Source organism: Pedobacter sp. R-06 (assembly GCF_049913135.1).
GTDB lineage: Bacteria > Bacteroidota > Bacteroidia > Sphingobacteriales > Sphingobacteriaceae > Pedobacter.
This window is the reverse complement of sequence record NZ_CP183977.1, coordinates 4959546-5190231: the sequence shown is the minus strand read 5'-3', so window position 1 is coordinate 5190231 and position 230686 is coordinate 4959546. Positions and strand designations below refer to the sequence as shown.

The 230686-nt window shown below is 38.2% G+C and carries 191 protein-coding genes and 1 tRNA gene (2 of these 192 only partly in view); 116 read left to right on the top strand and 76 right to left on the bottom strand.

Going from position 1 to position 230686, the window contains the following annotated elements; all coding sequences use genetic code 11:
- Both fabF and ACN9MR_RS20890 read right to left on the bottom strand, forming a co-directional pair.
- Positions 1 to 878: the 5' portion of a beta-ketoacyl-ACP synthase II gene (fabF, locus tag ACN9MR_RS20895; protein ID WP_029274997.1), read on the bottom strand. The gene continues 376 nt to the left of window position 1, outside the view; the window shows 878 of its 1254 coding nt (coding positions 1-878); the start codon lies at positions 876 to 878; the stop codon falls past the left edge of the window.
- Positions 879 to 899: 21 nt separating this feature from the next.
- Positions 900 to 1136, bottom strand: coding sequence for an acyl carrier protein (locus ACN9MR_RS20890; protein ID WP_008508386.1), 237 nt, complete (start codon positions 1134 to 1136; stop codon positions 900 to 902).
- 158 nt (positions 1137 to 1294) lie between these two features.
- Between ACN9MR_RS20890 and ACN9MR_RS20885 the strand changes: the two genes are divergently transcribed.
- The 4 genes from ACN9MR_RS20885 (at position 1295) to ACN9MR_RS20870 (ending at position 3814) form a co-directional block, all read left to right on the top strand.
- Positions 1295 to 1714, top strand: coding sequence for an IPExxxVDY family protein (locus ACN9MR_RS20885; protein WP_029274996.1), 420 nt, complete (start codon positions 1295 to 1297; stop codon positions 1712 to 1714).
- A gap of 147 nt (positions 1715 to 1861) precedes the next feature.
- On the top strand, positions 1862 to 3292 hold the full coding sequence (gene pyk, locus ACN9MR_RS20880; protein WP_057931851.1) for a pyruvate kinase: 1431 nt from the start codon (positions 1862 to 1864) through the stop codon (positions 3290 to 3292).
- A 192-nt stretch (positions 3293 to 3484) separates the two neighbouring features.
- Complete coding sequence (locus ACN9MR_RS20875; RefSeq protein WP_184468958.1) at positions 3485 to 3727, top strand: GIY-YIG nuclease family protein; 243 nt, start codon at positions 3485 to 3487, stop codon at positions 3725 to 3727.
- A gap of 2 nt (positions 3728 to 3729) precedes the next feature.
- Positions 3730 to 3814: transfer RNA gene (locus ACN9MR_RS20870), tRNA-Ser, on the top strand.
- Between the two features lie 19 nt (positions 3815 to 3833).
- Here ACN9MR_RS20870 and ACN9MR_RS20865 read toward each other — a convergent pair.
- Positions 3834 to 4742 carry a helix-turn-helix domain-containing protein gene (locus ACN9MR_RS20865; protein WP_426326453.1) on the bottom strand — a complete coding sequence of 303 codons (909 nt, stop codon included), beginning with the start codon at positions 4740 to 4742 and terminating at the stop codon, positions 3834 to 3836.
- 59 nt (positions 4743 to 4801) lie between these two features.
- Positions 4802 to 5605: an SDR family oxidoreductase gene (locus tag ACN9MR_RS20860; protein WP_426326452.1), complete on the bottom strand. Its 804-nt coding sequence runs from the start codon at positions 5603 to 5605 to the stop codon at positions 4802 to 4804.
- Between the two features lie 328 nt (positions 5606 to 5933).
- On the opposite strand from ACN9MR_RS20860, the gene ppsA reads away from it, so the two are divergent.
- The 5 genes from ppsA to ACN9MR_RS20835 all read left to right on the top strand — a co-directional run bounded on the left by ppsA (position 5934) and on the right by ACN9MR_RS20835 (position 16457).
- Complete coding sequence (gene ppsA / locus ACN9MR_RS20855; protein ID WP_426326451.1) at positions 5934 to 8549, top strand: phosphoenolpyruvate synthase; 2616 nt, start codon at positions 5934 to 5936, stop codon at positions 8547 to 8549.
- A gap of 330 nt (positions 8550 to 8879) precedes the next feature.
- On the top strand, positions 8880 to 11015 hold the full coding sequence (locus ACN9MR_RS20850; protein ID WP_426326450.1) for a DPP IV N-terminal domain-containing protein: 2136 nt from the start codon (positions 8880 to 8882) through the stop codon (positions 11013 to 11015).
- Between the two features lie 504 nt (positions 11016 to 11519).
- Positions 11520 to 11783 carry a hypothetical protein gene (locus ACN9MR_RS20845; protein ID WP_426326449.1) on the top strand — a complete coding sequence of 88 codons (264 nt, stop codon included), beginning with the start codon at positions 11520 to 11522 and terminating at the stop codon, positions 11781 to 11783.
- Between the two features lie 103 nt (positions 11784 to 11886).
- Positions 11887 to 14931: a SusC/RagA family TonB-linked outer membrane protein gene (locus tag ACN9MR_RS20840; protein WP_426326448.1), complete on the top strand. Its 3045-nt coding sequence runs from the start codon at positions 11887 to 11889 to the stop codon at positions 14929 to 14931.
- A 17-nt stretch (positions 14932 to 14948) separates the two neighbouring features.
- Positions 14949 to 16457, top strand: coding sequence for a RagB/SusD family nutrient uptake outer membrane protein (locus ACN9MR_RS20835; protein WP_426326447.1), 1509 nt, complete (start codon positions 14949 to 14951; stop codon positions 16455 to 16457).
- Positions 16458 to 16571: 114 nt separating this feature from the next.
- On the opposite strand, the gene treF is transcribed toward ACN9MR_RS20835, so the two are convergent.
- Positions 16572 to 18149 (bottom strand): alpha,alpha-trehalase TreF, encoded by a 1578-nt coding sequence (gene treF, locus ACN9MR_RS20830; protein WP_426326446.1) that lies wholly within the window; start codon positions 18147 to 18149, stop codon positions 16572 to 16574.
- Positions 18150 to 18286: 137 nt separating this feature from the next.
- Between treF and ACN9MR_RS20825 the strand changes: the two genes are divergently transcribed.
- Complete coding sequence (locus ACN9MR_RS20825; RefSeq protein WP_426326445.1) at positions 18287 to 18958, top strand: NAD-dependent epimerase/dehydratase family protein; 672 nt, start codon at positions 18287 to 18289, stop codon at positions 18956 to 18958.
- A gap of 86 nt (positions 18959 to 19044) precedes the next feature.
- Here ACN9MR_RS20825 and ACN9MR_RS20820 read toward each other — a convergent pair whose 3' ends face one another.
- Positions 19045 to 19803 carry a M57 family metalloprotease gene (locus tag ACN9MR_RS20820; RefSeq protein WP_426326444.1) on the bottom strand — a complete coding sequence of 253 codons (759 nt, stop codon included), beginning with the start codon at positions 19801 to 19803 and terminating at the stop codon, positions 19045 to 19047.
- 308 nt (positions 19804 to 20111) lie between these two features.
- Here ACN9MR_RS20820 and ACN9MR_RS20815 point away from each other — a divergent pair, with 308 nt between their 5' ends.
- Both ACN9MR_RS20815 and ACN9MR_RS20810 read left to right on the top strand, forming a co-directional pair.
- Entirely contained in the window at positions 20112 to 20429 is a 318-nt protein-coding gene (locus ACN9MR_RS20815; protein WP_426326443.1) for a hypothetical protein, read from the top strand.
- Between the two features lie 138 nt (positions 20430 to 20567).
- Positions 20568 to 21092 carry a DinB family protein gene (locus ACN9MR_RS20810; RefSeq protein ID WP_426326442.1) on the top strand — a complete coding sequence of 175 codons (525 nt, stop codon included), beginning with the start codon at positions 20568 to 20570 and terminating at the stop codon, positions 21090 to 21092.
- Positions 21093 to 21181: 89 nt separating this feature from the next.
- Here ACN9MR_RS20810 and ACN9MR_RS20805 read toward each other — a convergent pair whose 3' ends face one another.
- A complete protein-coding gene (locus ACN9MR_RS20805) occupies positions 21182 to 21361 on the bottom strand; it encodes a hypothetical protein (RefSeq protein WP_057931837.1) in 180 nt (59 codons plus the stop codon).
- 181 nt (positions 21362 to 21542) lie between these two features.
- On the bottom strand, positions 21543 to 22244 hold the full coding sequence (locus tag ACN9MR_RS20800) for an SAM-dependent methyltransferase (protein ID WP_029274984.1): 702 nt from the start codon (positions 22242 to 22244) through the stop codon (positions 21543 to 21545).
- A 280-nt stretch (positions 22245 to 22524) separates the two neighbouring features.
- Here ACN9MR_RS20800 and ACN9MR_RS20795 point away from each other — a divergent pair, with 280 nt between their 5' ends.
- Positions 22525 to 24129 (top strand): DUF6600 domain-containing protein, encoded by a 1605-nt coding sequence (locus ACN9MR_RS20795; RefSeq protein WP_426326441.1) that lies wholly within the window; start codon positions 22525 to 22527, stop codon positions 24127 to 24129.
- Between the two features lie 473 nt (positions 24130 to 24602).
- On the opposite strand, the gene ACN9MR_RS20790 is transcribed toward ACN9MR_RS20795, so the two are convergent.
- A complete protein-coding gene (locus ACN9MR_RS20790) occupies positions 24603 to 25226 on the bottom strand; it encodes an HAD family hydrolase (RefSeq protein WP_426326440.1) in 624 nt (207 codons plus the stop codon).
- Between the two features lie 78 nt (positions 25227 to 25304).
- Here ACN9MR_RS20790 and ACN9MR_RS20785 point away from each other — a divergent pair, with 78 nt between their 5' ends.
- The 4 genes from ACN9MR_RS20785 (at position 25305) to ACN9MR_RS20770 (ending at position 29036) form a co-directional block, all read left to right on the top strand.
- The gene (locus ACN9MR_RS20785; RefSeq protein ID WP_057931833.1) at positions 25305 to 25532 is read left to right on the top strand and encodes a YtxH domain-containing protein; all 228 of its coding nucleotides are present in this window, start codon (positions 25305 to 25307) and stop codon (positions 25530 to 25532) included.
- Between the two features lie 63 nt (positions 25533 to 25595).
- Positions 25596 to 26996: an MBL fold metallo-hydrolase RNA specificity domain-containing protein gene (locus tag ACN9MR_RS20780; RefSeq protein ID WP_426326439.1), complete on the top strand. Its 1401-nt coding sequence runs from the start codon at positions 25596 to 25598 to the stop codon at positions 26994 to 26996.
- A gap of 224 nt (positions 26997 to 27220) precedes the next feature.
- Positions 27221 to 27958 carry a class I SAM-dependent methyltransferase gene (locus ACN9MR_RS20775; RefSeq protein ID WP_426326438.1) on the top strand — a complete coding sequence of 246 codons (738 nt, stop codon included), beginning with the start codon at positions 27221 to 27223 and terminating at the stop codon, positions 27956 to 27958.
- A gap of 73 nt (positions 27959 to 28031) precedes the next feature.
- On the top strand, positions 28032 to 29036 hold the full coding sequence (locus tag ACN9MR_RS20770; RefSeq protein WP_426326437.1) for an LLM class flavin-dependent oxidoreductase: 1005 nt from the start codon (positions 28032 to 28034) through the stop codon (positions 29034 to 29036).
- 134 nt (positions 29037 to 29170) lie between these two features.
- Here ACN9MR_RS20770 and ACN9MR_RS20765 read toward each other — a convergent pair whose 3' ends face one another.
- The 9 genes from ACN9MR_RS20765 to ACN9MR_RS20725 form a co-directional block, all read right to left on the bottom strand.
- A complete protein-coding gene (locus ACN9MR_RS20765) occupies positions 29171 to 31945 on the bottom strand; it encodes an outer membrane beta-barrel protein (RefSeq protein WP_426326436.1) in 2775 nt (924 codons plus the stop codon).
- A 268-nt stretch (positions 31946 to 32213) separates the two neighbouring features.
- Positions 32214 to 32393 carry a DUF5694 domain-containing protein gene (locus tag ACN9MR_RS20760; protein WP_426326435.1) on the bottom strand — a complete coding sequence of 60 codons (180 nt, stop codon included), beginning with the start codon at positions 32391 to 32393 and terminating at the stop codon, positions 32214 to 32216.
- A gap of 5 nt (positions 32394 to 32398) precedes the next feature.
- Positions 32399 to 33289, bottom strand: a complete 891-nt coding sequence (locus ACN9MR_RS20755) for a hypothetical protein (RefSeq protein ID WP_426326434.1) — start codon at positions 33287 to 33289, stop codon at positions 32399 to 32401.
- Positions 33290 to 33468: 179 nt separating this feature from the next.
- Positions 33469 to 34608 carry a M28 family metallopeptidase gene (locus ACN9MR_RS20750; protein ID WP_426326433.1) on the bottom strand — a complete coding sequence of 380 codons (1140 nt, stop codon included), beginning with the start codon at positions 34606 to 34608 and terminating at the stop codon, positions 33469 to 33471.
- A 530-nt stretch (positions 34609 to 35138) separates the two neighbouring features.
- Entirely contained in the window at positions 35139 to 36077 is a 939-nt protein-coding gene (locus tag ACN9MR_RS20745) for a DUF6607 family protein (RefSeq protein ID WP_426326432.1), read from the bottom strand.
- 23 nt (positions 36078 to 36100) lie between these two features.
- Complete coding sequence (locus ACN9MR_RS20740; RefSeq protein WP_426326431.1) at positions 36101 to 37306, bottom strand: PepSY-associated TM helix domain-containing protein; 1206 nt, start codon at positions 37304 to 37306, stop codon at positions 36101 to 36103.
- A gap of 76 nt (positions 37307 to 37382) precedes the next feature.
- Positions 37383 to 38093 carry a DUF4198 domain-containing protein gene (locus ACN9MR_RS20735; RefSeq protein ID WP_426326430.1) on the bottom strand — a complete coding sequence of 237 codons (711 nt, stop codon included), beginning with the start codon at positions 38091 to 38093 and terminating at the stop codon, positions 37383 to 37385.
- 61 nt (positions 38094 to 38154) lie between these two features.
- The gene (locus tag ACN9MR_RS20730; protein WP_426326429.1) at positions 38155 to 40572 is read right to left on the bottom strand and encodes a TonB-dependent siderophore receptor; all 2418 of its coding nucleotides are present in this window, start codon (positions 40570 to 40572) and stop codon (positions 38155 to 38157) included.
- A 25-nt stretch (positions 40573 to 40597) separates the two neighbouring features.
- Complete coding sequence (locus ACN9MR_RS20725; RefSeq protein WP_426326428.1) at positions 40598 to 43036, bottom strand: TonB-dependent receptor domain-containing protein; 2439 nt, start codon at positions 43034 to 43036, stop codon at positions 40598 to 40600.
- Positions 43037 to 43494: 458 nt separating this feature from the next.
- Between ACN9MR_RS20725 and ACN9MR_RS20720 the strand changes: the two genes are divergently transcribed.
- Genes ACN9MR_RS20720 through ACN9MR_RS20705 form a run of 4 tightly spaced genes read left to right on the top strand, consistent with a single transcriptional unit; the run spans position 43495 to position 49915 of the window.
- Complete coding sequence (locus ACN9MR_RS20720) at positions 43495 to 46674, top strand: SusC/RagA family TonB-linked outer membrane protein (RefSeq protein ID WP_426326427.1); 3180 nt, start codon at positions 43495 to 43497, stop codon at positions 46672 to 46674.
- A 10-nt stretch (positions 46675 to 46684) separates the two neighbouring features.
- Complete coding sequence (locus ACN9MR_RS20715) at positions 46685 to 48199, top strand: RagB/SusD family nutrient uptake outer membrane protein (RefSeq protein WP_426326426.1); 1515 nt, start codon at positions 46685 to 46687, stop codon at positions 48197 to 48199.
- Between the two features lie 27 nt (positions 48200 to 48226).
- Positions 48227 to 48913 carry a hypothetical protein gene (locus ACN9MR_RS20710; protein WP_426326425.1) on the top strand — a complete coding sequence of 229 codons (687 nt, stop codon included), beginning with the start codon at positions 48227 to 48229 and terminating at the stop codon, positions 48911 to 48913.
- A gap of 18 nt (positions 48914 to 48931) precedes the next feature.
- The gene (locus ACN9MR_RS20705) at positions 48932 to 49915 is read left to right on the top strand and encodes a DUF5007 domain-containing protein (RefSeq protein ID WP_426326424.1); all 984 of its coding nucleotides are present in this window, start codon (positions 48932 to 48934) and stop codon (positions 49913 to 49915) included.
- Between the two features lie 116 nt (positions 49916 to 50031).
- Here ACN9MR_RS20705 and ACN9MR_RS20700 read toward each other — a convergent pair whose 3' ends face one another.
- A complete protein-coding gene (locus tag ACN9MR_RS20700) occupies positions 50032 to 50733 on the bottom strand; it encodes a DUF4397 domain-containing protein (protein WP_426326423.1) in 702 nt (233 codons plus the stop codon).
- A gap of 580 nt (positions 50734 to 51313) precedes the next feature.
- Here ACN9MR_RS20700 and ACN9MR_RS20695 point away from each other — a divergent pair.
- From ACN9MR_RS20695 to ACN9MR_RS20655, 9 genes are all read left to right on the top strand, one after another.
- Positions 51314 to 52012 (top strand): N-acetyltransferase, encoded by a 699-nt coding sequence (locus tag ACN9MR_RS20695; RefSeq protein ID WP_057931816.1) that lies wholly within the window; start codon positions 51314 to 51316, stop codon positions 52010 to 52012.
- Position 52013: 1 nt separating this feature from the next.
- Positions 52014 to 53201 carry an argininosuccinate synthase gene (gene argG, locus ACN9MR_RS20690; protein ID WP_426326422.1) on the top strand — a complete coding sequence of 396 codons (1188 nt, stop codon included), beginning with the start codon at positions 52014 to 52016 and terminating at the stop codon, positions 53199 to 53201.
- A 90-nt stretch (positions 53202 to 53291) separates the two neighbouring features.
- On the top strand, positions 53292 to 54272 hold the full coding sequence (argC, locus tag ACN9MR_RS20685) for an N-acetyl-gamma-glutamyl-phosphate reductase (protein WP_426326421.1): 981 nt from the start codon (positions 53292 to 53294) through the stop codon (positions 54270 to 54272).
- 163 nt (positions 54273 to 54435) lie between these two features.
- Entirely contained in the window at positions 54436 to 54687 is a 252-nt protein-coding gene (locus ACN9MR_RS20680; RefSeq protein ID WP_426326420.1) for a four helix bundle protein, read from the top strand.
- A 152-nt stretch (positions 54688 to 54839) separates the two neighbouring features.
- Complete coding sequence (locus ACN9MR_RS20675) at positions 54840 to 55970, top strand: aspartate aminotransferase family protein (protein WP_426326419.1); 1131 nt, start codon at positions 54840 to 54842, stop codon at positions 55968 to 55970.
- A 46-nt stretch (positions 55971 to 56016) separates the two neighbouring features.
- Positions 56017 to 56988, top strand: coding sequence for an acetylornithine carbamoyltransferase (locus tag ACN9MR_RS20670; protein WP_426326418.1), 972 nt, complete (start codon positions 56017 to 56019; stop codon positions 56986 to 56988).
- Positions 56989 to 57098: 110 nt separating this feature from the next.
- Complete coding sequence (gene argB / locus ACN9MR_RS20665) at positions 57099 to 57929, top strand: acetylglutamate kinase (protein ID WP_426326417.1); 831 nt, start codon at positions 57099 to 57101, stop codon at positions 57927 to 57929.
- Between the two features lie 292 nt (positions 57930 to 58221).
- A complete protein-coding gene (gene proC, locus ACN9MR_RS20660; RefSeq protein ID WP_426326416.1) occupies positions 58222 to 59031 on the top strand; it encodes a pyrroline-5-carboxylate reductase in 810 nt (269 codons plus the stop codon).
- A gap of 105 nt (positions 59032 to 59136) precedes the next feature.
- Entirely contained in the window at positions 59137 to 60207 is a 1071-nt protein-coding gene (locus ACN9MR_RS20655) for a M20 family metallo-hydrolase (RefSeq protein WP_167297258.1), read from the top strand.
- 45 nt (positions 60208 to 60252) lie between these two features.
- Here the strand turns inward: ACN9MR_RS20655 and ACN9MR_RS20650 are convergent, their stop codons facing one another.
- Complete coding sequence (locus ACN9MR_RS20650) at positions 60253 to 63096, bottom strand: alpha/beta hydrolase family protein (protein WP_426326415.1); 2844 nt, start codon at positions 63094 to 63096, stop codon at positions 60253 to 60255.
- A 188-nt stretch (positions 63097 to 63284) separates the two neighbouring features.
- Between ACN9MR_RS20650 and argH the strand changes: the two genes are divergently transcribed.
- From argH to ACN9MR_RS20630, 4 genes are read left to right on the top strand one after another with little or no spacing between them, the layout of a single operon-like run.
- Entirely contained in the window at positions 63285 to 64616 is a 1332-nt protein-coding gene (gene argH / locus ACN9MR_RS20645; RefSeq protein ID WP_426326414.1) for an argininosuccinate lyase, read from the top strand.
- A 20-nt stretch (positions 64617 to 64636) separates the two neighbouring features.
- Entirely contained in the window at positions 64637 to 64825 is a 189-nt protein-coding gene (locus ACN9MR_RS20640; RefSeq protein ID WP_426326413.1) for a hypothetical protein, read from the top strand.
- Positions 64825 to 65157: a type II toxin-antitoxin system RelE/ParE family toxin gene (locus ACN9MR_RS20635; protein WP_426326412.1), complete on the top strand. Its 333-nt coding sequence runs from the start codon at positions 64825 to 64827 to the stop codon at positions 65155 to 65157. The genes ACN9MR_RS20640 and ACN9MR_RS20635 overlap by 1 nt, the downstream gene beginning before the upstream one ends.
- A 31-nt stretch (positions 65158 to 65188) precedes the next feature.
- Positions 65189 to 66442 (top strand): pyridoxal phosphate-dependent aminotransferase, encoded by a 1254-nt coding sequence (locus ACN9MR_RS20630; RefSeq protein ID WP_426326411.1) that lies wholly within the window; start codon positions 65189 to 65191, stop codon positions 66440 to 66442.
- A 404-nt stretch (positions 66443 to 66846) separates the two neighbouring features.
- Here the strand turns inward: ACN9MR_RS20630 and ACN9MR_RS20625 are convergent, their stop codons facing one another.
- The 4 genes from ACN9MR_RS20625 to ACN9MR_RS20610 form a co-directional block, all read right to left on the bottom strand.
- Positions 66847 to 68271 (bottom strand): RtcB family protein, encoded by a 1425-nt coding sequence (locus ACN9MR_RS20625; RefSeq protein WP_426326410.1) that lies wholly within the window; start codon positions 68269 to 68271, stop codon positions 66847 to 66849.
- A gap of 11 nt (positions 68272 to 68282) precedes the next feature.
- Positions 68283 to 69344: a DNA polymerase beta superfamily protein gene (locus ACN9MR_RS20620; RefSeq protein WP_426326409.1), complete on the bottom strand. Its 1062-nt coding sequence runs from the start codon at positions 69342 to 69344 to the stop codon at positions 68283 to 68285.
- The gene (locus ACN9MR_RS20615; RefSeq protein ID WP_426326408.1) at positions 69334 to 70095 is read right to left on the bottom strand and encodes a nucleotidyltransferase domain-containing protein; all 762 of its coding nucleotides are present in this window, start codon (positions 70093 to 70095) and stop codon (positions 69334 to 69336) included. Before ACN9MR_RS20615 ends, ACN9MR_RS20620 begins: the two co-directional genes overlap by 11 nt.
- Before the next feature lie 61 nt (positions 70096 to 70156).
- Positions 70157 to 71254 (bottom strand): slipin family protein, encoded by a 1098-nt coding sequence (locus ACN9MR_RS20610; RefSeq protein WP_426326407.1) that lies wholly within the window; start codon positions 71252 to 71254, stop codon positions 70157 to 70159.
- A 1022-nt stretch (positions 71255 to 72276) separates the two neighbouring features.
- On the opposite strand from ACN9MR_RS20610, the gene ACN9MR_RS20605 reads away from it, so the two are divergent.
- Positions 72277 to 73350, top strand: a complete 1074-nt coding sequence (locus ACN9MR_RS20605; RefSeq protein ID WP_426326406.1) for a helix-turn-helix transcriptional regulator — start codon at positions 72277 to 72279, stop codon at positions 73348 to 73350.
- A 26-nt stretch (positions 73351 to 73376) separates the two neighbouring features.
- A complete protein-coding gene (locus ACN9MR_RS20600) occupies positions 73377 to 74891 on the top strand; it encodes a glycoside hydrolase family 32 protein (protein ID WP_426326405.1) in 1515 nt (504 codons plus the stop codon).
- Between the two features lie 88 nt (positions 74892 to 74979).
- Here ACN9MR_RS20600 and ACN9MR_RS20595 read toward each other — a convergent pair whose 3' ends face one another.
- Positions 74980 to 76563, bottom strand: coding sequence for a peptide chain release factor 3 (locus tag ACN9MR_RS20595; protein WP_426326404.1), 1584 nt, complete (start codon positions 76561 to 76563; stop codon positions 74980 to 74982).
- 483 nt (positions 76564 to 77046) lie between these two features.
- Between ACN9MR_RS20595 and ACN9MR_RS20590 the strand changes: the two genes are divergently transcribed.
- From ACN9MR_RS20590 to ACN9MR_RS20580, 3 genes are all read left to right on the top strand, one after another.
- Positions 77047 to 79314: a helix-turn-helix domain-containing protein gene (locus tag ACN9MR_RS20590; protein ID WP_426326403.1), complete on the top strand. Its 2268-nt coding sequence runs from the start codon at positions 77047 to 77049 to the stop codon at positions 79312 to 79314.
- A 66-nt stretch (positions 79315 to 79380) separates the two neighbouring features.
- Complete coding sequence (locus ACN9MR_RS20585; protein WP_426326402.1) at positions 79381 to 79758, top strand: GxxExxY protein; 378 nt, start codon at positions 79381 to 79383, stop codon at positions 79756 to 79758.
- A gap of 46 nt (positions 79759 to 79804) precedes the next feature.
- Positions 79805 to 80413: a SprT-like domain-containing protein gene (locus ACN9MR_RS20580; RefSeq protein ID WP_426326401.1), complete on the top strand. Its 609-nt coding sequence runs from the start codon at positions 79805 to 79807 to the stop codon at positions 80411 to 80413.
- 162 nt (positions 80414 to 80575) lie between these two features.
- Here ACN9MR_RS20580 and ade read toward each other — a convergent pair whose 3' ends face one another.
- The 16 genes from ade to pdxA all read right to left on the bottom strand — a co-directional run bounded on the left by ade (position 80576) and on the right by pdxA (position 99005).
- Positions 80576 to 82213 (bottom strand): adenine deaminase, encoded by a 1638-nt coding sequence (gene ade / locus ACN9MR_RS20575; RefSeq protein WP_426326400.1) that lies wholly within the window; start codon positions 82211 to 82213, stop codon positions 80576 to 80578.
- Positions 82214 to 82387: 174 nt separating this feature from the next.
- Positions 82388 to 84364, bottom strand: coding sequence for an alpha-ketoacid dehydrogenase subunit alpha/beta (locus ACN9MR_RS20570; protein WP_426326399.1), 1977 nt, complete (start codon positions 84362 to 84364; stop codon positions 82388 to 82390).
- A gap of 30 nt (positions 84365 to 84394) precedes the next feature.
- Positions 84395 to 85780: a LutB/LldF family L-lactate oxidation iron-sulfur protein gene (locus tag ACN9MR_RS20565; protein WP_426326398.1), complete on the bottom strand. Its 1386-nt coding sequence runs from the start codon at positions 85778 to 85780 to the stop codon at positions 84395 to 84397.
- Positions 85781 to 85934: 154 nt separating this feature from the next.
- Positions 85935 to 87569 (bottom strand): M28 family peptidase, encoded by a 1635-nt coding sequence (locus ACN9MR_RS20560; RefSeq protein ID WP_426326397.1) that lies wholly within the window; start codon positions 87567 to 87569, stop codon positions 85935 to 85937.
- A 26-nt stretch (positions 87570 to 87595) separates the two neighbouring features.
- Positions 87596 to 88033, bottom strand: a complete 438-nt coding sequence (rpiB, locus tag ACN9MR_RS20555; RefSeq protein WP_426326396.1) for a ribose 5-phosphate isomerase B — start codon at positions 88031 to 88033, stop codon at positions 87596 to 87598.
- 45 nt (positions 88034 to 88078) lie between these two features.
- Positions 88079 to 88960, bottom strand: a complete 882-nt coding sequence (tatC, locus tag ACN9MR_RS20550; RefSeq protein WP_426326395.1) for a twin-arginine translocase subunit TatC — start codon at positions 88958 to 88960, stop codon at positions 88079 to 88081.
- A gap of 119 nt (positions 88961 to 89079) precedes the next feature.
- Positions 89080 to 90186: an LVIVD repeat-containing protein gene (locus ACN9MR_RS20545; RefSeq protein ID WP_426326394.1), complete on the bottom strand. Its 1107-nt coding sequence runs from the start codon at positions 90184 to 90186 to the stop codon at positions 89080 to 89082.
- Between the two features lie 251 nt (positions 90187 to 90437).
- The gene (gene accC, locus ACN9MR_RS20540) at positions 90438 to 91778 is read right to left on the bottom strand and encodes an acetyl-CoA carboxylase biotin carboxylase subunit (protein ID WP_057931790.1); all 1341 of its coding nucleotides are present in this window, start codon (positions 91776 to 91778) and stop codon (positions 90438 to 90440) included.
- A gap of 121 nt (positions 91779 to 91899) precedes the next feature.
- Positions 91900 to 92376 (bottom strand): acetyl-CoA carboxylase biotin carboxyl carrier protein, encoded by a 477-nt coding sequence (accB, locus tag ACN9MR_RS20535; RefSeq protein ID WP_426326393.1) that lies wholly within the window; start codon positions 92374 to 92376, stop codon positions 91900 to 91902.
- Between the two features lie 117 nt (positions 92377 to 92493).
- Positions 92494 to 93492 carry a beta-ketoacyl-ACP synthase III gene (locus ACN9MR_RS20530; RefSeq protein ID WP_426326392.1) on the bottom strand — a complete coding sequence of 333 codons (999 nt, stop codon included), beginning with the start codon at positions 93490 to 93492 and terminating at the stop codon, positions 92494 to 92496.
- Between the two features lie 18 nt (positions 93493 to 93510).
- Entirely contained in the window at positions 93511 to 94449 is a 939-nt protein-coding gene (gene plsX / locus ACN9MR_RS20525; RefSeq protein ID WP_426326391.1) for a phosphate acyltransferase PlsX, read from the bottom strand.
- A 101-nt stretch (positions 94450 to 94550) separates the two neighbouring features.
- Complete coding sequence (gene rpmF, locus ACN9MR_RS20520) at positions 94551 to 94742, bottom strand: 50S ribosomal protein L32 (RefSeq protein WP_025143959.1); 192 nt, start codon at positions 94740 to 94742, stop codon at positions 94551 to 94553.
- Positions 94743 to 94757: 15 nt separating this feature from the next.
- A complete protein-coding gene (locus ACN9MR_RS20515) occupies positions 94758 to 95288 on the bottom strand; it encodes a YceD family protein (protein WP_086547980.1) in 531 nt (176 codons plus the stop codon).
- 159 nt (positions 95289 to 95447) lie between these two features.
- Positions 95448 to 96284, bottom strand: a complete 837-nt coding sequence (locus ACN9MR_RS20510) for a sulfurtransferase (protein WP_426326390.1) — start codon at positions 96282 to 96284, stop codon at positions 95448 to 95450.
- A 148-nt stretch (positions 96285 to 96432) separates the two neighbouring features.
- Positions 96433 to 97620: an MFS transporter gene (locus ACN9MR_RS20505; RefSeq protein ID WP_426326389.1), complete on the bottom strand. Its 1188-nt coding sequence runs from the start codon at positions 97618 to 97620 to the stop codon at positions 96433 to 96435.
- A gap of 305 nt (positions 97621 to 97925) precedes the next feature.
- The gene (gene pdxA / locus ACN9MR_RS20500; RefSeq protein ID WP_426326388.1) at positions 97926 to 99005 is read right to left on the bottom strand and encodes a 4-hydroxythreonine-4-phosphate dehydrogenase PdxA; all 1080 of its coding nucleotides are present in this window, start codon (positions 99003 to 99005) and stop codon (positions 97926 to 97928) included.
- Between the two features lie 156 nt (positions 99006 to 99161).
- Here pdxA and rsmA point away from each other — a divergent pair, with 156 nt between their 5' ends.
- Both rsmA and ACN9MR_RS20490 read left to right on the top strand, forming a co-directional pair.
- Positions 99162 to 99947: a 16S rRNA (adenine(1518)-N(6)/adenine(1519)-N(6))-dimethyltransferase RsmA gene (rsmA, locus tag ACN9MR_RS20495; protein ID WP_426326387.1), complete on the top strand. Its 786-nt coding sequence runs from the start codon at positions 99162 to 99164 to the stop codon at positions 99945 to 99947.
- A 404-nt stretch (positions 99948 to 100351) separates the two neighbouring features.
- Positions 100352 to 100951 carry a thioredoxin family protein gene (locus tag ACN9MR_RS20490; RefSeq protein WP_426326386.1) on the top strand — a complete coding sequence of 200 codons (600 nt, stop codon included), beginning with the start codon at positions 100352 to 100354 and terminating at the stop codon, positions 100949 to 100951.
- A 159-nt stretch (positions 100952 to 101110) separates the two neighbouring features.
- On the opposite strand, the gene ACN9MR_RS20485 is transcribed toward ACN9MR_RS20490, so the two are convergent.
- On the bottom strand, positions 101111 to 101392 hold the full coding sequence (locus ACN9MR_RS20485) for an ATP-dependent Clp protease adaptor ClpS (protein ID WP_025143968.1): 282 nt from the start codon (positions 101390 to 101392) through the stop codon (positions 101111 to 101113).
- A gap of 124 nt (positions 101393 to 101516) precedes the next feature.
- Between ACN9MR_RS20485 and ACN9MR_RS20480 the strand changes: the two genes are divergently transcribed.
- Positions 101517 to 102563: a 3-oxoacyl-ACP synthase III family protein gene (locus tag ACN9MR_RS20480; protein ID WP_426326385.1), complete on the top strand. Its 1047-nt coding sequence runs from the start codon at positions 101517 to 101519 to the stop codon at positions 102561 to 102563.
- Positions 102564 to 102861: 298 nt separating this feature from the next.
- Here ACN9MR_RS20480 and ACN9MR_RS20475 read toward each other — a convergent pair whose 3' ends face one another.
- Complete coding sequence (locus tag ACN9MR_RS20475; protein ID WP_426326384.1) at positions 102862 to 105318, bottom strand: hypothetical protein; 2457 nt, start codon at positions 105316 to 105318, stop codon at positions 102862 to 102864.
- Positions 105284 to 106309, bottom strand: a complete 1026-nt coding sequence (locus ACN9MR_RS20470; protein ID WP_426326383.1) for a hypothetical protein — start codon at positions 106307 to 106309, stop codon at positions 105284 to 105286. The genes ACN9MR_RS20475 and ACN9MR_RS20470 overlap by 35 nt, the downstream gene beginning before the upstream one ends.
- A 30-nt stretch (positions 106310 to 106339) precedes the next feature.
- On the opposite strand from ACN9MR_RS20470, the gene dtd reads away from it, so the two are divergent.
- The 3 genes from dtd (at position 106340) to ACN9MR_RS20455 (ending at position 108742) form a co-directional block, all read left to right on the top strand.
- On the top strand, positions 106340 to 106792 hold the full coding sequence (gene dtd / locus ACN9MR_RS20465) for a D-aminoacyl-tRNA deacylase (protein ID WP_426326382.1): 453 nt from the start codon (positions 106340 to 106342) through the stop codon (positions 106790 to 106792).
- 89 nt (positions 106793 to 106881) lie between these two features.
- Positions 106882 to 108423 carry a glycosyltransferase family 39 protein gene (locus ACN9MR_RS20460; protein ID WP_426326381.1) on the top strand — a complete coding sequence of 514 codons (1542 nt, stop codon included), beginning with the start codon at positions 106882 to 106884 and terminating at the stop codon, positions 108421 to 108423.
- Positions 108413 to 108742, top strand: a complete 330-nt coding sequence (locus ACN9MR_RS20455; protein WP_025143974.1) for a nucleotide pyrophosphohydrolase — start codon at positions 108413 to 108415, stop codon at positions 108740 to 108742. The genes ACN9MR_RS20460 and ACN9MR_RS20455 overlap by 11 nt, the downstream gene beginning before the upstream one ends.
- 44 nt (positions 108743 to 108786) lie before the next feature.
- Here ACN9MR_RS20455 and ACN9MR_RS20450 read toward each other — a convergent pair whose 3' ends face one another.
- Positions 108787 to 109098: a DUF4286 family protein gene (locus tag ACN9MR_RS20450; protein WP_057931775.1), complete on the bottom strand. Its 312-nt coding sequence runs from the start codon at positions 109096 to 109098 to the stop codon at positions 108787 to 108789.
- A 108-nt stretch (positions 109099 to 109206) separates the two neighbouring features.
- Here ACN9MR_RS20450 and ACN9MR_RS20445 point away from each other — a divergent pair, with 108 nt between their 5' ends.
- Entirely contained in the window at positions 109207 to 109470 is a 264-nt protein-coding gene (locus ACN9MR_RS20445) for a hypothetical protein (protein WP_057931774.1), read from the top strand.
- 17 nt (positions 109471 to 109487) lie between these two features.
- Entirely contained in the window at positions 109488 to 110045 is a 558-nt protein-coding gene (locus tag ACN9MR_RS20440; RefSeq protein ID WP_426326380.1) for a GNAT family N-acetyltransferase, read from the top strand.
- Between the two features lie 102 nt (positions 110046 to 110147).
- Here the strand turns inward: ACN9MR_RS20440 and ACN9MR_RS20435 are convergent, their stop codons facing one another.
- Positions 110148 to 111971: a tetratricopeptide repeat protein gene (locus ACN9MR_RS20435; protein ID WP_426326379.1), complete on the bottom strand. Its 1824-nt coding sequence runs from the start codon at positions 111969 to 111971 to the stop codon at positions 110148 to 110150.
- A gap of 228 nt (positions 111972 to 112199) precedes the next feature.
- On the opposite strand from ACN9MR_RS20435, the gene ACN9MR_RS20430 reads away from it, so the two are divergent.
- From ACN9MR_RS20430 to ACN9MR_RS20420, 3 genes are all read left to right on the top strand, one after another.
- The gene (locus tag ACN9MR_RS20430) at positions 112200 to 114083 is read left to right on the top strand and encodes a S9 family peptidase (RefSeq protein ID WP_426326378.1); all 1884 of its coding nucleotides are present in this window, start codon (positions 112200 to 112202) and stop codon (positions 114081 to 114083) included.
- Between the two features lie 3 nt (positions 114084 to 114086).
- Positions 114087 to 115760 carry a sensor histidine kinase gene (locus ACN9MR_RS20425; RefSeq protein WP_426326377.1) on the top strand — a complete coding sequence of 558 codons (1674 nt, stop codon included), beginning with the start codon at positions 114087 to 114089 and terminating at the stop codon, positions 115758 to 115760.
- 94 nt (positions 115761 to 115854) lie between these two features.
- Complete coding sequence (locus ACN9MR_RS20420; protein ID WP_029274172.1) at positions 115855 to 116544, top strand: response regulator transcription factor; 690 nt, start codon at positions 115855 to 115857, stop codon at positions 116542 to 116544.
- A gap of 131 nt (positions 116545 to 116675) precedes the next feature.
- On the opposite strand, the gene ACN9MR_RS20415 is transcribed toward ACN9MR_RS20420, so the two are convergent.
- The 5 genes from ACN9MR_RS20415 to ACN9MR_RS20395 form a co-directional block, all read right to left on the bottom strand.
- Positions 116676 to 117926, bottom strand: a complete 1251-nt coding sequence (locus ACN9MR_RS20415) for a metallophosphoesterase (RefSeq protein ID WP_426326376.1) — start codon at positions 117924 to 117926, stop codon at positions 116676 to 116678.
- 55 nt (positions 117927 to 117981) lie between these two features.
- A complete protein-coding gene (locus tag ACN9MR_RS20410) occupies positions 117982 to 118728 on the bottom strand; it encodes an AAA family ATPase (RefSeq protein WP_426326375.1) in 747 nt (248 codons plus the stop codon).
- Positions 118729 to 118737: 9 nt separating this feature from the next.
- Positions 118738 to 120225 (bottom strand): magnesium chelatase, encoded by a 1488-nt coding sequence (locus tag ACN9MR_RS20405; protein WP_426326374.1) that lies wholly within the window; start codon positions 120223 to 120225, stop codon positions 118738 to 118740.
- A 157-nt stretch (positions 120226 to 120382) separates the two neighbouring features.
- On the bottom strand, positions 120383 to 121480 hold the full coding sequence (locus tag ACN9MR_RS20400; protein ID WP_029274175.1) for a vWA domain-containing protein: 1098 nt from the start codon (positions 121478 to 121480) through the stop codon (positions 120383 to 120385).
- Positions 121481 to 121788: 308 nt separating this feature from the next.
- Complete coding sequence (locus ACN9MR_RS20395) at positions 121789 to 122670, bottom strand: carbohydrate kinase family protein (RefSeq protein ID WP_426326373.1); 882 nt, start codon at positions 122668 to 122670, stop codon at positions 121789 to 121791.
- 93 nt (positions 122671 to 122763) lie between these two features.
- Here ACN9MR_RS20395 and ACN9MR_RS20390 point away from each other — a divergent pair, with 93 nt between their 5' ends.
- Positions 122764 to 123189 (top strand): YybH family protein, encoded by a 426-nt coding sequence (locus tag ACN9MR_RS20390; RefSeq protein ID WP_426326372.1) that lies wholly within the window; start codon positions 122764 to 122766, stop codon positions 123187 to 123189.
- A 19-nt stretch (positions 123190 to 123208) separates the two neighbouring features.
- Positions 123209 to 123751: a hypothetical protein gene (locus ACN9MR_RS20385; protein WP_426326371.1), complete on the top strand. Its 543-nt coding sequence runs from the start codon at positions 123209 to 123211 to the stop codon at positions 123749 to 123751.
- Positions 123752 to 123938: 187 nt separating this feature from the next.
- Here ACN9MR_RS20385 and ACN9MR_RS20380 read toward each other — a convergent pair whose 3' ends face one another.
- From ACN9MR_RS20380 to hemW, 7 genes are all read right to left on the bottom strand, one after another.
- Positions 123939 to 124553: a sugar O-acetyltransferase gene (locus ACN9MR_RS20380; RefSeq protein WP_426326370.1), complete on the bottom strand. Its 615-nt coding sequence runs from the start codon at positions 124551 to 124553 to the stop codon at positions 123939 to 123941.
- Positions 124554 to 124658: 105 nt separating this feature from the next.
- Positions 124659 to 125537, bottom strand: coding sequence for a cupin-like domain-containing protein (locus ACN9MR_RS20375; RefSeq protein WP_029274179.1), 879 nt, complete (start codon positions 125535 to 125537; stop codon positions 124659 to 124661).
- Positions 125538 to 125664: 127 nt separating this feature from the next.
- Positions 125665 to 126450, bottom strand: a complete 786-nt coding sequence (locus ACN9MR_RS20370) for a DUF3050 domain-containing protein (protein WP_426326369.1) — start codon at positions 126448 to 126450, stop codon at positions 125665 to 125667.
- Between the two features lie 69 nt (positions 126451 to 126519).
- Positions 126520 to 127401: a cupin-like domain-containing protein gene (locus ACN9MR_RS20365; protein WP_426326368.1), complete on the bottom strand. Its 882-nt coding sequence runs from the start codon at positions 127399 to 127401 to the stop codon at positions 126520 to 126522.
- 212 nt (positions 127402 to 127613) lie between these two features.
- Positions 127614 to 128165, bottom strand: coding sequence for a fasciclin domain-containing protein (locus ACN9MR_RS20360; RefSeq protein WP_426326367.1), 552 nt, complete (start codon positions 128163 to 128165; stop codon positions 127614 to 127616).
- Positions 128166 to 128490: 325 nt separating this feature from the next.
- Positions 128491 to 129273, bottom strand: a complete 783-nt coding sequence (locus tag ACN9MR_RS20355) for an SDR family oxidoreductase (protein ID WP_426326366.1) — start codon at positions 129271 to 129273, stop codon at positions 128491 to 128493.
- A gap of 89 nt (positions 129274 to 129362) precedes the next feature.
- On the bottom strand, positions 129363 to 130496 hold the full coding sequence (gene hemW, locus ACN9MR_RS20350) for a radical SAM family heme chaperone HemW (protein ID WP_426326365.1): 1134 nt from the start codon (positions 130494 to 130496) through the stop codon (positions 129363 to 129365).
- 186 nt (positions 130497 to 130682) lie between these two features.
- Here hemW and ACN9MR_RS20345 point away from each other — a divergent pair, with 186 nt between their 5' ends.
- From ACN9MR_RS20345 to gldN, 8 genes are all read left to right on the top strand, one after another.
- Positions 130683 to 131141 (top strand): mobile mystery protein A, encoded by a 459-nt coding sequence (locus ACN9MR_RS20345; RefSeq protein ID WP_426326364.1) that lies wholly within the window; start codon positions 130683 to 130685, stop codon positions 131139 to 131141.
- Positions 131132 to 131728 carry a mobile mystery protein B gene (locus tag ACN9MR_RS20340; RefSeq protein ID WP_426326363.1) on the top strand — a complete coding sequence of 199 codons (597 nt, stop codon included), beginning with the start codon at positions 131132 to 131134 and terminating at the stop codon, positions 131726 to 131728. The genes ACN9MR_RS20345 and ACN9MR_RS20340 overlap by 10 nt, the downstream gene beginning before the upstream one ends.
- Before the next feature lie 102 nt (positions 131729 to 131830).
- Positions 131831 to 132808, top strand: coding sequence for a DUF4271 domain-containing protein (locus ACN9MR_RS20335; RefSeq protein WP_426326362.1), 978 nt, complete (start codon positions 131831 to 131833; stop codon positions 132806 to 132808).
- 14 nt (positions 132809 to 132822) lie between these two features.
- Positions 132823 to 133593: a uroporphyrinogen-III synthase gene (locus ACN9MR_RS20330; protein ID WP_029274186.1), complete on the top strand. Its 771-nt coding sequence runs from the start codon at positions 132823 to 132825 to the stop codon at positions 133591 to 133593.
- Between the two features lie 223 nt (positions 133594 to 133816).
- Positions 133817 to 135142 carry an SUMF1/EgtB/PvdO family nonheme iron enzyme gene (locus tag ACN9MR_RS20325; RefSeq protein ID WP_426326361.1) on the top strand — a complete coding sequence of 442 codons (1326 nt, stop codon included), beginning with the start codon at positions 133817 to 133819 and terminating at the stop codon, positions 135140 to 135142.
- 40 nt (positions 135143 to 135182) lie between these two features.
- On the top strand, positions 135183 to 135986 hold the full coding sequence (gene gldL / locus ACN9MR_RS20320; RefSeq protein ID WP_426326360.1) for a gliding motility protein GldL: 804 nt from the start codon (positions 135183 to 135185) through the stop codon (positions 135984 to 135986).
- Between the two features lie 42 nt (positions 135987 to 136028).
- Positions 136029 to 137561 carry a gliding motility protein GldM gene (gene gldM, locus ACN9MR_RS20315; protein WP_426326359.1) on the top strand — a complete coding sequence of 511 codons (1533 nt, stop codon included), beginning with the start codon at positions 136029 to 136031 and terminating at the stop codon, positions 137559 to 137561.
- A gap of 7 nt (positions 137562 to 137568) precedes the next feature.
- Positions 137569 to 138483, top strand: coding sequence for a gliding motility protein GldN (gene gldN, locus ACN9MR_RS20310; protein WP_426326358.1), 915 nt, complete (start codon positions 137569 to 137571; stop codon positions 138481 to 138483).
- Positions 138484 to 138593: 110 nt separating this feature from the next.
- Here gldN and uvrC read toward each other — a convergent pair whose 3' ends face one another.
- The 3 genes from uvrC to ACN9MR_RS20295 all read right to left on the bottom strand — a co-directional run bounded on the left by uvrC (position 138594) and on the right by ACN9MR_RS20295 (position 145682).
- The gene (uvrC, locus tag ACN9MR_RS20305; RefSeq protein WP_426326357.1) at positions 138594 to 140396 is read right to left on the bottom strand and encodes an excinuclease ABC subunit UvrC; all 1803 of its coding nucleotides are present in this window, start codon (positions 140394 to 140396) and stop codon (positions 138594 to 138596) included.
- A gap of 195 nt (positions 140397 to 140591) precedes the next feature.
- The gene (locus tag ACN9MR_RS20300) at positions 140592 to 142811 is read right to left on the bottom strand and encodes a transglycosylase domain-containing protein (RefSeq protein ID WP_426326356.1); all 2220 of its coding nucleotides are present in this window, start codon (positions 142809 to 142811) and stop codon (positions 140592 to 140594) included.
- A 105-nt stretch (positions 142812 to 142916) separates the two neighbouring features.
- Positions 142917 to 145682 carry a tetratricopeptide repeat protein gene (locus ACN9MR_RS20295; protein ID WP_426326355.1) on the bottom strand — a complete coding sequence of 922 codons (2766 nt, stop codon included), beginning with the start codon at positions 145680 to 145682 and terminating at the stop codon, positions 142917 to 142919.
- A gap of 110 nt (positions 145683 to 145792) precedes the next feature.
- Here ACN9MR_RS20295 and ACN9MR_RS20290 point away from each other — a divergent pair, with 110 nt between their 5' ends.
- From ACN9MR_RS20290 to ACN9MR_RS20250, 9 genes are all read left to right on the top strand, one after another.
- Positions 145793 to 146017, top strand: coding sequence for an AtpZ/AtpI family protein (locus tag ACN9MR_RS20290; RefSeq protein WP_426326354.1), 225 nt, complete (start codon positions 145793 to 145795; stop codon positions 146015 to 146017).
- Between the two features lie 281 nt (positions 146018 to 146298).
- Entirely contained in the window at positions 146299 to 146688 is a 390-nt protein-coding gene (locus ACN9MR_RS20285; protein WP_426326353.1) for a hypothetical protein, read from the top strand.
- Between the two features lie 14 nt (positions 146689 to 146702).
- The gene (gene atpB, locus ACN9MR_RS20280; RefSeq protein ID WP_426326352.1) at positions 146703 to 147869 is read left to right on the top strand and encodes a F0F1 ATP synthase subunit A; all 1167 of its coding nucleotides are present in this window, start codon (positions 146703 to 146705) and stop codon (positions 147867 to 147869) included.
- A 42-nt stretch (positions 147870 to 147911) separates the two neighbouring features.
- Positions 147912 to 148124 (top strand): ATP synthase F0 subunit C, encoded by a 213-nt coding sequence (atpE, locus tag ACN9MR_RS20275; protein WP_025144011.1) that lies wholly within the window; start codon positions 147912 to 147914, stop codon positions 148122 to 148124.
- Between the two features lie 89 nt (positions 148125 to 148213).
- Complete coding sequence (locus tag ACN9MR_RS20270) at positions 148214 to 148708, top strand: F0F1 ATP synthase subunit B (RefSeq protein ID WP_086547936.1); 495 nt, start codon at positions 148214 to 148216, stop codon at positions 148706 to 148708.
- A gap of 61 nt (positions 148709 to 148769) precedes the next feature.
- Positions 148770 to 149309 carry an ATP synthase F1 subunit delta gene (gene atpH, locus ACN9MR_RS20265; RefSeq protein ID WP_426326351.1) on the top strand — a complete coding sequence of 180 codons (540 nt, stop codon included), beginning with the start codon at positions 148770 to 148772 and terminating at the stop codon, positions 149307 to 149309.
- Between the two features lie 141 nt (positions 149310 to 149450).
- Positions 149451 to 151025 (top strand): F0F1 ATP synthase subunit alpha, encoded by a 1575-nt coding sequence (gene atpA / locus ACN9MR_RS20260; RefSeq protein WP_055912900.1) that lies wholly within the window; start codon positions 149451 to 149453, stop codon positions 151023 to 151025.
- An 87-nt stretch (positions 151026 to 151112) separates the two neighbouring features.
- Entirely contained in the window at positions 151113 to 152009 is an 897-nt protein-coding gene (atpG, locus tag ACN9MR_RS20255; RefSeq protein WP_426326350.1) for an ATP synthase F1 subunit gamma, read from the top strand.
- Between the two features lie 211 nt (positions 152010 to 152220).
- Positions 152221 to 153348: an ATP-binding protein gene (locus ACN9MR_RS20250; RefSeq protein ID WP_426326349.1), complete on the top strand. Its 1128-nt coding sequence runs from the start codon at positions 152221 to 152223 to the stop codon at positions 153346 to 153348.
- 59 nt (positions 153349 to 153407) lie between these two features.
- On the opposite strand, the gene ACN9MR_RS20245 is transcribed toward ACN9MR_RS20250, so the two are convergent.
- A complete protein-coding gene (locus tag ACN9MR_RS20245; RefSeq protein WP_426326348.1) occupies positions 153408 to 153917 on the bottom strand; it encodes a PKD domain-containing protein in 510 nt (169 codons plus the stop codon).
- Between the two features lie 273 nt (positions 153918 to 154190).
- On the opposite strand from ACN9MR_RS20245, the gene ACN9MR_RS20240 reads away from it, so the two are divergent.
- From ACN9MR_RS20240 to ACN9MR_RS20225, 4 genes are all read left to right on the top strand, one after another.
- Positions 154191 to 154958: a 5'-nucleotidase, lipoprotein e(P4) family gene (locus ACN9MR_RS20240; RefSeq protein ID WP_426326347.1), complete on the top strand. Its 768-nt coding sequence runs from the start codon at positions 154191 to 154193 to the stop codon at positions 154956 to 154958.
- 57 nt (positions 154959 to 155015) lie between these two features.
- Positions 155016 to 155234, top strand: a complete 219-nt coding sequence (locus tag ACN9MR_RS20235) for a hypothetical protein (protein WP_029278686.1) — start codon at positions 155016 to 155018, stop codon at positions 155232 to 155234.
- A gap of 413 nt (positions 155235 to 155647) precedes the next feature.
- The gene (locus ACN9MR_RS20230; RefSeq protein WP_426326346.1) at positions 155648 to 156541 is read left to right on the top strand and encodes a DUF4349 domain-containing protein; all 894 of its coding nucleotides are present in this window, start codon (positions 155648 to 155650) and stop codon (positions 156539 to 156541) included.
- A gap of 42 nt (positions 156542 to 156583) precedes the next feature.
- Positions 156584 to 156946, top strand: coding sequence for a hypothetical protein (locus ACN9MR_RS20225; protein ID WP_426326345.1), 363 nt, complete (start codon positions 156584 to 156586; stop codon positions 156944 to 156946).
- A gap of 120 nt (positions 156947 to 157066) precedes the next feature.
- Here the strand turns inward: ACN9MR_RS20225 and ruvC are convergent, their stop codons facing one another.
- Positions 157067 to 157654, bottom strand: a complete 588-nt coding sequence (gene ruvC, locus ACN9MR_RS20220; RefSeq protein WP_131030358.1) for a crossover junction endodeoxyribonuclease RuvC — start codon at positions 157652 to 157654, stop codon at positions 157067 to 157069.
- A gap of 41 nt (positions 157655 to 157695) precedes the next feature.
- Here ruvC and ACN9MR_RS20215 point away from each other — a divergent pair, with 41 nt between their 5' ends.
- Genes ACN9MR_RS20215 through ACN9MR_RS20205 form a run of 3 tightly spaced genes read left to right on the top strand, consistent with a single transcriptional unit; the run spans position 157696 to position 160929 of the window.
- Positions 157696 to 158673, top strand: coding sequence for a lysylphosphatidylglycerol synthase domain-containing protein (locus ACN9MR_RS20215; RefSeq protein WP_426326344.1), 978 nt, complete (start codon positions 157696 to 157698; stop codon positions 158671 to 158673).
- Positions 158651 to 159787, top strand: coding sequence for a glycosyltransferase family 2 protein (locus tag ACN9MR_RS20210; protein ID WP_426326343.1), 1137 nt, complete (start codon positions 158651 to 158653; stop codon positions 159785 to 159787). Before ACN9MR_RS20215 ends, ACN9MR_RS20210 begins: the two co-directional genes overlap by 23 nt.
- Positions 159787 to 160929 (top strand): ABC transporter permease, encoded by a 1143-nt coding sequence (locus tag ACN9MR_RS20205; RefSeq protein WP_426326342.1) that lies wholly within the window; start codon positions 159787 to 159789, stop codon positions 160927 to 160929. Before ACN9MR_RS20210 ends, ACN9MR_RS20205 begins: the two co-directional genes overlap by 1 nt.
- A gap of 82 nt (positions 160930 to 161011) precedes the next feature.
- Here the strand turns inward: ACN9MR_RS20205 and ACN9MR_RS20200 are convergent, their stop codons facing one another.
- The 6 genes from ACN9MR_RS20200 to pgi all read right to left on the bottom strand — a co-directional run bounded on the left by ACN9MR_RS20200 (position 161012) and on the right by pgi (position 168564).
- Complete coding sequence (locus tag ACN9MR_RS20200; RefSeq protein WP_426326341.1) at positions 161012 to 161959, bottom strand: DUF5777 family beta-barrel protein; 948 nt, start codon at positions 161957 to 161959, stop codon at positions 161012 to 161014.
- Between the two features lie 6 nt (positions 161960 to 161965).
- Positions 161966 to 162508: a YceI family protein gene (locus ACN9MR_RS20195; RefSeq protein ID WP_426326340.1), complete on the bottom strand. Its 543-nt coding sequence runs from the start codon at positions 162506 to 162508 to the stop codon at positions 161966 to 161968.
- A gap of 58 nt (positions 162509 to 162566) precedes the next feature.
- Positions 162567 to 162935: a hypothetical protein gene (locus ACN9MR_RS20190; protein WP_426326339.1), complete on the bottom strand. Its 369-nt coding sequence runs from the start codon at positions 162933 to 162935 to the stop codon at positions 162567 to 162569.
- Positions 162936 to 163322: 387 nt separating this feature from the next.
- Positions 163323 to 165401: an insulinase family protein gene (locus tag ACN9MR_RS20185; RefSeq protein ID WP_426326338.1), complete on the bottom strand. Its 2079-nt coding sequence runs from the start codon at positions 165399 to 165401 to the stop codon at positions 163323 to 163325.
- A gap of 32 nt (positions 165402 to 165433) precedes the next feature.
- Complete coding sequence (locus ACN9MR_RS20180; protein WP_426326337.1) at positions 165434 to 166747, bottom strand: M16 family metallopeptidase; 1314 nt, start codon at positions 166745 to 166747, stop codon at positions 165434 to 165436.
- 170 nt (positions 166748 to 166917) lie between these two features.
- A complete protein-coding gene (gene pgi, locus ACN9MR_RS20175) occupies positions 166918 to 168564 on the bottom strand; it encodes a glucose-6-phosphate isomerase (protein ID WP_426326336.1) in 1647 nt (548 codons plus the stop codon).
- Between the two features lie 156 nt (positions 168565 to 168720).
- Here pgi and ACN9MR_RS20170 point away from each other — a divergent pair, with 156 nt between their 5' ends.
- Both ACN9MR_RS20170 and ACN9MR_RS20165 read left to right on the top strand, forming a co-directional pair.
- Positions 168721 to 169230 carry a hypothetical protein gene (locus ACN9MR_RS20170; RefSeq protein WP_426326335.1) on the top strand — a complete coding sequence of 170 codons (510 nt, stop codon included), beginning with the start codon at positions 168721 to 168723 and terminating at the stop codon, positions 169228 to 169230.
- 236 nt (positions 169231 to 169466) lie between these two features.
- Positions 169467 to 170771 (top strand): amidohydrolase, encoded by a 1305-nt coding sequence (locus tag ACN9MR_RS20165; protein ID WP_426326334.1) that lies wholly within the window; start codon positions 169467 to 169469, stop codon positions 170769 to 170771.
- Positions 170772 to 170789: 18 nt separating this feature from the next.
- Here the strand turns inward: ACN9MR_RS20165 and ACN9MR_RS20160 are convergent, their stop codons facing one another.
- Both ACN9MR_RS20160 and ACN9MR_RS20155 read right to left on the bottom strand, forming a co-directional pair.
- On the bottom strand, positions 170790 to 173615 hold the full coding sequence (locus tag ACN9MR_RS20160) for an outer membrane beta-barrel protein (protein WP_426326333.1): 2826 nt from the start codon (positions 173613 to 173615) through the stop codon (positions 170790 to 170792).
- Between the two features lie 13 nt (positions 173616 to 173628).
- Positions 173629 to 174882 (bottom strand): 6-bladed beta-propeller, encoded by a 1254-nt coding sequence (locus ACN9MR_RS20155; protein ID WP_426326332.1) that lies wholly within the window; start codon positions 174880 to 174882, stop codon positions 173629 to 173631.
- 397 nt (positions 174883 to 175279) lie between these two features.
- Between ACN9MR_RS20155 and prfB the strand changes: the two genes are divergently transcribed.
- The 5 genes from prfB (at position 175280) to ACN9MR_RS20130 (ending at position 179914) form a co-directional block, all read left to right on the top strand.
- Positions 175280 to 176354, top strand: a protein-coding gene (gene prfB / locus ACN9MR_RS20150; RefSeq protein ID WP_426326331.1) for a peptide chain release factor 2 whose coding sequence is annotated in 2 segments (ribosomal slippage) — positions 175280 to 175339 and positions 175341 to 176354 — 1074 coding nt in all. Because the reading frame shifts where the segments join, the coding sequence is not laid out codon by codon here.
- 10 nt (positions 176355 to 176364) lie between these two features.
- Positions 176365 to 177279: an alpha/beta hydrolase gene (locus ACN9MR_RS20145; protein WP_426326330.1), complete on the top strand. Its 915-nt coding sequence runs from the start codon at positions 176365 to 176367 to the stop codon at positions 177277 to 177279.
- Positions 177280 to 177319: 40 nt separating this feature from the next.
- Entirely contained in the window at positions 177320 to 178120 is an 801-nt protein-coding gene (locus ACN9MR_RS20140) for a hypothetical protein (protein WP_426326329.1), read from the top strand.
- Positions 178121 to 178531: 411 nt separating this feature from the next.
- Positions 178532 to 179359: a glycoside hydrolase family 16 protein gene (locus tag ACN9MR_RS20135; protein WP_426326328.1), complete on the top strand. Its 828-nt coding sequence runs from the start codon at positions 178532 to 178534 to the stop codon at positions 179357 to 179359.
- Positions 179360 to 179431: 72 nt separating this feature from the next.
- Positions 179432 to 179914, top strand: a complete 483-nt coding sequence (locus ACN9MR_RS20130; protein WP_426326327.1) for a CAP domain-containing protein — start codon at positions 179432 to 179434, stop codon at positions 179912 to 179914.
- On the opposite strand, the gene ACN9MR_RS20125 is transcribed toward ACN9MR_RS20130, so the two are convergent.
- On the bottom strand, positions 179909 to 181033 hold the full coding sequence (locus ACN9MR_RS20125) for a glycoside hydrolase family 18 protein (protein ID WP_426326326.1): 1125 nt from the start codon (positions 181031 to 181033) through the stop codon (positions 179909 to 179911). The genes ACN9MR_RS20130 and ACN9MR_RS20125 overlap by 6 nt on opposite strands.
- A 17-nt stretch (positions 181034 to 181050) precedes the next feature.
- Complete coding sequence (locus tag ACN9MR_RS20120) at positions 181051 to 181914, bottom strand: transglutaminase-like domain-containing protein (RefSeq protein WP_426326325.1); 864 nt, start codon at positions 181912 to 181914, stop codon at positions 181051 to 181053.
- Positions 181915 to 181958: 44 nt separating this feature from the next.
- Here ACN9MR_RS20120 and ACN9MR_RS20115 point away from each other — a divergent pair, with 44 nt between their 5' ends.
- The 6 genes from ACN9MR_RS20115 to ACN9MR_RS20090 all read left to right on the top strand — a co-directional run bounded on the left by ACN9MR_RS20115 (position 181959) and on the right by ACN9MR_RS20090 (position 190635).
- Positions 181959 to 182741, top strand: coding sequence for an O-methyltransferase (locus ACN9MR_RS20115; protein WP_426326324.1), 783 nt, complete (start codon positions 181959 to 181961; stop codon positions 182739 to 182741).
- A 4-nt stretch (positions 182742 to 182745) separates the two neighbouring features.
- Positions 182746 to 183417, top strand: coding sequence for a DUF1345 domain-containing protein (locus tag ACN9MR_RS20110; protein WP_426326323.1), 672 nt, complete (start codon positions 182746 to 182748; stop codon positions 183415 to 183417).
- 735 nt (positions 183418 to 184152) lie between these two features.
- Positions 184153 to 184521, top strand: a complete 369-nt coding sequence (locus ACN9MR_RS20105; protein WP_426326322.1) for a BlaI/MecI/CopY family transcriptional regulator — start codon at positions 184153 to 184155, stop codon at positions 184519 to 184521.
- A complete protein-coding gene (locus ACN9MR_RS20100) occupies positions 184518 to 186071 on the top strand; it encodes an N-acetylmuramoyl-L-alanine amidase (RefSeq protein WP_426326321.1) in 1554 nt (517 codons plus the stop codon). The genes ACN9MR_RS20105 and ACN9MR_RS20100 overlap by 4 nt, the downstream gene beginning before the upstream one ends.
- A 13-nt stretch (positions 186072 to 186084) precedes the next feature.
- A complete protein-coding gene (locus ACN9MR_RS20095) occupies positions 186085 to 188256 on the top strand; it encodes a M56 family metallopeptidase (protein WP_426326320.1) in 2172 nt (723 codons plus the stop codon).
- On the top strand, positions 188257 to 190635 hold the full coding sequence (locus ACN9MR_RS20090) for a TonB-dependent receptor domain-containing protein (RefSeq protein WP_426326319.1): 2379 nt from the start codon (positions 188257 to 188259) through the stop codon (positions 190633 to 190635).
- Between the two features lie 51 nt (positions 190636 to 190686).
- Here ACN9MR_RS20090 and ACN9MR_RS20085 read toward each other — a convergent pair whose 3' ends face one another.
- Together ACN9MR_RS20085 and ACN9MR_RS20080 are read right to left on the bottom strand one after the other, a co-directional pair.
- On the bottom strand, positions 190687 to 191991 hold the full coding sequence (locus tag ACN9MR_RS20085) for an IS110 family transposase (RefSeq protein WP_426324980.1): 1305 nt from the start codon (positions 191989 to 191991) through the stop codon (positions 190687 to 190689).
- A 307-nt stretch (positions 191992 to 192298) separates the two neighbouring features.
- Positions 192299 to 193429 carry a BamA/TamA family outer membrane protein gene (locus ACN9MR_RS20080; RefSeq protein ID WP_426326318.1) on the bottom strand — a complete coding sequence of 377 codons (1131 nt, stop codon included), beginning with the start codon at positions 193427 to 193429 and terminating at the stop codon, positions 192299 to 192301.
- Positions 193430 to 194037: 608 nt separating this feature from the next.
- Here ACN9MR_RS20080 and ACN9MR_RS20075 point away from each other — a divergent pair.
- The 26 genes from ACN9MR_RS20075 to ACN9MR_RS19950 all read left to right on the top strand — a co-directional run bounded on the left by ACN9MR_RS20075 (position 194038) and on the right by ACN9MR_RS19950 (position 224520).
- The gene (locus tag ACN9MR_RS20075) at positions 194038 to 195018 is read left to right on the top strand and encodes a deoxyhypusine synthase family protein (protein ID WP_426326317.1); all 981 of its coding nucleotides are present in this window, start codon (positions 194038 to 194040) and stop codon (positions 195016 to 195018) included.
- Between the two features lie 255 nt (positions 195019 to 195273).
- The gene (locus ACN9MR_RS20070) at positions 195274 to 196572 is read left to right on the top strand and encodes a c-type cytochrome (protein WP_426326316.1); all 1299 of its coding nucleotides are present in this window, start codon (positions 195274 to 195276) and stop codon (positions 196570 to 196572) included.
- 48 nt (positions 196573 to 196620) lie between these two features.
- Positions 196621 to 199656 (top strand): TAT-variant-translocated molybdopterin oxidoreductase, encoded by a 3036-nt coding sequence (locus ACN9MR_RS20065; protein WP_426326315.1) that lies wholly within the window; start codon positions 196621 to 196623, stop codon positions 199654 to 199656.
- A gap of 26 nt (positions 199657 to 199682) precedes the next feature.
- Positions 199683 to 201155, top strand: a complete 1473-nt coding sequence (nrfD, locus tag ACN9MR_RS20060; RefSeq protein ID WP_426326314.1) for an NrfD/PsrC family molybdoenzyme membrane anchor subunit — start codon at positions 199683 to 199685, stop codon at positions 201153 to 201155.
- A gap of 2 nt (positions 201156 to 201157) precedes the next feature.
- Positions 201158 to 201694 (top strand): DUF3341 domain-containing protein, encoded by a 537-nt coding sequence (locus ACN9MR_RS20055; RefSeq protein ID WP_090498415.1) that lies wholly within the window; start codon positions 201158 to 201160, stop codon positions 201692 to 201694.
- Entirely contained in the window at positions 201666 to 202271 is a 606-nt protein-coding gene (locus ACN9MR_RS20050; protein ID WP_057931704.1) for a c-type cytochrome, read from the top strand. The genes ACN9MR_RS20055 and ACN9MR_RS20050 overlap by 29 nt, the downstream gene beginning before the upstream one ends.
- A gap of 15 nt (positions 202272 to 202286) precedes the next feature.
- Positions 202287 to 203510: a quinol:cytochrome C oxidoreductase gene (locus tag ACN9MR_RS20045; protein ID WP_426326313.1), complete on the top strand. Its 1224-nt coding sequence runs from the start codon at positions 202287 to 202289 to the stop codon at positions 203508 to 203510.
- Positions 203511 to 203579: 69 nt separating this feature from the next.
- The gene (locus tag ACN9MR_RS20040) at positions 203580 to 204812 is read left to right on the top strand and encodes a cytochrome c oxidase subunit II (RefSeq protein ID WP_426326312.1); all 1233 of its coding nucleotides are present in this window, start codon (positions 203580 to 203582) and stop codon (positions 204810 to 204812) included.
- A 23-nt stretch (positions 204813 to 204835) separates the two neighbouring features.
- Entirely contained in the window at positions 204836 to 206716 is a 1881-nt protein-coding gene (locus tag ACN9MR_RS20035) for a cytochrome c oxidase subunit I (protein ID WP_426326311.1), read from the top strand.
- A gap of 82 nt (positions 206717 to 206798) precedes the next feature.
- Complete coding sequence (locus tag ACN9MR_RS20030; RefSeq protein WP_426326310.1) at positions 206799 to 207857, top strand: COX15/CtaA family protein; 1059 nt, start codon at positions 206799 to 206801, stop codon at positions 207855 to 207857.
- Positions 207858 to 207869: 12 nt separating this feature from the next.
- The gene (gene cyoE / locus ACN9MR_RS20025; RefSeq protein WP_086547890.1) at positions 207870 to 208778 is read left to right on the top strand and encodes a heme o synthase; all 909 of its coding nucleotides are present in this window, start codon (positions 207870 to 207872) and stop codon (positions 208776 to 208778) included.
- A 15-nt stretch (positions 208779 to 208793) separates the two neighbouring features.
- The gene (locus ACN9MR_RS20020) at positions 208794 to 209360 is read left to right on the top strand and encodes a cytochrome c oxidase subunit 3 (protein WP_426326309.1); all 567 of its coding nucleotides are present in this window, start codon (positions 208794 to 208796) and stop codon (positions 209358 to 209360) included.
- A 31-nt stretch (positions 209361 to 209391) separates the two neighbouring features.
- Complete coding sequence (locus ACN9MR_RS20015; protein WP_215130621.1) at positions 209392 to 210105, top strand: cytochrome c oxidase subunit 3; 714 nt, start codon at positions 209392 to 209394, stop codon at positions 210103 to 210105.
- Positions 210106 to 210130: 25 nt separating this feature from the next.
- The gene (locus ACN9MR_RS20010; RefSeq protein ID WP_426326308.1) at positions 210131 to 210484 is read left to right on the top strand and encodes a cytochrome C oxidase subunit IV family protein; all 354 of its coding nucleotides are present in this window, start codon (positions 210131 to 210133) and stop codon (positions 210482 to 210484) included.
- Complete coding sequence (locus ACN9MR_RS20005) at positions 210484 to 211179, top strand: SCO family protein (protein ID WP_426326307.1); 696 nt, start codon at positions 210484 to 210486, stop codon at positions 211177 to 211179. Before ACN9MR_RS20010 ends, ACN9MR_RS20005 begins: the two co-directional genes overlap by 1 nt.
- Before the next feature lie 81 nt (positions 211180 to 211260).
- Positions 211261 to 211803: a DUF420 domain-containing protein gene (locus tag ACN9MR_RS20000; protein WP_426326306.1), complete on the top strand. Its 543-nt coding sequence runs from the start codon at positions 211261 to 211263 to the stop codon at positions 211801 to 211803.
- Between the two features lie 183 nt (positions 211804 to 211986).
- A complete protein-coding gene (locus ACN9MR_RS19995) occupies positions 211987 to 212586 on the top strand; it encodes an RNA polymerase sigma-70 factor (protein ID WP_057931695.1) in 600 nt (199 codons plus the stop codon).
- A gap of 62 nt (positions 212587 to 212648) precedes the next feature.
- Positions 212649 to 213809: a FecR family protein gene (locus ACN9MR_RS19990; protein WP_426326305.1), complete on the top strand. Its 1161-nt coding sequence runs from the start codon at positions 212649 to 212651 to the stop codon at positions 213807 to 213809.
- A gap of 343 nt (positions 213810 to 214152) precedes the next feature.
- Positions 214153 to 217758, top strand: a complete 3606-nt coding sequence (locus tag ACN9MR_RS19985) for a SusC/RagA family TonB-linked outer membrane protein (protein ID WP_426326304.1) — start codon at positions 214153 to 214155, stop codon at positions 217756 to 217758.
- A 15-nt stretch (positions 217759 to 217773) separates the two neighbouring features.
- On the top strand, positions 217774 to 219243 hold the full coding sequence (locus tag ACN9MR_RS19980; protein WP_426326303.1) for a RagB/SusD family nutrient uptake outer membrane protein: 1470 nt from the start codon (positions 217774 to 217776) through the stop codon (positions 219241 to 219243).
- Positions 219244 to 219261: 18 nt separating this feature from the next.
- On the top strand, positions 219262 to 220722 hold the full coding sequence (locus ACN9MR_RS19975) for a substrate import-associated zinc metallohydrolase lipoprotein (protein WP_426326302.1): 1461 nt from the start codon (positions 219262 to 219264) through the stop codon (positions 220720 to 220722).
- A 15-nt stretch (positions 220723 to 220737) separates the two neighbouring features.
- Positions 220738 to 222051 carry a DUF4302 domain-containing protein gene (locus ACN9MR_RS19970; protein ID WP_426326301.1) on the top strand — a complete coding sequence of 438 codons (1314 nt, stop codon included), beginning with the start codon at positions 220738 to 220740 and terminating at the stop codon, positions 222049 to 222051.
- Between the two features lie 120 nt (positions 222052 to 222171).
- Positions 222172 to 222444, top strand: coding sequence for a hypothetical protein (locus ACN9MR_RS19965; protein WP_057931686.1), 273 nt, complete (start codon positions 222172 to 222174; stop codon positions 222442 to 222444).
- 4 nt (positions 222445 to 222448) lie between these two features.
- On the top strand, positions 222449 to 222847 hold the full coding sequence (locus ACN9MR_RS19960; RefSeq protein ID WP_426326300.1) for a DUF983 domain-containing protein: 399 nt from the start codon (positions 222449 to 222451) through the stop codon (positions 222845 to 222847).
- A gap of 95 nt (positions 222848 to 222942) precedes the next feature.
- Positions 222943 to 223602 (top strand): DUF2461 domain-containing protein, encoded by a 660-nt coding sequence (locus ACN9MR_RS19955; RefSeq protein ID WP_426326299.1) that lies wholly within the window; start codon positions 222943 to 222945, stop codon positions 223600 to 223602.
- A gap of 78 nt (positions 223603 to 223680) precedes the next feature.
- The gene (locus ACN9MR_RS19950; RefSeq protein WP_426326298.1) at positions 223681 to 224520 is read left to right on the top strand and encodes an OmpA family protein; all 840 of its coding nucleotides are present in this window, start codon (positions 223681 to 223683) and stop codon (positions 224518 to 224520) included.
- A gap of 919 nt (positions 224521 to 225439) precedes the next feature.
- Here ACN9MR_RS19950 and ACN9MR_RS19945 read toward each other — a convergent pair.
- Positions 225440 to 228031 carry a hypothetical protein gene (locus ACN9MR_RS19945; protein ID WP_426326297.1) on the bottom strand — a complete coding sequence of 864 codons (2592 nt, stop codon included), beginning with the start codon at positions 228029 to 228031 and terminating at the stop codon, positions 225440 to 225442.
- Positions 228032 to 228273: 242 nt separating this feature from the next.
- On the opposite strand from ACN9MR_RS19945, the gene ACN9MR_RS19940 reads away from it, so the two are divergent.
- Positions 228274 to 230686, top strand: partial view of a putative Ig domain-containing protein gene (locus ACN9MR_RS19940; RefSeq protein ID WP_426326296.1) — the beginning only. 11045 nt of this gene lie beyond the right edge of the window; the window shows 2413 of its 13458 coding nt (coding positions 1-2413); the start codon lies at positions 228274 to 228276; its stop codon lies off the right edge, out of view.

Genomic DNA, 230686 nt, shown 5'->3' with positions numbered 1-230686 from the left:
CCAGCATCTTTTAGGGCATTGGTCATTACCATTCTAGCTCCTAAACCTTCAGGATGCGGTGCAGTGATGTGATTCGCATCCGCACTCATTCCACCGCCAACAAGCTCTGCATAAATTTTTGCACCTCTTGCTTTTGCATGTTCAAGTTCTTCTAAAATAATCGTCCCAGCACCTTCACCAGCTACGAAACCGTCACGGTCTTTATCAAAAGGGCGTGATGCCGTTGCCGGATCTTCGTTACGTGTTGATAATGCATGCATGGCGTTAAAACCACCCATACCCGCTTCGTTAATTATCGCTTCAGAACCGCCACTGATAATTACATCGGCCATACCCAAGCGGATATAGTTAAATGCATCAATCATTGCGTTTGTTGAAGAAGCACATGCCGAAACAGTTGCAAAATTTGGCCCACGTAAGCCGTATTTGATCGAGATATGCCCTGGAGCAATATCAATAATCATTTTAGGGATAAAAAATGGATTGTATCTTGGCGTACCATCTCCCTTGGCAAAATTCGAAATTTCATCCAGGAAAGTTTTCAACCCACCTATGCCTGCGCCCCAGATTACTCCGATGCGGTTGGTATCTAATTTTTCAAAATCAAAACCACCATCCTTCACAGCCTCATCTGTTGCTACAAGAGCATATTGTACAAACGGATCTAGCTTGCGGGCTTCTTTTTTCTCCAAAAAGTCTTCCGGATTAAAATTTTTAACCTCACATGCGAATTTGGTCTTGAACTTTTCAGTATCAAAACCCTTAATAGGAGCAGCGCCACTCACCCCGTTAGTCAATCCTTCCCAAAAATCGGGAACATTATTGCCTATAGGAGTGAGCGCACCCAACCCTGTTACTACTACTCTTTTTAATTCCATTTATACTGAAAAAGCGTAATTCTATTTAACGTTTTTTTCCAAATAAGCAATCGCTTGACCAACTGTACCGATGGTTTCAGCCTGATCATCAGGAATAGCTACATTGAATTCTTTTTCAAATTCCATAATCAATTCTACGGTATCTAAAGAATCTGCACCTAAATCGTTGGTGAATGAAGCCTCTGGCGTAACTTCGCTTTCGTCAACACCTAGTTTTTCTACGATAATAGCCTTAACTCTTGAAGCAATATCAGACATAATTTTATAATTTAATGGTTAAATAATTCTGTGCAAAGAAAAATAAATTCTTACAATTTTCAAATGTTTTTATTTCGATACGTAATTTTGGTATCTCAATAACACAGCGAATATAGAATTAGTTTTTTAATTTCGTTCTGTAAATAATTTATTTCGCTTTGAATAAGACTTACCTAAAACTTACCTTAGACCTTGATTTTATACTAATTGCGATCACAGCACCTTTAAAAGACTATGTGCTTTGCCACAAAATTAATACCCGGTTAAATACTCAATTTGAAAAAATAGAAGACCATGAAATATTTTTTAATATCGACGAACCAGCCTGGTCTTTCTCGAAATATTACTTTTTTGTAGAGCAAGGGGAGGTAGAATACTACTTAATCTGCAATAAAAGCAGCGATGGTTTTCTAATTCCGGAGATGAACAAGGTAGATTTTTTTATTATTATTAAAGAATTTATTGATAAGGAAGATTTAGATTATTTAATCAATGGTTTAAATAAACTGCCTGATATACAGGTGGCTGCAAAGATAGATCCGGCCAAGTTAAAGAGCCGTGAGAATTTGGTAATATAAAAATTATATACTTGGTGTATTAAATACACTATATTTGACGGTTACAAACAAAGAACAAAAGAACAAAATATATAAAATTTGATGCAGTTTGATTATTTTAGATAATAATTAATGCTTTAAACTGCATTGCTAAAATCAATTAATTAAATGAAACCTTTTCATTCGAGAACTAAAATTGTTGCCACGCTTGGGCCTGCATCAGCAAAACCAGATGTATTATATAGTATGTTTAACGCTGGTTTAGATGTTTGCCGCTTAAACTTTTCACACGGATCACAAGCAGATCACCAAGCGGTTTTGGATACTATCCGCGATTTAAACAAAAAATACGATTATAATGTAGGTATCCTTGCCGATTTACAAGGTCCTAAAATCCGTATCGGTTTAGTGAAAGAAGGTGGCATTAACCTGATCAATGGTAAAACTACCGTAATTACTACTAACGAATGTATTGGTAACGAAGAACGTATTTACATCACTTACCAAAACTTCCCTCAGGATGTTCAGGCGGGCGAAATTATCCTTTTAGATGATGGAAAGCTTCAAATGAAAGTGATTTCTACCAATTTAAAGGATGAAGTAGTTTGCGAAATTGTTCACGGTGGTATTTTAACCTCAAGAAAAGGTGTAAACCTTCCAAATACTAAAGTTTCTATTCCTTCATTAACGCCAGAAGACCGCGAAAACTTAGAATTTGTTTTAGAAAATGATGTAGAATGGATCGGTTTATCTTTCGTGCGTAAGGCAGAAGATATTATCGAACTTAAAAAAATTATAGCAGAACGCGGTAAAACCGCACGTGTAATTGCTAAAATCGAAAAACCAGAAGCCATTGCCAATATCGACGAGATTATTGCAGTAACAGATGGTATTATGGTTGCCCGTGGCGATTTAGGGGTTGAATGTCCGATGGAAGAAGTTCCATTATTACAAAAAATGATCGTTGCCAAATGTAGAGCAGCTTCTAAACCTGTAATTGTGGCTACACAAATGTTAGAGAGTATGATCACTACACCTCGCCCAACACGTGCAGAGGTAAATGATGTGGCGAATTCTGTTTTAGATGGTGCTGATGCAGTGATGTTAAGTGGTGAAACATCAGTTGGAGAATTTCCGCTGATCGTGATCGAAACCATGCAGAAAATTATCCAGAACATTGAGCAGAACAACTATCCTTTCAATCCGGATAAGTTTTTAAAACCAAAGTCGCCATCTTTCTTAAGCGATGCCATTTGCGATTCAGCTTGTTTCTTAGCGAAACAAACTAACGCGGTAGGTATTGTATCGATGACTTTAAGCGGTTACACTGCATTCGAAATCTCAAGTCACCGTCCAGAAGCTTTAACCTTTATTTTTACCAGCAACAGGGCATTATTAAATGCAGTAAGTTTACTTTGGGGTGTAAGAGGTTTCTATTACGATAAGTGGGAAAGTACCGATAACACCATCATTGAGGTAAACGAGTTCTTAAAAAGCAAGAAACTGGTTAAACAAGGTGATATCATTATCAATACTGCTGCTATTCCAATGGAAGCAAAAGGTAAAACCAATATGTTAAAAATTACGGTTATAGATTAATTTCTAATATCATATTATAAAATGCTCCTGATTTTAATCGGGAGCATTTTTTTTATCAATAAAAAATATACTTTTGCAATCCAGCACGGAGAGGTGTCAGTCCAAAGGACCCCTATGGGGAGTGTTGATCGAGCACGCTTGGAAAGTAGGGACTAACAATTAAACTTTGTATACTTGCAATAAAAGATAATTATGTTTTATAGTTATATTTTGAAAAGCGAGAAAGATGGGAAGTACTATTATGGAAGTACTGAAAACCTGGAAATAAGATTAATCAAACATAATAGGGGAGATGTAAAATCAACGAAAGCTAGGCGCCCTTTCATCATTCACTTTTTTGAAGAATTTAATTCAAGAAGTGAGGCTTTTAGAAGAGAACAATATTATAAGTCTGTAAATGGCTACATTTATTTGAAACAAAATAACATCATATAACCGGAGAGGTGTCAGAGTGGTCGATCGAGCACGCTTGGAAAGCGTGTGTACTGCAAGGTACCGCGGGTTCGAATCCCGCCCTCTCCGCTTTAGATCCATCCCAGTCCTAATTAAAAGAATGCCTGAATTCCAAGGGAGATAAATGCGTTTTTGTTTTAAAGAACTTACTGAATGATTGTGGATGCTCAAAACCCAGTTGGTAGGCAATTTCACTCACCGACAATTCAGTCGTCGAAAGTTTTTCTTTTGCTTTTTCAACTAACTTTTCGTGAATAAGTTGTTGGGTATTTTGCCCGGTCAAAGCCCTGAGCATATCGCTTAAATAACGTGGCGAAAGGTTTGCTTCTGCGGCTAGATATTCAACTGTTGGCAATCCGCTAATCAAAGATTTTTCATCAGCAAAATAATCCTCCAATAAGTACTCTATTTTAGTCAATACATCATTGTTAACCACCTTTCGGGTAATAAACTGACGTTTGTAAAAACGGTTGCTATAATTGAGCAATACTTCGATGTAAGATACCAACACATCCTGACTAATTTCATCAATCGAAGTGTTCAGTTCTTCATTAATATTATCGAATAGTCCTAAAATTATTTTCTTCTCCTTGTCTGACAGAAATAATGCTTCATTGGTTTCGTACGAGAAAAAACCATATTTTTTTATGGTCGACCCTAGCGGATAGTTCCGGATGAGATCGGGGTGGAACAGAAGTGTAGCCCCGTAATATTTAGCTTCATTATCTGCAAAAATCAATTGGTTTGGTGAAGTAAACATCATACCGCCCTCGTTAAAGTCGTAATAACCCTGTCCATAGCCCATTCGGCCCGTCGTTGAATATTTATAGGAAATCTTGTAAAAGTTGAAAAAAAACGGGCGGTCTAACATTTCTGTGTCGGTGACCATCAGCGAATTATCGACCAAACTGATCAACGGATGGACAGGTTTGGGAACCTGCAGCAACGCATGTATTTCAGAGATTGTTGAAATGCGTAAAGGGACTTTCTTTTCCATAATATAAAAGTACAAATATTAGGGCAACACAAATCATTGGGCTGCATTGCCCTCGGTAATTAATTACCTAAAAATACCTTGGCAAAATCGGCCCTGAAAGCTTCATCACCCTGTGCCAGTCGCTGTGCATATAAGGCCTTGGCATCTTCACCAGCTACATAACGCAGTTTGTTTTTGCCATCTGTAGCCGCTTCGTACACAACTGCAGCAATTTGCTCAGGAGAAGAAGCTGTTTCCATCATTGAACCAAAACCCGCCATCATTGCTTGTACCATCGGATCATAATCTTCGTTGCTTGCCAGTTCTAAAGAACGGCCCGAAAAATCGGTTGCAATTCCACCTGGAGATACGGTTTTAATGTTTACACCAAAAGTGTTTAGCTCAAAAGCCATGCTTTCGCTCCAGCCTTCCAATGCCCATTTTGTAGCATGATAGGTTGAGCCTAGTGGGAAAGCGATTAATCCGCCAATAGAAGTTGTAGAGATAAACAAACCTTCTTTCTTTGCTCTGAAATAAGGAATGAATGCCTGCGTAACACGGATTACACCTAATAGATTTGTGTTAAGTTGTTTTACGATCTGTTCGTCGCTCAGTGCTTCTAATGGCCCGATTAAGCCATAGCCGGCATTGTTAAATACGACATCTACACCCTGTTCAATTGCTTTTTTTGCAGTCGATTGGATCTGAGCAAGGTCGGTCACATCCAAAGGAAGTACGGTAACGTTGCTTAATGTGCTTAATTCTGTATCCTTTTCAGGGTTGCGCATGGTTGCAATTACATTCCATCCTTTGCGCTGAAATAATTTGGCAGCAGCATTTCCCAAACCTGTAGAAGCTCCTGTAATAAAAATTGTCTTTTGCATTTTCTATTGTTTTAAATTAACAATACAAAGTTGCGGCAAAGCGCAAATGCTGATGTAGCCAAATTGAGTTTGCTTGTAGTCTAAATGACGGCTGTTTTTTTGAAGGGCAAGCTAAAGCGTCTTGTTTGGGAGAAAATTCGGCACAATTTTACCTTAATTATTGCCGCTTTGTTGTAAGGATAACGCCAACACTTGTACCATTATTGCGCTTGGAAAAATATAGTTGAAAAACGTTGTTTTCATGTGTTATAGCCTATATTTTTGGATTTATTCCTTAAAAATGCCATTAAAGATAAATGAATTTCTACCAAATTAAATCAGGAAAAATATGGGTAAATATGTAATTGGTTTTCAGGAAATTGACAGGTCTGATATTTTAGAAGTAGGGGGCAAAGGTGCCAATCTTGGCGAGCTATCCAAAATTGGCGGAATGCAGGTGCCACGGGGCTTTTGCATAAACACAAAGGCCTATAAAGAAATAACCACAAGCAATAAGGAACTGAAAACTTTATTGGATGAATTGAGCCAGCTTAAAACAGAAGATTTGCAGGAGGTAAGTAAAGCCAGCGCCAAAATCAGGACAATTATTGAAAACATATCCATTCCGGATGATATTGCCCAGGAGACCGGAAGGCACCTTGCCAATTTTCACGAATATGAGGCTTTTGCTGTCCGGTCGAGTGCTACCGCCGAAGATTTGCCAACATCATCGTTTGCAGGTCAGCAGGATACCTACCTGAACGTTATCGGAAAAACATCGATCTTTAAACATATCAGCAAGTGCTGGGCCTCATTGTTTACCGATAGAGCGGTAATTTACCGCATTCAAAACGGTTTCGATCACCGTAAAGTGCAACTGTGTGTTGTTGTTCAGCAAATGGTCTTTCCACAGGCAGCAGGAATCTTATTTACGGCAGATCCGGTTTCCGGAAATCGGAGAATGTTATCTATTGATGCCAGTTTTGGGCTGGGTGAAGCCTTGGTTTCGGGTCTGGTAAACGCCGATAATTATCAGGTGTGTAGTGGCAGGATTATCGATAAAAAAATATCAATTAAGAAACTGGCTATTTATGCCTTAAAGGATGGCGGTACAAAATCTCAAGCGCTTTCAGCGGAAGAGCAAAACAGGCAAGTGCTTGCAGATGAACAAATTTTACAGCTTGAGGAGCTTGGTAGAAAGATCGAAGCACATTTTGGTAGCCCCCAGGATATTGAATGGTGTTTGGTTGATGATATCTTTTATATTGTTCAGAGTAGGCCAATTACTACTTTATATCCCATTCCAGAAACAAACGACGCCGAAAATCATGTGTATATATCTGTAGGCCATCAGCAAATGATGACTGATGCCATGAAGCCACTAGGGCTATCGTTATGGCAGTTAAGGGCAGCCAGACCAATGTTTAAAGCCGGAGGAAGATTGTTTGTTGATGTAACAGATAGTCTGGCCACCCCAGCTGGGAGGGCGAATTTATTAGATGCGATGGGGCAACATGATCCGCTCATCAAAGATGCATTGATCACCATCACAGAAAGAGGTGACTTTATAAAACAACTACCAGATGATGGAAAAGGACCAGTGCTGGTCAAGAGTACTAAGGGCCTGTCGGCTGCCGATATTTTAGCGCAAATAGGAAACGACCCCGCTATCGTTGCTGATCTGATCAAAACTAATGAGGCATCAGTGGAAACACTAAAACAAAATATCCAAACGAAATCGGGACCAGATCTTTTTGATTTTATCCTCGAAGATATTGAGCAATCAAAAAAGATGATATTTGATTCGCAACATATGGGGGTGATTATAGCCGCCATGAATGCTTCATCCTGGCTCAATGAAAAGATGGAAGAATGGTTGGGTGAAAAAAATCCCGCAGATACACTGTCTCAGTCGGCACCCAACAATATTACTTCAGAAATGGGCCTGGCACTATTGGATGTTGCAGATGTAATCCGTACTTACCCGGTACTGATTAATTATTTACAAGAGATAAAGAAGGATAATTTTTTAGATGAAATGATTCAAATTGATGGTGGAAAGGAAATCCGGAATGCAATCTACGCATATCTCGAAAAATACGGAATGCGGTGTGCGGGAGAAATTGATATTACGAATACACGCTGGAGCGAAAAACCATCGATATTAATTCCCTTAATCCTTAGCAATATCAAAAACTTTGAGCCCAATGCTGGTAAGCGAAAATTTGAGCAAGGAAAACAGGAAGCTTTAAAAAAGGAAAATGAATTATTGGGTAGATTGGCTCATTTACCAGGTGGTGAACAAAAAAAACTGGAAACAAAACAGATGATCAGTCTGCTCCGAAATTTTGCTGGTTATCGTGAATACCCAAAATACGGCATTGTTAACCGCTTTTTCGTTTATAAGCAGGCTTTACTAAAGGAAGTCGAAAAACTCGTAGATGCTCATGTTTTTCATGAAAAGGAAGATAGCTATTACCTCACTTTTGAAGAACTTCGTGAAGTGGTGCGCACACATCAAATTGATTACCAGCTTATTGTTAAGCGAAAAGAAGAGTATAGCAAATACGAGAAACTTACGCCGCCACGGGTAATTACCTCTGATGGAGAAATTATCACAGGTAAATACAATCGCGAGAACCTTCCGGCTGAGGCTATTATCGGTTTGGCGGTTTCTTCAGGAATGATTGAAGGAAGGGCACGCGTAATCCTAAACATGGAAGATGCTGATCTTGAAGAGGGAGATATACTGGTTACCTCATTTACCGACCCGAGTTGGACGCCATTGTTCGTCTCAATAAAAGGCCTTATTACAGAGGTCGGTGGATTAATGACGCATGGTGCCGTGATTGCAAGAGAATATGGTCTGCCAGCGGTTGTTGGCGTAGAAAATGCCACCAAACTGATTAAAGACGGACAGCGCATTCGGTTAAACGGAACGGATGGATATGTGGAGATTTTATAAATAAGTCTGAAGTCTTTACCCTGGAATCATGAGTCGATTTATCTTGAGCTGGGCTTTTGGAATTGAGAATTTGAAGTGGATTAACTGATCGATTAGTCCAAAGTCTAGAGCTCGCAGCCGAACTCCTGATTTGTTGTCCTGAACGCAGTGAAGGATCTTTAAAAAGATGGATGATGATGTTAGTACGGGGTTCGGAGTGGATTATATAAAAAAGAAAATCTAACTTGGTGCCATTTGTGGTTAAAAGAACGCTACATCCCGGGAATTATATCAAGATTAATACCTGCCATTTCCTAAAACAGTCTTATTTTTAGCGCAAGATTAACTAACATGATGAATAAATATTGGCTTACCGTAACGGCTTGTACTTTGGCCATTACAGCAAATGCTCAACAGAAGGCTTTAACCGTTAAAGATTACGAAAGAGCAGAAAGTTTTATGGGCTATAATACAGCAAAGTATATCGACCATGCAAGCGTGCAACCGAATTGGCTGGAAGGTGATAAATTCTGGTACACTACTAAAACCAATGGCACTGAACAAACTTTTTTGGTAGATCCGGTAAAGAAAACAAAAACTTTAACTACCGATTATAAAGGCAGTGCAATGCCATCACGTCGCGGGGCTGGACGTAATGAAGTCTTATCTCCCGACGGGAAAAAAGCCATTTTAATTAAAGATTATAACCTCTTTGTTAAAGATGTGGCTACAGGAAAATTAACACAGTTAACCACTGATGGTATTAAAGATTATGGTTATGCTACCGATAATGCAGGATGGAAACATAGCGATGCGCCAATTTTACGCTGGTCGCCTGATTCGAAAAAGATAGCCACTTTTCAACAAGACCAAAGAAATTCGAAAGATATGTATCTGGTAACCACGAATGTGGGGGCGCCAGTATTAAAAGCCTGGAAATATCCTTTACCCGGCGATAAGCAGATCGCAACGATTAGAAGAGTAGTGATTGATGTAGAAAACGCGAAGATGGCTTCGCTAAATATCCCTGCAGATCAACACCGTGCTACTTTAAGCGATGATATTTCGAGTAGTGGTACTTTTGATGACATCGATTGGAAAGCTGATGGCACTGAAGTGGCATTTCTGTCTACCTCCCGCGATCATAAAAATGAAAAATTCCGCATTGCCAATACCACAACTGGGGCCGTTCGAGAAGTTTTCGAAGAAACGGTAAAAACACAGTACGAATCTGGTCAGGGAGCAATCAACTGGCGTTACCTTCCAGCATCTAAAGAAATTATCTGGTATTCGGAAAGAGATAACTGGGGACATTTATATTTATACGATGCTACCAGCGGAAAATTGAAAAATCAGATTACCAAAGGCGATTTCGTAGTTACCCGTTTAGTTAAAGTAGACGAAAAAACGCGCACGCTTTACTTCATGGCTAATGGCCGGGAAAAAGGAAATCCTTATTTTAGCCATTTGTACAAGATCGGTTTCGACGGAAAAAATCTAGCATCGTTAACCCCTGAAGAAGGTAACCATCAGGTGGTATTTTCTCCATCATTCGAATATTTTGTAGATACTTATTCACAACCAGATGTATCAGCCGTTACCGTTTTAAGAAGTATCAATGGTAAACTGATCAACACTTTAGAGAAAACAGATGTATCCAGGTTAGCCGCTACAGGCTGGAAAGCACCTATCCCCGTTTCTGTTAAAGCCAAAGATGGTAAAACCGATATCTATGGACTCGTTTTCACCCCAACAAAAATGGATGCAGGGCAGAAATATCCGGTTATCGATTATATTTATCCAGGTCCTCAGGGCGGTAGCGTAGGTAGTTGGTCGTTTGCTGCTTCACGCGGCGATAACCAGGCTTTGGCCGAGCTCGGCTTTATTGTAGTAGTAATAGAAGGCACCAGTAATCCAGACCGCTCTAAAAGTTTTCATGATATGAGCTATGGCAATATGGCTGAGAATACTTTGCCTGATCAGATCGCAGCCATCAGACAGCTCTCTGCTAAATATCCTATTGATACAACAAAGGTGGGTATCTGGGGGCACTCTGGCGGAGGTTTTGCTACTGCTGCGGCCATGTTCCGTTATCCGGATTTCTTTAAAGTAGGAATTTCAGAATCAGGTAACCACGATAACAGAAACTACGAGGACGATTGGGGCGAACGTTACAATGGTTTGGTAGAAAATTCTGATTATGAAGCACAGGCCAATCAGAACTATGCTAAAAACCTAAAGGGGAAACTGATGTTGGTTCATGGTATGATGGATGATAATGTACCACCTTACAACACGCTATTAGTTGTGGAGGCATTAGAAAAAGCAAATAAATCTTTCGATCTGGTTATTTTTCCAAATAGTGCACATGGTTATGGTGAATACTCACCTTATATGACGCGTCGCCGTTGGGATTACTTTGTACAGCATCTTTTAGGAGCAGAACCACCTAAAGATTATCAAATGAAAGGCCCTTCAGCAAGATAATTTTTAAAGACTGTATTTTTTTGATTGAACCCCAAAAGTTGTACAAAACTTTTGGGGTTCACTATTTATATCAAAATTGGTCACAATTTTTGTTATGTTTTCCGAGTCTCTGTGACTAAATATATCTTCAAATAACTTTTCTCAAAGCAAATCTATGCGTAGGGACAACGGGAATCAATTTTAAATTCATACTACCAAAAGTCAATTTGTAGCCTTTTAGGGCTTTGTATGTGTTATTAATACTAAATTGCTACCTGGCCAGGCCCTCTTTGTCACATCTTATTAATTGCAGCAGTTCTCTGATAGTAAGTTACCTCGATAAATTATTTTCCTTTTTATGGTTTTACATAATTTATAAGCTATCTTCATATTATAAAATGGATAAGATGTGTAAACTTAATAGTTCATCACAGACACTTAATCATTACATTAACCAAATACTAAACTAAATCACAATAGCTCAGGCTCCTATCCGTAGGGATCCGATTTGTTGTACCGAAAATTATGAGACAATTGAAACTGTTTATCATTTTATCCCTCCTGCTTTCTTTCATTACCGGCCAACCGCTGCCTATTGCCAGCAGTTTTGAAAATAAAGGAAATGATCTTTACAATTATCAAAATACGCCAACAAAATGTCTTTCGCTTGTAGATATGAATAAATATGAGTTAAAAATGCTCAATCATATTGGCATCATAAATATCGGGAACGATCCCGTAAATTTTGAATTGCCCATCTGCACAAATATTAAAGGTATAATCGACTAATACGAACATAAAAAGTAGAAACTATGAAACATACTCCACCTTAAATTAGAAAATCCTGAATCCTTAAATACTCCTATTTTCTAACCAATTAATTAAATCAACTATGAACATTACTTTACCAAAAAGCAATTGGGCTGTTTTATCCAACAAACAGAAATTGTATTCTTTGCAGAAACTTGTGATGATAAGTTGCTGCATGCTGCTGCTCAGCGCATCGGCTTTTGCACAAAGTGTAATTAAGGGCACGGTGCTCGACGGTGATAAATTACCAGTAGCCGGTGTAACCATTCAAGCGAAACCAGGTACAGCAAAAGCACAGACAGATGCTGACGGAAAATATGCCATTACCGCTCCTTCAGGCTCCACACAGCTCGTTTTCAGCTTTGTAGGTATGGAAACACAAACGGTAAGCATCAATAACCAAACGGTAATCAATATCACTATGGCATCCTTAAATAATCTGGAAGCAGTGGTAGTGATAGGTTATGCCTCCGTAAGGAAAAATGATTTAACCGGTGCTGCAACAACTGTTTCGGCAAAAGATTTCAACAAAGGGCCTTTAAATGCCCCCGATCAATTGATCCAGGGTAAAGTTGCAGGCGTACAGATGATCAACAATAGCGGTCAACCAGGCGGAGCTTCAACAGTACGCATCAGGGGTAACTCTGCCATCACCGGCACCGGACAGCCACTCTATGTGGTAGATGGTGTTGCTTTAGACGGAAGGTCGGCCAGACCATCAACCAATGCAGGTGTTGGAGGTTTAACCGCCAGCGCAGGTACAGGTACCACTCCGGATGGCAACCCTTTAAACTTTATCAACCCAGCCGATATCGAATCGATGGAAATCCTTAAAGATGCATCGGCAACAGCCATTTATGGTTCGCGTGCGGCTTACGGTGTGGTTTTAATTACCACGAAAAGAGGAAAATCAGGTGAGACCAAAATCGATGTAAGTGCATCTGCAGGCGTAAGTAACATTGCAAGGCGGGTTGATGTTTTAACGGGCGATGAATACCGTGCAGCATTAAAAAAATATAACCTCACCACTGGGGATTTCGGCAGCAACGTAGATGCGCTGGATGCCATTACCCGTACAGCTTACAACCAGAATTATTCTGTAGGGATAAGCGGTGGCAATAACGGAAACACTTTCCGGGCATCCCTCGGCTATCAGAACCAGCAGGGAATCATTAAATCAACCGATTTTAAAAAATACAGTGCTGGCTTTAACGGTAATTTCAAATTTTTGGAAAGTAAAAAGCTGGGGCTGGACATTAACATGATCAGCAACCAGTACCTGGAAAGTATAGCTCCAATTACTACTGATGCAGGTTTTACAGGAAGTTTAATTTCTCAGGCACTATCGTGGAACCCTACGCAGTCTTTTTATAATCCTGATGGAAGTTTATTTATCGATTACGGTTCTACCACCATCAATCCATTAGCGGCTTTGGCTGCAAACAGTGATAAGGCAAAGGTTTCAACTATTTTGGGAAGTATATCGCCTTACTACAAAATTACGCCATGGTTGGAGTACAGAATGCTGGCCAGTGTTAATTATAGTACAGGCATTAGAAGAGCTTCAACAAGAAGTACTTTAAACCTGCAGGGTATTCAGCCTTCTGGAGATTTCTTAGGCGGATATGCGAGTTATTCCAACACAGAACTAGTAACACAACAATTTACAAATACTTTAAATTTTAATAAGGAGATTGTGAGCAAGCTGAATTTAAATGCCGTTTTAGGTTACGAGTATTCTAATTTCATTCGTAAAAGTGCAATTAATACAGCTACTGGTTTTGGGGACATTGCTTCAGATTATACCGATGCATTTGAAGCCACCTTACCAGCTAACCGTACTTTTGTAACCAGTAATGATCCAACAACGGAATTGCAATCTTATTTCGCAAGGGCCATTTTTAATTACGATAGTAAATACATTTTAACAGCCACCTTCAGGGCTGATGGTTCGACGAAATTTGGAACCAACAATAAATATGGGTATTTCCCATCATTCGCTGCTGCATGGGACATTAAAAAAGAAAGTTTTTTAAGTGATGCGCAATGGCTCGATCAATTAAAATTAAGACTGGGTTATGGAAAAACCGGTAATCAGGATTTCCCATCTGGATCTTCTCAACGGCGTTTCGTAAATAAAGGTATTGATGGTTCAGTCGGTATAAATAATGCCAATCCAGATTTAAAATGGCAGGAAGACAAACAAACCAATATAGGCGCTGATTTTGGCTTTTTAAATAATAAATTAACAGGATCAATAGATTTCTTTAATAAAGTAACCACAGATCTTTTATTTCCACAAAATGCATTATCACCAGCTGCTCCAAATGGTGTAATTACTTGGTACAATTTAGATGGAGAAATTCAGAATAAAGGATTGGAAATTAGCCTAAATGCCAATATCATAGACAATGATAAATTTTCCTGGTCTTTAGGTGGTAATGTAACTTTTATTAAAAACGAGGTAAAAAACCTTACCGGCTTAATTAGAACAGGTTCGTTAAACGGACAGGGATTAAGTGGAGTAAATGTAGAGGTTGTACAGAGTGGGCTACCCTTATTTGCTATGGTAACCAGACAGTATAATGGTTTATTACCAAGTGGATTTTCGAATTATACAGATGATGGTTTCACCAAATATTACCTTGGAAACCCCAATCCTAAAGCAATTATAGGTATAAGCACTAACCTTAGATATAAAAAATTCTCACTCACCGCCAATCTAAACGGTTCATTTGGTCAGAGTATTTACAACAATACAGCAAATTCGGTTTTAGCCATTTCAAATCTGGGCAATAGAAATATATCATCAGCACTAATAAATTCAGACATACAGGAATCATTAGCAAACCCTATTGCTGCTTCATCAAGATATATTGAAAAGGGAGATTACTTAAAATTGGCCAATGCAACCATCAATTACAACATTGGAAACATTGGTAAATCAATTAAATCACTCAATATTTATTTAAACGGTCAGAATCTTTTTGTAATCACCAATTATACAGGTTTTGATCCGGAAGTAAATGTAAACAAAAGCATCAATGGTGTACCATCAGCAGGCATCGATTATACAGCCTATCCTACTGCCAGGACATTCAATTTCGGTGTCAATTTTTCACTTTAATTTTCAATTATAATCACATGAAAAATAAATATATAATCAGCTTCGTAGCCGCAACACTTGCACTATCGGGCTGTACTAAATTAGACGAAAACTTAAATGGTCAAGTGAGTTCAGGTTCATTGGGTTCGAACGATGTACCTGGATTGATCACGGCAAGTTATACCGCAATGAGAGGACCTTACCAGGCTCCCTGGAACTGGTCTGCCCTACAGGAAGTAACTTCTGATGAAGTAATTGTGCCCACACGTGCCGGCGACTGGGATGATAATGGTGCTTGGCGTGCCCTTCATTTGCATAAATGGGCAGCAGACGACGCAAGAATTTCGGACGTATTCAGAGATTTAAATAGCGTTAGTTATGTAAGTACGGATGTACTGGCTTTTAATCCCACTCCTGCCCAGGCCGCGGTTGCCCGTTTCATCAGATCCTTCTCCGAATTTTCGGTTTTAGATGGATGGGGTCAGGTACCTTATCGTGATCCAGGAGAAGGTGTAACCAAACCTTCAAGAGTTAGAAACGCGGCCGATGAAATTGCTTATTTAATTAATGAGCTAACTGCGATCATTCCCCTATTACCGGATGGGCCAGCAAGCCAAGCGAATAAAAATGCCGCGCGAACGCTGCTAATGAAGATTTACCTCAATAAAGGAGCAATTTTAAACCGCGCAGCACCAACTTTCGATCCGGCAGATATGGCTAAAGTAATCTCGCTGGCAAATGAAATTGCAACAGGAGGATATACACTTACGCCCAATTATTTCGATAATTTCGCTCCTACAAATAATATAATTTCCAAAGAAAACATCTTTACTTCTCAAAACCTTGCCAGTGTAACGGGAAGCGATTTAGACGGGATGTGGAAATGTACCCTCCATTATAACCAAAATCCGAACGGTTACAATGGTTTTTCTACCCTATCCAACTTTTACAATAAATTTGAAGCAAGCGATACCAGAAGGGGTGGCACTTATACCGGGCAAACCAATGTATCAGGAATCCGTGTAGGCTTTTTGATTGGACAACAGTTTGATCAAAACGGTGTTGCATTAAAAGACAGGAAAGGCAATCCTTTAGCTTTTACTCCTGAAGTCGCAATTATTGAACGTGATCCAAACCATCTGGAAGTTGCAGGTATTAGGGTAGTTAAATACCCAATAGATTACCCTAATGCAGGATCTAAAAAACCTGATAACGATTGGGTTTATTTCCGTTACGCCGATGTATTATTGATGAAAGCAGAGGCCCAGTTAAGAACATCGCAGCCTGCTCCTGCCTTAGCGATTGTAAATTCGATCAGAACCGTTAGGGGCGCTTCAATTTTACCAAATTTAACATTGGATATTTTATTGGACGAACGTGGACGTGAGTTATACTGGGAAAGCTTTAGGAGACAGGATTTAATCCGTTTTGGTAAATTTCTTGCTGCATGGCAGGAAAAACCGGCAAGTGAGGCTAAATACCTGCTTTTTCCTATTCCTGATAATCAACTTGGCAACCCCAACCTGATCCAAAATCCGGGTTATTAAAATTTAATATCTATATCAGGGGCCGCAACGGTTAACAGGCTGATTACTGTTAACGTTACGGCTTCTTTATTTTTATAAAAATCGATTAAAAAAAAATGAAAAAAGAAATGCTACTTAATTGTTTTTCATCAGTTTTAGGAGTACCCCGTTTGTCCAACCGAAGCCATCCTGAAGTGGATATTCACCGCCACCACCTTTACTGTCGGTTTCTACCACATTATACTTCTCCATTAATTTTCCGGTGCCTTTAAATACAGAAATATTAAGGTTTATCCATCTCACACTAATGGTATCGGCCAGTTTATCGTATCCATAATTGCGCAATCCCGCAATGCTGATATATTGCAGTGGTGCCCATGCTTTTGGAGAATCCCATTGCTCTTTAGTGGTGGTTAACGTGGTAATTAAGCCGCCTGTTTTAAGAAAATTCCTTTGCAGTTTTTCTTTAACAGCTTTGGCCTGTACCAATGTTGCCAATTTAAAATACAATGGAAATGCTGCTGCAAGTGTAAGCTGGTTAGAAAGTGACCGGTTTTTCCAATTGTAATCAGTAAAAAAGCCCTGTTTTTTGTTCCAGAAGTATTTTAGGATAGCTATTTTACGCAGATTAGCTTTTTTATTAAATAGAGCAGCCTTTGTTCTGTTGCCTGCCTCGTTGTTTGCCGTAGCAATGGCAGTTTCGAGATTATATAATAAAGTATTTAAATCAACCGGGAGCAAATCCGTGGTAATAATCTGGTTGTAACTTTTACCGTCGGCAAACCACCTGCTGCTAAAATCCCAACCCGATTCTGCAGCAGAACGTACATTTCTAAGAAATATGGACGGAACCTGTTTGGTTGATTTAACGGCTTCAAAATCCTCCCTGTACGATTCTTCGCGGGGCTGATCGCCAGCATCATAGTAACGGTTTAAAATAGCGCCGTCAGCAAGTTTTACTACATGGTTTATCGCTTTGCCATTGCTTAACTGACTAGCCCCTTTCATCCAAAAATTATATTCTTTTTCCAGAACGTCCTTATAATCTGCAAGTTTTACATTTTTATTGTGCTGGGTAAGCAACTGAACCATAGCAGCAAAAAACGGGGGCTGCGAACGTGTTAAATAATAAGTACGGTTTCCATTGGGGATAAAACCATATTTATTAATGAGGTAAGCGAAATTGTCAACCATATCTTTTATGGTTTTTAATTTACCGGCCTTTTGCAAACCGAGCATTGTAAAATAAGAATCCCAATAATAAATTTCCCTGAACCGGCCACCGGGAACAATGTAAGGCTTCGGTAATGGCAGCAGTGATGTTTGGTAGGTGGAAGCCGTATCAGGATCTCTTTTTAAAACCGTCCACAAGGTATCCAGGTGTTTTTCTATACCTGCACTAATATTTGATTGGTAAGTCGCATGATGGCTTTCAGGCATATTAAAATATTCATTTACGAATGCCGTTAAGTTAAAATTTTGGTTGTTTTTTAGGGTGTTATAAGCCTTCATGATTTCTGAAGGACTCTTTTTTGGAATGGCATCTGCAAAAGATTTACTATCAGGATAAATTCTTGCCATTTGAACTTTCTCAAATAAATCGGGATAGGTTTGCCTCGGACTTAATTCGTTTTGTGCAAATAACTGGCTAGAGATAAATAATAAGCAGGTAAGCACCATCATTTTCATGCTTAACAAATTTTGATTTATCATATTGCTGTTTTATTAAATATAATTAATTTATCATAAAATTTACCTTCTTTTACCTCGACGAAGCAAAAAGAAACCCAACTGGCTTTTAGCAAACAAAGATTAACCTATCTTCGTTTTGATTATTAAATAAACTTCCCATGGGAAAAACCAGAGATCAGAATAATGTAATCATAACCGGTGCTACCGGAATGGTAGGTGAAGGGGTAATGATGCAATGCCTAAACAGCCCTGAAATTGATACTGTTTTAGTGATTAACCGCAAGCCATGTGGTTATAGCCATCCAAAACTTAAGGAGATCATCCACTCCGATTTTTTCGATTTTTCGCAGATTGAAAATCAGCTTTCGGGTTACAATGCATGCTTTTTTTGTTTGGGAATTACTTCGGTGGGTGTTGATAATGATACCTATTACAAAATGACCTATACACTAACCATGCATGTTGCCGAAACGTTAAGTAAGCTAAACGATAATATGACTTTTTGTTATGTTTCTGGCGGGGGAACCAATGAAAATGGACGGTTGAAATGGGCACAGGTAAAGGGTAAAACGGAGAACGATTTGATGAAATTGCCTTTTAAGCAGGTGTTTAATTTTCGCCCGGGTTTTATTAAGCCACTGGCAGGACAAAAATATGCCCATAAATTTTATAACTATATCAATTGGTTGTTTCCTCTTGGAAGGGCTGTTTATCCTGGTGGGTTTTGCACCATGGCCGAGCTGGGCAATGCCATGATTAATACTTTAAGCCATAATGGCGAACGGAGGGTTTTAGAAGGAAAAGACATTATTGCCTTATCAAAAGAATAGCCCGGGTGCTGCAATGAGCTCCCGGGCTTATAATTATCAGCTCCTTATAGACCAGTTTAGGTTTGTTTAGTTGTTTTTAGCAAATTTTAATATAATACAGCAGTAGCATCTTTATCTTTTTGCGATAATACTGTTGCACCTGATCCGCATTGGCCACCATTCATAAGTGATAGGGCATCCGTTCCGGTAACACCAGGTACATTTGTAGCGGTCGATTCGCCCTGGGCTGCCCAATTGGTATGTCTGAAAGAAATACAGTGACCGAATTCATGGCATATCGTTCTTGCCCGTTGGGCAAACGAATTACCAGCAATGTAATTTTTATTGATTTTAACCAAAGCACCTGCACTTCCTCCCGAAGGGAACTGTCCTTGCCCACAAACACCATTTCCTAAATTTTCATCTTTGATCAGGATGTCATAAGGTGCTGTGGTTACAACGCTAAAACGTAAGGTGGAATTTGGAACACCATTCCATTGCGCAATTGCACTATTGATCTCACTGCTCATAGAAGTCATAGACGGATCTACAAAAATTCTAATGTTTAGCTTTTTAGTGCTGTTTACAATGCTTCCGGTATAATACTGTTCGGTTTTAGCCCCAGTGCCATTGGCAGGGATTTCCATGTTTTTAGGGAATGTAATATCTTCTTCTACGATAAATTCATTTCCATTATCAACAATACTTGTTGCAGGGAAGCCCAGGTCTTTAATATACTGCAAAACTTTGTCCGAATTTTTTACCGTTTCTTGAGGCTCAGTGATCGATTCCTGATTTTTTTTACAGGCTGCAATTACCACTGCAACCATGGCAACGATGGCAATCTTTTTTAGATTATTTTTCATGAAGTTTAAGTTAGTTAAGTCCTTTCGGAGCTGATAAACAAATGTAACGGAACTTGTTACATTAATTTTTGGCTGTAGGATAATTTTACACGAAAACTTAATCAATACGGTTTGTAATGTTTAAAAGCTGTATTTGTATTTAAAAATTTACATAAACAGTCTGTTTTACCGATAATATTTTAGTTAAATAAGCGTTATCAAGGAAACCAAGATTAATTCCATATCGCTTACCAATCAAAAAAAGGTTACTACCAGTTAATTCTTCTTACCTTGCCAAATTATGGCCAAAAAAGCCCAAATTTTATAATATGCAAAATGAGAGTATAGCCTTACAGGCGAAAGTGTTTTTATACCATTTAAACAATGCCAACAACGAAAATGGTTTTCGGGCCAAAGAATCGTGGAAGTTTAGCCAGGTAAGTGAGCAGGGAAAGGCCAAAATAGAACACGATTTCTTCCCTACGGTTTCTGTTCAGGTAGACCCAAAAAAGATACATGATTTTGCAGCAAGCGTATTATTGCAGCTTAAAGAGCAACCTAAAATTAATGTGCCGGATCTTAATGTTAGTATCCAAACCGGATCGGAATATTTTATTGCTTTTTCTCCTGACAGGATGATCAGGTAAGACTGGAAAATGCATGATGTGAATATGGACTGAGATGATGAAAACACTTTATTTAAAAATATTTTTATGTTGATTTTTACACTGCCATAGGGTTGTCAGTGGCCTGTATTTTCTTTGTGTAACTAAAACAAAAAAGACATGGTACAGGAACAATTATTCGCAGAAACAATGGAAGAAACTTCCCTTGTGTATTTAATGAAAAATTATGCAAACTATAATTTCTGGGCAAATTTAACCTTGGTAAATTGGTTAAAAAATCAACCGGAAGAATTATTGGAGCAGGAAGTATTATCGAGTTTTAAAAGTGTAAAGTTAACGCTCGCCCATATTTTACAGGCACAGGAGTATTGGTATTCAATTCTCACTAAAACCGAATTCGAATTTCGTGAATATGGAAGTTTGAATGATATTTTTGATGCGCTGTTGAAGCAGTCAGAAAACTTAGCTGTTTATATTACAGCAATCAGTGAAGATAGATTTAATGAGAAAACAGAAATCCAAAGCCCTTGGTTTACTTCCGACTTTCAGAATTTTGAATATGTATTACATGTTTTCAACCACAGCACCTACCACCGCGGGCAGATCATTACCATTTGCCATAATTTAGGAATAACAGGTGCCCCAATGACCGATTATAATTTTTATAATGTAATGGCGAAATAAAATACCATTCGTTAAATAATGGCTTGTCGGAAAATCTCATTCAATACGGATCTTCCGACAAGCTTTTTTGGTATATTAGCTACCTGCTATTATTTTTTATTGTCGTATTTTCTTTGATTGTCCTTGTTGGAAGTCTGATCTGACCGTTGTCCACCCCCATTGGTTATTCCCTGGATTTTTTTATCCGTTTTAACATCATGGTTAGCCCGATCAGCTATTGAACTGCCTTGAACTGTTGGATTGTTTTTTGGTGTGCTCGTATTTTTCATAACTCAAAGATTTAGTGAATAAATTGCAAAGCGCTATGATAACAACCAATATATTCTCGGATATGTTTTGATTTTTTGAAATTGTTCGTCATTGCTAGAGAAGCCTTTTCTGCCGACGAGGCAATGACGAATACTGTTATGAACCAATGGCCAATGAACTAATGACCAATGAACCAGGTTATTAGTACAATAAAAATATAGTAGGCTGTTTATGAAGATCTATTTCCTCTTTGCGCCAATTATAAACACTTTGAGTTTTAATAAATTCATCTTCTGCCGTAAGATTGCTGGCTACACAAACCTGCGTATTGGGTTTGCAGCTTTTCAGCACTTCTTCAAAAAGCTGGTTGTTGCGGAAAGGTGTTTCGATGAATATCTGTGTTTGTTTATAACGGCTTGCCGATAAATCTAAATCTTTAATCCGTTTGGTACGTTGCTCTTTATCGATCGGTAAATAACCCCAAAAGGCGAAACTTTGGCCGTTAAAACCTGAGGCCATTAAAGCCAGTAAAATCGAACTTGGCCCCACCAATGGCACCACTTTAATGCCACGTTTATGTGCTTCGGCAACAATGTCAGCTCCAGGATCGGCAATGCCCGGACAACCAGCTTCGCTCATTAAGCCTACGTCTTTTCCGGCAGCAAGCTCAACAAAAAACTGACCTAAATCTGTCCGGTTATGTTTGCCATAATCGTGCACGATCAAATCTTTTTGCGGTGTTTTTAAACCAGCCTCTTTCAAAAAACGACGGGCTGTCTTACTGTTTTCTACAATGTAGGTATCAATCTGGTTAATGGTATCAACCAGATAAGGGGTAAAAGTTTTATGTGCTACCTCTTCGGCCAATGGTACGGGAATAAGGTATAGAGTGCCTTTTTGCATGCTACAAAAATACTCACAATAAATAGAATTTAAGTTCTAAAGTTTACGGTACTGGCAATATAATCTCTTTTGTAAACAAAGGTGTAGCAAATTTTATTTCTAACTGACTTATTTTCTGCACAATTAAACTTGGCTTAAAACGTTAAATATTAGTTAAATATGCTTCATAAGGCAATATTTGAAGGAAAATACGGAAACTATGCATGCATATTAAACCTTCTGCATTTTTGGTTCTCTAATTGATACACACACATTAGGTTATTAAAAATAAAACACACAAATGAAAACACTGAAATCTACGGCAATTGTGCTGGGGCTGTTTGCGCTCCTTGCCGGAACCACAACCCTTGTCAGGGCACAAGACTACCAAAATGATTACCAGGACGATGGTTACAGCACTGGCAATATTTCTTTACAAACTTTTTACGACGAACTTTCGCCATATGGCACCTGGATACAAGATCCTCAATATGGATATGTTTGGCGTCCGGATGTAGATCAAAGCGAATTTCGTCCATATTATACAAACGGACGTTGGGCGATGACCGAATACGGTAACACCTGGGTTTCCAATTACGACTGGGGCTGGGCACCTTTCCATTACGGTCGTTGGGTAATTAACAGTTACAGACAATGGATCTGGTTACCTGATACCAATTGGGGACCAGCCTGGGTAGATTGGAGAAGCGGTGATGGTTATTACGGATGGGCACCAATGGCGCCAAGTATTAGTATTAACCTAAGTTTTGGCCGCCGCTACGTAGTACCAGAATTTTGCTGGAACTTTATTCCACAACGTAATATTTATATCAATACTTTTCCTAGATATGATTACGGACGCAATAATGTATACATCCGCAACACCACCATTATCAATAATACGTATGTATATAACAGAAGAACATATTATGGTGGCCCTAGGGTTGAAGATATAAGACGTGCAACCAACAGGGATGTAACCGTTTACAGGTATGCGCAAAGCTCAAGACCTGGTGCGAGTAGGGTTGGCGGTAGAGAGGTTTCTATTTACAGACCAAGACCTGAACGCAATGCAGTGGATAACCGTAATGCTGCACCAAGAAGATTTGAGCAAGGCAATGCTGGCATTAGCAGGGGCGGAAGGAATGAAGGTTATACCAGTCGCGATCAAAGAGGTGGTAATAGCAATAATAACGATAACCGTTTCGGATCGAGAGGGGATAACCGTACCGGGCAACCTGATAGGAACAACGGTACCAGAGATAATAATAATCAGCCTAATAACAGAGGCGAAGTTTATAATAGAGATGCTAACGGACGTGTTAGCCGTGGCAATACCAACGGTATAGACGGAAGAAACGGACAAGATAATGTAAACCGTGGTCAGGATCAGCAACGTTTTGAGCAGATGAGACAACAGCGTACGCAGCAAGACCGTATGAGCCAGGATCAGCAACGTTCACAACGCGATGTGCAAACGCAGCAACGTGGTCAGGCAGATCAACAACAACGTGCGGCTCAAATGGAGCAACAAAGGGCACAACGTAACGAGCAATTTCAACAGCAGCGTACGCAACGTGATGCTCAGGTACAGCAACAACGCAATGAGCAGATGCAACAGCAAAGAAATGAGCAAATGCAACAACAACGTGCCCAACGTGATGCTCAGGTACAGCAACAGCGTAATGAACAGATGCAACAGCAACGCGCACAACAATCACAGCAACAACAGCAGGAACGTGCACAGCGTGATGCCCAGGCTCAACAACAAAGAGCACAACAGCAGCAGCAAATGCAACAAAGACAAGAACAAAGAAGAACAGAAGCACCACAACAACAGCAACAAAGAGGTGGTGAAAGAAGCGGCTCTGAAGGAGGAAGACCATCAAGAGGTGGTAGAGGATAGATTGATAAGTCCCGATGAAAATCGGGACTTTTTTATTTTAAAGACTTTTTGGGCTTAAACCAGGAAGGTAAGGGATTTCTTTCTGTTTGGGCTTGGAAATGAACATTCAGCGTCACTTCGGCAACAACAGTCCCGTTATCCGCTATAGCTCCGATGAATCCCGATGTAAAACCGGGAGGAGGCTGCCGCTGCTACCGGGTTTAGAAACAAAGGTTTGTGCAGCTAAGCACTCAGCCCAAAATAGTACTATCTCACTAGCCACTTAGACCCGATTGGAGAGAGCACGCAATCCCAGTTTTTCAACTGGGATAAGTAAAACGGAAAGCGGGGAGAAACTGAAATAGTTGCAGAAAATAGCTCTCCAAAGGCTTAATGTTTATTTTATGCCGAAAATAAGTATCGGGTAATGCACTTTTTCCAACTGTGTTTACCTTTCGACTACGCTCAAGGAGACAACCCAAGGGAAGATTGGTTTACTGCCCAGCCGCCGTATGAAGGTTACTTAAATCAGTTCCCCTAAAAGTGCTTTCGGCATTTGGGTGCAGGTTTTCGGGATCGAGTAAAAAAGTAGCTATCCCCAGTTCCAGCCCAAATTTAATTTCCGATTCTGCATCATCGCCTATAATTAAAATATCATCCGTGTTTAAAGCGTATCTATCAATAAGTAGTTTAAAAACTTCCTTTTTGTTGGTGGTCGAAACATCCACAACGTGTACGGCTTCAAAATCATCAGCGATGCCCAGCATCTTTACTTTTGAGGTTTGCTGTTTCGGAAAACCCGCCGTTACAATAAATTTTCGGCCATTAAGGCTTTTAATGTAATGGTAATCATCGCTCGGCTTTAAGGGCTTGGTTACCTCTCTATTATGCAGATATGAAATCACCTCAGGCATTATCTCTTCCTTAAAACCATATTTTTTAGCCACTTTTACAAAAGGCGTTCTCAACATTTCCCCTTTTGCCAACTGAAATTTTTCATCGCTTATTCCTAAATCCAGGCTTTCTAAGTAACGGTAAAGTTCACTCATCAATTGTTCTTCGTTAGGTTTGGTAAAATAGATGGTATTGTCTAAATCGATAAAAAAAATATGCTTCATGTAAATGGAATGATTTATGTTAGAATAAAACCAAAACAACAAGTGCCAATTAATGTTTAATTATTAAATAATAAAGTTATGACAAAGGAAACAAAAATTATAGTAGGCGTATTAGCTGGAGCAGCACTTGGTGCAACAATCGCATTGGCATTATCTTCAGACTCAACCAGCGATTTAAAAGGTAAGGTATCAGATTTTTTTGCTGATCTATTAGATGCTTCAAAAGATAAATTAGCGGGTTTAACAGATAAAGCTACAGGTGTAGCAGATAAGGTGAAAGATAAAATAGCAGAAATAAATGCATAAAGAATTGGAAGTGCCGGAAATATCCGGCATTTTTATTCTATATATTTTCTAACCACCATTTAGATGAACATTGCTTTTCATGGTGCCGCCCGTACTGTTACGGGGAGTAAGCACCTTATTACCTTAAAAAACGGCACTCAGATTTTATTAGATTGCGGCTTATTCCAGGGGATGGGCCGTGTTACCGATAAATTAAACGACTTTTTCGGTTTCGATGCCAAAAAGGTTACCTACCTGGTTTTATCACATGCCCATATAGATCATTGTGGCTTATTGCCTAAATTGGTTGCAGAAGGATTTGAAGGTAAGATTTTCTGTACCTCTGCAACTATGGATCTGGCCCGCATTTTAATGATGGATTCGGCCAAAATCCAGATGCAGGATGCTGAATTTTCTAACCGCCATCTGCGCGAAGGCGAAGAAATGGAAGAACCGCTTTACACTGATGAAGATGTTACCAAAACGCTTGGTCTGATGAAGATTGTGGAGTATGAAGAAGATTTCGAAATTGAAACCGGAATTCGGCTAAGGTTTACTGATGCAGGCCACATTTTAGGCAGTGCTGCTGTTCACCTTATCATTACAGAAGACGGAAAACCTACACGGATTACCTTTTCTGGAGATGTTGGCCGTTATGGCGACCTGCTTTTAAAAAGTCCGCAACAATTTGATCAGGCCGATTATATCTTAATGGAATCTACCTACGGCGATTCGCTGCATAAGGATCTGGATCCGATCGAAAACATGCTCTTGGAGATTATTAACAATACCTGTAAAATTAAAAAGGGAAAAGTTATTATCCCAGCCTTTGCCGTTGGCCGTACCCAGGAACTGCTTTATGCTTTAAATGGGCTGGAGTTAAAAGGTAAATTGCCCGATGTACCTTATTATGTAGATAGTCCTTTATCCTCAAAAGCGACTGAAATTCTTAAAAACCATCCTGAAGTATATAATAATGGCGTTAAAGAGACTTTAAAGGTAGATCATGATATATTTGGTTTTAAAGGTTTGCGTTTTATCGAAAGTGTAGAAGAATCGAAAGCTTTAAATGCCGATCCCAGGCCATGTGTAATTATTTCGGCATCGGGAATGGCTGAGGCTGGCCGTGTAAAACACCACATCAGGAATAATATCGGCAATCAGAAAAATACCATTTTGATGGTAGGATATTGCGAACCTAAATCGCTTGGCGGCAGGTTAATTGCCGGACAAAAGGTAGTAGAAATTTTCCGCGATGAATATGAGGTTAAAGCTGAAGTACGATCGATAAAATCGATGAGTGCACATGGCGATTATGAAGATTTACTGCAATTTTTATCAGGTCAGGATCCGGCTAAAGTAAAACAGCTGTTTTTAGTACATGGAGAATACGAAGTGCAGCAACATTTCGCCGGCAAATTGAAAGATGCAGGTTTTAAACATGTGGCTATCCCCGAGTACCATCAGGTATTTGAGATTGAATAATTTTGAGGTGCTGGTCTGGGTTTTAATCCGGACCTTTATAAGATCGTCATTGCGAGAAGGCTTTTTCAGCCGACAGCCTGTCCCGACCTCGGGAAAGCAATCTTACAACGATCGCTATTAGCTTGTGCTTTAAGATTGCTTTGTTGCCTTGCAATTGACGACTTTCTTATGGAATCAATTAATAAAAAGTCTGTTCATTAGTTACAGATGCGTCGTGCCTTCGCATGACATCACACGTCTCACCTCATCCATCTTCCATTTTTCCTATCTTTGCCCGCATGGATGTTTTTGGTAAAGCGTTAACAGATATTTATAGAACAGGCGAGGCTGATACGCTTTGGTTGCACAATTCGTATGGAGAACCAGAAGAAATGCCTTTAGAATTCTTCTTCCGTGATGATGAAGATATGCCCGTTCTAGAACTTCAGGCGTTACACATGTGCAGCGGAAAGGTATTGGATATTGGTGCTGGTGTAGGCAGTCACGCTTTACTTTTACAGGCTTTTAATATCGATGTAACTGCTATTGATATTTCGGAAGCGGCTGTGGATATTATGAAAGCGCGTGGTGTAAAAAAAGCATTCATACAGGATATTTTTACCTATCAGGAGAAATTCGACACCATTCTCATGCTCATGAACGGCATCGGTTTAACAGGAACTTTGCCCGGTTTTAAGGATTTCCTGATCAAGCTAAAAGACCTCATCAATCCCAATGGACAGGTGATTTTCGATTCTTCTGATATCGCCTATTTATATGAAGATATGCCTAAACCGCAAAACCAATATTATGGCGAGGTATCTTATCAATATGAATATAAAGGCGAAAAAGGCAATTGGTTTAACTGGATTTATATAGATGAAGAAACCATCAAGCGTACGGCCCATGAAACAGGATGGGATGCTGAATTGATTTTTGATGATGGTGAAAATCAGTATTTGGTCAAATTGACTTTGGCGTAATAATCTAAAAGTCATAAAGCTTTTTGCACGTCTATTTTAAATGAGTATGCTCATAAATTTGTTAGATACGAATATGAGCAATACGAAAATTAAACTAAGTGTGTTAGATCAATCGCCGGTGCGCAAGGGTGTTACAGCCCGCCGTGCCATTGAAGAAACCACTATACTAGCACAAGAAACCGAAAGATTGGGATACCACCGTTTCTGGGTTTCAGAACATCACAATACCACCAGTTTAGCGGGTTCAACACCCGAAATCTTAATTGCGCACCTGGCCAATCATACCAAAACCTTAAGAATCGGTTCTGGTGGCATTATGCTGCCTAACCATAGTGCGTTAAAGGTTGCAGAAAGTTTTCGCTTGCTGGAGGTGATGCACCCTGACCGGATCGATCTGGGTATGGGGCGTGCACCGGGTACCGACCGCATTACGGCTTCGATGCTTAACCCCTCAAACAATTGGAGCGAGCAGGATTTTGTAGAACAACTGCGCGAGCTGCAACATTACCTGCATGACACTTCTGATGGTGGTATTCAGGCAAAAATAAAAGCTATTCCAATTGCTGAGACCGTTCCGCAACAATGGCTTTTGAGCAGCAGCGGACAAAGTGCTTTATTTTCGGCCCACTTTGGAATGGGCTTTTCTTTTGCACATTTTATTAATCCACATGGAGGACCACAGGCTGTTCAATACTACCGGGAACATTTTAAACCTTCGGTTGATTTGGCAAAACCAGTCGAAAATGTGGCGCTTTTTGTTTTCTGCTCAGAAGATGAAGAAAAGGTAAAACAGCAGGAAGCTTTGATGGGTTATCGTTTTCTCCAGTTAGAAAAGGGTGGAGGATTACCTTCGGTAGGCTGGAACGATATTAAAGATATCAGTTATAATGCTGCAGAACAGGAACGGATTAATGCCAATAAACCACGGATGATTTACGGTACCCCTGCAGAAATTAAAGAACGGCTTACCAAATTGGCTGCCGATTATGATGTTGATGAACTGATGGCCGTTACCATTACCGAGCATTTTGAAGACCGGATAAAATCGTACGGGTTACTTGCGGAAATGTTTTTGTAATGATAAATCGTCATTTCGACCGCAGTGCAACGTAGTGGAGAAATCTACTTCCATGGTCTGTGTCTCCACAGATCATTATTGCGGGTTTGAAACAAAGAGTTTTAATGTGGTCTGTGGAGACACAGACCACGGGATTAAAAATTAAAAAACGTTTGTCTGCCACCAACTTTTTGGCCAAAGTTTTGGATATTATAAGTAAGGGTGAGCATGCCATATCTGCCCAGGTTATTACTCTGCGTATCGATAACACTGTTGCCCGTAATCTGGATGTTCCTACGTACATTGCTCTGCAAAATATCATTCACCGAGAATTTTAACTGCGCCCTATCGTTTTTCATGAATAGGTAAGTGAGAGCAGCATTCCAGAATTTGATGTTATTGTTATATCGGGCGATTTTTTGATCATTGATGGTTAAAGAATAGCTGGTTTCGAAAACCAGTTTTTTTGGATAACGGATAATCAGTTCGGATGTGCTTTGGTGGGTGTTGTAGCTAATGTTAGTGTAATAGCTATCATCGTACCTGCTGCGATTCAGGTTTACCGAATACGACTGGTTAATTTCTACCTTATCGTTCAGGTTTAACCTTACACTTCCATTAGGACCTACATAAAACACATTTGCATCGCTCTCAATGTTATTCACAATAACCGGACTATGATCAAAATTGGCCCAGAAACCCAAACCTACTTTTAAACTTGTTTTATCTTTTTTGAAATCTTTCGAAATATTGGCCCCACCACTAAAATTATAAATACCGTTTTTATTAACCGGGTTAACCGTTTGTACACCATCTTTAATGGTAATAGCGTTAACAATGCCGTTTTTTGTGAAATTACCGTAACCGTATAAATTGTAATTGATCAGGCTTTTAGGATCATATTTGTACATATTCATGCTTAAACCCTGCACACGGGCGGGCAGTAGATTTGGGTTTCCATTTCTAATGTAAAATGCATTGGTATTGTCGGCCACTGGCTGAAGATAACTTACATTGGGCTCTGTAAAACGGGCCGAATAATTAAAGCGGAATATTTTATATTTTAATTGAAAGGTTGGCCACATAAAATTATAACGCTGATTAATATCTACAGTATTGGTAAAGCGGTTGTTTAACGAAATATAGTTGTGTACCAATCCCGGTTGAAGGTAAAGATCTTTAGTTACTTTATACCCAAGGCTGATGTTCGTATTGGTTTTAAAACCGGCCTGTTTAACTGTTTGGGATAAATTGGGAATGGCAATATCGTACAGCTGGTTAGCCGGATTGCGGTAAAAAGTGCTTAGTGCATTTTCGTTATTGATGATATTTCCGCTTACATCTGCTTTAAAATTCAGTTTTTTGCTGATTGGTTCGGTATAGTTGCTGTAGAGGTAAGACCTGAAGTTATCGATAGTATTATTTCTCAACTGATCGATCTCTGAAGTGGACGGGGTGAGGTAAAAAACACTGGTGCTTCTGTTGTAATTGATAACGGGATTTGGGGTTGCAGAAATATCGGCTCCTATATTGAAAGCTCTTCCAGCCTTTTTAAAATCCTTACTAAAATCGGCCCTTAACTGATATTTGTTGCTTGAAGTATTCAGGTCATTCAGATTATCGAGGGCATTAATGAGCTGACTATTCGCATTGTTGTTACGAGAAGAGACCTTGCTTACCGAATTGTTAGAACTTAGTACAATTGCCGGCTCGATAGTGAGTTGTGTTAAAGAATCGATTTGCCAGTCTAATTTTCCACCTATATTATGTTTCAATATCAGTGTATTGGTGTTTTCGCTGGCATTGGTAATCAACCTGTCGGTACCTAATGTTTGGTTGGTATTGGTGAGTTTCTCCAGAAGATTATCCGATCGGCCAAAGAAATATTGCGTATTAATTTTGATCCCCTTTTTAGTTAAGGTGTTAAAGTTAAAACCACCTCCAGAAGATGTCTGAACACCATTATAACTGCCGCCGAAATTAATGCCGTTAAACTCGAAATAACCTGTAGAATTCATCATCATGGAATTAATGCCACTTCGGTTAAAACCACCTATTCGCTGTACATCGTTGGGATTAAAGCCTGGCTGGTTAATGTTGTTGCCATAAGCCAAAATACTTACCTGTGTGGTATCCCTAAAGAAATTCATTAATCCACCGGCCTGATACAGGTCTTTTAAACCGCCGCCAGCATATAATTTGCCGAAAGCTCCTTTTTTAATCGCTTTTTTTAATTTTAAATTGATAATCTGTGGGATTTCTGCTGCCGTTAAATCCGGATCGCGTCTTTTGGCCTGTTTATCATCAACCACCTGCACTTTATCAATAATGTTGGCAGGAAGGTTTTTAGTCGCAATCTGCTGGTCGCCACCAAAAAATTCTTTTCCGTCTACTAAAATTTTACTCACTGCTTTACCGTTAACCTGGATAGAACCATCGGCTGCAATGGCAACGCCAGGAAGCTTTTTTAACAGATCTTCTACCACAGCTGATGGCAGGGTTTTAAAGGATTCTGCATTAAATTCTATGGTATCTTTACGTACAACTACGGGTGGCCTTTCTCCCGAAATTACAACCTCGTTTAAGTCATTTGCCTTAACGGAGAGATAGAGGGTGCCCAAATTTAATGCGGGATTGGCCGCAGTTAGTTCAACCTCTTTTCGGTATGTTCCATACTGCCATGCGGTTACCACTAAACGGTATTTTACACCTATGGTTAAGCCATTGATTTTAAAAACGCCTTTATCATCCGATAATTTATAAGTGCTCAATATACTATCTCCAACTTTATATACCGAAATTGTTGAGTAATTTAAAGTGGTCTTGTGATTGGCGCTATCGGCTAAAATTCCGGTAATACTTCCGTTTTTTTGTGCAAATAAATTAAAAATAGCTAAGGTAAGGGCGATTGAAAGTAAGAGTTTCTTCATAGATGTATTAAATAACAAGCTAAAATTAGGCGCTATGCTTTTATGGTACAGATAAATGTGATGAACGATATAAAAAATGTGATGGACTAAAAATCTAATAGACGTACTGGTTGACTAAACGTTGCACTTAACTAAAACAACTAATCTTTTAGGTAAAAATAATTGCCTTAAGGTGTTTTTGCAAGTACTAAACGAAAAAATTACATAGCGCTAAAAAGAAAAAGCCCCAGGCTAGTGCAGTGGGGCTGAGAAAGCGCATATTATTAGTTTAGTACAAGTCGTTATAATTGATGATTTTAACTTCGGGATTTTTGGCTAAAATTTCTTCCATCCATTTGCGATGCGAGGCACCAACGCCTACCACAACCCTTTTTGCTTTTTTTGCCTTTGCCTTATCGATGATGTTTTTGCACATGCCTTCGTTTCTTAAAGTCCATTGCGCAATCATCTCTTTTACCGTCTCGGTCGGAAAACCTGCGTAACCATAAAATGACGGCCACCATAAAAGTTCCAGGCTTCATCCAATACACCGTATTTCACGGTATTCATTCCTGCATATGGATCGGCATTGAAAACCTTCGCTTCAGCTTCACTGTAAGCCCAATATTTTTCTATGGCTTTAACGGTAGCGGCTTCCTGTGAGGTGCTATCAGCTTTCGCTTTGTTGATTAAAATTTTGTATAAAGAATCTGTTTTGCCCCAGGCTTCACTCCATGGTTTATCATAAGTTTGGCAATCCATGTTGTAAATCCGATCTTGTTTTAATTGGTAAATAAGAGGGAAATAGATTTTGCTATACTCACTTCCAGGTCTGCAGAAACCTTTTTTCTTTAATGAATCGGTACTTCCGAACATTTTTGCATATTCAACCTGCTCTTCTTTGCCAAAGCTTTGTTTCATGTAATTTTCGAGTACAAAGATTTGATAATCGGCATTGCCCCTATCCCAGTTTTTAGCATAATTAACGGCCAAATCCATTCTGGTTTTATGGTAGTAGGCAAATTTAGCGAGCGCTTTCTGGTCATTTTTAATTTGTGCACCAATATTTTTGGGAGATACCGGATTTAATTTTTCTATATAATCATGCCCTTTTCTAAATGCTTTTTTGGCCCAGTTGTTTTCTTCCAGATTGGCATAATCGCTTTGCGGAAGGTATTCGCCAAAAACCATATCGGGTTTAAAGTTCTTAAGCTTATCAATTATGGCCTGAAAGTTTTGTGTCGATTTAGAATTGTCGTGGGCAGAGCCTACTATAACAATTTCGATTTGGTTCTGGGCATTCGATTTAACCGCAACTGCGATTAACAATAAAAATGCTAAGCTGAGTTTTTGTATAGTTTTCATAATGAATCTTGTTTTGGTTTTTGTTGATTCAAAGATGAGCATACACACTTGGCTGCCATATTTAATTATCCCAATGGCTTATTATATTATCCCAACCGGTAAAAAGGAAGCTGGAGACATTGAGGGCCTAGCATTAAGCGTTCGAATAGCAATTTAAGGCTTTGATCCTAAAAATGAGACTATTCCATCAGTTTCTGGTTAAATCCAACGATCAGTTTAAACAGATCTTTATACTCAGTAAGCGGCAATGTTTCAGGTTTATCGAATATGTCGTGGTAAGCAGACGGACCACCCTGAGTGTAAATGAAGAATGCAGGCACACCACTTTCGGTAAAGAAATAGTGATCGCTGTTGGCTGCTTTACCTCTGGAGCTTATTTTAGAGATATAATGATTTTGGTTGTTGATTGTGTTTAGCAAAGCAAATGCTTTAGGATAAACGGATGCATTAACCACCGTCATGCCCGCTTCACCGGTTCCAACCAAATCTAAGTTGATTAGGAATTTAATCTTGCCTAAAGGAATTAAAGGGTTTTCTACGAAATATCTCGATCCCAATAATCCGGCTTCTTCGCCAGCAAAACAGATAAAACCAATGGAGTAGGGTTGGGGATTGGCGGCATAATATTTGGCGAGACTCAATAAAGTGGCTACACCGGCAGCGTTATCGTTTGCGCCAGGGAAATAAGTTTCTGCACCCATTCCGCCCAAATGATCGTAATGCGCGGTAATGATTAAAAGGGAGTCAGGAAATTTAGTGCCTTTAACCAAACCGCAAACATTGGCAGCCTGAAATTCTGGAATGAATTTATTTTCGATGTCGACGCTAATTTCTTTGGGTATTGTGGTTAAGCTCTTTTTATTGATCTGGATCGTTGTTGAATCACCAACTTCTGTGGCTACAGACCAGGTTAATTTATCTTTTAATAAAATTTTTAACGATGGAGATGCCTGATAATTAAGACTATCAACCCCGGTTAAATCTGCTTTTTGTTTAACGCTGGGACTCTCATTGTTTACAATGAAATCTTTACCGGGGATAAGTTTTTGACCATTTATTGCCACCATCATTTTTCCCGGGAATGTATTTACTGGGAAATTAAATGTCTGCTTATAAGATTGACCCATTGGCAACAGGCCAATTTTTTGATAGACCGCTGCAAGGTAATCGGCAGATTTTTTCATCCCGTCTTTGGTATAACCTCTGCCCCAAAATTGCTTTGAAGTAAGGGTATTTATTACGTTTCTGGTATAAGTAGAATCTTGTGCGAAAGTGTTGATTGCTAAAAACAGGAAGATAATAAAGCCAAATTTTTTCATCCCGAAATTTAGTGAATTAAATTGTTATCAAACCTCGTGTTTTTTTACCGGCGCAATCTTAAACCCTATAATAACTGTGCTAAGGTGTCTTAGGGGCTCGATATTTTTTTGGAAATCAAGGTTCTGTGTGCTTCGGTTACGAAAGTCCTGCTATCACTTCAAGTCCTCACTCGTGTCTCGTTCCGGGCTTTCCGTTCTATCAGGTTTATTTAACTTAGGCCTGTAGTTCTTAAGTGTAAAAACGAAGCTAATCAAAGCCCCACAGGATATTTTGAATCCTGTGGGCTTGTAATATTGTAAATCTGCGTTGGGGATTGTAAGGTGTCTGTGCCGGTTTTCACCGGTACCGGAGTGCAGCGCAGCCCTGAAAAGCCCGGCCCTTGCGTAGCTTGGGAAACGCCCTTATCAATTGGCGGTTAATAATTTGAAGTTTAAACGGCTTATCGCTTGTAAGGTTTATGCAAAAAATGGTTGACAGTTAACCGGCCATTGCCATTAACCATCAACCACTCACTATAAAAGCAATTCTTTTACTTTGCCAAATAAGGCTGTAAAGCTGTTTTAATTTTTTCTTTGTTCTGGCTTGCTGTCCATTTTTCTTTAATAGATTGATCGCCCAGGTTAAAAAGTGTTTCGTAAAGCAATTTTCCATTTGCCATTGTTTGTACTTTGAATGTGTTTTGCGAACCAATAATATCAGCCCAAACACCGCGAACATCTGCCCAATAAGTTTGCTGGCTGGCCCACCATTTTTGCGCATATGCAAAAGTTTTAGGATCTATTTTTGTAAATTCTTCATAACCTTTTTCAACAGCTAAAAGTTTATCGCCACTGGCAGATCTTACAATTTTTTTATTGTCCTGCTCAAACATCCAACCGTTTTTAGTAATGGTAATTCTGCTGCCACGGTTTAACACATTATAATCTTTACGCACTGTAGATTCTCTTCTTGGTAGTGGAGAGTCGGTTTCGCTTGACCAAGAATCGTGACCGCCAACGTGGCTCCAGGTTCCGTAACCCTGATAACGAGGACTATCATCAACCTGATAAACTTTTTGCGTCCATTTTCCTTTTACATCGGCCGGTGTTAAATTGCCTTTTTTCCATGCATTACCTTCGGTATAAAGCATAATGTTGGTATCCTCATAAGTCCAGTCCTGGCGCCAGTGTTTAATAACTGTGGTATCGTTAATGGCCAGCATGTGTTGAATTACAATTCTTTTAGGTTCATCAACAATAATCTCTGCCCATTCGTTGCCATGGCTTTCGTAAGGCTTACTGAATTTGTAGTTTGGATCTGGAGCGGTAACTTCACCGTAGTTGAAATTCACTTCATAAAAACCAGCCAACGATTTTATTGCTTTTCTATCCTTTTCTAGTTTTTCTTCAGGAGAGTCGACTTTTGTTTGTGCATTAGTATTAAGGGTAATCAAACCGGTTAATACTAAAATTAGGTTTAAAAATTTCATTTTTATTATTAATTAGGGTGTATTTAGCTTTCCGCCGCTGCGGTATTTTTTTTCTTTTTTCCTTTCCCCCACCAGATGATGAATCCGGTTATGGGTAAACTTGCTGCAATCAAGCTTGCAAAAAATGCCATTATTTTTCCGGTCAATCCTAAAATGGCACCTACATGGATATCGTAGTTCATGCCAATTACAGTTTCACCACCATTTTTTTCTGATTGGTTTGTTCTATGCAACAATTTGCCGGAATACTGATCGAACTGAAGTACGTCGTAATTCCAAAACGTTTCCTTGCCCCGGTATCCTGTGGCGTAAATGGTTGCCGAACCGCCATTGGCAGGCGACATGGCAATGCGATCTTCATTTTTAAATATTTTTTTGGCTTGCTCAAAAGCAATATCAAAAGGAATTGCAGTAATGGTTTTGGTTGAATCTGATTTAACTTCTATCACTTTTGGAGGCGTTGTACTTCTCGATGCTACTACGTAAACTGTAGTTTGGAACCATTGAAATGCCCAAACCAGACCAGTTAAGGCCAGCATTAGGCAGATCAGCATTACATAAAAACCCAGCACATTGTGCATGTCGTAATTAATGCGTTTAAACTTGGCCTTCCATTTTATTTTAAAGCTCTTATCGAAGTTTGATTTTTTGAGGTTTTTAGGCCACCACATCACCATTCCAGAAATGAGGAGAAATACAAAAATGAAGGTAGACCATCCGATAATCTGCTGACCAATGGGGTGATTGATCAACAAACTCCAATGGATCATTTTAACTACCCCAAAAAACTCATATTTATAATCGGAAACTAAAGTTACTTTTCCGGTATAAGGGTTAATCAGCACAACATCATAATAATCGATAGAATCGAAATACCAGAATGCTTTGGGATCGCCAGGTTTGTAAACACCAAGTTCCCATGCCCTTTCTGGTGCTTTATAAGCAGAAACAAAGGTGATTTTCTTTTTATTCCCCAAAGCTTTTTCGGCATTGGCCTGTAGCACACTTAATGGTAGCGTTTTAGGATTTAATGGGACTTCGACAAAAATCTCCTTGTGGTGAACGAGTTCTGTAATTTCTTTTTGAAAAACATAAATACATCCGGTAACGCCTAACATGAATACAATTAGTCCGGATGCAATACCCAGCCACAGGTGCAGCCAGTCGCTGATCCGTCGTAATCGCGATTTTTTATTTTTTGACTTTATTGATGTTTTTGTTAGTGCCATTAGCGAGCTGTATGAATAAAAGAACCAATTAGCCTTTGTTAAGATTAATTGGCTTTAAATATTATAAAATTTTGGACTATTTAACTTCAGTAGTGTAGGTTACCAAATGCCAAACTTTATCGTAGTCTTTTCCATTTAATTTTCCAGGTGTTTTATCTTCTGTAAAGGCTTCCAGAAAATAATTTCCTTTTTGTTCTGGTTTGAAAGTGAATTTTCCTTCTGCATCGGTTTCAGTAGGTTGTGCTTTTCTTTCAGCGTTTACAACTGTTAACTTTTGTTTTGCAAAAGGTGTTTTGTTGTAGATTACCTGATGAACTGAAGTTTCACCCACTTTTAAGGCATGTTTGTCTGGCCTGATGGTTAGTGCTGCGGTAATGGGGAAAGCCGTGTTAATTTTTGCGTTTCCTACAGCTACATCTGCAAAGGCATAATATTCTATTTTAGCTTTTTCATAAACGGCGGCTACTTCGTGAACTACAGAGAGTTTATAGGTACCTTCCTGATCTGGAGTGAAACTTGCTTTAAAGAAACGTACATCTGGTACGGTGGTTAAAACCTTCGTTGTTCCGTTCGGAGCGATTAAAACCAGTTTAAATTCTTTTAAGTTGCTGAACCATTTTGCGGCAGAATCAGGTTCGTTACTTTCGTATTCTCCGAAGAAAACTTTCACTTCCTGTGCTTGTCCTTTTTTGCCTGTTGAGGCTGTTTCTATCCATAACGCATGTGCAAATGCACTCGAAATGCTAAAGGCTAGGAAGAAAAATAGTAATGAGATTTTAGTTTTCATGTTTTCTGGTTTTTTTAACCAGGAGAGACTGATCTGATCCAGCTTCTCCCGGTTGGTTTAATTAAAATTTATATGCTATGCTTACTCTGTAGTTTCTTGGTGCTTCGGCTTGCCATGAGTAGGCTGGTTGATCGTAGGTTGGAGCATTCCAGTAGTTGGTGTAATATGCACCACTATACAGATACTTGTCTAAAATGTTAAATACATTGGCGGTTATTTTTATTTTTTTATGTGACCAGAATAAGCCACCATCCAATTTGAAATAATCAGGAAGATTTTCATTTGCATTTTCACCGCTATAGGTGCCTACAGCCCTATCGGCTAAATAGGTAAAACCACCAGAAATTCCTGCTCCTTTAAGTGGGCCATTTTGTAATGAATAGGTTAACCATGCATTAGTGGTATGCTTTGAAAAACCTGGTACTACCTGGCCAACAAAAACGCCTGAAACTCCATCGGCAACTTTCGTTACTTTACCATCGGTATATGCATAATTTGCAATTAGATTTAAGCCTTTAGCCAATTCTCCACGTAAATCGAACTCTATACCTTGTGCTCTTTTTTCGCCAATTACAATACTGAAAGTTTCTCCAGCTTTGTTAAGTGGATCTGCAGTAAGTTCGTTTTGTTTGGTAATTCTGTATACAGATAAAGTGGTATTCCAACGACCGTTAAACCAATCTTTCTTGATGCCAAATTCTTTGTTATTTCCTGTAATTGGTTTTGCGGTACCACCATCCCGGAAAAAACCGGTTTGTGGAGTAAAAGCTTCATCGTAAACCGCATAAACAGAAGTGTTTTTATCAACCGATACACTTAAGCCAACCCTGGGGGTAACGTGTTTTGCTTTGTCTGCCGGACTGCCATAGGCCGATTGGTTAACATAGGTATAACGGCCAGCAAGGGTTAGGCGGACAATATTGTTAAAAAAACCTAATTCATCCTGAACATAACCACTCAGGTATTTTTGATCCATTAAGCCTCCTGCTGCAATAGCCCTTTGTTCTAATGGCGTAACACGGTCAAAGTTTGGATAACCGTTTGATGGGAAGCCATAATTAGGGTTGTATAAATTAAACGGAGAACTGGCGAGATCTAAATCGTGAGACTGACCCCAATCGGCCATATAATTTTTCTTGCCACCATCAAAACCAGCTAAAATGCGGTGTACAATACCTCCCGTTTTAACCGTTCCATTCACAAATAACTGCGCTAATTTCATACTGCTTTCGGCATCCCATATACCAACATTACGAATAATGGTGCCATTTGGATATATCGCCGACGGCCATGAGCTTGAACCATTTTGTAAATATTTATAATAAGCTGCTTGTGCGGTTAATTTCCAATTCTGACCTAGTTGTTGTGTTAGGTTCAATGTTAAACTATGGTCGTTTATTCGGGTAGGCTGTACCCCGGGCTGTGTTAAAGTAAAATCTCTAGGTAAGGTGGCATACCCGGCAGTATTAAAAATGTAATAAGAACCTACTTCGGTCATTTTTGCATTTTGCAAAGTATATTCTGCTGTTAGTTTAGTGCCAGGTGTTATTTGATAACTTAATACGGGTGCAAAACTGTAGCGATCATTTTGTTCGAATGGTCTAAACGATCCCTTGTTTTGTGCAGCTGCGTTTAACCTGAATAAGAATTTACCATCAGCTGTTAGCTTATGGTCGAGATCTATTGTTGTACGGTATAAATCGAAGCTACCGGCAGTAAACGAAACCTCACCCTGGTTTAAACCAGTAGGTTTTTTGGTCACCACGTTATACATTCCACTTGGATCGCCATTGCCAAGCATAAATCCTGCAGGACCTTTAACAAACTCAATATGGTCAACAAAGCTCATGTCTTCGGTTAATGGCCCCCAGTAAGATGAAACCACATTGAAGCCATTACGCATGGCCTGAATTTGCGATCCGCGCATTAAAATATTGGTGTACAGATCTCCCCAGTGTTCAAGGCGAACTGCACCACTTACATTTCTAATCAACCCATCGCTCATGCTAATGATCTGCTGGTCTTTAAGGATACTATTACTTACAATCTGAATGTTTTGCGGTGCCTCTAGTAGTGGTTCGTTTAATCTAAGTGTGGCAGAAGGTAAGCTTACTTTGTATTTTTGATTAATCCCCGCTATCGTAATTTCCTCCAGCGCCTGATCATTTTCTTTCAATACGAAATCGATAATTTTAGTCTCACCTGCAACGATCGTAATGCTTTTTTCTGATGCGTCGATGCCAACTGCAGAAGCTTTAATTATATAAGTTCCGGCTTTAACGCGGTTTATGGTGTATAAACCATTATCATCTGATATAGTGCCTTGACCCTTGCCCTTTAAACCAATTGAAATAAAGGCTGCTGGTTTTCCATTAGAAGTGCTAATCTTTCCCTTTATTGTTCCAAATTGTTGCGCAAATGAAAATAAGCTAAAGAGAGAGAGTAAGAACGTTAAGCTAATGGTTTTAATTTTATTCATTTTTTAATATTTATTGTGTTTTTAATTAGAATTTGTAGGTGACACTTCCAGTGAAGGTTCTCAGATCCTGAGGGTTCATGGTGCTGTAACCTGTCCAGTATTTTTGATTGGTAAAGTTGTCTGCTTTTACGCCGATCCTGAATCTTGAATGATCGTAAAATACTGAGGCATTGAAAACTTCATAAGCAGGTAATATAAATATGCCCTGACTCACACTGTTTACAATTTTATTATCGCTGGCATAATTACCTCCGGCACCTAATCCAAAACCTTTGAGCGAGCCTGCATTGAATTTATAACTGATCCATAAATTTGCTGAGTAGGGTGCTGCCGAATAAGCATCTCTTCTGCCTTCTACATCCGGCGATGCATTTTCTAAATGGTTATCGTTATAAGCGAAACCTGCAATAATATTTAAGCCGTTAATTGGGTTTGCAATAACTTCGGCTTCGATGCCTTTGCTGATTTTATTGCCATCCTGGATTTGTGCATTTGGATTTGATGGATCTCCGTTATAACCCCTAACAATATCTTTAACTTTAATATAATAGTAAGATACAGCGCCTGTTAGCTTGCCATTAAATATGTTTGTTTTAACACCGCCTTCAATTTGGTTCGCTTGCTCTGGTTTAAAAGCATTACCTTGATAATCTATACCGTTTAAGTTGTTAAAGCCGTTCTGGTAATTGGCAAATAATGATAGCTGATCTTTAATCGGCTGAAATACCAAACCGAATTTTGGAGAAAAAACAGTTTGTTTGTAAGCACCTTTTGGAGCCGAACCTGCACGGTCAGAATTACCTTTGTTATCAAACCTGTCTACTCTTAAGGCAGCTAAGGCGATTAACCTATCTGTTAAATTAATCACATCAGAAACATAAGCACTGTATGTATTGGTTTTGAAGTTATATGGATATTTAGGGACATTAGGAAGTGCCGCATAAAATGCTGCTAAATTTGCTTCGGTAAAATTATTGTAGTTGGCACCAGTTCCGTCTTTTTTGGTTAGATCAAAAGTATCGATCGAATAAAATAACTGATCGGAATTTTGACGTAAATAATCCAGGCCTAAAACCATTCTGTTTTTTACCGAACCTAAGTTAAAAGTGCCATTAAAATTTTGTTGTACCTCATACGTAAAAACCTTACTGTTATCGGTTGATTGATCTGCTCTTGATATCAAATCGGCACCTGGTGCAGCCATTGGGTTGCCCAATGGAGGATAATTGTTTGGGACTAAGAATAAATAAGTGCCACGGCCGTTGGAAAAACTATAATTGCTTGAAAAGCTGGTGTGAGACGACCAATTATCATTAAACTTGTAATTAGCCTGCCCGAAGAAGTTTGAGCTGTTGTATTTCTGCTTCATCGCATCAGCGGTGAAGGACTTATCGTAAGGTATGCCAGATTGATCCGCCCTATCAAAACCAAGGTCTTTTACGGGGAAATAGAAGAAAACGAAAGGTTTTAGGGTGCTTGTACCATTGGCAATTTCGGCATCGAAAACAAAGTCTAATTTATCGTTTACTTTATATGACAGGCTAGGTGCAATGAAGAAACCTTTATCGTAAACATTCTCCTGGAAAGAACCTTTGTAATTGTAAGACGTATTTAACCGGGCATAAATGTGGTTATCTTTATCAACAGGAAAATTGAAATCGGTACTAACCCGGTTAAAATCGTAGCTACCTGTCGAAAAGCTTACCGCACCTCCCATTCCTTCGAAAGGTTTTTTGGTTATGCGGTTAATTAGACCACCATATGAGGTTAATGTACTACCGAATAAGGTAGCAGATGGGCCTTTAATAAACTCTACATTTTCTAAGTTAGCAGCATCGTTGCGGCCGGTTACGTTACCAGCAATTCCATTTCTCAGTTTAGCCTGTACAATAAAACCTCTTGATGCGTAATAAGCACCACCATCACCTCCACGGGAGGTTGCTTCCCACATTTTTTGAACACCGGTTGCATTACGGGTTGCATCATCAACCGAAAATACAAGCTGATCGGCCATTGTTTCTTTCGTAATTGTGGTATAAACCTGAGGGTTTTCCAAATTATTTAGGGGCATTTTTGAAACAAATTCACTTTTCTTAGCGATATACTTATTTACGCCCTGGTTAATATTTACTTCATTAAGCTGATTTGAATTTTGGTTGATTACAAAATCGACAGTTTTGTGGTCTCCAGCGGTAATAACTACTGGCTTTTCTATATTTTGGATACCAACAGCCGATACCCTTAAGGTATAAGATCCTGGTTTAACTCTCTGGATTTCGAAAATACCCTTTTCGTTGGTTACATTCCCCAGGCTTTTTCCTTTTAAACCAACCGAAATGTAAGCAGCAGGTTTACCATCAGAAGTGGTAACAGTGCCACTTATGGTCGAAAATTGCTGGGCAAAGGAAAGTATACTGGTAAAAGTTAAGAGAAATGTTAAACTGAAAAGTTTGATTTTAAGCATGATAGTATTTATTTGGATTAATTCTAAACAGTCGCAAAATAACGATAGAAAATCCTATTATCCAAATTATTTTGAATTATTCTAAATAGTATGAAATGATATATGTTTATGGAGATTTTCGATTTGACGATTAGGGATTACTAAAAGATTAGTTTAACGTTTTAGTGGCAACTATGCTTAGATTTTTTCAAATTTTTAATATAAAATTCATATGCTAATTAATTAGCAGAATGTATTCCGAAAATGATTGAAAAATATGACTTATTTCATTTAAAAGTGCCATTGCATGCGATAGGAGCGCGTTTTGGATTGCGCAAGAGCGGCGTTAAAGAATTAAATGTTAAATAATGTTAAATTTTTAAGTTAAAATATGGTTTCATTTAGCTAAAAAGCTGTTGAATGGCAGTTAAAAAAGTTGATACTTTTAATTAAAATCAAACCTAACTAACTAATCATCAATGGAGAAAAATTCTACAAGACATTCCTATGTGAAATTTTTAACGGCAACATTCTTTTATTTATTAATTCCCTGGCTGGCTTTTGCACAGAAAACAATTAAAGGAACCGTTTTAGATCAAAATGACAAACCCATTCCCGGGGTGTCTATTCTGGAAAAAGGGACAAAAAATGGTACTTCCACCAACAGCGAAGGTAAGTTCGTAATCGCTGTACAGGGCGATAAAGCTGTGCTGGTTGCCAGGATAGTTGGTTTCGTTACCGTTGAAAAAACAATTACGGCAAGCGGCACCATAAACTTTTCTCTGCAGGATGACAATAAGACGCTGGATGAGGTGGTACTTATTGGTTACCAGAAAATAACCAGGAAAAAATCTACGGCTTCTATTTCCAGTATTTCTGGTAAAGAGCTGGCAAATTTACCAGCTGCGAGTTTCGATCAATTGTTACAAGGTAGGCTTTCAGGTGTAAACGTTCAAAACTTTACCGGTCAGCCAGGGGTAGCACCTACTGTTTCGGTACGTGGTAACTCTACAGCAAGTAGCAGTTACGATCAGTTTAATGTGATCAGATCGCCATTATATGTGGTTGATGGTGTTCCTCAAACATCAGACGATTTTGTACCACCTGGTACAGGTACAGGTACAAACTATTTAGCCGGTATCAACCCTAATGACATTGAATCTATTGATGTGTTAAAAGATGCGTCTGCTGCAGCCATTTATGGTTCTCGTGCAGCAAACGGGGTTATCTTAATTACCACCAAAAAAGGCGTTAGTGGTGATACCAAGATCAACCTAAGCACCTATTTTGGGTTCGTACAGCGTCCAAATTTACGCGAAGCAACCATTGGTAGTACAGAACGCAGGCAAAAAATGGAAGTATTGCAGCGTCAGCTCAATTACGACCAGAGAAGACAGCTGCCCTATATACTTACCGATAGTTTAAATCCAGCTTTTAACGGAAATACCGATTGGCAGGATCTGTTTTATCAGGTAGGTAGAATTAACGATAACAACATCAGTTTAAGCGGTGGTTCAGACAATGGCATGACTTACCGTTTTAGTGGCGGCTATTATAATGAAGAAGGCGTTGTAAAAGGAACTGGTTTTAAACGCTATAGCAGTAGACTGAACTTAACCTCGAGAGCATTAAATAAAAAGTTGATGATCAATCCACAATTTTTTTATTCGAGAGCTGATCGTGCAAGGGGCAACGAGGATCCTAACGATCCTTCCAAGCCTACAAAAATAGGGTCTGGCAATTTACCTTCTTCGCTGATCAACTTATCGCCAGAAAAGCTCGACTTTTTTGTGAACCCTAGTAGTGAGAACCTGGACAAGAATATCAGTAATCAGTTTAGTATAAACCTGAATTTATCTTATGAGTTTAATAAAAACTTTACATTGAATTCTCAATCATCTTATAAGGCTGATAATGCACGTCGGGATGCCAGTCTGAGTAGCCTGCTAAACAACGGTTCTGGAAATAGTGCGACTAGTTTTTCTTCCACTAATGTGAACCTGAGAACTTCTAACTACTTAAATTATAATGGTAAGCTTGGTAAACACAATTTCAGTGCAGTAGTGGGTCAGGATATTGAATATAACCAGTATCAAAATACACAAGCGGGAGGCTATGGTGGTGCATCTGATAACATCCAAGTGGTAACAGGATTTCAGCAAGCCAACGTCTTTGCGTTCTCTCAGTACAAAGCACATGGATTAATTGCTTATTATGGAAGGTTTAACTATGATTATGCAGAAAAATATCTGTTATCTGGAACGATCAGAACCGATGGTTCATCAGGTTTTGGTGAAAATAATAAGTATGGGGTTTTTCCATCCGTATCACTGGGCTGGATATTATCTGAAGAAAATTTCATGAAAAACATCACCAATAACCCTTTTACATTAGTTAAAATTAGGGGAAGTTATGGTGCTACCGGTAATGAAGATTTAAATAATTCTTACGTACAATACAACAATTACCTGGTTAATAATGGTGGTTTTTCTGGCAATGATGGTTCTACTTCCTATAACGGTGTTACGGTTATTACACCAAATTTTAGAAATGGAGTAGCGCAAAAAGACCTGAGCTGGGAAAAATCTACCCAATGGAATATTGGTACGGATATCGAAATCCAAAATGGAAAATATGCCTTAACATTTGATGTATATAACAAAGAAGTGAAGGATAAATTATTCAACGTAGATCTACCTGCTACTTCTGGTTACGATGTTGCCTATACCAATGCCTTTTCTGTACGTAATTCGGGTATGGAATTGACTTTTAATGCAACTCCGATCAGTAAAGTGGTTAGATGGAATACTTCATTCAATATTTCTTACAACAAAAATCAGATCATGAGTTTGCCAAATGGTGGCAGGGATATTATTTTAAGTGGCGATCGGTTTGATAAAACACATATTTTATCGGTTGGTAGCCCTATTAATGCTTTTTATCTGTATCAAACAAAAGGTGTATTCTCACGAACTGGAAATATTCCACAAAACCCATTTACCGGCGAGCGTTATAGAAATAGTAATGGAACATTTAACGAAGGAGATTTCTATCTGGCCGATTTAGATGGTGATTACTTTGTTGATATTTTTAATGATGGAATTAACCCAGATAAAATGCCAATCGGAGATCCAAACCCTCGCTTTACAGGAGGCTGGACCAACACCTTTAACTATAAGAATTTCTCACTTAGTATTTTTACAAACTTCACCTTCAAAAGAGATGTATTGAATCTATTTGATTCAGATCGTTTTGCCAATTCGCAGGATGGTAACGCTGTAGCTAATTTTGCAAGCTTCTCTACTCCTGATCTAGACAGATTGAATATCTGGAGAAACCCAGGCGATAATGCGGAATATGCTAAATACGATTTAGGTACTTATCGTTATTATTATACTGGGGCACAAACATTTTTCTTAGAAAAAGGTGGTTATTTAAGGATAAAAAATATTACCCTTGGATACGATTTGGGCGCAAAAACTTTAAGCAAATGGGGCTTAAGCCAGTTTAAAGTGTTTGCTATGATGGATAATGTACACATGTTCCAACAATCAAAAAAACTGCCAGATGCAGAAGCTGTAAATGGTTATGGAGAGTATAATGGAAATGGGTATCCGATTCCAAAAAAATACACCTTAGGTCTTCAAGTTCAATTTTAATAGCATTAACATGAAAAATATAATTAAAAAACTCAGCATATTAATTACTATCCTCATTATAGTAACCACAAGTGCCTGTAAAAAATTACTTTACGAAGAACCGAAGGATGCACCGTACGAACAAACATTTTGGAAAAATTCTAAAGACGTGAGAAGTGCCATGGCAGGTAATTATGCCTTACTCCGCAATGCCATTACCGATAAAAGCAACCGGTATTACATGTATGGTGATGCCATTGCCAAAAATTATTTTACCATACAGTATACAGGTGATGGGCTTGAAGGAATACAAAATGGTGATTTTACCTTTCAGTATAACTTAAACTCTTTGGCAAATTATACGCTTTATTACAAAAGCATAGCGATGTCTAATCTAATATTGTCTAAGGTAGGCGCGATGACCAATTCTCAGTTATCTACGGAGGATGACCCAACCGAATTTAAAAACAATACTTTAGGGCAGGCTTATTTTTTAAGGGCTTTGAGTTATTTTATGATGGTAAGGGTTTGGGGTGATGTACCAGTAGTTACCCAGGCATACGAAGATCCGCTTAATGCACCCCAGCTTCCAAGAACACCAAAAGCAGAAGTGATGAAGCTTATTGAGGATGATTGTCACAAAGCTATTAATTTGTTGGGCTGGACTTATGCCAATAGTGGTGATGCTAAAGTAACCGCAAACAAGGGCTCAACCTATGCGCTCTTAGCACATTTATATTTGTGGAGAGCAACAATGTCCAATGTGGCTACAGATGCACCTAATCTGGTTGATGTAAATAGTGCGGATACAACGATTAATACTTTAATTAGTCGTGGAGGTTATGCATTAACTGATACTGCAAATTATAAAAATACCTTTATAGGCCGTTCTACAGAAGGTATTTTTGAGATAAACGTGAGTGAAAATACCTTGGAGGGTTCAAATAGTTCTGTTGGCGGTAATTTTCTTAATGAAACTTATGTTAAAGGCTACGGTAATAACCCGAGATACTACGTAGTACCGAGTTATTTCAATAATTTTTACACAGATACCGATATCAGGTATAAAAAAGGATTTGACGTAACCTTGCCTGATAAGCCGATGTGTATAAAATATAGCAACGTAATTTACAGGAATCCCGGTCAAAAGTTAAATCCCTATTTAAGCAATAACATTATCATATTCAGGTTAGCTGATATGATGTTACTAAAAGCTGAAATTGCGCTATATAAAGGAGATGCCGCTACTGCTACTAACATTATCAATACCTTCAGGAAAAGGAATGACCCTGATCCGGTACTGGTAGATGCTGGTTTATCTAAAGATGAAGTGATGGACGAATACATTACAGAACGTTCGAAAGAAATGTTTTTAGAAGGGCACCTGTTTTACGATCTGTTAAGAACCAGGAAGTATGGTAATGTGGTAGAGTGGCTCCCGGAAGAGCGATTTAGAAAAGAGGGCTATTATTGGCCGGTAGACCCTGCTTTATTCAGGAATAATCCATTGTTAAAGCAAACCACATATTGGTTGGGTAAAGTGTAAAATAAGTTGATTCTTAGATTTAAAAATATGAAAAATAATATTCTAATATACATAGCTATTTTTTTATTAGCCTTATCGGCATGTAAAAAAGACGACTATAAGCGAGATGGGGGGCCGAGCAATGCCTATGTGGATATGACCACTTATGACTATTTAAAATCTAACCGGAATTTTGATTCCTTGGTTAAAGTGATTGATAAGGCTGGTTTAAAAGATGCCGTAAACGGAGATATCACTTTGTTTGCGACTACGAACTATGGCATTGCCGATTATGTAAAAGCCAAAAAATACCAGAAGAGTCTTCAGACCGGGAATGAAAATTTTGATTTCGGAATTAAGGATCTTCCATCTCAGGAGCTTAGCGATTCATTAAAAACCTATCTGTTTACAGGCAAGATAAACAGGGATCAGATTACCTTGGGAGGTAAACTTTACAATAGTTTATTAGGTGCAATTCCAAATGTTCAGTATTTAATAAAATTTCGGCGTTCTTTCGACTATAACCAATATCTAAATTACGTAGATTATGTTACCTATACCAAAGTGATTGGTACGCGCGATGATAAAGAGCCTGATTTGAATGCCATACCAGATGATCAGAAAGACAAAGGAGTAGACGTTCAAACTTCCGGTATTATTACCAGAACCGGAATTGTTCATGTTTTAAACGGAAATCACCGCTTGTTTTTTAACGGACAATCGCTAGGTAATTAAACCATAAATATTTCAATTATGAAGATAAAATATATTTTGGGCATACTATTTTTATTAAGTATGTATGCCTGCACAAAAATCGAAAAGGGTTTTCTAAGTAACGGCATTCGATATAAAGACAACGATATCTATGCCAAAAGAGGATTAATACTCTTCCAGTCTGACAGAATCAATGCCGATGGCTCTACGCCGCCATATACCTATAAATTGATAAACTTAAGAAAGGAAGATGGCTCTCCGGCACCGGCAGAGTTTTCTAAAGAATATGAAATTCTGGTATTTAAGGAAGGAACAAGTTTTGATCCTGAAACTGATGTAACCGTTGAATTGCTGAATAAGAAAAGAGAACTGGTAAAAAGGTTGCCCATGTACTTTAATGAAAACAGCGGGCAGTTAACGTTTAACAGGGCATCAGCTAATTTGCCCCTGGGTAGGTATGTTTTTGATGTAGAAATGACGAATGTTACAGGTACAAAACTTTTTCCAAAATTGGCTACCATAAATGTGGTAGATCCGGAAAAAGATGATTTGTTTGTGATTACAGATAACGTTTCGAATGCTTTTCATGATGTTACCGGTGTAGCAACCCCAATGAAAAATCCGATCATTACCTGTACAAAAATTTCTAACCAAGGCGCAAGGGCTATTTTAAAAATGGTGGATAAAAACGGAAAGGTTTTTAACCCTAAAGCTGGTGAAATCATACAAAGAGGTGATCGACCAGTTTTTGAAAACTACGCAAAGTTTAACCCCGTGATCAAAACTGATACCGCCATGATCTGCGATTTTGAAGTAGCGCCTTTCCCACTTACCAAATATGTTACACCAACTACCGATTGGGGATTTTTGATGTACTATAGAATTCCAAGTCAGTTTGTAACGGTAGATGGTTTTCCTGCATCACTTGGTACCTTCTCTGTAAATCCAAGATGGTCGTGGCAATTAAAGCTCGAAGGAACCTATGTGATACAGGTAAAATTTCCTGATGTAACCAAAAAATAGAAAAGAATACCATCTCCCTAACAGGAGGATACCTTCGATTTTCATACAAACCAAAAACGGCAATTTTCACATTGAAAATTGCCGTTTTTTATGAGGGGCAAACACAAAAGCGTTTTTTATTTGATCAATATAACCTGTAAACTTAAAGGGCGTTCGGTTTCATTTGCAGGCGTTACCAAACCACCACAAATAATGTCATAATGATAACCCGCTGTAAAACTGTTGCTTGCGGAAGTAGCTTTAACTGTTCCCGATGAGGTTTCTTTTGCATCAAATGTATAAGTTCCTGCATCTACAGCAATAAAACCACTCGCACTTTTATAGGCTTTATTGGTAACCAATGTTGTTGAGGCGCTGGTCTTCGCTAGATCCAATGCAGGTGCATCAGGCGATAAATTGATAAAACGGATGTAAGCTTTATCAGTTGATGGAATAGAAAGATCATCACCAATGGTATACACATCTAGCGCAGCCGGTTTATTAATTAAATAAGAAGAGTAATAGGTGCTTGCATTTAAAGTAATGGTTTTGGTTAACAAACTCTCTGCGCTGCTGGCTGTTGTGAATTTTAAACTGTAAGTGCCTGCAGCATAAGAAAGATAAGCGGCAGAGCCTCCAAATGGCAAAGCTGCCGAATTAACCATATTGCCATTAAAGTAGGCATTATAGGTAGCCAAAGAAGGTGATGCATTAACTACCCTTAAATAAGATATTGTAGGATCGGCAGTTTCGGTTTTTTTACATGAAGTGAATGCCGTAAAAGCAATTAGAACAAATAAAGGGATCGATTTGAAATGAAATGGTGTAAAATTCTTCATACGGTTAAAATTTGATTTAATATTTAAGGAGTATCCATAAAACGATAGTCAGATCGCATTCGCTACAGACATACAAATATTGAGTTTAAACAGTATTACAGAATGTTAAATGATGTTAAGCAGATGTTAAAGTTTGTCGCATTCTTTTAACAATGTTAAAACTGGCAATAGAACCTATAACTGAAATGTAAGATCCTCAAAACTTTTTAAATTGATAAGTAGCCTTAATACATGTTTAAGTCAGATTAGTTCAATAAAATTGAAAGCTTAACATAAAAAAATGATGATATTATTGTGTAACTCGATTTTTATTTAAACCTTTGCACCTCAATAGAGTTAAAGCCGTTTTAATACGCAAGAAATGATTAAACAAATTTTACATAAACTTTCTGTTTCCACAGCACAAAATGTGTCTGGAAAAGGTGTGTTTATTAATCATTTTCAGCCCGTGTTTTATTATCCCACAAGCCGGCAAAATTTCACTCCACGTATTTAGTACCTACACTAAACGTAATGAGGAATTGATCCTCTCTAAAAACCCAATTAACAAGAATACTTATAATTTTTCGTTAGAAAACGAATGGATATTAACGAATTTATAGTGCAGGTTGCACTTCCTGAACATCGTGTATTTGCAGAAGAAATAGTAACCGAAATGGCAGAATCGGCAAAAGCTCGTGGAACAGGGATTGCTAAGCGTTCGCCGGAATATATTTCTAATAAAATGCAAGAAGGCAAATCGGTTATTGCTTTCCACAAAGATGGCTCTTGGGCAGGATTTTGCTATATAGAAACCTGGAGCCACGGACAGTTTGTGGCCAATAGTGGTTTAGTGGTAAGTCCTAAATACCGCAAAGCGGGATTAGCGAAAGCCATTAAAAATGAAATTTTCGGTTTATCGAGAAAGTTGTACCCAAAGGCAAAAATATTTGGTTTGACAACAGGCTTGGCCGTAATGAAAATCAATTCAGATTTAGGTTACGAGCCTGTAACCTACAGCGAACTTACCCAGGATGAAGAGTTTTGGAAAGGCTGCCAAAGCTGCGTAAACTTCGAAATTTTAAAAATGAAGGAACGCAAAAACTGTATGTGTACGGCGATGCTTTACGATCCGGCCGAGAAGAAACATGAGGTGGCCAAGCAATTTGCCGAAGAACTGCAAAAGAAACCCAAATTATACGAGCGCTTTATGCGCATTAAGCAGCGTTTAGTTGTTAAACCTAAGCCAAAAAATGGCTTAAAAGCCCTTTTATTTTTATTTACCTTTTTATTTAAATAGCATGAAAAAAGTTGTTTTAGCATTTAGCGGAGGCTTAGATACCTCATTTTGTTGTATTTACCTGGCACAAGACCGTGGATTAGAAGTTCACTCGGTAATTGTAAATACCGGTGGTTTTTCTGATGAAGAGTTACAGGAAATTGAGAAAAGAGCATATGCTTTAGGCGTAAAATCGCATGCTGTTGTAGATGAAACTGAAAGTTACTATGAAGGGTGTATTAAGTACCTGATTTTTGGTAACGTATTAAAAAATGCTACTTATCCATTATCAGTAAGTGCAGAGCGCGTTAGTCAGGCAACAGCTATTGCCAACTACGTGAAAAAAATTGGTGCAGATTATGTAGCTCATGGAAGTACCGGTGCAGGTAACGATCAGGTACGTTTCGATATGATCTTCAATATCCTTATTCCGGAGGTTGAAATCATTACTCCAATTAGAGATTTAAAATTATCCCGCGAGGCGGAAATAGAATATTTAGCACAACATGGTGTAGAATATAGTGCAGAAAAAGCAAGATATTCGATCAACAAAGGTTTATGGGGAACTTCGGTAGGAGGAAAGGAAACTTTAACTTCTCACGAAACCTTACCTGAAAGCGCCTGGCCAACCCAGGTTTCGGAAACAGAATCGCGCAAGGTAGAATTAACCTTCGAAAAAGGCGAACTGGTTGCTATTGATGGTGAAAAATTAGCACCTGTTAGGGCAATCCAGAAATTACAGGCAATCGCTCAGCCTTTTGGTATTGGTAGAGATATCCACGTTGGTGATACCATTATTGGGATTAAAGGTCGCGTAGGTTTTGAGGCTGCTGGTCCCATTATCATTATCAAAGCACACCATACTTTAGAAAAACACACCTTAACCAAATGGCAGTTAAGCTGGAAAGAACAACTATCCTCTTTCTATGGTAACTGGTTGCACGAAGGTCAGTTCCACGATCCGATTATGCGGAATATTGAGGCTTTTTTAACAGATACACAAAAATTTGTGAGCGGTAAAGTATTTGTAGAGTTGTTGCCGTACCGTTTCCAGATTATCGGAATTGAATCTAACCATGATTTAATGAGCAATAAATTTGGTAGCTATGGCGAAATGAATAACGCCTGGAGCGGAGATGACGTTAAAGGTTTCTCTAAAATATTCGGTAACCAGGTAATGATCTGGCATAAAGTAAATAACGAAGCATAGCTTCAAAGGCTGAAGGTAAAGGGTTAAGGGTTTATGGCTGCATAGCATAAACTTTACGCCTTAAGCCTCAAATCCTAAACCTTTTTAAATATGAAAATTAAAGCAGGAATAATTGGTGGTGCGGGTTACACCGGAGGCGAAATGTTGCGTATTTTGGTTAACCACCCGAATGTTGAAATTGCTTTTGTAAACAGTACAAGTAATGCCGGAAACTTAATTTCTGATGTGCATACTGACTTAATTGGCGATACGGACTTAAGATTCGTAAGCGATATTCCACAAGATATCGATGTGCTTTTCCTTTGTGTTGGCCACGGCGATGCGAAAAAGTTTTTGGCTGCTAATCCAATTAACGATAACATTAAAATTATCGATTTGTCTCAGGATTTCAGGTTGAATGCAAATGCTAGCTTTTCGACCAAAGACTTTGTTTACGGATTACCCGAACTAAACCGCGATAAAATTAAAACGGCTAAAAATATTGCTAACCCTGGCTGTTTTGCAACTTGTATCCAATTGGGCTTGTTGCCTTTAGCTTCAAAAGGGCTGATTAAAAGTGAGGTTCACATCAATGCTACTACCGGGTCTACCGGTGCAGGACAGAGTTTATCTACCACTTCGCACTTTAGCTGGAGAAACAACAATCTTTCTATATATAAGGCATTTGAACACCAGCATTTGAATGAGATTAGCGAGAGTTTGTTGCAGTTGCAACCTTCACTTTCCGAAGCTTTAAGTTTTATCCCGCAGCGTGGTGCATTTACCAGAGGTATTTTAGCTGCCATGTATTTAGAAAGTGATTTAAGTTTAGAAGAAGCGCAAAACATTTACGAAGCATATTACAGTGCCCATCCTTTTACGCATGTGAGCCGGAAAAACATAGATTTAAAACAGGTTGTGAATACTAACAAGGCATTGGTACATGTAGAAAAACATGGTGGTAAATTATTTATCATCAGTATCATTGATAACCTGTTAAAAGGTGCCAGCGGACAAGCGGTTCAGAATATGAATTTAATGTTTGGCTTGGATGAATCAGCGGGACTTAAGTTAAAAGCCGCTAATTTTTAATTAAGACCAAAGCTGAAAGACCAAAGACTAAAGTAAGGACGGTACTAGCAAAAAGTAAGTGATAATTTAAATTTGCAATTAGCTTTAGTCTTTTTGCTTTTACCTTTAAGCTTAGAAAATGAGAGACTATCAAAAATTAGACGTTTGAAAAAAATCACATCTAATGGTTTTACATGTATATAAAGTTATTTTGCCTGCTTTTCCTCCTCATGAGAAATACGATTTGCAAAGTCAGGTTAAAAGAGCAGCATATTCTGTCCCACTAAATATTGTTGAGGGAGCAGGACGGCGGACCGAAAAAGATTTTGCCCACTTTCTCGATAATGCGTTGGGCTCAGTACAAGAAATGGAATATGCTTGTTTTCTCGAAGGATTTAGAATATCTAGAAGAAAGCAAATATTTAGAAATTTATAAAATGGCTGGTGAAGTTAAAGCAATGTTAATTGCCTTAATTAAACACCTTCGACAATAACCAAGATTAAATACTATCGGATTAGGCTTGCTGCTATATGAAATGTTACAGGAAGCTTTGGTCTTTGGTCTTTAGTCTTTAAACTTATTAAAAAATGAACTTATTCGACGTTTACCCACTTAACGATATAGAGATAACCAAAGCAGCAGGCAGTAATGTTTGGGATGCTAACGAACAGCAATACTTAGATTTATATGGCGGGCATGCTGTAATTTCAATTGGTCACACCAATCCACATTACGTTAGTCGCTTAACCGACCAGTTAAATAAAGTTGGTTTTTACTCTAACTCGGTGAAAATTCCTTTACAGGTTCAACTTGCAGAGAAACTTGGTGAAGTTTCTGGTAAAAAAGATTTCCAATTGTTCTTGTGTAATTCGGGAGCTGAGGCAAACGAAAATGCTTTAAAATTAGCTTCATTTTATAACGGAAGAAAAAAGGTAATTGCCTTTACAGGTGCTTTCCACGGACGTACATCTTTGGCAGTTGCCGTAACCGATAATCCTAAAATTGTAGCACCGGTTAATCAGACCGAAAATGTAATCTTTTTGCCTTTTAATAATGAGGTTGCTTTAGAAGAAACTTTTAAAGCACAGGGCAATGAAATTTCGGCCGTTATTATTGAAGGCATTCAAGGTGTTGGCGGGATTAAAGAAGCCTCGAAAAGTTTCTTGCAGAAAATCCGTTCACTTTGTGACGAATACAATGCAGTTTATATTGCCGATAGCGTACAATGCGGTTACGGACGTACAGGGTCATTTTACTCGCACGATTACTCAGGGATTGAAGCAGATGTTTATACCATGGCGAAAGGAATGGGTAACGGCTTTCCGGTAGCAGGAATTTCTATAGCGCCTAAATTTAAGCCCTGGCATGGAGAGTTGGGTACAACTTTCGGTGGCAATCATTTAGCTTGTGCTGCGGCTTTAGCTGTTTTAGAAGTGATGGAAAAAGATAACCTCATCAAAAATGCCGAAGAGGTTGGAAACTACCTCATCAGCGAACTGAAGAAATTTGAGCAGGTGGTAGAAGTACGTGGCCGTGGATTAATGATCGGTATCGAGCTACCTGCCGAACTGGCGCATGTTAAAAAAGAATTATTATTTACATACCATATTTTTACTGGCGAGGCAAAACCGAATGTGATCCGCTTATTGCCGGCCTTAAATTTAACAAAAGCACATGCTGATGAGTTTTTGGCAGCTTTTGGTAAATTAGTAAAATAGATATTGTCATGCTGAGCTTGTCGAAGCACCCTTTAAGCTTTAAAAAATGAAACTTTTCACTTCCGTACACGATGTTCCAAGCATCAAACAGTTTGTAAATGATGCGCTAGCGTTAAAGGCGAATCCTTATGCGCACCAAGATTTAGGTAAGAATAAAACCCTAGGTTTAGTTTTTATGAATCCAAGTTTACGTACCCGGTTAAGTACCCAAAAAGCGGCCTTAAACTTAGGTATGAACGTAATGGTGATGAATCTGGATAAAGAAGGCTGGGCTTTAGAAACACAAGATGGTGTGGTGATGAATGGCTCAACGGTTGAGCATATCCGCGAAGCCGCTGCAGTGATGGGCCAATATTGCGATGTTTTAGGCTTGCGTTCTTTTCCGAAACTGAACAACCGTGAGGAGGACTACAGCGAAGATTTCTTTAATAAATTTGTGAAATATTGTGCGGTTCCAGTGGTGAGTTTAGAGAGCGCAACACGTCACCCTTTACAAAGCTTTGCCGATATTATTACCATTCATGAAACCTGGACAAAGAAACCCGATGGACGCAAACCCAAAGTAGTTTTAGCCTGGGCGCCTCATGTAAAGGCTCTGCCTCAGGCGGTACCAAATTCTTTTGCAGAATGGATGTGTAAAGCACAGACAGAAGGAATGATCGATTTTACCATTGCCCAACCAGAAGGTTACGAGCTTTCGGAAGATTTTACGCCTAACGCCGATATTCAATATAATTTAGAAGAAGCTTTAGCCGGTGCTGATTATGTGTATGTGAAGAACTGGAGTAGTTATAAAGAGTACGGAAAAGTGTTAACTTATCCTGATGGCTGGATGATGAATAATGAGAAATTAAAATTCACAAACGATGCTAAAGTGATGCATTGTTTGCCTGTACGCCGCGATCTGGAATTATCATCAGAGATTTTGGATGGACCAAATTCATTGGTTATTCACGAAGCCGGAAATCGTTTATGGGCGGCACAAGCAGTAATTAAAGCGATGTTGGAGGAATTGTAGTATAAAAAAAAGTCATTGCGAGGCACGAAGAAATCTTAATGCGGTAGAAATAACCCACCCATAGTAGTAAGATTGCTTCGTGCCTCGCAATGACGAAAAGGTAATAAATTATGAAACAACTCACTATCATAAAAATCGGCGGAAACGTAATCGATAACTCCGAAAACCTGCACCAGTTTTTATTGGATTTTAATGCATTGTCCGGAGATAAAATCCTGGTGCATGGCGGGGGTAAAATTGCAACTGAACTGGGCGAATCGTTGGGCATTGAAGCCAAAATGGTTGAGGGAAGAAGAATTACCGATATCGAAACACTACGTATTGTAACGATGGTTTACGCCGGACTGATCAATAAAAATATGGTTGCCCAGCTACAGGCCAAAGGGAGTAATGCCATTGGGTTAAGTGGAGCTGATGGTAATGTGATCAGGGCAAAAAAAAGACCGATTAGTACCAAAACTTATGGCACAGAGGCGGGCCCTATGGCAGGTGCAGTTATTGATTACGGTTTTGTGGGCGATCTGGATGAAAACTCTGTGTCTTCAACAACTTTAGATAGTTTATTGAAAGCTGGCTTAGTTCCGGTTTTATGTGCCATTACACATGATGGTGATACTCAGCTTTTAAATACAAATGCTGATACCATTGCCTCTTCTGTTGCGGTGGCCATGTCAAACTTATATGAAACACGTTTGGTATATTGCTTTGAGAAAAAAGGGGTACTTAGGGACGTTAATGATGATGCTTCTGTTGTAAGAGAAATTAAAGCTGATGAGTTTGAAGGCTTAAAAGCTGATGGAACTGTGCAAGGTGGAATGATCCCTAAACTGCACAATGCCTTTGAAGCGATTAAAAAAGGAGTTTCTGCAGTTTATATCGGCAAAGCCGATGAGCTTGCTGAACTTGCCGAGGGAACTTTTGGTACAAAAATGTTGAAATAAGGTAGGGGGTAGAAAGGTTGAAGGCTGAAGGTTTTGGGATTAGAAAAGAAAAGAAACCGACTAATGCTGGCTTTGTCATTTAAACCTGATAGAAACGGAAATACTTTTTGTGCTCAAAACGAGAAAGATTGCCATGTCGTTCCTCCTTGCAATGACGATAAATGGAGGGAATGGCTGAAGTAAAAAGATTGAAGTGGATAGCAGGACTGAACATCAATAGCATTACTGAATCTGCTTTTCTAATAAAAATATAAATCTATGTCAATCCGAAAGGAGATAATAAACGAACCACATGAAGAAAATATCCATAATTGGTAGCGGAAATATCGGTTTATCTTTAGCGAAAGGTTTGGTAAAGGCCGACTTTGCTCAAGCAGACGACATTACACTTACCCGTAGAAATATCGACCATTTAAAATCTTTCGCCGAAGCCGGATTTAATGTAAGCAATAACAATAAACAGGCCGTAATTGATGCTGATGTTGTGATTTTGGCTGTTCTGCCACAACAATTAAATACGGTTTTAGATGAAATTCAGGCTTCAATTGTTCCGGCCAAACATTTGGTTATATCGGTAATTTCTGGCGTGAGCTGTGCTGCGGTTAGAGAAAAATTGGGTGATAATGTTGAGGTAATCAGGGTAATGCCTAACACAGCAATTGCTATTGGTCAATCGATGACTTGCATGGCCAGCGATAACGCATCGGCAGAAAACATTGCAGATGTGACCAAAATGTTCGAAACTGTAGGATCTGTTGTTAAAATTAATGAAGATTTAATGACTTCTGCAACAGCGCTTTGTGCTTGCGGTATTGCGTTTTTCTTAAGGGCAATCAGGGCTGCATCGCAGGGTGGGGTAGAAATCGGTTTTCATGCTGATGAAGCTTTAAAAATGGCTGTTCAAACGGCTAAGGGAGCAGCCGATTTGCTTTTATTACATGGAACACACCCTGAATCAGAAATAGATAAGGTAACTTCGCCGAAAGGTTGTACCATTGCCGGTTTAAATGAAATGGAACACAACGGTTTTAGCTCATCATTGATAAAAGGTATTAAACTTTCGGCTTTAAAAGCAGGAAATCTGTATACCAAAGAAGGTTAAAAGGGATGCAAAATGGTAAAGTGAGATGATGTGCCTAGCCATAAATTAAAAGTAACAGGTTAAAGATAAAATTATCTTACTACTTGCTACTAATTACTTGATACTATGTTACTAGAAAATATACAAAAAGAAAGTCTGGATTTATTGCGACAGTTGATCCGCATTCAGTCTTTTAGTAAAGAAGAAGATCGGACGGCGAATTTAATTGCGCAGTTTTTGGAGGAGAGAGGGATTAAGACTCAGCGCAAAATGAACAATGTTTGGGCTTACAATAAACATTTCGATGCCAATAAACCAACATTACTTTTAAACTCACATCATGATACGGTTAAGCCAAACTCTGGTTATACCCGCGATCCTTACGATGCTGCAATTGAAGGTGATAAACTGTTTGGTTTGGGCAGTAATGATGCTGGTGGCTGTTTAGTTTCATTAATTGGTACATTTCTGTACTACTACGAACAAGAAGATTTAAAATATAACATCTGTTTGGCAGCAACTGCTGAAGAAGAAATTTCTGGTAATAATGGTTTAGAACTGGTGCTGCCTGATTTGGGCGAACTGGAATTCGGTATTGTGGGTGAGCCAACAGAAATGAATTTAGCCATTGCCGAGCGCGGCTTATTGGTCTTAGATTGTGTGTCTCATGGAAAAGCCGGTCATGCGGCACGTGAAGAAGGGGAAAATGCAATTTACAAAGCCCTAAAAGATATTGAGTGGTTTAGAAATTATCAGTTTCCAAAAGTATCTGAGGTTTTCGGACCATTAAAAATGACGGTTACGATTATCAATGCAGGTTCGCAGCATAATGTGGTTCCGGCAAATTGTACTTTTACGGTTGATGTTCGTGTAACCGATGCTTACACTAATGAAGAGGTTTTAGAGATTATCAGGGCAAATGTTGATTGTGATGTTACCCCCCGGTCTATCCGCTTAAAACCATCGTCGATTGACAAAAACCATCCGGTTGTTCAGGCTGGTGTTGCCCTTGGAAAAACTACTTATGGTTCGCCTACTACTTCTGATCAGGCGCTATTAGATATTCCATCGGTAAAATGCGGTCCGGGTTTTTCCGGTCGCTCGCACATGGCCGATGAGTTTTTATATGTTAGAGAAGTAGCAGAAGGAGTTGAGGGATATGTAAACATGCTTAAGCCGGTAATAAACGGTAAATAAAAAGAAAGCCTCAGGTCTAATAGAGCTGAGGCTTTCTCAAAATAATCAATTCTCTTCGCCACCATCAAAAGCTCTTGCCTCTAAGTGTTTTTCCATATCTAACCGGTTTACCCCTTTACTCCACCATTCGGGAGCAGATTTTCCTTTAAGCATATAATCGAAATACTCCATCATCCGTACGGCATAATCTTTACGGTTTGGCAATTTTGCAATTCCGTGGTTTTCGCCGCGATAGGTAATCATCACAACAGGTTTGTTTAACCTTCTTAAACCGTTGTAATATTCAATGCCCTGGGTAAAATCTACAGCCCCATCTTTATCATTGTGTAAAAGCAATAACGGAGTTTGTACTTTTTTGATATGATATACTGGAGAGTTGCGCGCGAAAGCATCCCAGTTATCCCAATAACCAGGCGTTAACCTACCTTGACTGGCTTCGAAAATGGCTTGGTTTGTGCCACCGCTATTCCAGTAAATTAAGCTATACATGCTGATCATGTTGGTTAATGGAGCCCCGGCTGCGGCCGCTTTAAAAATATTGGTTTGGGTAATTAAAAATGAAGTTTGATAACCACCCCATGAGTGACCATGGATAGCCACATTTTTTTCGTCAACAATTCCGGTGGCAATGGCTGCCTTCACTGCAGGTACTACGCAGGCAACGGCCGACATGCCCGGATCATTCAGCTTATATTTAATATCGGGCATTAAAACAGCGTATCCATTGCTGGTATACATCGCTTTATTGAAACCTCCACCAGGAAATGTAGGCATGGTATAAGTATTCAGGTCATCAGTTAACCTTTCATAAATGTATGTGATGGTAGGATAAGCCTTTCCAGGAACATAATTGGCAGGTAAATAAATGGCCGCTTGCAAGCTATCGCCATTTGCACTCACATAATCAATTAGTTTTACACCCGAAGACCATGCATATTTAGCCTGATCTGGAGTATTTGTAGTTACTTTTTTGGCAGTACTTAAATCGGCTGCTGTACTTATATAATAATCTGGAGATTGCTGAAAATTACTTTTGGTATAAGTAAAAACTTTAGCTTGTTCGGCTTTTGAAAAACTTTGGTAAGCATTGTCGTCTAGGAACAAAATATTGATTTTAGATTTACCTGCAGGTAAAATCCCAATGCCGTTTTTCTTGTTTTTGGTGTTAAATACCGCAAAATACTGGTCTTTGCTTAAATCAACACCTTTCTCATCAGCATCAACGCGGAAACGGGAGGCCACTTCGGTTTTCTTGCTTTTCCAATTATCAGATAATGGAGTAATACTATTTCCGTCAGCAGAGATTTTCCATAAATCGTAATTATCCTTAATCAATGCATATTTAGAATCAGCTGACCAGCCCAGGTTTTGCGTGGCTGGTTTTATTATGTTATGGTCATCTAATTCATCAACAAAAGAAGATTTAATCTTGCTGGTAAGGTTAGCCGTTTTTCCGCTTTCTAAATTGATGCTATAAAATGCACCGTCAACATAATAACTGGCTAAAGTTCCGTTGGGTGCAACTACAAGTCTCCCTCCGTTAGAGGCATACATTTTTTCAAATAGTAATTTCTTGCCAAAGGTTTTAAGGTTGATCAGATAAACATCCACATAACTTTGCCCATCTAAATTTCCCATCAACTCATATTTCGAATTATCGTAGCCAATCGCGTATAAACTTTTAGGGTTTACACTAACTGAGCGCATATTGCTGTCTGCAAGTTGAATGAATTTTTTATCCGCAATGCGATAAGCACTTAAATAACTAAAATTTTTATCGCGCATTTCTTGCGTTTGTTGGGCCGATTGTAGTCTCTTATCCTGCCAATTCCAGATAATCATATCAGGTTTCTCAATATCATCTTTTTTAACTTCAGGTTTTGCTTTAGCTAAAGTATCCGTTTTCTTATCATCCTTTTTCTCCTCTTTCTTTTCTTCTTTTTTTGTTAGCGTATTGATGCCAAGGAACAAAACAGATTGATCATCCGACCAGAACGGGGTGGCGTTGGCATTGATCCCCATATTTGTTGGAAATATTTTGTCATCAATGCCATTATAAACTACCTTGTTCGTTAAATCACCATTGATTTTGTTAAAACCAAGCATACTGTAAACATCATCTTTATATTTATCGTTTTTATTGGCCTTAAGCAGAGCAAATGCAGTTCCCTGTTCATTCCAGCCCAGCTTTTGATAAACGGCCTTATCATTATCGAGCGCTGTGGTAATGCCTGTTTTCATGTCGCGTAGAAAAATACCGTTTCCATTTTGCCCAGCTGCATCGATAACATAAGCGAACTGGCTTCCTGTTTTGTTAAATGCAAACTCTGAAACATTGCCAAGGTTGTAACTTTTTTTGGTGATCAGGTTGTAAAGCAGCACGTCGGTACCTTTCGGTGCATCTTTCTCTTTAGAAGCATTTTCTGCCGGAGCAAATTGGATGGCAATCCATTCAGGTGATTTTTCAGAAAAGCTAAAACTTTTTACCTTTTCAAAAGTCGTCTGCTTATTATCACTCAATGAAACCAGCAAGAGTTTATCATAAACCGGCTTGTTTGTTTTCTTTGCTGCTTTGGCTTCGCTATCCTTAAGCGCAACTTTAAAAGCCGCGAATTTTGAATCGTTTGAAAATGAGATGTTATTGGCCGTTGCTCCAATTGGGTAGTTGCGGCTTAAAGTATCATTGGTTTTTCTGATCGTCATCTTTAGATCTCCCTCAACCGGTCCGTTGGCTAGGGCAATCCATTCGCCATTGGGCGATAAAGTAGCAGGTCTATTAAAGGTCCATTTAGAAACATCTTTCCAGCCTAATGCTGGCTTTTCCTGTGCCTGTAGATTGGGTATAACAAGCATGAAAAAAACGGTGGAGAACAGTTTTAGGGATTTCATAATAAGTTTAAGTTTATACGAAAATAAGCTTTTAAACCAAGAATTATGAGTAGCCATATAAAATTGAGTTTATTGGCCTTTAAATGTGCGTTACAAATCAATCTCATTACTGATTCTAATCTATTTATTGTACTTTTGCGGGTATTTCGACTGCCTTTGTGCAGGTATAAAATAGAGCAATCATAAGAATGAAAATCTGGCAAAAAAATATAGATGTAAATCAGTTTGTAGAGCGTTTTACGGTTGGAAGAGACCGTGAACTGGATCTGCAAATGGCAAAGTTTGATGTATTGGGTTCTTTGGCGCATACCCAAATGTTAGAAACCATTAATTTGCTAACAGCTGAAGAACTGAAAATGGTTCAACAAGAACTGAAAAACATTTACGCTGATATTGAAGCTGGAAATTTCACTATTGAAGATAGCGTAGAAGATGTGCACTCACAGGTAGAGTGGTTGCTTACTCAGCGAATTGGAGAGGCAGGAAAAAAAATCCACAGCGGCCGTTCACGTAATGATCAGGTACTGGTTGATTTGAAACTGTTCTTTAGGGCTTGCATCGAAGATATGGTTGGCCAAACCACAACCTTGTTTAATGAGCTAATTAAGCTGAGCAATACGCACAAAGATAAATTGATGCCAGGTTATACGCATTTGCAGATTGCCATGCCATCGTCTTTTGGCTTGTGGTTCGGTGCTTATGCCGAAAGCCTGGCAGATGATATGGAATTGATGCTGGCTGCATGGAAAATCTGCAATAAAAATCCATTAGGATCTGCTGCTGGTTATGGGTCTTCGTTCCCTTTAAACAGGACTTTAACAACCCAATTACTGGGTTTTGAAAGTTTGAACTATAACGTGGTTTATGCACAGATGGGGCGTGGCAAAACCGAAAGGATTTTAGCACAGGCCATGAGCGCTGTTGCAGCAACTTTAGCTAAAATGGCTATGGATGTGTGTTTGTTCATCAATCAGAATTTCGGATTTATTAGTTTTCCGGCAGAGCTTACCACAGGTTCGAGCATTATGCCACACAAGAAAAATCCTGATGTTTTTGAGCTGATCCGTTCACGTTGCAATAAAATTCAGGCTTTGCCGAATGAAATTGCCATGATGATTACCAATTTGCCATCGGGTTATCACCGCGATTTACAATTGCTGAAAGAAAATCTATTTCCGGCGATTACTTCTTTAAACGAATGTTTGGAGATCGCTACTTTTATGTTCCAGAACATCACGATAAAGGATGATATTTTAAAGGATAAAAAATACGACTATCTGTTTAGCGTTGAAGTAGTGAATGATCTGGCGCTCCAGGGTGTTCCATTTAGAGAGGCTTATAAAATTGTTGGCGAACAGATAGAAAATGGTAGTTTTGCACCTTCTGGCCAAATACATCATACACACGAAGGAAGCATCGGCAACCTTTGTAACGAGCAGATTACTGCTGCAATGCAGAATGTACTGTCGCAGTTTGGCTTCGGAAAAGTGAATAAAGCAATTGAAGATTTGGTTAAATAAAATTTGCTAAATTTGTAAATATGACAACTTTAACAATAGAAATTAAGGATAAAGATGCAGGTTTTGTAAAAGAATTCCTTAGCAAAATTGGTGCAAAAGTTAAATCAGAACCAACAAGCCAGATAACTTCTGAAATTGCTCAGGCTTTAAAAGAAATTAAGGAAATGCAGCAAGGAAAACGGAAGCCTTTAAGTTTAAGAGATATTTAATGGCTAATGAGGTTATTTATTCAAACGTTTTTATCAAAAAAGCTAAAGTCTATAAAAAGAAATATCTTTCTTTAGTAGAAGATCTCTACGAACTTGAAGAAAAACTTCTTGAAAATCCGCAGCAAGGTACTGATTTAGGTGCAGGTTTATACAAAATTAGACTTGCTGTAAAAAGCAAAGGAAAAGGTAAAAGCGGAGGATTTAGGATAATAACTTATTTAGTTTCAACTACTCCTGATGGTACAATTATCAATATGTTGACCCTCTACGATAAATCAGAAGAAAGTAGTATTGATAAAAAAGAACTTCAAAAAATAATTAAAGCATTATAAATCTGCTAATATTAGCATTCAATATATAAGTATGAAAGTTTCAGTGTTGGCCAGTTCATTAATTGGCTCAGAAATTATAAAAATCGGTAATGAGGTGAACGAAATGAAGCGCAAAGGTGCTTCGATCGCTAATTTAACCATAGGCGATTTTGATGCAAACATTTACCCAATCCCAACTGAACTAAAGGCTGGAATTGTTGATGCATACAATGCAAATCAAACCAATTATCCACCTGCTGATGGTGTTTTACCTTTGCGCGAAACGGTTTCGGAATTATTAAAGGATAGATTTGGATTAGAATATAACACCAACAGCATTTTAGTTTCCGGTGGTTCACGTCCGTTAATTTATGCTACTTACCTGGCTTTGATCGATCCGGGAGATACAGTGGTTTTCCCTGCTCCATCTTGGAACAATAACCACTACTCTCACTTGACTTCGGCAAAAACTATTGCTGTAGAAACAGATGCTGCACATAACTTTATGCCGACAGCTGCACAGCTAAAGCCACATTTAAAAGGAGCAACTTTGTTGGCATTGTGCTCGCCGTTAAATCCAACGGGAACAATGTTTGATGCAGATTCACTAGCTGAAATCTGTGACGCTGTTTTAGAAGAAAATGCATCTCGTGGAGCTGACGAAAAACCATTATACATGATGTATGATCAGATTTATTCACTTTTAACTTTCGGAAAAGAGCATGTAAACCCGGTTTCTTTACGCCCTGCAATGCGTCCGTTTACCGTTTTTGTTGATGGTAGCTCGAAATGTTTAGCTGCAACAGGTGTACGTGTAGGCTGGGGTTTTGGCCCGGAGGATATTATCAATAGGATGAAAGCTTTGGTTGGCCACATGGGTGCCTGGGCACCAAAGGCCGAGCAAGTGGCGATGTCTAACTATTTTAATGATAAAGCACAGGTTGATACTTTTTTGACCAGTTTTAAAGGCCAAATTCAAGATAGCTTAAATGCACTTTACAATGGCTTTAACGAATTAAAAACTGAGGGTTTTAACGTTGATGCTGTTGAACCGATGGGCGCAATTTATTTGACCATTAAAATCGATTATATCGGGAAAACCACTGAAGATGGTCAGCTTTTAAAAGACAGTGCAGATGTGAATTTCTATCTGATCAAAGAAGCCGGCGCAGCTTTGGTTCCATTCTCTGCGTTTGGAAATGAAGACAGCATGCCTTGGTTCAGAGCATCGGTTGGTGCTTGTACCCTGCAGGATATTAAAGACATGTTGCCTAGGATTAAAACGGCATTGAGTAAGTTGAAATAAGCATTTATAGCTAATAGAATATTATAAGTGCTTTTTTTGGAAAGCAATTGTTGTGCTAATCGGTTATTGTAGCCCTGCTTTTGGTACAAGTCCCGATGAAAAATCGGGAGCTTTTCCCGTCAATCAGGTTTATTTAAGTTAAGCTTGTTCCGATCGGTTAGACAAAAAATAAGAATCCTCTTCAAAATTAATTGAAGAGGATTTTTTGTTTTGCGCCAACAAACATTTTGATTCGTTTCCAAACCCAATCGTCATGCTGAATTTATTTTATTAGTAGTTTTTTATGGCTTCAATGGCCTAATAGCTATTTCGTGGTCAGCATCTTTATTGGGAGATAGACCCTGAAATAAATTCAGGGTGACGACTGTATAGTAGAACCCAGACTAGGGATTCCAGACTAAAAACTAATCCTCCCTGCTACCATCATCAGCCATTCTCACCATTTTAGGTTCAAATTTAGCCACTACATCAACCAGTTCTGTTTGTGCTGCCATCACTTTGTTAATGTCTTTGTAAGCCATTGGCGCCTCATCCAAACCTGCTCCGATTAAAGTAACATTATGATCTTTCAAAATGGCTTTCATATCCGATTTGGTAATCGATTGAATCGCTTTTGTTCGGCTCATTTGACGTCCCGCACCGTGAGATGCAGAATTGATCGCACTGATTTCGCCTTTTCCCCTAACCAGAAATCCCGGCGCAGTCATACTTCCTGGAATAATCCCCATCACATCTTTACCTGCTGGCGTAGCACCTTTTCGGTGCACAATTACTTCTTCCCCATTAAGCATTTCTTTCCAAGCAAAATTATGGTGGTTTTCTACCTTGGCCAAAACTTTGGCGCCAATGGCTTTGGTTAATCTTTTATGGATCACCTCATGACAAGCTGAAGCATAATCGCCAGCTAAATTCATGGCAATCCAATATTCTTGCCCTTCGGCAGAATTTAGATCCAAATAAGCCAGGTTTGCAGCCTCTTTCGGGAGTTTACAGATGTCTTTCGCCAGTTTGGTGTAATGACCAGCAATGGTTGCGCCAAAACCACGGGAACCTGAATGGGTCAACAATGCTACGTAACGTCCTTTATCAATATTTAAAATCTCATCGCGTTCAGCAAAATCGATGATCCCCCATTCTACAAAGTGATTCCCACCCCCTGAAGTCCCTAATTGAGCCCAGGCTTTTCCGTGTAAATTTTTAAGGAAAGGAGTAGTATTAAATGCTTCGTTTTCTAAAACATCATGATCAGCTCTTTCATTACCATTAAAATTTTGACCCGCACCAAATTTGGTAAAAGCAATTAATTCGCGTTTGTACATTGCATCCTTTCCGAAATAGTGTTTCTCTGGGATATCGAAAATACTCAAAGCCATTCGGCAACCGATATCTACACCTACACCATAAGGGATAATTGCATTTCTGGTCGCTAATACACCACCAATCGGCAAGCCATAACCTTGGTGAGCATCGGGCATTAACGCCCCAGCTACTGAAACAGGTAGTTTCATCGCAATATCCATTTGATTTCGGGCACCATCTTCTATATAATCAGCACCGAAAATAGAATAATCTTTAGTACTGTTGATCAGTCCAATGGTTCCGTCTGACTTTGGATTGGCTTCCTCAATCACAGCGGTTGCGAGTACATTTAATACTTCATCATCCAAAAAACTTTCAGGATAATCTTTTACTTTTTTAAATAAGGTCAATAATTCTTTTTCTTCAATTTCCGTGAAATTTTCATTCAGGATAGCTAAAGCCAGACCTACTATTTTTCCTTCGGAATAACCTATTTCTATGAGGTCTTTTCCTGTTATGTTGTTGTTCATTGTTTAATCTTTTAATCGGCATAAAGTTCTGCTCTGATCTCAACAAGTATCGATTCGATTAGTTGAGCATCTGGTTTTTCCTGAAGCTTACTTTTTGTTGTTTCTTGTTCTATTTGTAGCATTAGTTTTTCCGCCATTTTTAATACTTCATCGTAATCAAGTTCTCCTCTTTTTATTAAAAGTAACTCATCCCGATTTCGTCTTTTTACATTTAGTTCTCCATCGCGTACAATCTCAAGCGCTACCTGCAAAAGTCTAATGGTATGCATCATGTTTTTGGCATCGTAATCTTTGCCATGGCTTTTATTTAAGCTGTACCTATCTTCATTTCGTTTTTCTACCCAATCCCAATATTCATTGTACTCTTTGCAATAAGATGAATAGCTATCCTTGTTGAAAAACAAATAAGCGATTTCTTGTTCTCCTGCAGGTATTGATGAGACTGATACTTCATTTGCCGCTTCCTTATTTGCAATACCCTTATAATTCAATTTCTTCTCCGCATCATGAAACAAGGCATACAGATCTTTAGCATTTGGAATTTTCGACAATCCACAATCAGCTTTTGAAATAGCATTTTTTGCAAGCCAGCTTTTCGCTTTTACAGATGAATAATTTTCTGTGATGAAACAAAAATCCAATACTGTTTTTCTGGTCTTCGGCATTGGATTTAAAATCTTCTTGTTCAAACCTTTTGCTTTTCTAATCTGTGTTAAAGCATATCCGCCAAAGGTATCTTTGCACAGCTTTGATAAAATTATGTCAATATTTAGTTTATACAATATCGGATGCTTATATAAGATACATTCTTCTGGTGTTGCCAAGATCTCTACAATATTTGGATTGTTTTTAATCAATAATTCAATAAAACGGCCAATTTCATAGTAAACTTCGTCATTACTTTCATTGCTGATCTGTGGGATATACTTCAAACCAAAAAACATTTCTTTTGGCATATAATATATTCCTTTAATATCAGTATCAGATTGTGGAGTATCTAACCCATAAGCCTTACTACCGCTTAAACATTCAAATAACAGTAAATTTTTATCCTTTAAATCTTTAATCGTCATAACGGGTTATTGTATCTCTAAAAAATGCATCAAGCATTTCTGCATTAAAACTTTCTTTTGGTAAATCTTTGGCTCCTTCGGTACAGTTTTTAAATTCAGCATCAATGTATCTACTCAACTCAGGGGCTATCTTGATGATAAAACCTTCTGCTGAGGTCGATTTTAATATGACTAAATCCCTTACCAATGTTTGAAGATGCTCGGGCATTAAGGTTAAAAGCGGCCCGATGGTCATTGGCGCAATCGTGTTTTTCTCCAAACACCATTTAGCTGAAAGTAGGGGGCGAAGTACATAAAAAAGCTTTTTAATCTTAATTTCATTTTCGTTTACTACAGTTTCTAGTGCGCTGTGTGCTATTCCTAAATAATGATTGATATTTGTTTTTCTGTAAAAGTATGTTTGACAGAGTGTCCATAAATCATTTCTAAAATTACCCAGTTCACTATAAATGATTGGCGATTGTAACCACTCGAAAGGAGTAGTATTAGATTTCCGGATCAATTTAAGCACCTTCCTGATGTCCCATCCGTAAATATCTAGCTCATCATTAATAGGAAAACCCAATTGATCATCCTTATCCTGAACAGAAAGATAAAAATTGAGCGGGCGCACATAAATAAAGCGGACATCGAAATCACTATCCGGTGAGGGAAATTCCCATCCTCTGCTACCTGATTCACATGCAAATAATATTTTGATATCATTTGATCTTTCTATTTCTGCAAGTTTATTTATTATTGTGGTTTTCATTCTATTCTTGTTCAATCCCCGGCAGGTAATACTCACCTGACCGAGGGTTTCTAAATTTAATTTATTTTAGGAAGATTTGTTTCAATTGATCTACAATTTGTCCACTGCCCGATAAGCTGATGTTGTTGATTTTTTCTGCGATTTTCTCCACATATTCCATCTCTTTCAACTTATACAACATAACGTTGTCTTCCATCAATTTGGCGGTGTTTAACAAACTTCTGGTTGATGCCGTTTCTTCTCTCCGGGTAATGATATTGGCTTGCGCTCTTTTTTCGGCAACTAAAACCTGGTTCATAATTTCCTTAACGTCACCTGGTAAAACGATGTCTTTAACACCACAGTTTGTTAATTTTACACCCAAATTTTCAACCTTATCTAAAGTGATGGCCATTACCATTTCAGCAATTTTTTCCTTGCTTTCCATCAATTCGTCAAAAGTCATTAAGCCAATGCATTCTCTTAATGCCAATTGCATGGTGATGTACAATTGTTTTTCAAATTCTTTGTTCTCCAATAAGGCTTTGATGATGTCATCAACTTTATATTGGATGCTGAAATTTACCCTCAATTGTGCTTTATCTTTGGTTAAGATTTCTTGACCGATAATTTCCATATTCAATTGCCTCATATCGGTTTTCAAAACTTGAACAGTAGTACTGTTTTTCCAGTAAACATAGTTTCCTGATTCCAATACGTTTTCAAATTTACCATCAACAAACAATAAAGCTTTCTCAAATGATTCTACTTTATAAGCCCTGATGTAATTCAACAATGGCGCTTTCTCCAACAAATTTTTATCAATCGTTTCATCAATTTTGATGTTACTGATATCTACCTTAACAAAGTTATATGCAGACAAACCTTTCCAGATGGCATGTCTGCCAGCCGTTAAAACGTTCTTGAAATTTTTGTTTTGATAAACCAAGGCCAGTTCATTATCGGCAACACTTACCAAGTGAATCAAATTCACAAAATCTGTGTTTTCCAATAAGACATCCAATTCGGCAACCGTGTAATAGTACTCTTTTGCCATATCGTACAAAGTCATATCTTCACCGAAACCTAACCAGTAAGTTCCAGCTGTTAAAACGTTTTTTAATTTTCCTTTTTTAAACACCAATCCAACATAATTGGTGTTAATGGTTACTCTTTTCATGTTTTCTGATGTTGAGATTTATAATTATTTAATTTCTTGTTTTACAAAGCATTGCAAAAGCGCATTCATTCGTTTCTTGCGGAAGTAAAAAGAATCCTGATGTTTTTAAGAATGAAATTAAACTTTAGCAGTTTTCGCATCCGAAGATTCTGTTAGCCGCTAATTGCTGAATTTGATTTTTAAACCGTTTCGTTCATCTGTTTTGCTTACAAAGCAAAAGGCAAATTCGCTTTTGAGATTTTATGATGAACCTTAAAGCTGAATGCGGTTTTACAATGCTGATCTTTTGAGCGGTTTGAAAAGTTGCCCTTCTTTTAAGATGGATCCTAAGTCCATTGCATTACCCTTATGCGATTCCAAGTGATGGTTGGAAGCAGGATTCGAACCTGCATGATTTGTTGTTATTCTACCCCTGAATTATTCCGATTGCTCGGAAGTGGGATTCGAACCCACGACACACAACGTGTTTAGACAGTCTATCATAATCCTTATCAGTATATTCCAAGCAATTTGCCCGAATACTTTGGGGCTATTCCGAAACCCACAACATTGGATAGATCTTATTTAGTGTTGCCATCCCTTTCGGGATTTCTTTATATTAATCTGATTGTGATAACCTTTACTAACGTAACCCTGTCCGGCATATCCCGAACAGGGGCTTCATTTTAATGAAATGCTGAGCCAAATAAATCGGAGCAGCATGACAGAGCGCGCGTATCATTTAGAACAGTAGACTGTTTCTGTCAATCAGATTGTTATCATTAATATTTCTCAAAGAACTGTATCGACTGGCGACATTACAAAGATGCCACCACCACTACGCGGTCGATTTGCGTAGTAAAATTTATTTTGTAATAAAATAAATAAGTATCTGGTAATTAGATTAATAAAATTTATTTTTCGATTAAATTTATTCTTTTAACACTCAATTGCGCAATTGTATTGCGTAGATGAAGAACACTTTGCTATATTTAAATAAGCTTTATGATCAGATTTTTAGCTTGAAGACCAAATTGATTAAAATGGCAGTAAATAAATTAGCGCTTATCCGGTATAAAACCATTGATGATTGTTTGAAGAACCGTTACCGTAAATGGACATTAGAAGACATCATCGAAAAGGTGTCGGCAACCCTGTACGAGCTCGAAGGGATTACCACTGGGGTAAGCAAACGGACCATCCAAGCCGATATCCAACTGATGCGGAGTGACAAGCTTGGCTACAATGCGCCGATTGTGGTAAAAGATAAACGCTTTTATGCTTACGAAGACCCGGGTTTCAGTATTACCAAAGCGCCGATCAATAATGCCGATGTAGATAAAATGAAAGAAATTGTTGGCGTACTGAAACAGTTTAATGCCTTTAACTATTTCGACGAAATGAGTGATATGATTGCCCGTTTAGAAAATAACCTCTACAAATCGACCAAACAGAGTGGCAATAATATTCAATTGGAGAGTAACAAGCTGGTTAAAGGCTTAGAATGCATTCCGCCCTTGTATCAAGCCGTTTTAAACAAACAATCTTTGTTAATAGAATATAAATCTTTCAAGGCGCAACAATCTCAGCAGGGAATTTACTATCCATATCTATTGAAAGAATACCGCAACAGATGGTTTTTAATATGTAAGGCGAAAAAGCGGCCAGGGATCTTAAATCTGGCATTGGATAGGATAGTAGAATTTCAGGAATTGCCCAACGAAGAATTTGTAAGTTATCAAGGTGTAGATTTCGATCGATATTACGATGATTTAATTGGTGTAACCAAAAACGAACGTGACCGTGCTCAAAAAGTAATCCTCGAATTTACCAACGACCATGCACCTTATGTGTTAACCAAACCTTTGCATTCATCGCAGGTAACATTAACTAAGAACGATAAAACAACCGTTTTTAGAATAGATGTGGTGTTGAATTATGAATTGGAACGCGAAATATTAGGTTTTGGAGAGTGTGTTAAAGTGCTTTCGCCGAGGTTGCTCATCTCAAAAATTAAAAGGCGTTTAGCACAAACGTATCAGCAGTATGATCATATTGATGAAGAAAAAAAAAATGTAAAGATCTCAAGAAGCGAATTAAAACGTTTTAGTAATTGAATTCTTATTTGTAATTTGAATTCACTATGTTCAAGACCAAATATATTCTCGTTTTTTTAATTTGCTGTTGGATAAGCACTTTCGCTCAACAGCCTACGCCTCAATGGAGGCCGACCTATCATTTTACAGCACCATCAAATTGGTTAAATGATCCAAATGGGTTGATTTATCTGAATGGGGAATTTCATCTTTATTATCAGTACAATCCGTTCGAAAATAAATGGGGGCACATGAGCTGGGGCCACGCCACCAGTAAAGATCTGGTGAGCTGGAAACACCTTCCGGTTGCTATTCCCGAAAAAATAACAAATGACACCACTACCATGATTTTTTCGGGTTCGGCTGTGCTGGATAAGCATAACGTAAGCGGATTGGGAAATGGAAAAGCGCCAGTTGTAGCTTTTTATACCGCAGATCTTCCGAAGCAGCGCAACGAATCGCAGTATATGGCCTATAGCAATGATGGCGGATTAACCTTTACCAATTATGCAAAAAATCCGATTATCGATTTAAACAAAAAAGATTTCAGAGACCCTAATGTCTGGTGGCATGAAGCGTCTCAGCAATGGATCATGACCGTTGCAATGGTTGATGAGCATCAGGCGAGGTTTTATGGCTCAAAAAACTTAAAAGACTGGACCATGCTGAGTGATTTTGGGAAACAAGGTAATCAAGGTAGTGGTTGGGAATGTCCGTTTATTATTCCCCTTGCTGTTGACGGAAATAAAAACAATATCAAATGGGTTTTAGCCATTTCATTATTCGGACCAAAAGGACCAACAATGCAATATTTTGTCGGTGATTTTGATGGCAAAACTTTTAAAAATGACAATGACGGAAAGTTGACCTTATTGGTTGATGAGGGGGATTCTTTTTATGCTGCCATTCCCTGGAACGATGCGCCAAAAAACCAGCGGATTTTATTGGGATGGTTACAGCCAGGCGGCAAAGAAACATTCCCATGGAAAGGACAGATGTCAATCCCGCGGGATTTATCTTTAAAAACTACACCCGAAGGGATTAGGTTGTTTCAGCAACCGGCTAGCTTGATCGGTGATAACATTAAAAAACATTCGAACGGTAAAGTAATAAGCAGACAAAACCTGGTTATCGATCAGAATATTGATTTGGGTACCAGTCAAAATTCATATTGGATTAATGCTGAATTTTCTATCAAGGATACAGAAAAAATAGGTTTTAAGCTTGCTCAATTAAAGGATGAGAAAGGAAATGTTGTTAAGGAAGTTGAAGTTGGCTATGATGCTATTAAAAAACAACTTTATGTTGATTGCACGCGTTCAGAGAAAGGGATTAAAAATGATAAGAACATCATTCAAACTGCAACCGTAAATCCGGTAAACGGTAAAATTAAACTCCAGGTGCTGTTTGATAAATCTTCGTTAGAAGTTTTCGGGAATGCTGGCGAAAAGGTAATTACCACGATGATTTTTCCCGATGAAAAAGCCACTGGAATTACGGCATTTTCCACAGGAGGTAAAGCGGTTTTAAATAGTCTTAAAGTTTGGGATATGAGTAAATGAAAATGATTGGACTTGAGTGATTGAATTAATGAATTTATTAGCGCTGTTGCCAATATTCTTTTATTCAATCACTCAATTATTCAATAAGCTAACTCTTAAACTCGCTGGTTTTATGAAATTCAATATCAGGATAATCCTGTTTCGTTAAATTGATCATGTATTCACTGTCCGCCAAATAAACCGGATTAGCTTCTTTATCGAAACCGATGTGTTGTTGTTTACGTTTTACAAATTCATCCAGTTTCTTTCTGTCGGTAGAAGTTACCCAGCTCGAACGGGTATAACTCAGGGTACGAAAACGACATTTAGCACCATACTCATGCTCCAACCTAAAGTTGATTACCTCGAACTGAAGCTCACCAACTGCACCGATCACTTTCCTGTTTCCAGGTTGCATCACGAATAACTGAGCAACTCCTTCATCGGTTAACTGCTCAATACCTTTTTCCAATTGTTTGGTACGCATTGGGTCCATATTTTCTACCTCTTTGAAGATAGATGGAGAGAAACTCGGGATGCCTTTAAACTGCAGTTTTTCACCTTCGGTTAAGGTATCTCCAATTTTAAAGTTGCCACTATCGTATAAGCCAACCACGTCGCCTGGCCAGGCCTCTTCAACAATACTTTTTTCGTTAGCCATAAAGTCCATCGGATTAGAGAATTTTAGTTTCTTATCCTGACGGGTATGATAATAAAATTTATTGCGTTCAAATTTACCTGAACAGATCCTTAAAAAGGCAATCCTGTCTCGGTGTTTTGGATCTAAGTTGGCGTGGATCTTAAACACAAACCCACTGAAATTTTTCTCTTCAACCAGTACATCACGCTCTTCAGCTTCACGGTGACGAGGGCTTGGGGCGATATCGATGAATGTATCTAAAAGTTCTTTTATCCCGAAGTTATTGATCGCACTGCCAAAGAACACTGGCGCAACCAAGCCATCAGTATATAAATCCTTATCTATCTTACCGTAGATACCGTCAACCAATTCAACATCATCTTTCAACGTATTGATTTCGTTTTCTTTCAGGTAATTTAATAAAGATGGATCATTTAAATCACTTGCCGCCACAACCGATTCTGTTACTTTGGTTTTATCCGAATTAAATAAATTTAAATGTTTGTTATAAATGCTGTAAACACCTTTAAAGGTATGCCCCTGGCCGATAGGCCATGAAAGTGGACAAAGACTGATGTTTAGCTTTTCTTCAATTTCATCCAGTAAATCGTAAGCCTCTTTACCTTCACGGTCCATTTTGTTGATAAAGATAATTACCGGAGTGTTACGCATACGGCAAACCGACATGAGTTTCTCTGTCTGTTCCTCCACACCCTTTACACAGTCTACCACCAAAATCACACTATCTACCGCCGATAAGGTTCTGTAAGTATCTTCTGCGAAATCCTTGTGACCAGGTGTATCCAAAATATTGATACGTTTACCACTGTATTCGAAACCCATTACCGAAGTCGCAACCGAAATACCACGCTGCTTTTCGATCTCCATAAAATCGGAGGTATTGCTTTGGTTCGCTTTGTTCCTTTTTACCGCACCAGCAGTATTGATAGCACCACCAAAAAGCAGAAATTTTTCTGTCAGTGTGGTTTTGCCCGCATCGGGGTGGCTAATAATGGCAAAGGTTTTACGTTTTTCTATTTCAGGGTTAAGCATAATAAAATTTTGGGTGTAAAAGTGATGAAACCTTGTTAAAGGAATTTAACAGCGATAAGATTTGAATATTGTTGTTTCATCAGGCCGCAAAGATAAGAAAAAGCTTTATTATTAATTGCTAGGTTGTTGTATTGTTTTATGGTGTGGTTGAATAGATTTAGAAAATGATTTGGAAAAGCAGGGACAGTGGTTTTTTTGTTATTACGGTCCTGCCATCCACTATAGCTCCGATAGAAAAAATCGGAGGCTGCCGTTTCTGTCAGGTTTAGATTGCTTATGCAGTAATTCTATTTGGGGCATTAATTCGTTGCTAATAATAATTATCTTGAATCAGAAATCTAATAAAAATTGGCTCAATTACTCGTCTTAACTAAAATTATCGATCCAAAATTAAAATTTCTCATCAATCATTCTTTAGTTTTGTGCTAAAATGTTTAGCTTTATTCATCCCTCCGTTTATTGTTGACTAAAATTTTACTGCCGATGCCTACTTTGGAAGAAACTTCTATGCCCGCAGAAATTGCGGCTAAATTTGTTAATTATACCTCAAAACATGTTTTTTTGACTGGAAAAGCAGGTACAGGTAAAACAACTTTCTTACGAAAACTGATTAAACTCACGCATAAAAAGGCCTTAATTGTGGCACCAACGGGTATTGCTGCAATCAATGCATCTGGGGTAACTATCCATTCGCTTTTCCAACTTCCTTTTGGAGCTTTTTTCCCTGATGCTGCAGGAGGATTGATCAATGAAAATATCAATTTCAACTTTAATACACCCAAAACTTTAGTAAAACATTTAAACATGCAGGGCAATAAACGCCGCATGTTGCAGGAATTGGAGCTGCTGGTAATAGACGAAGTGAGTATGCTGCGGGCCGATATGCTCGATGCCATAGATTTTGCTTTACGATATGTACGGAGGAACAGAAACCTTCCGTTCGGCGGGGTACAGTTATTGTTTATCGGCGATCTACACCAGTTACCTCCTGTGGTAAAAAATGATGAATGGCGCATTATGGCCAAGTTTTATAAAAGCATTTATTTTTTTGATGCCCTGGCTTTGCAGGATAATCCTCCTGTTTATATCGAACTGGATAAAATTTACCGTCAGGATGACGCTGTTTTTATCAATCTGCTGAATAACCTTCGGAATAATAAAATTACCACAGAAGATACAGCCCTGCTCAGACAGCATTTCAAACAGGATTTTAAACCAGCGGCCGATGAAAATTACATCACTTTAACCACGCACAACAATAAGGCTGATAGCATTAACCGTGAGCGACTGGCCCAGCTGAAAACCAAATCTTACTTTTTTGAAGCAAAAATTCAGGGTGAATTTAATGAATATGCTTACCCGAATGATAAAAGTTTAGAGCTAAAGGTTGGCGCACAGGTAATGTTCATTAAAAATGATATGACGGCCGAAAAACGATATTACAATGGCAAGATCGGCGTGGTACATCATATCGAAAAGGACATAATCGAAATTGAGCTTCCTGAGGATAGGACAGTAATTGAGATTTCGCGTTATACCTGGGAAAATGTTAAATATAAACTGGATGAGGCAACCAATGAGATCAAGGAAAATGTGGCTGGTTCGTTTATTCAGTACCCCATCAAACTCGCTTGGGCGATTACCGTGCATAAAAGTCAAGGTTTAACTTTTGATAAAGCGATTATTGATGTCGGGGAGGCTTTTGCGCCGGGTCAGGCTTACGTGGCCTTATCGCGATTACGCTCATTAAAAGGTTTGGTTTTAACTTCTCATCTGCGCGAAAGTGGTTTGCAACAGGATCAGAATGTGCATTATTTTTCTAAAACTAAACTTCCATCAGCGGTACTGAATGAGCAAATCAGTATAGAAAGTTATACTTTTATCCGTAGTTATTTGCTTGCTGCATTTGACCTAAACCTGATCCGTTACTATTTAAAAGAACACCGTCAAACTTTTGATAAAAGCGAAAAATCGGCTAAACAAAGGCATGAAGAATGGACGGATACCATTTATACCGACTTTCAGAAAATCACGGCTACGGCTGATACGTTTGTTAATCAGCTTAAGAACCTGTTCGCACAGCAAACTGAGCATACTTTATTTAATGTATCGAAAAGGGTAGAGGCTGCCTTAAAATATTTTAATCCGCTGGTTAAGGAGATTTCAGACCGTTTTCTGGCTCAAATTGAAGTGATAAAGGAAGAAAAGCAGATTAAAACCTACGTTACAGAACTGCTGGAATTTGAAATTCTGGTGTATGAGCAATTGAAAAAGATGCATAAAAGCAAGGCCTTATTGCAGGCACTTATTGAGGGGAAAGAGTTTAGCAAAGCCGATACTGATGCATTGCTGAATACGGTTGAAAGAAACAATCAGCTTCAGAAAGCCATCCAGCTAAAAGGAGAAACACTCAAGGTAAAATCAGCAGCCGAGAAAAAGAAAAAAGAACCAAAGATTGATACCAAGTTAGTGAGCTTCGAACTTTATGAGCAAGGGAAAACCATCGAAGAAGTTGCAAAAGAACGTGGTTTTTCGACAGGTACCATTGAAGGGCATCTGGCCTATTATGTATCAACCCAACAACTTGATGTTACCAAATTGGTTAAGGCCAATAAGATCAGGAATATTAGTGATGCAGTGGAAAGCCAGAAAACAAAATCAATGGCAACGATAAGGGAGTTTTTAGGTAAAGATTATTCTTTTGGGGAGATCAAGCTGGTGCTGGCGTCGTTGTTTCCATCAGAAGAATAAGCTTAGGTTTAACCGCAAAGGGCGCTAAGAACAGAAATGCAAAGGGCGCAAAGACAACATAATATTATGAATGAGAATGAACTTTCAAAAATTGTGATTGGATTGGCTATAGAAGTTCATAATGTTTTAGGGCCTGGATTGTTAGAAAGCGCCTATAAAGAATGTTTATATTACAAAATTCTTAAGGCTGGATTATTTGTAGAAAAAGAAAAGATGATGCCATTAGTTTTTGAAGAGGTTAAACTTGATTGCGGTTATCGGATTGATATTTTAGTAGAACGGAAATTGGTTTTAGAACTGAAAAGTATTGAAATGTTAAACGATATTCATTTAGCCCAAACATTAACTTATATGAAATTAGGGAATCACAAATTAGGCCTTTTGATGAATTTTAACGTAATTAGGTTAAAGGATGGATTAAAACGTGTAGTGAATGGCTTGTAAATTTCTTTTGTCTCTTTGCGAAAAACTTTGCGAACTTTGCGGTTAAATGGAAAAGGTTAAAGTTTTAGCGCAGTACATGCCCGAACCAGCGGCACCGCTAATTGCAAAATGGATCGATTATTTTCAGTGCGAATTTAAGATTGCTAAAACCCGCTCCACAAAACTGGGCGATTACCGTCATCCTTATCAAGGCAAAGGCCATCGCATTTCGGTAAACTTCAATCTTAACCATTACGCTTTTCTGGTTACCACAGTACATGAGTTTGCACACTTGCTCACCTGGAACGATTTCAAGAATAAAGTAAAACCACATGGTACAGAGTGGAAGAAGAACTTCCAGCGGATGATGGTTCCCTTTTTTGACATGAATATCTTTCCAGCCGATATCCATAAAGCAATTGATAATTATATGTCGAACCCGGCGGCATCCAGCTGTTCCGATCTGCATTTATCGCGTGCCTTAAAAAAGTACGATAGCAATAAAGCCGAGACTTTACATTTAGAGCAATTGCCCATTAATACCACTTTTAAAATTAAAGATGGACGGCGTTTTACGAAAGGCGAACGGATTAGGAAGCGGTACCGGTGTATCTGTTTAGATGATAAACGGTTATATCTGTTTAATCCCCTGGCAGAGGTTTTTGTGATGGAATAAGATTAATTTGCTGTCATTCCGGATGAAAAATTACAATTCTCAAAAATCGTCATTTCGAGCGTAGTGAAACGAAGCCGAGAAATCTAACTCGATAGATCTCTCCATTCCACTGCGTTTCAGTCGAGATGACAATGCTTATTATTTAAATCATTTATACCCTATTTAAACAAACTTAAACTCATTCCCATCAAATAAACCTTTGTCGCTTAATTTTAAGTGTGGAATCACCAATAAAGCCATAAAAGAAAGCGTCATGAAAGGGGCAAGCAAAGTAGAGCCTAAATCCTTTGCAAACTGATCTATTGAGGTATAACTTTTTGCAACCTCGTAGCCGTTATGATTGCTCATCAAGCCTGCTACTGGTAAAGCTAAAACTTCTTTTTCCCCATTTCCCAATGCCACTACACCCCCAGTTGCTGCAATTACCAGATTTACGGCTTCACAGATGCTTTTATCATCTACACCAACAGCAATAATGTTATGACTATCATGAGCAACACTTGAGGCAATGGCGCCTTTTTTTAAGCCAAAGTTTTTTACAAAGGATATTGCAATAGGTGCATCATGATAACGGTTCACGACTACCATTTTCAAAACATCGTTTTCCAGATCACTAATGATATTTTGATTTAAAACTTTCGGTTTGGCAGATATTCTGTTCGTAATCAATTGCCCGTCTAAAGCTTCAATAACTGGAATTTCTATTTGTCCGGTAAATGGATAAATAAAATCTTGTTCCTTTTTCAAGCTGCAATCGAAATGGTTTACCGATTCGCGATCTTCGACATGTTTTACCCAATTGCCTACTGTTTTTCCATTTTCGGCAAGCAATAATCCATTGATATAGGTTTGTTTTACCTTGAATGTTTTTAAATCTTCAAGCACGATAAAATCTGCATTATCATTGATCTGAAGTGAGCCAACATCTAATTTGTAATGAAGAATAGGGTTGATGCAGGCTGCTTGTAGGATATTGAAAATATCAATTCCCTTTTCTACTGCCCTTGTACAGAGCTGATTAATATGATTTTCGACTAAACTATCAGGATGTTTATCGTCGCTACAGAACATCATCATTTCTGGCCAATCGTTCAATAGATCGATCAGCGCCTCAAAATTTTTGGCCGCGCTTCCTTCGCGGATAAGAATTTTCATGCCCCGTTGCAATTTATCCAGCGCTTCATCTGCGGTAAAACATTCATGATCGGTAGAAATTCCGGCATTGATGTATTGTTGAACAGCATCGCCACGTAAGCCCGGGGCATGTCCATCAACTGGTTTGCCGAGTTCATGAGCGGCAGCAATCTTTTTTAAAACCCCTTCATCTTTATAAAGTACACCTGGGAAATTCATCATTTCGCTGAGGTATTTTATTTCGGGACGTTCTAAAAGTGATTTTACATCATCATGATCCAATTCAGCTCCGGCCGTTTCAAAAACGGTAGCCGGAACACAACTCGGGGCACCAAAATTAAATTTAAAAGGGACGGTATTGCCATTTTCAATCATAAATTCTACCCCTTCCATTCCACAAACGTTGGCAATTTCATGTGGATCGCTAATTGTGGAAACAGTTCCATGAACAACCGCTAATCGCGCAAATTCACTTGGAATTAGCATACTGCTTTCGATGTGCACATGGCTATCTATAAAACCTGGTGAGATAAAATGTGCTCCTTCTTTCTGTTCGGAGATTTTAGAAATTGATTTTATTTTTCCATCCTCAACGGCTACTTCGCCAAAGAAAATATTCCGCTTGGTGATGTTGATGATATTCCCTTCGACTTTGAAATTGCTCATGTATTTTTTTGTTTTTTAATGTCGTCACCCTGATCCGATAGCTATCGGATTTATTTCAGGGGCTTTTAAGATGCTGAAATAAATTACCTTCGGTGAGCTCGCTTAAGGCTCGGTTTACTTCGTAGCTTTTCGCTGCGCTACAGGTCAGTATGACGATTGCGTTCTGAACCGCTCTCAATATTTCAATAATTTATCAATTGTTTCTGCCAATCTTGCTTTAGCTAAAAAATCTTCTTCCAATACTTTGCTCATTGGAATTGCCGTATCTAAGCTTGCACAGCGCATTACAGGTGCATCGAGATAAGCGAAACAGTGCTCTCCAATCCAGGCGGAGATTTCGGCACCAAAGCCATTGGTTAAGGTATCCTCATGTAAAACTAAAACCCTTCCGGTTGCTTTAACCGCCGCCCTTACAGCTTCTTTATCCCAGGGCTGTAATGTACGCAGATCAATCAATGTTGCACCGCTTTCAGGATATTGCTTTAGGTAATCTAAAGCCCAATGAACGCCAAGCCCGTAGGTAATGATCGTGAATTTATTTCCTTCGGCAAGCCTAATTGCTTTCCCAATTTCTGTCGTATAATAACCATCTGGAACAGGAGCGCTTAAACTTCTGTAGAGGTATTTATGCTCGAAATAAAGCACTGGGTTTGGATCTTCGATGGCTGCCAATAGTAAACCTTTCGCATCTTCAGGGAAGGCCGGATAAACGATTTTTAAACCCGGTGTTTTGGTAAACCAGGCTTCGTTGCTTTGTGAGTGGAACGGACCGGCACCTGTTCCGGCACCCGTGGGCATACGCACCACCACATCGGCTTTTTCGCCCCATCGATAATGCGTTTTGGCCAGGTTATTCACGATCTGATTAAAGCCAACGGTTACAAAATCTGCAAATTGCATTTCTACAACAGCTTTATAACAATTTATAGATAGACCCAAACCTGCACCTACAATGGCCGATTCGCAAATAGGGGTGTTGCGGACTCTGCCTTTGCCATATTTAGCAGTAAAACCATCCGTGATTTTAAAAGCTCCACCATAATCGGCAATGTCTTGCCCCATTAAAACCAGGTTAAGATACTTTTGCATGGCCAAGTCTAATCCATCGGTTATTGCATCTAAATATCTTTTTTCTGTGGAAGTTTGACTAGGTTGGACAACATCTTGCTGATAAGGAAAATACATATCGGTCTCCTCCTGATCGGCATTAGCAATAGGCTCATCCTCATTGAAAGCTTCTTCAACTTCCAACTCAATGTCTCTTTTAACCTGAATTTTGATGTCGACAATTGAATCTGAGGTTAAAACACCCTGCTCAATTAAATAGGCTTCGTAATTACTTAGCGGATCTTTCTTTTCCCATTCATCAAACAGTTCTTGTGGAACATATTTAGTGCCTGATGCTTCTTCATGTCCACGCATCCTGAAAGTTAGGCACTCTACCAAAACCGGTCTTGGATCTTTTCGGATTTCCATGGCCAGCTGGTTAATGGTATTATAAACTTCCAGAATATTATTTCCATCTATCTGAATGCCTTCCACACCATAACCAATAGCTTTATCTACCAGGTTTTTGCACCTGAATTGCTCTGATTTTGGAGTAGAAAGGCCATATCCGTTATTTTCGATTAAAAAGATAACAGGAAGGTTCCAAACTGCGGCAACATTTACTGCTTCGTGGAAATCACCTTCACTGGTTGCCCCTTCTCCGGTGTAAACTAATGTGGCGTGCTGCTTATTGGCTAAAACATCGGCCAGCGCAATACCATCTGCTAAAGCCATTTGTGGCCCCAAGTGGGATATCATCCCAATTATTTTATATTCTTGTGTGCCGAAATGGAAAGAGCGGTCGCGGCCTTTGGTGAAGCCGGTAATTTTGCCCTGCCATTGGGCCATTAATTTTTTTAAAGGAATATCGCGAGAGGTAAAAACGCCCAGATTACGGTGCATAGGCAAAATGTACTCATCGCTTTGCATGGCTAAGGTGCTGCCAACAGCTATTGCTTCCTGGCCAATGCCCGAAAACCATTTGCCAATTCTACCCTGACGCAAAAGCTTGAGCATTTTGTCTTCAACCATCCGAGGGTAAAGCAATCTTCTGTATAAGTTCAGCAAGAACTTGTCGTCTTTATCACCTCTGTTAAATTGCATATCTGGTTATTTTGACTAATGAGTCCTGATTTAAGACTCCTTATTTTTTTTCAATTCTTCCCATTGTTTAGCAAAAGATTTATCGGCAACTTTAGGCATCTCCCGGTATTTGCCCCAGCTTTTTTTGAAAAATCTTTTGAGCATAAAGTTTTTAAACTTTCCGCCAAAGAAATCCATCCATTTGCGTTTTTGCATCATTCTGCTGAACATGCTCCAACCGATTTCCTCTTTTTTGCCGTTTTCGTGTGCTGCGGCGGCATCTCTGCGGTTAAGCAGGAGCATTTTATGGATATCGATTTTTACGGGGCACACTTCTGAACATTTACCGCAAAGACTAGAAGCATAGCTTAAGTGTTTAAACTCTTCCATACCCTTTAAATGAGGTGTAATTACTGAGCCAATCGGGCCACTATAGGTTGTATTATAAGTATGCCCACCAATATTTTTATAAACCGGGCAGGCATTTAAACACGCACCACAACGGATGCAGTACAAGCCCTGCCTCTGGTCCTTTTGTGCCAATAAATTGGTGCGGCCATTATCCAGCAAAATCACATACATTTCTTCTGGCCCATCTGTTTCATTGGCTTGGCGTGGGCCACTTAAAATGGTATTATAAACCGTTAAGTTTTGTCCGGTTCCATGCGATGCCAGTAAAGGCCAGAACAGGTCAAGATCAGCCATTGAGGGAATTACCTTTTCGATACCTACTATAGCAATATGGATTTTAGGGAAAGTGGTGCTTAAACGTGCATTTCCTTCGTTCTCCGTTAGGGCAATGCTTCCGGTATCAGCAATTAAAAAATTTCCACCACTAATGCCAATATCAGCTGTTAGGTATTTATCGCGGAGCAATTCTCTTGCTTTTTGTACCAGTTGAGGAGGAGTGGCATCGATAGGTGTGCCAAATTTATCGTGGAATAACTGTGCGATATCTGTTGCACTTAGGTGCATGGCCGGGGTAACAATATGATATGGAGCCTGACCAAGCAATTGAACAATATATTCGCCCAGATCACTTTCTAAAGATTCGATGTTGTTCTTTTCCAGGAAATCGTTCAAGTGAATTTCCTCAGTAGTCATCGATTTTGATTTGATAACTGTTTTGCCGTTATTTCTTTTGATGATGTTGAGGATTTCCTGTTGGGCTTCTTCGGCATCATTGGCCCAGATTACCTTACCGCCACGCCGCTGGAAATTTGATTCGAATTCTGGTAAGAACTTATCAAGGTTTTCCATCACGCGCCATTTAATTACGTGTGCCTTTTTTTTGGATGCCTCTAAATTTTCGAATTTTGATAAGCCCCGTTCAACAGCTACATTGTATTTCCCAATATTATAATTTATGGTTTTACGATGCGGCAGATCGAAAGCTTTCTCGTCAGATTTCTCTAAAAATTCCTCGGCAATATTCATCAATAGTTATTTTGTAATAGGGTAACGAATATTAACTGATTTTAGTTTTTAGCTATTTCGTTATAACATCAAAGATAGGAATTTATGCAGGCGCGAAAAGGTATTGTGCATAAAAAAGCCCCGACATTTTGTCGAGGCCAAGTATTTTGAACTATTATTTCTTTGGATTTCCTTTTCCGTCCATATCTACTGCCGGGCGTTTTGCTCTATTGGCCAATTCCCATGCGGTAAAGTAGGTTAGTTTTGCTCTTTTGGCCAAAAGTGGGAAGTTGATTTTACTTACTTCGTCACCAGGTTTGTGGTAGTCTTGCTGTAACATGCCATCATAATAGAAGATGATTGGAATGCCTAATTTTGCGAAGTTATAGTGATCTGAACGATAATAAATCTGTTCAGGATCTTTTGGATCATCGTATTTATAATCCAGTTTCATTTTGGTATAGGTTGCATTAACCTGCTCGCTTAAGTTAGCCAAATCACTACTCAACATTCTAGAACCTACAGAATAGATATAATTTGCCGAATCTGGCTTACCTAGATATTCTTCGCCAGTACGGCCAATCATATCGGTATTTAAATCAGCAATGGTATTTTCGACAGGGAAAACAGGATGCTCGGAGTACCATTCAGAACCCCAAAGCCCTTTTTCTTCACCAACAACAGTCATGAAAAGGATACTGCGTTTAGAGCCTTTTCCAGCTTTTTTGGCATCTGTAAATGCTTTTGCCATTAATAAAACGCCGGTAGTTCCCGATCCGTCATCATCTGCTCCGTTGTTTACTTTGTCTTTTGCGTTTGGATCTGTTTCCAATCCAATGTGGTCGTAATGGCCGGTTAAGATCAATACTTCTTTTTTAAGTACAGGATCAGAACCCTCTAAATAACCCAGAACGTTCTCGCATCTAACTGGTGTTTCTGTTTTTGCAGCACTTGCAGAAAAAGGCACATTTAATACTTGCGAGGCAGGAGCCTGACTATCTACTATTTTCTTTTGCAGATCGGCTACTGTAGTGCTCGAGATCTTTAACAGCTCGTTTGCCAAAGCAACCGATATCGATATGCGCGGAATATCATTTTGCTTTTGAGCTTCGATAGCGGCGTTGGTTTTCACCATTACCCTTCCATTTTTAAGGGTTTGTTTCGTGTTTTCAGTTATTCTATCAACCGCGGGGTCGATCAGAATAATGGCTTTCACATTGTTTTCTGCAAAATATTTTGCCCTAGCTTCAAGCGTAGCACGATAAGCTGCTCTATCAATTCTTGTACCCGGTTTTATGGTTGGATCGCCACCATTAAACATGATAACCACTTTTCCTTTAATATCTGTACCTGTAAAATCGTTATAGTTGTCTTTCTTTAAACCATAACCAATAAATACAAGTTCGTTGGCTGAGAAAGTAAAACCCTGATCGCTGATTAAGCTTGGAGATACTAAATAATCTTTCTGATATTCTTTAGGCTGGCCGTTAACCGTTAAATGGCTTTCTTTTAAGGTAACGTTAACCAAATCGATTTTTTGGAAATAACTGCCATTCACCGGCGCTTTTAAACCCAACGATTTGAAATAATCGCGAATATAATCAGCAGCCATCCAAGCGCCTTTCGTTCCTGTTTCGCGGCCTTCGTATTCATCAGAAGCCAATACAGATAGGTGTTTGTATGCATTTTCAGGGTTAATGGCCTTGCTGAATTTTATAGCATCCTTATTCGGTATAAGGGGCTTTATTTGGCTAAAGCAACTTGCGGTAACAAGCGATGCCAACCCAAGGGTTAAAAATTTTTTGTTCATTATGTAATAGTTAGTTAAGTTTCTTGTTAACACGAAATCTTTTCAACCCTGTTCTGGTGGCGCCCGCCTTCAAATTCAGTTGTTAAAAAGGTTGTGGTAATCTCTTTAGCCAGTTCTTCTGAAACAAATCTGGCAGGTATACACAAAACATTTGCGTTATTGTGCTTGCGGACTAAAGAAGCAACTTCATTCTCCCAGCATAAACCTGCTCTGATATGCTGATGTTTGTTCGCGGTGATGGCTACGCCGTTTGCCGATCCACAAAGTAAAATCCCGTAAGTAAATTCTCCATTTTCTACAGCAGCAGCAACCGGATGAGCGAAATCTGGGTAATCAACAGAGTTTTCTGAGTAAGTGCCAAAATCTTTTACTTCGTAATCCTGTAAAAAATCTTTTAATATTTCTTTGTATTCAAACCCAGCGTGATCGGCTCCAATAGCAATCTTAATTTTTGTACCAGACATTGTCAAATTTATGGAGAATTATAAAATCTATTCGTAATGTTTTTGTTAGTTAGCGTAGAAAGCAGCTTCGGCCTTTTTCTTCTTTTTTTCTATGTAGGCTGATACGAAAATACTCAGCTCATAAAGCAAGAACAATGGCGTAGCTACAATTAGCATCGTCATAATATCAGGTGTTGGGGTAACAATAGCTGCAATGATTAAGATAATAACTGCGGCATACCTTCTGCTCGATCTCATCAGTTTTGGTGTCATCAACCCAAGTTTCGACAGGACGAAAATAATAACCGGAAGTTCGAAGATAATCCCTGTGCCTAAAGTTAAAGTTGCTACAGATGATAGATACGAATCAACTGTGAATGTGTTTTTGATTTCGGCACTGACCGTGTAACCCGTTAAAAAGTTGACTGATAGTGGGCATACTACAAAGTAGCCAAAAAATATACCAATAATGAAAAGTACCGATGCGAAGAATACAAAGCCACTTGCCGATTTACGCTCATTTTCATGTAATGCAGGTTTAATGAAACGCCAGATCTCCCACAATAAATACGGGAAACCAACTACAATACCGCACATCACGCAAACATTTAATTGCAGGTTAAACTGACCAGCCATTTCGGTGTTAATAATCTCTCCATTAATTTTCGTGATACACATATCTGCACCAAGTGAAGGAAATTTTTCTACCAGTTTACACATCATCCTGTAAGTCCAGAAATCGGGCTTTTTTGGACCAAATATGATTTTATCTAAAATGAATTCGTTGAAGTAAAAAGCAATACCGGTAAAAACGGCAATGGCAATTACGGCCCTGATTAAATGTTTACGGAGAACATCCAGGTGATCAAAAAAAGACATTTCTGCCTCTAATGTGGTGCTCTTTTGTCCGATAGCTTTTGTAAGTGAAGTTTTTTTAGTGTCGCTCATGTTGAAAACAAAAATACCATTCTATTTGAATAGAATGGTATTTACGTGTTAAATATAGAAATAGTTTATATTATTATGAGAAATGACTGCAAAAATAGAAAGAAGCTATAACAATAGTTTTAACGTTGCCCTTTAATTATACTCAGCTGCTTTAAATTTGCGGCATTGTTATAATTAAATTGATATACACCATCTTCTCCTGTAACGATTAAAGATTTAGGGCCAGCAATAACATCAAAGCTTTTGATGTTATTCAAATGCTGCAGCATGTTGTCGCCTATTTTGGTTTTATCGGTAATATTGAAGCTCTTTATTCCATAGTTGCCTTCGCAGAGGAACAAATTATCACCACTGGTGCTTAGACCGTGTGGGTTTTGCATAGGATAAACTGCAATCTGTTTAGGCTTGGTCGGATCTTCTATATCTACAACTTCCAATTGATTAGTTGCTTGCCTGCACATATTGCCTGTGCGTAAGGTAACGTAAGCGTATTTGCCCTGTACAACAACAGGGTCGCAGGCAAAAATATGGCTGTAAGTAGATAGTTTTACGGGATTAGCCGGATCGGTAGCACTAAAAATGTGCATACCGCTATTGGTACCTATAAATAATTTATTCTCGTAAGGGAAGATGGTTTCGACACCCCAACCTAAACTGATAGCCTTTAAAAAAGTTGGGCTTGACGCTGTTTTAACATCAAACAGGCTTAAATTATTCATTCCAACAGTATATAAATAATCATTCATTAAGGTAAATCTGGCCATCGAGCCGCCCTGTCCTGAAGAAGAGTTGCTGCTGTAAGCGAGATCGTTAATTACCCCTTTGTAAGTTTGTTTCTTTACGAGAGTATCTTTATAGGTGTAAAGATACTTTTGTGCACCTGGCAAATAGAACTGATTGAAAACATCGGTTACTCTTTTTACCTGTTTGATGTTGTTCATATTTGAGATATCAAAAGCCAGTAAATCAATAAAATTGTCGGCGTAAAGGACATTATTATGGATTGCTAAATCTACGTTTCCCGGAATTTGTAGAAAACCCACGTTTACAGGAGCACCCGGATTAGCATTGTTGTAGATATGAATACCTTCATTTGGTTCATTAATGAAAAGATAATCGTTGTAAATGTATATTTTTCCGGTTTTTTTGGCAGGAGTAGCTTTTGTCATCCCTACAGGTAAAGCCCTCATTTGCTGAACAGAAATCATTTTTACAATCTTTATCATTTCATACTCGTCTTTTTTGCATCCTGTAAATACCGCGAAAACAAGTAGGAAGAGTAATACGTTAATTAGATTTTTTTTTCATAATTGGAGTGTTTTAGTATTAAACGTATGGCATTAATTAAACGCTACAGTATTCGATAAATATTAATTATCAGTTAGTTATGCAACAGTAACTGAAATCTAAAACAATAAAAAGGCTATCCAAATTATTGAATAGCCTTTTTGTGTTATTAAGTATAGAAATACTTTTATTATTCTGAGAATTCGAACGTTTCCATAAATTTCGTAGTGAAATTTCCTGCCCTGAAGTTCGGATCTTTCATCAACTGAAGATGGAAAGGAATAGTTGTTTTTACACCTTCAATTACAAATTCACCTAAGGCACGCTCCATGGTACAAATTGCCTCTTCGCGTGTTTGTGCTACACAGATTAATTTGGCAATCATCGAATCGTAGTTGGAAGGAATTGAATATCCAGCATAAACGTGCGTATCAACGCGAACACCATGGCCACCAGGAGAGTGAAAATTAGTGATTTTTCCTGGAGATGGACGGAAATTATTTGCTGGATCTTCTGCATTGATACGGCACTCGATTGCATGCATATCAGGGAAGTAATTTTTACCTGAAATTGGAATTCCGGCAGCAACTTTAATCTGTTCTTTAATTAAATCGAAGTTGATTACCTCTTCCGTTACCGGATGTTCTACCTGGATACGTGTGTTCATTTCCATAAAGTAGAAGTTACGGTGTTTATCAACCAGGAATTCGATTGTACCAGCACCTTCGTAATTTACGGCCATTGCACCTTTAATAGCTGCTTCGCCCATTCTTACACGGAGTTCATCTGTCATAAAAGGAGAAGGAGATTCTTCTACCAATTTCTGGTGACGGCGTTGGATTGAACAATCGCGTTCTGATAAGTGACAGGCTTTGCCAAACTGATCTCCGATAATCTGGATTTCGATGTGACGTGGATCTTCGATATATTTCTCTAAATATAAACCATCGTTACCAAAGGCTGCACCAGATTCCTGACGGGCACTATCCCATGCATTTTCGAAATCTTCGTCTTTCCAAACTACACGCATACCACGACCACCACCGCCGGCAGTTGCTTTTAAGATAACAGGATAGCCCATTTCATTCGCAATTGCAATGCCTTCTTTAACACTGGTAAGCAAACCTTCAGATCCTGGAATGGTTGGTACACCAGCAATTTTCATGGTTTCTTTTGCAGAGGCTTTATCGCCCATACCATTAATCTGCTCTGGAGTTGCACCAATAAATTTGATGTTGTACTCGCGGCAGATGTTAGAAAACTTAGCATTTTCTGATAAGAAACCATAGCCTGGGTGTATAGCATCGGCATTGGTTAATTCTGCAGCAGAGATAATATTTGGAATATTTAAATAAGAATCTTTACTAGGAGGGGGACCAATACAAACAGCCTCATCAGCAAAACGTACGTGTAAACTTTCGCGATCTGCGGTAGAGTAAACAGCAACCGTTTTGATGCCCATTTCCTTACAGGTACGGATAATGCGCAAAGCGATTTCACCCCTGTTGGCAATTAGTATTTTTTTAAACATAATTTTTTACGTTTCGTCTCTGTTTTAAAATAATCGTCATGCTGAATTCATTTCAGCATCCATTTAAAAAGAAGACCCTGAAATAAATCCGATAGCTATCGGATCAGGGTGACGCCAATCTTTAAATAGGTTCTACTAAAAATAACGGTTGATCGTATTCTACTGGTGATGCATTATCAACCAAAATTTTAACGATACGGCCAGAAATTTCACTTTCAATTTCGTTAAAAAGTTTCATGGCCTCAATAATACAAACTACTTTACCAGTGCTAATTTCGTCGCCAACATTAACAAACATTGGCTTGTCTGGGCTAGCTGAACGGTAGAAGGTACCGATCATCGGAGATTTGATGGTTAAGTATTTTGAAGTGTCTTCTGCAGCCGGTATAGCAGGTGTTGCTGCATTTGGAGCAGTAGGAGCTGTAGCAACAGGGGCAGCAGCCTGTACAAGCGGAGCCTGTGGTACCGTAGCATGCACAACTGTTGGTGCTTGGTTTGTTTTGATCGTGATTTTGAAGTTTTCCTGCTCAATAGCAACTTCATTTACTCCAGAACGAGAAACAAATTTAATCAGTTCCTGTATTTGTTTGATATCCATTTTTTAGGCTAGTTATGTAAAAAATAGTGTTTATTGAATTAACTAAGTTATACTTTTTTTGTTTTATTTTTTTATTGCTGAGGGCCATTAATCGGACTCAGGACTAAGGACTTCTGACTAGTTAGTATCGTAAGCCCATTTAAGGTATACCGAACCCCAGGTAAAACCACCACCGAATGCAGCTAAAACGATGTTATCGCCTTTTTTCAGTCTGCTTTCCCATTCCCATAAACATAAAGGAATTGTTCCGTTGGTTGTATTTCCGTAACGTTCGATGTTGATCATTACTTTATCAGTGGTAACGCCCATGCGGTTTGCGGTGGCATCGATAATACGTTTGTTGGCTTGGTGAGGTACCAACCATGCAACATCATCAGCAGTTAAACTGTTGCGTTCCATAATTTCGGCAGCAACATCGGCCATATTGGTTACGGCAAATTTAAATACTGTTGGACCTTCCTGGTGTGCAAAATGTTCTCTTGCATCGATGGTTTCGTGTGTAGCAGGTTTAACAGAACCGCCAGCTTTCATACCCAGAAAATCTCTTCCAGAACCATCTGTTCTCAGGATAGAATCCTGAATACCCAAACCTTCTTCGTTTGGCTCCAATAATGCACATCCGCAACCATCACCAAAAATGATACAGGTTGTGCGGTCTTCGTAGTTGATGATTGACGACATTTTATCGCCGCCAACAACCAAAACTTTTTTGTGTCTTCCCGATTCGATGAATGATGCACCTGTAGAAAGTCCGAAAATAAAGCCAGAACAAGCTGCCTGTAAATCGTAACCCCATGCATTTGTAGCACCTATTTTATCAGCTAAAACGTTTGCTGTTGCAGGGAAAGTAAAATCTGGAGTAGTGGTGCAAAAGATAATCAGTTCAATTTCTTTTGCATCAATTCCCCTCTTTTTAAGTAAACCGTTTACAGCATGAACAGCCATATCGGAAGTGCCTAAACCTTCTCCCTTTAAAATTCTACGTTCTTTAATTCCCGTTCTGCTGGTAATCCATTCATCCGAAGTATCAACCATGGTTTCTAACTCTGCGTTTGTAAGCACATAGTCGGGAACGTAACCATTTACTGCTGTAATAGCAGCGTGAATTTTACTCATTTTAAGAATTTTAATAAATTATTTAAATGCCACTCTAATTTTTTCTACCAATCCTGTAGTGATCATTTCTCTGGATTGTAGAACCATGTTTTTAACAGCTAGCGGACTGGAAATTCCATGTCCGATAACAACGGGAGCATTAACGCCTAGAACCGGACTTCCGCCGTATTGTTCATAATTAAAACGATCGAAGAACTCATCTTTAAGTCCCTTTTTGATGGTAAGCACGTAAAACGATTCTGCTAATTTTAGCATTACATTCCCCGTAAAACCATCGCACACAATTACATCGGCTTTATCGTTAAATAAATCTCTTCCTTCCACATTGCCAACAAAGTTGAAGAGGTTGGTTTCTTTCATTAACGGGAAAGTAGCCATGCTTAGCATATTTCCTTTCTCATCTTCTTCACCAATATTTATTAGGGCAACTTTCGGATCATTTATATGCAAAAGATTTTCAGCATACAAACTGCCTAAAGCACCAAATTGTAGTAAAATATCGGGTTTACAGTCGGCATTAGCACCTACATCTAACAGTAGGCCGGTGCCACCTTTAATTTTTGGAAGAATTGTACATAAACAAGGGCGGATAATGCCCGGAATGGTTTTAACGCTAAAAACTGCGCCAACCAGCATAGCACCAGAGTTACCAGCACTTGCGAAAGAATCGATTTTGCCTTCTTTTAAAAGGTTAAAACCAACTGCTATGCTCGAATTTGGTTTCTGAACGATTGCTTTGGTGGGATGTTCGCCCATACCAATTACTTCATCAGTATGAACGTATTCAAAATGATCTGGATTAAAACCTTCTTCTGCAAGAATGGGTTTAATCTGTTCGGTATCGCCAATAAGAACTAAATGCTCTCCAGCGTTAAGCGATTGATGAGCAGCTATTGCTCCCAAAACAATTGCTTTGGGAGCATAGTCTCCGCCCATTATGTCGAGGCCTATTTTCATAGAAAAAATCTGTTTGTGTTAAGTCAGGTGTAATCCTGAATTTTTCAGTTGACTAAGGTATGACTAAAGCCGCTGAAAACACAAACAATTTTTTAAGAAAATTACCCTATCTGAGTATTTTCGATAACCAGTTTGCCGTTGTAGTATAAGTTACCATCAACGTTGTAAGCACGGTGAGGTACGTGAATAGCACCTGTTGCCGAGCATGTTGCTAAAGAAGGAGTAACAGCTTTATAGTGTGTTCTTCTTTTATTTTTTCTCTGTTTCGAGATTTTCCGTTTTGGATGTGCCATTGGTGTATAATCTAATTATTTTTTTAACTTATTAAGGGCTTCCCAACGTGGGTCGCTTGTTTGTTCATTTTCTTCAGCCTGCTTTTCGATCGATAATTGATTTAAACGGTCAATCATCTCCTGATCGCAATCTTTATCTGCCTGCTCGCAGTTTTTGATATAAGGTACTGCTACGTTAATCATTTCGTATAAAGGACCAGATATATCAATCTCGGTATCTTTACGGCTTAGCGAAATAATTTCTTCATCATCGCTCTCTAGTTCATCTTCAGCAAACTTTACAATCTGCCTTTCATAAAGATTTACAGGCAACGAAAACTCAGATAAACATTTGTCGCAATCTAAATTAACTGTGCCAATAACTTTGAATTTTAGAAGCAACATGGTCTCTTGTTTCTCAAGTTCCAGGTCTACTTTTAAATTTCCGCTTTTAATTAACGAATACTCAAATGCATTAAAAAAGCGGTCATCAAGCTCATAATCAAACTGATGAGTTCCCAATTTTAATCCGGTAAACGGTAATGAAAATTGTTTTAGTGGGTTCAAAGTACTGTAAAATTTTAGCCTGCAAATGTAGGGATAAAATAATTAGATTAAAAATGTTTTTTAAAAATTGTTGATGTTAATGGGACAGGTTTTCAGAATGTTAATTGAAATACTGAAAGACCTTACAGGTTTCTGAAACCTGCGAGGTCTGTAAGAAGCTTAATCAGCCAATACCATTTCTTTATTATTCCTACTCCATTCGCTCCATGAGCCTACATAAAGTTTAGGGATGGGTAGGCCAGCATAATCCATCGCCAATAGCGTATGGCAGGCGGTAATGCCCGAGCCACAGTGTACAATTATGTTTTCGGGTTTAACGTGGGCCAAAGCTTCAGCATATTTTTCTTTCAATATTTCGGGGGCCAGGAAAGCACCTGTAGTATCTAAATTTTCGGTATAGGGAATATTGGCCGCACCAGGGATATGGCCTGCAATCAAATCGATAGGTTCGGTCAGGCCTGCAAAACGGTTGGCATCGCGCACATCAATCACAATGTGATCATCCGTTTTAGCAACTTTTTCTACTTCATTGATATCTGATAACGGTAAGTTCCATGCTGTGATTTCGTATTTTTCCACAGATTTTGGGATTTCTACTTTATCGGTAGTCGGGAAACCTGCCTCAACAGCCGCCTGAAAGCCCCCGTCAATTACCTGTACTTTTTCATGACCGATGGCTTTTAGCATCCACCACAGCCTCGCAGCTGCATTACCGCCGTTTTTATCATCGTAAACTAGCACATGACTGTCTTTTGTGATACCGAGCCGCTGTAAAACGGCAGAAAACTGGTCGAATGTTGGTAAGGGATGCCTTCCGCCAATAGCAAAATCGCCAATATTAGCTAAATCGTTATTTACATCTGCAAAAAGTGCGCCTGCCAAATGTTGTTCATCGTATCTGGCTTTCGAACCAGCGCTGGCATCGATAATAACGATTTCCTCGTCTTGGTTTAACCAGGTTAATTCTGCTGGTTTTATGATAGGTGATAATTTCATCTTTTAGTTCTTGAATCCAAAGATAAATAAATTTGAAATTAAGACTTGATAAAGGATGCACGACAAATTTCGCATATCAAACTCAACGACCGTTTATGCAATTTGTCGTGCGCTCCTAGATAAAGTACAGCAGACTATTTATACGCTTTTAGCGATTGCGCTTTATTCCAATTAATAGTGCCCATAACCCCAAAACTGGTCCAACAGCCAAAACCATATAAAGATAATGCGAATTCATTTCTTTAGCCAAAAGATTAATCACCTGAATGCTAATAATCGTAATGGCAAAGCCGATACAGTTCACCAGTGTTAACGAAGTTCCTCTCAGGCTTTCTGGTGCATGTTTGGCAATTAAAGAAGAAAACAAGGGTGAATCGGCTGTGCCGGACAAGCCCCAGCAAAATAAAAATATAAGAAAAGGATATACTGAGCCGCTGAATAGGAAAATTGGGGAGAGCAGGCAACATGATCCAGAAATGGACAGCGAAATAGTGGCAATCCGTTTTGCACCAAATTTTTGTGAGAGCAAACCGCCGATCATGCAGGATAGACCTCCTGAAGCGATAATTAAGAAAGAAAACAGCGGGATATTTAAAGTTGCATGTGCATGTTTGGTGTTGTAAAGCAATAGCATACCTGGTAAAAAAGCCCAGAAGGTATAAAGCTCCCACATGTGCCCGAAATAGCCGAAAGCAGCAGATCGAAAATCAGGGTTTTTAAAGCCATTAAAACAAGATCGAAAATCGAATTTTTGTCCGGCAGTTCTAAATGGGCCATTTGGTACAAACCATAAAATAGCAATTGCACCAATTAGAGATAAACCCGAAGTAGCAAAGATTACGTACTGCCAAGGAAAATTTGCAGTAAATGTTTTTAATAAATGAGGGAAAGCAGTACCCAAAACCAAAGCACCAACTAAAAAACCTAACGATTTTCCTAGCCCGTCTTTAAAGTAATCGGATGCTATTTTCATGCCGACAGGATAAATTCCAGCCAACATAAAACCAGTTAAAAAGCGAAAAAGTAGCAGTAAATGAACATCGGCTAGTTCTAAACAGATGCCGAGGTTAAACAACGCAGCTGCTATTCCACAGATAAAGAACACTTTCGAGGGTGAAAAAATATCGGAAATGGCAAAAAAAGCGAAAACTAATGTTCCGCTGATGAAACCAAACTGTACCATGCTGGTGAGGTTGGCCAAGAGGTTCGTTTCAGTTGGGAAGCTTTTAACAATATCGGGTAATACCGCATTGCCAGCAAACCACAACGATGTACAGAGAAACTGTGCAATAACAATTGTGGGGAGAATGTAATTGGGTTTTTTAGTGCCGCTCATTTTGAATTTGATGCACAATTTTACCAAAAATAAACCTGATAGTAGTGGAAATACTTTTTGACATGGTGCTTCAACAAGCTCAGCATGACAGTCACAAAAAAAGATTTTAACCGATAGCAGTACTTTCGGAACCCATGAAACATAGAAATTGCTTTACAAATAAGAATGGATCACTTTAGTTTATGGAAGTCCGAGGTCAGATATCCGAAACAAGGGTGCCATAGCTACCGATTATTACTTTGGTCTTTCAGCTTTAGTCTTTCTGCTCTTAAAACCTTCAACCTTAATGCCCTCAGCTTTCTGCCTTAAGAAGCATCATCTTTAATATCAAACTGCGTTTCAACTACTTTTCCACCTGTACGCAGCTGATTGCCCAACATTTCTTCTTGCTCCCTACGGTTTTTTACAATATGGATGGCAGAAAACAAAGCTTCGGTAAATGAAGTAGAATCTGCAAGATCTTTACCTGCAATATCGTAGCCCGTTCCATGATCTGGAGAAGTACGGACGAAGTTTAAACCAGCCGTATAGTTTACGCCATTATGGAAAGCCAATGTTTTGAAAGGAATTAAGCCCTGATCGTGGTACATGGCCAAAACGGCATCAAACTGTTTGTAGCTACCGTTGCCGAAAAAACCATCAGCAGGGTATGGGCCAAAACAAACAATACCTTTATCGTAGGCTTCCTGAATGGCCGGTGTAATAATTTCAGCTTCCTCGGTGCCCAATAAACCATTATCGCTGGCATGTGGGTTTAAGCCTAAAACGGCAATTTTTGGTTTTTCGATCCAAAAATCTTTTTTCAGGCTTTCGTTAATCAGTTTTAATTTATTTACAATTTTATCTTTAGTAATTGCTGTTGGAACATCTTTCACCGGAATGTGACCAGTAACTACACCCACGCGTAAATTTTCGCTGATCAAAAACATCAGCACATCTTTACTGCCACTTTTTTCCTGCAGGTATTCGGTATGGCCGGGGAAGGCAAAAGTTTCTGATTGAATGTTATGTTTGTTGATCGGCGCAGTAACCAGTGCATCGATATCACCGTTTACCAGATCGGCTGTTGCACGCTCTAATGATAAAAGTGCATATTTCCCACCTGTTGGCGTTACCTGCCCTAATTCGATTTTTACATCTTCTTCCCAGCAATTAATCATGTTTGCCTTTTTTGGCTGTGCCTGGTTGGCATGGCTAACTACATTAAAACTGAAATCGCCCAGGTTATTTGCTTTTCTATGAAAAGATGAAACTTTGGTATGGCCATAAACAATTGGCGTGCAATAATTTAAAATAGCAGGATTGGATAATGTTTTAATGATTACCTCTAAACCTATGCCGTTTACGTCCCCTATACTGATGCCAATTTTAAGTTTATCGCTCATAATTACTGGAAAATTTTAGCGCAAATTACTGATTTTCGATTAAAGACTTTAAAAAAAATGAAACCTCAAAGAACAGAGATTGATTCGCAAAGAAATAATAAGCCTATCTTTGTTAATCAATTTTAATTTTTAAAAGCCCTTTTTGGGGTTTGGGGTATGAGTTTAGTAAAAGCGAAAAAACATTTAGGGCAACATTTTTTAACCGATAAAGGCATTGCCAACCGCATTGTAGAAGCTTTGGTGAATACCGATAAATACAATCAGGTTTTAGAGGTTGGGCCAGGGATGGGAATCCTATCTGATTTTTTGCTGCAGCGCAAAGATTTGGAAACTTATCTGATCGATATCGATACCGAGTCTTTCCATTTTTTAAATGAAAAGTATCCTCAGCTGGGCGACCGGCTGATTAATGGTGATTTTTTGAAACTCGATTTCGATGCTATTTTCCCAGGTCAGTTTGCCATTATTGGTAATTTTCCATACAATATCTCGTCACAGATTTTGTTTAAGATTTTAGATAATCGCAATAAGGTTGTAGAAATGGTTGGGATGTTTCAGAAGGAAGTTGCCCAACGCTGTGCTGCACCCGCGGGTAACAAAGAGTACGGGATTTTAAGTGTGTTTCTTCAGGCCTATTATAAAATCGAATACCTGTTCACGGTTAAACCGGGCACTTTTAATCCACCGCCAAAAGTACACTCTGCAGTAATACGTTTAACCAGGAACGAAGTGGAGACTTTAGACTGTGATGAAAAATTATTCTGGCGGGTGGTTAAAGCAGGGTTTAACCAGCGGAGAAAAACTTTGCGTAATGCTGTTTCTGCTGTGATGTCTAAAGATAAAATGGACGATCACATCTACTTCGAGAAACGTGCCGAGCAGTTGACCGTGGCTGATTTTGTGACTTTAACACAGCATGTGAGTAAGTTGATGGCGGTTTAATATACCTGTTGTCTTTCTGAATGCAATGACGAACCCAAAAGCTCTGCGAAGCAAATCTTTTTTTGAAGCGCGAATCCAGTAGTCAATAGGAGGGGTTCTGTCCTGCTGTACATTGCAATCCTTTTGGTAGATTATTATTGGTAAACAATTTAGCATTATCCAAAAGGGATTTCCATTGCCATCAGGGCTATTTAACAACAGACGGTTATCAATAGACTATGTATTCTCAGATGCAAAAGGCAAGTATTTCAAAGGCCCAGATGCTTCATGCCGCAGTACGACTGGTATGAAAAAAATATCAGTGTAGTCACAAATCTGTGTAATCATCCGCGAAGCGATTCTTGCAAATTCGTGATTATTTTCATTGAATTTCTTCTTTCCTTTGCGACATAATTTTAAACATAATGGTTAATTACAGCGAAATTTTCAGCGAACAAGGAATGGATTATCAAACCTATCGTGCATTGATTGATCAACTTCTACTAGAGGGAAAGGCTACAGGTGATGTAACTTACGATTTGCACTATACTAAAATGAATGTGCAAAGGATGAATCGCGTAGATAAGACGATCAGCTTAAATGATGAGTTAACTTCAACCATTGATCATCTTAAAGAAAATTATAAGTTTTTAGTGATTACCGAAGGCTGGTGTGGCGATGCTGCCCAGATTGTTCCGGTGTTCAATAAAATCGCGACTGCATCATTAGGTAAAATTGATCTGAAATTTGTGCTTAGAGATAAAAATTTGCCATTAATTGATGCGCATTTAACCAATGGTGGAAGAGCTATTCCGGTTTTAATTATATTAAATGAATCGGCAGACCAAGTTTTAGGAACCTGGGGTCCAAGACCACAAATTTTGCAGGAGCTTTTAAAAGAGTGGAGAAAAGAAATCACTGAAATGCCAATTTTAGCGGAAAAACTTCATGGCTGGTACGCTAAAGATAAAACGCAGACTACACAGGCCGGGTTAAATGAACTTTTGAAAAGATTAGAGCGTTAATTTTACAGAATAAGTCGTCATCTCGACTGTAGCGAAGCGAAATGGAGAGATCTGCCTAGATAGATTTAGCTTCGCTGAGCACTTCGTGGTTCTCGACTACGTTGCACTCCGTTCGAAATGACGTTGTTGCGAGGATGAAAGTTTGCGAAAGAAGTAGCCTTAATCAACAGAAACCGTTAGTCCTTCCTGCTGTAAAATTTTACGGTAAACTTCCATTTCGGTAAATGAGCCTTCCAAAACAGGGCATTTGCCTTCGTTATGCACTTTCCATGCAATTTTTTCGGCCTGCGATTCGTTATAATCCAGATATTTCATCATGCAGTAAATCACATGATCGAAAGTATTGATATCATCATTCCACAAAATAAGGCGATGTACGGTTTTTAGGGAAGTTAAAATTTCTTCGAGCGTAAAGGTCTCTTCTTTGGTTTCTGTAGACATGGTGCAAAAATAAACATTAGTATCAAGTATTTAGTATCGAGTAACAAGATTTTGTTCCTTTGTTAATAATAATGGCTTAGGCAATAAATGATTAACTTTGTTTAACCAAAATATAAATAATAGCATGCACCAGTCTAAAATAGCCGGAATAGGTTACTACGTTCCGAAAAATATATATACCAACGATGATTTAAGCCGTTTTATGGATACCAATGATGCATGGATCCAGGAGCGTACCGGCATTAAAGAGCGCCGTTTTGCCGATCGTAACGAGGAAACCACTACCACAATGGGTATTGAGGCAGCCAAAATTGCAATTGAGCGCGCTGGGATTACGGCTAAGGAGGTCGATTTTATCGTTTTTGCCACATTAAGCCCCGATTATTATTTTCCAGGCTGTGGTGTATTATTACAACGCGAAATGGGCATGGGTGAGATCGGGGCTCTGGATATCCGTAACCAATGTTCGGGTTTTGTTTATGCACTTTCTGTGGCAGATCAGTTTGTAAAAACAGGTATGTATAAAAATGTGCTGGTAGTGGGAAGTGAAAAACATTCGTTTGCAATGGATTTTGAAACCCGTAGCCGTAATGTATCGGTGATTTTTGGCGATGGTGCTGGTGCTGTGGTATTGCAACCTACAGACGAGCCCGGAAAAGGGATTTTAAGCACACACTTGCATAGCGATGGTGCCGATGCCGAAATTCTGGCCATGTATTATCCAGGTTCTCATGCCAATAAATGGTTGAAAGATAAGCCTGCCTATCCGGAACAGGAGCTGGGCGGATTATTTATGACACAGGAAATTTTAGACAGTGGTGCAGCTTTACCTTATATGGATGGCCCGTCGGTTTTTAAAAAGGCAGTAGTGAAATTTCCTGAAGTAATTAAAGAGGCTTTGGCTGCCAATAATTTAACAGAGAAAGATATTGATATGTTAGTGCCACATCAGGCAAATTTGCGTATCAGCCAATACGTGCAGCAGTTGTTGGGTTTAAATGACGATCAGGTTTTTAATAATATCCAGAAATATGGCAATACCACAGCCGCTTCTGTTCCGATAGCTTTATGTGAAGCCTGGGAAGCCGGCAAAATTAAAGATGGTGATCTGGTGTGCCTTGCCGCATTCGGATCGGGCTTTACCTGGGCCAGTGCGTTGATTAGGTGGTAGGTTTAGGGTTTAGGGAAAATAGCCAGATAAGGTATGATAAAAGAAAGGCTGTGAAGTAAATTCAAAGCCTTTTCTTTTTTGCTTCATCACCCAGAGAGATGAATCTTTTTAACCGAAATATTGGAGTAGAAAGATATAGGCGGTTCGTCATCCCCAACTTGATTGGGAATCGTAATGCAATTGGCTTTAAGATTAGCTTCGCTGAGCACTTCGTGGTTCCCGCCTACGTAGGAATGACGATTGATCCTTTATATTTTAGATGTCACCCTGAGCCTAGTCGAAGGGCTCTTCTCCTAAATTAGTTTTGCGTTTTTGGCTTGATAAAATCTCCTAAATAACTGCATTCTCCTGCCGCAACAGCATAAAAAGGCGTTTTGGCATAATTAAATCTTAATTCTTTAAGATAAGGATTGTTGTAATTTGCCTTGATGAAGTTTCTCCATTTCACATCTTTTTTATCGTAATAATAAAATGATAACGGGTTGGCATTCATGATGATCTGTTTCTGCAAACATTTAGCCAACATAAAAGTACATTTGGCTTTAAAATCAGTATTAGTACTTAATGCCCTGGCTTTTAAATACCAGGCTTTTGCCGTTTGCGCTTTTTTATAATCGCCATCGTATACATATTTTGCCGGGTTGCTATTGTCGTATGACGACCAGTCGTAACTTATTAAAAACCAGCTATTGCCATAGTAACCAGTTTGGTAAACGGCGTTAGCCATTTTATAATAGTAAAGTGCTGCATTCTTTTTATCACTAATGGTTAATTTCTGCAGGCGGAGCATTTCTGCAGCAAAAGCCTTTTTAGTAATTGATGCTTTCGCCGTTACATATTTTTTAGGATAATCGTTTATCGTTTCAATGAAAGGATTAGCATAAAGTTTTGCATTGGACTCATCTCCATACCAATTCTCTGGATTGAAGTATTTGTAACTTGGCGAAACCTTTGCAAACATTTGAACGGCCTTATCATACTGATGTGTGCGTAAATAAGTTGTCCCAAAAAGTTCATAAAAATCATCGTTTTTGAGCTGGTTTAACGCCGAAGCCAACAAAGCGGTAACATCATTGCCTGTCGCCCTGGTTTTATAAACAGCTAAGCCCTGCATGCTTTTCGGGCTTAAGTTTTTCTGCCAAAAAGCAATACTTTGATAACTCATGTTCTGGAAAAGTGAATTCTCCTTTAGTGTTTTGTATTCCAGGTCGCCTTTAACCATTGCTAATGCCGCTTTTGCAGTATCGCCCATATTCAAATAAGCTGGAGCCAATATCTGCTGATAAAAATTCCTGGTCGTTCTGCTAAAGCGTTTGCTGGCACGATCTGTATCATAGTAATATGGCCCTTTTGGTTGCTCGCTGTTTTCTGCAAAACGTTTTTCGTCAAGCCATTTTAGGGTCGGCAATAAATCGTTCTCATTAAAAGGATTTCCTTTTTTGATGTTTTTCGCCTTGATCAATAAATCGGTAATGCGATATTGGTCGCGTAATCTTTCCGGTAATTTATCGGGCTTTAAGATCGCAAGATAATTTGAAGCCAGAAAATCTTTATTCTCCATCCACGATAAATAAGCTGCGGTTAAAGTGCCTAGCTCAGGCTGCGGATATTTTTTCTCTGTAGCGAGTTTTACTGCAAAATTCCTGATTTCATTCAGTTGTTTAAGATTGACGGCTTTTAGACTGTCTTTATACTTAGAATTGCCGTTATCAGAAAAATAATAATTATAGCCAATTTTTGCAATATCATTCGCCTCGATAAGATCTTGCTCTAATTTATTTACTTCGCGTACCAGCAGCGTGCCGTTAAGCTGACTTTTCGGTTCGTATTGATAAACTTTATTCAGGCTTTCTATACCCGAATCTGCATCTCCAAACCCATTTATCGCCCATATATTAGCTTTCTCGTTATTGGTTTTGGCATATTTTAATGCTCCATTAACTGGCGTGCTATTATAGTAGTAGTTTTTATAAGCTTGTACCCTTCGCTCCGGATTGCTTGCGAAAACTTTTGAAAATAAAAAGGCTGATTCTTCCGGATTTCCCAACCTGCGGGTAGACCCGGCATATAATGCCAAAGCCCAGCCTTTAGCTGCGCTATTTACTTTGCTGGTTTTGATATACTTATCGTAGGTCGATTTGCTTTCGGTGTGCAATCCTGCAAAATGGAACATCCGCTCAGTCTGATAAGCATAACGTAGTTTTAGAAAATCGTCTTTTTCAGTTTCTGTTAATTTTAGGCCTTCTTGGGCTTTTGAAGCCATAGCCGCTGTATCGCGGGGTTTAGGGTCCCAAAGACTAAAATCTACATTGGCCAAAGGTTCGCAGCTTTTGGCAAATTGGTAATACTTTAATGATTCTTTGCGTTTGCTTAAAGCCTGGATAAAACTATTCTGTTGTAGGCTATCAGGTAATTGTGATGCGTTACCATTAAAATTAGTGAGTTTTACATCAGTGGCACTATCTGTTTTGTACATTACTTTTAGCACATCCTCTTTTTTAACATTGAGGTATTTCGCCCATTCACGACTATTAATATCTGGTTCGCTTTCTATATCCGTTTCGCTGTTGAGGTAAACCATCTGATTGTAGGCGAACGGAGAATATTCATCCCCCTCAATGTTGTTGTGAAAATAAGAAATGTAATAATCGTATGGATCTATCTCGCCACCACAGGCAAGATTTACGGCAATTTCGCCGAAAAAAGTAATCAGGAATACGCTAAAAATTAGCGATAACTTTTTGAACGTCTTCATTAGTAAACTGTTTTAAAAGGTCGGTGTCTAAATGGTAAAAAACGAGGTTCCGGTCTCTAGGGCTTAAATATCGGGATAAAAATTTAGAGGTAGAAAGTAAATCTTTAGCAGAAATCTGTTCCCACCTTACCACATCTCCTTTTTTTAACCCGGCTGCAGGATAATCAGCCAGTAAGTCGTAGAGAATGGAATTTCCCCTCTGTTTAAAAAGTTTTTTATCCCCGATCTGGATTTTGCTGATCCGTTTGGAGATACCTGCGTATTGCCCGTTCCTGAATACCACTGCCCATTCAAAAATCGGTAAGGCTATATCTAGTGGTAAGGGATATTGCTCAAGGTAATCTTTTAGGTAAAGATTCATTTCGTGTTGATCCAATATAGAGTTCTGCTCGCCATACTTACGCAGGTTACCCATGTTGTAGCACATTAAAATGGCCTTTTCTACTGGAGGTACGCCGCTTGATATGATGTTTTTAACCTGATGCAACCGCAAGGTTACTGAAATGGTTTTGCCCTTTAAATGCGGATTGGCGCTTAATTGTTCGAGAAATTTAAAATACCTGTTTCTGGTGCCTTTGGTCCAATCACAATCAATCTGTAATTCCGCATAATTTTGCTTTCCGGCCTGTTTAACCTTTGCGGCTACAAATTTGACAATGCGATCGGCCATAACCGCTGTTTGCATGGTGTCTATCTTGTTAAAAACCTCGTTAACAATAAACACAACAGGGATAATATCGATCTGTTTTGGTAGCGGATCTGAAAATTTAATCGGCGAAACAGGTACAGGCAGCTGTAGATCTGGATTAAAGTCTACATCCATAATCCGCACGTACAAAGATTTAGATTTGAATTGATCGAGATAACTGGTTTCTTCCTTTTTGTTCTGATAATCCGTTTTCCAATAATAAAAAGTAGGGTGAACAATTGATTTTTGCTTACAACCAAGGAAGAGAAACACAGAAATCACTAAAATACTTATCTTGCGCATATCAATTTTATTGAGCAAAAGTAGTATAAAATGCGAGCAGTTTTACAAAGAGTTACACAGGCAAGTTGCACGGTTGATGGCGAGGTAACGGGAGCGACTGATACTGGATTTCTGGTGTTGTTAGGTATAGAAGACGCCGATACTTTAGAGGATTTGGATTGGTTAGCGCAGAAAATTATCGGTATGCGTGTTTTTGGAGATGAAAACGGAATGATGAATAAAGCACTTGCCGATGTGGGCGGAGATATTTTATTGATCAGCCAGTTTACCTTATTTGCATCTACCAAAAAAGGAAACCGTCCGGGTTTTACAAGGGCAGCACGACCAGATGTAGCGATTCCACTTTACGAGAAAATGATCGAAAAGCTATCGGCTTTATTGGGTAAAAAAGTAAAAACCGGAATTTTTGGTGCTGATATGAAAATCGCACTTTTAAACGATGGACCGGTTACGATTTTGATTGATACAAAAGATAAGGAATAATTAAGTTTAAATAGCAGTGGCGTAACTTATTAAGTCTTTAATTGTCAAAAACCATATTAATTGATTCCAAACTTTTAACCTAAGTTAATATGAAGAGTAAAAATCCGAACGGGCTAGCGGAGTACAGTTGTCTTGTGTTTTTTCTGATTTTAAAGTTAGTGTTATCTTTTGCATTAGTTAATTCGGTTTACGAATTACATCGCGACGAGTTTCTTCATTTAGATCAGGCTAATCACCTGGCTGCAGGTTTTACCTCAGTTCCGCCGTTAACCTCGCTATTTTCATGGCTGATTAAAGCTTTTGGCAATGGTGTTTTTGTGGTCAAGCTCGTGCCTGCATTAATGGGAGCCATAGCCATACTATACTGCTGGAAAATTGTCGATTTCTTAAAAGGGAACTTATTGGCTAAATGTTTGGTCGCAGTAGCCTGTATATGTTCATCTCTGCTTAGACTAAATACCCTTTACCAGCCCAACTCTTTCGATGTTTTAGCATGGACGGCCATATTCTATTATCTATTAAGATATTTCGATAAAAACGAAGCCAGATATCTGTATGCCTTTGCCATTTTCGTGGCTTTAGGTTTTTTAAATAAATACAACATCCTTTTTCTCATAATTGGTTTACTACCAGCTATACTCATTACATCAAAACGAAAAATATTTGCCGATAAACACCTTTATCTGGCAATTTTACTGGCACTTTTAATCATTTCGCCCAATGTAATCTGGCAGATTAACCATCACTTTCCGGTGCTAACCCATATGAAACTTTTACAGGCAACGCAATTGGTGCATGTAAACCGGATTGATTTTTTTATCGGACAGTTTCTCTTTTTTATCAGTTCGATCTTTATTCTTTTAGCAGGCATTGGCAGCCTCATTTTTTATAAGGATTTCAGCAAATACAGGTGGATTATTCTCTCCTACCTGTTTACACTTATTGTATTTAGCTATTTTAAGGCAAAAGATTATTATGCATTAGGTTTATACCCTGTTTTATTGGCTTTCGGAGCACATTATTTAAGCCGGGTTTTAGCAAAGAAATATGTACTAACCGGATTACTGTTTGCATTTAATATTGGTTCATTTATTTATTTGTTGCCTCTTTTGATGCCACTTTATAGTCCCGACGAAATTATTGCACATCATAAAAGATTTGAACGGGTAGGGGCTTTGCGTTGGGAAGATGGGAAAAATCATGCGCTGCCACAGGATTATGCCGATATGCAGGGTTGGAAAGAATTGGCAACATTGGTTGATATTGCTTACGGAAAAGTTAAAGATAAATCTACATTGTTAGTGCGTGCCGATAATTATGGGCAAGCAGGTGCAATCAATTATTATTCAAAATATAAAAACATCAATGCGGTATCATACAATGCCGATTACCTGTATTGGTTTAACATGGATAAGCCGATCAAAGATTTAATTATAATCACCGAGTGGAAAGATGAAGATCCACAGCGGAAGAGAGAGCAGCCTTATTTTGCCACGATTACTAAAATAGGGGAAATAAAAACACCTTATGCAAGAGAAAGAGGAGCAGGTGTGTTTTTGCTTGAAGGTGCCAAAAATGAAGTAAGCGGTATTATAAAATCAGAAATAGAAGAAGAAAAACATGACCATTAACGAAGCACAGGAAACCGTAGACCGTTGGATTAAAACCACAGGCATCCGCTATTTTAACGAACTCACCAATACGGCCATTTTGATGGAAGAAGTTGGAGAAGTTGCACGGATTATGGCGCGTAAGTATGGAGAGCAGTCGTTTAAAAAAAGCGACGAAGAGGTAAACCTTGCCGATGAAATGGCCGATGTAATGTTCGTTTTAATTTGTCTGGCTAATCAAACTGGCATAAACCTTACCGATGCTTTAGAAAAGAACCTGGAAAAAAAGAGCATCCGCGATGCAGATAGGCATAAGAATAATGAGAAGCTAAACCCCTAAATCCCCTAAAGGGGACTTTAGATTTTTAATGGTTTAAGCCTCCTTTAGGAGGTTGGGGGTACAAATTCCATTAAGGTACGATAAGCCACAAAGCGGTTTTTGTATCTTTCGTTTAGTTCGGCCTGTAAAGCAGGCGCAAATACTTCCTGGTATTTATTATAATGATCTAATGTTTCGGCAACGTACTGTGCGCAATAGGTTACCCCTTCGTTCGGTGAGTCTACGACCTTTAATAAACGATTGGAAATAAACATGCCCGTAGCCATCACTTCAGGGATATGAACATCTTGCATCCACTGTAACCACTCTTCGGCTGCTGCATCATCAAGGATGAGCGTAACATTATATAAAAACATGGCACAAAGGTAGATAATATATAAATGTTAAAAAATTGCTGATAATGGATTTTATTCTTTAAAGTGGTGTCAATCTGTTAAATTTGACGAATTCCATTGTTTTTAAGCATGATACGAACTAACGACTCTCAAAAAATAGATAACTCAACGCGTAATTATATTTATACAGGCTACCTAACTGCAATTTTCGGTGGCATTTTAGGGCTCGTGATTGGTTGGGATTTAATGAAGAAAAAGAGGAAATTGAGTACGGGTGAGAAAGTTTTCTCTTATTCGCTAACTGATAGACAACACGGAGCAAGGATCTTAATTTTATCAGGAATTTGCTTCATTTTGTTGCTAACCTTAACTATTATTGCATTAGATGCCTAAACCATCTAGATCCAGAAATGATTACCATTACCAATTCGTCTACCACTAAGGAACTTGAAGGGATTCTTGAACTCCAAAAACAAAACTTAAAAAAAGATTTAACTCCTGAACAAATAAGAGAAGAAGGCTTTGTTACCGTTTCGCATTCGCTTGAAGATCTGGAAAAGATGCATCGGTACGAACCCAACATTATTGCAAAAGATGGAGAATTGGTTGTAGCGTATGTGTTAGCAATGACTGAGGAGTCTAAAAATGATATCCCGAGACTGGTTGAAATGTACGAAAGTTTCGATCACATCCAATATCAGGGTAAATCCGTTTCTTCTTATTCCTATATTGTTGTAGGGCAGGTTTGCGTTAGTCAGGCTTATCGTGGTAAAGGTTTGTTCGATCAATGTTATCACGCCTATAAAGATTATTTTAAATCTAAATACGATTTTGCGATCACTGAAATTGCAAGCATCAATTTACGATCTATGAATGCACATAAACGTATTGGTTTTGAAGTAATTTATACTTATACAGATAGTAGTGAGGTAGAATGGAACGTGGTGGTTTGGGACTGGAAAGATTAACCGGTGGCCAGTTTTCAGTTGGTAGTTTTCAGTTAACCAATTTCAACAATTAACCGATTAACCATCCACTAATGAACCAATGACTAATGAACTAACAAAGGATTAAACCCCATCTCCACGTAAATTCCTAAACCTTTTCCTGGCTTCGGCGCTGAACATGCTCCCAGGGTAATCTGTAATCAGTTTCTGGAAATAGATTTTGGCCTGTGCAATGTCGTTCAATTTCTTTTCATAAAGATCGCCCAAGGTAAAAAGTGCATCGTCTGTCCAAATCCCATCTTTAAAATCTTCAGTTACCTTTTTCAAAATATCTGCGGCTTTTTGGAAATCTTTTGCTTTGATGAAAATTCTTGCTTTACTCATCATTATCGCGTCGGTTAGGCTATTTTGCGGAAACGCTATTGCAATACTATCCATTTTTTTAACTGCACGTTCGGGGAGGTTTCTGAATAAAAGCATCTCTGCATCGGCATACATTTTTAGTGCGTTGCTATCTGCAGGGGTTTGAATATTATCGTTAATGAGTAAACTCAGGTTAAGGGCGTCGTTTGCAATGAGTTGCGAAGTTGCGGCCTTTAAAACCAGGCATTGACCATTGCTGTATTCGAAATTACCCTGATAAAAGGAAAGTTTAGCACTCCTGAAACGTGCCTCATTTCCTACGGGCTGTCCTTCAAATTGTTTGCTCACCTGCTCGTACACTAAAAAAGCTTCCCAGGGCTGGTTGGTTAAAATGTAAATATCGCCTAAATCGAGTTTTAGCTGGCCTAACTCCTGATCGTTAACACCTGGCATTTTTATCGCTTCTTCTAACTCTTTTTCAGCATTGCCGGGTTGGTTTAAATAATAAGCCTGAAGGTTTGCCAACTTTTTAATCGCGAATAGTGTGTTCCTGTTTTTGCCGTTTTCGTCCAGTAGGGCCTGATAATCTTTCGCTAACAGATCAAGATCGGCTACCGTATATTTTCCGTTGGTACGAAGATTATACTTGGTATTCAGCATTTCTATTTTTGAAGGGAGGTAGTACTGGTTATCCTTTCCTTTAGTTAACAGGTAATCGTAGGCTTTGATAGCCGTTTCGTATGCACCATTGTCAACAAAGGTATAAATAGCATTAAATAATGTACCTCCATCAGCTTTGGTACGTTTATCGTATGCAATCAGCTGGCGCAGGGCCATATCAAATTCCTGTTGTTGAATATAGTTCCAGGTAAGTAACTGAATATAAATTTCGGCATCGGGCTCTTTCTGTATTTTCCTCAAAATGGCTGCCTGAAAAGTTTGGTAATCGTTTTTATCCTCAAAAATGGAGGCCAGTACGGCTTCAGCTTGTGGTAAAAGCTGCGGCATGGTACCCATGGCATCGAGGTACTCCTGCATGAGCATGGGCTTATCCTTTTTAAAACGGTAGATGTTCAATAGCTCAAAGGCAAAAAGTTGATCGTTGCCCAACAGTTTTCTGCCCTGCTTAAAAGTTTGAACCGCAAATTCATAATTTTCAAAACGATAAAAACTATTGGCTAAATTCCTGATCTTAAATTCATCTTTCGGAAGTTTATTAATCACATCGGTAAAAATCTTGTTTGCTGCCTGTACATCACCCTTCTCTTGATAAAGTTTGCCTAATGCTATTGGATAAACATCACCCTGGGGATTTTTTTTTATTTCCCTTTTAACCACTTTCTCCGCAACATCATAACGCTTCAATTTTACCAATGTATTAAAGTAAATATCGAAATAGGCCTCATTATTGGGTATGGCGTAAAGTTTTTCCAGTAGCACAACTGCTTTTTCATAATCCCCATCATTATAGTATTGAATGGCCAGGCTGCTTTCATCAGGTGCAATCTGTTGATTGGGACGGAAGATCTGTGCATTGGCCCCAAGAGATAAAAATAAGAATATGATGAAAAGCAAGCGGTTCATAAACCCTAAATTATAAGTTTTAAATGTAACATTTTAATACATCTTTAGCTAAAGCATCAATTGATATTAAACGTATTTTAAATGTTACCTGTATTTTATTTTGTAGGTATTTTATAAATACTAAATTGAACCACGACTTATTATTGATTGCATAAGTAACATTGTTGGTGTAAATCGCAGTTAAGTTGTTATGATACTTATTTTTGTCATCCCGTAAAGGATTTATTTATGCTAAAAAAGATTTTTCTATTGTTAATGGTTGCATTGATCTGGGCCTGTAAAGGCACAAACAATGATACTATTCCTGTGGACGATTTTTTTAAAACGCAAGATAAAGCCTATTATCGCATTTCTCCGGATGGGAAAAGTCTATCTTACTTAAAGCTTCATGATAAAAAGCTTGATCTTTTTGTTGAAGATCTTGCTACCGGAAATAGTCTTCAGTTAACCCATTTGAATGGAAAGAATATCAGTTTTCATTTCTGGACCAGCAATAACGAATTGATTTATTATACTGAAGACGAATCTAAAGAGCGTAAATCGGATATTTTCGTGATCAATAAAGATGGAAGCAAGCAGGTTCAGCTAAGTGCAAATGAGAAAAACAGGTTAAGGGTAATAGAAGATCAGTTGATTGATGATAAATACATTATTGTTGCATCCAACAAGCGCGATTCGACAGTTTTCGATGTTTACCGGTTAAATGTTCGGAATGGTAAAATGGATATTGCAGCTAAGAACCCTGGCAATATTACCGAATGGATGACTGATAATAGAGGGGTATTGAAAATTGCTGTAGCGAGCGATGGAGTGAACGAAACCTTAATGTATCGGGAAAACGAAAACCAGCCTTTTGCTCCGGTAATAACCAACAATTTCGAAACCACTTTACAGCCTGTTGCCTTCTCAGAAAGCCAACCCAATATACTTTATGCCATTTCAAATGTAAATAGGGATAAGAATGCGCTAGTAGCACTCGATTTAAAAACAGGGAAAGAGAAACAGGTACTTTTTGCAAACGATACCCTAAACGTGGTAGATGCAAAATATTCGCGACCACAAAAGAAAATGCTTTTTGTAACCTGCGAAACCTGGAAAAAGGAAAAATATTACCTTGATGACAGTACGAGGAATACCTATTCCAAAATAGATCGGCTTTTGCCAGGTACTGAATGGAAGATTATGGATAAAGATAAAATGGATAAGGTTTTTGTAGTAAGAACATTTACCGATAAAAATCCGGGTTCTTATTATCTCTATACCGTTAGCGAAAATAAACTTAAAAAACTAACTGATATTAGCCCATCTATTAAGCAGGGCGATATGAGTGCGATGAAACCAATCTCTTTTAAAAGCTCCGATAATTTAACCATAAACGGTTATTTAACCTTACCCAAAAATAAAAAAGCTGTTAATTTGCCAGTAGTGGTTCTGCCGCATAATGGCCCTACAGGGCGAAATAGTTGGGGCTATAATGCAGAAGTTCAGTTCTTGGCTAACCGTGGTTATGCTGTTTTGCAGGTAAACTATCGTGGGTCTACCGGCTATGGTAAATCTTTTTATGCTGCTGGTTTTAAGCAGTGGAGCGATAAAATCCAGGAAGATGTTAATGATGGCGTAAAATGGTTAATTGTACAAAAAATTGCCAATCCTAAAAAAATCGCCATTTATGGCAATGGTTTTGGTGGTTATATTGCATTAAATTGTTTGTATAAAAATCCCGATCTTTATAAATGTGGAGGGTCAAATTCAGGTGTAATCAATTTGTTTAGTTACCTGAAAACCATACCACCGTTTTTAAAAGCGAATTTGCAGATGTACTATGAAATTGTTGGCAATCCGGTAACCGATACCGATTATATGCGGTTTGCATCGCCTGTTTTCCATGCCGATCGGTTTAAATCGCCTGTTTTTATAGCACAGAACCCTAAAGATCCGCGTGTTAATGTAGCAGAAGGTGTTCAGTTTATCAAAGAACTGAAAAAACGGAATGTTCAGGTTACCTATATCGAAAAGGAAGAAGGGCCAAACCCTATAGTACGTCAACAGAGCAGAACGGCTTTGTACAAAGCATTAGAAGAATTTTTACAGGAAAATCTAGGTAAGAAATAGGGTATGGCCTTAGATAAAAAAAGTGGTTATCGTAAAAATTTCTCGCTTGGTATAACCTTTATTGTACTCATTTCCATTCTTTTTATCCTATCGCTTTTTTTAGCATTTAACTACAGTAAGAAGTCGATTGAAAACGATTTTGTATCTGAGAAAGTAAACGTGCTAGAGCAAAGCATTAAGCCTTATAACGATTTCTTTCAGAATAAAATGCCCGAGATTTCATATTATAGTGGCTTTTTAGATTCTTCTACAGCGGCAAAGTTTGTAGATACCGTGATGTTAAAATATCCTTTTATCTCGAAGGTTACTTTTTACGATACCGAGGTAAAGAATGTTCCTGTAAAGGATGGGATCAATGCAAACCACTTAGGTATTGGGCCTAAATCTATTTTTCAGTTTGGTAAAGGTGTTAAGCCCGATTCGGTAAAATTATATTCAGAAGATGATACCAGATCTTTTAATGTGGGAAGCGATTTTAACGCCATAGCCATTAAACTTGCCACGTTTGTTGAGGATCTGGATACGGCATCGGTACCTACACAAGAGGAATTATTTACTAATTTCTCTATCGTTAACTCGAACGAAAATAAAATCACCTATTTAAATATTCCCCGCCGGGAAGATTTAAGGGCTTATAAAGATATGATCAGACGGAAATTAAATCCGGCACCTGTTTATCAACAGGATGTACTGGTTTTTAATCTCGATGCACATAAAATCAAGGTCATCAATACCAGACCATTGTTGTACCAAACGATCAGGATTGAACCGCTTACATACGACCCGATTGATACTTCTGACGAAAATATTAATACTGAAATTGCCCTGCCAGGCGCATTTTCTGATTTTAAACTGTACCTCATTTCATCAAAATCTTACATTAAGAAAGAAATTTTTATTTACTTCATGCCGATTGCCCTGGTGCTTTTATTGGTATATGGTGTGCTTTTATTGGTGGCATTTTTAATTTACCGTAACCTCAACATCAATAGCAAAATGTTTAAACTACAGTACGATTTTGTGAATAACCTTACACATGAGTTTAAAACACCCGTCAGTGTGATTAAAATTGCGGGGAACAATATTAAAAGTGCTACCACATTAAGCCAAAGGGAGCAGCAGCTTTATGGGAAAATACTGGATGAAGAAGCCGACAAGCTGAATGGTTTAATGAACAAGTTACTGGCCTTTACGCAGATTGAAAATAAGGCGATTAAGCTGAACCAGGAAGAAGTTAATATTGTAGATTTTATTGAAAGTACCATCGAATCACATACGTTAAAACATCCCGATTTTAAGATTACTTATGAGGTGGTGGGCTTTAAAACCTTTATTACCGATCCGGTATTATTGGGGAGTTTATTCGATAATCTGGCAGAAAATGCCTACAAATATTCGAAACCAGAACAGAAAAAATTACACATTAGTGCAAAGTTGATTAAAGGGGTGCTGGTTTTTCGGTTTGCTGATAAAGGGATAGGTATCGCAGCATCAGAATTAAACAATATATTTAAGAAGTTTTTCAGAATTCAGAATGAATATAACCAAATGGGCAGTGTAGGCCTGGGTTTGGCATTCTGCAAAGAACTGGTTAACTTTATGGATGGGGAAATCTCTGTAAAAAGTAAAGTAGGAAGTGGTACTGAATTTAAAATAGTGCTGCCTTATAATAGTTAATTTTAGGAGTTGAAAGGTTACAGGTTGAAAGGTTGTAAAGTTGAATTAACCTTCAAACATTGCAACGTTACAACCGCAAATAAAACACATACAAATGTCAAAAGAAGTAAAAATATTAATCGTAGAAGATGATGAAAATCTTCGCTTTCTTGTGGCCCACCGTTTAAAGGCTGAAGGTTATACTGTGCTTGAAGCAAATGATGGCGAAGCTGGTGAAAGAATGATTGTTGCCGATCAGCCCGATATAGTTTTATTGGATTGGATGATGCCGGGTAAACAGGGTGCCGAGGTTTGCGAGAATGTGCGCAAGCAAGGATTCGAAAACCTGATCATTATGATGACTGCTAAAGCACAGGACGTAGATAAAATTGATGCCTATAACTTTGGTGCATCTGATTATATTACTAAACCATTTAATATGGATGTTTTGGTTGCGATGCTGGAGAGCAAGGTGAAATTTATCGTGAATAAAGATACTGCCGAAATTCACCGTTTTGGTAATATGGAGCACCATCCAAACATCCACACGTTGTTCAGAGATGGAAAGAAAATCGAGTTAACGATATTGGAGAACCGTATCCTCCTTTATTTCTTGCGCAACCCGGGGAAAGTAATCAACCGTGATGAACTGATGTTGGTGGTTTGGGGCTACAACTCTGATGTTAATACCAGAACGCTTGATATGCATATTGTGCGCTTACGTAAGAAGATAGAATTAAATCCTGATAATCCGCAGTTGTTACAAACTGTTAGGGGGGTAGGTTATCGCTTTAATGCGGGATAATTATATTGTGCCGTCAGATGGTAACATCTGACATCACTAAAATTATAATTTTGTCATCCTGAACTTGTCGATGAACCTTTATAGAAGCATTTCGACAGGCTCAATGTGACATCAACTTAGTATATTCGCAATTATGCTCTTTTTAAAGTAAATATTGTGATCTCTGGTAAAATACCAACCCTGCCCGGGTAGCCTAAAAAGCCATAGCCCACGTTAACGTAAAGCTGTTGTTTTTGCTCCTGGTATAAACCTGCCCATTCTTTGTAAATGTATTGGACAGGGCTCCATTGAGCCTCTTTGAAACGAACGCCAAACTGCATTCCATGTGTGTGGCCACTGAACATCGCATCTATTTGCGGGTATTTCTTTAAAACCTCTCCACGCCAGTGTGAAGGATCGTGACTAAGCAAAAGTTTAACCGGTAAATCGTCTGTATGCTGAACTGCAAGCTCCATTTTTCCATATTTAGGAAAGCGGCCCATGCCCCAGTTTTCGATACCTAAAATTCCGATTTCTTCTCCGTCTACTTTTAATCTCCGGTTTTCGTTCATGAGTAAATCGTATCCCATTACTTTATGCACATCAACCATATCTTTCAGGTTTTTTACCTTAGCAGGAGAGGATTCTTTGCCAAAAAAATAATCACCATAATCGTGGTTTCCCAATGTTGAATATACACCCAGAGGTGCTTTTACTTTCGAAAATATATCCTGATAATCTCTTACCTCATTGGTAAGGTTATTCACTAAATCGCCGGTAAAAAAAACGAAATCGGGTTTCTCTCCCAATAGCATTTCTACACCGCCCTTTACGGCTGTTTTGTTGTAAAAACTTCCAGAGTGGATATCAGAAATCTGCCCCATGGTAATGCCGTCAAAAGCTTTAGGTAGGTTAGGGAGGATTAAATTTACCCGTCGCACCTGATAATCGTATGCGCCAGAAATAATCCCCCAGCTTAATGAAGTTAAGGGTACTGCTGCTGCCACCAATCCGGCTTTAACCAGAAACTCAGAGCGTGAAATGGGTTCTGCTGCTGTATTTTGCACTGTTGAAACTTCACTTTTTTTGTTCCTCCTGAAAATTTTAATGAACAATCTACGTAAATCATCCAAGATCAAAAATGGAAGCATAGCCAGTTTACAGGCAACAGTTAAAAAGAAGGCAACCAAAATAATGGCTCTTAACGTAAGGAAAAGGTTGAGGTAAATTCCACAAAAAACGCCGAGAATCAGAAGCAGGCTATAACTCCAATATGCAATAGCAAATATTTTTTTAGTAGTCGGTTTCCATTTTTTAAAAACAGCAATAATGGCCTTATAACAATAAATATCAAATGCAATGATGAAAATGCAGGCAGCAATGATAAAAGGTAATCTTCCCATATATCGGGTTTATGTATTAAGTAAATAATCAGGCTAATTCTTTGAATGCCTAAATTTAGGTATTTGAGGTAAATAAATTATCTAAAATTCGCTTATGACTATCTAAAAAGGATTTGTAAACTCTATAAACCTCCGATTCTTCATACTTTATCCTGGTTGTTTTACCATCAGCCATTTCATAAATATAGGCATTGGGATAAGCTAATAATATCGGCGAATGTGTTGTGATAATAAATTGAGCATTTTTATCGACAAGATTATTGATTTTTGACAACATCGCAATTTGTTTTGTTGCCGAAAGTGCCGATTCGGGCTCATCGAGAATATAAACACCATTTCCGCTAAATCGATTCATAAATAGTGCCCAAAACGATTGTCCGTGAGATTGTTCATGTAAAGATAGCCCGCCATAAGAATCTATAATTTTTGGTCCGCCAAGCTCCTCATCTAGCTTATCAATCTCGCTGGCAACATTGTAAAAACTCTCACCTCTAAGAAAATAACCATCTCTTGGCTTTCTAAAACTTTTCGATATTGTTAAAAAATTATGAAGGTCAGAATGTGTTTCTGCACTTCTAAAGTTGAAGTTTTTACTACCGCCCTCCGCATTAAAGCCAAGATAGATTGCGATTGCTTCAATTAATGTAGACTTACCAACGCCGTTCTCGCCTGTGAAAAATGTAACGTTTGGATGAAAAGCTAATCCTTCAAAAGATTTTATACATGGAATGTTAAACGGATATCCATCAGGAACATTGTCTTGATTTAATCTCATCGATAAAAGATATCCGTTAAACTCCATTAAATATGATTATCTGAAATCGTCCTCATCTTCTTCTTCGTCAAATTCGGCGTTAAATAAACTGCCAAACATATCAGCGAAACCGAAGCCGCCATTTAAATAATTTTTGCTTAATTGCGAATATTCAGCTAAACCATGCAATACGAATTCCATTAACAATAAAGTTTGATTTTCGCTTAATTTAGGATGGAATTTTTTAACCAGATCGTACAGGTTCGGTACCAGCATTAGCGCTTTTTTGTACTGTGCATTGGTTAACGCATCGGTAACATCTACATTATTACCTTCGGTAAACCATTCGGTTACTTCGGTATAAGGATTGGCCGTTTTACTTTTCTTCGCTTTTTCAGGATCAGGAAAGTAACGTGCAAACAAGGTTTTAACCGCCTTGCCGATTAAAGTTGTGGCTACATGTGCTGGCCCTTCCAGTTCCCCTTCGTAAACCAGTTCTATTTTACCGGTTATTGCCGGGATAATTCCTGCAAGGTCAGATAAACGTACAAAAGTATTTTTCTCGCCTGCAATCAGCATTCTTCTTTCAGCCGTGCTGATTAAATTTTCATAAGCAGAAATGGTTAACCTGGCTGAAACACCTGACTTTTGATCTATATACTCACTTTTACGTGCCTCAAAAGCAATCTGCTCGATTAAATCCTTTACCAACCCGTCGGCCTCAATATTGGCTTTTTGATCGGTGGTTAATTTTGCCTCCTGAAAAGTAATTTTGCGCGAAATTTCGATAGTTTTAGGGTAGTGGGTCAAAATCTGACTTTCGATCCTATCTTTTAACGGCGTAACAATGCTTCCACGATTGGTGTAATCTTCAGGGTTTGCGGTAAATACAAATTGAATATCCAGGGGTAAACGCAGTTTAAAACCACGGATCTGTATATCTTTCTCCTGCAGCATGTTAAATAATGCCACCTGGATACGGGCCTGTAAATCGGGTAGCTCATTAATTACGAAAATGCTGCGGTGTGCACGCGGAATTAAACCGAAGTGGATTACACGCTCATCATTATAGGTTAATTTCAATGTTGCGGCTTTAATTGGATCAACATCGCCAATTAAATCTGCAACGGTAACGTCGGGTGTCGCCAGTTTTTCGGTGTATCTTTCGCTGCGGTGTAACCAGGCGATTTCGGTATCATCGCCTTTTATGGCAATTTCGTTTTTAGCATACCATGAAATTGGATTTAACGGATCATCAAAAATCTCACTTCCGGCAACATATGGCACATATTCATCCAATAAGTTTACCATCAAACGGGCAATCCGTGTTTTTGCCTGCCCACGTAAACCTAAAAGTAAAATATTATGGCGTGATAAAATGGCTGTTTGCAGCTCAGGAATTACTGTTTCATCGTAACCGATAATGCCCTCAAATTCGGTTTTTTTATCGCGGAGAACTTTAATCAGATTTTCCCTAAGCTCTTCTTTTACAGATCTCGATTTATATCCTGTGGTTTTTAATTCGCCTAATGTGGTGTTTTGCATCTTTTTAAAATCGGTTTTAAGGTTTAGGGTTTAGGGTTGCAGCGCGCAGCATTCAACCATTAAATCTTCGCCTGTTTAAAATGTTTTCTTAGACTCGTTAGGTAGGTGTTTCCGGCTTTGGGTTTGCCTTAAACCTTCCACCTTTCTGCTCTTTACCTTATTTAACTGTCTTACGTCTGTTTTTAATGTAATCTTCAAAAATGTACTCGCCCAAGCCATTTAACGAGCTATAAAAAGCCCTGCCGCCATTAATTTCGGTAAACTGGCGTACAAACTGTTGCAGGTAAGGGTCTTTGGCAATCATAAATGTAGTGATCGGGATCTTCAGCCGCTTGCACTGGGCAGCCATATTTAAGGTTTTATTAATTACCTTCCTATCCAAACCCATACTGTTTTTATAGTATTTGCCATTTTCTTTTAAGCAGGTTGGTTTTCCGTCGGTAATCATGAAAATCTGCTTATTATGCGTTTTTCTTCGGCGGAGTAAATCAGCAGCTAATTCTAGGCCTGCATAGGTATTGGTATGATAAGGACCAACCTGTAAATAAGGCAGGTCTTTCACGCTAATTGGCCAGGCATCGTTTCCGAAAACCACAATGTCTAAAGTATCTTTAGGATATTTCGTTTTAATCAGCTCGGCCAAAGCCATCGCAACTTTTTTTGCAGGGGTAATCCGGTCTTCGCCATATAGGATCATTGAGTGCGAAATATCGATCATCAATACAGTAGATGTTAATGTTTTAAAATCCTTTTCCTCTACTTCCAGATCGCGGTCTGTTAAAGTGAAATCGCCAATACCATGGTTAATCTGCGCATTGTGGATAGAGGCCGTCATATCAATCTGATCCAAACTATCCCCAAAACTGTATTCACGTCTATCGGCATTTTTCTCTTCGCCAACCCCCGATTGGTTGCTGTTGTGGTTTCCCCGTCCTGATTTTTTTAGTTTCCCGAAAATTTCATCAAGGGCCGATTTGCGGATCGTTTGTTCGGTTTTGGCGGTAATTTTAAATTCTCCAGATTGATTGTCTTCCGTAAGATAACCTTTGTCCTTCAGGTCGTCGATAAAATTCCCTATACCGTAATCGTTATTGGTTAATTTATATTGCTTATCGAGCTCATTCAGCCAGCTTAAGGCCTCTGCTGCATCTCCAGCTGTATAATTCAGCAGTTCGCTAAATAATTTCAGCAATTCATCAAAGCCACCCTTTGGCGCATCGCCCGGCTTATAATCAGAAAAACGAAAACCTCTCATGTGCTTATATTAACGATTTATCGAAGATAAAAGTTTCGCTTTGCATTAATTTAAGCGGGGTGTCATATTTGGAAACAAGCAGGAAGGTAAAAGTCGAAAGACCAAAGCGGATTAAATTGCCAACTGAAAACTGTCAAACTGATCTGGGCGTTCCCCAAGCTGCGCAAGGGTCGGGCTTTACAGGGCTGCGCTTCGCTCCGGTACCGATGAAGATCGGCACTGAACCCTTACAATCCCTAACGCAAAACCCACCGTTTTAGAAATAAAAATTCCGTGTCAATCTGTGTTTCCGTGGCTAAAAAATAAAGCTAACCCAACGCCATATGATAAATCTTTTTATTGTAATTCGGGTTTGCTCCAGCTTGCGAGGCTACAAAAGCCCCAACTTTGCAGGCATTATCTAGTGTGGTTTCAATAGAGTAACCCTGTAGGTAACAGGCAATAAATGTGGCTAAAAAGGCGTCGCCGGCGCCAACTGTATCGGCCACCTGCACCTTGTAGCCAGGGTGTTTAAACAATTTGCCATCTTTTAAAACGCAGGCACCTTTATCACCAAGCGTGAGGCAGATGATTTCGATATTAAACTGACTGGAAAGTTGTTTTAAAAGTTGTTCATCTGTATTACCGCTTAAACCAAAAGATTCTTTTACCCATAAAATTTCCTCTTCATTTATTTTTAGGATATCTGCTTTTGCCAAAAGTATTCCAATTAATTCTTTGGTATAAAAAGGCGCACGAAGATTTATGTCGAATATTTTAGTTTTGGCGTTTTCTAAAAGCGCAAGAATGGTTTTTTTAGATTCTTCCGCTCTACAGGTTAAACTGCAATATACTAAGGCATCGGCCTGTTTTACGGCGGCTATGTTTTCATCCGTGATTTTGATGTCATCCCATGCTACAGGTTGTTTAATCGTATACGTGGCCTGATGGTTTTCATCCAACTGCACCACAACCGTACTGGTTGGTAATTCGGCGTTTACCTGGATCAAATCAGTTGCAAAATGATTACTGGCTAGAAAATCGAATAGCTCTTTCCCATTTTCATCATCACCAATTGCGCTAATAAAACTGCTATCTATACTTTGTTTGTGTAAATTAAGCGCAACGTTCATGCTCGATCCGCCAGCTTTTTTACCTTCTGGGAAAACATCCCAGAGTATTTCGCCAATTGTGATTACTTTATTTTGCATAGGAGATTTATAGGTATGTAAATAAAGAATTTTTACGCATGGAACAAAATAATTTGTTTCATATCTTTAATTTTTACCTCAACTCAAATGACCATGAAAAGAATACTTGTATTTGCATTGTTTTTAGCTTCTTTTAGTGCTTTTGCTCAAAATGCGAAAGATAAACAGGCCATACTTAATTTACTCGAAAAGCAACGCACAGATTGGAACAAAGGCGATGTTGAAGCCTTTATGCAGGGTTATGAAAAATCGGATAGTTTACTTTTTGTAGGTAAAAACGGACCGACTTATGGCTGGCAAAAAACATTGGATAATTATAAAAAGGGCTATCCGGATAAATCAGCAATGGGTTTTCTGGTATTCGGAATTAAAAAGGTCGATTTTTTAAAGCCTGATTTGGCTTTTGTGTTGGGCAGCTGGAATGTTAAACGTGAAAAGGATGAACTTAAAGGATATTTTACCTTGTTAATTAAAAAAATTAAGGGCGAATGGAAAGTAGTTGCTGATCATAGTTCATAAGCAGTAATTTGCATCAAATGTGAAAAATATATTTAGAATTATTTTTTCTTTATTGCTATTCGCTTCTTGTAATTACGCTTCAAACCGTAAAGACCAACCCGTCGTTTACCAAAAAAATGGATTGAGTTTCCTATTGCCCAACAAATATTGGAAGGTTAAAAAAGACAGAACGGTGGAAGGAGCAAAAGGAACCCGCATAATCTCTCTGGAGAATGATGAGCCCTTAAGCAAGGATGCTTTTTTGATTTTGACGCAAATTAATAAAGACCTTAATCTAAACTCATTTCTTGAAACAACCATTCGTTCTTGCAGAAGTAGTTATCAGCAACGAAAGATAACTTTTGGATTGCTCGATACCGCTCGCAATATTAAAATTGGAAATAAAGCAGTGCTTAGGGTGGGTTTTCAAACCTCAATCATTGCGGATAGAAATATCGGGAGTATCACTCTTTTTAAATTGAAAGGTAAAACCTATTCTTTTATATTCAGTGGCGAAGCGATAGAAGCCAGGCTTCATCAAAAACTACTTGATTCGATGATCAGCTCGTTTAAAGCAAATTAATGAACGGTTATTCACAATTAAAGTTGAATAATTAATCTAAATCTGTCCCCGTTTGTAACGAGGGTTGGCGAGATCAGTATTTTTGAGAAGTATAGAATGGCGATAAAATCGTCCATCTCATGCATCCCCGTTGTCCCATAAGAATCACTTTGTGATAAACGGGGATGATGATTGTTTTATATTTTATTTATTCTCCCAACTTAAAATCCTTATAATAATAATCCTTATCAGCATCTGTTAACTGGCGGATTACCCTGCATGGATTTCCTGCGGCAAAAACATTATCCGGAATATCCCTGGTTACAATACTGCCTGATCCGATGACCACATTCGACCCAATTTTTACCCCGGGGTTAATCACTACATTTCCACCAATCCAAACACTGTTGCCAATGGTCACTTCCTGCGCCCATTCATATTCCTGATCGCGTAAATGTGCATGGATAGGATGACCGGCGGTATAAATAGCCACGTTCGGAGCAATGAAAACGCTGTTACCAATGCGTACTTTTGCGCAATCTAAAATAACAAGATTAAAGTTTGCATAAAAATTATCACCGATTTCGATGTTGTAACCATAATCGCATCTAAATGGAGGTTCTACGTAAAACATCCTTTCTGTTTTTCCGAATAACCTTTTTAATAACTCTTTTCGTTGTTTGATAAATTTCGGTGCGAGGTTATTAAACTCGAAAACAATTTCACGTGCTTTTAATCTTTCTTTTGATAGTTCTTCGCCGCCAGCCTGATAAGCTTTGCCGGCCAGCATTTTTTCTTTTTCGCTAAGGATATTGTTTTCCATCTTTTAGTATCTGATTTTTAATTCCCGGTGTTTAACCGCAATAATAACAAAAAACGGGGCTATCGTAACCGATGCCCCGTTGTATTTTACTTTTTCAATACTTTTCTATGGTCTGCCTTTGGCTAAAGCCCTTTCGGCAATTTTAACTGCTTTTTTCTCTCTCCAGTGTGCATATTTTTCTTTGAAAGTCATTTTAATTAAACTGTCTATAGCTCCATGGGTAAATAAACTCCAAACACTGGCTACTTTTCTCGTAATTGATTGATCCCAGGCTCTTAAACTTAAAGAAAACGACCCATCCAGGTATTTCATCCAGTGCCACATTCCGGTTGGCATAAATAAAGTATCGCCATGCTCCAGGAAAACTTCATAACCTTCTACACCATTTAGTGCCGGGAATTTTTCGAAATCAGGGTTAGCCACATCGTAATCTTCTAAAGCATAAGTTGCATTTGGCAGGCAATACAATCTGTCTTTCCATTTGTTGTCGAAAAGAACGATGTGCTTTCTACCACCAAAATGCGTATGGAAAATATGTGGTAAATCGATGTCGTAATGTAAAAAGGTCACTGAGTTAGAACCGCCAAAGAACATAGCAGGCATACTTTCGATGAAACCACCCATTAAATCTTTAGGGATTTTTACATCATTTATTAAGCTAGGCACTTTTTTAAACAGGTTAAAAAAGAATATACGCAGCTCAGTTGGCTCGCGTTTGATCAGGTCAAGGTAATCGCCAAATTTCATATGCGCCGTAGCAGCATTGATCGGTTTAGATGGATCTGCTTTAGAGTTGTCGTAAAGTGGAACTTCAAGCTCGCCACCAATTTCCTTTAAATATTCAGTCGTCCATTTTTCTCTGGCAGGCCAGTCTTTAGTTAGGCCCCTGATTACTAACGGACGTTTAGTTTTCAGATAATTTTTCTTAAAATCTTCGGGAGTGATGCTCTCAACGATATCAACAGGTTTTAAAATGAAACTCATGCGCTTAAAATCGGTTATTTGTGCCGAACAACAAATGTGTAAATTTTATTTTACAAAATTGATGTTAACAGGTAAATGTGACTAAAATCACGTAATCTAAATTAGCAAATACTTAACAATTTAGTAATTACGCCTCAACTTTATTTTTAACAATTTCGGCATAGGCAGCGTCCCACAGGTCGATCCTTTTTTGTAGTGCCTGTTTTGTGGTTTCCTCTGCCTCAGCCCAAAAGGCCTCATCTTTTTCACAAAGTTTCTCTGTCATGGAGAGTGCCAAATGGCTATGGTGATCGCCATCTACTTCGATATGGCGCTCTAAATAATATTTAAAGATAGAAACTTTATCTGCCTGGGTACTGTTCAGGTCATTTACCATGCTAAAAAACATATTTGGAATTAAATCCTCTCGGCCAAAAGTAAAACTTGCAGCCTGTAAATGTGTTTTTCCACTGTTAATGGTTTCAAAGGTAGCATTTACAAAACCCTTTGCTGCTGCAGGAACATCCGCTTTCTCGAAAGCCTCATTAAAACTTTTCCCGTTTTTTAGTTCCTGTAAAAAAATATTGATGGGTTTTGTATTGGCACCGCATTGATCCATTGCATCTAAATATAACTCGAAGTGACTTTTAATCGCTCCATTGGCATCTACATCCGATTCTTCACCGGCCACAATTTCGTTGATCAGTTGTCGGGTAACAGGATCGCCTACTGGGAACCAGGGCAATGTAGTACAGGTTAAATTAATTTGTAAGGCTTTAAGCAGCGACATGAAATCCCAAACGGCAAAAATGTGGTGTTCCATAAAAACCCGAAGATCTTCTATTTCACTAATGGCTGAATAAACTTTGTGGTTAATAATTTCCTGCCTAAGCGGCGCTATTCTTTCCTGGATTTTTATAATGTTAGGATGCATATTGAGTTTTGTGTTTGGAGCTAGGCGTTTGGTGTCCAAACCTTATTATCCAATCGTTAGCTTTTGTTTTTATTTTGGTAAATTCTTTTCTAGTGCTTTACTTGCTCTTTTAATTGCAAGCCCTTCTTTCCATTGCATGTACTTCTCGCGATAGTTTGCTTTCATAAAGTCGTCAAATTTACGCTGTAAAGTTAAGTTATACAAGCTTTTTGCTTTTACCCGCCAGCTTTTATCCCATGCCCTTAGGCTAATAGAAAAAGATCCATCCAGGTATTTCATCCAGTGCCAGTATCCGGTTGGCATAAATAAGGTATCGCCGTGTTCTAAAAAGGCTTCAACGCCCTGAACACCCTTTAGTGCCGGGAATTTATCAAAATCGGGGTTCTCTACGTCATAATCTTCTAAAGCATAAGTGGCATAGGGGATTTGATACAAACGTTCCTTCCATTTGTAATCGAATAAGATCACATGCTTACGGCCATTAAAGTGAGTATGGAATATATGTGCTAAATCAATGTCGTAGTGTAGGAACGTTACTGATCCCTTACCGCCAAAGAACATATTTGGATAACTATCTAAAAAACCGCCCATTAAATCTTTCGGTGCGATATAATCTTCGAGTAGTTTGGGGGCAAATTTTATCGGATCGAACAAAAAAATGCGCAGATCGGTCGGTGTTTCTTTTATCAGGTCAATATAATCGCCAAATTTCATTTCGGCAGCAGAGGCATTTATAGGTTTAGAAGGATCGGCTTTAGAACTGTCGTAAAGCGGAACAGTTTTATCGCCTACAACTTCTTTCATGTATTCCAACGTCCATTTGTGATAAGCAGGCCATTTTTTGGCCATGTTTTTTATCACCAAAGGTTTACGTGGTTTAAGGTAGTTCAGTTCGAAATCTGATTGAGATATGTCTTCAACTACATCTATCGGAGATAAATTGAATTTCATGTTAAAAAACTATTAATGCAACAAAATTAAATAGTTAAAAAACACTAAACATTACAAATACAAAAACTTTAAAAAAAACTGACAATTCATCAAAAAAAGTCAGAAAGTATGATGCTTGGCAACGAAAAACGCACTTACTTATAAGCAAGTGCGTTAATGTTAAAACCACTTAGGGTGTGATTTTTGATTTTAATAAGGATATTTTTTAAATTTTATTTCGGCATTAAAACGGTATCAATTACATGGATCACGCCATTTTTCTGGTAAACATCTGCAATGGTTACAGTGCTCATTCCACCTTTTTCATCTTTTAAAACTAATTTTTTGCCTTCCATCCAGGCCCAAAGTTTACCACCTTGTACTGTTGTAAGTTCTGCTTTGCCGCCACCAGCTTTAATTGCTTTTGCAATTGCCTTGCTATCCATTTTGCCAGCAACAACATGGTAAGTTAAAATAGTAGTCAATGTTGCTTTATTTTCTGGTTTAACAAGGTTGCCAACAGTTCCGGCAGGAAGTTTATCAAATGCCGCATTTGTTGGTGCAAAAACAGTGAAAGGACCAGCACTTTTTAAAGTTTCAACCAACCCTGCAGCTTTAACGGCCGCTACCAGCGTAGTGTGGTCTTTTGAATTTACAGCATTGTCTACAATATCCTTAGTCGAATACATGGCTGCGCCACCGACCATTGGATTTTTTTGAGCATAAACCTGAGTAGTGAATGCCATGGTAATTACCGCGAATGCGGTTAAGATTAAATTTTTCATTATTTCTAATTTTTAAGTTTCTGTTATTTGATTCCATTTACGATGGCTTACAGATACTTGGTTTTTAGAAATAAAAAATAATTTATAATATGCTGATTGTTAGTGTTTTAATTTTTATTTTTTCGATTTGTAAAGATGCTGTGGTGGTTCTTGGGATGGGTTAGTCCCGTTTTTCGCTAAATCTTTTGGCTATGCTTCGACTCCGCTCAGCATGACGCCAAAAGTATATCGCTTCAACCGGGTTTAGATAAATTGGGCTCGTCCCTTAGTCGCATCCTTCATAAACTTTGTGTTTCACGCTTAACGCCAACCTCAAAACGCAGTGCTAGTTCACCTTCGCCGTTCTTACCTTTTTAGAAAAAATCTTCGGAAAAAAGCGTTTCAATAATACGGCTCTGGTTTCTTTTCCGCCGATATAAACTTCTTCTTTTTTGTTGCTAACAGCCTGCATAATTTGTTTGGCACATTCGGCCGGGGTCATGGCATTTTCGTGTGCATCACCCATTTTATTTAAGGGTTTACCATCTGCGGTAAGTGCATTGTAGGTTACATTTGTTTTGATAAAACCTGGGCAGATGATGGTAATATCGATGTTTTTATCGTAAACCTCCGATCGGAGTGAATCGAAATAACCATGCAATGCATGTTTTGATGCCGCATAAGTAGAGCGGAATTTTGTGCCGAATTTCCCAACAAGGCTACTAATTACAACGATCTGTCCACCACCATTGGCAATCATTAAAGGCAAAACCGCTTTGCTTAATACCACTGTTCCCCAGAAATTCGTATCCATAATCTGTTGCTCTGTTTGCAGGTTGGTTTCGAGGGCTAAACTTCTCTGGCTTACACCACCACTGTTGATCAGTAAATCTATTTTTCCAAAAATACGGATGGCATCGGCAGCTTTGTTTTCGAGTGTAACCGTTTCGCTTAAATCGAATGGTAAAACATGTACGTTAAAAGAGTTTTGGCAGTTTCCTTTTACACGGAATAACTCATCGCGATTTCTTCCCGAGATGATCAGTTTGTTACCCGCTTTAAAATATTCATATACCAAGGCTTCACCAATACCTGATGATGCGCCTGTAATCCATATAATTTTTGACATAATATATAATTATTGAATTAAAGAATGATTGATGAGAGAATAGTTGGTTTCTGCAGTAAAATAAATTCAATCATTCAAAATTCATTCCTTCAATCATTCTCAATAATAAACAATTCCGAAGCAATATGATCGGCAAATAATTTTCCATTTTGACTCAAACAAATCTTATCTCCGTCAACCACTAGCCAATCTTTATCCTCGAAATTTTTAAGGTTGTGCTCTGTTTCTGTTAAAAAGTCTTTCCCGAAATCTGTATTTATTTTTTGTAAATCAGTACCCCACATCGTTCTTAACGAAGTCATGATGTACTCATTAAATCTGTCGTTTAAACTCAGTTCTTCAATAATTTCAGGAAGTTTGTTATGGCCTAGTGTTTCCATATACAGGGCGTTATTGGCGGGGTTCATATAGCGGTTCTGGCCATTAAAGCCATGGGCTGATGGGCCTATGCCGATGTAATCTACACCTTTCCAGTAATTGGTGTTGTGTACGGCATAGTGGTTCGGTTTTGCAAAATTCGAAATTTCATAATGTTCAAATCCTGCATCAATCAGTTTATCCATCAAAATTACAAACTGAGCAGCACTTTGGTTATCGTTTACGGGAGTTTGTTTTTTGTTTTTGATGGCATGAGCTAAAGCCGTCCGGGGTTCTACTGTTAGGGCGTAGGCCGAAATATGCGGAACCTCCAGCTCAATTGCTTTCTGGATATTGTTCAACCATTTTTGATCGGTAAGTAAAGGATAACCATAAATTAAATCGAGAGTGAGGTTTTCAAAACCGGCGTCCTGGCTTCTTCTGATGCAATCTTCCGCTTCTTGGACCTGGTGCGCCCGGTTCATCCAGGTCAGATCTTCATCGTAAAAAGATTGAATACCCACGCTAAAGCGGTTAACAGGTAACTGTTTCAGTTCTTTTAATTTCTGCGTGGTTAAATCATCGGGATTGGTTTCGATGGTAATTTCAGCATTCGAATCGACTGAAAAAGTATGATTAATCGTATCGAAAATCTTTTGTAAAGCTGCCTGCGATAAAATAGAAGGTGTTCCTCCTCCCAGATAAATACTTCCAACTTGTCCGCTAATCCGATCTTTTTTCATTTTAATCTCCTTGCAGATCGCATCAATCATTTCATCAGCATATTTTAAGGAAGTGCTGAAATGAAAATCGCAATAGTGACAGGCCTTTTTACAGAAAGGGATATGAATATAGATACCAGACATTGATGCAAAGATAGCGAAGTTAGGTTTTCTTTATTGTCATAATATTTAGTTAGTAGTTTGAATGGTTGCATAAATTTATGATAACAAGAAAAGTAAAGCTATATATTTACTTTTTATTTGATTTTGTAAAGTAATAGCTTTACTTTTGTGTTCATTAAGTAAAGTAATAGCTTTACTATTAGTGTTATGGGAAAGAAATCATTAATGTTGCAACAACTAAATGGCAAGCTTTTAAGTTTCGCCACTTTAAGCAGGATTGCAATTCCGCCGAGTGGCTGGATTAAAGCAATCCGTAACACACTTGGTATGTCTATGCAGCAATTGGCCAATAAATTATCGGTAAGTAGACAAGCGGTTTTAGATATCGAAAAAAGAGAGGCAGATGGTTCGATAACTATAAAATCTCTAAGAGAATTAGGTCGGGTTTTAGATATGGAACTGGTTTATGGCTTTGTGCCTAAAGATGGATCGTTGGAAGCAATGATTGAAAAAAAAGCCAATGAACTGGCTACGAAAATTGTACTTCGAACTTCAAACACAATGCAATTAGAAGATCAGGGTAATTCAAAAGAAAGGATCGAAAAGGCGATAATTGAAAGAACGGTAGAAATTAAAAATGAAATGCCAAAAATTTTATGGGATTAGATTTAATTTATATTGGCGGACAAACCCCTTTGGATGAAGATGAAAAAGAGGGTTTGCTCATTTCTACCATTGCTACAAGAGAGGAGCTTGATGAGTTTGAGCAACAAAATATAGAAGGAGCCATAAAATGGTCCATCGGAAAAAAAATTAAATCTGATAAACTGTTTACTGAATCCTTTATTAAAAATGTGCATAAACGTATGTATAAAGATGTTTGGCTTTGGGCAGGAGCTTTTCGCAAAACAAATAAAAATATTGGGGTAGATAGATGGCAGATTGCTATTGAATTAAAGAATTTGCTGGATGATGCGGGGTTTTGGATTGAAAGCAATACCTATTCTCCTGATGAAATTGCTATACGTTTTAAACATCGCATAGTAAGTATTCATTGTTTTTCTAATGGGAACGGAAGACATAGCCGTTTAATGGCTGATATGATTATTGAAAAGATATTTGATAGACCTGTGTTTACTTGGGGTGCTGGAAATCTTTCAAAAGAAAGCGAGAATAGAAAACAATATTTAAATGCGCTGAAATTGGCAGATTCAGGTAATTATGAAGCGCTTCTTCGGTTTGCCAGATCGTAGCAAGTACAGTGCGCGAGACAACTTATCTTATGTCCATTTATTTTCTTTAGGTAAACAATGTTTATTCGATTACTTTTGCATCCTTAAGTTTTGATTTACAGCATGCCGAGATTTATTTTCTTTTTGTTTGTGTTTTTATGGTCTGCTCAATTTGTAGCAGCACAGGAAATTCCTGTTCAAACAGATAGCATAGCGGTGAATCAATACCAGTATCGAAGATACCGGCCCGATTCGGCAACTCTCGCCAGACAGAAATTTTCGACCGATTCGCTTGTTCACCATACCTGGGTGCTTCCTGATAGTTTAATTAATAGGGGGGCTTTACTCGATACCATCGAAAAGGAATATCTTTTCCCTAAACTCGATTTACTGGCCTGGCAAAAAAAATATCAACACTTAAAGAAAAAGGCAAACCCCTATCAACTGGGCACAAAAATCCCAAAAGGTAATGTTGGTTTGCTTGGATTTATTTTTGGTATGCTTATCATCTTTGCCATTCTAAAAAATGCTTTTTCGAAACAACTATCTGCAATCGTTCAATCGTTTTTCAGTAACAGAATTTTGAATAATATTAACAAGGAAGATAACCTCTTTAGTTCGTGGCCTTTTTTGTTGCTTTTTGTGCAGTTTGGATTCGTTTTTGGGATGTTCTTTTTTCTGGTAGCACAGTGGAATGATATGTATCAGGCTAAAGATGGGTTTAAATTCTTTTTTAGTATATCGATTACTATTATTGTTTTTTATGCCCTTAAGCTGGTTCTTTTACGCTTTTTGGGTTATCTGTTCAATGTGCAGAAGCCAGTGGGAGAATACATCTCAATTTTGTACCTCAGCTACTTTAATGCATCGCTATTGTTTATTCCTTTAGTTGTTGCTTTTGCCCTGTCTCCACTTAAATATGGTGGGGTGTATATCGTGTTGGCATTCTTACTGTTAGGCATTATTTTTGCTTTTCAGCTACTGCGGGCAGGTATAACGATACTTTCTAATAATAAGTTTTCTAGAATGCATTTATTTTTGTACTTTTGCGCCCTCGAAATATGTCCTATATTAATACTAATTAAAACGATAGGACTGTAGCAGGAAAAAGGAAAATGCAAGAAAAGAACGACTCTAGAATCCGCAAAGTAAAAAGTATTTTGGTTACTTTACCAAAACCTGAAACAGAAAAATCTCCTTACTACGATTTGGCCAAAAAACACAACTTAAAAGTTGATTTTAGGTCCTTTATTCACGTTGAAGGCGTACCCGCAAGAGACTTTAGAAAGGATAAGATTAACCTGGCCGATTTTACGGCAGTAATTTTTACCAGCCGTAATGCAGCAGATCATTTTTTTAGAATCTGCGAAGAAATGCGTTATGAAGTGCCAGCAGAACTGAAATATTTCTGTCTGTCTGAGACTATTGCATTGTATCTGCAGAAGTATATTCAGTATAGGAAGCGTAAAATCTTTTTTGGTAAACAAACTGCAGCAGATTTAGCAGAGGTGCTAAAAAAACATGCAAACGAGAAGTTTTTATATCCTTGTTCTGATATGGCTACCGAAGACACGATGAAGTTCTTGGAAAAAAGCGGATATAATTTTACCCCTGCAGTTTTGTTTAGAACAGTTGTGAGCGATCTATCTGATTTAGCTGAAGTATTCTACGATGTTATTGCGTTTTTTAGTCCTTCAAGTATCCAGTCATTGTTTAAAAATTTCCCCGATTTTAAACAGAATAATACCCGGATTGCTGCTTTTGGAACTAACACGAGTAAAGCTTGTACCGATATGGACCTGATAGTGGATATTGCTGCGCCAACCCCAGGCGTTCCGTCTATGACGATGGCTATTGAAAATTACATCAAAATATCTAATAAATAATACGATAAATAATTTATTTTAAGTCAACATAATAAATGCGTAACTTTACTCTCAGTAAGAGAGTTACGCATATTGTTGAACAAATATAAGGCTGTTGGATAAATGTTAATCTAACTTTAATTGCCTTTGACTGATGATTTAACGTAAAATATTTGCTTTTGTTGATAATTTCAGTGATTTTTGATAAAATTGCTCCTAATCGTGCTGTGCACACTATAAAAATATGAAGAAAATCTACCTTCTAGCTATTGTAGGTATAACTGTAATGCTAGCAAGCTGTGGCCATGGCGGCCAAGGCGAGCTGGTTGGTGCTTATAACCGAAAGTTCAAAAACGATAGAATCCCGCTAGGAATGGTTTATGTGCCACCAGGGCATACCCCACTGGGTGGATCGGATGAAGATATTACTTTCTCTCAGAATGGGCCAAGTAAAATGGTTACCATTAGCGCATTCTTTATGGACCAGACTGAGATTTCCAATGCAGAATACCGTCAGTTTACCAACTGGGTACGCGATTCTATTGCAATTGTGATGATGGGCAACCCTCAACAGTTTATGGTTACTCCTAAAGGAAATGCTGCAAATGCTGTTGGTGGGGAGAAATACATCGACTGGAAGAAAGTTGGACCAAACGGTGCCAACATTTGGCGCAATAAAGGTAGGGGTACTGCTGCCGCTCAGGTGAGCCAATTAGATGGCATGTATTATTCAGGCTTGGACGCACTTCCGGGAAAAAAAGAACTGGATGTTCGTAAATTCGAATATTCTTATGCCGAATTAAATATGGAGAAAGCTGCTCTTGGGCATAAAGACCCAAACAGCAAACGCCAGGATTATATCGATCGTTATACCGTTGCTATTTATCCTGATACAATGGTATGGAAAACAGATTATTCTTATTCACAAAACGATCCTATGGTACGTGGTTATTACAATCACCCCTCTTATGATGATTATCCTGTGGTTGGTGTAAGCTGGGAGCAGGCAAAAGCATTCTCTCATTGGAGAACGAGATTGTACGATGGAGTTGCTACAGCAAGAAAATTGCCCGTAGGATCTAGATCAGATTATAGATTACCAGCCGAAACGGAATTTGAATATGCAGCAAGAGGGGGCAATACCAAAACCAAATACCCTTGGGGAGGTCCTTACATCAGAAATACAAAAGGATGTTTACAGGCTAACTTTAAACCAGGCCGTGGCGATTATTCGAGCGATGGAGGTATTTATACCGTAGGTGTTAGATCGTATTTTCCTAATGATTATGGTTTGTACAACATGGCAGGTAATGTTTCTGAATGGACATTAACTGCTTACAATAAAGGTGCAAGCCCATTGTTACATGATCTGAACCCGAATTTTACTTATGATGCTGGTGCAAGCGATAGCAAATACAAAAAGCGTAAAGTGGTAAAAGGCGGTTCGTGGAAAGATACAGGCTATTTTCTGCAAAATGCCGTAGCTACATATGAATATCAGGATACACAAAGATCATACATTGGTTTCAGATGCGTTTCATCTTATCCTGGTACCGACCTAAGACATTAAACCAAACAAACTAAAAACTAAAGAAAAACATCAAAATTTTATGGCAGCAAAGAAACAACCAGGCTGGTTACACGTAGCGATTTCATGGGGAGCAAGTATTGTAATTATCGGAGCGTTATTTAAAATTCTACACATTGGTGGAATTATGGGTAACTACATGATAGGTCTTGGACTTGGTGTAGAGGCATTTTTATTCTTTTTAACAGGATTTTTTCCACCGGAGCCAGAACCAGCTTGGGAAAGAGTTTACCCTGAATTAAAAGCAGATTTTAAAGGAGAATTACCAACGGCATCTGCCAGGCCAGTAGCAACAACAGCACCGAACACAGCAGCTTTGGATAAAATGTTATCAGATGCTAAAATTGGTCCTGAATTGATTGAAAGTTTAGGCTCTGGTTTGCGTACTTTTGGTGATAAAGTAGCAACAATTTCTAATGTTGCAGATGCATCTACCGCAACTAACGAATTTACTGGCAAAATTAAGACAGCTTCAGCTGGTTTCGATAATTTAAGCGCATCTTTTGATAAAGCCACGGCTAATTTGAAAGCAATGGGCGAGAGCACTGTAGATTCTCAGGCTTACCATGATCAGGTTAACAATTTGGCTAAAAATTTATCAGCTTTAAATGCGGTATATGAGTTGGAATTACAAGATTCTAGTGCGCATCTAAAATCGATGAATAAATTCTATTCAAACTTATCGTTAACCATGCAGAACTTTAACGAATCGATGGAAGATTCGAAACAGTTTAAAGAAGAGGTGAATAAGCTGGCTAAAAACCTATCATCGCTTAATGCAATTTATGGTAATATGTTATCGGCTATGAACAGCCCACGTGTATAATTTGTTTAGTTTTTAATTTTAAAAGGAAAAGCTACATCAAACATGGCAGGCGGAAAAGAAACAACAAGGCAGCGGATGATCAATATCATGTATTTGGTATTGTTGGCCATGCTCGCCTTAAACGTATCAGATACCATTTTAGATGCATTCAAAAATATCAATGATAGTTTGGATACTTCTAAAAACAATGTAAATACAAGCATTAATCAGTTGTTTTCTGCATTCGAAAATTCGAAGTTGAAAGAAGAGCCAGCCCGTGCACAGCCAATTTACGATAAGGCAAAGCAGGCACAGAAGGCAGCTGATGATCTGAATAATTATATTGAAAGCATTAAAAAAGAGTTTACCCAGGCAGGTGATGGAATAGATCCGGAAACTGACGACTTGGTAAATAGATCAAATCAGGATATTGCACAGAATATCATGATTAATCAAAAGAAAGCAGATGAGCTGAAAAAGAGAATTAACGCCACACGCGAAAAATTAATTTCTTTGTTAGACCCTGCTGATAGAGTAAATGTTTCATTCTCTCTTGAGGCTAAAGATCCTGCAAGAAAAAGAAAAGGCAACTGGCAGGAAACTTACTTTGGGGAGGGAACACCATTAACTGCCGCAATGACAATTTTAACTAAACTGCAAACAGATACTAAAAATGCTGAAGCTGAGGTAGTTAAAAAATTATTCGGAAACATGGATAAAGCACAGGTTAATTTGGATCAGTTTGCAGCAGTTGCAGTAGCACCTACTTCTTACGTAATTCAAGGTCAGCCATATACTGCTGAAGTATTTTTAACCGCGAGCGATTCAAGATCAACTCCTGATATTACCGTTAATGGAAGTAAATTATCCGTTAAAGATGGTAAGGGAACTTATAGCGGCGGTACAAGTAGCGTTGGACAGTTTACCTGGGTTGGTACGGTTCGTGTTCGCCAAACCGATGGTCAGGTAAAAGAATATAAAACCCAACCACAAACTTATCAGGTAGCGAAACCATCAGCATCTGTTTCTTCAACCAAACTGAATGTAATTTATGCAGGTATCGCTAATCCATTTACGGTATCGGCAGCAGGTTTCCCACTAGAAAGTGTTCGTGCTTCCATTTCAGGAGGTTCAATGTCTGGTGGCAACGGAAACTATAATGTTAACGTTCCGGGAAGCATGGTTGGTCAGGAAGTATCAATCAATGTATCCGCGAATAATGCTGGTAAAACGGTTAGTTTAGGTTCACAAAAATTCAGGGTTAAAGCTATCCCAGCTCCTGTAGCTAAGGTTGGTGGTCGCGCTGGAGGTGATGTAGCTTCAGTACAGCTAAAAAGCGAAACTGAAATTGAAGCAGATCTGGATGATTTTCCTTTCGATGTTAAGTTTAAAATACAACGTTATAAGTTAACAATTATAAAACCGCGTTCTGATGCCGTAACCATTCCCGGTAGTGGTGGCAGTTTCGCAGGTGCAGTTAAAGGTGCAATAAACTCAATTACGCCTGGTACAAGGGTGTTTTTTGAAGATATTGTTTCTGTGGGGCCAGATGGTCGCCAAAGAATTTTGCCTTCATTAGCGTTTAGCGTAAAATAAAAAGAAGATGAAAAGGATTTTAAGTATTGCTATTTTAGTGTTGTTAACCTCATTTGCTTTTGCACAAAAAAAGCCAACCAAGTTAGCGCCAAAGAAAACTGAACCAGTAGTTGCCGCACCTCCTGTTACAGATACGGTAAAAGCCCCGGTTAAAACAGCTAAAAAGAAACTTAAGGTACCACCTAAAGATGGTTTTTATGCCCGTAAGGACATTGACAGTACTGAAATGGTTCCTTTGGCTGACGTGAGGGAAGAGGATGTTTTTTATGCAAAACGGATCTGGAGGGAAATAGACTTACGTGATACGGTTAACTCAGCCTTAAAATCGCCTAAATCTCGATTAATTGATGTATTGATAGCCGCAATTAAAAAGGACGAACTAACAGCGTATTCACCAATTGATAGTGCATTGAACGAAGATGACGCTTTTCTTAATCCAATGTCGGCAGATTCTGCGGCAAAATCGGCTTTAGGAACAGCAGAGGTTTCGAACAATAAAACCGGAACAGTTACTACTGTAGTTAATGATTTTAACCCAGAATTATTCCTGAAATTCAGAATTAAAGAAGACTGGATTTTCGATACCAAACGTTCTGTTTTCGAACCGCGTATTGTAGGTATTGCACCATTAAAATATAATGAGGTTTCTAAACAATGGCAACCAGTATTTTGGGTGTACTATCCGGAGGCTAGGGAGATATTAACGAAGAAACGTTTAATTAATACCAATAACGATGCTTCTTCATTGAGTTTCGATGATTTCTTTATCCGTCGGTTATTCAGTAGCTATATTGTTAAAGAGTCGAATCCTGGCGATAATAAGATCAGAGACATTATTACCAATCCTAGAGAAAGGTTGTACGAATCAGAAAGGATTAAAAAATCCGTTCTTGATTACGAACAAGGCCTTTGGGAATACTAAATATTACGAAAAAGCTCTGATGAAAATCGGAGCTTTTTTGTTTATAATGTCATTTCGACTATATTGTAGAAATTGAGATTTCTCTTCAAAGAGAATCAGGATTACAAGCGTTATTCCTGATTAAAATAGGCCTGAAGGGTAATCATCTGTTTTTTATTCAGCACTTCTGCCAGTTCTTTTTCGGTAGCCTCTTTAATTTTTTTAACCGATTTAAAATGGGTTAGCAGTTTATCAGCGGTAGTTTTACCGATACCCTCAATTTGCTCCAGTTCTGTTTTAAGTGTCCCTTGATCGCGTTTCTTGCGGTGAAAGGTAATCCCAAAGCGGTGGGCTTCATCACGTAACTGTTGGATCACTTTTAAGGTTTCTGATTTTTTATCCAGATACAAAGGATAGGAATCGCCAGGGTAGAAAAGTTCTTCCAAACGTTTGGCAATTCCAATTACGGTAACTTTGTTTTCTATGCCCAATAGCTTTAAACTCTTCAGAGCCGACGAAAGCTGCCCTTTACCACCATCAATGATGATGAGTTGAGGCAATGTCTGGTTTTCATCTAACATTCTCCTGTAGCGGCGGAAAACGGCTTCTTCCATGGTCGCAAAATCGTTAGGACCCTCTACCGTTTTCACATTAAAATGGCGGTAGTCTTTTTTCGATGGTTTTGCATCTTTAAAAACAACGATTGCCGAAACCGGATATTTCCCCTGAAAGTTGGAGTTATCAAAACATTCTATGTGTTTTGGAAGCTGCGTTAAACGCAGATCTTTCTGCATGGTCGTTAAAATACGATCAGTGCGTAAATCAGGATTTAATTTTTCGTATTGATTAAGTTTCTCTTTTTTAAAGAACAAAACATTCTTCTGCGAAAGCTCCAGGAGTTTTTTCTTCTCGCCTAGCTTAGGTACAGTAAATTTTAAACTTTCATCTTCTAACGACGGCTCAAAAGGAACAATAATTTCTTTTGAGGTGCTGTTGAACTTCGTTCTGAATTCTAACATGGCCAATGTTAAAATTTCATCATCACTCTCATCCAACTGCTTTTTAACCTCAATGGTCTGCGTCTGGATAATGGTTCCATTCATCACTTTCAGGTAATTTACAAAAGCATAACGCTCATCCGATGCTATACTCACCACATCAACATTGGTAATGGCACTATTTACCACTGTAGATTTACTCTGGTACTTCTCCAATACTTCTAATCGCCTTGCGTATTGATGCGCCAGTTCGAAGTTCAGGTTTTCTGATGCCGATTTAATAACTCCTTTAACATCACGGATTACATTCCCGATTTTGCCATTCAGGATCTCTTTAATCTCAGCTATATTTTTATCGTAGTCTGTTTCGGTTTGGTAATTCTGACAAGGACCTTTACAGTTACCAATTTGATATTCCAGACAAACTTTAAATTTCCCTTCAGCTATATTTTTCTCCGTTAGGGGTAAACTGCAGGTACGGAGGGGATAGGTTTCTTTAATCAGATCCAAAATGGTATGCATCATGCCTATCGAACCATAAGGGCCAAAATAGGTAGAGCCATCTTTAATCACTTTCCTTGTCCAGTAAATCCGGGGATAATTTTCGTTTTTAACAATAATCCATGGATAGGTTTTGTCGTCCTTTAGGTTGATGTTAAATTTAGGCTGATGTTTTTTAATTAAACTATTTTCGAGTAGCCAAGCATCGATCTCGGTATCAACAATAGTGAATGTAATTTTACTGATTTTGGAAACGAGTACCCTTGTTTTACCATTAAACTGATTCCTGTCGCTATTGAAATAAGAACCTACACGGTTGCGCAGGTCTTTTGCCTTTCCAATATACATGAGCTTTCCATCAGCATCCCAATACTGGTAAACACCAGGTTTATGCGGAATTGCGGTTAATGCTGCTTTATGGTCGAAACTGCTCATTATTACAAAAATAAGATTCGAAAGGGATAATTTTGATTAAGTGGACGTCGATTTAGTGTAATTTATCATTTGGGCGTGCCCCTAAGCTGCGCAAAGGGTCAGGCTATCCGTTACAATCTTTTGTTGCCTTTTGGCTGCGCTCAAGGCGACAACAAAAGGATTTCCACTGCTATCCTTCACGCAACCCTTAAAGCATTAGAAACCCAACTTCTCATCCAATTCGGTTGCGCCTTCTTCCTGTTGCTGGTATTGGTTGCAATCGTAGGTGATGGAAACACCAGATTTTGGCGCCTCAAAATCAGCATGACTAATTTTTAAGGCCGGATTGGCGTATACTCTTTTGATAAAACCTGCAAAAATTGGTAGCGCGGTATTGGCACCTTCGCCCTGGTTGGTACTGATAAAGTGGAATGCCCTATCCTCACAGCCGGTCCATATACCTGTTACCAATTGAGGGGTAATGGCCATAAACCAACCATCTGAGTTATTTTGGGTAGTACCTGTTTTAGCTCCGATAGGTGCGTTTACTTTGTATTTATAATTCAGCCTCGATCCGGTTCCGTTAGTTACTACACCTTTAAGCATTCTGGTCATTACGTAAGCAACCTCTTCGCTCATGATCGGTTTTGGTATTTCCTTTTGAGAAAATAGGACCACACCATTTTTATCTTCAATTCTTAACAAATAAATTGGCTTGGTATAGGTTCCTTTGTTTGCAAAAGCACCATAAGCGCCTACCATATTGTAGACAGATGAATCGAAAGTACCTAAGCAGATGGAAGGAAATGCAGGAACATTAGGAATCCCCATTTTGGTTGCCAATGTTGATACTGCAACCGGGCCAACCTGTTTCATTAAATAGGCAGTAACATAATTTTGAGAGTAAGCCAGGGCTTTTTGTAAAGTAATGCTGCCCGGCAGTGGTTTACCCGAATTTCTTGGCGTCCATGGTTCTCCATAGCCATCTATCGTTACTGGTACATTTGGCACAGTGTAGCAAGGAGAATAACCATTTTCAATTGCTACGGCATAAGTAAATGGCTTCGCAGTTGAGCCTACTTGCCTGGTTCCCATTTTAACCTGATCGTATTTAAAATGCTCGTAATTGATTCCGCCAACCCATGCTTTTACATGGCCATTTGTGGGGTCCATTGTCATCATAGCATTACGCAGCAACATTTTGTAATAACGTACAGAGTCGATCGGTTTCATTACCGTATCAATATTACCTTTCCAGGTAAAGATGGTCATTTCTGTTTTGGTGTTGAAATCATCTTTAATTTCATCGTCCGATTTACCTTCCAGTTTTAACGATTTATAACGGTCTGATCTTTTAATCCCCTGTTCAATCTGTAAAGCTTTATCCTTAAAAGGGTTTCTACCTTTCCAGCTGGCGATAAACTGCGCCTGTAGAATCTTCATGTATTCTTTTTGCGCCTCTTCGGCATATACCTGCATATCATAATTCAATGTGGTATAAATTTTCAAACCATCGCGGTCTAAATCGTAAGGTGTGCCGTCTGGTTTGGTAATCGACTGCTCCTGAAAAATGTTTTTGATATCATTCTTCAATACGGAACGGAAATATGGTGCAATACCATCGTTAACGGTTGCTGCATTAAAATGCAGGTTTAAAGGTTTCTCTTTTTGCTCATCAAATTCCTGTTGGGTTAGAAGCTCAGATTTAACCATCATAGCCATTACGGTATTTCTGCGGTCTCTTGATCGTTCGGGGTGGCGAGTTGGCGAATACATGGTGATCCCTTTTTGCATACCCACTAAGGTCGCTGCCTGTGTTAAGGTCAATTTATCGGGAGTGGTATTGAAATAAACCCTTGCCGCCGATTTAATACCATAAGCCTGGTTACCAAAATCGACCGTGTTTAAATACATGGTAATAATTTCTTCTTTGGTATAGTTGCGTTCTAGTTTAACCGCAACAATCCACTCTTTAAACTTGGTTAATACCAGGGAGAAAAAATTTAGGTTTGATTCTCTTGGGAAAAGATTTTTAGCCAACTGCTGTGTAATGGTACTTGCGCCCTGCTTTTTGCCGATTAAATTGTAACCGATAATGGTGAAGGTACGCTTAAAATCTATGCCTGAGTGTTCTTTAAAGCGGGTATCTTCAGTCGCAATTAATCCGTTAATTACATTTTCGGAAATATCTTTATAAGTAACATTTGATCTGTTCTGAACAAAGTAAGTGCCTAAGGGACGACCATCCTCCGCAATAATTTCTGAAGCCTGATTACTTTTTGGGTGTTCGATATCCCTGAAAGAGGGCAGCGCACCAAAAAGGCCCAACCCGATCATCGAAATGAAAATGGCAAACAGGGCTATTCCCCCGATCAGTATTTTCCAGATGATTAAACTATATCTTTTTGTTTCTTGTGCAGAAAGGGACTTATTCATTTTGTATTGTTATTTTCCATTAATCTCCAGAATAGAAGATTTTGGATGCAAATTTATTAATTTTTTATAGAATAGGTTTTTCTCCACCAGCTTAAACCATACTACTTATTTGTAATTGTCTTTTAAAAACTCCAGATACTCGTTAATGCGCGATCGGTCTGTTAGCTTTTCGAAGTTTTCTTTGCTGATGATAAACCCCTTATATAGATTGGCTGGAACTTTCATAATGTTCTTTAACTGGCCTGTAATGCTTGATTCATAAATTTTGGCATCTTCAAGATCGATAAAACTAGTAATGTAAATCAGTTGGTCGTTATCTAACTCCACCAATTTATGTACCAAATCATTATCAGGATAATTACCGCGGTTAAATTGTCCTATTCCGAATCGCGATGAACTTAAGGTTAAAGTTGCGTCGGCAACGTCGATCACGTAATAGTATTCTTCTGATTTAGCTGCGCTGAAAATACTGGCCGGCTTAGTAGGATCGGCTGGCTTAACCTCAACCGGTTTAGCCACTGGAGCAGGCTCTGCCGTTTTTACCGTGGCATTATCGGTTACCAAAGGTTTTGTTGGTACGGCAATTGGTGTAGCCTGGCTTACAAAACGTGGTGCATTGGCATCAAAATCTACAAGGGCGACCGGCCTTTGTTTAAATTCATCGAGGTTTGCTTCAATGTATTTTAAATGATCGCGAACCAATGGCGTAATAATTTTATCGTTTGGATAAAGCGTGGTAATCTGGTTAAATTCAGTAAGCAGAGGATCAATTTTTGCTGTACGGCCAATGGCAATTGCTTTTAAATAGGCATACTGTGGTGCCAGATCATTGTTGGGAAAAGCAGTGATGTTATCGTCAGCCTGTTTTACCACATTTGCATAATCTTTTTTGGCATAAGCATCAAAGGCTACATTGTAATTGTTAATGGCAATGTTTTCCATTTCCGTTTGTTTGGCCGAGTATGATGGATCTAGGATATTCTTTGCAAAATTTGATTCAGGGAACTTAGTAAGCACCAATTGTTTGTACTGATCTGATTTTACTTCATCAACACCCTTGTAATTTAGATGTAAACTGTAGTAAATGGCAACTAAATGGTTGTTGTCCGGATATCTTTTAATCAGTTCCAGGTAAATCTTATTTGCTTCTGCTTTATCGTTTAGCTCTTGTTGATAGAAACTGGCGATTTCGAAATAAGCATCAATGATTTTTTGATCGGAGGTAGCCAATAGGGCCGGAGTGGTTGGCAAACCATCCAAAAACTGCTTTTCTAATGTGGTTTGATCTACAGCCGCTTGATTCGTTTCTCCATTTGCAGGCGTGATTCCGGTAGCTACATTCCCACCTGCCAAAACCTGATTGGTTTCCTGGGCGGAAGACCGGTTGCTTTGTCTCCAGTTATCTTCCAGCTGCCTGTTGCCCCAGCGTTTTTTGAAATCGCCAAAGCCATTGCTTATTGCTGCATTGTTGTTAAAATAAAAAGTATTCCCTGCAGTATTATTCGAGGCATTTAACGATCGGTTAGGAAAATCAGGATCATTTAAATATTGATTACTGATAACCCCTCCAGTATTGCTTACTTCAACTTTAGGTGTTAAATAGGCTTTAACCTTGGCTTCACGCTCGCCAGCAGGAAGTTTGGCAATAGCCTGGGCGGTATCTTCCTTTGCAATAATGGTATACCTATCGGTTAAATATTTTAGGTTGTCAGCTTTTTTAACAATATTATCGTAATCAGGAAAGTTTTTAGGCAAAATCATCACCGTACTATCGTAATACAGTTTTGCTTTAATGTAGTTGTTAAACTCTTTAAAGTTTAAATCGGCAATTCTTAAATAAGATAATGCCTTTTGATTTTGGTTCCTGGTGCTTTTTGCAATCGATTTGTGGTAATTTTCTTCAGCTTTTACAAAGTTCCTTTCTGCAGAAAAAAGCTCTCCAACCTGATAATAAATCTGATCGGTATAATCGAAGTTTTTATCGTCTTTAAGTAATGCTAAAAGCTGTTCTTCTTTATTTAGCTTAACGCCGCTTAGTAATGCTTTTAATTTAATCCGGTTTAAATTAGCATGAAAATACATTTCAAAGGGGGCATTGCTTTTTTCTACTTTGGTAAAGTTAGCATAGGCATCCTGAATATTTTTCTCTTTCTCCTGCAATTGAGCAAGGATAAAGCGCCAGCGTATACGCAGCTGTTTTTCGGCCGGAAGGGCAATTGCCGATTCTAAAAACAGGATGGCTTCTTTATTGCGTTTTTGATAAATACGCATCTGGGCAGCAGTTGCCAATGGCTCTGCCAGATCTTTCTTCAGCTCGTCAGAAGCACGCAACATGGTATCAAGAATTTTATCGGCCAGCACCATATTGTTCAATTGCATTTGGCTACGTGCTTTCCAGTTCATTGCCATAATGAATGTTTTTAAATCGCTGCTATAGGTTTTTGCCGTATAATCAAAGTATTCTGATGCGATAAAATAATTCCCTTTTAAATAATTTGCCTTACCCAAAAGCATATAGGCATCATCAATATAATTACTAAAACTTTTATCGTTTATAACAGTTTGTCCCTTGGTAATAACCTCATCGAGCTGTTTATTGGCTATCCCTGGTGTAAGCACCAGATTTACCTGTGGCTCAGGATCGAGGTAAACAGGCAGTGTTTTTTCATAATTATCGGAATAACTTTGTAAAAGGCTCTCATTGTATTCGGTTAATAGAACATTGGAGTTGTAGATATAGTTATACCTTGCCGTTAAGTTTTGAAACCTGCGATCTACTGCTGTATCTTTATTTGCGACACAGCCATAAATAAGGAGGACGCTTATAAGGATGAAGAAGGGATTTAAGTTTTTGTTAGCGTAATTTTTCAAGTATGATAAATCTCTTAGGTGGATATACAATAAACAATATATGTAGAAAAATATTTTATTTGGCAACAAATTTTAATTATTCAAAGTTAATTTAATTATTGCATTAAAAAATGGAAAATCCGAAAGAAGAAGATACAAAGAAAAAGGTAAATGCAGCTGCAAAATATTCGGCCATTGGCTTCCAGATGATTGCTACCATTGGCCTGCTCACTTTTATTGGCTATAAGATTGATGCGCACAGAAACAGCAAAACTAATTTAATCACTGCTGCTTTTGCGTTGGCAGGGGTGGGGATTGCATTATACCAGGCCATTAGGCAGGCTACTAAACCATAAGTTTTCAGTTGGCAGTTTCCAATAGGCAATTCTCGGTTTTCAATCGACAGTTTGCTATCAGCAGTTAATATAAAACAATTTAAATTAGAAGTTTTGTTTCGCTTAACAGATTAACCAATTTAAAACAATTAAGCAATAGAACAATTTGCTGTTTGCTTCAGTTAACCGATTAATCAATTTAAACAGTTAACCAACCTTCATAATAATTATCTCCCACACTACTTACTTGATACTAAAAACCTTATCTTTGCAAAAGTTTTTATCTGCTAAGAAATTATACATTGACTCTAGCCAAATTTACCAGTATCTATTTCATTTTTGTGGGCCTTTTAATAGGTGTTATTGCCGTTTTACCTACCGTATTTCCTGATAAACAATTGTTTGTAAACAACTTTTGGGTGATGTTTGGCTTTTTGGCCGGCATAACTTATGTGGCTTATATGCTTGTGGATATCGGTATAAAACGCGATCCTGAAGTAGGTGTGATGGCGATTATGGGATCAATTGCAGTGAAGATGATTTTTTGTATGGCTTTTGTGTTGATTTACAGTATAAAAGCGAAGGGAATTGGGCTTGTATTTCTGCTTAATTTTTTTTCTTTATATTTATTGTTTACGGCCTTTGAAATTTACTGTTTGTTACGTAACTTGCGCCACCAAAATTTAAAGTAAAAAACTGCCAATAAATGGATTGTAACCAAGTTTTTGTGTCGAAAGTTAAAAGACTAATTGTTGTTTTTACGCTTTTAATCGCGTTTTTATCTATCAAAATTGATACTTTCGCCCAGGTTGATAGCGCTGTTGTTCCTGTTGATAGTGTTGTAGCCGGATCTGCCGAAGCAGTTTCTGGTGAGCATGGTGCTGCTAAACATGGTGAAGAAAAATTTGAGCCAACCAAAGTGATTATGGAGCACATTGCCGATTCACATGTGTGGCATCTTTGGGGGCACACTTCGTTGCCTCTTCCGGTGATTTTGTATACGGCTAACGGTTTAGAGGTTTTCTCGTCAGCTCATTTTCATCATGGAGAACATGATTATCAAGGTAAGTACAATAAATACCGCTTGGTAACTGGTTTAAAACAAAGCATGACTAAGGATATGTTTAATAAAAACATTAAAGTAGTTGGTGCTGATGGTCAGATCGATGAAAATGCGTCTGATACAGTAATTGATTTCTCTATTACCAAAAACATTGCTGCGATGTTTGTAGCTATTCTGGTAATCGTAATTGTATTTGCTGCTGTGGCAAGTGCTTATAAAAAACGTGTAGGTAAAGCGCCAAAGGGTTTGCAGTCTTTCTTTGAGCCGATCATCATTTTCGTAAGAGATGATATTGCTAAACCGAATATTGGTCATAAATATGCGAAGTTTATGCCGTATTTGTTGACTACTTTTTTCTTCATCTTATTTAACAATTTATTAGGTTTAGTGCCGATTTTTCCAGGTGGCGCAAACGTTACTGGTAATATTGCATTAACATTTGTTATGGCTTTGGGTACTATGCTTATCGTAAACCTAAATGGTAATAAGTATTACTGGAAACATATCTTTTTGCCTGATGTTCCATTTTGGTTGTGGCCTTTAATGGTTGTTGTTGAGGTTATTGGTATCATTTCTAAGCCGTTCGCTTTAATGGTTCGTTTGTTCGCAAACATTACAGCTGGTCACATTATCGTATTAAGTTTAATATCCTTAATTTTTATTTTCGAAACATTGGCTATTGCCCCAGTTTCAGTGGCATTCGTTTTATTTATGGATGTATTGGAATTACTGGTAGCATTTTTACAAGCCTTTATTTTTACATTATTAACTGCCTTATTTATTGGTATGGCAGTAGAAGAACATCATTAATAGAAAACTATTTTTTACAAATTAATATAAATTAAATTAGTTATGGTAGGTTCAATCGCGGCAATTGGTGCCGGTTTAGCAGTAATCGGTGCAGGTATCGGTATCGGTCAAGTAGGTGGTAAAGCAATGGAAGGTATTGCTCGTCAACCAGAAGCTGCATCAAAAATTCAGACTGCAATGATTATCGCTGCTGCCCTTATCGAGGGTGCTGCTTTATTCGGTGTGGTAGTTGCATTATTAGGCTTAAACGGTTAATAATCACTGAAGAAATTAGGTTGGGTATTTAACGATTGGTTATTTACCCAGCCCTATTAAAAAGATTGTTTTTAAAAATTAGATAAAAAATGGAATTAGTAACCCCAAGCATAGGATTGGTTTTTTGGACGTCGTTAGCGTTTATCTGCTTATTGATATTACTTAGAAAATTTGCATGGAAACCTATTTTAGGTGCTATTCACGAACGTGAGCAAAGCATTGATGAGGCACTTAACAAAGCTGAATTAGCCAAACAAGAAATGGCTCGTTTAACCAGCCAGAATCAAGATTTGATGCAACAGGCCCGTGCAGAACGTGATGAGATTTTAAAGGAAGCTAAAACTTTAAAGGATGGTATTTTAAACGAAGCTAAAAAACAAGCCCAGGTTGAAGGTGCTAAACTGATCGAGAAAGCTAAAATCGAAATCGAGAACCAAAAGAAAGCAGCTTTAGCTGAAGTTAAAGACCAGGTTTCTTCATTATCATTAGAAATTGCAGAACGTGTTTTACGTACGCAATTAGATGATAAAGCAAAACAAGAAACTTTAGTAGCTAACTTGTTAAAAGACGTTGAATTAAACTAAGCGTATTGCGTAAAGCGATAAGCGTATTAAACGCCAGCCGCTAAACGCCAACCCAAAAGATATGTCAGAAATTAAAGTTGCAAGCAGATATGCCAAATCATTAATAGACCTAGCCGTTGAAAACAATGCGTTAGAGGCATCTTATAATGATATGGTTTTGTTTGAAAAAGTGGTTGATGAAACCCCTGAACTAGAAGCAATATTAAAAAACCCGATTGTACCTTTAGATAAAAAAACGGGTATTTTGAACGGTATTTTTGCTGATAAAGTAAGTAAACTAACCATCGCATTTTTCAAGATCGTAGTTAACAAAGGCCGTTCGGCAATTTTATTTGCCACTGCAAAACAGTTCGTTCAGCAATATAACTTAATTAAAGGTATTGTTACTGCTGATGTAACTACTGCAAGTGCATTAAGCCCTGCAACTAAAGAGCAGATTGTTGCGATTGTAAAAAGAGAATTAAACGCCAACCAGGTTATTGTTAACGAAAAAATTAACGAGAAACTAATTGGTGGTTTTATATTAAAAGTTGGTGATAAGCAATTTGATGCAAGTATTGCCAGCGGTTTAAGTAAACTAAAAAAAGAATTTGCGCAGTAAGCGCGAGGCGATAAGCGTATAGCGGAGAACGCCATGCGCCAAAAGCCAAATAAAAAAGTATTGCGATAAGCGGATGGCGAATAAATGCCAAGCGCCATGCGCTAAGCACTAAACATTTACAAAAAGATATAAAGTAAAATTATGGTAGAGGTAAGACCAGACGAAGTATCGGCAATTATCAGACAGCAATTGGCGGGCTTCAAATCAGAAACCGAACTGGAAGAAGTTGGTACCGTGTTGCAAGTGGGCGACGGTATTGCCCGTGTTTACGGTTTAACTAAAGTTCAATCGGGAGAATTAGTTGAATTTGCAAACGGCCTACAAGGTATTGTATTAAACCTTGAAGAAGATAACGTTGGTGTGGTACTTTTGGGTGCTTCAGACGAGATCAAAGAAGGTGATACGATTAAACGTACCAAAAAAATTGCCTCTATTAAAGTTGGTGAAGGTATGCTTGGCCGCGTAGTGAACACTTTAGGTGAGCCCTTAGATGGTAAAGGACCAATCTTAGGTGAAACTTACGAAATGCCTTTAGAGCGTAAAGCGCCAGGTGTAATTTATCGCCAGCCGGTAAATGAGCCTTTACAAACTGGTATTAAAGCAATTGATGCAATGATTCCAATCGGTCGTGGTCAACGTGAGTTGGTTATTGGCGACCGTCAGATTGGTAAGACAGCCGTTTGTATCGATACCATTATCAACCAAAAAGAATTTTATGAAGCAGGCCAGCCTGTGTTCTGTATTTATGTTGCTATCGGTCAGAAAAACTCTACTGTAGCTAACATTGTACGTACATTGGAAGAAAACGGCGCTTTACCATATACAGTTGTTGTTGCTGCTTCGGCTGCAGATCCTGCTCCAATGCAGTTCTATGCGCCGTTTGCAGGTGCTGCAATTGGTGAGTTTTTCCGCGATACAGGTAGACCAGCTTTAATTGTTTATGATGATTTATCTAAACAGGCTGTTGCTTACCGTGAGGTATCTTTATTACTTCGTCGTCCACCGGGCCGTGAAGCTTATCCAGGTGACGTTTTCTACTTACACAGTCGTTTGTTAGAAAGAGCTGCAAAAATCAATGCTAACGATGATATCGCAAAAGCAATGAACGATTTACCTGAATCGATTAAACATATCGTTAAAGGTGGTGGTTCATTAACAGCTTTACCAATTATCGAAACTCAGGCAGGTGACGTATCAGCATATATCCCAACCAACGTAATTTCGATTACTGATGGTCAGATTTTCTTAGAGTCGAACTTGTTCAACTCAGGTATCCGTCCGGCAATTAACGTAGGTATCTCGGTATCACGTGTGGGTGGTAATGCGCAGATTAAATCGATGAAAAAAGTAGCAGGTACTTTAAAGTTAGATCAGGCTCAATACCGCGAGTTAGAGGCTTTCTCTAAATTCGGTTCTGATTTAGATGCTGCAACAAAATCGGTATTAGATAAAGGTGCACGTAACGTAGAAATGTTGAAACAGGCGCAGTTCTCTCCATTTACTGTTGAGAAACAAGTTGCAATTGTTTACGCGGGTACTAAAAACTTAATGCGTAGCGTTCCGGTTAACAAGGTAAAAGAATTTGAAACTGAATTCTTAACGCAATTGGAATTACGTCATCCAGAAACTTTAGCAGCATTAAAAGCTGGTAAATTTGATGATAGCATTACTGGCGTTTTAGATACAGTAGCAAAAGAGATTTCAAGTAAATATTAATAAGATTTGAGACATGAGATTTGAGATTTGAGATTGGGCCGGAAACGTCTCATATCTTATATCTCACATCTCACATCTAAATAAAGAATGGCTAATTTAAAAGAAGTAAGAAACCGGATTGCATCGGTACAATCAACACAGCAGATTACCAAAGCTATGAAAATGGTTTCGGCAGCAAAGCTGAAGCGTGCTACTAATGCAATTATCGCTTTACGTCCTTATGCAACTAAACTGAAAGAGATTTTAGGTAATCTATCGGCAAGTTTAGAAGGGTCTTCATCACCTTTTATCCAGGAGCGTGAGCCCAATAAGGTTTTAATTGTTACTGTATCATCGAACCGTGGTTTGGCTGGTGCTTTTAACATGAACGTAATTAAAGCGGCCAACAATTTAATTGCTGAAAAATATAGCGAACAGTTGAAAAACGGTAATGTAAGCATTATTTCTATCGGTAAGAAAACTCAGGATTTTTACGAAAAACGTAAATACAATGTTATTGGTAACAATAATGAAGTATACTCGGCCTTAACTTTTGAAAACGTAACTAAAATTACGGATGCGATTATGGCTGGTTTTATTAAGGGTGAGTTTGATAAAGTAGAAGTAGTTTATAACCGTTTTAGAAACGCCGCAGTACAATTTATTACTACAGAACAGTTGTTACCTCTACCTAAAGCAGAAGAAGCAACAGCGGATCTAAAAACAGATAAGAAAGCAATTAATGTTGACTATATCTTAGAGCCTTCTCAAGAAGAAATTGTAGCGCAGTTAATTCCTAAATCAATTAAAATTCAGTTATACAAAGCCGTATTAGATTCTCATGCTTCTGAGCACGGTGCACGTATGACATCAATGGATAAAGCAACTGAAAATGCTGGAGAATTATTGAAAGCCTTAAAACTTTCATACAACCAGGCACGTCAGGCAGCAATTACAACAGAGTTAACTGAGATTGTAAGTGGTGCAGCAGCGTTGAACGGATAATGAGAATTAGTTTGCAGCTCACAGTTTTGAGTTAGCAGTATTGCTTATATAAATACAAAGCCCATTTCAATTCAGAAATGGGCTTTTTTGTGACTTGCGTTCGTGTAAATCCAAAATTATTATCGTTTTTATGGATTGTAATCCAAAATTATTATGTTTTTTATGGATTGTAATCCAAAATTATTATACTTTTGTATGGTAAAGATTTGCTATGATCGCTAGGAAACAATTGGATTATGCCTCTGCAAGGCTCTTTAAGGGCAAGGCGTTTATTATATTTGGGCCAAGGCAAACCGGTAAAACTACTTTTGTAGAGCAGTTGTTAGCCAAAGTGGATAAAAGGACATTGTACCTGAACGGAGATGATGCAGATGTGAGGGAAGCTTTAGCCAGGCCCAATGCCACACAGATTGCGCAGATGCTTGGTAATTATGAAATGCTTTTTATAGATGAAGCACAACGCATAAATGATGTTGGCTTATTAATTAAAATTATTGTAGACCGTTTTAAAAGCGTTCAGGTCATCGCTACAGGTTCATCAGCTTTTGAGTTATCAGGTAAAATTAATGAGCCCTTAACGGGACGGAAATACGAGATGATGCTTTTGCCTCTTTCATACGCCGAACTGGTAAACGATACCGATTTCCTTACCGAAGAAAGATCACTGGAGCAGCGATTGATTTACGGTTCTTATCCCGAAATAATTAATGATCCGCATAATGCTGAAGAACATTTAAAATTGCTTGCAGATAGTTATCTATATAAAGATCTGTTTGCATTAGAAGAGGTAAAAAAACCACTGTTGTTCGAGAAAATTGTAAAGGCTTTGGCTTTACAGATTGGGAGTGAAGTGAATTTTTCCGAGCTGGCTCAATTGGTAAAAGCTGATCAGAAAACGGTAGATAAATACATCAATTTACTTGAAAAATCTTTTGTGATTTTTACATTACCAGCCTTTGCTGGCAACGTGCGTAATGAAATCAAAAAGAATAAGAAAATCTATTTTTATGATACCGGCATTGTGAATGCCATTACGCGTAATTTTAATTCAATCGCGAACAGAAATGATGTAGGTGCACTATTTGAGAATTATATGATTGCGGAGCGGATGAAGTTTTTACATCAGCATCAAATGGAAGCAGATTGCTTTTTTTGGCGCACTACACAGCAGCAGGAAATCGATTATGTTGAAAAAACGAAAGATAAATTATTAGCTGTTGAGTTTAAATGGAACGAAAGAGGTAAAAATAAAATTCCTACAACTTTTACACAAGCTTATCCAGAAGCAGAAACGCTAATCTTATCAAAAACCGATAGGGGAAGCTTTTTGAATGGTTAAATCTTTATAACAAAAAAGCCCGTTTCGGTTAGGAACGGGCTTTATGATTTAACTGATTGTTATAAATTCCCAAGTGTAGAACTAATTCCTAGTTCCCCATGTGCGCCAAGTTGAATTTTAGTATCGTTATCTACTGTGAGAACGTTATGCATAGAATCTTTTTGCCAAAACATATCAGCAAAACGAAAAGCTTTTCCTTTCGCTATACCACTAATGTTTGTAAGCTGCAATAAATTTCCTGTAGCCTGTAATTTAACGTAAATAGTATCTGAGAGTCCGTTTGGCTTTAATACCGACCTTACTGTATTAACAGGTAGGTTGACATAAGAATTCAGATCTAGGTCGAAGATGCTGTTATTTTTAATCTGATAACTGATATCCCCGGGAAATACCCTTACTTTGATCTTACTAGTCTTGTTGTAAACGGTCAAAGTCACTTCAAAAATGCCAGATGTTTTGTACTGATGTTCAGTTTTACTTCCTTTGGTTTCAATAGTTCCATCGCCATAATTCCAAATATAATTACCACCTGCGTTTGCATTAAGTTCAATGGATTGCGTTAAATACAATGACTTTTTATTAATGTTAAAATCGGTTGTACTAATTTCTGGATTTGGTTGTTTCTTGCAAGCAGCAAAGAAAAATAGGGCAATAGCTATCCCTAGTAAACTTTTGATTTTATTTGTGTGTTTTTCAAAGCTAATAAATTTCTATAACTAAAAAATTAATAGAGAAAATTATTTGCGATTTTTTCCCCTATATTATTGAGGCATGATTTAAATGATGTTTAAATGAATACTCCATCGCCGGAGTTTAATATCTTTGGACATTAACTTTAAATTATGAAAAAATACCTGTTTATCATTATATCGTTTTTGCTACCAGGTTTTGCTGCAGCCCAAAATCCTGCCCGTGATTATACCAATGCGGTGCTTTGGCAGCAAACGTCGGGCGAGTATAGGGCATTATGCTTTCAGGCTTATAACTTTGCCCGTTTATCGCTAAAGGAAGCTTTATGGGCTGATACCAGTAAAAAACCAAATTGTGTGATCGTTGATATAGATGAGACGGTTTTAGACAATTCGGCTTTTCAGGGGCATGAAATTAAAAAAGGCCTGAGTTACTTACAAGGAGATTGGACGGAATGGACAAGCTTAGCGAAGGCTGATACTGTTCCGGGTGCTTTAGCTTTTTTAAAATTTGCCGCATCAAAGCATATCGAAACTTTTTATGTGAGTAACCGCGATGAAAAGGATTATAATGCAACATTGAAAAACCTGCAGCACTTTGGCTTTCCCTATGCAGATGATGCGCACTTAGTGGTATCGACAGGAACATCAAATAAAGAATCGCGCCGCCAAAAAATTACTGAAACGCATAATATTCTCCTGTTATGTGGCGATAATTTAAGCGATTTCAGCAATATCTTTTATCGCGAAAATAAAAATACCTTTGAACAGGTAAACACAAATCAGAACCTATTTGGAACAAAGTATATCGTGTTACCAAACCCCATGTACGGCGATTGGGAAAAGCCTTTGTACCAGGGAGAAAAACTTAGTGATAAAGATAAAGCGAAACAAAGACTAGAACGATTAAAAAGTTATTAAGTTTTATAATTATTCAGCAATAAGTATTACTTTTGCAGCATCATAAAAATAAACATTATGGAGAACAACGAATTAAAGCACAATACAGAAAGTATGAAAACGGCTAACCAGCCAGGAATTTATAAATTAATGATTTTTGGTGTACTGGTTTGCATGGTGGGTACTTACGCACGTTTCGCTTACGATTCGTGGCAAGTATCATTAGCATCCTGGATTGTTTTGTTCATCGGCGCAATTATTGCCATTAAAGGTGTATTCAAAATATTAGACGCATAAGCGTTCTACTATCAAAATATAAAGCCGGTCATGTTCATTCATGACCGGCTTTTTTGTGAACAAACCTATCAGGTTTTTAAAACCTGATAGGTTTAGCAATCCGCTTTACCTCATTGCGTTCGGTGCTCGCTCCTGTCAGGTTTAAATCACTTGGGCAAACCTTTCTGTCCAAAACCAGACAGTTCTGCGGCTTTCGGTTTTACATTGTGACTGGCATTTTGTTTTTATATTTTTACTTTATGGAAATGTAGGCTATATAACATCTGTATATAAACAATTTGTTTTTTGGGTTACCTAAATCACTTTGTAGTATTAAGTGAAAAGAGCGTTACAAACCAACCCAAAACGCGAAACTTCTAATGGCCATTTGAAGCAGATATTTAAAATGATTAATTTTTTAGAACCACTGAATCATGAAAAGGAATATAATTGCTATAGCCATAGTTTTAACAATTTTTGGCTGCCAGAAATCGAGTGATAAGTATGCTAGCTCCGAAGCTCTCGTCGCAAATGAATTAAGAATGCCTACAGATAGTACAGCTGTGGCTAAGATTATCAAAACTGCAGATATGCGTTTTAGGGTGAAAGACGTTCAAAACACCAAAGAACAGCTCAGCAAGACCATTAAAGCCGAAGGCGGCACGGTTGCTGAGTTCTCCATCGAAAGTACCATCCAGGAAACCGATAAAGTAAAACAATCTACCGATTCGCTGAAAGAAATTACTTCCTATCGTACCCAGGGTTATCTGGTAGCAAAAGTTCCGTCAGAGAGACTGGATGAATTTACCAATACCATCGCGAAAATGGCTGTCTTTGTAGACCACCAATCGATGAAGATGGACGATCAAAGTATCGCTTATTTAGCCAATAAACTAAAAGCCCAGAATCGGGTCGATGCGATTGAAAAGATCAATAAAGTAGCCTCGAAAAAAAGTGCCAATGTAGAATCTTCGCTTTACATCAAAGACGATTATGTTGACAAGAGAATTGAGAATATGCAAATCGACAGCCGTGTGAAATTTAGTACCATTACCCTAAATTTTTATCAGGACAACACGGTTAAAACGATGATTGTGGCTAATGATAATCTGTATGATTATCGCCCTGCATTTATTAACAGACTTTGGTTGGGTATTGTAAATGGCTGGACAATTTTTAAAGAAATCATCATCGCAATTTCCAATTTATGGATGCTGATATTGGTAGGTATTGCAACCTTTTTCACTATTAAATATTTTATCAGGAAGAATAAATTAGCAATGGATGAAGCGACAAAAAGTTTAATGGATAATCACCCTAACAATTAAATTTATTTCATGTATTGGAATGCCAATAATAATAACCTGAAAATGAAAAAGGTCATATTTAATATCATGTTTTTCGGATTACTGACCTTTCTACTGGCATGCGAGGGGATTGTGGGAGGTAATGGTCATGTATATGACTCCAAGACCAAACTTCCTTTAAAAGGAGTTAAAGTTGTACTTCAACTAGATGATAATATTGCAGACAGTTGTTATTCTGATGAACAAGGTTTTTTTACAGGTAGCCGCTTTGTAGGGTGTGTACCAAGCTGTCCTGATGCTAGAATTGTGCTGACAAAAGATGGTTTTGATACGCTTGCAATTGATTTTAATAAGTACCGGGAGAAAAACAACTATAATTCAGTCTCCAAAGATAGTCTAATCTTAAATTTGACTCCCAATAAATAGATAAAATAAGGATATTTAATGAAGACAACCCATCGGCCGGTGTTTCACCGGCCGACTATTATCTTGACTTTTACAACCAAACCTCGTTCCATGGTCCGTTTCCGCACGGACCATTTATTTCTATTTCTTAGCCTTAACCGCTAACCCTTTAACCTTGGTTTTGTTATCACTTACAAAAGATTCCCAGCCCGAATAGGTTTTAGATTTACCACCTGTGGTAATTTTCTGAAAGGAATGGCAAACCGCTACGGCCAACCCATCAGTAGCATCTAAAAACTCTGGTGTTTCTTTAAAGTTTAACAAACGTTGCAGCATCGCTGCTACTTGCTCTTTAGTTGCATTTCCGCTGCCTGTAATTGATTGTTTGATCTTACGCGGCGAATATTCAGTCACCGAGATATTTCTGGAGAGTGCAGCTGCAATGGCAATGCCCTGTGCGCGACCCAATTTTAATAACACCTGAATGTTTTTTCCATAAAACGGTGCTTCGATGGCCAAAACATCAGGTTTGTATTGATCGATTAAAACCACAGTTTTTTCGAATATCCGCTGAAGCTTAAGAAAAGGATCATCCAGATGTGTCATCTTCACCACCCCTAAACTAATCAGTTCTGTTTTATTTCCCTTCTCTAAAATTACGCCATAACCCATCACCGCTGTGCCTGGATCAATGCCCATAATAACCCGTTCCTTTTTTTCGTTCAACATTACAGCAATATTAAGCATATTTGCAAACTAAAAAGATAATCTTGACAGGCAGGAACAAAAAAATATTATCATTTCTGATCAAAGCTGCAATCGTAATATTTGCTTTTTGGTTTATTTACCATAAACTCGTTGCGAATAAAAATCTGCACGATTTCAGTACGCTATTAAAAGATATCCCGCAAACAGAAATTGTTACGGTAATCGGTATCGTGGTATTGTTAATGTTTGTGAATTGGTTTTTGGAGGCGGGAAAATGGCAATACCTCATGAGCCACATCGAGCCTATCAGTTTTTATCGCGCCATCGAATCGGTATTTTGCGGATTAACACTGGCCATTTTTACACCCAACAGGTTAGGAGAGTATGGAGGAAGGGTATTTTTCCTATCACCTAAAAGAAGGATTGTGGGTATAGTGGCCATGAGTGTAGGCAGCATTGGGCAACTGGTACTAACGAATGTTTTTGGAGCCATTGCAGCCTGTTTTTTTGTTTATCGTTTTATTCCGATCGATCATGTGCTGTTTATTGCAGTAGTATTTCTGGCGGTATTTTTCTGTCTGTTTTTTCTAATATTCTACTTTAATATCCGATGGTTAAATGGGATTTTGCTCTCTATTAAATTCACAAGGAAATATAAAAAGTTTTACAGCATTTTAGGTCGCTACAGAAAAAGAGAGCTATTCAAAATCATCACTTATTGTTTTGCCCGTTATCTGGTATTTAGCTCGCAATATTTCATTCTGTTTACCTGGTTGATACCAGGTTTGCATTATGCAGATATCATTATGATGACCTGTTTGCTCTTTTTGGTACAATCGGCCTTACCTTCACTTGATCTTTTTGATGTGGGTATCAGGAGTGTTACCGCTGTTGAATTATTTAAACACGTAACTGATCAACATGTGGCTGTTATTGCATGTACTGCAAGTATTTGGCTCATAAATATTATAATTCCTGCTATCTTAGGCACTTATTTCGTTTTTAAACTCAATTTTTTTGGAAATCTTAAATCTAATTAGTCTATTATCTGCCGCATTAACCTTAATCTATGGTTTTTTAGTCCTTAATTTTATCAGAGGATGGCATAACCTGGTTTATTTTATTCCGCAAAAATCCGATCCCCAAACCAAAGTTTCTATCATTGTTGCCGCAAGGGATGAGGAAGCCAATATTACTAAAACCATTGATGACCTGGTGGCACAGCAATACCCTAAGGTTTTAACCGAAATAATTATTATCGACGACCATTCTACCGATCGTACGGCAGAAATTGTGTTGAGTTATGCAGACCGGAATGTGAAACTGATTAAGCTCAATGAAGATAGGGCGTTGAATTCGTACAAAAAAAAGGCTATACAAACTGCAATAGGAACTTGTTCTGGTGATCTGATTATCACCACCGATGCCGATTGCAGAATGGGTGCAGATTGGCTCGCTACTATTGTAAACCTATATGAGCAGAAAAATTACAAAATGATCTCCTGCCCGGTAGCCTATTTCCAGGAGAAAAGTTTCTTTGAGCGCCTGCAATCGTTAGAGTTTCTATACCTGATCGGTTTGGGGGCCTCTACTATTGGCAATAAGGAACCCTCTACCTGTAATGGAGCAAATTTAGCTTACGAGAAAGCAACCTTTTATGAAGTTGGTGGCTTTCAGGGTATAGATGATCTGGCATCGGGCGATGACGAGCTACTGTTGCATAAAATTGCTGCCAAGTATCCCGATCAGATCGGTTTTCTCAAAAATAGAGAAGTCATTGTGTATACACATGCAAAAGAAACCTTAGGTGCATTTATTCAACAACGCAAACGTTGGGCTTCTAAAAGTACCCGTTATAAAAATAAGGCAATTATCGTATTAGGGGTTCTAATTTGGATATTTAACCTCACTATTCTGGCAAACTTTATCACCGGGCTTTTTATTCCGGGTTTTTTAATGATCACATTTTATCAACTATTGGTTAAAATGGTTTTAGAAACCTTATTTTTATGGGATGTAACCGGCTTTGCCAAAAGGCGCAGTTTACTCATTTTAATCCCTGTTTTAAATGTGCTGCACGTACTTTATATGGTGTACATAGGCATTGCTGGCAACAGTGGGAAATATAATTGGAAAGGCAGAATGGTTAGATAATGGATAATAGCCCATCAAAAAAAGTATGGTTAAAGTTTAAACGGAATAAATTTGCTTTCGGCGGATTGGTTTTTATTTTACTGTTAATGATAATGGGCATTTTGGGCTACCTTGTTATGCCAGATGATTCTCCAAATGCAAATGTTCAGATTCTTCAATTAAACAAAAAGAAACCCGGAAGTTCATTTACTTTTTTAATTATAAACAGGAACCCTAAAATAGAAAAGCTTAACTTTTTTGAGCGGATGCTGAATGGGCAAAAGCCAACTTTTAAAAGTATCCCGATTACCTCCTACAAGATCCAAGATCAGTCAGTTTTTATACATGAATATATTGGTGAAGATGAAAAAGCCAAAGAAACGAAGTATGAACTTAAGGATTTGTGCCCTGATTGCGTAGTTCCCTCCAAAATAAAGAGCCCGCAGGCACTTTTCGAAAAAAATAACATTTACAAAAAAACTTATATTTTAGGAACTGATATTTACGGACGTGATTTATTAAGCCGATTGATTTTAGGCATCAGAGTTTCGTTATCTGTAGGTTTAATGGCCGTTCTCATCTCTCTTTTTATTGGCGTGAGTTTAGGCGCCATTGCTGGCTATTTTGGTGGTCGCGTGGATGCAGCCATCAGTTGGTTTATGAATGTAGTTTGGTCATTACCCTCCTTACTGCTGGTAATTGCGATATCATTCGCTTTAGGTAAGGGTTTCTGGCAGATCTTTATTGCGGTGGGCCTATCAACCTGGGTAGATGTAGCAAGGTTAGTACGCGGGCAGGTAATGGCTTTAAAAGAAGTCGAATTTGTGGAGGCCGCAAGAGCTTTGGGCTTTAGCACGAGCAGAACCATTATCAAACATATATTACCGAACATCGCAGGACCAATTTTAGTTGTTGCCTCATCTAATTTTGCTTCAGCCATATTACTGGAAACAGGATTAAGCTTTTTAGGTTTTGGCGCTCAACCACCTATGCCAAGCTGGGGGAGCATGATTAAAGAACATTATGGTTATATCATTATGGATGCAGCCTACTTAGCTGTTTTACCAGGTTTAGCCATTATGTTTACTGTTTATGCCTTTAATGTACTGGCCATAGGCTTACGGGATGCATTTGATGTAAAAGGGCAGAATGTAACTGTTTAATCATTATTATAAAAAAAGCAGTACCAATTATGATACTGCTTTACCCTTAAAAACAAACTTAATCTTTTGTTATAAGTTTGATCTACTTTGCTTTCTTCTTATCGAAAGAGAACCTTCGTGCAATACTAAAGCCCCAGCGGTACTGCCCCTTAAGCCAAGAAGTATTGGTATCGGTAATAAATTGCGACTCTTGTATAGCTGTGGCATTGGTGAAATTAAGGTGGAAAATATGACCACCAGTTTCGAACTCCAGTCCGGCACCAAGTGTCTTGTAATATTGTGTTCCCTGTGTGCTTTCGAGGTATGCTTTTTTATCTTTATCTCTGAATGGAATGGTATAATCGGCAACAAAAGCCATCCGTTTAGTGATCTTGATACGGCCACCAACCGACAGTGCAAGCATATCGTTCTGATCGCCAAAAACAGTAAAGTTGCGGTGTACATAAGATGGCATTACCAGCATCGAAAAGTTCGAATTAAATTTACGGGCAATTACAGCTTGCACCACATAAGTCAAACGGTCTTGGAATTTGCTGTAAGCATTTGCCGCTGCTGGATCAGCTGAAGCTTTTACGGCTGCAATGGTTGTACTGCCAAACAATGTTACCGCTACTGGTACTTTTTCATCATCTGTTTGTTCCAGCAACCGGTATTTTAAATTTCCTTCATACAATTGTGTTACAACTCCGGCACCTTTTGCCCTGGCTAAGCCTACAGAAAGTTTATCGCTGATCCCATATTCAAAACCTATTCGGATATCGGTAGATTGATCCAGACCGAAAAAGTTTTTAATCCCGCCACCAGATCCGGCAATATCTCCAAACCGGTGGTCTACCCTAAAATCCAGTTCATTTTTGTAAATGGTTTCATTGGTTTGTATATTAATGAGTTTGGTTGCTTTAAATGTGGCTTTTACATTCTTTTTTTCTACAGGCATCTGTAATGCATTTTCGAGCGAATCCTGTGCAGAAGCAACTATTGGTAAACAAAGGGCAAACAAGTATAAAAGTGATTTTAGATGATATTTCATAAGGTTTTATTTTTTAGGTTGATAAGTAGCCGTTATTTTTACCTGTATGGTTTCGGCAATTTGTTTGAAAACAATTGTTGGGATTTTGATGTTGTGATCAGCAAGTTTTACATTAAAGGCCGAAGTGGCCTTTATTTCATCGGCAGTAATAATCAGCGATCCTTTTGCCTGATATTCTTTGGTAACCCCGTGTATTTGCAGATTTCCTTTTACGGTGATTGGATAGGTGCCTGGTTTTGAAAAATCAATCTGTTCTATAATTTTTCCTTTAAAATCTGAAGTTGGGTATTTATCGCTTTCGATATAGTTTTCGTTAAAATGCTCCTGCATCAACTTCTTCTTAAATTGAAAAGAAGTATTGTTGATTTTGAAAATGATATCGTTGGTTTTGATATTGATAGCCGAAGCCCCTGTTTTACTTAACGCATCTATATCTTCAACAGGTGTTGAAGAGAAGAATGAAGAAGTTACATTTTTACTTACCCATATCTGCGCTTTTATGCCTGTGCATAATAACAGGGTTATTAAGGTGAAAAGTAGTTTTTGCATTGTGTATTTATTTAAATTTTTAATGGAACTATCTTGATTAGCGTTAATCCTTATTTCATTATTCTGGCATACCTTTATCAACCCAGGCTTGTAATAATTCTCTTTCGCTCGCGGTTAGTGATCCACCTCTAGGCATTGTTTTAGTAACCAAAACTGAATTGGCTACACGTGCATCATTTTTTATAGAGGCTAAGCCGTTCAATGCCCATACTCCTTTCATCCCTCCATTAGGGCCGTGACAGCTGTTGCATTTGGTTTGAAACAATGCCCCGGCAAAATTCGAGTAGGTTACATTCGCAGTGGTTACAGGTGTTGGGCCATTGGGTGTTGGTGTTTCGGGCTTTAATTCTTCTGCTTGTTTTTTAGAGCAGGCAAAAAGCAAGGCAGTAATTGTGGCTAATAAAAAGATTGAATTTTGTTTTTTCATAGGTATTTACTTAAGATTAAAATTGGTGATAGATTCATTTCTAAATTCTCATATTCGATTGCTTTGCAGTGCAATTGAAATTTTGCAGCGATGGCCGAATTGTTTTTTGCTTTTACCGATAGGCATAACAGGATCATAAATACAGCAAATAGAATTGCGATAACTTGTTTTTTTTGCAGCCATATCTGAATTTTTTAAGATTTATGTTTTGTTTATTTGAAAACTATCGCTGTTTTTGTAATAACCATGGGTTTTTAAATAATTTCTATTGAAATCTTAATCGTTACGTACACTTTTTACGATTGGTTGCCTGCAATAAAAAAAAGTACAAAAAAAGCCGCCCCGATTTTACATCAGGACGGCTCTCGAGATAATTTTATCTAAAACCTAGTTAAAATCTTCGGTTTTTAATGGCGGATTAATTTTAATGTCTTTAATTATAACTGAAAACTCCTGAGTGCCTTGTGGAGTTGCTACCGATTGAGTTAAAGTAAACGGAAATAACACATCGCCAACTTTTTTGTAGTTTGAATATTCCACAGACTGGCTAATTTCAGCTCCACCTTTGGTGGTGGTACTTTCGTCTTTTAAAAGTAAGCCTGACTTGGTGTCGTAATATTCAGTTTTCTTTTTGCCCGATGGAGAAGTAATATTTAATTTAAAAGCATCAGCAGTACCTACCTTTGCTGTTCCAGCTGCTTCAATTTTCGTTCCATCAGTTGCATAATACACTTGACTACCATAGCCTTTGTCATCTTTCTTTTCAGCCAGGTCATCGCCAGTTAATTCAGCCTTTTGGCCCATCTGCATCGCGTAACCTGTTTTACCATTGTAAACCTGTTTCATTGCAGTTTGGCCTCCCATGGAAATTTCCATGCTGCTTAAGTTGGGCGCCATGTTTTTAATGGTAACCGTAAGCTTTTGACCTTGCATTTCCATTTCACCATTTTGCTGTAATGAAGTAATTTTTTTAATGGCTTCTTCACCACCAATGGCTTTAATGTAGTTTTTGATAATTTCTGCAGGCGCAACTGTTGGTGCAGCAGCAGTTTCAGTTGCTTTAACCGCATTCGCATAGTTATCATAAAGTTGTGTTTTAAAACCTGCTTTGGTTAAGCCTGCCGCAAATGCATCAGTTTTGCCTACAATAACAATACGTGTATTATCGTGGTTGTAATATTTTTTAGCTACCCTTAAAATATCATCTGTAGTCACAGCATTAATCTTTTGTAAATAAGTCCGGTAAAAATCCTTAGGTAAGTTATTAATCAAGATATTACTGGCAAAGCCTGCAGTGCGTGCCGGATTTTCTAAACCCAATGCAAACGATCCGTTGAAAAGATTTTTCGCATTTTGTAATTCATCAGCAGTTACCTTTGTAGTACGGATCGTGTTAATTTCCCTTAAAAATTCTACCACCGCACTATCAACTTTCTCGTTTCTAACTGCTGCATTGGCCGAAAATTTAGATTGGAAACGGCCAGAACCTGTGCTTGAGTACGCACCATAAGTAAAGCCATGTTTCTCGCGGAGGTTATCAAATAATCTCGATTCAGAGCCACCACCTAAAATTTGGTTCGCCAATAAGATCGGGAAATAATCCGGGCTGCTCATTGGCAGGTCGATTAAGTTCACAACTGTAATTTCAGATTGAACAGCATTGCTCACATTAATAATGTCAACTTCTGTTTTGGCTGGATTAGCAACTTTAGAAAGTACTGGTAAAGTTAAGGCAGTACCTTTCCAATCGCCAAAGGCTTTCTCTGCTAAAGCTTTGGCTGCTGCCGGTTTAATGTCACCTACAAAAGTTAAATAACCTCTTGATGGGGTAATGTATTTCTTATAAGCTGCTTTTACATCGTCTAAAGTAATGCCTGTAATAGAAGCCTCGGTTTCAAACTCTCCGTAAGGATGGTTTTTGCCATAAGCCAATGCATTTACCACACGTGCTGAAATGGCTTTTGCACTTTTCTCGTTAGATTTTAATCCGGTAATGGTTTGCGATTTTAGTTTTTCGAAAGATTCTGCAGGGAAGGCAGGTTTGCGGATACTCTCGGCCATTAAAGCAAACGCCTCAGGAAAATAACGGGTTAAAGCCGAAACATTACCACCATTAGCCCCAGCACTTACATCGGCACCAAGCTGATCTACCGCCTCGTCAAATTGTGCTTTTGTCTTAGTTGTGGTTCCTTCGTTTAGCATACTGCCCATCAAACCAACAACGCCAGCTTTTGCACCTTCAGTAATAGGGCCTGCATCGATACTATAACTTGCTGATATTTTTGGGAGTTTATGGTTTTCTACCACCAAAACAGTGATGCCATTCGCTAATTTGTAAATCACAGGATCGCCAACAGTAATAACTGGTGCCGGACCTGGTTTTGGTTTGTGGCTTCGATCTATTGTTTGTGCTGAAATACCTTGAGCCAATAAGGAAACTGCAGCTATAATGAATAATTTCTTCATGTTTTTAATAATTAAAATGAAAAGCGATCAGCTTATTTCTTAGGTAAGTAATACAATACAACTCTTTGGTTTTTGTTCAGGTATTTTTTAGCAACATCTCTGATCTCCTCACGGGTGATTGATCTGATTACCTCTAATTCCTTGTTGATATCGTTTGTGTCCTTATCATGGAAAGTATAGCCATCGGCCAGGTTTTCGGCAACACCTAACATTTTACTGTTTGCACTTACATAGTTGTTTTCGAATTTATTCTGCAGTTTTTTATAATCACTTTCGCTAATTAAATCGGTTTGAAGACGTAAAACTTCTTCATCAATATCTTTTAATAAATCGTTAAGTGGTGTATTCTTATTGGGTAAAGCTAAGGTGATATAAGCACCATAATCTTCAAGCGAATAGTTAAAAGCAGCAACCTGTAATGCTGTTTTCTTCTGATCGACCATTTTAGTGCTTAATCTCGAGCTTCCACCTTCTGATAAAATAGAGCTGATCATGCCTAAAACCTTGCTCTCTCTGCTTTTCATGCCTGGTACACGGTAAGCCGCGAAGATAGCCGGGATCTGGATGTTGGCATCGTAAGCCGTATCTATAATTTCTTTGGTAATTTCTGGTAATTTGAATTCTTGACGTACAATTGGTGCTCCTTTAGGTACTTCAGCAAAATATGATTTTACCAAAGCTTTAGTTTTCTCTACATCTAAATCACCTGCAATGGTTAGAACTGCATTGTTGGGTACATAATATTTTTTAAAGAAAGCAATAAACTCGCTCAATTTTGCTGCATCTAAGTGCTCCATTGAACCAATTGGCTGCCAACGGTAAGGATGGCCATCAAACAAGTGACCGAAAATTTTCTCTGTGAATTTTCCATATGGTGAGTTGTCTATGCGTAATCGTTTTTCTTCTTTTACTACTTCGTTTTGTGTTTTTACTCCACTTTCGTTAATTACCGGGTGCAACATTCTTTCACTTTCTAACCATAAACCGAGTTCTAATTGGTTTGATGGGAAAAGTTCATAATAGAAAGTACGGTCTTGAGAGGTATTGGCATTGTTCTGGCCGCCATTACTACTCACTAATTTCATAAATTCACCTTTTTTAATATTTTTAGAACCTTCGAATAATAAATGTTCGAAAAAGTGAGCAAAACCTGTACGTTGAGTTTCTTCATCCTTAGAACCAACATGATACATTACCGAAACGGCAACAACAGGAGCAGTTTTGTCTTGGTGTAGAATGACATGGAGGCCATTGTCCAGGTCGAATTCCGTAAACTGTACTTTTTGGGCAGAAGCACTTAAGCACAGACCGGAAATAGCCAAAGCAAAGAGAATTCTTTTTTTCATTGATAGTTTGTTTTAATGATTAGAAATAATCAAAAGCAGAAAGCGAGCAACTATTTCATTAATAAGTTAATTTTAGATTTTTCACTAGCGTGAAACAATAATAAGGATCGGCCTAAAATATGAGATTTAAATAAAAAAGCGAGTATTAACACTCGCTTTTTTAATATATTTTATCTCCAGGCCTTGTATTGGTTAATTAGGCCGTTGGTAGAACTATCATGGCTCGAAACTTTTTCGTCGCCTGCCAACTCTGGAAGAATCTTTTTGGCCAATTGTTTGCCAAGCTCTACTCCCCATTGATCGAAACTGAAGATGTTCCAGATAATTCCCTGAACAAATATTTTATGTTCATAAATGGCAACTAAACTGCCTAAAGTATATGGAGTTACTTTTTTCAATAATATAGAGTTTGTTGGGCGATTGCCTTCGAATGCTTTAAACGGCGCAATTTTTTCAATTTCTGAATCAGATTTGCCTTCTTTCTTTAATTCAGCAGTTACTTCTTCTTCGGTTTTACCGTTCATTAAAGCTTCTGTTTGTGCAAAGAAGTTTGATAGTAAAATTGGATGATGATCGCCTAGTGGATTCAAACTCTGGGCCGGAGCAATAAAATCGGCAGGGATAATTCTGGTACCCTGATGGATTAACTGATAAAAGGCATGCTGGCCATTTGTTCCAGGCTCACCCCAGATAATTGGTCCGGTTTCATAATCAACCTCATTCCCGTTTCTATCTACATGTTTACCATTGCTCTCCATATCTCCTTGTTGGAAGTAAGCAGCAAAACGGTGCATATATTGGTCGTAAGGTAAAATAACCTGTGTTTCTGCATTGTAGAAATTGATATACCAAACGCCTAACAAACCTAAAATCACAGGTAGGTTACTTTCAAATTCGGCCGTTTTAAAGTGGTTATCAGTTGCATGGGCACCGGCTAACAATTGTTTAAAATTATCGAAGCCTATACTTAATGAGATGGATAAACCGATAGCACTCCATAATGAGTAACGACCACCAACCCAATCCCAAAACTCAAACATATTTTCGGTATCGATGCCAAAAGCAGAAACATCTTTAGCATTGGTAGATAATGCGGCAAAGTGTTTAGCAATATCGCTTTCTTTCCCACCTTTATCCAAAAACCATGTACGGGCAGAGTGTGCATTCGTCATGGTTTCTTGCGTAGTAAAGGTTTTTGATGCGACTAAGAATAAGGTAGTTTCAGCATTCAATCCTGCTAATGTTTCGGCGATGTGTGTTCCGTCAATATTCGAAACAAAGTGAATGTTTAAGTGGTTTTTATAATGTTTTAGTGCTTCGGTAACCATTACCGGACCTAAGTCAGACCCACCGATACCGATATTAACCACATCGGTAATGGCTTTACCGGTATAACCTTTCCATTCACCGCTGATGATGCTATTGCTAAATTTCTCCATTTTAGCCAATACTGCATTTACTTCGGGCATCACATCTTTGCCGTCAACTAAAATTGGTGTATTGCTTAAATTACGTAAGGCGATGTGAAGCACCGAACGATCTTCGGTTTCATTAATTCTATCGCCGTTGTACATCGATTTTATAGCCTCATCCAATTTACACTCGCGTGCCAGTTGAATCAATAGTGCCAATGTTTCATCGCTGATGCGGTTCTTGCTGTAATCCAGTAGAATATCCTCAAAAAAAACAGAAAACTTATTGAAACGATCTGCATCCTCAGCAAAAAGGTCTTTAATGCTTTTTTGATTAATATCTATAAAATGATCGGCTAAATACTTGTAGGCCTCAGTTTCTGTGAAATTTACTTTAGGTAACATAATCTTTGTTTTTTTGTAAAAGTAATAAAGGAAAAATTTAAAATGGTCTTTTTAATGTTCTAAATCAATAAGAATTTTTAATGTCGATTAAACACATTAACTTTAATACACTGTCCCTGTTAGTTCATCAATTATTTTAACCTTTAATTCTACGTTATGTTAGAAAATTTAAATGAAATGGTGCGTGAAAACGTACAGGAAAGTGTTGTAAACAACACTGCTATTCCGAACGAGCAAAATGAAGCAGTAATCCAGGCTGCATCGGGTTCTATCTTCGATACGTTGAAAGATCAGGTGTCATCAGGTAATATTGGTGCATTAACTGATATATTTAACGGGAACAAAGCAGAAGGTACTCAGGTTGCTGAACAGGCTTCGGGGAGTTTTATGGATAAATTAAGTGGCTTGGGCATTAATGCCGATACGGCGAAGTCTTTGGCGGCAAGTATTATTCCGGGCCTGATTGCCAAGTTTACCCAGAAAACAAACGACCCGAACGATAACTCCTTTAACATTAAAGATGTTTTAGGGAGTTTGGGTGGTGATGATGGTAAATTTGATGTAAGTGACGTAATAGGTATGTTTAATGGTGGTGGGCAGGCACCACAACCTGGCCAAACAGGTGAAGGTGGGATTATGGATAAGCTGAAGGGGATATTTAATTAAGCATTTACTGATTTTAGGCCCCATGTCTTTTGATCTACCCGTAAAAATATATACTTAAGAAGAGTTGTCAACCTTTAATAGTAAACTTGCCATTAAAGTTGACAACTCTAAAATCCATTTTGGAAACATTAGCGTCGATACCTGTAGAATAATGTTGTTGTCTGTTCAGGTAAGACCAAATTCCATCTCTCCTTAAAATTGTTTAGCTTAGGGCACCTAAACTAAATAATTCATTTATGAAGAAAATATTCCTGATCGGTTTTTCGCTATTGGCATTAAATTCTTTTGCCCAAAAATCAGATTTAAGACCATTGGTTTCGAAAAAAGCCGATGCCATCGAACAAAAGGTAATTACCTGGAGGCGCGATTTTCACGAACATCCCGAGTTGGGAAATACTGAAGTGAGAACAGCTGGCATTATTGCAAAGCACCTGGAGTCTTTAGGTATACAAGTAAAAACAGGTGTAGCTAAAACAGGCGTAGTTGGTGTGCTAAAAGGAGGTAAACCCGGGCCAGTAGTTGCTTTGCGTGCCGACATGGATGGTTTGCCGGTTACCGAGCGGGTAGATGTTCCATTTGCCTCGAAGGTGAAAACGCAATATAACGGACAAGAAGTCGGCGTAATGCATGCCTGTGGGCATGATAGTCATGTGGCTATTTTAATGGGCGTAGCAGAAGTGCTGGCTTCTATGCAAAAAGATATTCAGGGGACGGTGAAATTTATATTTCAGCCAGCTGAGGAAGGTGTACCTGCCGGAGATGAAGGTGGGGCAGCGTTAATGATTAAGGAGGGTGTACTCGAAAACCCTAAAGTTGATGTGATTTTCGGTTTACACATCAATTCTCAAACAGAAGTTGGCGATGTAACTTATCGCCCAGGGGGTACAATGGCAGCAGTAAACGATATGAAGATTACCGTTACCGGCCGCCAGGCACATGGGGCTTATCCATGGAGCAGTATCGATCCGGTGGTGGTTTCGGCTCAGATTATCAATAGCCTGCAAACCATAGTCAGTAGAAATTTAAATGTAACTGAAAACCCAGGTGTGGTTACCATTGGCGCTATTAATGGTGGTGTACGGTCGAATATTATTCCCGAAAAGGTAGAAATGTTAGGTACAGTACGCAACTTTAGTAAGGAAGATGAGGCCATGTTTATCGATAGGATCAAAACCATAGTAACCAAAACGGCCGAAGCAGGCGGTGCAACCGCTGAAGTTAAAATTCCTTATAGCAACCATTATCCGGTTACTTTTAATAACATTGCGCTAACCGAAAAGATGTTGCCAAGCATGGAATCAACGGCAGGTAAAGATCATGTGAAATTAAAACCACCAGTTACCGGTGCAGAAGATTTCTCTTTCTTTCAGGAAAAAGTACCTGGCTTATTTGTGTTTTTAGGCGGGATGCCAAAAGGTAAGGACCCTTTAAAGGCTCCATCGCACCATACTCCCGATTTTTATCTGGATGAAAGTGGCTTTGTATTGGGTGTTAAATTACTCTCTAATCTTACTTTAGATTATATGTCGATGAAGAAATAAGATGATGTTCAGATCATCTTATTTCTTAACTGGTTTTTTGCCAAATTGCCTAGGGTAATACGAAAAAGTAGCCATAAAATATTGCTGTAGTACATTCTGCGTACCTATAGTAAAACTGTTGGCACCACCATAATTAATAATGTTCGTATTCTGATGAAGTAGATCCATAGCTGAGAATTTAAACTCAGCATTATTTCCTTTCAGAAAGCGATAAACCGCGCTGGCATTCCAGATGGCAAAATTAATACTTGCAGCACTGTTCGATTTGCTGGAGTTAAAACTGATGTTACTGCTCAGTGTGAATTTTTTCGTAATGTTATAAATAGTACTTACTGTGCTGGCTAAATTTAACCCGCTATATTTCGTATCGAAAGCTTCCTGTTCAGATCGATAGGTATTAAATCCCTGTCCCAGCTCCGTGGCAAATTTATCTTTATAGGTATAGTTTAAACTGAGTTTCGCATTGGTATTTAAGATATTCGAAAAACTGAATACATTGTTTAGGTAACCGGCATTCTTGGCTATATTGAACCCGCCGTTCAGGCTGAGCTGCAGCTCGGAGGTTTTTAGTTTAAATGTTTTTCTTAAGTAACCGCTTCCATTTAAATACTTATTACCAGTAGCATTGGTTAAATAAATGGTTCGCTTGTTCTGGCTATCGATGAAAATACTGTCTATAATGCCATCCTCAATTATGCCTGCAGAAGCATTTAAACTGTAGTCTAGCGTATTTTTGCTCTTTTGATCCGAATGGTTGAGGTTAAAATTAACAGACCGGTCCTTAGCTTCTCTTAGTTTAATATTGCCCATCTGTAAGTTATATACGTTTGTACTATCGGTTAATGGCGCCAGTTGCTGTAAAGAAGGGATGATGATATTGGTATGGTAAGTTAGGGTCATCGATCTGTAGAAATCGCCATACTGGTAATTGCTATAATTGATATTAATTTCGGGAACAAAACTGTTGTAGGCCCGGTTAATGTTCTGTTGTGTCTTATCCGAGCGGTTATCCTGGAAAATAAACCGTTGTTTAGCTGAAAGATCAAACCGTAAGTTCTTGTCAAATCTGTTGGATAAACTTTCGCGGAAAGATTTGCTTAAGGTTATGCCTGGGGTTTCATCAACTACATTTGTTTTGGCATTATTGCTTAAATAGGTGTTTGTCGCATAAGCATTTCCCTTCAAATCTTCTACCCGGTTATGATCGGTATTGTTGTTCAGTTCTAAATTATTACTTAAAGATAAGTCGAAGCCCGCAAGATTTTTATAACCGAACAGGAGCGATTTTAAATTGGGCAATTCTAATAACAAAGACTGGTTGAAAGATTGTTGTTGTGTGTCATATCGTCTGTCATAATCTGTGTTGGACGCTGGGTTTATAAACGACCTGAACGCGGTTAAATTCGAGCTTTGGTTATCATTATCATTTATCGATATGCGGTAATTTGCATTAAGGCCGTTAAAACGGTGTTCTCTTCTGGTGACATAGTTAGGCGATAAACCATAACGGATGGCCAGATTAAATCCCTTATTGTTAAAACTGCTTTGCGCTTTGCTATTGTTGGTACTGGTAAGCACATTTTGGCCATTAAAAGCACTTCTCTGCGTATTGTTATTCGAGGTGCCATTGTTTAACGACATGGATTGGTTAATATTAAACCGGTTGTTGTTATTCGCAAATTCGAGACTCGAATCGAAGGTTTGATTAGTGGAAACTGAATTTCCCGTTGTGGTATTTGTATCGAATATTTTATCTGTAGCATTAATAGAGGTTGTTGTTTGTGCATCAAACACATTCTCGTTGTTTCTGTTCTGGATAAAATAGTTGGCATTTAAGGTGCTTTTTTTATTGTATTCAGGCTTTTCGATAAAATTATACGTAAAAGTTACACCACCGATATTCGGCTGGTTAATGCCCGATTGCCTGAAATCGGGCTGGTACTCTACATTGGTATTTAGCCCCTTAAAAGTACTGTTGGCTGTTAATGTTCTAATGTTATTGGCCGTTTTATTGATGTTGTTGCTTGCGCCTATAATTCCCAGTTGCATTTTGGGCGAAAACATGTTCAGACTCGCATCTGTTTCGTATTTTTTGGTCGTCCCATACCCGGCACCGATTTTGCCAAAATAACCAATATCTTTTCCTTTTTTAAGTTTTAAATTTACGGTTAAAGTACTATCAAGCGGGTTTTTTTCATTTCTTTCCCGATAAACCTGTACTTTATCTAAAGCATTTTTAGCAATGTTTTGAGTAGCCATTTTAAAATCACCGCCAAAAAACTGTTTTCCGTTCACCAGTAAACTTTTTACCTCTCGGCCATTAACAGTAATCTGTCCATCGCCCCACAAAGTTACATTGGGTATTTTGCGCAACAGATCCTCTACAACGGCATTGCTATCCAATTTAAAAGCAGCAGCATTAAACTCTAAGGTATCGCCATTCATGGTAATGGGTGCAACCCTAATCTCCACATCCTGTAAATTGTTGTCTTTTATAGCAATAATCAATGTTTTTAAATCCAATGCACTTTTCTCGTCTATAATGGTGAAACTTTTACGGAGCAATTGATAGCCAACGTGGCTTATTTCTACATACATTTTAGCATTAAGAGGTAGGTTTTTGAAACTAAACTCACCATAGTTATTACTCAGCTGATAACTGATTAAGGTGCTATCGCTTTTAAATAATGATACGGTGGCCGATTTTAAATTATAGTTATGCGTGGTATCTCTAATCACACCTTTTACTGCCCCAATTTGAGTGGGGTTAGCTTGCTGGGCTTTTGAATTGTAAAAACTGAATAACATTAAAAATACGATGAGGTAGCGTAAGGTATAGCGCATTTAGATGGAGAAATTAATTTTGTTTAGGTTTAAGTTTAATGATAATGGGATTGCTCTTTTTATTTTGCGTTTTAAAGTAAGCTTCTAAATTGGGCGGGTATTTTGTTGTTTTACCCTCGCTTTGTTCTTTAAAGGTAAACATGGCTAAAGACGAATAATTGGTGTAGAAATAACCGTTTTCAAAAAGATGGAAACCACGGTTCATAAAGTCATAAAAATCGCCATTTGCATCTGTTACCGGCAAAAAAGAAGATAGCGAATCGGGTTCCAGATCCTGAATAGAGGTTAGGTCACTGGTTTTTAGGTTGTAAATAAGCGCCTTTTTCGTGCTTCGGTCCCAGCCATAGTTGTGCATTTTGAGAAATAGGTTATTGCCCACCAGGAAGGTATTGCTTAAACAGTAGAAAACTTTGGGATTGTTCTGAAAATACTCGCCCCTCTTTTTTACATAAACCGGATTGGTGGCAAAATCGTTAGGCAGCGAATAAACCGCAGGAAATATGAGGTGGTAAGCAAGCGAAAGTTTGGTGGGCCTGGCTTTATAAATATCATAGGAATAAAAGTTTAAATACAGCACCTCATTAGGTGAAGATTGATAGAAGCGAGATCCAGAACTCCAAAACTCGTCGTTTTCATATCTTTTTATGCTATAAGGGAAATAACCTACCGAGTCTTTGTTATTGATTATGCCCAGTTCATAATAGGTACTGTCTTTGCCCTTTCTTTCCAAAAAATCCGGCCTGAACACAGCACCTTGATCTTTAAATTTTATATCCCGGGTTTTGTGGAGATTGATGTAATTTTTCTGCATGATCTTTTTAACCAGCTTACCCTTTAAATCAAAATAAAAAATACGTGAACCCGAAAAAACAGCGATATAATTGGTGTTGTTTTCCTGCTCTGCGATAAAACCATAAAACTCGACTTTATTTTTGTCGTCCTTTTCAACTGGTACATTGCTGGCATTGATCTTTGCTTTATACTTGCCGTCTTTTCCGAAAATTAGAATCGCTTTGGTATCGTAATCAAAAATAACATAGTTATCCTCAATAATTTTTAGATCATTTATATTTCCAAAAAGACTTTCTTTTGTGGTTTCGAGCGGGATAAATTCTACTTCACTAAAAATTTGAGAAACGGCTGCACCACGCGCAGCTTGGGGGTCGATACGGAGCGTGACCATTTCAGAACTATCTATTTTGCCCGTTTGCGCTCTTGTGGCAGTACAGAAAAATAAATACCCTAAAATAAAAAATAGCATTTTCATTTGTGTTTGTTAGAGGTTAATATTAATGTAATTGTATCCAATCGGGCCGTAGTTACACCATCTGGTAATCACATGGTTTAATTCTGGCTGATCAAACAATTATTTCTGGGAAATTAATTAATTAAATTGTTAGTTGATCATTCAGTTTAATTCTTTTAACAAACTTTAACAACGTTATAATGTTATATTGAGGTTGTCTAAATCGATTAATTAACTCCAAAGGCCATAGCCCAACGAATTAAGCAATTAACTCACACTTATCCCCCTGCATCAACTCCAAGCTTCCTGCTAAGGAGATTAATGGTTTAATTGGTTAATCGATACAAAGCGCTAACCCTAAACGTAAAGACTTCGTAATGATCTCAGAAAAAGCTGTCTTTATTACTATATTTGTTCCATGACCAAAGAAAATATTCAAGATTTAAGGGACAGGGTAACGTCGCTGAGGAGGTATCTTTGACGTTGATGAGCTACTTTACGCCATCCGCGAAGAAGAAAAATTAACAATGGCTCCCGATTTCTGGGACGACCCTAAAAAAGCAGAAAAAATTCTTGCCGAAATCAGTTCAAAGAAAAAATGGACGGATGGCTTTAACCAAACCAATAATGCGGTTGAAGATGCTGCAGTAATGTTTGAGTTTTTTCAATCGGGCGATGCTTCAGAAGCTGAGCTGCAAGACCAGTTTGAGATCAGTAAAGCTGCAGTAGAAGAACTGGAACTTAAAAATATGCTACGTAGCAAAGAAGACCAACTTTCTGCCGTTTTACAGATTACTGCCGGAGCTGGTGGAACAGAAAGCTGCGATTGGGCTTATATGCTCATGCGCATGTACATGATGTGGGGTGAAAAGAACGGTTATAAGATTACCGAACAAGACAGCCAGGAAGGGGAGGTTGCTGGCATAAAATCGGTAACGCTTCAGTTTGATGGCGATTTCTCATATGGTTATTTGAAAGGCGAAAATGGTGTGCATCGTTTGGTTCGGATTTCTCCATTTGATTCGAACGCCCGTAGGCATACATCTTTCGCTTCTGTTTATGTTTATCCCTTGGTTGACGATACCATACAGATTGATATTAACCCTGCTGATATAGAATTCGAAACATTTAGGGCTGGTGGAGCAGGCGGACAAAATGTAAACAAAGTTGAAACAGCTGTACGTTTATACCACAAACCTTCAGGCATTATTATTAAAAACCAGGAGTCGCGATCGCAGTTGCAGAATAAAGAGAATGCTATCCGTTTATTAAAATCTCAATTATACGAAATTGAGGAACGGAAACGTAACGAAGCAATTGCTGCGGTAGAGGGATCGAAAAAGAAAATAGAATGGGGCTCGCAGATCAGAAGTTACGTGCTGGATGATAGAAGGGTAAAAGATCACCGGACCAATTATCAAACCTCTAATCCTGATGCGGTTTTAAATGGCGATATTAACGGGTTTTTAAAAGCATATTTAATGGAATTTTAATCTAAAACAAATGGCAAAATCATCCATCCTTATCATGTTATTGTTTATGGTAGTTAACTATTCGAATGCCCAAGAAGTTGTACCGTTATATTCAGGTGAAATTCCAGGTGCTAAAACTACACCTGCTGATTATGTAGAAAATACAGAAGTACGCGCAAATGGTACCTTGAGTGTTACCAAAGTATCGGTACCCACGTTTACGGTTTTCGAAGCACCTAAAAATATCGCTACAGGAACTGCAGTAATCATTTGCCCGGGCGGAGGTTACGGTGCTTTGGCATTTAGCCATGAAGGAACTGATGTAGCCAAAAGATTTAATGCGATAGGGGTTACCGCTTTTGTATTGAAGTACCGGTTACCGAGCGATCAGATTATGGTTGATAAAACTTATGGCCCATTGCAGGATGCACAGCAGGCCATTTACCTGATTAGGAAAAATGCAAAAAAATATGGAATTAAAGCCAACAAGATTGGTATTATGGGCTTTTCTGCCGGGGGGCATTTTGCATCAACTTTGGTTGCTCATTATAACGATCTTAAAATTGCCGATGCTGAAAAGGTAGATTTAAGACCAAATTTCGCTGCATTGATTTATCCTGTAATCAGTTTTGAAGAATCTGTGCATACCGGTACCATGAAAAATTTATTGGGCCCAAATCCTGCTGATAGTTTAAAACATTATTTCTCGGCCAATAAAAATGTAACCAGGAAAACACCCCCAACTTTTTTTGTTCATGCTAAAGATGATAAAACTGTTCCTTTTGAAAATAGTGTTTTAATGAATGAGGCATTAAAGCAGAAGAAGGTAGATACCGATATTTATCTGTACGAGAAAGGTGGTCACGGGTTTGGCTTAATCAACAGAACTTCGGATGTAGATTGGTTTAACTTGTTGGCTGATTGGATGAAAAAAGAGAAATTTTAATACCTTTGCTGATATTTTAACCTCTTAACCGGAAATTTTAATGCAAAGAACAATTAAATATGTTATGGTCGCTTTTGTTGCTATCATATCGATAGCAAGTTGTAAAAAAGAAATTAATTGGAATGCCAAGCCCGATCCTAATGGAAATGGTTGTAAACTGACGAGTTTAAAGGCCGACCTCGGTGTACTGGGTGGGTTTGCAATCAGCTATAAGTATGATGCTTCTGGTAAATTAATCAGTGCAACCAGTGATGGGGAAACTATGGTTTATAGCTATTCTGCAACAAAAATTATTGGTACACTCGAAAGTGGTGAAAAAACAGAACTGACCGTGTCAAACGGGAGGGCAATATCCAGTTATATGTCTGATTTTTTTCCTGGTGTTAGTGCAACGAGGGCCTATACTTATAATACTGATGGTTATTTAACTATAATTAAAAGCTATTTAGGAAATAACCTGAATTCTACTGCCGAGCTTAACTATACGGGCGGTAATTTAACTCAAACCAAAATAACATATGCCAATGATGGAAGTGTGGAAACAACCACTTATGAGTATTCGGGCGAAGTTGCGGTAAATGCTTATGAGATGACTGACCCACTTTCGACTATTGTAGATTATTTGCCAGGTAATTATTTCGGAAAAACATCAAAAAACGTGCTTAAAAAATCAGTTACAAGTTCGAATAACATGGCTACTGTGGATACACAAGAATATACTTATGCTTTTGATAGTAAGGGCAATGCAACTTCAATTGTTATCAAAAACCAAACTAAAATGGGTGGGAGTGCAACAGACGAATCTTCCACATCTTTAAGTTTAACTTATAACTGCAAATAGATCTTAAACCATTTATTTTATTAAAGCCTGACCATAACTCTTGTGGTCAGGCTTTTGTTTTTGTGGGATTTTTAGCCGTCAACAAAATTAAACAGTTAAACGTTCAGAAACAGAAAATAACCCATATTAAGAAAAATTGATGTAAAAACGCTCATTTTACCACTCTTTTTTTACGATTTAGCCCCTCATTTTTTGATAAGCCTACGTATATCTTTGCTTACAAGCATGTCAATTTTAAAATTGAAATTATGTTTGTAGCCTAACCAAATCTTATGAAAAAAATACCAACTAACCTTGTCTCCCATATGGTGGTCGCTGAAACTTTTTGTGTTTGTTAATTATTGATTTACAGCTGATTCATCATGTCTTAATGCCTTACAATTAACCAAATATTTACCTAATTCAAAAAAAATGAGAAATGAAAAAATGAAATGGTGTATGTTATTTACATGCATGTTTGTATCACTTTTATCTTGTAAAAAAGATAAAGAAGAAGTTAAACAAGAAAACGGACAAGTTAAAGCCTGGGAAACATTAATAGATGGTAATTCTCTTGCCAACTATACTAATTTTGAGGCACAGTGGAATTATAATTATCCCTGGGGTACCGATCATAATGGTTCTGCCCGCATGGTTGGGAGTACCTCAAACCATAACCAGCTTTCGCTAAGCGGAGGTGTACTCACCATTAAAGCCACCCGTCTGGCATCATCGCCAGGAAACAGTACGGCTAACGGTTTTACCAATATTGCTATTTGGTACAATTCAGGTGCTTGTTATGCCAAACAACAGGTTATAATCAATGATCAGTTTCCCAGTTATACCATTTCAGGCGATTTTGCTGTACCTACCAGTAAAGGAACCTGGCCCGCTTTTTGGATTACCGGCGTTAATTCATGGCCACCTGAAAGTGATATCATGGAGTTTAAAGGCAATAACACCAATTGGCAGAATACTTATGATGGTGGTTGGGAAAATAAACTTACAGCCGTTTCTAATGCGGGCTCATACCATAATTATAAATGCTGGTACAATAAAGTAAGCGCAACAGATGTAGATTGCCATTATTATATTGATAACGTTTGGGTAGCCAAGCATACCATGAGTAATTCTGTTAATAAACCCATGTGGCTAATTATCAATATGCAAATGGAGGGTGATAGCGGCTCCCCAGGCCCTTCTGGCAATACTTTGTACACAGGTAAAAATGTTTATATGGGTAGAGAAAGAGCTTTTTAATTTATAAAAAAAACAAACATTCACTTTCGGAGGTAGCTTTATAGTTGCCTCCTTTTATAGCATAAAATAAATATGAAAAAATGCCTATGCATGTTTGCCTGTATACTGCTCTGCATTTTATTTGCGCAGTGTAAAAAAGATGAAATGGCGGTGCCAGAGAATGATGTTAATTTGCTAATGGCTAAAATTAATCTGTTAAGGCAGAGTGGATGTAATTGTGGCATAGCATACATGCCTCCGGTGGCTAACCTGTCTTTAAATATACAGTTGCAAAATGCGGCAATAATCCACGCTAAGGATATGGCACAGCAAAACTATTTTGATCATTTATCTCCTAAAGGGGGTACTCCTGCAGAGCGTGCATTAAATGCAGGTTATACAGGTGATTTTAAGGCAGAAAATTTAGCTAAGGGATATAGCCAGGCAGATCAGGTAATTGCTGCATGGAAAAATAGTGTGAGCCATTGTAAAGCCATGATGGATGCCAATAGCAAAGAAGCGGGTGTAGGCATGGCCCAAAATTACTGGGTGGTAACCTTTGGTGCCCCGTTATAATTCTTTTATCGTTTTGTCGATTACATCCAATAGCCCATCGTTATAAGCATCATCTGTTAATTCCCAGAACATGATGCCATTTAATTTTTGATCGATAACATATTTGGTTTTTAATGAAATTGATTTAGGATCATCAAAAGTGGCAAGATATTTTGTTTGTGGATTATAATAATATGGAGCTTTGGCTTTCTCGTCCCAATAATAAGTATAGCCATTTTCTGCCGTGAACTGCTTTTTAAAATTCTTAAAAGAAACACCGCTTAAAAATTTGGTAGGCTGGTATAATCCCTGGTTTGCATCAATAGTGTTTTCAAAAATGCGGGCGTAAAATGCTGCTCCTAATGCAATTTTTTGTGCGGGTACGCCTAAACCGATTAAAGCTTTTACAGCGTAATCGCCTGATAAAGATTGTTGAGTGGTAGCGTACAACGGGGTATGGTGGCCGCTTTGCGTTGCATATCCGCTTACCAGATCGTAGCTCATAACATTAACCCGGTTTACCAAAGGCATTACTTTATCCCATTCAAAACAAGAATCGATACAGTTTTTTGTACCGCCTGCTGCAAAACTTATTTCGGCCTTTTTGCCCAGTTTTTTACGCAGTTCTTTAATCAATAAGGTGAAGTTATGTTTATCATCTACAGTATATCGATGGCCAGGAAAGCCAACTACTGCCGGGTATTCCCAATCAATGTCTATACCATCGGCATGGAAAAAATCGAGTATTTCTTTAGTGGTTTTTGCAAATGTTTTTCTTCCGTCAGCTCTGCTGAAAACTTCAGAACAATCTTTGCAGGCACTCCAGCCTCCCATGGCAATCATCACTTTTAAATCGGGATTACGTTTCTTTAAATCGATCATCTTTGTAATCAGCGCAGAATCTTTAGCCGAGTTAATGTTTAAGCTATCGCCCTTTAAGTGCCCAAAACTGTAGATCAGGTGGCTCAGTTTTTCGATCGGAAAGCTATCTATTACTGAATTTTGTCCGGTGTAATAGGCAATAACGTTTGGTTTAACTGTTTTTTGAGCTTTTAATTGAATGCTGAAAAGCAATGTAAAAACAATAACCGCAATAATATGGAATGGAATAGGATGGAGACTAAGTTTTCTTTGTTGCACGGGCTAAAATTTATAAGTTATTTTTCGGCAATAATATCCTGAAGTTCGTTCAATTCGGCAACCTTATCGGTAGCCCCTGCATTTTCGTAGGCCGAAATCAGGTTTCTGATTACCCGGCGGATAATATCGGTGTTACTACAAGGCCTATAATATTCTGGTAGAGCCTCTAAATTAAGCTGACGCAGAAACTGATCAACATCGTGCTTGCCGAAGATATTACCACGGTTAAAAGCATTGATGTAAAAAAGTACGCCATATTCGCTTCCTTCCTGTTTGCTATCGTCTATATAACCCAAAATAAAGTGCTGTGGCAAATTGATGCCGTAAACAGGCAGATCTAATTTCTGTGCCAGGGTAGAATAGATAATGGCCAGCGAAATCTGATTACCCTTTTTACTTTCCAGAACCTGGTTTAAATAAGAATTTTGAGGGTCGTGATGATTTTTGGTATTGCCACCAAAACCATATTGCTGATATAAAACGTGATTGATCAGTTTCACTTTTTCAACTGAGCTCATTTCATACTGAAGGCCCAACCAGATATCTCTTTTAATTTCTTCCATCTGGTTAATTACCTTTTGCTCGTCTAAATCCGGATATTGGTACCGGTTTATAATTAATGCACCCTGTAATAAATCAAAAGCACCGCTTAAATACCATAAGCTTAAATCTTCTTTAACCGTTTTAAATTGGATCTGATGAACAATATTTTCAATTCGCTCCTGTAACAAACCATCAAAAGACTGTTCCCAGGCATTTTCTAAAAAATGTACTACTTCGCCGCCATATTCAAGCAGTTTCTTCTCTACATGATGGAAAACTTCCTCATCAGGGTCATCCAACAATTTTACTAAAGCACTTATCTCTGCGTTATTTTCCATAAAACATACCTACGTTTGCAGTGTTTAATTACTTTTGCAATATTATGCTATTTCAATTTATTACAGATTACCTTAAACACCGTTTAACAGCAAAAAGCCGACATGGAACGCACTCACCATTCGTGTACAAGCTCGCTGATGAGGTAATTTACGATTTTACCGACAAATCTGAATACAAAAATATAGAAGAACAACGAAAAAAACTTTTTAATGACGATTCGATAATCACTGTTACAGACCTTGGGGCGGGTTCTCACCTCAATAAGAGCCGTACAAAAAAGGTAAGTCAGATTGCGAAGAATGCCTTGAAAAGTCCACGCTTGGCCAAACTGATTTATCGGCTGGCAAAAAATACAAATCCTAAAAGCGCTATAGAATTAGGCACTTGCCTTGGCATTACAACGGCTTATCTGGCTAAAACAAGTCCTGATACAGAAGTAATTACCATTGAAGGTTGTCCGCAAACGGCAGAGGTGGCGAAGAAAAATTTCGAGGATCTAAATTTAGAGAATATCGAGCTTCATGTGGGCAATTTTGATCTGATCTTACCCGATATTATTGCCAAACAGCCGAGTTTAGATTTCGTTTACATTGATGGCAACCACCGTAAAGATGCTACCCTGAATTATTTTAAATGGTGTTTGCTTAAAATTAATGAAGATTCGTTACTGATTTTTGACGATATTTATTGGAGCGAAGGCATGAAAGAAGCCTGGACAGAAATTAAAAATCATCCTGATGTTACCGTAACTGTAGATCTCTTCTGGATAGGGTTGGTTTACTTTAAAAAAGGGCAGGCCAAAGAACACTTTAAACTTAAATTTTAAGAGAATGGGAATCGAACCGAAATTAGAAGGCATCCAGAAACGGTCAGCACTGTTTATTTTGTTGATTAGTCTTTTTTCAGGGATTGCTTTTTATTTGGTTTCGCTTTTTTTTGAAATGAGTGTACTTACACACATCATGTTCGGTTGGGATATATTTTGTCTAATGCTGATCACCCTCCATTGGTACATGTTTTTTCATACTTCTGCGGCCGAAACGCATCTTAAAGCCAAAATGCAGGATGAAACCCGTGGCGAAATTTTTGTCATTGTGGTGGTATCTACCTTTGCTGGTTTACTTGCCGTAATTTTACTGTTAATTAATAAAGATATCAAACCACTCGATCTGGTGGTGGCTATTACAGGCATGTTTTTATCGTGGTTTTTAGTGCACACAACCTTTAGCTTGCGTTATGCACACCTGTATTATGGCGACGATAAGAAGAAACATATTGATAAAAAAGGAGTTGGACTGGAATTTCCTGGTGATGATGAACCCGATTTCATCGATTTTGCCTATTTTTCTTTCGTATTGGGCATGACTTTCCAGGTTTCGGATGTAGAAATTTCGAGCAGGAAGATCAGACGCCTTTCCCTATTACATAGTTTAATTGCCTTTATTTTTAATACCGTAATTGTAGCTTTAACCATTAATGCATTGGCTGGGTTAAGCAAATAACGAATCGTCATCTCGACCGAAGCATCGCGAAGTGGAGAGATCTATCATATTACATTTTTTGTTCAAGAACCACAATCTCTTCGTTTTCAAATAAAAAACGTGAATGTTAGGATTGGGAAATGAGCTGTCCAGTTCTTTTGGCTGCCCTTCGACTCCGCTCAGGGTGACCTCCAAAAAGTATCCCGCTTCTATCCCTTAGGTTTAGATACCAAGGATCGATGCCTTTTGGCACCATGCCAGGAGCAGTCCTTTCATCATAAACCTGACAGCAGCGGTAGCCCCGAATTTTTCATGAGGGCTATAGCGAATGGCAGGGCTTCACTCGCCAAGAACCACAAACCGTTCGTTTTCAAATAAAAAACGTGAATTTTAGGATTGGGAAATGAACGGTCTGGTTCTTTTGGCTGCCCTTCGACTCCGCTCAGGGTGACCTCCAAAAAGTATCCCGCTTCTATCCCTTAGGTTTAGATACCAGGGATAGATGCTTTTTGGCTCCATGCCAGGAGCAAACCTTTCATTATAAACCAGACAGCAGCGGTAGCCACGAATTTTTCATGAGGGCTATAGCGAATGGCAGGGCTTCACCCGCCAAGAACCATAGTATGCACGTTTTCAAACAAACTAATACTCTCTTAATACGTCTGTAAATCAGTGTATTATATTTTTGAACTGATTTTTCAGTAATGTAACTTGTTTTTTAGTTGTAAAACTGAAAAATAAGTTATAGATTTGGGCATGGAAGAATTAACCAAAGCAGAAGAGCGCATTATGCAGGTTTTATGGAAGCTGCAAAAGGCATTTGTGAAAGATATTATCGATGAACTGGAAGAAGAACCTAAACCACCTTACAATACCATTTCCTCAATTGTTAGGCTTTTAGAGAAGAAAGGCTATGTTAATTATAAGGCCTATGGAAAAACCTACGAGTACTTTCCGGCGATTACAAAAGATGAATATGCCAAAACTACCTTTTCGAAGTTGTTTTCAGGTTATTTTGATAATTCTCCCACCAGCCTTTTATCGTTTATGGTAAAAGAAGAAAAACTAAGTGAAAAGGATATAGAAGAAATTAAAAAGATCATTAACCAAAATCCAAAGTCATGATTTTAATTTACTTATTAAAGGTGTCGGCCTGTACCGCGATCTTCTTTGCAGCCTATCAGTTCTTACTGGCTAAACTCACGTTTTTTAACCTGAACCGTGCTTATTTATTAATGATGCTGGTGTTGAGTTTTAGCATTCCGGCAGTTACCATCGAAAACCGTCAGGAAGTAATGGTTACCAGTCAGGAGATTCCGTCAAAAATAGCTTATAGCAACGATGGTTTTGTTGAGCAGGATTTTGTAGATGATGGCGGCAGCGCCAACACTAATCTGAATTGGGATCGACTGCTCATATATGGTTACTGCTTAGTTTTAGCGGCCCTTGTTTTTAGAATGCTTTTTATGATAGCGCGCATTCAGATTCAATTGCGTAAAAATGTCATAGATAGGAGCGGGGCCGTTATCTTGGTCGATGCAAAATCAACCATAAAAAACTGTTCTTTTTTTAACCAGATTATTGTCGACTCTTCCTTGCAACCCGATGAAAAGAATCTGGTAATTAAACACGAATCGGTTCATGTGAAGCAGCTTCATGCTGTCGATAAACTTTTAGTCAATTTCGTTACTGCAATCCTTTGGTTTAACCCCATTATTTATTTCTGGCGGAATGCCATCGATCATAACCACGAATTTCTGGCTGATCGGGAGACTTCGAAAGTGGCAGATAAGAAGATTTATGCTTCTTTACTTTTAAATCTGGCTATGCCAGCTAAAAATTTAGCCATTAATAGTTTTAGTAAACTTCCACTAAAAAATAGAATCATGATGTTGTATAAAGAACCAAATGCTAAGTTGCAAAAGCTTGCCTATTTAGCCATTGTTCCGGTTTTAATGATTTGCTGTATGGCATTTGTAAACCGCAAAGAAATTATTGTTGAGAAAACATTAGCAGGGAATCAGACTTCAGCAGATGCGCCGACAAAGCCAAATGTTTATGCGATGAACTATTTAAACAGCAATATTAAGGTTAATCCAAATGTTGCTTTTAATGAAGTGGAGCCTACATTGGTTATTGATGCCGGACATGGCGGAAAAGATGGTGCAATAGCTGCCCTGGATGGACAAAAGGAAAAAGACCTAAACCTAAGGGCGGTAAAAATATTAAAGGAGGAAGCGGCAAAAAGAGGGATTAAAGTAATATTAACGAGAAATTCTGACCAGTTTATTTCACTTCGCGATCGTTTACCGAAACAGGAGGCTACGGCTTTTATTTCCATCCACCATAATGCAACACTTGCAAATGCGGCCGTACCTTTCGGCGGCATCGAAATTTATGTTTCGAAACTGAACAGCAATATTAAAACTGCTGAAGATCTGGGTGCGGGTATTTTAAGCAAGTTGAAGCAACTAAATGGACTTGAAGTAAGAGATTCGTTGAAAAACGCAAACCTCTTATTGCTCCGGGAATCTAAAGTGCCTGCAGTTTTAATTGAGCTTGGAAATATATCAGACAGTAAGACCCTTGATTACATCAATCAGGAGAAAAATATCCGAAGGATCAGTAATTTGATTTTAGATGGATTTGTGACTTTTTCTAAACGTGGGTGCTAGTTAAATAACAGTTATGGAATGGTTAACCTATTTGCTTAAAGTTACCGCCTGTACGGTGTTATTCTTTGGCTTCTACCTGCTGGTTTTAAGAAAATTGACTTTCTTTAAAATCAACCGATTTTATTTGCTGGCTACGCTATTGCTTAGTTTTATTATTCCGGCTTTGCAGTTCGAAGTTAAGCGCGAAATAACAGTAGTGGAAACTGAGGCTCCGGTTAATATACCTGAAATAAAACCATTAACTCAAGCACCTGTTCAGCTTATTCAGCCCATTATGGTAGAGTATCAGCCAGAAGTAAAGCCTAAAATCGACTGGATGGTAGTGATGTATTATATTTATGGTTGTACCGCTGCACTTTTATTGCTGGCCTGCCTATGGCGCCTGTTCGGTTTACTTAAACACACTGGTAGTTACACCCAAAATAGCGATGGCTTAAAGCTAATCACCAAAACACAAGGTTTTACCAACTGTTCCTTTTTTAACTATGTTTTTATAAATGATGCGGATTTAAGTGTTACTGATTTATCGGTTTTGCTCAAACACGAACAGGTTCATGCCAGGCAATACCATTCGATAGATAAAATTATTTTAATGGTTTTTAAGGCTGTATTGTGGTTTAATCCGGTTGTTTACTTATATGATAAAGCTTTGGAGCAGACACACGAATATGAGGCAGATGAAATCACTTCTTCAGATTTTGGGAATCAGGCTTACGCCAATCTGCTGTTAAAAATAGCCATAACCAAAAGCGATATGCCCTTGATCCACAATTTTGTTAAAAGCCCCATTAAAGACCGCATTAAAATGTTGTTCTACGCAAAATCTAATAATATGAAAAAATTGATATACCTATTGGCGTTACCAGTTATCGTGGGATTGTTTTGGCTATTTGCCATACAGGTAGTGTATGCGCAAAGTATCAAAGATGAAAGTAAACCCTCGAAAGATTTTTACGAAGGAGGCCTGAAGGGGAAAGTCCTTAACATTAAAAAAGAAACTATCGGTTTTTATACATTCGATTTATTATCAGATGGAAAAATTTATCAGGTTGAAGCCTCCAATTTTAGAGAAAAGATTAAAGTTGGCGATGAACTTATTGCTTATCTATCAGGTAAAGGCTTTAATATGAAGAAGACGGATAAAAGTGGTAAAATTATCGCAGAGGCGGATGGGCCAATTTATAATGCAACAAAGGTTACCACTTTAACCGGAAATTTAATTTACGAGCAGAAAATAGAAAATCATGCCTTTTTATACGAAGCCAATAAAGCACGGTTTGCTTCCTCTAAAATTAAATCTATTCAAAAAGGCACCGATGGTAAGATTGAAAAGATTGTTTTGAATGATGGAATTTTTACCATCAATTTAAATCTTACTGCTCAAAATATAAAGGATAACAACTTTAAAGTTGGTGATCGGGTATTGGTTAAGTTTATCGGCGAAAAATTGATCTCAAAGAACACCTATGCTACAGATAAAATGATTGTGCTGTATTCTGAACCCAAGAAATATATAATCAAAAATGAAGTGCTTTATAACCGGTTTTATCTTAGCGATGGCAAACAAAAGGTTGCTGCAATGAAAACTGGTACAACAAAAGTTACCGTACCAGTTGAGCCTAAAATCATTTCATTCAAAAAAATAATTGGTGATGTGAAGCATAAAGTTTCTTACCTGGAAAATGCGGTTATCGATATTGTGAACTGTAGGCTGGAAGCTGAATATGTTGAATTGGATCGAGCCAATAATAAAATGGTGGCAAAAAATGCTGTAATGAAAGCCAACCAAGGTGGATCTGCAACTGCTAAAATTATTGTTTTTAATTTGAAAGACGGAAGCTATAGGGCTGAAAATGGAGAGGGTAAGCTTGGATTGAATATACATGATGCTGCGCGTGAGAAGGATTTTTTAGCAAAGTTGAATGACAAAGTAGAATATGTTGCTAACGATTCTGTTAAAATGAGTAAAGATAGATCTATCATATCTCTATTTGGAAATGCAAGGTTGTTCTATAATGAGATAAAGTTGTCAGGATCTAAAATTGTTTACAATAAAAAAGATAATACAGTGCTTGTTAACGATGCCACCATGACCTCGGGCGATACTAAAGTGAGAGCCGATAGCTTATCTTTTGATATAAAAACAAAAAAAGCCAAATTATACGGTACTGATTTAAACCGTTAGATGTTCCGGTCTATTTTATTTTTTATAGCTATTTTTTCTGGCTTCTCTTCCCGGGCACAGTTTAATCTTTCGGGTAAGGTAACCGATCAGGAACATCAAGTTATATCTTTTGTTACCATTAAAATCTCTGATTCTAAAAATCAGGTCAATTACTCCCAAACTGATAGTTTCGGCTTTTATCATTTCAGCAATTTGCGGTCTGGAACATATGCAATCACTTATGCTTCGCTCAATTTCAAAACCGAGAACAGGTTACTGACCTTAAACAGAGACACCCTAATTAATATTCAACTCCAGGAAGGCCCAAAAAGGCTTACCGATGTCCAGATCAGTGCCAGAAAAGCTTTAATAGAAAAACAGATCGACCGGACGGTTTTTAATGTAGAGAACAGCATTTCTGCTATAGGAACCGATGCACTGGAATTGCTTTCTAAAGTGCCTGGTGTGCGAGTGATGAATGATAAGGTTTCATTAGTGGGTAAGGGTAGCGTTAATGTGATGATCAATAATAAGCTTGTGCCTTTATCAGCAGATGAACTGTCGGACTATTTGAAATCGATCTCATCAGGCAACATCGCCAAAATTGAGGTGATTCCCAATCCGCCTGCAAAATACGATGCCCAGGGAAATAACGGCTTGATCAATATTGTGCTCAAGAAAGTTACTGCCGAAGGATTTAAAGGATCTATAAATACAGCTTTTACACAAGCTACTCATGCAACAACATCTGCCGGTGGAAATTTGAGTTATCGGAAAAACAAGATTACACTTTCCGCAAACTTTAATATCAGAAAAGGATCTCTTGTGCCGTTTGAACAAAGTGATGTTTTTTATCCTACACAAACCTGGAATATTGTAAATAAAGACCGGAATTTTAGAACGGTACTCGGCGGACAGATCGGAATTGATTATCAGGCCTCCTCAAAAACAGTATTGGGTTTATCATATAACGGTGGCTTAACCAACTTCCATTCTGAAGAAAATATTAAAACCAGGGTTTATAACCGAACCAATGGTTTAGACTCGATAATGAATTCTGATGCCAATGCCAAAATCAGATCTCATTATCATTCGGCCAATGTTTATTTAAAACAAGCTTTAGATTCTACAGGGAAACAACTGACCATTAACGGCGATTGGTTTAAATATAGTGATGATAAAAACAGGTTTTTTAACAATACGAGCTATTTTCAAAATGGAGAGATTATTCCGAATTCCTTTGCCGAATACCTATCTGCCAGTAAACAAAATATAGATTTATATACCTTAAAGACTGATGTAGACCTGCCCTATAAAACCTTTAAGCTATCCTTCGGTACAAAACTGAGCTTTATCAACAACCAAAGTGATCTTGCTTTTTATAAAGTCCGTAATGCGGTTTACGAATTAGACCCTGGCCAAACCAATCTTTTCAATTACCAGGAAAATACCCAGGCTTTGTATGTTAATTTCAGCAAGACGATAAAACAGTGGGATTTTCAGGCAGGGTTGAGGGGAGAATATACGCAGATTGATGGCGTATCGGTTAATGAACAGAATAAAAATGATTATTTCCGTCTTTTCCCTACATTTTACATTGTTTATCGCGCAAACGATAAGAGCACTTTTTCGATTAACTATGGCCGTCGGATCAACCGGCCTGCTTATCGAAAACTAAATCCCTTCCGTTGGTACAGCAACCAATTTGCTTATACCGAAGGGAACCCTTTTTTACAGCCATCATATAACGATAACATTGAACTGTCACATACCTTAAATAATATCTTCATTACTACATTATCATTTAGTTATATCACCAATGGTTTTAATGATGTAAATTTTATTGATGCAGGCACCAATATTCAGGTCGCCAAACCGGTTAACTTTATTACAGGATATCATTATCAGTTCAGCAATGCCATTACTTTTAATATTTTGAAATGGTTGGAAAGTATCAATCAGGTCGATGTTTTTTATAATAGATCAAATTCCAGCATCGCGCAAACCCTAAGTGCCCTGAATGGATTTGGGGCTTATTTCTCTACCTTAAACCAGTTTGTTTTTAACCGCTCGAAAACCATTTTAGGCGAAGCCAGTTTCTGGTATCAATTCCCTGCGGTTAATGGACTGAATCAGAATAAAAACCAATATAACCTCGATCTGGGGATAAAAACGTTATTGCTCAACAAAAAGATACAATTGGCCGTTACCGCTACCGATGTTTTAAAAACAAATCGATACCGTTTTAACAGTTTGGTCAATAATATCAGGCAGGAATACAACAACTATTACGATAGCCGTCAGCTAAGGGTTACTTTCCGTTATAACTTCGGTAATGAAAAAATTAAACAGCAAGATAGGAAGCCGGGAAATGAGGAGGAGCGGAAGAGGAGTAATTAAGGATTGGAAGATCCTTCGACTACGCTACCATTGACGTCTTTCCGTAATAGACTAATTTTCAATCAATTGTAGATTAAGTTCGTTTGCTTTCTTTTGAAGGAAAATGATCTGTTGTTCTTTTAATTTTTCTTGATATCTCTTTACTCCCTGTTCAACATAATCCATCCCTTTATCAAATATTCTATAATAAAGTTCCGCTAATTTTCTTGCGGTAGCTTTTATAGCTATGCCGGAACCCCTTTTTGCTTTAAGTCTTCTGGCAAAGGCTCCCAGCCCTGGCTGTTTGCTTAACAGTATAGACTGGGCTGCCTGTTTAAATATTTGCCCCGCTCTGGTTACAGGTTTTTTCTTGCTTCTTTTATTCATCTTTCCTGACTGATGCTTACCTGGCGCCAGACCCAACCAGGAAACAAAGTTTTTTATTGAAGGCCACTGCTTAATATTGTTGCCAAGTTCAGCCGTAAGCCTCATTAAACTGTAATCTGTTAAACCTGGTAAGGTGGTCGGGTTTGCTCCATGAATTCCTAATAATAATTGGTGTAGTTGATCAATATTTGGCTTATTATGGCGGATTGGTTTGACCGGATGCCCGTCTTTGTAATCTTTATTGGAAGAATTATTATAATCCTGAAGGACTTTTCCTGTTTCTATATCACATTTGGAAACCTGATCAATATAAAACATATATCCATCATAGGCCTGCAGAAGTTCGAAAAGGTATTCTTCTTTGTAATTGCCTTCAAGAGCGAGCAAAATATCTTTCCCCTTGTTCTTGATTAAGGATGGGGTACAGCATGCCAAAAGTTTTTCAGGGTTCCGTTCTCCTTCAAGAATAGCCTGTATCATTGCCATTCCACTGGCACCATGGGTTTGTGAAAGCACTTCTGGCAACCTTATGTTCATCAGGGTTAGGGCTTTCTGCATATGCTGAACGTGGGAGGAGGCCATCTGTAGCTTATCTTCCCGCATCCGGGTATAAACCCTCAGTTTTCTTACAATATCTTCAGGAACAAAACTTTTGCGGAGTAACCCGTAGCTAAAGAGCTGCTGAATCCACTGACAGTCTTGGACATCGGTCTTTCTGCCCGGAAGGTTTTTGCTGTCGGCTGGGTTTACCAGCGTAACCTCAAACCCATCAGCCTCTAAAACATCATAAAGGGTAATCCAATAAACGCCCGTAGCTTCCATGGCAACATGGGTTATTGAACACTCTTTTAGATAGGCACTCAATTCCTTATAACAGGAAGTAAAAGTGCGGAAGTTCCTCACTGATTGGTTTTCGACAGAAACATAAACCTTTTCACTCCCAATATCAATGCCTGCACTATTGGGATAAATTTTGCTTAAAACATTCATATCCAGTAATATATGTTTTTTTTAGGAAGATAAGCTCAACGTATTTCAGATAAGGATATTACTACCATGCGGGATATCAAACGATTCACCAATATTGATTACTATTATACGCTAAAACAAAGCTCAGGCACAGGTTAATGCACTATTAATGCGACTGTTATGCTGCTATCCTCCTTAACTCTCTATAAAGTTAACGTCATTTATATTGATTTTTATAAAATAAATTACCCCTCAGGATGACAAAACGAGGAGGGTGGCTAAACGAACGGGGTCATAGTGCGAAGCCCTCCATCTTACACAACATCACCTAAAATGCTTCTGCTAAACTGATGTAAAAACCTGCCTGGCGTTTTTCATTTGGCAATTTTTCACCTATTCCGTAATCTAAGCGTACACTTAAACCTTTTGCGGGATCGAAAAAGTAGCGGCCACCAAGGCCAAAGTTTGGTTTTAGTCCGTCAGTATTAAACTCGCCGTTTGCAAATACTTTACCGGTACCCGCAAAAGCGACAATACCAAAGCGATTCATAAAACGGTAACGGAGTTCGGCCTGCGCAGCCATCAGGTTTTCGTCACGATAACGACCGCTGTAATAGCCGCGCATCATCTGGTCGTTACCTAATTGTTGCAATAAATAAAATGGGGTGCTTTTGCTCTGGATAGTGTAAAAAATGCCCTGTACCCCTAAAACCACTTTCGGTGCCAGGCTAAAGAAACCACGAAGGTCTAGCTTAATCTGTGAGCCATTAAAACTCTCTCCGCCAAAAAAATCAGGGGCGTATTGGTAGGTTGCCCTGCTAAAAAAGCCTTTTGTTGGATAATTATTGCTGTTTCGGGTATCGTAACTTTGCGATGCACCGATCCAGGCTACTGATCCGCCATCTTTATCCAAAATCTGTGGATTGGTGGTAAAAATACCTCCGGCTTCCTTGTCGATAAAATGGTAATTCTCAAAACCTATCGAAATACCCGTATAAGCCTTCGGTAAGGTGTTCATTTCCGCATCGAAAAGTGTTTTAAAAACCCTTTGGTCTAATTTATCCTCATCAACCTTTTTAGCATTGTTACCGATACCATAAAAATTAAATGGCTGGTTTTTGAAACGGATATCACCGATAAAATGATATTTATTTCCTTTCGTCCAGGCATCGCCTTTAAGCATAAAGTTAGCTGTCTTTTTGGTAGAATAGGTTGTATTCAAGGCAAAGTTGGAACTGCGGTTCAGCGTATCTTTACGGTCTATATAAAATGAATAAATGGCACCAACGCCAAATTCAAATCCTGTTTCCTGACTATAGCCAAAAGCTGGTAAAGGTAAAAAGCTTGCTTTACGGGTGGTGTCTTTTTCGTTAGAAAGCATTTTCCTGATCAGTTTCATCTGTGCAAACGAGCTTCCTGAAATGAGGGCGAGTAAAATAATTAGATAATATTTTTTCATTGTCACAAAGAAAAGGAAATTTAGTTATAGTTCATTCGTTCACTGGTCATTTGTTCATTGGTACTGCAAACTGCTAGCTATTGGTTAACTGATTAAATTGGTTAATTGTACCTGGCGACTGCTTAATCTCAACTCCAAACACCCAAATCGTCATTTCGACCGGAGTGCAACGCAGTGGAGAAATCTACCTGGAGATAGATCTTTCTCCCGACTTAACGTCGGGACTGCGCTTCAGTCGAGATGACGATCGCTAGGATTCGAAGCAATGCCTGCCGCCACCTAAACCGGATTGAAGGGGAAAGCCCACAGGCGAGGTACGAGCCGCGGACTTGTACCGGAAAGCCGGACTACCTTTTAATAGGGGCTAAGCAACTGCTTTTCAAATAAAAATAAATGTTATTGGCTTATCTCTATAATAGATCCTGAAACAAGTTCAGGAGGACGGCCTCTGATGGGATTTATAGAATTTAATCGACCTTAGACTGCAGACTGGACTATAGACTAAACCAACGCTATGCGCCAAACGCCATGCCCTTAACGTTAAACGCTTTTACGTTTTAACCTTTCGGCCTAAATACCTATTTTTGCGGCAAACAATACAAAACGAAATGAGCAATACAAGAGGACCAATATCTCAGTTTATGGAGCGTAATTACCTCCATTTTAATGCTGCGGCAATGATGGATGCGGCTAAAGGATACGAAACGCATTTAGATGAAGGTGGTAAAATGATGATCACACTTGCTGGTGCAATGAGTACTGCAGAATTGGGAATTTCACTTGCAGAGATGATCCGCCAGGATAAAGTGGCTATTATTTCTTGTACCGGTGCAAACCTTGAAGAAGATATCATGAACCTGGTAGCACATTCACATTATAAACGCGTACCAAACTATCGCGATTTAAGTCCGCAGGATGAATGGGATCTTTTAGAGAACCATTACAACCGTGTTACCGATACCTGTATACCTGAAGAAGAGGCTTTCCGTCGCTTGCAGAAACACATCCATAAAATATGGAAAGATGCAGACACTGCTGGGGAAAGATATTTTCCGCACGAATTTATGTACAAAATGCTTTTAAGCGGCGACTTGGAGCAATATTATGAAATAGATCCTAAAAACTCATGGATGCTTGCTGCAGCAGAAAAGAATTTGCCAATTGTAGTACCAGGATGGGAAGATTCTACAATGGGTAACATTTTCGCATCTTATGTGATGAAAAATGAACTGAAAGCAACTACAATGAAAAGTGGTATTGAATATATGGGCTGGTTAGCCGAGTGGTATATTGCAAACAGCGGTGGCAAAGGAATTGGTTTCTTTCAGATTGGTGGTGGTATAGCAGGCGATTTCCCGATCTGTGTGGTACCAATGCTTTATCAGGATATGGAAATGGAAAATATTCCTTTCTGGAGTTATTTCTGCCAGATTTCAGATTCGACCACTTCTTATGGCTCATATTCTGGTGCTGTACCGAACGAAAAAATTACCTGGGGTAAATTAGATATCCACACGCCAAAATTTATTGTAGAAAGTGATGCAACAATTGTAGCACCGTTAATGTTTGCCTGGATATTAAAACAATAATCAGAAAAAATAAATAAACCAAATTGGTTTCTAGTATGCCCATTGGAGATAACATATCAAAAATGGGCATTTTTATTGCCTGAATGGCTTGAAATGACATTTGTTTAGAATGATTATAAATTGTATTTCCAGTCACTATTATGTCATGGGATTTATTAATAAGTTATACTTTTGTTCAAGTTTTGGTGGGGCTACCCCTAGTTCAGCATCAATTTCACAACAAAAAGTAAATTAAATAAGTATAAAGTGTTCATTATGAGAGATATCTCGATGATTTTAAAAAGCGTTTGGAAGTCGTTATTCGTATTTTCAGCAATTTCCGTAATAGCGGTTTCTACCGTAAATGCGCAGGATGCTAAAGAAGGGAGAACGCTTTTCAAAGCAAAATGTTCTTCGTGCCATGCGTTAGATGCTAAATTGGTTGGTCCAGCCTTAACTGGTGTAAGTGATCGCCATTCAGAAGAATTCCTTTTAAAGTGGATTCCTAATTCTCAAGGATTGGTCGCATCTGGAAATCCAGAGGCTGTTAAATTATTCAATGACAATGGAAAAGTAGCAATGACTTCTTTCCCTGAATTGGATGAAACAAAAGTTAAAGACATCTTGCAATACATTAAAGAAGGTGAGCCAAAAGCAGCAGTTGATCCAAATGCACCTAAAGCTGGTGCTGCGGAAAGCGGTACTTCGGGTTTATCAATCGCTGGTATTGTAGCCATCGTTGTATTGGCGATTGTTATTTTAGTAATCTTAGGCCGTGCTTCTAAATTGTTAGAGCGCCTGATTTTACAGAAACAAGGTATCGAGATCGAAGAAGATGTGCCATTAAAGGTTGGTGTGCGCAAGATGTTCAAAAACAAGAAATTTGTGATGTTCTTTATCTTGTGTTTAATTATCTGTTTAGGTTCATTCGGTTGGATGGGCATGTGGAATACTGGTGTTCATACCGGTTACCAACCAGTTCAGCCAATTAAATTCTCTCACGAGTTGCATGCAGGTATCAATCAGATCGATTGTCAGTATTGCCACAATGGAGCATTTAAATCTAAAAATGCAACTATCCCATCGTTAAACGTTTGTATGAACTGCCATAAAGCTGTTCAGGCAAGAGATAAATATGATGGTGAGATTTCTCCTGAGATCAAAAAAATCTACAATGCTTTGGGGTATGATCCTGAAACACAGAAATATGATGAAAGTAAAGCTAAACCAATGGAGTGGGTACGTGTACATAACCTTCCTGATTTTGCTTACTTCAATCACTCTCAACACGTAGTTGTTGCAGAAGATGCAATCCGTAAAGCAAAAGGATTACAACCAACAGAACCTGTATGTTTCGCCTGTCACGGTCCGGTTAATACAATGGAAGAAATTTACCAATATTCTCCATTAACAATGAAATGGTGTATTAACTGCCATAAAGAAACAGATATTTCTGGTCAGAAAAATAATGCTTTTTACGCTAAGGTTATCGAAGCGCACGAAAAGATTAAAAAAGGCGAGAAAATTACACCAGCGTTATTGGGTGGTTTAGAGTGTGGTAAATGCCACTATTAATAGATAGAGTTTAGTAAGAACGTTCGAATAAACAGTAATATAGCTTAAATGGAAAGCAACAAAAAATACTGGAAAGGCTTAGAGGAGTATAACAATACACCCGATTTTGTTAAGAATAACAAAAACGAATTCGCCGAGCCACTTCCAATAGAAGATGTTTTAAATGAAGCAGGGTTAAGTACCGTTACCCCACGCCGCGACTTTTTAAAGGCGTTAGGTTTTGGTTTAGGTGCAGTAACTTTGGCAGCCTGTCAAACTGCCCCTGTTCATAAATCTATTCCTTACCTGGTAAAACCTGAAGAGGTTACTCCGGGTATTCCTAACTATTATACTTCGAGCTTTAATGGCCAGAGTATTTTAGTTAAAACAAGAGAGGGACGCCCGATTAAAATTGAACCAAATCCAAATGCGGGTCAATTTAACTGCGGTACGGATGCGAGAGCGCAAGCTTCGGTTTTAGATTTATATGATGTATCTAAACTAAAAGCACCGGCTTTAGTAAGCAAAGACGGAAAAGTTGAAGAAACTACCTGGGCAAAAATCGACAGCTTTGTAAAAGGCGAGTTGGCAAAAGCACAGGCGGGTGGAAAGAAAATCCGTATTGTAGCATCAACCGTAAACAGCCCATCAACTAATGCAGTTATTGCACAGTTTATTGCAAAATATCCTGCAGCTAAATTGGTTCAGTACGATGCGGTTTCTTATACCGGTATTATCCAGGCTAATCAAAACAGTTTCGGTAAAGCAGTTTTACCTAAATACAACTTTGATAAGGCCGATTTAATTGTAAGTTTCAGTGCCGATTTCTTAGGTACCTGGATTAGCGGAGAAGAGTTTACTGCTCAGTATACTGCTAACCGTAACTACAAATCGTTAGCAAATAAAAAAATGAGCCGCCACATTCAGTTCGAAAGTGGAATGAGCTTAACAGGTACCAATGCAGATACCCGTGTTCCGGTTAAATTATCGGAAGAAGGACCTGCTTTAATTGCCTTATATAATGCAATTACCGGTGGTGCTTTACCTGGCGGAACGTTAGGTAACAACACCACTGCCGATAAAGTAATTAAACTGGTAGCTAAAGAATTAGTACAAGCTAAAGGTAAAGGCCTGGTAGTTTGTGGTTCGAACGATGTTTCTACTCAGATTTTAGTAAATGCCATTAACGCCGCTATCGGAAGTTACGGTACTACTATCGATTTAGATAACCCTTGTTATTTATATGCAGGTAACGATGCCGAATTTAATGGCTTAGTTGCTGAAATGAACCGTGGCGAAGTTGGTGCTGTTTTATTCTTAAACAGTAACCCGGTTTACGATGCAGCAAATGCCAAAGCATTTACTGATGCATTAGCTAAGGTTCCTGCTAAGATTTCATTCTCTGATCGTGCTGATGAAACTGCAACCGCTTGTGATGCCATTGCAATTAACCATAACTATTTAGAATCATGGGGTGATGCAAACGCTTACGAAGGATATTATTCTATCGTTCAGCCAACAATCAACCCTGTTTTCAATAGCCGCCAGGCTGAAGAAAGTTTATTAACCTGGGCTGATGCTCCTGTTAAAGATTACTATCAGTTTGTACGCAGCAACTGGGAAGCTAAAATGTTACCAGCTGTTGGTTTGAAATGGGAGGAAGTTTTAGAAAAAGGTGTGGTTACTGTAGCAGCAAAAACTGCTGGAGCATATTCATTCACTCAATCTTTAGCACAAGTTGCAACTTCAATTGTTAGCAGTAGCAAAGCTTTAGATAAAGAAGTAGAATTACAGGTTTACGAAAGCATCCCGATGCGTGATGGTAAAAATGCAAACAATGCATTCTTACAGGAGTTACCTGATCCGGTTTCTAAAGTAACCTGGGATAACTATGTTGCACTTGCACCAAAATTTGCTGAAAAATTAAAGGTTAAAGAATTTGATGTTGTAACTGTTAAAGCAAGCAACGGATATTCAGTAGATCTTCCGGTATTGATCCAGCCAGGACAAGCACAAGGAACTGCATCTATCGCATTAGGTTATGGCCGTACCAAAACTGGTAAGGCGGGTAACGATGTAGGTAAAAATGCTTTCCCTTTTGTTTCTTTTGTAAATGGAACTTTCCAATATGCTACTTCGGTAACCATTACCCCAACAGGTGGTTATTATGAATTGGCTCAAACGCAAACTCACCACTCTTTCGAAGGCCGTGCAGTGATTAAGGAAGCTACTTTTAAGGAGTACTTAAAAAATCCTGGTGCTGGTAACGAAAAAGGCGAGCATAAAGATTACGATCTTTGGGATCAATACGAAAAACCAGGTAACAACTGGGTTATGGCAATCGATTTGAATGCCTGTACAGGTTGTGGTTCTTGTATTGTTGCTTGTAACGTAGAAAACAATATTCCTGTTGTAGGCCGTGATGAGGTTCGCCGTCGTCGGGAAATGCACTGGATCCGTATCGACCGTTATTATAGCTACGAAACTGCAGCTGGTGATGTAACCAGAGAGAAAGAAATTGCTAAGTTAGAAGATTTAGATCACGTTTCTGTGGTTCACCAACCAATGTTGTGCCAACACTGTGATCACGCGCCTTGCGAAACAGTTTGTCCGGTATTGGCAACTGTACACTCAAGTGATGGTTTAAACCACATGGCTTATAACCGTTGCGTAGGTACACGTTACTGTGCAAATAACTGTCCGTATAAAGTACGTCGTTTCAACTGGTTTAACTACTGGAACGATTCACGTTTCGATAACTATTTAAATAACGAGTTTACCCAATTAGTTTTAAACCCTGATGTAACTACACGTTCGAGAGGGGTAATGGAAAAATGCTCTATGTGTATTCAACGTATACAAGGTGGCAAATTACAAGCTAAACTGGAGAAACGCCCATTAAAAGATGGCGATATTAAAATGGCTTGTCAGGAAGCTTGTTCAGCAAATGCAATTGTATTTGGTGATGCAAACGATCCAAATTCAGAGGTTTCAAAAGCATTGCGTTCTGAGCGTATCTACTACGTATTAGAAGAGATCAATGTGAAACCGGGTATCGGATACATGACAAAAATTAGAAATACAGATACAACAGTACAAGCGTAAGCTTTAGTATAAAGAAAATACAAATTATGTCAGGACATAACGAATCAATACTTAGAGAACCATTAATTACCGGAGATAACATCACGTATGCAAAAATTACGGATGATATTTTAAGCCCGGTAGAGAACAAGCCGAACAAGGCTTGGTGGATTGGTTTCATCGTTGCCGCATTAGGTGCTTTACTTTGGGTAGTAGCAGTAAGCTACACTTTCTGGAACGGTATCGGTGCATGGGGTTTAAATAAAACAGTTGGTTGGGCTTGGGATATCACCGGTTTCGTATGGTGGGTAGGTATCGGTCACGCTGGAACACTAATTTCAGCAGTACTATTACTCTTCCGTCAGAACTGGCGTAACTCCATCAACCGTTCGGCAGAGGCGATGACCATTTTCGCCGTAATATGTGCCGCAACTTATGTTGTATCACACATGGGCCGTCCATGGTTAGCTTATTGGGTTTTACCTTTACCAAACCAGTTCGGATCACTTTGGGTAAACTTTAACTCACCATTGGTGTGGGATATGTTTGCGATCTCTACTTACTTCTCTGTATCATTATTATTCTGGTACACAGGTTTATTACCAGATATTGCTACCATCCGCGACCGTGCAGTGGGTACACGTAGAAAAATCTATTCTATCTTCTCTTTTGGATGGAGTGGAAGCGTTAAAACATGGCAACGTTTCGAAGCGGTGTCGTTAATCTTAGCAGGTATCTCTACACCACTTGTACTTTCGGTACACACCATTGTATCAATGGACTTTGCAACATCGGTAATTCCGGGATGGCACACTACCATCTTCCCTCCATACTTCGTTGCTGGAGCGATTTTCTCAGGATTTGCGATGGTATTAACCTTATTATTGGTTGCACGTAAAGTATTGGGCTTAGAAAACTACATCACCATGTTCCACATCGAGTCGATGAATAAAATCATCATCTTAACCGGATCAATCGTAGGTGTGGCTTATTTAACTGAGTTCTTCATCGCCTGGTATTCAGGTTCTGAGTATGAGCAATATGCATTTATCAACAGATCTACCGGTCCTTACTGGTGGTCGTACTGGATGATGATGACTTGTAACGTAATCTCTCCACAGTTGTTATGGTTTAAAAAGATCCGTTTAAGCATTAAAGCTACCTGGATTTTATCAATCGTAGTAAACGTGGGTATGTGGTTCGAGCGTTTCGTAATTATCGTTACTTCATTACACCGCGATTATATTCCATCAAGTTGGGCTATGTTCTATCCAACCTGGGTTGATATCAGTGTATTCGTAGGTTCAATTGGTTTGTTCTTTACTTTATTCTTATTATTCTTAAGGGTATTGCCATCAATCGCTATAGCAGAGGTTAAATTATTATTAAAAACTGCAAGTGAGCAAGCCAAAATGAAACAGATTAAAGAAGGGCATGAGAATAAAGAATACGTGGCAGAATACGTAGAATCTTTAGAAAAATTTGATAGTGTTAAACAAGAAGATTACGCAAAAATATAACAATGAGTGATATCAAATATATTTTAGGCAGCTTTGGCGATCCTGACGAAATGATGCATGGCATCGAAAAACTTCAGGAAAATAACATCAGCATTTATGATGTATATACACCGATGCCTATACACGGAATAGAAGCCAAATTGGGAATTAAAAGATCTAGAATCGATATCGCAGCATTTTGCTTTGGTATTACCGGTACTTGCTGTGCATTCGCTTTGATTTATTTCTGCGCAGTAATCGATTGGAGAGTAAACATAGGTGGTAAACCATCATTCGCATTACCGGATTTTATTCCGATAATGTTCGAGCTTACAGTATTATTCTGTGCTTTCGGTATGGTGTTAACTTATTATGCATCTACTCACTTATTTCCGGGAAGGGCACCAAGAGTGATGGATTTACGTGCTACTGATGATCGTTTTGTTATTGCAGTTGATGCAAAAGACAATGTAGAACATACTGTAATTGATGGATTATTAAAAGATGCAGGTGCTTTAGAAATAAAGTATAATGAAAGGAAGTACATTAGCTATGAATAAGAATAAATTTGTTTACACAGCGTTTTTAGCTATCGCTTTTGCAGCTACCTTTTCTGCTTGTAAAGATAAACGCAGTACTGGCTTAGAATATGCCAGAAACATGTATGATCCGATTGCTTACAATCCAGATCAGCCAAACAAAAATTTTAAAGATGGTAAAACAGCTCAGTTGCCACCTGCACATACTAAACCAGTAGGTTTTACTGAATATGATGAGTATCCTAACACAAAAGAAGGATATGAAGCAGCAGGAGTGAGTATGGTTAACCCTTTACCAGTAGATACTGTTAATTTAGCTCAGGGTAAACACTTATTTACCGTTTTCTGTAGCCCTTGCCATGGAGAAAAAGGCGATGGACAGGGACACTTAGTTAAAATTGAGAAATTTAGTGGTGTACCTGCTTATCAAACAGGCGCATCGTCTAGAGGTGGTAATATGGTTGACCTTACCGCAGGTAAAATTTACCACACCATTACATACGGTGTAAATAACATGGGCTCGCATGCTTCGCAAATCTCACCAACGGATCGTTGGAAAGTGGTGATGTATGTTCAACAATTACAAAAAGGACAATAGTAAAGCAGAATATAAATGGGAACTCACAATATTAATTTTAGTGAACAGTTTGAGTTTACAGGTAAAGTAAAAACCTTAAGCATTGTTGGTATCGTTATCGGTATTGCGGCTGTATTGTTCGGTTTCTTAGCCGGCGATAAAGTAATGCACGAGCGTACTTTTGCTAACCTGTTGCTTATGGCATATTACTTTGCATGCGTTTGTATGTCGGGTACATTTTTCCTGGCTGTTCAATATGTAGCTCAAGCAGGTTGGTCTGCATCAATTTTACGTGTACCACAAGCTATGGCAAAAACATTGCCTATTGCAGCTGTAATACTTGTTGTAGTAATTTCGGCAGGTTTATATACACATAATCTATATCACCATTGGCATGCTGATGGATTAACTGATCCAAACAGTGCTAATTATGATTCTATCATTGCTGGTAAATCGGTGTTCTTAAATGTACCTTTTTTCTTAGGCCGCCAAGTGGTGTTTTTAGGTATCTATAGTATATTTTCGATCATGTTTGTTAAGTTTTCTTACAATGAAGATTTAGCAGGTGGTTTAAATTCTTACAGAAAAAGCTTTAAAAATGCTTGTATCTTCCTGGTAATTTACGGTTTTACAACGCCAATTTTTGCTTTCGATACTGTAATGTCATTAGAGGCGCACTGGTTCTCAACCATGTTCGGTTGGTATAACTTCGCCGCTATGTGGGTAAGCAGTTTAGCTACTATCGCCATTATTCTTATTTTATTAAGAAGAGCCGGTTATATGCAATGGGTTAACAATAGCCACTTACACAATTTAGGTCAGTTTATCTTCGGTTTCTCTATCTTCTGGACTTATGTATGGTTTGCTCAATTCTTATTGATCTACTATGCAAACATGCCTGAAGAGACTGTATATTTCTACAAACGCTTTGAGTATTACAAGTTCTGGTTTTTCTTAAACCTGGCCATGAACTTCTTAGCGCCAGTATTATTATTAATGGACAGAGATAACAAAAGAACAGATGTGAAATTATTGTTCGTTTCTATTGTGGTACTTTTAGGTCACTGGGTAGATTACTATCAAATGATTATGCCAGGAGCAGTAGAAGAAGGACATAATGGTTTCGGTATCATTGAAATTGGTACTGCAGTAGGTTTCGTAGGATTGTTTACCTTTACGGTTTTAACATCATTAAGCAAGAAACCGTTAATTGCAAAGAACCACCCATTGTTACAAGAAAGTTTGCATCATCAACTGTAGTGGTGATAAGATAAAGCAAATATTTAATTATTATTATAATTAGCAGTACAGCGTACTACTTTTAAGAAAATGAGTTTAAGAAAGTTTATAACGAATAAAACGACCGCAGCTTTAGCAGTATTGATTACTGTTTTTGCAAACACTAGCGTATTTGCGCAAGATGCAGCAGCAGGTGCTGCCGCGGCACCGAAAGTTGATATGGGCGAGGTTTATAAATCGGTAATATTTTATATTCTGGTTTTCCTTGCCGTATGCTTATTCATTGCAATTATTGGTAAAGCAATAAAAGTATATGAATTAAGCCGCGAAGCACAAGGTAAGCCTGTTGGTATTAACTGGAACAGGGTACACGCAAGTTTATTTGCGCTGTTTTTAGTGATCGGTTTATATGGTGTATATTGGGAATATACAGTACATGGGGCAATGTTACTTCCTGATGCGGCATCTGAGCACGGAAAGAAAATTGATAAAATGTTTAATTTAACATTAATCATTACCACTATTGTATTTGTAGTTACACACATCTTATTATTCGGATTTTCTTATATCTATAAATACTCAGCTAAAAGAAAAGCGTACTACTATCCACACAATAATACGATCGAAAAAATCTGGACAATCGTTCCGGCTTTAGTATTAACCGTTTTAGTATTAATGGGTTTCTTAACCTGGAGATCTATTTTCTTCAAAGTTGAAGATCCAAACAACAAACCGTTACAGATTGAAGTTACTTCCGAGCAGTTTAAATGGTCTATCCGTTATCCTGGAGCTGACGGAATAGTAGGTAACAAAAATTACAAGTTAACTACAGCTACCAATACATTGGGTATCGATTTTAAAGATATCAACTCTCGCGATGATGAGATGGCTGATGAAATGGTTCTTCCTGTTGGTAAACCAGTTAAATTGATCTTAACCAGTAAAGATGTAATTCACAGTTTTTATATGCCACACTTCAGAGTGCAGTTAAATACTGTACCGGGTATGAGAACTATATTTGAGTTTACGCCTACAAAAACTACTGCAGAAATGCAGCAAGAAACTAACGATCCTAACTTTAAGTACCTTTTCTTATGTGCTAAGATTTGTGGATCAGGTCACTACAATATGCAAAAAGTGGTACGTGTAGTTTCTGAGGCTGAGTACAAAACTTGGATAGCTGAACAAAAAACATACTTAAACGACGATTTAAGAAAACAATTTAATTTGCCAGTGGCACCTGCACCTGTAAAATCAGTAGCAGATTCAGCAGCTAAAGATTCAGCAGCTGTGAAAACTAACCAAATGGCTTTAAATAAATAATATTAAGCAGGAGCGAACGAATTATGTCAACAATAGCATTACACGACGAACACAATCACGATCACGCTGATCATGGGCATCATAAAGAGACTTTGATTTCAAAGTACATCTTTAGTATGGATCATAAAATGATTGCTAAGCAATTTTTGATTACCGGTATTATTATGGCGGTAATAGCAATGGGCTTATCAATTTTATTCCGTATTCAATTGGCCTGGCCAAACCAGAATTTCCCCTTCTTAGAAACATTTTTAGGTAAATGGGCTGAAGGTGGTCGTATTAAACCCGATTTTTACCTGGCTTTGGTAACCATCCACGGTACCATTATGGTATTTTTTGTACTAACGGCAGGTTTAAGTGGTACATTTAGTAACCTACTTATTCCGCTTCAAATTGGAGCAAGAGATATGGCATCGCCGTTCTTGAACATGCTTTCATACTGGTTCTTCTTTATGGCCTGTGTGATCATGATGTCTTCATTCTTTATCCAAACAGGACCTGCATCTGGTGGTTGGACGGTTTATCCGCCATTATCGGTTGTAGCGAAGGCAATGCCTGGTTCTGGTTTAGGTATGACTTTATGGTTAGTGAGTATGGTACTTTTCGTAGCATCATCTTTAATGGGTGGTATTAACTATGTAAGTACAATTTTAAACATGCGTACTAAGGGTATGGACCTTTGGAAAATGCCATTAACTATCTGGGCTTTCTTTTTGACCGCTATTTTGGGTATCTTATCATTCCCTGTTCTTGTAGCCGGAGTAGTATTAATGGTATTCGACCGTAGTTTCGGAACAAGTTTTTATTTATCAGATATCGTAATGGGTACCGATATTTTACCAAATGAGGGTGGTTCTCCAATTTTATGGCAACACTTATTCTGGTTCTTAGGTCACCCTGAGGTATACATCGTAATTATGCCGGCATTGGGTATCTCATCTGAGGTTATCTCTGTAAACTCACGTAAACCAATCTTTGGTTACCATGCAATGGTTTACTCGTTAATTGGTATTACCGTATTATCGTTCATCGTTTGGGGGCACCACATGTTTGTAACCGGTATGAACCCATTGTTGGGTGGCGTGTTTATGATTACAACGTTAATCATTGCAGTGCCGTCGGCAGTAAAAACATTTAACTATTTAGCTACATTATGGCGCGGTAACATCCGTTTCACGCCAGCAATGTTATTTGCTATAGGTTTAGTTTCATTCTTTATTTCTGGTGGTTTAACCGGTATCTTCTTAGGAAATGCTTCATTAGATATTAACTTACACGATACCTACTTTGTTGTTGCCCACTTCCACCTGGTAATGGGATCTGCAGCAATCTTTGGTATGCTTGCAGGTGTATATCACTGGTTCCCTAAAATGTTCGGTAGAATGATGAATGCTAAATTGGGATATTTACACTTCTGGTTAACTTTCATTGCAGCTTACCTGGTATTCTTCCCGCTTCACTTCTTAGGTTTAGATGGTGTACCACGTCGTTACTATGCATTTACGGAGTTTGAGTTTATGAAGAAATGGTTAACTGTTAACGTATTTGTAACGTGGGCAGCTATTATGGCAGCACTTGCACAGGTAGCGTTCTTGTTTAACTTCTTTTACTCCATCTTTAAAGGAAAAGTATCTCCTCAAAACCCTTGGGAATCGAATACATTGGAGTGGACTGCTCCGGTAGAACACCTACACGGTAACTGGCCAGGGGAAATTCCTACGGTTTACAGATGGCCATATGACTATAGCAAACCAGGACATGACGCAGATTTTATTCCTCAAACTGTTCCTTTCTCTCAAACCATGAGCTCTAACTTGCCTCACGATTTTGAAGGAAATGCAGAAGCTGAAAAAATACAGCAAGATTGGGAATTAGCTAACCCTGTTGCAGAAAACAAGGGCTAGTTTAAGCTTAAAATAAAATTTTAAAAGGGGTATCTGATTAAGTTTCTGCTTATCCGGATACCCTTTTCATCTTAATAGATATATGGTCAGCAGATCAGAACAGCGTTTCATTAGAATTAATCTTATAACCATCATAGTTACGCTATTGGTTATACTTGCCGGTGGTATTGTGCGCAGTACCGGATCGGGCATGGGTTGTCCGGATTGGCCTAAATGTTTCGATCGTTACATTCCGCCAACTGATGTATCGCAACTTCCTGCCAATTATAAAGAGAAATATGTGGCGGGTAGGTTAAAGAAGAATGAAAAGTTTGCCAAATACCTGGAAAGCATGGGCAAAGTGGCCTTGGCTGATAGTATTAGGCATGATAAGAGTATTACAATACCTGAAGAGTTTAATCCAACTAAAACCTGGACCGAATATCTGAACAGATTGGCAGGGGTAGCCGCGGGGATATTCTTGTTTTTAACAGCTGTGTATTCATTTGCTTACCGCAAAACAGCCAAACGAATTATCCTACTCAGTATTCTGAATCTTTTTGTAGTGGGATACCAGGGTTGGTTAGGTTCGATAGTGGTTTCTACCAACCTGGCGCAATGGGTGGTAACCGTACACATGCTCTTGGCGCTGGTTATTTTAGCGATATCTATTTATACCTATAATTACGCAAAGCAATTAAATAAAGTGCCTTCGGTAATTATGTACCGGATAGCATGGCTAAAGGGATTTTTGTTTTTTACCCTCGTAATCAGTATCGTTCAGATTGTTTTAGGAACCGAGGTTAGAGAAGCAGTAGATGTAATTGCAAAAGCGCTTTCTTATGGAAGCAAGAATACATGGATTTCGAAAGTAGGAGAAGTATTCTCTTATCATCGCGATTTAGCTATACTCGTAGTAATTGCCAATGCAGTAGTATATAAAATGGTTATCGACCGTTTTAGTGGTAAGGCTGCACCGTTGCTAACTGCAAGGTTTATATTAATAACGCTCCTCATACAGTTATTAAGTGGTTTCGCTTTAGCATATATAGCTTTCCCACCAGCAGCGCAGGCATTGCATATTTTATTCTCTACGCTGTTATTTAGTTTACAGTTTTACCTGTACTTATTGGTTTACCGAACAAGTACGTATAAACAATAATATTTAAGAAAATTGAAGCAATATCTTTCAGATTTTTCTAAACTCATAAAATTCAGGCTATCGTTTACGGTGGTGTTTTCTGCATCGATCTCTTTTTTGATCGGTCAGAAGATGCAGGTGGGTAGAGGCCATATCCCTAGTATCGATTGGGGAAACTGGTTAATATTGATTGCCGGTGGTTTTTTAGTAACTGCTGCTGCAAACTGTTTCAATGAAATTATTGAGAAGGACTTAGATAAGTTAATGTCTAGAACCAAAGATCGCCCGATGCCAGCAGGTAGAATGACAACCGGACAGGGATTGATTTTAGGCGTGTTTATGGCATTTTTGGGTACCTGGTTATTAGGTAAATTGAATCTCGAAACAGGTTTGCTTTCTGTATTTTCGATTCTGTTATATGCTTTTGCTTATACACCTTTGAAAAGGAAATCGCCAATTGCTGTTTTTGTAGGTGCTATTCCGGGGGCGTTGCCGCCACTTATCGGTTATTTAGCGGCCTTTGGTAGCTTAAAAGCAGAAATGTTCCATGAAATTGATTATTACATTGCAGGAATTCTGTTTTTAATTCAATTTGTATGGCAGTTTCCACATTTCTGGGCAATTGCCTGGGTTTTGGATGATGACTATAAAAAAGCTGGTTTTAGGTTATTGCCAACCAAGAAAAGAGATAAAACATCGGCACTGCTTACCTTTTTAAGCACACTGGTTTTAATTCCTGTAAGTTTATTGCCAACCATTTATGGGTTTGGCGGTTATTACATTGCAGGTTTATCTTTAATTGCCGGGCTAATATTTAGCTGGCTCGCTTTTAAACTTTTAATGAACAGGGAATTGGCTGATGCCAAGAAAGTAATGTTCTGTTCGTTTTTTTACATCCCGGCGGTACAGTTGGGCTTATTATTAAATTTTATAGCAAAATAATTTATGGTGCTAACAATGGAAAAGATGCAGGATACGTTTGACCCTAAACCAAGGAAATTTATTGTTTGGTTATTCGTCGTATCATCAACAATTATGTTTGGTGGTTTTACCAGTTATTATCTGGTGTTTGCCGCCTCGAAGGGAAAAGGACATGGTTTAGTTTTACCAGATGCTTTTATTTATTCTAGTTTGGTAATTATTGCCAGTAGCATCACTTTGGTGCTTGCGTCTAAGGCTTTAAAAAAACTGAACTTTAGCTTACAGCGCAATATGTTGTGGGTTACCGTAATATTAGCCATCGCTTTTGGTGTAATGCAGTTTAATGCCTGGGGAAGTATGGTGCGGACCGGCGCAACCCTGGTAGGAAATAATGCAGCAATATCATTCATTTATGTGGTATCTGGCATGCACTTATTACACATTATTGGCGGTGTAGGCCTTATTATTAATGCTTTAGCAGGTAGCTATAAAAGCCTTCCTGTTGCCAAAGTCCAGTACAGAATGGAAATTGCTTCTATTTTTTGGCATTTTATAGATATATTATGGATATATCTGTATGTTTTTTTACTTTTGAACCGTTAAATTTGTTAACAAACTATTATACTATTTCCAAATGAATGCAGTATCACAATTAGATCAAGTTAAAACCGGACCATGGAATGGTGGTCGTTCTCCGTGGTCGGTAGAATATGGTAAAATCATGATGTGGTTTTTCCTTTTGTCAGATGCTTTTACCTTTTCATCTTTATTGATCTACTACGGCGCTCAGCGTTTTTCTAAATTAACATGGCCAGCTCCAGATAAGGTTTTTCAATCTATTCCAGGTATTGCAGAACATGGCGCTCCATTAGTTTTCGTAGGTATCATGACCTTTATCTTAATCATGAGTTCGGTAACCATGGTTTTAGCGGTAGAGGCAGGTCACAGACGTTCTAAAAAAGAAGTTATCGGCTGGATGATTGCAACAATCATTGGTGGTTTTATGTTCTTAGGCTGTCAGGCAATTGAGTGGACTCACTTACACCATGATGGTTTCTGGTGGGGACATATTCCTTCAGCAGAAGAATTAAAACATTTCTTCCTTAAACCAGAAGATGTATCATTAGTTGCTTCACAACAATTTGCAAACTTATTTTTTACCATTACAGGTTTCCACGGTTTCCACGTATTTAGTGGGGTAATCATTAACATCATCATCTTAATCATGACAATTAATGGGACTTTTGAGAAAAAAGGACATTATCTAATGGTAGAGAAAGTTGGTTTATACTGGCACTTTGTTGATTTAGTTTGGGTGTTCGTATTTACATTCTTCTATTTGGTTTAATTTATCATATTATAAAAATATTTTTATGTCAGAGCATACACATACAACAGAAGAGCACGGGCACGGGGATCATGCAGGTTTATCAAAAGGTAAAATCTGGAAAGTTTTCGGTATCCTTTTATTAATCACCGTAATTGAATTTATCATAGCACTGGTATTAATTCCAAAAGGAATTATGACTCAGCATGTGGGTAACTACATTTATATTGGTTTAACATTGTTAAAAGCATTTTATATCGTAGCCTATTTTATGCACTTAAAGTATGAGAAACTGGGCTTACAGCTTGCATTAACAGTATCATTTATTTTCATTATTTACTTTATAGTTCTAATGCTGATAGAAGGTGGATTTTTAAACATCCACATGATGAACCATTAATGAAAAGAAGTCCTATAAAAAAGGTAATAATCCTGGTAAGCATTTTAGCTATACCGGGATTTTTGTTTTTTTACTTATTGCCGCACTTTGCCAAAAACAGGTATAAGAGTTTGCCCATCTTTGGTAAAAAAGTAGTTGCATCAACTTTCCACAGTGTAAAAGGAAAGAAAATCCCAGATACCATTTACCATAAGGTTCCTGATTTTAAACTCGTAAACCAGCATAACGATACCGTTACCTGGAAATCGTTGCAGGACAAGATTGTGGTACTAAATTTATTTTATACCGGTGCCAACAACCAGAAAACAAATAAATACATTAAGAAATTATCTGATGGGTATGAGCAAAAACCTTTGGTTAAGTTTTTAAGTCTGTCTGTTGATCCACTTGATAAAGTTAGAATAAAAGATTTTGCACAACAGTTTGAGGCAAAAGCCGGAAAATGGGATTTTCTGATGGGCGATACCATTCAAACTTATCAACTAATCAGAAAAGGTTTGTTACTTGATGTAGTTGCAGATGAAACGAAAGAGAAAACCAATTTTATTTTTAGTAATAAAATAGTACTTATCGATAATCTACACCGTATACGTGGTATTTATGAAGCCGACGATGCTGGGGCCAACGCTAAGTTGGAAGACGAGATAAAAGTACTTATTGCCGAGTATTTAAGGAACGTTAAAGACGGTAGGTAGTTGCCTTAGTGGTTAGTGTTTAGGGCTTAGCGTTAGCATCCTAAGCCGATAAAAAAAATAATATAAGAGATTTAAATACTCATGGAAAATTCCCCGATTGAGAAAAAGTATAGCAAGTGGATTATTATTCTTTCCATCTTTATACCTGTAGCTGTAGCCTTTTTATTTGTGGTAAAGCTGAAAGATTTAGGCATTGATGCGCCTACCTTGCCTTTTTTACCGCCGATATATGCTGCCATTAACGGGATAACAGCAGTACTGCTGGTTGTTGCAGTATGGGCCATAAAAAATGGTAAAATACAATTACATCAAAACCTAATGAAAACCGCTATTGGCTGTTCTTTATTGTTTTTGATCATGTACATTGCTTATCATATGACCACCCCGTCTACCAAATTTGGCGGAGATGGAGCTATTAAGTATGCCTACTTCTTTATCTTGTTAACGCATATCCTATTGTCGATAGCCATTATTCCATTGGTTTTGGTAACTTATGTAAGGGCATTGGCCGAACGTTTCGATCGTCACAGAAAAATTGCAAGAATTACCTTCCCACTTTGGCTTTATGTAGCCATTACAGGCGTAGTGGTTTATTTGATGATTTCGCCATATTATCAGTATTAAAAAAAAATTATTTTAAACAAAATAGCAAGAGCCTTACTTAAAATGTAAGGCTTTTTTAGTTATAGTCGGTTTTGCCGACCGAAGATATTTGTTTTAACCCAATTTTTTTTTCACTTTTATGTATATTACATCTCACAAAAAACACTTATAAATTTGTAGGTGAGCAGGTAGATCGACTAATTTATGGCGCCAGGAAGGATAGAAGATGAACGTAAGCTTATAGAAAAAATCGTAGAAGGGGATGAGCAGGCTTTTTCTGTTTTGTTCTTCAAATACCTTCCTGTACTCCAAATTTTTGCCACTAAGTTTACCAAATCAGATGATGCCGCCGAAGAAATTATTCAAGATTCATTTTTAAGGGTTTGGCTAAATCGGGATAAGTTATCAGATGTAGCGAATGTGAAGGCTTATCTATATAAATACGTTTCTAATGAATGTTTAAGTTACCTGCGTAAAAAATTAAAAGAAGATAGAGTTGTTGATGCATTTGTGGCCAAACAACAAAATAGCCATAACAATACCGCAGAAACTATTAATTTAAACGAGGTAACAAAAATTATTGCAATTGCTGTCGAAAAATTACCTGATCAACGTAAAAATATATACCAATTGAGCAGACGTGATGGTAAAACTATACCTGAAATTGCAGAAATGCTTAATATTTCGCCTAATACTGTTAAAAATGCCCTTGTAATTGCCCTTAAATCGATACGTATACACCTCGATCAACACGGGATTGTATTCTTTTTCCCAATAGTTTTCTTCTTTTTGAAAATAAAATAGAAAAAAATTAATATCCCGATAGTCCTAATTTTCTTTTGCTGCTTCTTAGTATCAGAATCTTTATGGAAGAACGTATACATTATCTCTTACAACAGTTTACAGCTAAGACCTTAAGCCAGGCCGAAAGGGAAGAACTTTTATTTTTAGCAGAAAACAGCACATCATTGCTTTCTGACGAAATCGTGAAAATGATTATTGCAGAAGAAGAGCATGCGCCTAATGTTGTTGAGGAAAAATGGAGTCCGGTTCTTAATAAGATTCTAGCGGTAGACAAACCAATCCGATCGCCTAAGCGGATTTTAATGAAGAGCTTAAAATGGGCTGCCGCTGCAGTTGTTTTTATCGTGTTTTCGTTCACCGCTTACCTCTCTTTACAGAAAAAGAAAGAACATGTTTTTGCTACTGATGTGGCGCCTGGAAAAAATAAAGCTATTCTTACTTTGGCCGATGGAAAGAAAATTTCACTTTCAGATGCAATGAATGGCAATGTTGCCAAAGAAGCAGGTTTCTCTATCACCAAAACTGCTGAGGGCCAGTTGGTGTATAATGTAGCTGGATCAGAAAATGTAAGTGATGAGAGATTAAATACCATCACTACACCAAATGGTGGCGAGTGGCAAATCCAGTTGCCCGATGGCTCTAAAGTTTGGCTTAATGCAGCTTCTTCAATTCAGTATTCGTTAAATATCGGAACCGCTAAACAGCGTGTTGTTAAATTAGACGGCGAAGCTTATTTTGAAGTAGCCAAAAATGCAACACATCCTTTTATTGTAGAAACCGATAAGCAGTCTGTTGAGGTATTGGGTACGCATTTTAATATTAATAGCTATAAAGATGAACTTGTAACTAAAACTACTTTGCTTGAAGGAAGTGTACGTGTTTCTCATAAAAGTACCAATGAAAGCGAAATCTTAAAGCCAGGAGAGCAATCATTAGTATCTATTTCTGGCATTGATGTAAAGGAAGTTAATGTAGATGAATCAATAGCATGGAAAAATGGATACTTTATGTTCGACAATGAAAGACAGGAAAGTATTCTACGTAAAGTTGCGCGTTGGTATAATGTTGAGGTGGAATACGCAGATGCAGATGCAAAAAATGTAATGTACTATGGAACGGTAAGCCGTTTTGAGAAAATATCGAAAGTATTAACAAAGCTAGAACAAACTGGCCAGGTCCGCTTTGATATTAAGGCCAATAAAATTATAGTTTATAAAGAATAGAACCAGCAGACAGGGGCGTGACTAACCTTTGTCTTAAAATAAAAGATCTTAAATTAATCAACTAATTAACCTAATCAAACTATGAAGATACCTCGACAAAACATCTAGCCTTATCAAGAACAAGGGTAACAAAAAAGGAGTGCTACTAACACCCCTTCTGTTTACCTGTTCGTTCGTTCCGGTACACCGGAGCCGATTAATTAATTATTTCTTGGATTAACCGCGAAACGCTATTTGGCGTCTAAACTTAATTGCGCTTCGCACAAAAACAGACTAATAAATGTACAAAATTTATATTAAAAATTTATGTACGCCTCCAGGCTACATACCTAAATTTTTACGAATGATGAAGTTAATTACAGTCATAATGCTTGCTTCGCTCGTGCAGGTTAGTGCAGCTTCATTTGGCCAGCTGGTTACGTTGAAAGAAAAAAATGTAACATTCGAAAAGGTTTTTAGAGAGATCAGAAAACAATCTGGTTATGACGTTCTTTTATCGACCAATAAAATTAAAACCTCAACTACATTAAATGTAGATTTTAATAATTCTACAGTAGAAGAGGTGATGAATAAAATTGTTTCAGGTAGAGAGCTAACCTATACAGTAGAAGACAGGACTATTCTAATCAAATTAAAGGAAAAGTCAGTTTTTGACAAAGTATTAGGCTATTTTGTTGCTGTTAAAGTAACCGGAAAAGTAAAAGATAAAAATGGTGCAGTACTTCCGGGTGTAAGTGTAAGAGAAAAAGGGGTAGCGAATGCTGTATCAACAAATAGTTCTGGTGATTATTCTATCTCAGTAAAAGAAGGAGCCACATTAGTTTTTAGCTTTATTGGATATAGAACAATAGAGGTTGAAGTTGGATCTAAAACTTCTATAAATGTAGTATTAGAAGAAGATGCAAATGAACTTAAAGATGTAAATATTATTTCAACAGGTTATCAGAATTTAAACAAGAAGTTATTTACCGGAGCTGCCACAGCACTAAAAGGAGCTGATGTTAAACAAGATGGTATTACGGACGTAAGTCGTATGCTCGAAGGTCGTGTAGCTGGGGTTTCAGTACAAAATGTTTCTGGTACTTTTGGAGCTGCACCAAAAATCCGTGTTCGTGGTGCAACCTCAATTACTGGAGATAATAAACCATTATGGGTAGTTGATGGTGTGATTTTGGAGGATGTTGTTAATATCTCTAATGAACAGTTATCATCAGGAGATGTAAGTACGTTGATTGGATCCTCTGTAGCTGGTATAAACGCAGACGATATTGAATCATTCAATATCTTAAAAGATGCGGCTGCGACTGCACAATATGGTGCACGCGCAATGAACGGTGTTGTGGTTATAACAACAAAGAAAGGACGAATTGGTAAACCATTAATCTCTTATACAGGTAATTTTTCTACCTATTTAAAGCCAACGTATGACAGTTATAATATTATGAATTCTTCTGATCAAATGTCTGTTTATTCAGAGCTGGCACGCAAAGGATGGTTAAATCATTCTAGTGCTTCGAGAGCTGCAGACGGAGGTGTTTTTACCAAAATGTATCAGTTAATTAATACATACGATGCAAGTTCTGGTACATTTGCTTTAGCAAATACCCCTGAAGCAAGAAATTCATTCTTATCTCGCTACGCAACTGCAAATACAGACTGGTTTGATGTACTTTTCAAAAATTCCTTAATGCAAGAGCACGCCATTAGTGTTTCATCAGGAACTGAAAAATCTCAGCTGTATTTTTCAACCAGTTATTTAAACGATAATGGTTGGGCTATTGGAAATGATGTAGAACGTTATACTGCAAATGTTAATGCGGTATTTAATCTTTCAGATAAACTTTCAGTTAATTTTATTACTACAGGATCAATCCGCAACCAAAAGGCTCCTGGAACCGTGGGCCGTGTTAGTAATCCTGTTGAAGGAACATACTCTAGAGATTTTGATATTAATCCTTTTAGCTATGCCTTAAATACAAGTAGAACTTTAACTGCATTTGACCAAAACGGGAACAGGGAAAACTTTACAAGAAACTTTGCCAATTTTAATATTCTGAATGAGCTGGATAATAATTCGTTGGACTTAAGTATGTTGGATTTTAAACTCCAGGGTGGTTTGGGCTATAAGTTTGTGAAGCACTTTAAGTACGATTTCTTAGCATCGATGCGATATGTAAAAAGTGGGAATGAACATAAAGTAAAAGAAAATTCTAATATGGCAAATGCCTATAGAGCGAATGGCGATTCTTATATTCAAGATAATAATCGATTCTTGTTCCGTGATCCCGAACATCCAGAATTACAACCTGTTGTTGTGCTTCCTTATGGTGGGTTTTATAATACAACTGATGATTTTCTTAAATCGTATATGGTTAGGAACTCTATAGAGTATGATAACACCATCAATGAGAAACACTTAATTAATGTTTATGCTTTTCAGGAAATGAGAATGGCTGATCGCCAAACCAGGAGCATGATTGGTTATGGTTATCAATACGATAAAGGCGGAGTTCCATTTATTGATCCAAATATTGTGAAACAGGCTACATTGAATAATTTGAATTATTATTCAATGAATCATAGATACGATCGTTTCGCCGCATTTATGACAAGGGCGGCCTATTCCTACGATGGTAAATATTCATTTAATGCTACTGGTAGATATGATGGTTCAAATCAGTTGGGAAGTTCAGCTACTGCTAGGTGGTTACCTACCTGGAATATTTCTGGTGCCTGGAATATAGATAGAGAGAAGTTTTTCGAAAATGAAAGACTGATGAAGATTTTAAACCGTGCTACCATTAGAGCGACATATGGTTTAACAGCAAGTTTGGGTAGTGCTACCAACTCGGCATTAGTTTTAAGGAATGGAAGTTCTTTAAGGCCGTATACGAGTGAAACTGAATCTGTTATGAATATCGAATATATTGAGAACCGCGATTTAACATGGGAAAAACAATATGAGACTAACATTGGTCTTGATCTGGGCTTTTTTAAAGATAAGTTAAATATAACCGTTGATTTATATAACAGGAACGGGTTCGATTTAATCAGTCCATTAAGAACTTCAGGAATTGGCGGGCAGTATTTAACTACTGCGAATTATGCTGATATGAATACTAAAGGTATCGAGGTAACATTAAGTGGGCCTATTATTAAAACTACCGAATGGAGCTGGAGAAGTAATTTTAACTTTGGCTATAACAAAAACAAGGTTACTAAACTTTCAAGCCCTCAAAGTATATTCAGTTTGGTAACTGCAGATGGTGGACCACTGCAAGGCTTTCCATACCGTGGGTTGTATTCTGTAGATTTTACGGGTTTAAATCATGATACGGGAATTCCTGAATTTATCAATGAAAAGGGTGAGAAAAGTGGTGATGTTTATATGCAGAGCCTTGAAACTAAATACTTAAAGTATGAAGGTCCAACAGACCCAAAATTGACAGGTGGTTTTTACAATAGTGTAAGTTATAAAGGATTTACTTTTGGCTCTTTATTTACTTTCTCTGCAGGAAATAAAATTAGGCTAAACCCTGTGTTTGCCACTTCTTATTCAGATTTAGATGCCTTGCCTAATGAGTTCAAAGATAGATGGACATTACCAGGAGATGAATTGAAAACAAACATCCCATCTATTCTTGATGTTGAAGCAGCAGCTAATATTGACGGAACCTATCCTTATAATACTTATAACTACTCAACAGCTAGGGTGGCAGATGGAAGTTTTATTCGTTTAAAACAATTATCGCTGTCGTACGCATTGCCTGCAAGAATCCTAAAAACTATTGGCGCAAACAATGCATCAATAAGTGCAGTGGCGAATAATTTTTGGTTGATTTATTCTGATAAAAAACTTAAAGGACAGGATCCGGAATTTTTTGCCTCAGGTGGTGTAGCGTTACCAATTCCAAAACAGTATACGCTTTCTCTAAAAGTTGGATTCTAATTAAATTGAAAAGAAATGAAAAAGAATAAAATATTCATATATATCGCATGCTCAAGCTTGCTGCTATCTTCGAGCTGCAAGAAATTTTTAGAGCATCAACCAGATGATCGAACTGAGTTAAACAGTTCAGTTAAAGTAGCCGAATTATTAGCAAACGCCTACCCACACGGCAATTATCTTGCCTTTGCAGAGGCAATGAGCGATAATGCTGGTGATAAAGGTACAACAGGTAGAGATTTACCAAATTCTTCTCCATGGAATTATATAGATCAGATAGATGCTACGTCGGAAGACACGCCGCCATTTTATTGGAATTCTTGTTATAAAGCTATTGCTGCAGCAAATTATGCATTGGAGGCAATTGATAAGGCTGGCAATACTGCAGAATATTCTGCAAGTAGAGGAGAGGCATTAGTTGCAAGGGCGTACGTGCATTTCATGTTAGTAACCTTTTTTGCTAAAGCCTACGATCCAGCAACTGCAGAGTCTGATCCTGGAATTCCATATGTAACATTGCCACAGAAAATAGTTGAAGGTAATTACATAAGGGGAACTGTTGCTGGCGTTTATGCTAATATAGAAAAGGATTTATTGGAGGGCTTACCTCTAATTAAAAACAATTCATATAGAGTTCCTAAGTATCACTTTACTACACAAGCAGCTCATGCATTTGCGACCCGGTTTTATTTATTTAAGAAAGATTACCAAAAGGTAATTGACCACGCAAATGCGGTTTTTCCAGGAACGACGATTGCAGACAATTTGAGAGCATGGAATACTACCTATAATGTATTAGGATATTATGAATTACAAGCGCTATATACGAATTCTACGGAACCATCAAATTTATTGTTACAAGAGGCTAATTCTTATTGGGGGAGAAACTATGCCGGCTACAATTTTGGATTAAGTTCTGGTGTAAGAGCAACGGTTTTTAATGCAGGTAATAACCCAACTGGAAAAGCCTTAGCCATGACAACTAAAATCTTTGGAGGTAACGAAACCGTTTATAATATTCCAAAATTTAGAGAACATTTTGTAAAACAAACCATCAGCGCCAATTTTGGAGATGCTTATAACATGGTGCCTTTATTAACGGCAGAAGAAGTATTATTTAACAGAGCAGAGGCAAATACCATGTTGGGTAATAATAGTCAAGCAATTGCTGATCTTGATATTTATTTATCAAAACGAATTGTTGGTTATTCTGCTACTGCTGACAAATTCACTGAAACTAAAGCAACATCATTCTTCCCAACGTTAACCGTAAAAGATGCGTTAGTAGGAACTATTCTGAATTTTAAACGTCAAGAATATATGCATGAGGGTTTAAGATGGCTAGATATTGTAAGATTAAAAATTCCAATATCACATGTGTCTGCAAATGGTCAGACTACGATTTCCCTAGGTGTAAATGATCCAAAAAGATTAATTCAAATTCCACAAGATGCTATAGCGGCTGGTTTGACTGCTAATCCGCGTTAGTTATAATATAAGAATATTATGAAAAAGAAATTATTATTATCCATAGTTGCTTTGGCAACAATCTTTTTAGCAGGATGTAGCAAAAAAGACGATTTGAGCGCCAACCTGGTTGGCCTTGGAGGAGATACCTGGACAAAGGGTCCAATAGATGAGTGGATTAGTGCAAATTATACAACTCCATATAATATAGAAGTTAAGTATAAATGGGATCGATCTGAATTAGGTGAAATCTACAAAAATGTTGTTCCAGTTAAAGAGGAATTAGTAGTGCCTATAATGGATATCATAAAGAAAACTTGGATTGATCCTTATGTTGCTGTAAAAGGTGCAAACTTTATGAAAACTTATACGCAAAAACAGTTTTATTTAGCGGGGAGTCCATCTTACAATAGTAATGGGACAATCACTTTGGGAACAGCGGAAGCAGGCAGAAAAATTGTATTACTTGATTTAAACACTTTTAATCCTGCAAATAAACCTGCGGTTAAACAAATTTTACATACTATGCACCATGAGTTTGGGCATATTTTAAATCAGAACATTGCTGTAACACCTGATTATCAAAGGATAACGCCGTCAGATTATACTGCTACATGGTTTAATATTTTTAGAGGAGCTTATTCATCTACAGCTGCGCTAGATAAAATACTGTATGAAAATGATTTCTGGGGTAAGGGCTTTGTAACACCATACTCAAGATCAAATAAAGATGATGATTTTGTTGAGACGCTATCAACATTACTGGAAGGTGGCGCTGCTAATTTTGATAATATTATCAACAATCTTTTTGTTTACGACGGTTTGTATATTAAAAGAAATGGTAAAGGTGTTTATGAACAAAACACCGATGCTAGATCTAAGTTGCTAAGAAAAAAAGCTATCGTAATTTCTTATATGAAAGATAGTTGGGGGATAGATCTGGCTGATTTACAGACTAGAACACAGGCCGCAATTGAAGCACAATCCCCAACCGCAGATTTTAATAGTTTACTAGGTCCAGGAAAAACTTACGGTACAATTACCGTAAATCCTCAAAAATTGACAGGTTTGTCAGCTAAATTCTTAACAGCTTATAATACTGCAAATACAACTCTTCAGGCGGGTAATCCACAAACCAATAAAGGATATTATATAGATAATATTTCATTGATTTTTACTGCGGCTAATAAAGTTACTCTAAGAGTCAACTTTATGGATCCTACCGCCGCTTTGGGTGTTGGTTTCAATGGTGATTTCGATTATAACATCAACAATGTTAACGGAACTATTACAATGACTTATGCAAACCCTCAACCAACTACAGTAACCTATGGTAATGCAAGAGTTATAGAAACCTATATTCCAACTTTGTTGGCTTATTTTAATAATCAACAATTTAGCATTCGTTGGGTTGATGACATTGTACCGCAATCGAAAAGCATATTCGGCGGTCTTGTAAAAACTACAGATCCAACTTCTTACTTATTTGGAACATTGTAATAATTTAAAACAAAAATGATGAAAAAGAATCTATTATATATACTCTTACTTTCATTGGCCTTCGGCTCTTGTAAAAAAGATCCAACGGAGCCGCTTATTGGAAATACGGATGAAAGACTATCTGCAACCTTAGCAGAATACCAGGCACAATTAGTTAGTGCACAATTTGGTTGGAAAGGATATTTATTAACAGATAATGAAACACCAGCTACCTTTCTATTCAATTTTAATGATAAGAATAGAATAACGATGGCTGCAGATTACCGCACTACGTCAGCTGAAAGTTCATATCGTTTAAAGGCTTTGCAAAAACCAACCTTATTATTTGATTCCTATTCTACGTTACATTTAATTGCTGACCCAACTTCGAGTGTTTTTGGGGGTACAACCGCTGCCGGTTATTATTCAGATTTTGAATTTGCTTTCTTATCATCAAGTACAGATACCATAAAATTAGAAGGAACATTTAATAAAAGCAAACTCATTCTAATTAGGTCTAAATCTGCCGCAGAAAGTGATGCAATATTTACTGTACTTAATAATGTTGCAACTACAGCTTCTAAAATCAGAACATATTTTAAAAGGACAACTATTGGAGGAATAGAATGTGAGGTGAAATGGGATCCCGCAGCGCAAATATTGGCTTTTTCTTATTTGGATAATGGAAACCTTAAAACTGTAACTTCACACTATTATGTTTCAGGTTCATTTGTTACTCTATATGAACCATTAGTAATTGGCACAACTACGGTTAGACAAATAAGTGATGTTGTTTACGATGCAGCAGCATTAGCTGTAAGTGGAAATATTAATGGTAGCACTATTCAAATTAAAGAGGCAATAACTCCTTTGAAACTTGATATGGGTGCTGCACAAAGATGGTACAATCAGATGTTTGCTAATTCCAATGGTACATGGGTTTCTGATAAAGCTTTTCATGCAAATGGCGTTGATGATTTTTGTAATTTCAAAAATGTAGTTGGTTATCAAACATTATGGTATGCTGGCCCAACTGTTTTTGGCGGAACAAGTGAGGGATTGATTGCTTTTGTTAACAATGCATTGGGAGCTCCTTATGCATTATCAAGAAACCCATTTGGTATCAATTCTGGAATAGCTAGATTTACATTGGGTACCAACGTAGGTACGTTTACGGGAACTACTGCAATTGCTCAGGCTATGACAGCTGCAAGAGCGATTTTGTACGGTGGAGCAACAGTAGGCAGTGCTCAAGACTGGTATCTAATTCCTACATCTGATACTGGAAAAAACTATGATATGGTTAGGGTTTCAGATGCCCAAGCTTGGATCAGCTGGAGACCAAGGTAAAACACTAGAGAATTTTTTATAAACTAACAGTCTCTCTATAAACCTCACCCTAAAAAGTGAGGTTTTTTTATGACATAATTTTTAAACCCCTCCAAGCGTTTATGCTTATATTTGTAGTGAATGAAGAAGAAAGCAATTTTTATCCTGTTTGTATTGGTATTTACATTCGCGGTAAGCCCCAATGTTAATGCCCAGTGTTCGATGTGTACCATTAATGCCGAGCAAGGTGTTAAAAACGGGAATACGCAAACAGCAGGCTTAAATACAGGTGTATTGTATCTTTTATCTCTCCCTTATTTAATGGCTGTTATTGTTGGTGTGGTATGGTATAAAAAATACCGCAAAAAGAATGTGCACCTTAATATGAAAAAGGAACCTTTTAATTTAAATTAAAAGTATGTCTGAGCAAACTACCTCAAAACTTTACGCCATTGTACATTGTAAGTGTCCGCATTGCCGCAGAGGAGATATTTTTACAGGCAGTATGTATGGCTGGAACATTCAGCATACCAAAGTAATCTGTGGGCATTGTGCACAACGCATAGAAATTGAACCTGGTTACTTTTATGCAGCCATGTATGTAAGCTATGCGATGAATGTAATCGAAATGCTTTTCGCCAGTTTCATCACCTATTTAGTTTTCGGCCCGCTTACCGATGCAACTTTCTGGCCTTACCTTACCGTTATTTTTGCAGGTTGTTTTATCTTGTATCCGTTTAACTATCGCTATTCGAGAATTATACTGCTTCATGTTTTATCGCCGAACATTAAGTATAAACCCTATTACGATAAGTAGTATTGGTTAATCGTTTAAATCGTATAAACTGGTTAATTGTTAAATTCAGCGATTAAACAATTAACCGATTAACCAGTTAACCCATGTAATGCTGTATGTTAAAAAAAGAGACCCTAAGTTTTATAAAAGATGTAGCGGAAAATAACAACCGCGAATGGTTTGCCGATAATAAAGAAGTTTATGAAAATGCAAAGGCTGATGTACTCGAGCTTGTAGCCAGTATTATTCCAGAGTTGGCCAAAGCAGACCCAATGCTTTCGGCCGAGATGGATCCAAAGAAGTGTCTTTTACGCATTTATCGTGATGTGCGCTTCAGCAAAAACAAAGATCCTTATAAAAATAACTTCGGCATATGGTTCTCCACCAAAAAAGGGGGAAACGAGCCCAGTTATTATCTGCATATTCAACCAGGTAAAAGCTTTATTGCCGGTGGATACTGGATGCCAGATGCACCACATTTAAAATTGATCAGGCAAGAGATTGATTATAATATCGGCGATTTTAAAGAAATTATTAACAACGCAGCCTTTAAGAAAAACTTTAAACTGGGTTTTGATAATGCACTTAAAAATGCACCCAAGGGGTATGATCCTGCAGATCCAAATATAGAATTTTTAAAATTGAAAAGCTTCGAGGCCACCACAAAAATCGAAGATGAAGAATTTTTAAAACCAAACCTCGTTAATAAGTTGATAAGTTCTTTTAAAACAGTACAGCCATTAGTTGCATTTTTACGGAATGCAATAGATGGTTAATTGTATAAATCGTATAAATTGGTTAACCGCCACGATTAAACAGTTAACCGATTAACCAGTTAACCCCCAGATAAAATAATGAAAAATACCTTTCTTGCATTTGCCGTTCTTCTCTTTATTACATCATTAACTTCCTGCGTGGTATTATCGCCTAAAAAGTACAAAGCCCTATTAGGTACTAAAGATTCGCTATATACTGCTTTTAACGAAGGCTTAATTAAGATCGAAAATTTAGAAAAAGAAGTAAGTAAGCTTAAAAAGGATACTACCTTAATGGCTGAAGAACTTCGCGATCTGCAGAACAATTACAATGAAATGGATGCGAGCTATAAAAAGCTTAAAAATAATTCGTCATCAGAAATTACCAAACTATCGGGAGACTTAGCTGCCCGCGAAAAACGTTTAAAAGAAGTAGAAGAAGTTCTGCGTAAACGTGATGAGGCAACCAATGCATTGAAAGAAAAACTTCAGCAGGCTTTATTGGGCTTTACCAAAAGTGGTTTAACCGTAGAGATTAAAAATGGTAAAGTTTATGTTTCGCTAACGGATAAACTGTTGTTCCCTTCGGGAAGTATTATTATTGATGAAAAAGGAAAACAGGCCCTTACGCAGTTGGCAAACGTATTAAAACAACAACCGGAGATAAACATTGCTGTTGAAGGCCATACCGATAATCAGAAAATAAATAACCTGGGGCAGATTAAAGATAACTGGGATTTAAGTGTGTTGAGGGCCACCTCTGTAGTCCGTTATCTAACAGAGAATGAGAAGGTAGAAAGTGTAAGAATGACGGCTACAGGTAAAGGCGAATTTCAACCTCTGGGTACCAATGCAAATGCAGATGGAAGAAGTAAAAACAGGAGAATAGAGATTGTACTTTCGCCTAAGCTGGATGAACTTTATAACTTGATTAAATAAGATATAATACCCTATCGGTTGGTGCCTCACCAACCGAAATCCAAGACATTTTAAGGATAATTTCTTTATGGTTAGAAAATGAAGGTGCAGCAGTTCTTGGCAGCCTTCAGTCCCGCTTTCCCTCCTGCCAATTTTGAAGGAAAATCGGCATCTGTTCCAATCGGGTTTAGGAACAAAGGTTTGTGCAAACTGCAACCGCGAAAATGAAATACTGTTTTGGCCCAGTAGCCCCGGTTGCAGCGTTACCCTGCAGCAACGAGGCACGAGGAAGCGAAGCGTAAAAGCGTAAAACGGGAAGATATTTACTGTTTTGTACAGGCCCTGCGCTCCAAATGTGAAAAAGTATTTTTTAATATTAGGAAATGAGCGGCTTGTGGTTCTTGGAGGCTTGCAGTCCCGCTTTCCGCTTTACTTCGTTGCACTCCGTGTTCGCTGTAATCGGGTTTAGGAACAAAGGTTTGTGCAAACTGCAACCGCGAAAATGAAATACTGTTTTGGCCCAGTAGCCCCGGCTGCAGCGTTACCTGCAGCAACGAGGCACGAGGAAGCGAAGCGTAAAAGCGTAAAACGGGAAGAGATTTACTGTTTTGTACAGGCCCTGCGCTCCAAATGTGAAAAAGTATTTTTTAATATTTGGAAATGAGCAGCTTGTGGTTCTTGGAGGCTTGCAGTCCCGCTTTACTTCGTTGCACTCCGTGCCCGCTGTAATCGGGTTTAGGAACAAAGGTTTGTGCATGCTACGATCCCGAAAATGAAATACTGTTTTGGTCCAATAGCCCCGGGTGAAGCATAAAAGTGTAAAACGGGAAGAAACTTAATGTTTTGCACTGACATTGCGCTCCATAAAGAAAGGGCATTTTAGACTTAGAAATGAATATCCTCCACCTGGAAAAAGCATTACAATAGTTGTATGGCTTTTTTATAGGTTTTGGTGTCGACGGTAAGATTTTAAAATCTTAAAGGTATGCTCGAACTCATGACTGCTTAGGTTAGAATAATCTGGCATAGAGAGTTTATGTACCGTTAAAAAATTTAGCAGTTCTTTAATTACGTTCGATACTTCTTCTGATTCTTCGGTATGTTTTAGGGTGTCGATCTTACTTAATAACAAGGCAATTTCGAACATTTTAAAATCATTCTTTCCTGTAATACCCAAGCCGATATTGGTTTCTATAAGTGCTTGTTCGTAATTGTGTGTAGCATTGTAAAAGTTGGCTTTGAACACACTAAAGCTGGCCAATATAAAATTGGTATAATAGGTGTAATCACTGCTGATGATTTTATCAACAAATTGTATAATGCGTTGCGCTTTTTTAAAATAGTTGAGTTTGATATAGGTTTGACCTAAATGAAGCAATAAAAAAGGAGAAAACACGGAATATCTTACGTAGAAAATATTCGGGTACTTACTCAAAATAGCCATGATAAAGCGGTGGCATTCTGCGTAGCTTTTTTGAGAAAATAAGGTAATCAATACCAACCGGTAAGTGAGTATTTCGGCAGAAGTGATTTCTTCGTTTTTCTGCGGTTTACTCTGATCTATCTCCTGGCAAAGTTTTATTATTTTATCTTCTAAGGTTTTACTCTCGTTAGGTTTATTAACCAGGTTATTGTAGAAATAAAGAATTAAATCATAAGGATTAATTGGGAACAGCTCATTTAATCTTTTGTAGTTCCGCTTTAGTAGCTGCATGGTATTGGCTAAAGCTACTTTATCCACATCGATAAGATTAACGTTGCATTCTATTACATGCAGCATAATCTGAATATCTTCATTTAGTACGTTCTCTGAAATGGTTTTGATGGTTTCTTTATACAGGTTGCTCATGGTTCGGCCCGTAGCCATAATGTCGATAAAATCGACACCAATGCTTAACTTATTGAAGTTAGAATTGGGTTTGCCAAGTTCGTATTTAGATACATAACAGATAAAATCGAAAGCACTGTTTTTTTCACTGTTAGTAAATGGCAGCCTGAAAATGTTTTTTAAGGCTGCAATCTCGTTTCTGGTGATGCAGAACCTGATTGCCCAGTTAAGTATATAGTCTCTCAGGGAGGTTCGGCCAGGGAAACTGTTTAATATATGCTCGAAAAATGATTTACAAGGCCTGTATTCAAACTTATCAGTGATCTGTATAAATAAAAAATAGGTATAAATATCGTCGTTTAAAAATCGGACAATTTCTGTAGGGATGGCTGTACTTAGCCTTTTTTCTTCGATGATGATCCCAGCATGTAAAAGTTCTTCGTATGCATCGGGATAACAGTTGATATAACTTAGGATTTTTTCTTTAGATACTCTTAATTTCTTATTTCCTTCTGAAATGCTATCGCTTATTTTTTTAAGGAGAAATACTTTTTCTGTGCTTTTTTTTGCCAGAAAGACGCGTTTCTCTAAGAAATAATTAATTAATTCATAACGTAATAAAGGATTACTCAGCTCAAGATGGTGGTTCTCATCTTTGAGCTTGAAATAAACCTGTAGCCAGAATGGTGTTTTAAACTGAGTTAATAGCGGCAAACTTACATCTGCCCGGTTGATAATTTTGTTTTCTATATTGCTTAAGGTGTAGAGTACCTCATCCACATTTAATGATGGTACATTACTTAGGGTTTCCTCATCATAAAATAAGCCCGTATACCAGGCTTTAGTTAAAGATGCAGAACCGTAAATAACGGGCTGAAGATTAATCCAACTGTTCGTTCGCAGGCCAAATGCGAGTTTAACAAAGTTGTTTTCTTCAATGCTATATAAAAAGTCGATAAATACTTTAAAATAATTACTTCTTGCTAAATGTTCATCAATTCCATCAACAATAATAATGAAACGGCCTTCCCTCTTTTCGGGGTTTTTTTTGAAAAAACTGATTAACTCGGTCAGACTTCCGAATTTAAATTCTTTTAAAAACCAGTCTTTTAAAGTGTCTCCATTCTGGATAATGGTATTAATACTGCTAGAGTTAACCAGTAATACGATATCGTTTTTATAGAGGGCATTTTCTGATAAGAAAAAATACTCTACCATGTGTGCAAGCAATATCGATTTTCCCTGACCAGGTTGAGCACTTATGGTTGTAAACTGGTAGTTGTTTTTTAAGAAATAATCAAAATCAGGGTAAAAAAAACTTCTGTTGGCGGTAGCATTAAATGGAACGCCCGAATTATTTTTATTTGCAATTAAGGATATCTCTGTAATGGCATGTGCTTTTAGCTTTAAATCTTGCCAGATACTTTGAACGGAGGTAGTTTGGTTTTCCTTGTCTTTACAAAATGAGTCCCAATCGTTATAACCTATATATTGTGATAAGCTATTTAAAGTAAATAAAGAGAATTTATGTAAAGTGTTTGCAAAGCCAAAGAATCGCTTAATAGTTGTTTCACTTACATAGTTTTTGGTTTCTTGAAATACATACTCAGAAATAATCTTACAATGAGCTGGGTCGATATTTCTCAAACCAGATTTTATAAGGACAAACTTCCTGAGTTCGATAAGGAGATCGTTAGCATTCATTAATTAACAGATGGGGATGACTACCGCTAATGTCATCATAATTTCACAATTGAGGAAATCTATTCACTAAGAATGCCCTGTATGAATAAAATGAATGAAATGGATTGCACAAAAATGAATAGCAATGGATAGGATAGGATGCTATTCTAGATTTAGATTTGTCATAATTATATAATGCCCTGCAGAACAATTTACCAAACAGTCGCATAGCACATAGTAAGTCTCCTAAAATAACGCCTGACATGATGAAAACTCATACTTTCTCTTCCCAAACAGGGATAATTCGCAATACTTGTATTGCAATCATCATTCTATTAACGCTCTTCTCCGCTAAATCGTATGCGCAAACTAAAATATTTGCAAATACCGTTACTAAATCGGATCATGTTGATAATGCAACAAATGCAACATTAAACAACAATAGCTTTGCTACAGTTAATTCGTACGGTGGCATTGCTGTTGGTATAGGGTCGTTTAGTGGCGAACTGGAATTAAAATATCCGGCTTCAGTTGCTGCGGGAGTTACCTCCTATATCAGAATAGATTTTGATGGTGATATCCTGAACAGGTTACTAGGCGGTAGTTTAGGTACTTTATTGGCTAATGTAGGGGGCACAGTAGTTCTTGGAAATCATTCATTCCAGGTAGGTGCCAGAAATGGTACTACAGCAGTACCCCCAACAGGAGGGAATAGTGTAGACGGGTTTTCTGCAGATAATTTACGACTGGTAAAAGATGCAAATGGGTTCTTTTATATTGCAATAACCCCTACACAGGCTTACGATAGGGTGTTTATCAAAGATGTAACCAATGCGCTTTTGCTTTCTGTTGCTAATAGTACAAAGGTTTATTATTCATTTTATACTTCAGGGACTGATCCTTGTGCGCAAGCATTTACTACAGGATATGAAGGCACAGGTATTACACTTGATGCCCTGCAATTGGGTAGTTCGGGTGTAACCAATAGTGAAAGGGCTATTGATTCGGATCCAAATAATTATTCTCAACTAAGTTTAGGAGTACTTGGCGTGGCTTCGTCCATTAGCCAAAATTTTTATTTTACAACACCATCAAATGCCGGTGATGATTTTAACCTAAGACTGAGCTCTACTCCAGCACTTTTAACCGCAGGTGTTTTACAGAATATTTCGGTAACTGCTTATAATGGCAATACCCAGGTTTACACCTCATCGGTATCAAACTTATTAAATGTAGATTTACTCGGCTTATTAAACAGTGGACAGGCCGCATCAATACCATTTTCTCCGGGTGTACCCTTCGATCGTGTTAAGGTTACCCTCGGTTCGGTACTTACCCTAAACCTCACACAAACCATTAATGTTTATGGCGTAACCCGTTCAGCCGGACGGCCAACACCGGCAAGCAGTGCAATTGCTGCATGTTATAATAGCACAGTGGCATTAAACGCAACTACTCCAAATACCAACGAACTAATTTGGTACGATGCCGTAGAAGGCGGAACAGCATTACAAACAGTTGCTTTTGATGGTACTTTTACTACCCCTGCATTAACCGCTTCCAAAACTTATTATGTTGCTGCCAGAAGATTAGGCTGTACAGCAGAATCGGCAAGGGTGCCTGTTGTAATTACAGTTAACCCAGAAATTATTTTTAATGGTGCAACTTTAGCCAATGCCACACCAGGTTTTGCTTATTCTAAACAATTGGATGTAGCTGCAGGCGGAACGGCAGGTTATACTTATGCTTTAGCAGCAGGAAGTACATTGCCAGCAGGTTTAACTTTATCATCAACCGGTGCAATTACCGGAACACCAACCGTAGCCAATGCTTACACTTTTTCAGTTGTTGCAACTGATGCCAAAGGCTGTAAAGCAACTGCTACTTATAATTTAACTGTTACTGCAGCATTGGTACTTACTCCAGGCGCATTGCCTGATGGTTTAACAGGAACGGTTTATCCAACACAGACTATTCCAGCTGCAACCGGCGGAACAGGGCCGTATACCTATACTGCAACCGGTGTTCCTCCAGGCTTAACTTTTAATCCTACAACGAGAGAAATTACCGGAACACCAACTCAACCTGGAATATATACGATACCAGTTACAGTTGTTGATGCCAACGGTAATACCATTACTTCGAATTATACTGTAAAAATTACTGATCCATTATTATTACCTACAGCAACTTTAGCTGATGGTACTACAGGAACAGCTTATCCAACGCAGATTATTCCAAGTGCAACTGGTGGAACAACGCCCTACACCTATTCGGCAACAGGCCTTCCTCCAGGTTTAGCTTTTAATCCGTCAACCAGGGCCATTACCGGTACGCCAACAACACCAGGAACCTATACCGTGCCAGTTACGGTGACCGATGCTGATGGAAAAACGGCAACTACAAATTATAGCATTACTGTAAATAGCCCATTGGCATTGCCAGCGGCAACCTTGCCAGATGGAACAGAGGGGGTGGCTTATGCTACACAAGTTCTGCCAGCTGCAACAGGCGGTGTCGGACCATATACTTATGTAGCCACTGATCTTCCTGCAGGATTAACATTTAATCCAACAACTAGAGAAGTTACTGGTACACCAACTCAGGCAGGTAATTATGCAATAAATGTTACGGTTACCGATAGTCAGGGTAAAACAGCAAGCAATACTTATCCAA

Bases quoted from the DNA above. Each gene is read 5' to 3' on its own strand.
- ACN9MR_RS20890 (WP_008508386.1), bottom strand. From the start codon at position 1,136: ATGTCTGATATTGCTTCAAGAGTTAAGGCTATTATCGTAGAAAAACTA.
- pyk (WP_057931851.1), top strand. From the start codon at position 1,862: ATGAAACCTTTTCATTCGAGAACTAAAATTGTTGCCACGCTTGGGCCT.
- ACN9MR_RS20875 (WP_184468958.1), top strand. From the start codon at position 3,485: ATGTTTTATAGTTATATTTTGAAAAGCGAGAAAGATGGGAAGTACTAT.
- ACN9MR_RS20865 (WP_426326453.1), bottom strand. From the start codon at position 4,742: ATGGAAAAGAAAGTCCCTTTACGCATTTCAACAATCTCTGAAATACAT.
- ACN9MR_RS20860 (WP_426326452.1), bottom strand. From the start codon at position 5,605: ATGCAAAAGACAATTTTTATTACAGGAGCTTCTACAGGTTTGGGAAAT.
- ppsA (WP_426326451.1), top strand. From the start codon at position 5,934: ATGGGTAAATATGTAATTGGTTTTCAGGAAATTGACAGGTCTGATATT.
- ACN9MR_RS20850 (WP_426326450.1), top strand. From the start codon at position 8,880: ATGATGAATAAATATTGGCTTACCGTAACGGCTTGTACTTTGGCCATT.
- ACN9MR_RS20845 (WP_426326449.1), top strand. From the start codon at position 11,520: ATGAGACAATTGAAACTGTTTATCATTTTATCCCTCCTGCTTTCTTTC.
- ACN9MR_RS20840 (WP_426326448.1), top strand. From the start codon at position 11,887: ATGAACATTACTTTACCAAAAAGCAATTGGGCTGTTTTATCCAACAAA.
- ACN9MR_RS20835 (WP_426326447.1), top strand. From the start codon at position 14,949: ATGAAAAATAAATATATAATCAGCTTCGTAGCCGCAACACTTGCACTA.
- treF (WP_426326446.1), bottom strand. From the start codon at position 18,149: ATGATAAATCAAAATTTGTTAAGCATGAAAATGATGGTGCTTACCTGC.
- ACN9MR_RS20825 (WP_426326445.1), top strand. From the start codon at position 18,287: ATGGGAAAAACCAGAGATCAGAATAATGTAATCATAACCGGTGCTACC.
- ACN9MR_RS20820 (WP_426326444.1), bottom strand. From the start codon at position 19,803: ATGAAAAATAATCTAAAAAAGATTGCCATCGTTGCCATGGTTGCAGTG.
- ACN9MR_RS20815 (WP_426326443.1), top strand. From the start codon at position 20,112: ATGCAAAATGAGAGTATAGCCTTACAGGCGAAAGTGTTTTTATACCAT.
- ACN9MR_RS20810 (WP_426326442.1), top strand. From the start codon at position 20,568: ATGGTACAGGAACAATTATTCGCAGAAACAATGGAAGAAACTTCCCTT.
- ACN9MR_RS20805 (WP_057931837.1), bottom strand. From the start codon at position 21,361: ATGAAAAATACGAGCACACCAAAAAACAATCCAACAGTTCAAGGCAGT.
- ACN9MR_RS20800 (WP_029274984.1), bottom strand. From the start codon at position 22,244: ATGCAAAAAGGCACTCTATACCTTATTCCCGTACCATTGGCCGAAGAG.
- ACN9MR_RS20795 (WP_426326441.1), top strand. From the start codon at position 22,525: ATGAAAACACTGAAATCTACGGCAATTGTGCTGGGGCTGTTTGCGCTC.
- ACN9MR_RS20790 (WP_426326440.1), bottom strand. From the start codon at position 25,226: ATGAAGCATATTTTTTTTATCGATTTAGACAATACCATCTATTTTACC.
- ACN9MR_RS20785 (WP_057931833.1), top strand. From the start codon at position 25,305: ATGACAAAGGAAACAAAAATTATAGTAGGCGTATTAGCTGGAGCAGCA.
- ACN9MR_RS20780 (WP_426326439.1), top strand. From the start codon at position 25,596: ATGAACATTGCTTTTCATGGTGCCGCCCGTACTGTTACGGGGAGTAAG.
- ACN9MR_RS20775 (WP_426326438.1), top strand. From the start codon at position 27,221: ATGACATCACACGTCTCACCTCATCCATCTTCCATTTTTCCTATCTTT.
- ACN9MR_RS20770 (WP_426326437.1), top strand. From the start codon at position 28,032: ATGAGCAATACGAAAATTAAACTAAGTGTGTTAGATCAATCGCCGGTG.
- ACN9MR_RS20765 (WP_426326436.1), bottom strand. From the start codon at position 31,945: ATGAAGAAACTCTTACTTTCAATCGCCCTTACCTTAGCTATTTTTAAT.
- ACN9MR_RS20760 (WP_426326435.1), bottom strand. From the start codon at position 32,393: ATGATTGCGCAATGGACTTTAAGAAACGAAGGCATGTGCAAAAACATC.
- ACN9MR_RS20755 (WP_426326434.1), bottom strand. From the start codon at position 33,289: ATGAAAACTATACAAAAACTCAGCTTAGCATTTTTATTGTTAATCGCA.
- ACN9MR_RS20750 (WP_426326433.1), bottom strand. From the start codon at position 34,608: ATGAAAAAATTTGGCTTTATTATCTTCCTGTTTTTAGCAATCAACACT.
- ACN9MR_RS20745 (WP_426326432.1), bottom strand. From the start codon at position 36,077: ATGAAATTTTTAAACCTAATTTTAGTATTAACCGGTTTGATTACCCTT.
- ACN9MR_RS20740 (WP_426326431.1), bottom strand. From the start codon at position 37,306: ATGGCACTAACAAAAACATCAATAAAGTCAAAAAATAAAAAATCGCGA.
- ACN9MR_RS20735 (WP_426326430.1), bottom strand. From the start codon at position 38,093: ATGAAAACTAAAATCTCATTACTATTTTTCTTCCTAGCCTTTAGCATT.
- ACN9MR_RS20730 (WP_426326429.1), bottom strand. From the start codon at position 40,572: ATGAATAAAATTAAAACCATTAGCTTAACGTTCTTACTCTCTCTCTTT.
- ACN9MR_RS20725 (WP_426326428.1), bottom strand. From the start codon at position 43,036: ATGCTTAAAATCAAACTTTTCAGTTTAACATTTCTCTTAACTTTTACC.
- ACN9MR_RS20720 (WP_426326427.1), top strand. From the start codon at position 43,495: ATGGAGAAAAATTCTACAAGACATTCCTATGTGAAATTTTTAACGGCA.
- ACN9MR_RS20715 (WP_426326426.1), top strand. From the start codon at position 46,685: ATGAAAAATATAATTAAAAAACTCAGCATATTAATTACTATCCTCATT.
- ACN9MR_RS20710 (WP_426326425.1), top strand. From the start codon at position 48,227: ATGAAAAATAATATTCTAATATACATAGCTATTTTTTTATTAGCCTTA.
- ACN9MR_RS20705 (WP_426326424.1), top strand. From the start codon at position 48,932: ATGAAGATAAAATATATTTTGGGCATACTATTTTTATTAAGTATGTAT.
- ACN9MR_RS20700 (WP_426326423.1), bottom strand. From the start codon at position 50,733: ATGAAGAATTTTACACCATTTCATTTCAAATCGATCCCTTTATTTGTT.
- ACN9MR_RS20695 (WP_057931816.1), top strand. From the start codon at position 51,314: ATGGATATTAACGAATTTATAGTGCAGGTTGCACTTCCTGAACATCGT.
- argG (WP_426326422.1), top strand. From the start codon at position 52,014: ATGAAAAAAGTTGTTTTAGCATTTAGCGGAGGCTTAGATACCTCATTT.
- argC (WP_426326421.1), top strand. From the start codon at position 53,292: ATGAAAATTAAAGCAGGAATAATTGGTGGTGCGGGTTACACCGGAGGC.
- ACN9MR_RS20680 (WP_426326420.1), top strand. From the start codon at position 54,436: ATGGTTTTACATGTATATAAAGTTATTTTGCCTGCTTTTCCTCCTCAT.
- ACN9MR_RS20675 (WP_426326419.1), top strand. From the start codon at position 54,840: ATGAACTTATTCGACGTTTACCCACTTAACGATATAGAGATAACCAAA.
- ACN9MR_RS20670 (WP_426326418.1), top strand. From the start codon at position 56,017: ATGAAACTTTTCACTTCCGTACACGATGTTCCAAGCATCAAACAGTTT.
- argB (WP_426326417.1), top strand. From the start codon at position 57,099: ATGAAACAACTCACTATCATAAAAATCGGCGGAAACGTAATCGATAAC.
- proC (WP_426326416.1), top strand. From the start codon at position 58,222: ATGAAGAAAATATCCATAATTGGTAGCGGAAATATCGGTTTATCTTTA.
- ACN9MR_RS20655 (WP_167297258.1), top strand. From the start codon at position 59,137: ATGTTACTAGAAAATATACAAAAAGAAAGTCTGGATTTATTGCGACAG.
- ACN9MR_RS20650 (WP_426326415.1), bottom strand. From the start codon at position 63,096: ATGAAATCCCTAAAACTGTTCTCCACCGTTTTTTTCATGCTTGTTATA.
- argH (WP_426326414.1), top strand. From the start codon at position 63,285: ATGAAAATCTGGCAAAAAAATATAGATGTAAATCAGTTTGTAGAGCGT.
- ACN9MR_RS20640 (WP_426326413.1), top strand. From the start codon at position 64,637: ATGACAACTTTAACAATAGAAATTAAGGATAAAGATGCAGGTTTTGTA.
- ACN9MR_RS20635 (WP_426326412.1), top strand. From the start codon at position 64,825: ATGGCTAATGAGGTTATTTATTCAAACGTTTTTATCAAAAAAGCTAAA.
- ACN9MR_RS20630 (WP_426326411.1), top strand. From the start codon at position 65,189: ATGAAAGTTTCAGTGTTGGCCAGTTCATTAATTGGCTCAGAAATTATA.
- ACN9MR_RS20625 (WP_426326410.1), bottom strand. From the start codon at position 68,271: ATGAACAACAACATAACAGGAAAAGACCTCATAGAAATAGGTTATTCC.
- ACN9MR_RS20620 (WP_426326409.1), bottom strand. From the start codon at position 69,344: ATGACGATTAAAGATTTAAAGGATAAAAATTTACTGTTATTTGAATGT.
- ACN9MR_RS20615 (WP_426326408.1), bottom strand. From the start codon at position 70,095: ATGAAAACCACAATAATAAATAAACTTGCAGAAATAGAAAGATCAAAT.
- ACN9MR_RS20610 (WP_426326407.1), bottom strand. From the start codon at position 71,254: ATGAAAAGAGTAACCATTAACACCAATTATGTTGGATTGGTGTTTAAA.
- ACN9MR_RS20605 (WP_426326406.1), top strand. From the start codon at position 72,277: ATGGCAGTAAATAAATTAGCGCTTATCCGGTATAAAACCATTGATGAT.
- ACN9MR_RS20600 (WP_426326405.1), top strand. From the start codon at position 73,377: ATGTTCAAGACCAAATATATTCTCGTTTTTTTAATTTGCTGTTGGATA.
- ACN9MR_RS20595 (WP_426326404.1), bottom strand. From the start codon at position 76,563: ATGCTTAACCCTGAAATAGAAAAACGTAAAACCTTTGCCATTATTAGC.
- ACN9MR_RS20590 (WP_426326403.1), top strand. From the start codon at position 77,047: ATGCCTACTTTGGAAGAAACTTCTATGCCCGCAGAAATTGCGGCTAAA.
- ACN9MR_RS20585 (WP_426326402.1), top strand. From the start codon at position 79,381: ATGAATGAGAATGAACTTTCAAAAATTGTGATTGGATTGGCTATAGAA.
- ACN9MR_RS20580 (WP_426326401.1), top strand. From the start codon at position 79,805: ATGGAAAAGGTTAAAGTTTTAGCGCAGTACATGCCCGAACCAGCGGCA.
- ade (WP_426326400.1), bottom strand. From the start codon at position 82,213: ATGAGCAATTTCAAAGTCGAAGGGAATATCATCAACATCACCAAGCGG.
- ACN9MR_RS20570 (WP_426326399.1), bottom strand. From the start codon at position 84,364: ATGCAATTTAACAGAGGTGATAAAGACGACAAGTTCTTGCTGAACTTA.
- ACN9MR_RS20565 (WP_426326398.1), bottom strand. From the start codon at position 85,780: ATGAATATTGCCGAGGAATTTTTAGAGAAATCTGACGAGAAAGCTTTC.
- ACN9MR_RS20560 (WP_426326397.1), bottom strand. From the start codon at position 87,569: ATGAACAAAAAATTTTTAACCCTTGGGTTGGCATCGCTTGTTACCGCA.
- rpiB (WP_426326396.1), bottom strand. From the start codon at position 88,033: ATGTCTGGTACAAAAATTAAGATTGCTATTGGAGCCGATCACGCTGGG.
- tatC (WP_426326395.1), bottom strand. From the start codon at position 88,960: ATGAGCGACACTAAAAAAACTTCACTTACAAAAGCTATCGGACAAAAG.
- ACN9MR_RS20545 (WP_426326394.1), bottom strand. From the start codon at position 90,186: ATGATAAAGATTGTAAAAATGATTTCTGTTCAGCAAATGAGGGCTTTA.
- accC (WP_057931790.1), bottom strand. From the start codon at position 91,778: ATGTTTAAAAAAATACTAATTGCCAACAGGGGTGAAATCGCTTTGCGC.
- accB (WP_426326393.1), bottom strand. From the start codon at position 92,376: ATGGATATCAAACAAATACAGGAACTGATTAAATTTGTTTCTCGTTCT.
- ACN9MR_RS20530 (WP_426326392.1), bottom strand. From the start codon at position 93,492: ATGAGTAAAATTCACGCTGCTATTACAGCAGTAAATGGTTACGTTCCC.
- plsX (WP_426326391.1), bottom strand. From the start codon at position 94,449: ATGAAAATAGGCCTCGACATAATGGGCGGAGACTATGCTCCCAAAGCA.
- rpmF (WP_025143959.1), bottom strand. From the start codon at position 94,742: ATGGCACATCCAAAACGGAAAATCTCGAAACAGAGAAAAAATAAAAGA.
- ACN9MR_RS20510 (WP_426326390.1), bottom strand. From the start codon at position 96,284: ATGAAATTATCACCTATCATAAAACCAGCAGAATTAACCTGGTTAAAC.
- ACN9MR_RS20505 (WP_426326389.1), bottom strand. From the start codon at position 97,620: ATGAGCGGCACTAAAAAACCCAATTACATTCTCCCCACAATTGTTATT.
- pdxA (WP_426326388.1), bottom strand. From the start codon at position 99,005: ATGAGCGATAAACTTAAAATTGGCATCAGTATAGGGGACGTAAACGGC.
- rsmA (WP_426326387.1), top strand. From the start codon at position 99,162: ATGAGTTTAGTAAAAGCGAAAAAACATTTAGGGCAACATTTTTTAACC.
- ACN9MR_RS20490 (WP_426326386.1), top strand. From the start codon at position 100,352: ATGGTTAATTACAGCGAAATTTTCAGCGAACAAGGAATGGATTATCAA.
- ACN9MR_RS20485 (WP_025143968.1), bottom strand. From the start codon at position 101,392: ATGTCTACAGAAACCAAAGAAGAGACCTTTACGCTCGAAGAAATTTTA.
- ACN9MR_RS20480 (WP_426326385.1), top strand. From the start codon at position 101,517: ATGCACCAGTCTAAAATAGCCGGAATAGGTTACTACGTTCCGAAAAAT.
- ACN9MR_RS20475 (WP_426326384.1), bottom strand. From the start codon at position 105,318: ATGAAGACGTTCAAAAAGTTATCGCTAATTTTTAGCGTATTCCTGATT.
- ACN9MR_RS20470 (WP_426326383.1), bottom strand. From the start codon at position 106,309: ATGCGCAAGATAAGTATTTTAGTGATTTCTGTGTTTCTCTTCCTTGGT.
- dtd (WP_426326382.1), top strand. From the start codon at position 106,340: ATGCGAGCAGTTTTACAAAGAGTTACACAGGCAAGTTGCACGGTTGAT.
- ACN9MR_RS20460 (WP_426326381.1), top strand. From the start codon at position 106,882: ATGAAGAGTAAAAATCCGAACGGGCTAGCGGAGTACAGTTGTCTTGTG.
- ACN9MR_RS20455 (WP_025143974.1), top strand. From the start codon at position 108,413: ATGACCATTAACGAAGCACAGGAAACCGTAGACCGTTGGATTAAAACC.
- ACN9MR_RS20450 (WP_057931775.1), bottom strand. From the start codon at position 109,098: ATGTTTTTATATAATGTTACGCTCATCCTTGATGATGCAGCAGCCGAA.
- ACN9MR_RS20445 (WP_057931774.1), top strand. From the start codon at position 109,207: ATGATACGAACTAACGACTCTCAAAAAATAGATAACTCAACGCGTAAT.
- ACN9MR_RS20440 (WP_426326380.1), top strand. From the start codon at position 109,488: ATGATTACCATTACCAATTCGTCTACCACTAAGGAACTTGAAGGGATT.
- ACN9MR_RS20435 (WP_426326379.1), bottom strand. From the start codon at position 111,971: ATGAACCGCTTGCTTTTCATCATATTCTTATTTTTATCTCTTGGGGCC.
- ACN9MR_RS20430 (WP_426326378.1), top strand. From the start codon at position 112,200: ATGCTAAAAAAGATTTTTCTATTGTTAATGGTTGCATTGATCTGGGCC.
- ACN9MR_RS20425 (WP_426326377.1), top strand. From the start codon at position 114,087: ATGGCCTTAGATAAAAAAAGTGGTTATCGTAAAAATTTCTCGCTTGGT.
- ACN9MR_RS20420 (WP_029274172.1), top strand. From the start codon at position 115,855: ATGTCAAAAGAAGTAAAAATATTAATCGTAGAAGATGATGAAAATCTT.
- ACN9MR_RS20415 (WP_426326376.1), bottom strand. From the start codon at position 117,926: ATGGGAAGATTACCTTTTATCATTGCTGCCTGCATTTTCATCATTGCA.
- ACN9MR_RS20410 (WP_426326375.1), bottom strand. From the start codon at position 118,728: ATGGAGTTTAACGGATATCTTTTATCGATGAGATTAAATCAAGACAAT.
- ACN9MR_RS20405 (WP_426326374.1), bottom strand. From the start codon at position 120,225: ATGCAAAACACCACATTAGGCGAATTAAAAACCACAGGATATAAATCG.
- ACN9MR_RS20400 (WP_029274175.1), bottom strand. From the start codon at position 121,480: ATGAGAGGTTTTCGTTTTTCTGATTATAAGCCGGGCGATGCGCCAAAG.
- ACN9MR_RS20395 (WP_426326373.1), bottom strand. From the start codon at position 122,670: ATGCAAAATAAAGTAATCACAATTGGCGAAATACTCTGGGATGTTTTC.
- ACN9MR_RS20390 (WP_426326372.1), top strand. From the start codon at position 122,764: ATGAAAAGAATACTTGTATTTGCATTGTTTTTAGCTTCTTTTAGTGCT.
- ACN9MR_RS20380 (WP_426326370.1), bottom strand. From the start codon at position 124,553: ATGGAAAACAATATCCTTAGCGAAAAAGAAAAAATGCTGGCCGGCAAA.
- ACN9MR_RS20375 (WP_029274179.1), bottom strand. From the start codon at position 125,537: ATGAGTTTCATTTTAAAACCTGTTGATATCGTTGAGAGCATCACTCCC.
- ACN9MR_RS20370 (WP_426326369.1), bottom strand. From the start codon at position 126,450: ATGCATCCTAACATTATAAAAATCCAGGAAAGAATAGCGCCGCTTAGG.
- ACN9MR_RS20365 (WP_426326368.1), bottom strand. From the start codon at position 127,401: ATGAAATTCAATTTATCTCCGATAGATGTAGTTGAAGACATATCTCAA.
- ACN9MR_RS20360 (WP_426326367.1), bottom strand. From the start codon at position 128,165: ATGAAAAATTTAATCTTAACCGCATTCGCGGTAATTACCATGGCATTC.
- ACN9MR_RS20355 (WP_426326366.1), bottom strand. From the start codon at position 129,273: ATGTCAAAAATTATATGGATTACAGGCGCATCATCAGGTATTGGTGAA.
- hemW (WP_426326365.1), bottom strand. From the start codon at position 130,496: ATGTCTGGTATCTATATTCATATCCCTTTCTGTAAAAAGGCCTGTCAC.
- ACN9MR_RS20345 (WP_426326364.1), top strand. From the start codon at position 130,683: ATGGGAAAGAAATCATTAATGTTGCAACAACTAAATGGCAAGCTTTTA.
- ACN9MR_RS20340 (WP_426326363.1), top strand. From the start codon at position 131,132: ATGGGATTAGATTTAATTTATATTGGCGGACAAACCCCTTTGGATGAA.
- ACN9MR_RS20335 (WP_426326362.1), top strand. From the start codon at position 131,831: ATGCCGAGATTTATTTTCTTTTTGTTTGTGTTTTTATGGTCTGCTCAA.
- ACN9MR_RS20330 (WP_029274186.1), top strand. From the start codon at position 132,823: ATGCAAGAAAAGAACGACTCTAGAATCCGCAAAGTAAAAAGTATTTTG.
- ACN9MR_RS20325 (WP_426326361.1), top strand. From the start codon at position 133,817: ATGAAGAAAATCTACCTTCTAGCTATTGTAGGTATAACTGTAATGCTA.
- gldL (WP_426326360.1), top strand. From the start codon at position 135,183: ATGGCAGCAAAGAAACAACCAGGCTGGTTACACGTAGCGATTTCATGG.
- gldM (WP_426326359.1), top strand. From the start codon at position 136,029: ATGGCAGGCGGAAAAGAAACAACAAGGCAGCGGATGATCAATATCATG.
- gldN (WP_426326358.1), top strand. From the start codon at position 137,569: ATGAAAAGGATTTTAAGTATTGCTATTTTAGTGTTGTTAACCTCATTT.
- uvrC (WP_426326357.1), bottom strand. From the start codon at position 140,396: ATGAGCAGTTTCGACCATAAAGCAGCATTAACCGCAATTCCGCATAAA.
- ACN9MR_RS20300 (WP_426326356.1), bottom strand. From the start codon at position 142,811: ATGAATAAGTCCCTTTCTGCACAAGAAACAAAAAGATATAGTTTAATC.
- ACN9MR_RS20290 (WP_426326354.1), top strand. From the start codon at position 145,793: ATGGAAAATCCGAAAGAAGAAGATACAAAGAAAAAGGTAAATGCAGCT.
- atpB (WP_426326352.1), top strand. From the start codon at position 146,703: ATGGATTGTAACCAAGTTTTTGTGTCGAAAGTTAAAAGACTAATTGTT.
- atpE (WP_025144011.1), top strand. From the start codon at position 147,912: ATGGTAGGTTCAATCGCGGCAATTGGTGCCGGTTTAGCAGTAATCGGT.
- ACN9MR_RS20270 (WP_086547936.1), top strand. From the start codon at position 148,214: ATGGAATTAGTAACCCCAAGCATAGGATTGGTTTTTTGGACGTCGTTA.
- atpH (WP_426326351.1), top strand. From the start codon at position 148,770: ATGTCAGAAATTAAAGTTGCAAGCAGATATGCCAAATCATTAATAGAC.
- atpA (WP_055912900.1), top strand. From the start codon at position 149,451: ATGGTAGAGGTAAGACCAGACGAAGTATCGGCAATTATCAGACAGCAA.
- atpG (WP_426326350.1), top strand. From the start codon at position 151,113: ATGGCTAATTTAAAAGAAGTAAGAAACCGGATTGCATCGGTACAATCA.
- ACN9MR_RS20250 (WP_426326349.1), top strand. From the start codon at position 152,221: ATGATCGCTAGGAAACAATTGGATTATGCCTCTGCAAGGCTCTTTAAG.
- ACN9MR_RS20240 (WP_426326347.1), top strand. From the start codon at position 154,191: ATGAAAAAATACCTGTTTATCATTATATCGTTTTTGCTACCAGGTTTT.
- ACN9MR_RS20235 (WP_029278686.1), top strand. From the start codon at position 155,016: ATGGAGAACAACGAATTAAAGCACAATACAGAAAGTATGAAAACGGCT.
- ACN9MR_RS20230 (WP_426326346.1), top strand. From the start codon at position 155,648: ATGAAAAGGAATATAATTGCTATAGCCATAGTTTTAACAATTTTTGGC.
- ACN9MR_RS20225 (WP_426326345.1), top strand. From the start codon at position 156,584: ATGAAAAAGGTCATATTTAATATCATGTTTTTCGGATTACTGACCTTT.
- ruvC (WP_131030358.1), bottom strand. From the start codon at position 157,654: ATGTTGAACGAAAAAAAGGAACGGGTTATTATGGGCATTGATCCAGGC.
- ACN9MR_RS20205 (WP_426326342.1), top strand. From the start codon at position 159,787: ATGGATAATAGCCCATCAAAAAAAGTATGGTTAAAGTTTAAACGGAAT.
- ACN9MR_RS20200 (WP_426326341.1), bottom strand. From the start codon at position 161,959: ATGAAATATCATCTAAAATCACTTTTATACTTGTTTGCCCTTTGTTTA.
- ACN9MR_RS20195 (WP_426326340.1), bottom strand. From the start codon at position 162,508: ATGCAAAAACTACTTTTCACCTTAATAACCCTGTTATTATGCACAGGC.
- ACN9MR_RS20190 (WP_426326339.1), bottom strand. From the start codon at position 162,935: ATGAAAAAACAAAATTCAATCTTTTTATTAGCCACAATTACTGCCTTG.
- ACN9MR_RS20185 (WP_426326338.1), bottom strand. From the start codon at position 165,401: ATGAAGAAATTATTCATTATAGCTGCAGTTTCCTTATTGGCTCAAGGT.
- ACN9MR_RS20180 (WP_426326337.1), bottom strand. From the start codon at position 166,747: ATGAAAAAAAGAATTCTCTTTGCTTTGGCTATTTCCGGTCTGTGCTTA.
- pgi (WP_426326336.1), bottom strand. From the start codon at position 168,564: ATGTTACCTAAAGTAAATTTCACAGAAACTGAGGCCTACAAGTATTTA.
- ACN9MR_RS20170 (WP_426326335.1), top strand. From the start codon at position 168,721: ATGTTAGAAAATTTAAATGAAATGGTGCGTGAAAACGTACAGGAAAGT.
- ACN9MR_RS20165 (WP_426326334.1), top strand. From the start codon at position 169,467: ATGAAGAAAATATTCCTGATCGGTTTTTCGCTATTGGCATTAAATTCT.
- ACN9MR_RS20160 (WP_426326333.1), bottom strand. From the start codon at position 173,615: ATGCGCTATACCTTACGCTACCTCATCGTATTTTTAATGTTATTCAGT.
- ACN9MR_RS20155 (WP_426326332.1), bottom strand. From the start codon at position 174,882: ATGAAAATGCTATTTTTTATTTTAGGGTATTTATTTTTCTGTACTGCC.
- ACN9MR_RS20145 (WP_426326330.1), top strand. From the start codon at position 176,365: ATGGCAAAATCATCCATCCTTATCATGTTATTGTTTATGGTAGTTAAC.
- ACN9MR_RS20140 (WP_426326329.1), top strand. From the start codon at position 177,320: ATGCAAAGAACAATTAAATATGTTATGGTCGCTTTTGTTGCTATCATA.
- ACN9MR_RS20135 (WP_426326328.1), top strand. From the start codon at position 178,532: ATGAGAAATGAAAAAATGAAATGGTGTATGTTATTTACATGCATGTTT.
- ACN9MR_RS20130 (WP_426326327.1), top strand. From the start codon at position 179,432: ATGAAAAAATGCCTATGCATGTTTGCCTGTATACTGCTCTGCATTTTA.
- ACN9MR_RS20120 (WP_426326325.1), bottom strand. From the start codon at position 181,914: ATGGAAAATAACGCAGAGATAAGTGCTTTAGTAAAATTGTTGGATGAC.
- ACN9MR_RS20115 (WP_426326324.1), top strand. From the start codon at position 181,959: ATGCTATTTCAATTTATTACAGATTACCTTAAACACCGTTTAACAGCA.
- ACN9MR_RS20110 (WP_426326323.1), top strand. From the start codon at position 182,746: ATGGGAATCGAACCGAAATTAGAAGGCATCCAGAAACGGTCAGCACTG.
- ACN9MR_RS20105 (WP_426326322.1), top strand. From the start codon at position 184,153: ATGGAAGAATTAACCAAAGCAGAAGAGCGCATTATGCAGGTTTTATGG.
- ACN9MR_RS20100 (WP_426326321.1), top strand. From the start codon at position 184,518: ATGATTTTAATTTACTTATTAAAGGTGTCGGCCTGTACCGCGATCTTC.
- ACN9MR_RS20095 (WP_426326320.1), top strand. From the start codon at position 186,085: ATGGAATGGTTAACCTATTTGCTTAAAGTTACCGCCTGTACGGTGTTA.
- ACN9MR_RS20090 (WP_426326319.1), top strand. From the start codon at position 188,257: ATGTTCCGGTCTATTTTATTTTTTATAGCTATTTTTTCTGGCTTCTCT.
- ACN9MR_RS20085 (WP_426324980.1), bottom strand. From the start codon at position 191,991: ATGAATGTTTTAAGCAAAATTTATCCCAATAGTGCAGGCATTGATATT.
- ACN9MR_RS20080 (WP_426326318.1), bottom strand. From the start codon at position 193,429: ATGAAAAAATATTATCTAATTATTTTACTCGCCCTCATTTCAGGAAGC.
- ACN9MR_RS20075 (WP_426326317.1), top strand. From the start codon at position 194,038: ATGAGCAATACAAGAGGACCAATATCTCAGTTTATGGAGCGTAATTAC.
- ACN9MR_RS20070 (WP_426326316.1), top strand. From the start codon at position 195,274: ATGAGAGATATCTCGATGATTTTAAAAAGCGTTTGGAAGTCGTTATTC.
- ACN9MR_RS20065 (WP_426326315.1), top strand. From the start codon at position 196,621: ATGGAAAGCAACAAAAAATACTGGAAAGGCTTAGAGGAGTATAACAAT.
- nrfD (WP_426326314.1), top strand. From the start codon at position 199,683: ATGTCAGGACATAACGAATCAATACTTAGAGAACCATTAATTACCGGA.
- ACN9MR_RS20055 (WP_090498415.1), top strand. From the start codon at position 201,158: ATGAGTGATATCAAATATATTTTAGGCAGCTTTGGCGATCCTGACGAA.
- ACN9MR_RS20050 (WP_057931704.1), top strand. From the start codon at position 201,666: ATGAAAGGAAGTACATTAGCTATGAATAAGAATAAATTTGTTTACACA.
- ACN9MR_RS20045 (WP_426326313.1), top strand. From the start codon at position 202,287: ATGGGAACTCACAATATTAATTTTAGTGAACAGTTTGAGTTTACAGGT.
- ACN9MR_RS20040 (WP_426326312.1), top strand. From the start codon at position 203,580: ATGAGTTTAAGAAAGTTTATAACGAATAAAACGACCGCAGCTTTAGCA.
- ACN9MR_RS20035 (WP_426326311.1), top strand. From the start codon at position 204,836: ATGTCAACAATAGCATTACACGACGAACACAATCACGATCACGCTGAT.
- ACN9MR_RS20030 (WP_426326310.1), top strand. From the start codon at position 206,799: ATGGTCAGCAGATCAGAACAGCGTTTCATTAGAATTAATCTTATAACC.
- ACN9MR_RS20020 (WP_426326309.1), top strand. From the start codon at position 208,794: ATGGAAAAGATGCAGGATACGTTTGACCCTAAACCAAGGAAATTTATT.
- ACN9MR_RS20015 (WP_215130621.1), top strand. From the start codon at position 209,392: ATGAATGCAGTATCACAATTAGATCAAGTTAAAACCGGACCATGGAAT.
- ACN9MR_RS20010 (WP_426326308.1), top strand. From the start codon at position 210,131: ATGTCAGAGCATACACATACAACAGAAGAGCACGGGCACGGGGATCAT.
- ACN9MR_RS20005 (WP_426326307.1), top strand. From the start codon at position 210,484: ATGAAAAGAAGTCCTATAAAAAAGGTAATAATCCTGGTAAGCATTTTA.
- ACN9MR_RS20000 (WP_426326306.1), top strand. From the start codon at position 211,261: ATGGAAAATTCCCCGATTGAGAAAAAGTATAGCAAGTGGATTATTATT.
- ACN9MR_RS19995 (WP_057931695.1), top strand. From the start codon at position 211,987: ATGGCGCCAGGAAGGATAGAAGATGAACGTAAGCTTATAGAAAAAATC.
- ACN9MR_RS19990 (WP_426326305.1), top strand. From the start codon at position 212,649: ATGGAAGAACGTATACATTATCTCTTACAACAGTTTACAGCTAAGACC.
- ACN9MR_RS19985 (WP_426326304.1), top strand. From the start codon at position 214,153: ATGATGAAGTTAATTACAGTCATAATGCTTGCTTCGCTCGTGCAGGTT.
- ACN9MR_RS19980 (WP_426326303.1), top strand. From the start codon at position 217,774: ATGAAAAAGAATAAAATATTCATATATATCGCATGCTCAAGCTTGCTG.
- ACN9MR_RS19975 (WP_426326302.1), top strand. From the start codon at position 219,262: ATGAAAAAGAAATTATTATTATCCATAGTTGCTTTGGCAACAATCTTT.
- ACN9MR_RS19970 (WP_426326301.1), top strand. From the start codon at position 220,738: ATGATGAAAAAGAATCTATTATATATACTCTTACTTTCATTGGCCTTC.
- ACN9MR_RS19965 (WP_057931686.1), top strand. From the start codon at position 222,172: ATGAAGAAGAAAGCAATTTTTATCCTGTTTGTATTGGTATTTACATTC.
- ACN9MR_RS19960 (WP_426326300.1), top strand. From the start codon at position 222,449: ATGTCTGAGCAAACTACCTCAAAACTTTACGCCATTGTACATTGTAAG.
- ACN9MR_RS19955 (WP_426326299.1), top strand. From the start codon at position 222,943: ATGTTAAAAAAAGAGACCCTAAGTTTTATAAAAGATGTAGCGGAAAAT.
- ACN9MR_RS19950 (WP_426326298.1), top strand. From the start codon at position 223,681: ATGAAAAATACCTTTCTTGCATTTGCCGTTCTTCTCTTTATTACATCA.
- ACN9MR_RS19945 (WP_426326297.1), bottom strand. From the start codon at position 228,031: ATGAATGCTAACGATCTCCTTATCGAACTCAGGAAGTTTGTCCTTATA.